Below are 230,686 nucleotides of genomic sequence, written 5' to 3' on the forward strand. Positions count from 1 at the left end.
GTCACGATGTCCGCAAATGAGGGGGTACGGGAAAGGGTGATAGCAGTCCTTGAAAAATCATTACCTTAGCGAATGCGCCATGAATTAATTTCATCTTGTCTGAATATTCCTCACTGTTTACGCTGATTTTTCTATTGACGCCGGTGCTCTTTTCCGTCATTTTTACATCTGGACGTCTAAACGTATAGAAGTTCGCAACACAACAAACAATAAAATGCGATTGATGAGGTAAGGTATGAGCTTTTTTCACGCCAATCAGCGGGAAGCCCTGAATCAGAGCCTGGCGGAAGTGCAGGGCCAGATTAATGTTTCTTTTGAATTCTTTCCGCCGCGCACCAGTGAAATGGAGCAAACCCTCTGGAAATCCATCGATCGCCTGAGTAGCCTGAAGCCGAAGTTTGTCTCCGTGACTTACGGTGCTAACTCCGGTGAACGTGACCGCACCCATAGCATCATCAAAGGTATAAAAGAGCGTACCGGTCTTGAAGCCGCGCCGCATCTGACCTGTATTGACGCCAGCCGTGATGAGCTGCGCGCCATTGCCCAGGATTACTGGAATAGCGGGATTCGCCATATCGTTGCGCTGCGTGGCGACCTGCCGCCGGGCAGCGGTAAGCCGGATATGTATGCGGCAGACCTGGTCACGCTGCTGAAAGAGGTCGGAGACTTTGATATTTCCGTCGCGGCTTATCCGGAAGTCCATCCTGAAGCTAAAAGCGCGCAGGCTGACCTGCTTAACCTGAAGCGTAAAGTTGATGCCGGGGCAAATCGCGCGATTACCCAGTTCTTCTTCGACGTTGAAAGTTACCTGCGTTTTCGCGATCGTTGCGTCTCGGCCGGTATCGATGTCGAAATCATTCCGGGTATTCTGCCGGTCTCTAACTTTAAGCAGGCGAAAAAGTTTGCCGATATGACCAACGTGCGTATCCCGACGTGGATGGCGAAAATGTTTGAGGGCCTGGATAATGACGCCGAAACTCGTCAGCTGGTGGGTGCGAACATTGCGATGGATATGGTGAAGATTTTAAGCCGTGAAGGGGTGAAAGATTTCCACTTTTACACGCTTAACCGCGCGGAAATGAGTTACGCAATTTGCCACACTCTGGGCGTGCGACCGGCTTAACTCCCATTCCGTTTTCCTCTATCTTATCCTTCCCTTTTTTACGCGGCGACGAAAAAATTCATTCGGCGCCGCTTCTTTTGGTTTATCACCACGTCGGCAAAGCGAGTATTTTAGGCGAACGCATGCGGCGAATACAGTATGCCGCTATTGGACTGACGGCATTCGGTTTATTGCTGGTGCTGCAGCCATGGCAGCTCGACTTCTCCTTGATGAAAGCGCTCTGCTGGCGATTCTTTCCGGTATCAACTGGGGAGCCAGCGCCATCGTTGTGAAGCGAAGGTATGCTCGCTATCCAGGCGTTGATTTACTCGCTCTGACGACCTGGGAAATGGTGTACGGCGCGTTGGTGATGAGTGCGGTGGCGTGGCTGGTTCCGCAGTATCAGCCTGGGTTTTCTGGGCATTGGTATTTTGGTCATTGTGAGGCGCTGACTGCTATCAGCATGAAAAAACGTGTGGCGCGGGTGCAGAGCGCATGAGGCGGTCTGCACCCCATTGAGATTCTCGTCCAGTGGCATACGTTGCCAGCCCTCTTCGGCCGCCAGCGCGACGGCCGTTTTCCTTCAATGCTTTCTCTTATCCCTTAATCTCATAAAGCAGGGTTTGTCCGGCGATAACCTGGCCTTTAGCCTTAATTTCCAGGCAGCCAAAGTCCTCAACGTTGCTACACACCACTGGACTTATCATCGATCGCACGTTTGCGTTGAGAAAATCAAGATCCATCTCAAGCACTGGCTGCCCCGCAGCCACTTCGCTACCTTCTTCAATCAACCGCTTAAATCCCTGGCCGTCAAGCGCGACGGTATCCAGCCCCATGTGGACTACGATCTCAGCCCCTTTTTCCGTTTCGAGGCAAAACGCGTGATTGGTATTGAAGATTTTGACGATTGTCCCCGCGGCGGGAGAGAGGACGATATTGCTGGTGGGCTTGATGGCGATGCCGTCACCGACAGCTTTGCTGGCAAAAGCTTCGTCCGGCACTTGTTGCAGTTCCACCACCTCACCGCTTACCGGAGAGAGTAGTTCGGCGATAACAATGGCGCCAGCCGTAGTGCGGGGTTTGTTAACAACAGGCGTGGTGGCAACTGGTAGAGCTTCAGCAGCATCAACATGACCAGCGGTTTTCATCTCATTGGCAATTTTCTCTGCAATAAATCCGACGATAATCTGCACATTTGTATTGTTCAGGCGGATCACGCCACTGGCACCCAGGCGTCTTGCCAGCGCTTCGTTGACCAGTGTAGCGTCTTTAACTCCCAGGCGCAGGCGGGTAATGCAGGCATCAATAGAGGTCAGATTATCGGAGCCGCCAATCGTCGCAATGTACTGGCGGGCCAGCGCGGTTACACTTTGCTCTTTATTGTCGCTAACATTTATATCTTCACCATCAGCAGCGCTTCCGGCAACGGCGAGTTCACGACCTGGGGTCATCAGATTAAATTTAGTGATGGTGAAACGGAAGACCAGATAGTAGATAGCGAAGAACACCACCCCCATTGGGATCAGCAAGTACCACTGCGTCGCCAGCGGGTTACGCGAGGCCAGCACCATGTCAACCAAACCGGCGCTGAAGCCAAAACCGGCAATCCAGTGCATGCTGGCAGCAATGAAGACCGAGAGGCCAGTCAGGGCCGCGTGAATGACGTACAGCACGGGCGCTACAAACATAAAGGAGAATTCCAGTGGCTCGGTGATCCCGGTAAAGAAGGCGGCAAAGGCGCCGGCCATCATAATACCCATGACTTTGGCTCTGTTTTCCGGGCGTGCGCATTGATAAATCGCCAGTGCAGCTCCCGGCAGGCCAAACATCATGATCGGGAAGAAACCAGCCTGGTAGCGGCCGGTAATGCCGAGTACCGCTTTGCCTGAAGCAAGCGACTGTGCGCCGCCGAGGAAATTGGGGATATCGTTAATACCGGCTACATCAAACCAGAACACCGAGTTGAGAGCGTGATGCAGACCAACGGGTATCAAAAGGCGGTTGAAGAAGGCGTAGACTCCAGCTCCCAGTGAACCTAGCTTCTGGATATGTTCGCCAAAGCTCACCAGGCCGCTGAACACCACTGGCCAGATAAACATCAGGATGAAGGCAACGATAATCATGGCGAAAGAGGTGATGATCGGTACCAGACGGCGGCCGCTGAAAAAGGAGAGCGCTTTTGGTAACTCGACGCTGCTGAAACGATTGTAAAGCTCGGCGGCGATAATTCCCACCATGATACCGATAAACTGGTTTTTAATTTTGCTAAAGGCGGCAGGTACCTGATCTGCCGGTATTTTTTGGATCATTGCAACGGCGGCTGGCGAGCAAAGTGTGGTTAATACCAGGAAACCCACAAATCCTGCCAGCGCGGCCGCGCCGTCTTTATCTTTTGACATGCCGTATGCGACTCCTACGGCAAAAAGTACGCCCATATTATCGATAATGGCGGCACCGGACTGAATACATAACGCTGCAAGAGCATTAGAACTTCCCCAACCATTGGGATCAATCCAATATCCGATACCCATTAAAATTGCTGCTGCGGGCAATGTGGCGACTGGCACCATTAGCGCACGCCCCACCTTCTGGAGATAACCCAATATATTCATTATCGTTCTCTTAGAAAATAAAATCCTGAAGCCAGCGTGACCGTGAGGGCATTTATACTGGCTGACCCTGCGATGGGTATTGCGGTGTTATAACCGCTTTGTTTTTGTGGTTTTATTTTTAAGGGAATAAGAGAAAGGTTAATGTTATCTCTGTCGCATTTTATTAAATACTTTACAAGGTAATATTTTTAATAATTTAAAGGCGTAAGAAAATAGCAGCCATTTTTCAATGTCCGCTTATTTGTTTTATGCTCGGTAATTAAAAAGGTTAATTTACTGAATAGGCGATGACTCCTTTGCAGTATGTTGTATTAACCTGATAGTCATCTTCTAATATAACGATGTCAGCATCGAATCCGCGCTGTAATTTACCTTTCCGGTTCTCTAACCCTAACAATCTGGCGGGGTTGATGGTGCAGGATTTTAATGCTGAGGCAAAGGGTACTGTCGCACCCTCAACCATATTATAGAGCCCGCGATTCAGCTGTAGAGTACTGCCCACCAGTACACCATTTTCACGTCGGGTTGCACCATCCGGACCTAAAATCATTGGTTCACCACCAAACATATAGCGGCCAGGAGGGCAACCTTTTGATTTCATTGAATCGCTAATCATAATGACGTCATCATCATTCTTAATGCGATAGAGATTAGCGGCAGAAACCAGGCTCACAAAAATGCCGTCGGCGATCAATTCGCCGTAAAGACCGTCGAGTCGGAGCGCGGCGCCCAAAAGGCCCGGTTCACGGTTGACATATTTCGCCATCCCGTTGAAAACATGGGTGACATTTTTTGCGCCATTAGCGACCGCTTCCAAAGCCTGTTCGAAGGAGGCATCCGAATGACCCAGATTGACCACGATACCTTGCTGAGTGCAATAGCGTGTTAACGCCAATTCGGCATCTTCTTCTGGCGCAAGGCTGATGGCGATGATTCGCCCATGAGCTGCACGTTCAAAGGCTTGAAACGCGCTGACGCTGGCCGGCCGAATCTGTTTTTCCGGCTGTGCGCCGCGGTAAAGCTGGCTAAGAAATGGCCCTTCCAGATGGATGCCGAGAATTTCCGCACCCTGGTAACCTTCATCCATAACGCGCGAGATATTTTCCAGCGCAGCAAACAGAGTGGTATCTTCATCGGTCACGGTCGTGGGACAAAACGCGGTGACGCCTTCTTCCGGCAGACGATACGTCCAGCGTCGAAGCCCCTCAGGATCGTCTTCGTTAGTATCATAGTCCCAGGCGCCGTGGGCATGAGTGTCAATCAACCCTGGTATTATGCGCCGTGAGCCATAGTCCTGGTCAACATTTGGGCTGAGCCCCAGCGTGATATCGCTGATAACACCATTTTCCAGGGTCAGCTGCGCCGGATAGAAACCACCCGCTAGCCAAACACGTTCACTCTGGATTTTCATATATCCACCTTATGCGTTGATGAGCGATGCTGCCTCGCGGTCGCAAATAATGGTTACGTCTGGATGCATCAGTAAGAACGAGGCGGGGAATAATGGGTCGACACGAGTGCACTCATGAAGCTGTTTAATGACCGCCGCTTTTGATTTACCGTTAGCAATCAGGACAATTTCTTTACTTCTTAGAATAGTTCCCATACCGAGCGTTATCGCCCGTAGCGGCACATCTTCTTTACGTGAGAAGAATCGAGCGTTGGCCTCTATGGTTTCTTCATTAAGATCAATAATATGGCAGACAGGGCTATGAGTGGGATGAGGTTCGTTAAAACCAATATGCCCATCGTGACCAATGCCAAGGATAGTGATATCAAAATCACCTTGCGCCTGAATTTCACGCTCATAGCGTGCGCATTCTGCGTTTAAATCTTCAGCCAGAACGTTGGGTGCAAAGGTATTTTCACAAGGGATATTAGCGTGCTGATAAAAATAGTGCTCTAAAAACCAGTAATAGCTTTGCGGATCGTCCTTCTTTAGCGGGATATATTCATCAATGTTAAATGATCTGGCGTGTGCGAAATTAGCCTCTGCGCTTTTAGCCATTCGACTCATTTCTGCAAGAAGGCCCACAGGAGTTCCTCCGGTAGGTAATGCCATCACCAAATTCGGTTTTTTCGCTAGCGCAATCGCTACCCGACTAGCCGCCAGCTCACTCATTTCTTTGTAGGTTTCAGTAATGATAAAATTTAACATGTTTATCCTTTAGCCGCCTATGGTTGCTTTCAGACCAATTTCTTCGGCGTAATGTTTTATTTGCTCTGTCATTTCTCGCTGGCAGCCAGGAATATTATTCAGAAGATAGGGCATGCCAAGTTTTTGATACTTTCCAACACCGTAGATGTGATATTCCAGAATATCGACCTGCTGAACCGCAGCGCCCAGCTTGCGGATAAAATCCAGGCGTTGACGGATATCTTCCGGATCGTCATTACGTGTGGGGACAATGACCATGCGCGCAAGCATGGGGGTACCCATCGCCGCGATCGCTTTGGCATTTTCAAGGATCAACCGATTATCTACGCCGGTACAGGCGAGATGCGTCTCGGCATCAAAGGCCTTAAAATCGTAAGAGACCAGATCGACCGCTTCGATCAGCGGGCGCAGTTTCTCCCAGCGAATATGCCCGGCAGTATCAAGGCAAACGTGCACATCCGCCTCTTTTAACAGTAGAGCCGTCTCCCTGACGAACTCAGCCTGCAGTGCAGGCTCGCCGCCGGAAAAAGTAACGCCACCGTGGCTGGAGTCGTAAAATGATTTATCGCGCAGCAGCAGATTGGCCAACTCGTGGGAGGACATCTCCTTACCCACTTTTTCGTAACCGTCATAGGGGCACATATCGACCATATCCAGCAGGTTGGTACAGTTTTTTCGATCGATATTCACGCCGTTACCCGGTGTCGCCATGGTAATGGTGTTATTGACTGCGGCCTTAGCGCAGGTGCCACACTGGCGGCAGCGTTCCTTAAACCAGAAAACGTTGAAACCTGGTCTGATAGTCTCCGGATTCGCACACCACTGGCAGCGTAAATTACATTGCTGCATAAATACGGTACTACGTATTCCTGGACCGTCTTTGGTCGAGTAACGCTGAATGCGTGAAATCAGGCCAGTTCTCATATTACCTCCATATATACCCTAAATAATTCGGGTGGCAGGATAAGGACGCTATAAGCGTCCTTAACAACGTAACTGCAACTCGAAGTATGTCGGGATATCTACCAGGCCAGTTCTGTGCGGGCAATAATCGCGTCCTGCGCTTCCGGCATCAGCGTCGAGAACAGAGCGCAGTAACCCGCAACGCGGACCATCAGATTCGGATAATCTTCCGGGCGCTCTTTAGCCGCGCGTAAAAGATTCGAATCGATGATGTTGAACTGGTTATGGAAGATATTTTTCTCGCGACTGGCTTCCATGAAATGAGTGAATTTCTCCAGATTATCGTCGCCTTCCAGCGCGCTCGGTGTAAATTTCATGTTCAGCAGCTGGCCACCGGCGATTTTCTGGTTAGGCAGTTTCGCGACGGAGTTGATCACCGCAGTCGGGCCTTCTTTGTCCGCGCCAAGGCATGGTGATGCGCCTTCGTTCAGCGGTAGAGTGGCCAGGCGGCCATCCGGAGTTGCGCCAACGTCAAAACCGTTTGGTACATATGAAGTGATATTAGAGGTGGACATGGTGTACCCACAGCCCTTCGGTCCCTTACCGTAACGGTCGGTTTTGTATTTCGGCAGCAGCTTCAGGTAGGACTCGAATACGTCGGCGACGATGTGATCAACGTAGTCGATATCGTTACCGAACTTCGGCGCGTTACGGCACAGTTTACGCACGCGGGCGCCTTCGATGCCTTCAAAGTTGCAGTCCATCGCCTCGCGAAGCTGCTTCAGTGTCAACACCTTGTCATCAAAGACCAGCTTTTTCACCGCTGCCAGACTGTCGCCAACCACTGATGGACCGATATTGGATGAGCTAACGAAGTCATATTCAGCGCCGCCATTTTTCAGGGTTTTGCCGCGTTCCAGCGAGCAGTTGATGGTGGCAGAAGCAAAGGCGTCGGCATCGTGATATTTCAGCGCACGGTCGCAGACCAGGTCACAATCAACAGCCAGATCGGAGTAGAATTCCAGCAGCTGATTCCACGCGGCCCAGACTTCATCATAAGATTCATAATTAATCTCACGACCTTCCTTACCGTTGACTTTGACCAGCTGTACGCCAGTTGCCGGGTCGCAGCCGTTGTTCATCACCAGTTCAAGAATTTTGCCGAAGTTTACGTAGGTCATCCCGGTGGCTCGATGGCCCCAGCGCCCCGGAATCGCGGTTTCGACACAACCCATTGAGGCATATTCACGCGCGACTTCTTCCGTCAGGCCGAGAGTCATCATCGCCGGGATAACCACTTCGTCGCAGAAGATGGACGGCATGCCGAATCCTTTACGGATCAGTTTTGCTGAATCCTGCATCAGCGAGTGCGGGGTATCTTTAGAGAAACGTACGCTCAGGTTTGGCTCTGGCAGGCCGGTCAATGCCATGGCTTCCAGCGATAAATAAGAGAGGTCGTTGGTACCGTCGGTGCCGTCCGGCTTCATACCGCCAACCATCAGGTTGGAGTAAAGCGGGTAGCCGCCGCTGTACTGCGTGTGGCCCCACGGGCGCACTTTATTCAGACTGTTGGTCATGATGAAGAAGTGGGTCAGGATCTCCAGCGCTTTTTCTTTGCTGATTTTTCCGGAGTTGATATCCGCCTCGTAGAACGGCCAGATGTACTGGTCAAAACGGCCGAAAGAGAAGGAATGACCGTTACTTTCGATCATCATTAGCAGGTGAGTCAGGTAGACGGTTTCTACCGCTTCGTAGAAGCTTTGTGCTTTGCCTTCCATCAGGTGAGCGAACATTTCGCTCATCGTCAGTAGTTCGTTACGGCGTTTAGCATCGGCGGTTTTTTCCGCCTCTTCTTTTGCCAACAGAGAGAAGCGTTTGCAGTAATGCAGCGCCGCATCCATGGTGATGATGACCGCCTGGTAGAAATCCGTCTGTTCTTCAGTCAGGTCCTGGTCTTCCGCCAGATGTTGTTTTGCGATATCACGCATCCCACCGTAGCCGACTTCCAGTACAAAGTCATGGTTCGGAATGATATGGCCATCGCCAGACATACTGATACCGCCGCGGTGTAGTACCCCCTGTTTTTCTGCCAGGCGGTTTATTTGCGGTAGGTTAGTCAACACTTCATCCTGGTGTGTTTTCCCCTGCCAATAATCCTGCAGCACACGCAAGCGTGCTTTGGTTTCTTCAGCAACCTGAAAGCTGTCGCCTGAACGTTTATCGAACTCGTCCAGCTCGTCAATGACCCAGTTAAACGAGTATTCCGGGAACACCGGGGCGGCAAAATTGGCGCTTGCCTGATTACCGACGATCAGCATGTCCGGTTCGATATAGATAGTCATCTTTTCCAGAATATCGGCCATCGCTAACGCCCGGCGAATCACAATGGATTTACCCTCAGAACGTTTGAAGGATTCGGTGATGATCTCCGCGCGTTCCGGGCAAATGGTCGCCACGCGGTGGAACATCTGATCTTGTTTTTTGGCGATACGATTGAAATCACAATCGTTGTTGGTGGGTTTGAAGCTCAGTAATCCGTTCATAAAGACCTCAATTCTGGAGTGGGTATCCCTATTCCACGCCTGAGGTGTTCTTTTGTCAATAAAAAAATGATCTATTTTGTTTCTTTTGGCTTTAATGAATCCAAATGGAACATTATAAGGGTGCAAAAAAACACAGACGCCTGTTGTCAGACGTCTGTGCGATCAGGAGTGAGTATCTGCCAGCAATAGCTGTACGTTTTGCGTTTTAATCAGAGAGAGGGTGTCGTTGGGGAGGTCGGTCTGGCTGATAACGAGGTCGAGGTCAGCCAGACGAGCGTGGCCAGCAAGAAATGTTTGGCCAAACTTGCTTCTGTCTGCCAGTAGTATTTTTTGCCTTCCAGCACGCATCAGCGCTTGCTTGACGTGGGCATCGGTCATTTTGGGTACCGTCAGTTCTCCCAGTTCGTTAATACCCTGAGTACTGAGGAAGACCTTATCGGCATGGATATTACGAAAGAAATCAGCGGTGCTGAAGGAGATCATCCCTTGGGTATCGTCCTCGTACTCACCTGGTGCCACGATTAATTTAATATTTTTTCTCCCTTTCAATAGATTAACTACTGGAACGGAATTCGTTATCACCATGATTTTTTTATCAAAAATAAACTGTGCCAGGGCCAGTGGCGTGGTACCGCAATCGATAATAATCGTATCGCCATCCTCAACCAGTTCGGCGGCTTTCTGGCCAATCAGATGCTTGTCATCGACCATCTGTATTGATTTGAGCTGAAAACTGGGCTCGACGCTGGCACCGCTTGTCAAATAGGCCCCGCCGTAGGTTGTTTTTACAATACCTTGTTTTTCAAAGAAAGACAGGTCGCGACGGATGGTCATTTTGGTGACGCCGAACTTTTCGGCGAGTTCATTGACGACGACTTTTTTGTTCTGTTGCAGAATGGCATAAATGCTCATTCTTCGATCTGATGATTGCATGTCTACGATACATCCGGAGGAAAATCGCACTATAAAACACATCATTCAGGCTGACAATGGGGGATGAAAAGAACATGAAAGAACACACCCGCCGAAGCAGGTGTGTGCAGAGGTTATTCCCACTCTTGCAGGAAGCGTTGACCGTATTGGTCGGCGACCAGAAGCGCCGCATAGACCTGATCCGGCGTCGCGCCGCCGGGCATATTGTGGATGGTCTCACCTTCCGCGCAGGCGGCTTCCGCGACGGTACGCATTTTGCCCGGGATATCGGTTTTAATATCCAGCTGCGCCAGGGTGATAGGCAGCCCGACGCTATGGCACAGCGCCGCTACGGTTTCGATCTCTTCCACCGGCGCGTTTTCCAGTACCAGCTGCGTAAGCGTACCGAAAGCCACTTTTTCACCATGATAGTAGTGGTGAGCGTCCGGAATAGCGGTCAGACCGTTGTGAATAGCGTGCGCAGCCGCCAGGCCGCCGCTTTCAAACCCGACGCCGCTCAGGTAGGTATTAGCTTCAATCACCCGTTCCAGCGCAGGCGTCACAACGTGCTGCTCTGCCGCCAGCATGGCTTTTTCACCCTCTTCAATCAGCGTGTTGTAGCACAGTTCAGCCAGCGCCAGCGCCGCCTGGGTGCATTTACCGCCAGCCATGGTGGTCGCGCCGCTGCGGGAGCAGGCACGCGCTTCAAACCAGGTCGCCAGCGCGTCGCCGATACCGGCTGCCAGCAGGCGTGCCGGGGCCCCAGCTACGATTTGCGAGTCAACAATAACCATGTTCGGGTTGCGCGGCAGCATCAGATAGCTATCAAACTCGCCATCATCGGAATAAATGACCGAGAGCGCACTGCACGGCGCATCGGTGGAAGCAATCGTCGGCGCAATAACCACCGGAAGATTCATAAAATGTGCTAATGCTTTTGCGGTATCCAGCGTCTTGCCGCCGCCGATACCGAGCACGGCTGTGCATTGGACAGAATCGGCGATACCACGTAAGCGATTGATTTCATTGTGTGAGCATTCACCGCCAAACGGAGCGATTTCACCGACCAGCCCAGCATCCGCCAGGCTTTTACGCAGTTTTTCTTCGGCAAAACCGAGTACGAATTTATCGCCAACGATGAGCCAGCGTTCAGCCAGCGGTTTGAGGTAGCCGCCAAGGCGAGTCATTGCGTCTGCGCCCTGAATATACTTACCGGGTGATTGAATAATGCGATCCATTTCTATTCCTCCTGGATGACCGTGATGCCACCCCCCTGGGCGGCTCGCCGATCGGGTTACAGGTTCAGAGTTCCAAAGGCGTTATTCCAGTCCTGCTCAAACTTCTCAATGGCTGACTCTACCGCAGGGGTACCGAGCATTTGTTGCGCTACATCTAACGGAAGGGTGATAGCTTCGCAACCGGCTAACAGGCAATCCAGCGCCTGGCGTGGAGTTTTGAAGCTGGCGGCCAGCACTTTGCTTTCCGGCGCATGCAGTTCCAGCAGGGACTGCAGCTCCTGGACCATGCGGATGCCGTCACCGCCCTGGGCATCGACGCGGTTTACGTAAGGGGCAACATATTTTGCCCCGGCCAGCGCGGCCAGCAGGCCCTGAGAGGCGCTGTAGACCGCCGTGCCAAGTGTAGGGATGCCTTCTTTTTTCAACAATTTGATAGCGGCAAGGCCTTCGGCAGTGACCGGGATTTTTACCACGATACCGGGGACGGCGTTGCTCAGGCGTTTGGCTTCTTCCACCATGCCCTGCGCGTCGCGGCTCATGGTCTGGGCGAACAAAATACCTTCCGGGCCGACGGCTTTTTGCAGGCGCGGCAGAACATCCCAAACCGGCGTTTTACCGGCAGCGATAATGCTCGGGTTGGTGGTCACGCCGGCCAGCGGGTAGATACGCGCCAGGCGTTCAACTTCTGCTACGTTTGCGGTGTCCAGATAGAGTTCCATGATTCTTTCCTCAGTACATAATTCGGTAGTGTCGTTGAGGTAAGAATACGGCTTTCACTCGAAGGGTCGCCAGATGACAAATTTGCCAAAAACTGGACAAATGTACGCATTATGAGTAAGGATGATTTAGATCACGTTTATCCCGTAATACGGATTAAAGTGGAAGTAAAAGTGCGCACAAAAGTCAGGTTTAACACACAAAAATCTAGTTTTTTGCTGAGGCCGTTTTTTCCGTCAGCTGGCTATGATATTGACGGCGATACTCTGACGGCGAGCGTTCGGTGTTTTTGCGGAACAGGCGGCAGAAGTAGTTGCTGTCGGCGAAACCGCACGCGTGGGCGATATCTTTTACTTTCATATCGTGACCTTTTAACAGCATTCGGGCCTGCTCCAGGCGGATGTGATTCAGATACTCGTTAAAGCCCATTGGCCCGCATTTCTGGAACAGATGGGATAGATAGTTTGGCGAGAGATAAAACGCCTGCGCCACCGACTCCCGGGTTAATGGGTCGGCAAAGTGGGCGTCAATATGCTTACGAATCGCTTCAAAAAGCGCCTGGCTGCGCGATGAGGTTTGTACCTGGCTGCCCAGCAGATCGGCACAGTGGCTGAGCAGGCTGGTGACGATAAAGCGGGCCGTGTACTGCTCCCGCGGCTGCATCTGCATTTCATTCAATGCCTGCAGCAGAAAAGAGCCGACCCGGGGACCGCGGCGCGGAACCTGCTGTTTATCCAGCACGTTAAGCGCGCTGCCGTCCCAGTGGCGCAGGACGAATTCCAGCTGCTGTTTACCAAATAAAATAGTGAGCAGAGTGGAGGGCGTCATCCATTGCGGGTCATTCCATCCGCCAGCGGGAATATACAGCACATCGTGCGGCATGAGCTGGGTGCGTTCGGCATTAATCGCTGGATCGTGAAGCTGGCCTGCAAGCATGATTTCGAGGCGCGGAAAATCGACGCATAGCGCATTCTCAGAAGCCGGTCTGGTCTCTGTGGAAAAGCGGATTTTGCCGATTACCGCTGGGCCTTTAATAAAAGAATCAATGGCCTGATTAATATCGCTATTCATTCTCTCTCCGCGTAATGCGATCTCTTTTCATCATACCTAACAAACTGACAGAGGGAAAAGCCGCGCGGTTTTTCTGCGAAGAGTATTGTAAGATTTGATTGATATGTTATATCGTAACATATTATTGCAAACCTAAACTCAGGAGAGAGTGATGACCAAAAAGATTTCCGCGCTGGCGTTTGGCATTGGCATGGTAATGGCGAGCAGCCAGGCTTTTGCCCACGGTCACCCTGGCCATGGCCCGGCGCTGACCGAAGCGGAACAAAAGGCGAGTGAAGGTATTTTTGCCGACCAGGACGTAAAGGACAGGGCGCTGAGCGACTGGGAGGGGATCTGGCAGTCGGTTAACCCCTATCTGCTGAACGGGGATTTAGATCCGGTTCTGGAGCAGAAGGCCAAAAAGGCCGGTAAAAGCGTGGCGGAATATCGGGAATATTATAAGAAGGGCTACGCTACCGATGTCGACCAAATTGGTATCGAGGATAACGTCATGGAGTTTCACGTCGGGAAAACCGTCAACGCCTGTAAGTACAGCTATTCCGGTTACAAAATTCTGACCTACGCATCCGGTAAAAAAGGCGTGCGCTACCTGTTCGAATGCCAGCAGGCGGATTCAAAAGCGCCGAAGTTTGTTCAGTTTAGCGATCATACTATCGCGCCGCGCAAGTCCCAGCATTTCCACATCTTCATGGGCGATGAGTCCCAGGACGCGCTGCTGAAAGAGATGGATAACTGGCCAACCTACTATCCTTATGCGCTGCACAAAGAGCAGATTGTCGACGAAATGCTGCACCACTAATAAAAAATAGCTCCGGTAAACGTGATGCTTACCGGAGCTACGGTTTTTAACCCGGCTCGCGCTACGCTTAGCCGGGCTACAGGTTCCGCAAGGCGAACTAGCCGGTGTTACGCATGCCTGCCGCAACGCCGGCGATAGTGACCATCAGCGCTTGTTCAACGCGCGGATCCGGTTTTTCACCTTTCTCTTCCGCCAGGCGTGAACGATGGAGCAGCTCGGCCTGGAGCACGTTTAACGGGTCGGTATAGATATTACGCAGCTGGATGGACTCCGCGATCCACGGCAGGTCGGCCATCAGGTGGGAGTCGTTGGCGATTGCCAGCACCACGTTGATATCGGCGGACAGCAGTTGGCGCAGCTCTTCACCGAGCTTCCATAGTTCCGGTTTCACCAGACGCTGATCGTAATATTCCGCCAGCCACAGGTCGGCTTTTGAGTAGACCATCTCCAGCATGCCGAGGCGGGTAGAGAAGAACGGCCAGTCGCGGCACATGCTTTCCAGCTCGCTCTGCTTGCCGCCTTCAACGACTTTTTGCAGCGCGGCGCCGGCGCCCAGCCAGGCTGGCAGCATCAGGCGGTTTTGCGTCCACGCGAAGATCCACGGAATGGCGCGCAGCGACTCGACGCCGCCGGTCGGGCGACGTTTTGCCGGACGCGAGCCCAGCGGCAGTTTACCCAGCTCCTGCTCCGGCGTTGCGGAACGGAAGTAAGGAACAAAGTCTTTATTTTCACGCACGTAGCCGCGGTACATCTCGCAGGAGACATCTGATAGCTCGGCCATGATGTCGCGCCATTGCGCTTTGGGCTCCGGCGGCGGCAGCAGGTTGGCTTCCAGAATCGCGCTGGTATAGAGCGATAGGCTGCTGATGGTGACTTCCGGCAGGCCGTATTTAAAGCGGATCATCTCGCCCTGTTCGGTGACGCGCAGGCCGCCTTTCAGGCTTCCCGGAGGCTGAGAGAGCAGCGCCGCGTGCGCCGGCGCGCCGCCGCGACCGATAGAACCACCGCGACCGTGGAACAGGGTCAGCTCAATACCGGCTTTTTCACAGGTCTTAATTAAGGCGTCCTGCGCCTGGTACTGCGCCCAGGAGGCGGCCATCACGCCCGCATCTTTCGCCGAGTCGGAATAGCCAATCATGACCATCTGTTTGCCCTGGATAAAGCCGCGATACCAGTCGATATTCAGCAGTTGGGTCATGACGTCGTCGGCGTTATTCAGGTCGTCCAGGGTTTCGAACAGCGGGGCGACCGGCAGCGCGAAGCCGATGCCAGCCTCTTTCAGCAGCAGATGTACTGCCAGGACGTCTGACGGCGTTTTGGCCATTGAAATCACGTAGGCCGCAATCGAGCCGCGCGGCGCCTCGGAGATGACTTTGCACGTCTCAAGCACTTCGCGAGTTTCTTCGCTTGGCTCCCACTGGCGCGGCAGCAGAGGGCGTTTAGAGTTCAGTTCGCGGATCAGGAAGGCCTGCTTATCGGCTTCTGACCAGCTTTCATAGTCGCCGATGCCGAGATAGCGGGTCATTTCGCCCAGCGCTTCGGTGTGGCGGGTGCTTTCCTGACGGATATCGATACGCACCAGCGGTACGCCAAAGGCTTTTACGCGGCGCAGGGTGTCGAGCAGCTCGCCATTGGCGATAATGCCCATGCCGCAGGCTTGCAGTGATTGGTAACAGGCGTAAAGCGGTTCCCACAACTGCTCGTTTTGCGTGATAAGACCCGCTGGTTTCGGCAGTTTCTGCCCTTTCAGGCGCGCTTCCAGCCAGGCCTGCGTCTCCATCAGCTGCGTGCGCAGCTTTTTCATCAGGTAACGATAGGGTTCCTGCGCGCCTTCCGCGCCTGCCAGATCGCGCAGCTCATCGGTGCACTCGACCATTGATAGCTCGGAAATCAGCACCTGGACGTCTTTCAGGAACAGATCGGTTGCTTTCCAGCGGCTGAGTAGCAGGACGTGGCGGGTAATGTCGGCAGTCACGTTCGGGTTGCCGTCGCGGTCGCCGCCCATCCAGGAAGTAAAGCGAACCGGAACAAAGTCGACCGGCAGCCGATAGTTCAGGTTGTCTTCCAGCTGTTCATTCAGCTCGCGCAGGTAGTTCGGTACGCCTTCCCACAGGCTATTTTCAACAACTGCGAAGCCCCATTTCGCTTCATCCACCGGGGTCGGGCGATGTTTGCGGATTTCATCGGTGTGCCACGACTGGGCAATCAGCTGGCGCAAACGGCGCATGACCTGATGACGTTCATAGTCCGCAATGTCGTTGTTATCGAGCTGCTTCAGGCAACTGTTGATTTCACCCATCTTATGGATCAGCGTACGACGCGTGATTTCGGTCGGGTGCGCGGTCAGCACCAGTTCCAGCGACAGGGATTCAACGGCTTGCTTAATAATGGTTTCGTTGAGGTTGGGTTGCTCTTTAAGCTTTCTCAGGGTGCGGGCAATCACTTCCGGATTACTGGCCGCTTCGCCTTTTGGCGAAATGCTGTGGTATTGCTCAGCGGTATTCGCCAGGTTCAGAAACTGGCTAAAGGCGCGCGCCACCGGCAGTAGCTCGTCGTTGGACAAGTTTTGCAACGTGGTGAGCAGTTCCTGGCGGTTGGCTTCATTGCCAGCGCGAGAAGATTTGGACAACTTACGGATAGTTTCGACACGATCAAGAATGTTTTCTCCTAGCGCATCCTTGATGGTGTCGCCCAGCACCTTACCGAGCATACTGACATTACTACGCAAAGCGGAATATTGTTCGTTCATGTTACCCCAGACACCCCATCTCATTTTATTTTGTTATATCCGGCGCTCGATAATTTGAGCAGTGGATAAGCAACCGTCTTTTATAAAGCCACGTAAAAACCCCCACGTCAATTGTTGCGAAATCGCTTCAGCAAACGAATAAATGGCGGCAATTTGCGAAATTTAACTCGGAGGTCGCTTGATAAGTGTTGCTTATGAAAATGTGATAATTGTCACCCTCTCGCGCGGATGAAATCGCCCGAGAGAATGCGTATTTAATGCCAGCAAAAATGGTGGACCACCTGAGTGATGAGCTCGCGGGTCGGCTTAATAAAGCGCGTTTCCAGGTACTCATCCGGCTGATGGGCCTGGTTGATAGAGCCCGGGCCTAACACCAGCGTCGGGCAGAGAGTCTGAATAAACGGCGCTTCGGTACAGTAGTTCACCACGTCGGTTTGCGCGCCGAGGAGTTTTTCTACGACCTCAACCAGCTTATGGTCCGGCGGACATTCGTAACCGGGGATCGGCGGATGCAGTTCAGAAACGGTCAGGCGGCCAGGCCAGCGCTCGCTCACCGGCGCCAGCGCCTCGTTCAGCAGCCCGTTGAGATCGTTGAGCGTCATTCCGGGCAGCGGACGAATATCCATGTGCAGTTCGCAGCAGGCGCAAATGCGGTTGGAGGCATCGCCGCCGTGGATGGCGCCGAGGTTGAGCGTCGGCCAGGGAACGGTAAAGGCGGCATAGTGATAACGCTCTTTTAGGTCGTCGCGCAGCTGCATAATGCGGCCAATGGCGTCGTGCATCAGTTCAATCGCGTTGACGCCGCGTGCCGGGTCGCTGGAGTGGCCCGACTGCCCCTGAATGCGAACCGCGTTGGACATGTGGCCTTTGTGCGCGCGTATCGGCTGCAGCGACGTGGGCTCACCGATAATGGCGCAGTCCGGTCGCAGTTGGGTCGTCTCGGCGAAGTAGCGGGCGCCGGCCATGCTGGTCTCTTCATCAGCCGTCGCCAGAATATAGAGCGGCTTTTTCAGCTGAGTGACGTCAACGTCGCGCAGGGCGTCGAGAATAAAAGCGAAGAAGCCTTTCATATCCGCGGTGCCGAGACCGTACAGCTTATTGTCGTGCTCGGTCAGGGTAAAAGGGTCGCGGGTCCAGCGGCCATCATCAAACGGGACGGTATCGGTGTGCCCGGCAAGCAGCAGGCCGCCAGCGCCGTGGCCGCTGCTGGCCAGCAGGTTGAATTTATTGCGCGTGTCTGGTACCGGCTGAACTTCAACATTAAAGCCGATATCACGGAACCAGCCAGCCAGTAAATTGATTAAAGACTCATTGCTCTGATCCAGCGCCTCTTCGGTTGCGCTGATGGAAGGTGTGGCGATCAGCGCGCGGTAAATCTCGATAAAGGGCGGTAATTTGTTTTTCATTGTTGACACACCTCGGGTCGTGATAGTATCAATATTCATGCATTATTTGTGAATAAAAATACATTATCGTTGAGCGTAAGAAAACCCATCGAATATAAGGATGATGCTCTTACGGCTCAACAGGGTGGGGAAGGCAACGGTCTTCCTGGGCAAATATACGTAAGCAAGAAGGTGAAGAGCCCCAATGTTGAACACGCTGATTGTGGGCGCCAGCGGTTATGCCGGCGCAGAGCTAGTGGCCTATGTAAATCGCCATCCTCATATGACCATAACCGCATTGACGGTCTCCGCGCAAAGCAATGATGCGGGAAAATTAGTTTCCGATTTGCATCCGCAGCTGAAAGGCATTGTCGATCTGCCGCTGCAGCCGATGTCCGATATCAGCGAGTTTAGCGCCGGAGTGGATGTGGTTTTCCTCGCCACCGCGCACGAGGTGAGCCATGACCTGGCGCCGCAGTTCCTCGCCGCAGGCTGCGTCGTGTTCGATCTCTCCGGGGCGTTCCGCGTGAATGACGGCGCCTTCTATGAAAAATATTACGGTTTCACTCATCAGTACCCTGAACTGTTGGAGCAGGCGGTTTACGGCCTGGCCGAGTGGAGCGTCGAAAAGCTAAAAGAAGCCAATCTGATCGCCGTACCGGGCTGCTACCCGACGGCGGCTCAGCTATCGTTAAAACCGCTGATCGAGGCGGGGCTGCTGGATCTTAACCAGTGGCCGGTGATCAACGCGACCAGCGGGGTAAGCGGCGCCGGGCGTAAAGCCTCTATCGGCAATAGCTTCTGCGAAGTCAGCCTGCAACCCTACGGCGTTTTCAACCACCGTCATCACCCGGAAATTTCAACCCACCTGGGCGCGGACGTGATTTTTACTCCGCATCTGGGCAATTTTAAGCGCGGAATTCTGGAGACCATCACCTGCCGTCTAAAACCCGGCGTGAGCAAAGAGCAGGTGGCGGCGGTGTTCCAGCAGGCCTATGCGGAAAAACCGCTGGTACGTTTATACGATAAAGGTGTCCCTGCATTGAAAAATGTCGTGGGTCTGCCATTCTGTGATATCGGTTTTGCGGTCCAGGATGAACATATCATCGTGGTGGCGGCGGAAGATAACCTGCTGAAAGGCGCGGCCGCGCAGGCCGTGCAGTGCGCAAATATTCGTTTCGGCTTCGCTGAGACGCAGTCTCTTATTTAAGGTGTGATGATGAATCCTTTAATTATCAAACTTGGCGGCGTCCTGCTGGACAGCGAAGAAGCGCTTGAGCGCTTGTTTACGGCACTGGTGAACTACCGCGAATCCCATCAGCGCCCGCTGATTATTGTGCACGGCGGCGGCTGCGTGGTGGATGAACTCATGAAGCAGCTCAACCTGCCGGTGAACAAGAAAAACGGTCTGCGGGTCACGCCGGCGGATCAGATCGACATTATTACCGGCGCGCTGGCGGGAACCGCCAACAAAACGCTGCTGGCGTGGGCGAAGAAGCATGGGCTGGCTGCCGTTGGGCTATTCCTCGGTGACGGCGATAGCGTCAAAGTGACGCAGCTTGATGAAGAGCTTGGTCATGTCGGATACGCTCAGCCGGGTTCTCCGGCGCTGATTAACTCGCTGCTGGCGGGCGGTTATATGCCGGTCGTTAGCTCCATCGGCGTCACCGATGAAGGCGAGTTGATGAACGTCAACGCCGACCAGGCGGCGACCGCGCTGGCGGCAACGCTCGGCGCAGACTTGATTCTGCTGTCTGATGTAAGCGGCATTCTAGATGGCAAAGGGCAGCGCATTGCGGAAATGACCGCCGAGAAGGCTGAACAGCTGATCGAGCAGGGCATTATCACCGACGGCATGATCGTCAAAGTGAATGCGGCCCTGGACGCGGCGCGGACATTAGGCCGCCCGGTCGATATCGCCTCCTGGCGTCACGCGGAGCAGCTCCCTGCGTTGTTTAACGGCACGCCGATCGGCACGCGTATTCTCGCATAATCAATTTATCATTTTGTCGGCCCGGTAAGCGTAGCGCCGCCGGGCAATAAAATTCAAAGATATTAAGGAAGCATGTTATGGCACTTTGGGGTGGGCGTTTTACTCAGGCAGCGGATCAGCGGTTCAAACAGTTCAACGACTCTTTGCGCTTTGACTATCGCCTGGCGGAGCAGGATATCGTTGGCTCTGTTGCCTGGTCCAAAGCGCTGGTGACGGTTGGCGTTTTGACCGCTGATGAACAACAGCAGCTGGAAGAGGCGCTGAACATTCTGCTGGAAGACGTGCGGGCTAACCCGCAGCAGATCCTCGAAAGCGATGCGGAAGATATTCATAGCTGGGTAGAAGGTAAGCTGATCGACAAGGTCGGCCAACTGGGCAAAAAGCTGCACACCGGGCGTAGCCGTAATGACCAGGTGGCGACAGACCTGAAGCTGTGGTGCAAAGATACCGTTGTGGAACTGCTGTCGGCGAATCGTCAGCTACAAAGCGCGCTGGTCGAGACGGCTGAGAATAACCAGGACGCCGTCATGCCGGGCTATACCCACCTGCAGCGCGCGCAGCCGGTGACGTTTGCCCACTGGTGTCTGGCCTATGTTGAAATGCTGGCACGAGATGAAAGCCGTCTGCAGGATGCGCTTAAACGTCTGGACGTCAGCCCGCTGGGCTGCGGAGCGCTGGCGGGTACTGCCTATGAAATCGATCGTGAACAGCTTGCCGGCTGGCTGGGCTTCGCATCGGCGACCCGCAATAGCCTGGACAGCGTGTCCGATCGCGATCACGTACTGGAACTGCTGTCCGATGCCTCAATCGGTATGGTCCACCTGTCGCGTTTTGCCGAAGATCTGATCTTCTTCAATACCGGCGAAGCGGGTTTTGTTGAGCTTTCTGACCGCGTGACTTCTGGCTCATCCCTGATGCCGCAGAAGAAAAACCCGGATGCGCTGGAGCTGATCCGTGGAAAATGCGGCCGCGTGCAGGGCGCGCTGACCGGCATGATGATGACCCTCAAGGGGCTGCCGCTGGCCTACAACAAAGATATGCAGGAAGATAAAGAAGGGCTGTTTGACGCGCTTGATACCTGGCTCGACTGCATGCATATGGCGGCACTGGTGCTTGACGGTATTCAGGTAAAACGCCCGCGCTGTGAAGAAGCGGCGCAGCAGGGCTATGCGAATGCCACCGAACTGGCGGATTATCTGGTTGCTAAAGGTGTGCCGTTCCGTGAAGCGCACCATATTGTCGGTGAAGCGGTAGTGGAAGCCATTGCCCAGGGCAAGCCGCTGGAGGATCTGCCTCTGGCCGATTTGCAGAAATTTAGCTCCGTGATTGCGGATGACGTCTATCCGATTCTGGCGCTGCAGTCGTGTCTGGATAAGCGTGCGGCTAAAGGCGGCGTTTCTCCTCAGCAGGTGGCTCAGGCGATTGCCGACGCTAAACAGCGCCTGGTGTGATTCGCCTGCGGGGCTGCTTTTAAGGCGGTAAATAAACGAAGCTCGGGTAACCCCGGGCTTTTTTTATACAAAAAAAAGCGGACGCAAGGTCCGCAAAAGTTCACGTTGGCTTTAGTTATCCGGGTAGAAAACTGTGAGGAAGCGCGATGATTTTCTGCAGTTTTCCTCATTTATGGGTTTATTATTGAACAGAAACCTTGATAGGGATAATCGTTCGTTGCTATTCTATCTATCGCCATGGACTATCGTGGCGATGGAGGATGAATAATGAATATTCGCGATCTTGAATATCTGGTAGCGCTAGCCGAACACCGCCACTTCCGCCGCGCGGCGGATTCTTGTCACGTCAGCCAACCTACGCTTAGCGGACAAATCCGTAAGCTGGAGGATGAGCTCGGTGTGATGTTGCTGGAACGCACCAGCCGTAAGGTTCTGTTCACCCAGGCAGGGCTGCTGCTGGTGGATCAGGCGCGTACCGTGCTACGCGAAGTCAAAGTGCTGAAGGAAATGGCAAGCCAGCAGGGAGAGACCATGTCCGGGCCGCTGCATATTGGACTGATCCCGACGATTGGCCCTTATCTGCTGCCGTTGATTATCCCGATGCTGCATCAGACCTTTCCCAAGCTGGAAATGTATCTGCATGAAGCACAAACCCATCAGCTTTTAGCGCAGCTTGATAGCGGTAAGCTCGACTGCGCGATTCTGGCGCTGGTCAAAGAGAGCGAAGCGTTTATTGAGGTGCCGCTGTTTGATGAGCCCATGATGCTGGCTATCTACGAAGATCACCCGTGGGCTAACCGCGAGTGCGTGCCGATGTCGGACCTGGCCGGTGAAAAGCTGCTGATGCTGGAAGACGGCCACTGCCTGCGCGATCAGGCGATGGGCTTTTGCTTTGAAGCGGGCGCCGACGAGGATACGCATTTCCGGGCGACCAGCCTCGAAACGTTGCGTAACATGGTGGCTGCCGGTAGCGGCATCACGCTGCTGCCAGCCTTAGCCGTGCCGCAGGAGAGAAAGCGCGATGGCGTGGTCTATGTGCCCTGTATCAAGCCGGAACCGAGACGTACCGTGGGGCTGGTTTATCGCCCGGGTTCGCCGCTGCGTAGCCGCTATGAACATCTGGCAGAGGCCATCCGCGGGAAGATGGATGGCCATTTCGACACCGCGTTAAAACAGGCGGTTTAAGCCATTTAACGCGGCTACCCGATAGGCTTCCGCCATCGTCGGGTAGTTAAAGGTGGTGTTAACGAAGTACTCAATGGTGTTACCACCGCCTTTCTGCTCCATTATCGCCTGGCCGATGTGAATAATTTCGGCCGCGCGCTCGCCAAAGCAATGAATCCCAAGGATCTCTTTCGTTTCGCGATGAAACAGGATCTTCAGCGTACCGACGCTCATGCCGACAATCTGCGCACGCGCCAGATGCTTGAACTGCGCGCGCCCGACCTCGTAAGGCACTTTCATGGCCGTCAATTGCTGCTCGGTTTTGCCAACGGAGCTGATTTCCGGAATGGTGTAAATACCGGTAGGGATATCTTCAATCAGATGCGCCGAGGCTTCGCCTTTCACCAGCGCCTGGGCAGCGATGCGCCCCTGGTCGTAGGCGGCCGAGGCCAGGCTCGGGTAGCCAATCACATCGCCGACGGCATAAATATGCGGCAGGGCGGTTTGATACATGCTGTTGACCTTCAACTGACCGCGGCTATCGGTTTGCAGGCCGATATTTTCCAGCGCCAGAGAGTCGGTATTCCCGGTGCGGCCGTTAGCGTACAGCAGGCAGTCCGCTTTTAGCTTTTTGCCGGATTTCAGGTGCATGATGACGCCGTCATCCACGCCCTCAATCTTTTCGTACTCTTCATTGTGGCGAATGACCACGCCGCTATTCCAGAAGTGATAGGAGAGGGAGTCGGACATCTCCTGATCGAGAAACGCCAGTAGGCGATCGCGGGTGTTGATCAGATCCACCTTCACTTCCATTCCGCGGAAGATCGACGCATATTCGCAGCCGATCACCCCGGCCCCATAAATGATCACATGGCGCGGTTCGTGGTGCAGGCTAAGGATCGAGTCGCTGTCATAAATGCGCGGGTGATGGAAGTCAACGTCTGCCGGATGGTACGGGCGTGAACCGCAGGCAATCACGAACTTTTCCGCCGTCACCGTTTCCACGGTACCGTCGTGGCATTCCAGCGCGATAGTGTGTTCATCAACAAAATGGGCATTACCCTGCAGGATTTCACAGTGGTTACGCTCATAGAAACCCTGACGCATATGGGTTTGCTGGTTAATGACGCTGTCGGCATGGTTCAGGATGTCGGCGAAGGAAGAACGAAGAAGACGGGAATGGTCGCTGTAGAGGGGATTTTGGTTAAACTCGATAATACGGCTGACGGCATGGCGGAGGGCTTTTGACGGGATGGTACCCCAGTGGGTACAACCGCCGCCAACGTTATGGTAGCGCTCAATGACGGCAACGCGTGCTCCCTGTTTCACCAGCCCCATGGCGGCACCTTCTCCGCCAGGACCGGAACCAATCACAATTGCATCATAATCCCAAGAGTGTGACATGGCATTACTCACCTGTTTTATACATAAAATAAACACGATGATAACATTTGCCGCGCTTTAACCCAATTATCGTTGTGCTTTTTTGCGGCATAAAAGCAGAAACAGCTCGTAAACAATCATTCACAATCCAGTGTAAACCGATTGGTTCTGATCTCTGGTATAGTGCCGGAAGGGCTTATGGAAGGATTCAGACAACGTGATGGGCGTAAGAGCGCAACAAAAAGAAAAAACCCGGCGTTCGCTGGTGGAAGCGGCATTTAGCCAGCTAAGTGCTGAACGCAGTTTTGCCAGCTTAAGCCTGCGCGAAGTTGCGCGGGAAGCGGGGATCGCCCCGACGTCCTTCTATCGCCATTTTCGTGATGTCGATGAGCTTGGTCTGACCATGGTGGATGAAAGCGGGCTTATGCTGCGCCAGCTGATGCGTCAGGCGCGCCAGCGTATCGCGAAAGGCGGCAGCGTCATTCGCACCTCTGTTTCCACCTTTATGGAATTTATTGGCAACAATCCGAACGCCTTCCGCCTGCTGCTGCGGGAACGCTCCGGTACGTCTGCGGCGTTTCGCGCCGCCGTGGCGCGTGAAATTCAGCATTTTATCGCGGAACTTGCCGACTATTTAGAAATCGAAAACCATATGCCGCGCGCCTTTACCGAAGCGCAGGCTGAAGCTATGGTCACCATCGTATTTAGCGCTGGCGCTGAGGCTCTCGATGTAGGCCCGGAGCAGCGTCGACAGCTGGAAGAACGCCTGGTGCTGCAGCTCAGAATGATCTCGAAAGGCGCGTATTACTGGTATCGCCGTGAACAAGAAAAAATATCAAATCATTCCGAATAACGTGAAGGACGAGCAATGAAACACTCAGTACAAGATAGAGGTACGCTGCTGCTGGCGCTGATCGCAGGTTTATCCATTAATGGTACCTTCGCCGCGCTGTTCAGCTCCATTGTCCCTTTTTCCATCTTCCCCATCTTGTCGTTGGTGCTGACGGTATACTGCCTGCATCAGCGCTATCAGAATCGTAGTATGCCCGTGGGTTTGCCGGGGCTTGCCGCTGCTTGCTTTATTCTCGGCGTGTTGGTTTACAGCACCGTTGTGCGCGCGGAGTATCCGGACATCGGCTCTAACTTCTTCCCGGCAGTTCTGTCAGTGATTATGGTGTTCTGGATTGGCTACAAATTGCGCAACCGCAAGAACGCGGTCGCGGAATAATCTCTCACCCGGCAGCAGCGCTGTTGCCGGGTTTTCTCGCGCAGCTTTACTTCTTCGTTAGCAGCACGCCGCATTCCATATGATGGGTATACGGGAACTGGTCGAATAGCGCCAGGCGCGTGACCGCGTGGGTCTCACTGAGCGTTTCCAGGTTCTGGCATAGGGTCTCCGGATTGCAGGAGATATACAGAATACGCGGATACGCCTGCACCATTTTCTCCGTTTCGCTATCCAGCCCACTGCGCGGCGGATCAACGAAAATCGTCTCACACTGATAGCTCTTCAGATCAATGCCCTGCAGGCGGTTAAACTCCCGCACGCCGTTCATCGCCTGGGTAAACTCTTCCGCCGACATGCGGATAATCTGCACATTATCAATGTGGTTCGCTGCAATATTATATTGCGCCGCCGCGACGGACGGTTTAGCGATTTCCGTTGCCAGCACGCGTTCGAAATTACGTGCCAACGCCAGCGAAAAGTTACCGTTACCGCAATACAGCTCAAGCAGGTCGCCAGTTGCGCCTTTGGTGGCATCGATAGCCCACTCCAGCATCTGGACGTTCATTACCGCGTTTGGCTGGGTGAAGCTATTCTCAACCTGACGATAGATCATTTCACGCCCGCCAACTGGCAGACGTTCATCGATATAGTCTTGATCCAGCTCGATTTTAGTTTTCGTCGCGCGGCCAATCAGATGCACATTCAGATTTTGCGCTCGCAGCGCATCGCGGAAGCGCTCTGCCTGCTGACGCCATTCATCGTCGAGCTTCTTATGATACAGCAGCGATATCACGGCCTGATTGCTCAGGGTGGTCAGATAATCCACCTGAAACAGTTTATGGCGCAGTACCGGGTTATCGCGTACGCCTTCAATCACCGCGGCCATCAGCTGATTAATCAGCTCGCTGGCGGCCGGGAAGGTATCGACGCGAATGCGGGATTTGGTCTGCTGATCAAACATAATGTGGTACAGGTCATCGCCATCGTGCCACAGGCGGAACTCTGCGCGCATGCGATAGTGGCTGACCGGCGAACGAAACACTTCCGGAACCGGGGCGCTGAAAGGCGCCATCATTTTCTGCAAACGGACGACTTTTTCTGCCAGCTGCGCTTCATATTGTTCGGTAGGAAGGTGTTCGGGGGTCATGATGCATCCTGAATAAAATAAGTACGCGGGGGATTGTAGGGAAAGCGCCGGGGATGTCCAGCCCTGATGATATAAGGAAATATAACGGTAGAAGTCTGGACATCTATATGTTTCTGATTATAGCATCGTGCTACCGGTCCTATGAGTTAATAGGGAATCCAGTGTAAATCTGGAGCTGACGCGCAGCGGTAAGGAAAAGTGGGATGAGCGCATTATGCAGACACTGCGGTTATTTAGCGGGAAGTCCTCATCCATCAAACACTCCAAGCCCGAAGACCTGCCGGAATACGTCGCATTTGGTTTCTATCATCGCGTGCTACTGATAGAGCCGGCGGCATCCTTTATTTATTACGGATGCTTTAAAATGATTAAAAAAGCTTCGCTGATGACGGCGCTCTCCGTCACGGCATTTTCCGGCTGGGCGCAGGACAGCAATTCAGATACGTTAGTGGTCACAGCAAACCGTTTTCAACAGCCGGTCAATACGGTCCTTGCGCCGACCGATGTGGTTACCCGGGAAGATATCGAGCGCTGGCAGGCGAAAGATTTGAACGATGTGATGCGCCGATTGCCTGGCGTGGATGTCGCGCAAAATGGTGGCATGGGGCAATCCTCCTCTCTGTTTATCCGTGGTACTGAAGCCAAACAGGTGCTGGTGCTGGTTGACGGCGTTCCCATGGCCCGACCGGGAATTACAAATAACCCTGATTTGAATCAGATCCCTTTATCGCTGGTACAGCGCGTCGAATATATCCGCGGCCCGCGTTCGGCGATTTATGGATCCGGGGCTATGGGCGGGGTGATTAACGTCATTACGCACTCTGATAAAGAACAATCCAAAATTACCGCTGGGGTAGGTTCTAAAGGTTACCAACAATATGACGGTACCCTGCGCCATCGCTTTGGCGATACGGTGGCGACGGTTGCGGGCTCCTATGAGGGTAATAAAGGCTTCAACGTTCAGCCTGGTTCAACCTGGGAGCACGACGGCGATCGCGACGGTTTTCGTAATAAAACATTTTGGGGCAGCCTCGAGCATACATTTAACGAGAATTTTGACGGTTTCTTCCGCGGACACAGCTATACCAATAACTCTGATTACGATCTTGGAAGCCCGCCGTATAGCCCGGCCTACAGCGCCGATGAAAACCAGCTCTACAACCAAAGCTGGGATGCGGGGCTGAACTTTAATTCCGGTATCTACTCCTCTCAGCTTATCGCCAGCTACCAGAAGGTAAAGGACTACAACTACAGCAGTATCTATGGCCGTTACAACGATGGTACGACGCTCGACAGGATGACGCAGCGTAACCTGCAGTGGGGTAATAACGTTATTGTGGGTCATGGTTCTGTCAGCGCAGGGGTGGACTGGCAGCAGCAGCGATTAACGTCATCAGACACGACGATGTCGGATACCTATAAACGTGACAATACGGGACTGTATCTGACGGGCCAGCAGCAGTTTGGCGATGTGACCCTCGAAGCTTCCGGGCGTGAAGACCACGATGAGCAGTTTGGCTGGCATGGTACTTGGCAGACGACCGCAGGCTGGGAGTTTGTTGAAAACTATCGCTTGACCCTCGGCTACGGTACCGGCTTCCTTGCACCTTCTTTAGGACAACAGTTTGGTTCGACCCGATTTGGTATCAACGCGAATCCCAACCTGAAGCCTGAAGAGTCGAAGCAGTGGGAAGCGGGGCTGGAAGGGCTCACAGGTCCCGTGGACTGGCGCTTGTCCGCATACCATTACAAGATTACTAACCTGATTACCTATTACTCCGATCCTGTCACCTATGAAGGGGAGTACGACAATATTAATGCCGCGACGATTAAAGGCGTGGAGTGGACGGGAAGTGTCGATACCGGTATTTTCAGCCATCGCGTAACGTTGCAGTATGTCGATCCGCGTAACGATGATAACGGTGAAGTGCTGGCCCGACGTTCTAAACGACAGGCAAAGTATCAGCTAGACTGGTCCGTGTTTGATGTCGATATGGATGTGTCCTGGCAGTATTATGGGAAGCGCTACGATAACAACACCTCCCAGTACAACAATACGCAAAGGATTTTGCCGAGCTACAGCACTGTAGACGTTTCTGCATCGTATCCGATCACCGATCGCCTGACAGTTCGTGGTAAAATAGCTAACCTGTTCGATAAAGATTACGAGACAGCTTATGGCTACCAAACTGCAGGACGAGAATACTACTTGTCTGGCAGCTACACCTTCTGATCCACGTCCCACCGTGCTGGTGTTTGATTCCGGCGTCGGTGGGCTGTCGGTTTACAACGAGATTCGGCAGCTTCTGCCGGATCTGCATTACATCTACGCTTTCGATAACGTGGCATTCCCTTACGGGGAGAAGAGCGAAGAATTTATCGTTGAACGCGTTCTGGAGATCGTTACCGCGGTACAGCAGCGCTATCCGTTGGCATTGGCCGTCATTGCCTGTAACACCGCAAGTACCGTTTCCCTCCCCGCATTACGCGATAAATTCGCCTTTCCGGTTGTCGGCGTCGTTCCGGCGATAAAACCCGCGGCTCGCTTAACGGCGAATGGCGTTGTTGGTCTTCTGGCGACGCGCGGAACGGTAAAACGTCCTTATACGCGCGAACTGATCTCTCGCTTTGCGAATGAATGCAAAATTGAAATGCTGGGGTCGGCAGAGCTGGTGGAGCTGGCGGAGGCTAAGCTCCACGGTGAACCGGTCCCGCTGGATGAACTGCGACGTATCCTGCGTCCCTGGCTGAGAATGCAGGAACCGCCTGATACGGTTGTGCTGGGGTGTACGCATTTCCCTCTAATACAAGAAGAGCTGCAGCAGGTTCTGCCGGAAGGGACGAGAATGATCGACTCCGGGGCGGCAATTGCGCGTCGCACAGCCTGGCTATTAGAGCACGAAGCGCCTGACGCAAAATCGAGTGATGTCAATATTGCGTACTGTATGGCGTTGACGCCTGAAACTGAGCAGCTTTTGAGCGTTTTGCGGCGCTATGGCTTCGAATCGCTGGAAAAATTACCGCTTTCATAGCGTTTTGCACAAAAAAGAGACGGTTGAAAGATTTTTTGAAAACAGGGCTTGTCAACGTCTCAGAACTCCCTATAATGCGCCTCCACTGACACGGAACAACGGCACGCAAGCCGCCGGGTCAGCGGGATTCAGCGATGAATGCCGGCAGAGAAAAGCAAAATTAAACGCTTGACTCTGAATGAGGAAAACGTATTATACGGGACCTCGCAACGGTGAGCGAAAGCCGCGTTGCACTGCTCTTTAACAATTTATCAGACAATCTGTGTGGGCACTCAAAGTGACATGGATTCTTAACGTCGCAAGACGAAAAATGAATACCAAGTCTCTGAGTGAACATACGTAATTCATTACGAAGTTTAATTCACGAGCATCAAACTTAAATTGAAGAGTTTGATCATGGCTCAGATTGAACGCTGGCGGCAGGCCTAACACATGCAAGTCGAACGGTAGCACAGAGAGCTTGCTCTCGGGTGACGAGTGGCGGACGGGTGAGTAATGTCTGGGAAACTGCCTGATGGAGGGGGATAACTACTGGAAACGGTAGCTAATACCGCATAACGTCGCAAGACCAAAGAGGGGGACCTTCGGGCCTCTTGCCATCAGATGTGCCCAGATGGGATTAGCTAGTAGGTGGGGTAACGGCTCACCTAGGCGACGATCCCTAGCTGGTCTGAGAGGATGACCAGCCACACTGGAACTGAGACACGGTCCAGACTCCTACGGGAGGCAGCAGTGGGGAATATTGCACAATGGGCGCAAGCCTGATGCAGCCATGCCGCGTGTATGAAGAAGGCCTTCGGGTTGTAAAGTACTTTCAGCGGGGAGGAAGGGAGTAAGGTTAATAACCTTATTCATTGACGTTACCCGCAGAAGAAGCACCGGCTAACTCCGTGCCAGCAGCCGCGGTAATACGGAGGGTGCAAGCGTTAATCGGAATTACTGGGCGTAAAGCGCACGCAGGCGGTCTGTCAAGTCGGATGTGAAATCCCCGGGCTCAACCTGGGAACTGCATTCGAAACTGGCAGGCTGGAGTCTTGTAGAGGGGGGTAGAATTCCAGGTGTAGCGGTGAAATGCGTAGAGATCTGGAGGAATACCGGTGGCGAAGGCGGCCCCCTGGACAAAGACTGACGCTCAGGTGCGAAAGCGTGGGGAGCAAACAGGATTAGATACCCTGGTAGTCCACGCTGTAAACGATGTCGACTTGGAGGTTGTTCCCTTGAGGAGTGGCTTCCGGAGCTAACGCGTTAAGTCGACCGCCTGGGGAGTACGGCCGCAAGGTTAAAACTCAAATGAATTGACGGGGGCCCGCACAAGCGGTGGAGCATGTGGTTTAATTCGATGCAACGCGAAGAACCTTACCTACTCTTGACATCCAGAGAACTTAGCAGAGATGCTTTGGTGCCTTCGGGAACTCTGAGACAGGTGCTGCATGGCTGTCGTCAGCTCGTGTTGTGAAATGTTGGGTTAAGTCCCGCAACGAGCGCAACCCTTATCCTTTGTTGCCAGCGGTCCGGCCGGGAACTCAAAGGAGACTGCCAGTGATAAACTGGAGGAAGGTGGGGATGACGTCAAGTCATCATGGCCCTTACGAGTAGGGCTACACACGTGCTACAATGGCATATACAAAGAGAAGCGACCTCGCGAGAGCAAGCGGACCTCATAAAGTATGTCGTAGTCCGGATTGGAGTCTGCAACTCGACTCCATGAAGTCGGAATCGCTAGTAATCGTGGATCAGAATGCCACGGTGAATACGTTCCCGGGCCTTGTACACACCGCCCGTCACACCATGGGAGTGGGTTGCAAAAGAAGTAGGTAGCTTAACCTTCGGGAGGGCGCTTACCACTTTGTGATTCATGACTGGGGTGAAGTCGTAACAAGGTAACCGTAGGGGAACCTGCGGTTGGATCACCTCCTTACCTTAAAGAACCTGCCTTTGTAGTGCTCACACAGATTGTCTGATGAAAAATAAGCAGTAAGAAAATCTCTGCAGGCTTGTAGCTCAGGTGGTTAGAGCGCACCCCTGATAAGGGTGAGGTCGGTGGTTCAAGTCCACTCAGGCCTACCAAATTTCTGCTGATGCTGCGTTGCGGCGACACTCACATACTTTAAGTATGCTTCGTGTCACCCCGCCTTGCCTCAACAGAAATTAAGGTTGATGAGATTTAACTACGATGGGGCTATAGCTCAGCTGGGAGAGCGCCTGCTTTGCACGCAGGAGGTCTGCGGTTCGATCCCGCATAGCTCCACCATCTTTACTGCACACCACAAGAAAACTTCAGAGTGTACCTGAAAAGGTTCACTGCGAAGTTTTGCTCTTTAAAAATCTGGATCAAGCTGAAAATTGAAACGACACACATGTTATGTGTGTTCGAGTCTCTCAAATTTTCGCGACACGATGATGTTTTACGAAACATCTTCGGGTTGTGAGGTTAAGCGACTAAGCGTACACGGTGGATGCCCTGGCAGTCAGAGGCGATGAAGGACGTGCTAATCTGCGAAAAGCGTCGGTAAGGTGATATGAACCGTTACAGCCGGCGATGTCCGAATGGGGAAACCCAGTGCAATTCGTTGCACTATCGTTTGATGAATACATAGTCAAACGAGGCGAACCGGGGGAACTGAAACATCTAAGTACCCCGAGGAAAAGAAATCAACCGAGATTCCCCCAGTAGCGGCGAGCGAACGGGGAGCAGCCCGGAGTCTGAATCAGCTTGTGTGTTAGTGGAAGCGTCTGGAAAGTCGCAGGGTACAGGGTGATACTCCCGTACACTAAAACACACAGGCTGTGAACTCGAAGAGTAGGGCGGGACACGTGGTATCCTGTCTGAATATGGGGGGACCATCCTCCAAGGCTAAATACTCCTGACTGACCGATAGTGAACCAGTACCGTGAGGGAAAGGCGAAAAGAACCCCGGCGAGGGGAGTGAAAAAGAACCTGAAACCGTGTACGTACAAGCAGTAGGAGCCCACTTGTTGGGTGACTGCGTACCTTTTGTATAATGGGTCAGCGACTTATATTCTGTAGCAAGGTTAACCGTATAGGGGAGCCGCAGGGAAACCGAGTCTTAACTGGGCGTTAAGTTGCAGGGTATAGACCCGAAACCCGGTGATCTAGCCATGGGCAGGTTGAAGGTTGGGTAACACTAACTGGAGGACCGAACCGACTAATGTTGAAAAATTAGCGGATGACTTGTGGCTGGGGGTGAAAGGCCAATCAAACCGGGAGATAGCTGGTTCTCCCCGAAAGCTATTTAGGTAGCGCCTCGTGAACTCATCTTCGGGGGTAGAGCACTGTTTCGGCTAGGGGGTCATCCCGACTTACCAACCCGATGCAAACTACGAATACCGAAGAATGTTATCACGGGAGACACACGGCGGGTGCTAACGTCCGTCGTGAAGAGGGAAACAACCCAGACCGCCAGCTAAGGTCCCAAAGTCATGGTTAAGTGGGAAACGATGTGGGAAGGCCCAGACAGCCAGGATGTTGGCTTAGAAGCAGCCATCATTTAAAGAAAGCGTAATAGCTCACTGGTCGAGTCGGCCTGCGCGGAAGATGTAACGGGGCTAAACCATGCACCGAAGCTGCGGCAGCGACGCTTAGGCGTTGTTGGGTAGGGGAGCGTTCTGTAAGCCGTTGAAGGTGGCCTGTGAGGGTTGCTGGAGGTATCAGAAGTGCGAATGCTGACATAAGTAACGATAATGCGGGTGAAAAACCCGCACGCCGGAAGACCAAGGGTTCCTGTCCAACGTTAATCGGGGCAGGGTGAGTCGACCCCTAAGGCGAGGCCGAAAGGCGTAGTCGATGGGAAACAGGTTAATATTCCTGTACTTGGTGTTACTGCGAAGGGGGGACGGAGAAGGCTATGTTGGCCGGGCGACGGTTGTCCCGGTTTAAGCGTGTAGGTGTGTGTTCCAGGTAAATCCGGTTCACTTTAACACTGAGGCGTGATGACGAGGCACTACGGTGCTGAAGTGACAAATGCCCTGCTTCCAGGAAAAGCCTCTAAGCATCAGGTAACATCAAATCGTACCCCAAACCGACACAGGTGGTCAGGTAGAGAATACCAAGGCGCTTGAGAGAACTCGGGTGAAGGAACTAGGCAAAATGGTGCCGTAACTTCGGGAGAAGGCACGCTGATATGTAGGTGAAGTGGTTTACCCATGGAGCTGAAATCAGTCGAAGATACCAGCTGGCTGCAACTGTTTATTAAAAACACAGCACTGTGCAAACACGAAAGTGGACGTATACGGTGTGACGCCTGCCCGGTGCCGGAAGGTTAATTGATGGGGTTATCCGTAAGGAGAAGCTCTTGATCGAAGCCCCGGTAAACGGCGGCCGTAACTATAACGGTCCTAAGGTAGCGAAATTCCTTGTCGGGTAAGTTCCGACCTGCACGAATGGCGTAATGATGGCCAGGCTGTCTCCACCCGAGACTCAGTGAAATTGAACTCGCTGTGAAGATGCAGTGTACCCGCGGCAAGACGGAAAGACCCCGTGAACCTTTACTATAGCTTGACACTGAACACTGGTCCTTGATGTGTAGGATAGGTGGGAGGCTTTGAAGCGTGGACGCCAGTCTGCGTGGAGCCATCCTTGAAATACCACCCTTTAATGGCTGGTGTTCTAACGTGGGCCCGTAATCCGGGTTGCGGACAGTGTCTGGTGGGTAGTTTGACTGGGGCGGTCTCCTCCTAAAGAGTAACGGAGGAGCACGAAGGTCAGCTAATCCTGGTCGGACATCAGGAGGTTAGTGCAATGGCATAAGCTGGCTTGACTGCGAGCGTGACGGCGCGAGCAGGTGCGAAAGCAGGTCATAGTGATCCGGTGGTTCTGAATGGAAGGGCCATCGCTCAACGGATAAAAGGTACTCCGGGGATAACAGGCTGATACCGCCCAAGAGTTCATATCGACGGCGGTGTTTGGCACCTCGATGTCGGCTCATCACATCCTGGGGCTGAAGTAGGTCCCAAGGGTATGGCTGTTCGCCATTTAAAGTGGTACGCGAGCTGGGTTTAGAACGTCGTGAGACAGTTCGGTCCCTATCTGCCGTGGGCGCTGGAGAATTGAGGGGGGCTGCTCCTAGTACGAGAGGACCGGAGTGGACGCATCACTGGTGTTCGGGTTGTCATGCCAATGGCATTGCCCGGTAGCTAAATGCGGAAGAGATAAGTGCTGAAAGCATCTAAGTACGAAACTTGCCCCGAGATGAGTTCTCCCTGACTCCTTGAGAGTCCTGAAGGAACGTTGAAGACGACGACGTTGATAGGCCGGGTGTGTAAGCGCAGCGATGCGTTGAGCTAACCGGTACTAATGAACCGTGAGGCTTAACCTTACAACGCCGAAGATGTTTTGGCGGATTGAGAAGACAACAATTTCAGCATTGATTCAGAGTTGAGTACGCAATAATTTGCGCAGCAGCAAGGCGACAAGCGAAGGAAAGGAAGGAGCATACTGAGGTATGTGACTGACTTTACGAGCGCGGGCAACGCGGCAGATGCGATAAAGAATTGCGTACTGAGCACAAAGAATTTGCCTGGCGGCGATAGCGCGGTGGTCCCACCTGACCCCATGCCGAACTCAGAAGTGAAACGCCGTAGCGCCGATGGTAGTGTGGGGTCTCCCCATGTGAGAGTAGGGAACTGCCAGGCATCAAATTAAGTAGTAAGCCGGTGTATTAATCCGGTGGTTACAGAAGTATTCGGTGGAGCGGTAGTTCAGTCGGTTAGAATACCTGCCTGTCACGCAGGGGGTCGCGGGTTCGAGTCCCGTCCGTTCCGCCACTTATTAAAAAATTAAGCCTGCTGATTAAGCAGGCTTAATGATAAGAAACTTTAGGGGCGTAGCTCAGTTGGTAGAGCACCGGTCTCCAAAACCGGGTGTCGCGAGTTCGAGTCTCTCCGCCCCTGCCATATATAATCCTTTGCTCAGGCAAAGGATTTTTTTTGCTTTAAATTTCCCGCCGATCGTCCTCCATCCCTGGAGGAGTGCGTCTATTCCAATATATTGTGCTTCAGGATCTCCCGAATCTGCGCTTGTTTATCGCTGTTTTGTAGCCAAATTGCATAGAGAGGCCTTGAGAGCGTCGCACTGTCGGTCACCGTGTGCAGATTATTTTTCCCCTGAGCCCAGAGTACGGGCAACCATGTACATCCTTTAAGGGCGCTGAGTTGTTGGTAAGCTAATTCGGCAGAACTGGTGGTCAGCAGAGGAATATCATCATTTCCGATCAATCCAGCTTCGTTTTGTTGGAAATCGGGCCCCCACTCCAGGCGTAAATAATTCAATTCATTTGTGTATTTAGCCGGAGAGGCACAATAAAGCGCCAGGGTAAAATTACCCAATAACTGGCTGCTTAATTCATCCATCTTCGGCGATTCTGTCGTGATCAAGAGATCAAGTTGACGTTCGTGCAGCTGTTTGACCAGCGATTGGCGCTGCGCAATCCGCGCCTCAAACTGGAGGTTATAGGGCTCCGTATAGAGCTTGCCCAGCCATCCGTTAAGCAGACATTCCCACAGAGAAGCGCTGGCACCGATCGAAAATTCATTATGTCGGGAAGCATTCGCGACCTCCTTGCGCGCAGCTTGCCAGGTATTCATCAGCGTTTCGGCGTAGGGCAGCAGTTTCTCTCCGGCTGAGGTCAGACGGATATTATTACGATGGCGGGTAAAAAGATTTACCCCCAGCTGGTTCTCCAGTTGACGAATACGAAAGCTAACTGCTGACTGCGTCAGATAAAGCGCCTCTGCGGCTCGGCCAAAGTGGCGAGTTCTGCTCACCTCAAGGAAAGTCTTGAGCAATTCCGTATCCACACTCTTCTCCGCAAAATTATTTGTCGTGATGATTTAAATGTTTTGTTTGACGCTCTGTCAAGCGTAACTAATACTCCGCGCCATAATTAGCTCGGCCAAAGAATCAGGAGCGTGTAGGATGGCGGAAAGCTTTACGACAACTAATCGTTTTTTCGACAATAAAAATTATCCGCGCGGGTTTTCCCGTCATGGAGATTTCACCATCAAAGAGGCGCAACTGCTGGAACGTCATGGTTATGCCTTTAATGAACTCGAACTAGGTAAACGCGAGCCTGTCACCGACGATGAAAAACAGTTTGTTTCGGTATGTCGCGGTGAACGTGAGCCCGCGACGGAAGCAGAACGCGTCTGGATTAAGTACATGGCGCGGATTAAGCGTCCGAAGCGTTTCCATACTTTGTCCGGCGGCAAGCCGCAGGTGGAAGGTACGGAAGATTACACAGAAAGCGATGATTAAGAAAAAGGGCGTAAGCCCTTTTTTTACGCCATCATTTTTTGTAGATAGCCCAACATTCTGTCTATTGCCCGATAGCCAAGAGCCTCCTGCAGATGATGACGTTCGATGCGCTCGACGGCTTCAATATCGGCAATAGTCCGGGAAACTTTAAGCAGGCGCTGCCAGGCACGGATTGAAAGTCCAAGCTGTGTTAGCGTCTGCTCCAGCCAGATAGCGTCATCTTGATGAAGCTGGCAGCAGATTTTCATCTCATCATTTCCCAGATGCGCATTAAGTTTTTTCTGCCGCGATAGCTGCCTTTCGCGTGCGGCCAGAACACGTTGGCGTACGCAGGCGCTACTTTCCTCTTCGTTTGTTCCCTGGCTGAGCACCCCCGGCGGGGGAAGTGGGATCTCCAGGGAGAGATCGAACCGGTCAAGAAACGGGCCGGATAAACGACCAAGGTAGCGTAGCGTCTGTTCCGGTGAAGCGCGATTATGCTGGCCCTGATAGTGCCCTGTCGGGCTGGGATTCATCGCTGCAATAAGCTGGAAACGGGCTGGATAATCGATTTTGGCGCGGGTGCGCGAGATATGGATAACCCCTGACTCAATGGGTTCGCGTAACGCATCCAGAACCCTGCGTTCGAATTCAGGCAACTCATCCAGGAACAGGACGCCGTTATGGGCAAGGGAGATCTCTCCCGGTGCCGGAATTGAGCCTCCGCCGACCATGGCCGCGAGGGAGGCGCTATGATGCGGGGCGCGAAAGGGCCTGCGGCGCCAATTTTTCATGGCATGCCTGGAATCGACCAGGCTAAGTATTGCTGCGCTTTCTAGCGCTTCCTGGTTACTCAGCGGCGGCATTAGTCCCGGTAATCGACTGGCGAGCATCGTTTTTCCTGTGCCGGGCGGGCCTATCATCAGCAGGTTGTGACCACCTGCTGCAATGATTTCCAGCGCTCGTTTCCCCTGCCGCTGGCCAATAACATCACGCAAATCAACCGATGTTTCATCCGAATATTCCCCTTCGGAAAGGGGGTTAGCCAGGGTATGTTGACCTTCGAGAAAAGCGCAGACTTCCTGGAGATCGGTGGCGATAAGACAGTCACTGCCGCCGATTAACCCAACCTCTGGAGAATTCTCATTAGAGATAACAATCTTCCGCCCCGCTTTTATGGCCTCCATGGCGCTGGATATAGCACCAGGAACGCCACGCAGAGTGCCTGTAAGCGCCAGCTCGCCGACAAACTCATATTGATTTATCCTGGGAGCTTTAAGCTGCTCAGAGGCCACCAGAAGCGCGAGAGCGATAGGTAAATCATATCTTCCACCTTCTTTTGGCAGATCGGCCGGGGCCAGATTAATAGTGATTTTTTTCGCCGGATAAGCGTAGCCGCTGTTGATAATCGCACTACGTACCCGGTCACGCGCTTCTCTAACCGTTGTTTCAGGCAGCCCTACCATTGTCAGGCCTGGGAGCCCGTTGCTGATATGAACTTCAACGGTGATAAGCGGGGCGCCGATCCCGAGAGCGGCGCGGGTGTAAACAATGGCGAGTGACATAAAACCTCCTGAGAACCGGGATTATGTCGGGGATTTGTTTTTGAGTAATTCGGCAATATTAAATTCTGCATGCTTGCTCCCTGCCAATTTCCCGGCAATTTCCGCTTTGCACTGGTGTTGGATACTGCCTCGTAAAATGCTGTCATCAGGCAACAAGATGAGAAAGTGCTGTGGAGTAAGCCACAAATTGAAATATTTTCATTTCATGTTTTTTCCATTAAAAACAATTGTTTTTTCGTAAATGGTTAGCAAGGTAAGAAATGACGTCATAAAAAAATCTTGTGTTTAACGCGAAGTCTGTGGTACCTCTTTAGGTATTCCTTCGAACATGAAGCCAGAAAGAACATAAAATGACAGCCCTTCTACGAGTGATTAGCCTGGTCGTGATTAGCGTGGTGGTGATTATTATCCCACCGTGCGGGGCTGCACTTGGACGAGGAAAGGCTTAAAAAACAAGCCTTAACGAACTAAGACCCCCGCACCGAAAGGTCCGGGGGTTTTTTTATAACTTAAAAACAGAAAAGAGGAGCAGACGATGGCTGGTAGCATAAAATTCTGTTTCTCTCGATCTACGACGGGGAAGTAACTATGAATGGGGCGCGGTGGGTAGTACATGCTTTGCGAGCACAGGGAGTCGATACCGTTTTTGGCTATCCGGGTGGAGCAATTATGCCGGTTTACGATGCATTGTATGACGGCGGCGTGGAACACTTACTTTGCCGGCATGAACAGGGCGCGGCTATGGCGGCTATCGGCTATGCCAGGGCTACCGGCAAAACCGGCGTGTGTATTGCCACTTCGGGGCCTGGCGCAACCAACCTGATCACCGGCCTCGCCGACGCACTGCTTGATTCCGTTCCCGTTGTTGCTATCACTGGCCAGGTTGCTGCCCCGTTCATTGGCACCGACGCATTCCAGGAAGTTGATGTCCTCGGTTTATCGCTGGCATGCACCAAGCACAGTTTCCTGGTGCAGTCGCTGGAAGAACTGCCGCGAATCATTGCCGAAGCTTTCCACGTAGCAAACTCCGGGCGTCCCGGTCCCGTGTTGGTCGATATCCCAAAAGACATCCAGCTGGCTCAAGGCGATCTCGATCCGCATTTTTCCATGGTAGCCGACGACGTTGATTTTCCATATGCGGATATCGAATACGCTTTGCAGATGCTGATTCAGTCGCAGAAGCCGATGTTATACGTAGGCGGCGGCGTGGGGATGGCGCAGGCGGTACCGGCGCTGCGCGAATTTCTTGCCGTCACGCAAATGCCAGCGACCGCCACCCTGAAAGGGCTGGGGGTTGTTGCGGCGGATTATCCTTACTATCTGGGGATGCTGGGGATGCACGGCACCAAGGCGGCCAACCTGGCGGTACAGGAATGTGACCTGCTGATCGCGGTAGGCGCTCGCTTTGACGATCGCGTCACCGGTAAGCTGAATACGTTTGCCCCGCACGCCAAAGTTATCCATATGGATATCGATCCGGCTGAACTGAACAAGCTCCGTCAGGCGCATATCGGCCTGACCGGCGATTTGAACGTAATGCTGCCCGCACTGCAGCAGCCGCTGTCTATTGACGCCTGGCGCCAACGTAATGCGCAGCTGCGCGCCGAGCATGCCTGGCGCTATGACCATCCGGGAGACGCTATCTATGCCCCGCTGCTGCTGAAGCAGCTTTCCGATCGCAAACCCGCAGACTGCGTCGTGACAACCGATGTGGGCCAGCATCAGATGTGGTCAGCGCAGCATATGACCTATACGCGCCCGGAGAATTTCATCACTTCCAGTGGATTAGGCACTATGGGTTTCGGCTTGCCCGCAGCGGTAGGTGCGCAGGTGGCCCGCCCCGATGATACGGTTATCTGTATCTCCGGTGACGGTTCCTTCATGATGAACGTGCAGGAGCTGGGCACCGTAAAACGCAAGCAGCTGCCGCTGAAGATAGTCTTACTGGACAACCAGCGTTTAGGAATGGTTCGACAATGGCAGCAGCTGTTTTTTCAGGAACGTTATAGCGAAACCACTCTTACCGATAACCCCGATTTTCTTACTCTGGCCAGCGCCTTCGGCATCCCTGGTCAACACATCACCCGTAAAGACCAGGTTGAAGCGGCACTCGACACCATGCTTTCGAGCCAGGGGCCTTACCTGCTTCATGTCTCAATCGATGAACTTGAGAACGTCTGGCCGTTGGTGCCGCCCGGTGCCAGTAATGCAGAAATGCTGGAGAAATTATCATGATGCAACATCAGGTCGCCTTGCAGGCTCGCTTTAACCCTGAAACGTTAGAACGCGTGCTGCGCGTCGTGCGCCATCGCGGGTTCCAGATTTGCGCGATGAATATGGAAACCGCCGCCGATGCCCGGAATATTAATATTGAACTGACCGTTGCCAGCCAGCGGCCCGTCGAATTACTGTTTAGTCAATTAAGCAAACTGGTGGACGTCGCCTGCGTCGAGATCCAGCAACCAACATCACAACAAATTCGCGCCTGAGCGCAAAGGAAGAATAATGACGACGAAAAAAGCTGACTACATTTGGTTCAATGGTGAGATGGTTCCGTGGGGCGAGGCGAAGGTTCACGTAATGTCCCATGCGCTGCACTACGGGACTTCCGTATTTGAAGGCATTCGTTGCTACGATTCTCACAAGGGACCGGTGGTGTTTCGTCACCGTGAACATATGCAGCGTCTGCATGACTCAGCCAAAATCTATCGTTTCCCGGTTTCTCAGAGCGTTGATGAACTGATGGAAGCCTGCCGCGAAGTTATTCGTAAAAACAGCCTGACCAGCGCCTATATCCGTCCGTTAGTCTTTGTCGGCGATGTGGGCATGGGCGTCAACCCGCCTCCGGGCTATAACACTGACGTGATCATCGCGGCGTTCCCGTGGGGCGCCTACCTGGGTGCCGAAGCGCTGGATCAGGGGATCGATGCGATGGTTTCTTCCTGGAATCGCGCGGCGCCAAACACGATCCCAACCGCAGCTAAAGCGGGCGGTAACTACCTCTCTTCTCTGCTGGTCGGCAGCGAAGCGCGTCGCCATGGCTATCAGGAAGGTATCGCGCTGGACGTGAACGGCTATATCTCTGAAGGCGCCGGTGAAAATCTCTTTGAAGTCAAAGATGGCGTGTTGTTTACTCCGCCGTTCACCTCTTCCGCGCTGCCGGGCATCACCCGCGACGCTATCATCAAGCTGGCGAAAGACCTGGGTCTGGAAGTCCGCGAGCAGGTATTGTCCCGCGAGTCCCTGTACCTGGCCGACGAAGTCTTTATGTCCGGTACTGCCGCGGAGATCACGCCGGTACGCAGCGTTGATGGTATTCAGGTGGGCGAAGGCCGCTGCGGCCCGATCACCAAGCGCATTCAGCAAGCATTCTTTGGCCTCTTCACCGGTGAAACCGAGGATAAATGGGGCTGGTTGGATCAGGTTAATCAATAAGCATAAAAAAATGGGGCGACACGCAACGCCCCATTTCACCGAAACTGGGAGTAACTAAAGCATGCCTAAGTACCGTTCCGCCACAACCACTCACGGCCGTAATATGGCGGGTGCCCGCGCGCTGTGGCGCGCCACTGGAATGACCGACGATGATTTCGGTAAGCCGATTATCGCCGTGGTGAACTCTTTCACCCAGTTCGTGCCGGGTCACGTTCACCTGCGCGATCTCGGTAAGCTGGTTGCTGAGCAAATCGAAGCCGCTGGCGGCGTCGCCAAAGAATTCAACACTATTGCGGTGGATGATGGGATCGCGATGGGCCACGGGGGTATGCTTTATTCACTGCCATCCCGCGAACTGATCGCCGACTCGGTAGAGTACATGGTTAACGCCCACTGTGCTGATGCGATGGTCTGTATCTCTAACTGCGACAAAATCACCCCGGGGATGTTAATGGCGTCTCTGCGCCTGAATATTCCGGTCATTTTTGTTTCCGGCGGCCCGATGGAAGCCGGGAAAACCAAACTGTCCGATCAAATCATTAAACTCGACCTCGTTGACGCGATGATTCAGGGCGCTGACCCGAAAGTCTCCGACGATCAGAGTAATCAGGTTGAACGTTCAGCCTGCCCGACCTGCGGCTCTTGTTCAGGGATGTTCACCGCGAACTCGATGAACTGCCTGACCGAAGCGCTGGGCCTGTCGCAGCCGGGTAACGGCTCGCTGCTGGCGACTCACGCCGATCGTAAACAGCTGTTCCTCAATGCGGGCTCACGTATCGTTGAGCTGACTAAACGCTATTACGAGCAGGACGATGCCTCTGCGCTGCCGCGTAATATCGCCAATAAGGCGGCGTTTGAAAACGCCATGACGCTGGATATCGCCATGGGCGGTTCCACCAATACCGTACTGCATCTGCTGGCGGCGGCGCAGGAAGCGGAAATCGACTTCACCATGAGCGATATCGATAAACTTTCCCGCAAAGTGCCGCAGCTGTGTAAGGTCGCGCCAAGTACGCAGAAATATCATATGGAAGACGTGCATCGCGCGGGCGGCGTATTGGGTATTTTAGGTGAACTGGATCGTGCCGGGCTGCTGAACCGCGATGTGAAAAACGTGCTTGGTTTGTCCCTGCCGCAGACGCTGGAGCAGTATGATATCACCGTCACGCAGGATGAAGCGGTTAAGAAGATGTTCCGCGCTGGCCCTGCGGGTATCCGCACAACGCAGGCTTTCTCTCAGAACTGCCGTTGGGACACCCTGGATGACGATCGCGCAGAAGGCTGTATCCGCTCGCTGGAACATGCTTACAGCAAGGATGGCGGTCTGGCGGTTCTGTACGGTAACTTTGCCGAGAACGGCTGCATCGTGAAAACCGCCGGCGTTGACGACAGCATCCTCAAATTTACCGGCCCGGCGAAGGTATACGAAAGCCAGGACGCGGCTGTGGATGCGATCCTCGGCGGCAAGGTGGTCGCCGGTGACGTAGTCGTCATCCGCTATGAAGGGCCGAAAGGTGGGCCGGGGATGCAGGAGATGCTCTACCCGACGACCTTCCTGAAATCAATGGGCCTGGGTAAAGCTTGTGCGCTGATTACCGATGGACGCTTCTCCGGCGGTACCTCGGGTCTCTCTATTGGCCACGTTTCTCCGGAAGCAGCCAGCGGTGGCAATATCGCGATCATTGAAGATGGCGACATGATTGCTATCGATATCCCGAACCGCGGTATTCAGCTGCAGCTGAGCGATGCCGAGATTGCGGCGCGCCGCGAAGCTCAGGAAGCCCGCGGTGATAAAGCATGGACGCCGAAAGATCGCGAGCGTCAGGTTTCCTTTGCCCTTCGCGCCTATGCCAGTCTGGCAACCAGCGCCGATAAAGGCGCGGTGCGCGATAAATCGAAACTTGGGGGTTAATGATGGCCGAGTCGCAACCCCTGTCCGCCGCCCCTGAGGGGGCGGAATACCTCAGAGCGGTACTGCGCGCGCCGGTATACGAAGCCGCGCAGATCACGCCGCTGCAAAAAATGGAAAAGCTCTCGTCGCGCCTCGATAACGTTGTGCTGGTGAAGCGTGAAGACCGTCAGCCGGTGCACAGCTTTAAGCTGCGCGGGGCGTACGCGATGATGGCGGGTCTGACGGAAGAACAAAAATCGCATGGCGTGATTACCGCTTCGGCGGGTAATCATGCGCAGGGCGTGGCTTTCTCGGCATCTCGCCTGGGCGTGAAGGCGCTCATCGTCATGCCAACCGCCACCGCGGATATCAAAGTTGATGCGGTGCGCGGCTTCGGCGGTGAAGTGCTGCTGCACGGCGCGAATTTCGATGAAGCCAAAGCCAAAGCCATCGATCTGGCGCAGCAGCAGGGGTTCACCTGGGTTCCGCCTTTCGACCATCCGATGGTGATTGCCGGGCAGGGGACGCTGGCGCTGGAGCTGCTGCAGCAGGATGCCCATATCGATCGCGTGTTTGTCCCGGTCGGCGGCGGCGGTCTCGCGGCGGGCGTGGCGGTGCTGATCAAACAGCTGATGCCGCAGATCAAAGTCATTGCGGTTGAGGCCGAGGATTCTGCCTGTCTGAAAGCCGCGCTGGATGCGGGTCATCCGGTTGATTTACCCCGCGTTGGGCTCTTTGCCGAAGGCGTAGCGGTTAAACGTATCGGCGATGAGACTTTCCGTCTGTGTCAGGAGTATCTCGACGACATCGTTACTGTCGATAGCGATGCCATCTGCGCGGCGATGAAAGACCTGTTTGAAGATGTGCGTGCGGTAGCAGAACCTTCCGGGGCGCTGGCGCTGGCGGGGATGAAAAAATATATCACTCAGCATAATATTCGCGGCGAACGCCTGGCGCACGTGCTTTCCGGCGCGAACGTCAACTTCCACGGCCTGCGCTACGTTTCCGAACGCTGCGAGCTTGGGGAACAGCGCGAAGCGCTGCTGGCGGTCACCATTCCGGAAGAGAAGGGCAGCTTCCTCAAGTTCTGCCAGCTGCTGGGCGGCCGTTCGGTGACGGAGTTCAACTACCGCTTCGCGGATGCGAAAAATGCCTGCATTTTTGTCGGCGTGCGCCTGAGCCGGGGACTGGAAGAGCGGAAAGAGATCCTCAACCTGCTGCACGAGGGGGGCTACAGCGTAGTGGATCTCTCCGACGATGAAATGGCCAAGCTGCACGTGCGCTATATGGTCGGCGGGCGTCCGTCGCAGCCGCTGCAGGAGCGTTTGTTCAGCTTCGAGTTTCCGGAATCGCCCGGCGCCCTGCTGAAGTTCCTGCATACCCTGGGCACCCACTGGAACATCTCTCTGTTCCATTATCGCAGCCACGGTACCGATTATGGCCGCGTGCTGGCGGCATTCGAACTGGGCGATCATGAGCCTGATTTCGAAACCCGCTTGCATGAGCTGGGCTACGATTGCCACGACGAGAGCAATAATCCAGCGTTCAGGTTCTTCCTCGCAGGTTAAACTGCGCAGCGCATATCTGGCCTACGATCGGGTTGTAGGCCGGTTCAGGCATCCGGCACTAGTGGCCAGGCAGCAAATTCCAGAATGCATTAATCAGCGGCTCATGCAGCCGCTTTTTTGGCGCGCAGACGCCCAGTTCAAAAGGGGTTTTCTCGTCGCTACGCTCCAGAATCATGACGCGATTGCGTACGGGCTCCGGGCTATTTTCCAACACCACTTCCGGCAGCAGCGCGACGCCGCAGCCCAGCGCCACCATAGAAACCATGGCTTCATGTCCGCCCACCGTAGCGTAAATCGACGGATTACTGATTTTATGGCGGCGAAACCATAGCTCAATGCGGCGGCGCACGGGCCCCTGATCGGCCATAATGAAGGGTACCGTTGCCCAGTCGGGTTTCTCCACCGAGACCTGATTGCGAACCGGACAAGGCAGCGCCGGGGCGATCAGCACTACCGCCAAATTCTCCAGCATGGAAAACACCACTGCGCCAGGCAGCGTCTCGGGTTTCCCGGCAATCGCCAGATCGGCCTCACCCGTGACTACTTTCTCCATCGCATCGGCGGCATCGCCGGTGGTGAGTTTTATTTCCACCGAGGGATGTTCGGCGCGGAAACGATCGAGAATCGGCGGAAGATGACTGTAGGCGGCGGTCACCGAACAGAAGATATGCAGTTCGCCCGACAGCGACGGACCTTGCTGATCGATCGCGTGGCGCAGCTGCTGGTACTGCAACAGCGTTTGCTGGGCAAAGGTGCGGAGTTCTTCTCCTGCTTCGGTAAGCGTTACCGTGCGGTTATCGCGGACAAACAGCGGCTGCCCAAGGTCTTCTTCCAGGCGCTGAATCTGCCGGGAAAGCGTGGAGGGGCTGACGTGCATCGCCCGCGCGCTGCGGCCAAAATGGCGGCTTTCCGCCAGATGCAGGAAGGTTTTTAGATCGCGTAAATCCACCGGCGGCACTCCACGATTTTACATTGCAGAAATTGCAACGTGACGTTGTGAATATATCAATTTCCGCAATAAATTTCCTGTCATATAGTAAGTTCATTCTCTCTTGCACAGACACGGCAAGCGAACCGAACAATAAGACGCACAACATCACGAGGTATCACCATGGCTAACTACTTTAATACACTGAACCTGCGCCAGCAGCTGGCGCAGCTGGGCAAATGTCGCTTTATGGGTCGCGACGAATTCGCCGATGGCGCAAGCTACCTTCAGGGTAAAAAAGTGGTCATCGTCGGCTGTGGCGCTCAGGGCCTGAACCAGGGTCTGAACATGCGTGACTCCGGTCTGGATATTTCCTACGCCCTGCGTAAAGAAGCGATTGCCGAAAAGCGCGCGTCATGGCGTAAAGCGACCGAAAACGGCTTCAAAGTAGGGACCTACGAAGAGCTGATCCCGCAGGCCGATCTGGTGGTTAACCTGACTCCGGACAAACAGCACTCTGACGTTGTACGTTCCGTTCAGCCGTTGATGAAAGATGGCGCGGCGCTGGGCTACTCACATGGTTTCAACATCGTGGAAGTTGGCGAGCAGATCCGTAAAGATATCACTGTCGTGATGGTGGCGCCGAAGTGCCCGGGTACCGAAGTGCGTGAAGAGTACAAGCGCGGCTTCGGCGTACCGACCTTGATCGCGGTTCACCCGGAAAACGATCCGAAAGGCGAAGGCATGGCGATTGCTAAAGCCTGGGCTGCGGCGACCGGCGGTCACCGTGCGGGCGTTCTGGAATCTTCCTTCGTTGCCGAAGTGAAATCCGATCTGATGGGCGAGCAGACCATCCTCTGCGGTATGCTGCAGGCCGGTTCTCTGCTGTGCTTCGATAAGCTGGTGGAAGAGGGTACCGACCCGGCATACGCCGAAAAACTGATTCAGTTCGGCTGGGAAACCATCACCGAAGCGCTGAAACAGGGTGGTATCACCCTGATGATGGATCGCCTGTCTAACCCGGCTAAGCTGCGTGCTTATGCGCTGTCCGAACAGCTGAAAACGATCATGGCGCCGCTGTTCCAGAAGCATATGGATGACATCATCTCCGGTGAATTCTCCTCAGGCATGATGGCTGACTGGGCCAACGACGATAAGAAACTGCTGACCTGGCGTGAAGAAACCGGTAAGACCGCGTTCGAGACCGCACCGCAGTTTGAAGGTAAAATCGGCGAGCAGGAGTACTTCGATAAAGGCGTTCTGATGATCGCAATGGTGAAAGCGGGCGTTGAGCTGGCGTTTGAAACCATGGTGGATTCCGGCATCATCGAAGAGTCTGCTTACTACGAATCACTGCACGAGCTGCCGCTGATTGCCAACACCATCGCTCGTAAGCGTCTGTACGAAATGAACGTGGTTATCTCCGATACCGCTGAATACGGTAACTACCTGTTCTCTTACGCCTGCGTACCGCTGCTGAAAGAGTTCATGACCACCCTGCAGACCGGCGACCTGGGTAAAGCGATTGCCGAAGGCGCGGTAGATAACGCTCAGCTGCGCGACGTGAACGAAGCCATTCGCAGCCACGCTATCGAGCAGGTTGGTAAGAAACTGCGCGGTTACATGACCGATATGAAGCGTATTGCGGTAGCGGGCTAATTCCCCGTCGTCTTTCAACTTGCAGATGCGTTGGCTGCGTTGGTACACCCCAGTCACATAGTTATCTATGCTCCTGGGGTTGTACTCACTTGCCGCCTTCCTGCAAGCTGAAATCCTTAGGGGAAAGCTGTGAGATAAAAAACCGGTGCAATAAGACACCGGTTTTTTTATTTGCGGTACAGCACTTTGATGATGTGATAACCGAATTGGGTGTGCAGCGGGCCGGTGGGCTCCAGCTCCGGGCAGGAGAAGACAACTTTATCAAACGCCGGCACCATCTGGCCCTGGCGGAATTCACCTAAGTCGCCGCCGCGTTTGCCTGACGGGCAGATCGAGTGCTTCTTCGCCAGTTTACCGAAATCGGCGCCGTTTTTAATTTGCTCCAGAAGATCCAGTGCCAGCTGCTCTTCTTTAACCAGGATATGCAGTGCTGCTGCCGTTTTTGCCATGATCGTACCTTGATTGAATAGGGGATGAATCAGGGCGCAATAGTAGCATGGGCTAGCGGCGATACAGCACCTTAATGATGTGGTAGCCAAACTTGGTTTTGACCGGCCCGTAAGGTTTGAGCAGCGGGCAGCTAAAGACTGCCTTATCGAACGGCCCGACCATGACTCCTTGATTAAACTCCCCGAGATCGCCGCCGTTGCGCCCGGAGGGGCACTTTGAATAGCGTTTTGCCAGATGATCGAAGCTCACGCCACGTTCCAGTTTTGCGAGGATCTCTTGCGCCAGCTTCTCTTCTTTAACCAGGATGTGCAGGGCTGCTGCGCTCTTTGCCATTATTTTGTTCTCACGTCTCAAAGATATCCCGTTACTTTACCACCCGCTTTGGTCGCGGACATATACTCTTCGCCATCGCGGGACAGATGTCTCGCCTGATAGATGGAAGCGGGAGATGAGCAACACTTTTATCCGGCGTATTCCCCCCTGCCAGGGACAGCCGTCCTGTCCTTAACGTCGTGGAGCGAGATAACATGGACACAATGAAAAAACCTGAATTTTCAGTCGGCTGGCTTTCCGGGCTGAGCGAGATTGTGAGCGATCCGCTGCTCTATGAATTACTGAAATATTGTCCTCTGGAGATCATGCGGCGCTGGCGTTTCGAAGAGATCCCGCGCGGTGATTTTATCTGCCGACAGGGTGAAGTGTGTCAGCGGTTTTCGCTGATTATCGCCGGTGAGGTGGACGTTTTCTATGAGGCTGAGGACGGGCGCCGCTACCGTCAGGCCCGCTACCGTAAAGGCGACATGCTGGGCGAGCTCGAGATCTTTGAATCGCGTCATTACATCTGCTCGGTGGTGGCGGTGGGTCATGTGCAGCTTCTGAGCCTGTCGCAGGAACATTTCTGCCGCTGGCTGGCGTTAGATAACCATTTTAACCAGCGGATGCTGCGCTTCTTTAGCCAGCAGTATTACCAGCTGTCGAAGAAGGCCAGCAGCGACAATCTTTACTCGCTGCATCAGCGGGTGTGTCAGGCGTTATGGCTGCGTTATCAACAGGATGGTGCCGATGAAATCTTGCTGGATAAGCAGAATCTCAGCCAGGAATTCGCGGCGACGACCCGCAGTATTAACCGTATTTTGCATGACCTGAAAGCGCTACAGATTATTGATACCGATGGTGAACGCATTGTGTTGTTAGCTCCTGAAAAACTGAAGCAGGAGGCTGATATCGGATAACCGCAAGAGTAAGGAGGCGGGAGAATGTCGCTGCAACCCCATATCCAGTTAAGCAAAGAGATGACCGGCGCGCGGTACGCGCTGCTGCCGGGCGACCCGCAGCGGGTCGACCGCATCGCCAATTTTCTTGATAATCCACAGCCACTCGGTCAGAACCGGGAGTTTCGCGCCGCGCGCGGCTGGTATCAGGGCGTCGAGATTTTAGTGCTCTCTACCGGCATCGGCGGGCCATCTACGGCGATTGCCATTGAAGAGCTGCGCCAGATCGGCGTAACCACTCTGATTCGTATCGGCAGCTGCGGGGCACTGCAGGATAATCTTGCGCTCGGCGATGTGATTATCGCTCACGCCGCGGTGATGGATGACGGTACCAGCCGAACCTATGCGCCAGCGGGCTATCCGGCCTGCGCCGACCCGCAGCTGACCTGGGAACTGGTGGCGCAGGCGCGGCAGATGAACATCCCGGTCGCGTGCGGTCTGGTGCGCAGCCATGACAGTTTCTATACCGATCGTGAGGCGGAACTGGATGCGCAGTGGTCGGCGCGCGGCATTCTGGGGGCGGATATGGAGAGTGCCGCCCTGATGACTATCGGCGCGCTGCGCGGGTTACGTACGGCTTCATTACTCAATGTGGTTGTTGCCCATAACGGTTGTCTGGATAGCAGCATCAATGATTATGTCCAGCAGGAAACGCTGTGCCAGCAGGGCGAAGAACGGCAAATTACCCTGGCGCTACGCGCCATTTATTCCGCTAGCCAGCAAGGAGGTTTGTGATGGACTTTTTTAGCATCAACAATGTGATGGTCAACATTCCTCTCGGCGAAGGCGGCTATGCGCTATCGTGGATTGAAGCTATCGGTACCGTATTCGGCCTGTTGTGTATCTGGTGCGCCAGCCGGGAAAAAATCATCAACTATCTGTTTGGCCTGATCAACGTCACGCTGTTTGCGGCCATTTTTTTCCAGATCCAGCTCTATGCCAGCCTGCTGCTGCAGGTGTTTTTCTTCGCTGCCAATATTTACGGCTGGTACGCGTGGAGCCGGCAAAACGAGGCGCAGGAGGCCGCGCTCAAGGTACGTTGGCTTTCCCGTCAGCAAACGCTGGCGCTGGGCGGCATCTGCGCGGTGGCGATTGTGCTGATGACGCTATTTATTGACCCGGTGTTCGCGACGCTCACCCGTATCATGATTGCCCTACTGCAAACGTTCGGTATGCAGGTCGCGATGCCCGACCTCCAGCCCGATGCCTTCCCGTTCTGGGATTCCACCATGCTGGTGTTGTCGATTGCGGCCATGGTGCTGATGACGCGTAAGTTCGTCGAAAACTGGCTGCTGTGGGTGGTTATCGACGTGATTAGCGTGGTTATCTATGCGGTACAGGGCGTTTACGCCATGTCGCTTGAATATGTCCTGCTGACGGCGATCGCGGTGATGGGCTCGTACAGCTGGATCAAGAGCGCGCAGCGCAACGGCTATACGCCGCTTGCTGCAGCCGCATCCTGATTGACCTATTGCCAGGCTGCCTGAATGGGCAGCCTGTTGCTCTCACCGCCCCTCTTTCTGCTACAATCCCCACCCCGTTCGAAGATTGAGCAAAAGACTCCCATGCGTTTAAATCCTGGCCAACAACAAGCCGTCGAATTCGTTACCGGACCGTGCCTGGTGCTGGCGGGTGCCGGTTCCGGTAAGACCCGCGTTATTACCAATAAAATAGCCCACCTGATCCGCGGCTGCGGCTATCAGGCGCGCCATATCGCGGCGGTCACCTTTACCAATAAGGCGGCGCGCGAAATGAAAGAGCGCGTCGGGCAAACGCTGGGGCGTAAAGAAGCGCGCGGCCTGATGATTTCCACCTTCCACACGCTGGGGCTGGATATCATCAAACGCGAATACGCTGCGTTAGGGATGAAATCCAACTTCTCGCTGTTCGACGATACCGACCAGGTGGCGCTGTTAAAAGAGCTCACCGAAGGGCTGATCGAAGAAGACAAAGTGGTACTTCAGCAGCTGATCTCCACGATCTCCAACTGGAAAAACGATCTGAAAACCCCTGTCCAGGCCGCCGCTGGCGCGAAAGGGGAGCGGGATCGGATCTTTGCTCACTGCTACGGGCTGTACGACGCGCATATGAAAGCCTGTAACGTACTCGACTTCGATGATCTGATCCTGCTGCCGACCCTGCTGCTGCAGCGTAACGAAGAGGTGCGGGAGCGCTGGCAGAACAAGATTCGCTATCTGCTGGTGGATGAATACCAGGATACCAACACCAGCCAGTACGAGCTGGTGAAACTGCTGGTGGGGCAGCGGGCGCGCTTTACCGTGGTCGGCGATGACGATCAGTCGATCTACTCCTGGCGCGGCGCGCGGCCGCAGAACCTGGTGCTGCTAAGCCAGGATTTCCCGGCGCTGCAGGTGATCAAGCTGGAGCAAAACTACCGCTCTTCCGGGCGTATTCTGAAGGCGGCCAACATCCTGATTGCCAATAACCCGCACGTCTTCGAAAAGCGCCTGTTTTCCGAGCTGGGCTATGGCGTAGAGCTGAAGGTGCTCTCCGCCAACAATGAAGATCATGAGGCGGAACGCGTTGCCGGTGAACTCATCGCTCATCACTTTATTAATAAAACTGCCTATAAGGATTACGCGATCCTGTATCGCGGCAACCATCAGTCACGGGTTTTCGAAAAGATGCTGATGCAAAACCGCATTCCGTACAAAATTTCTGGCGGCACGTCGTTCTTTTCCCGCCCGGAAATTAAAGATCTGCTGGCCTATCTGCGCGTGCTGACTAACCCTGATGACGACAGCGCCTTTCTGCGCATCGTCAATACGCCGAAGCGTGAAATCGGTTCGGCGACGTTGCAAAAGCTGGGCGAATGGGCGATGGGGCGCAATAAAAGCATGTTTACCGCCAGCTTCGATATGGGTCTGACCCAGACGCTGAACGGACGCGGCTACGAGTCTCTGACCCGCTTCACCCACTGGCTGCGGGAGATCCAGCAGCTTTCAGAGCGCGAGCCGATTGCCGCCGTCCGCGATCTGATCCGCGGCGTGGATTATGAATCATGGCTCTATGAGACTTCGCCCAGCCCGAAAGCCGCCGAAATGCGGATGAAAAACGTCAATACGCTCTTCACGTGGATGACCGAAATGCTGGAGGGCAGCGATATCGATGAACCGATGACGCTCACCCAGGTCGTGACCCGTTTCACGCTACGAGACATGATGGAGCGCGGCGAGTCGGATGAGGAGACGGATCAGGTTCAGCTGATGACGCTTCATGCTTCAAAGGGACTGGAGTTCCCCTACGTCTATCTGGTTGGCATGGAGGAAGGGCTGTTGCCGCACCAGAGTAGTATTGATGAAGACAACGTCGATGAAGAACGCCGTCTTGCCTACGTGGGTATCACCCGCGCGCAGAAAGAGCTCACTTTTACCCTGTGCAAAGAGCGCCGGCAGTACGGCGAGCTGGTGCGACCGGAGCCGAGCCGTTTCCTGCTGGAGCTGCCGCAGGATGATCTGATTTGGGAGCAGGAGCGCAAAGTTATTTCGCCGGAAGAACGCATGCATAAAGGCCAGGCGAATGTCGCCAACATCCGGGCGATGCTGGCGAAAGCGCGTAAATAGCGGCTAGCGGCCGTTTTGCTGCTGAAGCTGGAACTGACGTAGCTCTTCGCGACCCGGAGCACCGTCTGAACCCGGCCGGGTGACGACAATAGCCGCTACTTCATTGCCCAGCAGCGCGGCCTGGCGTAGATCCATCCCGCAGGCCAGCCCGGCGATCGTACCGGCGCAGTGGCTGTCTCCTGCGGCAATCGTGTCATAGACCTTCACGCGGCAGGCAGGAATGTGTTGCGGTTCCGCGTCGGGTTCAACCACCCACGCGCCATCTTTATCAAACCGACAGATCGCCCGTAAATGCCAGTCGCTGGCGAGCCGCGAAGCGGCGTGAAGGGTCGCGCTATCCGTATCGTATAAACGTGCGCACAGCAAGCTCAGTTCATCGCGATTCAGGGTGAGCACGGGACCTTTGCCCAACAACGCCTGGATAAAGTGAATATCCAGTTCACCCAGACGCGGACCAAAATCGACAAACAGCGTTTTATCTTCCGTAAGGTCCAGAATCCACTTGCGCAGGGCTTCGCTGGCCAGCTCGTAGCCAGAGACATAAATTATGGCGTCCTTCGGCTGCGGAATTTGTGCGAGTAGCTCGTTGTTCCAGTGCTGCTCGCAGCCCTCAACGGTGATAAACGTCCGCTCTTTGTTAGCCTCGACGAGGGCCAGACACCAGCCGTTATCGTGAGTGGGGTGGCGCAAGAGGACGGGTAGGTTTTCCTGTGCCATTTTCTGTGCAACGGCCTGCCCCCACTCGCCATTTCCCACCGGTATCGCGTTTATCACAGGGAGTTCAAGGCGTGAGAGCGCGCGGGCGACATTGAACGCGCAGCCGCCAATCTGCCGTCCGCCGTCGCGGGCGGAAACATCGCTACCGCTATGCGGTAGTGCATCGAGATGGAGGATCATGTCGCTAAAAGCGGCGCCGATAACCACGATCGGCCGCCGCGGCGACAGCAGGTCAGCTGTTATTGTCACGGCTGGCCTCCTTTCTTGCGCCGAACGCCAGATACAGCGCCAGGCTCAGAATAAAAGAGACAAACAGACCCAGGCTGGAGTCCGCGAAAATGCCGACGGCGAAAGGACCGTCGATAAACCCGGTTTTGGATACCATCAATCCCGCCAGCGCGCCGACAATCCAGCAGCCCAGCGCGGTGCGGTTTGCTCCGCTTTCCCTGAATAAATCAGCTTCAGCATATCCGGCTCGGCGGCGAATCCGATAAAAATCGACCATAAAAATGGCGGCCCAGGCGGCCAGAAATACGCCGCAGAAAATCAGAAACGCGATGAAGGGCCCAAGAAAATCTTTCGAGACAAATAGCACATAGAGCGCGATCCCCAGCACCAGTACGGCATCGAGGGCCACGGCGGAACGCTGCTGGAGCTTAATCCCCATGCTTAACAGATTAAGACTGGCGGAATAGAGGCTCAATACGGCGATGGTCACGACCCCGGCGGTCGCCGCGGCCAGATAGGGGATTGCCATCCAGGAAGGCAGCAGTTTGCCAATCGCTGAAATGGGGTTCTCGCTGGACGCCAGATCGGGGATCTGGGCGGTAAGCAGTATCCCGGTGAGCATCAGCAGCAATAGGGGGAGCGCGGCGCCGCTGACAACGGCGAGAAAAATAGGCTTTTCACCGGCGTCGGGACGCTGATCCCGGCTATAGTCGGCGCCGGCGATAGCCCAGCTGATGCCGGTACCGGCGGCAATAATTGATACCGCCGGCAGAAAACCGGTGAGCCAGCTGCCTGAAGGCAGCGCGAGGATGGCCTGCCAGTCTGCGGTGAAGAGTAAATAGATTACTACCAGCAGCGTCATGGCGCCAAAGATCCGGGTGATCCATTTTTGCATCATCAACACGGCATTTTGTCCGAGCACGCTGACCAGTACGGTCAGCCCGCCAAACAAGAAAAGCGACAGCGCGGTGGTGGTGAGACTCTCTTCAAAACCCATGGCGGCAAACAGCGCGACGAGGGTGAGCGTGCCGGTAATGATATTGACCGCCTCCCAGCCCATCAGATTCACCCAACAGAAGCTGGTGGGGGCGATATTACCGCGTTTGCCAAAAATGACCCGGGAGAGAGTGAGCGTCGTGGTGCGGCCGATTTTGCCGGCGATGCTGGTGACGCCGACCAGCGCAAAAGAGGCGACGCCCGCCACGGCGGCAAGAATCGCCTGCCAGAATGAGAGGCCAAACGACACAATCACCGCGCCGTAAACGACCCCAAGAATGCCAATATTCGCGGCGCACCAGACGAAAAACAGCTGGATCGGTTGTTGGGTCTGGTGGACCGGGGGAACGAGACCGATCCCTAATTCCGCCATTCCGGGATCTGCCGTCTGGATATTTCCATCGTATGAAGCTTTGCTGTCCATAGTGATGCCCTCTGTGAATTATGCGAAGCGGTATTCTGCAAGCCGCCGTGCGTAAGGCGCGAAGTCGATGCTGTTGGCCTGCTTAATCTGTTGTACAGGTTCTTCAGGAAAAGCCTCTATGCCATGAAGCGCGCCGCAAATGGCGGTTGCCATCGCGCCAATAGTGTCGGTGTCGCCGCCTAAATTGGCTGCCAGCATAGCGCATTTCATGGGCTGCGTTTTTGCCAGCTCGACCAGCGCAATCGCTGCGGGGACGGACTCGATAATATCCATACCGGCGCCGATATCCTCATAAATACGTTCAATACCTGTCAGGTGGTCATTCTCCCCGGCAATCGTTTCCAGCGCCAGGTGGATACGGTTCCCAAGAAGTGGACTAAAAGTGGACTCGTAATGGCGCTGGGTTTCATTTGCCAGCGACGACAACTCGGTTTTAATTAACGGCCACCCGGCTCCTTCAATGGCGCGGCTGATAGCCCAGGCAACGACCACCGCGCCGGCGATGGCGATGTCTGATTTGTGCGTCGGCAGGCAGGATAGCCGCACTTGCTCAATGAAAAAGGCCCTGTCCCCGGTTGGTAGTCGACAACCCATCGGCGCCACGCGCATTGCCGCGCCGTTGGTCACGCCGTTGGCCGCGATCTCATCCAGCGGTTGCCCCTGTTCGAGCGCGATCAGAGAAGCTTTTGAGGTTGGGCCGAGAATATTTTTCTCGAATGCCTTGCAGCGTCGGGCCCACAGCAGAATGTGTCTGGCGATAGTCAGTGGATCGGTCACGCCGTTGTGTTCATCGAGCGCATCCATCAGCGCGATACACTGATGGGTGTCATCCGTGAACTCGGCGGCGCGAAATTCGCAGGCCGCAATATTCTCTTTCGGCCCGGGAAGAAAGCGTTCAATCCAGCCAAAATGGTTAATGATTCGACGTTTAGGCCACAGTTCAGAGGGCATGCCCATCGCATCACCGATGGCTTGCCCATAAAGACAGCCAAGGATGCGGCTTTCGGCAATATAGGTAGGGCGAATATCAGACATCGTCGACTCCCTGGAAGAAATGAATAAAAGTTAATCTAAAAATAGATCCAGATTAAGTCCAGTTAAAGTCCTTTATAGTTATGCTGTGATCGCAGGCGCATTCTGAGAGAAAAAAGCGACGTAAAAATGAATGGGGCGACGTTATGATGGGGCTATTGATTCCAGTATGGATCCACTATGATAAATCCACTGTCACTGAATTCCGCAAGGCCATGAAATTATGTCGCAACCATTGCTTGAGTATATAAAAGGGCGTCTGAATGCAGAGGCTCCCGCGCCGCTTTATATTCAGCTTAAACAAGCTATTGAAGCTGCGATGACCGAGCGTTTATTGACGCACGGCAGCATTCTGCCCTCCGAGCGCAAAATGTCTCAGACCCTGGAATTGTCGCGCGTGACGGTGGTTAAGGCCCTTGATGCGCTGCTGGAAGCTGGGCTGGTGATTAAGCGCCATGGAAAAGGTACCGAGGTGAATCTGCCGGTAAGCTATAACCTTGCCAGCGGCGGATTTTCTGCCCAGCTACAAAATTCAGGAACGGTGTCCAATCGATGGCTGGTGCGGGAAAAGCTGGCGGCGGATGATTTTCTGGCTCGTCAGCTGGAGATCGCCGTCGGCGATCGAGTGGCGAAAATCAAACGCGTACGTCTGGTCGATGCCCTTCCGGTGTCTATCGAAACCATGTTTATTCCCGAGCGTTTCTTACCCCGCCCGGATTTACTCGAAGGGTCGCTGTACGCGCACTGGGCGGAAAATGCTATTTATCCCGATCTTCAGGATTACTCGCTGACGGTGCATATTCCTTCGGCGGAAGAGCTGAATTTGCTCGACCTGCCGCAGGGTGTGCCATTGATGAAAATTACGCTGAAAAGTCGTAATGCCCAAGGCGAGGTGCTTGAGTACGGTACCGCTTTCTGCCTGAGCAATTACTTTAATTTTGATTTCAGAGTGAAGCTGCAATAAGCGCAGTCGGCCAGTTATCGTTCATTACCGTTTGGCATGGTCGGTGTATGAAACCCGCAATCGCTTTATGTAAGAGCGGATAATATCCGACGACTTACTGCTCGTTAAGCCGAAGCGGCCAGTGAACGTAGCTCTGCCACTGGCACTCCTGTTCGACCATTTCCCGACCCAGCGGATGATTCTCCAGCCAGCCCTGCGGCAGCGTTAGCGTCAAACTTTCATCAACGGCAGCCAGCGTAATCATCGGCAGCAGATCGTCGCGTCGGCGGCTGGCAAACAGAATAGCCAGACGCAGCAGACGACACATATGCTCCGCGACTCTCGGCGGAACCGCGTTTTGTTGATGAAGGGAAGAAAGGTCGACGGTGCTGGTTTGGTTTAACAGCAGGGTCGCCAGCAGCTTCTTCTGCGCGGGGGTAAATCCTGGCAGGTCGAGATTGCGCACCAGCCAGGCGGCATGCAGAGGCGCCTGCTTGTATTCCACGCTCAGACCGATTTCATGCAGCTGGCAGGCGCTTTGCAGCAAATCGAAGCATAGCGGCTCAATTTCCCAGCTGTTTTCCACCTGATGAACGAAATGGGCGGCCAGTTGGGCAACGCGCTGTGCCTGTTCGGTATCAACCAGAAACCGGCGCTGAATATTGCGTAAGGTACGACTGCGAATATCCTGATCGATCGACAGGTGCAGCATGCCGTATACCAAACCTTCACGCAGTGCGCCGCCGGCGAGCGTCATACACTGAATATTCAGCTCGCTGAAGATGGCCATAAGAATCGCCAGCCCGCTAGGAAAGACGAGCGCCCGTTCAAGGGTCAGACCTTCGATCTCCAGCTCCTCCAGCCGACCGCACTGAATCGCGCGCTGTTTGAGCTGCTGTAGCTTGGCTAAGGTGATGCGTTCATCCATCCCCTGCGCCATCATGATTTCCTGTAACGCCTGGACCGTACCGGAAGCCCCGACGCACACTTTCCAGCCGTGATAGCGCAGAACATCGGCGACGGGACGCAAAACTTCACGCGCGGCGGTTTCGGCCTGGTCAAAGTTTTCTTTGGTCAGGCTGCGATCGGCGAAGTATCGTTCCAGCCAGGTCACGCAGCCCATCGACAGGCTAAAAAGCGAGGTGGTTTGCGCGCCGGTACCGGTAACCAGTTCGGTGCTGGCGCCGCCAATATCCACGACCAGACGCTGATCCGCGCCGCCAGTGGTATGCGCGACGCCCTGATAAATCAGGCGTGCTTCCTCTTCGCCGCTGATAACCTGCACCGCGCAGCCGAGGATTTCCCGCGCTTTTTCCAGAAACTCACCGGCGTTAACCGCCAGGCGCAGCGTCGCTGTGGCGACCACGCGGATTTGCGTCGGGGGGATATCCTGCAAACGCTCGGCGAACAGGCGCAAGCATTGCCAGCCGCGCTCCATGGCTTCGGCAGAGAGCGTGTTGTCGCCGTTGAGGCCAGCGGCCAGACGGACTTTGCGTTTGATACGGCTGAGGGTCTGGATGCTCCCGGCGACCTCGCGTACAACCAACATATGAAAGCTATTGGAGCCAAGATCGATAGCTGCATAGAGCGAGGTGGAACTCATACACTTCATCCTTCAAGCTGCCTCTGCGTTGGCTGCATGCTTTTTCCCGGAGCGCGGCTCCTCGGGATTCGTTCTCTTGCCGCCTTGATGCAACTTGCATGATTTTGTGTATGACATATTGCTTTAACCTGAACGACGACGATTACGTGGTGGGCCGTTACGACGCGGGCCGTTGCCAGGACGCGGGCGCGTGAGGCGCAGCGGTCTGGGCAGTTCGGTCATGAGTGCGTCAGAATTGTATTTGCTGACTGGAATTGAATGGCCAATATAGGTTTCAATCGCCGGCAGGTTCAGCGCGTACTCTTCACAGGCCAGGCTGATGGAGTGACCGCTGGCGCCAGCGCGGCCGGTACGGCCAATACGGTGAACGTAGTCTTCGCAATCGTCCGGCAGGTCGTAGTTAAAGACGTGCGTAACGGCCGGAATATGCAGACCGCGGGCGGCAACGTCGGTTGCGACCAGAATGTCGATATCGCCGCGGGTAAATTCATCGAGAATGCGCAGGCGTTTTTTCTGCGCGACGTCGCCGGTCAACAGACCAACGCGATGGCCGTCCGCCGCCAGGTGACCCCAGATATCTTCACAACGATGCTTGGTGTTGGCGAAAATAATCGCGCGATCCGGCCACTCTTCTTCAAGCAAGGTCTGCAGGAGGCGCATTTTTTCTTCGTTGGAAGGATAGAACAGCTCTTCTTTAATACGGTGGCCCGTTTTCTGCTCAGGCTCAACTTCGACGTACTCGGCGTTGTTCATTTGTTCGAACGCCAGTTCACGGACGCGATAAGAAAGGGTGGCAGAGAACAGCATGTTCAGGCGCTGATTCGCCGGCGGCATACGGCGGAACAGCCAACGGATATCTTTAATAAAGCCGAGATCGTACATGCGATCGGCTTCGTCAAGTACGACAACCTGAATGGCGCCGAGGTTAATATGGTTCTGTTTGGCGTAGTCGATAAGGCGACCGGTGGTGCCGATCAAAATATCCACGCCGCTTTCCAGCACTTTCAGCTGCTTATCGTAGCCGTCGCCGCCGTAAGCAAGGCCCAGTTTCAGACCGGTAGCCTGCGCCAGCGGTTCGGCGTCAGCATGAATCTGTACCGCCAGTTCACGCGTCGGCGCCATGATCAGCGCGCGCGGCTGGTTGACCTGGCGGTCAGCGATCGCCGGGTGAGTGAGAAGATAATGAAACGTTGACGTCAGAAACGCCATCGTTTTACCGGTACCGGTTTGCGCCTGCCCGGCGACATCGCGACCTTCCAGCGTAAGCGGGAGGGCGAGTGCCTGGATGGGTGTGCAATTATGAAACCCTTTTTTTTCAAGGGCTTCAATCACTGCCGGTGCAGGGCGAAGTCGGAAAACTTCTGTTCTGTTAAATGTGTTTTGCTCATAGTGTGGTAGAATATCAGCTAACTATTGCATTAAGAAAGCGTATCCGGTGAAATAACGTCAACCTTTCGTTGGCTATGTATGAAATTATTCAAGGTGCGTCTGCGGCAACTGAACGAATCTTCGAAAGCTTAGACTACTAAGCGAGGCGAGGGTGACAAATCTGCGATAAGCCGGTTTGAACGCGGGTTGCTTTATCTTTTGTGGGGCAAAGTTCATGATGGACATTGTGACGCAGATCGATAAAAGGGGCATTCTGAAGAACAGCGTGCATAACGTAGCATCGACACGTCGTTGATGGCCGCGACACCAACACACCAGGCTTATTCCTGTGGAGTTAAATATGAGCGATAAAATTATTCACCTGACTGACGACAGTTTTGACACGGACGTACTCAAGGCTGACGGGCTAACCCTCGTCGATTTCTGGGCAGAGTGGTGTGGTCCGTGCAAAATGATCGCCCCGATTCTGGATGAGATCGCTGAAGAGTATCAGGGCAAACTGACCATTGCGAAACTGAACATCGATCAGAACCCGGGTACCGCGCCGAAATACGGCATTCGCGGCATTCCGACCCTGCTGCTGTTCAAAAATGGCGAAGTTGCAGCGACCAAAGTTGGCGCGCTGTCTAAAGGCCAGTTAAAAGAGTTCCTCGACGCCAACCTGGCGTAAGCGGCTTGCTCTGCCGGCGTCCAGCGTCCAATTTTTTGCGGATCTCTGGACGCCCGGCGAGAGTCGTGCTAAGTTAATCTCAGACTTCGTTTTAAACATACCTTTGTTTGAATCTTGTTTTACCCAAAGCGTCCCGCAAAAATGCGCGTGAGGCTTATAAGCCGGGCTTATCACTCATTCCGTTTAGTCGTTTCAGTTCTGCGTTCTTTCCTGTGACCAGGCAACGTACAGACACGAGATGAAGGCCGTTAACAGGCATGGATGTTCCTGCCATACCATTCACAACATTAAGTTCGAGAATCACCCCGAGTTTAAGAACCCACACCATTATGAATCTTACCGAATTAAAGAATACGCCGGTTTCTGAGCTGATTACTCTCGGCGAAAATATGGGGCTGGAAAACCTGGCCCGTATGCGTAAGCAGGATATTATTTTTGCCATCCTCAAGCAGCATTCGAAGAGTGGCGAGGATATCTTTGGCGATGGCGTACTGGAGATACTGCAGGATGGATTTGGTTTCCTCCGTTCAGCAGACAGCTCCTACCTCGCCGGTCCCGACGACATCTACGTATCCCCCAGCCAAATCCGCCGCTTCAACCTCCGCACTGGTGACACCATTTCCGGTAAGATTCGTCCTCCTAAAGAGGGTGAGCGTTACTTTGCGTTGTTGAAAGTTAACGAAGTTAACTACGATAAGCCGGAAAACGCGCGTAACAAGATTCTGTTCGAGAACTTAACCCCGCTGCACGCAAATTCACGTCTGCGTATGGAACGTGGTAACGGCTCGACGGAAGACTTAACCGCCCGCGTACTGGATCTGGCATCGCCGATCGGTCGCGGCCAGCGTGGTCTGATTGTCGCGCCGCCGAAGGCCGGTAAAACCATGCTGCTGCAGAACATCGCGCAGAGCATTGCTTACAACCATCCTGATTGCGTACTGATGGTACTGCTGATCGACGAACGTCCGGAAGAAGTGACCGAGATGCAGCGTCTGGTTAAAGGTGAAGTTGTCGCTTCGACCTTTGACGAGCCGGCATCCCGCCACGTTCAGGTTGCCGAGATGGTTATCGAGAAGGCGAAGCGTCTGGTTGAGCATAAGAAAGACGTTATCATCCTGCTCGACTCCATTACCCGTCTGGCGCGTGCCTACAACACCGTGGTCCCGGCCTCCGGTAAAGTGTTGACCGGTGGTGTGGACGCCAACGCCCTGCATCGTCCGAAGCGTTTCTTCGGCGCCGCGCGTAACGTGGAAGAGGGCGGTAGCCTGACCATCATCGCTACGGCGCTGATCGATACCGGTTCTAAAATGGACGAAGTTATCTACGAAGAGTTTAAAGGCACCGGTAACATGGAGCTTCATCTCTCTCGTAAGATCGCAGAAAAACGCGTCTTCCCGGCTATCGACTACAACCGTTCCGGTACCCGTAAAGAAGAGCTGCTCACCACTCAGGAAGAGCTGCAGAAGATGTGGATCCTGCGTAAAATCATTCACCCGATGGGTGAAATCGACGCGATGGAATTCCTCATCAATAAACTGGCGATGACCAAAACTAACGATGACTTCTTCGATATGATGAAGCGCTCGTAAGTTAAAAATGCCAGAAAACGCCACGCTATTGCGTGGCGTTTTGTTTTCCGGGTTTGTATGATCCAGCAAGGGAAAACAAAATGGGTGTTAACGTATGATGTGTGCAGGATGATGGCAGGCAGAGACAGCTTTAACAGTCTAAAATTTCTACAATAAATTTGTAATGTTCTGCTTTGCCCCTTCTGGAGTTGAGGCATCATCGTTATACTTCCCGGATTAACTATGCTGAGAGCACATGCGTTGTGAATTTACTCACTGCTATTACTGAATTAATCAGTATTTTCTTATTCACTACCCTGTTTATATTTATCGCTCGCAAGGCGGCAAAAAGAGTTGGGCTGGTGGATAAACCTAACTATCGCAAACGGCATCAGGGTTTGATTCCGTTAGTTGGTGGTATTTCAGTTTTCGCAGGTATTTGTTTTACGTTTGCCATCGCCGACTATTACATTCCCCACGCAAGGTTATACCTGGGGTGTGCCGGGGTGCTTGTGCTGGTCGGCGCGCTGGACGACCGCTTTGATATCAGCGTAAAAATTCGCGCGGTTATTCAGGCCGCTATCGCCGTCATTATGATGATGGTGGGAAATCTTCATCTTAGTAGCCTCGGTTTTATATTCGGCTCATGGGAGCTGGTGCTCGGCCCCTTTGGCTTCTTCCTCACGCTGTTCGCCGTTTGGGCGGCGATCAATGCTTTCAATATGGTAGATGGTATTGATGGGCTGCTTGGCGGCCTGTCCTCCGTCTCTTTCGCGGCAACGGGCATCATCCTGTGGTTTGATGGCCAGTACAGCCTGGCGATGTGGTGTTTTGCGATGATTGCCGCCATTTTGCCCTATATTTTACTTAACCTCGGTGCGCTTGGCCGTCGCTATAAGGTCTTTATGGGTGATGCCGGCAGCACCATGATTGGCTTCACTATCATCTGGATCCTGCTGGAGACCACGCAGGGAAAGACGCATCCTATTAGCCCGGTCACGGCGCTGTGGATTATTGCTATCCCATTGATGGATATGGTGGCGATTATGTACCGTCGCTTGCGTAAAGGGATGAGTCCATTCTCCCCGGACCGTCAGCATATTCATCACTTAATCATGCGCGCCGGGTTTACTTCCCGCCAGGCGTTTGTCCTGATCACTCTGGCCGCCGCGCTGCTGGCTCTGGTTGGCGTGGTGGCGGAATACACCCGCATTGTGCCGGAATGGGTGATGTTAATACTCTTTTTGGTAGCCTTCTTTCTTTATGGCTACTGCATTAAACGCGCCTGGAAAGTGGCGCGCATGGTTAAACGTATTAGACGCAGAATTCGGCGACACAGCGGCAATAATCCAAATTAACCAAATCAATCTGGGGACGTGATGACTCAACCATTACCGGGAGCACAAACAGTGAACGTTGAGAATGAGCTGGATATTCGCGGGCTGTTTCGCGCCTTATGGGCAGGAAAAAGCTGGATAGCAGGTATCGCAGTGCTCTTTGCACTGGTTGTTCTGGTTTATACCTTTTTTGCTCGCCAGGAGTGGAGCGCGACGGCGATTACCGATCGGCCAACGGTAAACATGCTGGGGGGATACTATTCGCAACAGCAGTTTTTACGCAATCTCGATATCAAGGCCAATCTCGTCTCGGTCGATCAGCCTTCGGTAATGGATGAAGCTTATAAAGAGTTCATCATGCAGCAGGCGTCATGGGATACCCGCCGCGACTTCTGGCTGCAAACGGACTACTACAAGCAGCGCCAGTCGGGTAACGCTCGCGCCGATGCCGCTCTGCTGGATGACCTGATTAACGATATCCAGTTTATGCCCGGCGATGCGCTAAAAAGCATCAACGATAGCGTGAAGCTGACGGCAGAAACCGCGCCGGATGCCAATAATCTGCTGCGCCAGTATGTGGCTTTCGCCAGCCAGCGTGCGGCAGGGCATCTGAATGACGAGCTTAAAGGCGCCTGGGCCGCGCGTACCATCCAGATGAAAGCGCAGGTGAAGCGTCAGGAAGAGGTGGCGCGAGAGATTTTCAATCGTCGCATGCATAGCGTGGAACAGGCGCTGAAAGTCGCCCAGCAGCACAATATCTCCCGCAGCGAAACCGATATTCCACCAGACCAGTTGCCGGATTCAGAGCTGTTTTTACTGGGACGGCCGATGCTACAGGCCCGACTGGAAAACCTGCAGGCGGTGGGGCCGGAGTACGATCTTGATTATGACCAAAGCCGCGCCATGCTAACGACATTAAACGTTGGGCCGACCCTGGATCCGCGTTTTCAGACTTACAGGTATTTGCGAACGCCTGAAGAACCGGTAAAACGCGATAGCCCGCGCCGCGTGTTTCTGATGGTGATGTGGGGGATTGTGGGCGCGCTCATCGGCGCAGGCGTTGCGTTATCGCGTCGCCGTGTCCAGTGAATGCGGCCCGTGGTGAAGGACATTCAGCCTTTATCACCTAATCGAAGAGAATCGATGTGAAAGTACTAACGGTATTTGGCACGAGACCAGAAGCTATCAAAATGGCGCCTCTGGTTCATGCGCTGGCAAAGGATCCTCATTTTGAGGCGAAAGTTTGCGTGACCGCGCAGCATCGGGAGATGCTCGATCAGGTGTTGAAACTTTTTTCTATTGTTCCGGAATACGACCTTAACATTATGCAGCCGGGCCAGGGGTTGACGGAGATTACCTGCCGTATCCTTGAGGGTTTAAAGCCGGTGCTGGAGTCGTTTAAGCCGGACGTGGTGCTGGTGCATGGCGATACCACCACGACGATGGCGGCAAGCCTGGCCGCTTTTTATCAGCGCATTCCGGTAGGGCACGTGGAAGCCGGGCTGCGTACGGGCGATCTGAGCTCGCCGTGGCCGGAAGAGGGGAATCGTACGTTGACCGGGCATCTGGCAACGTACCACTTTGCGCCGACGGAAACCTCGCGGCAGAACCTGCTGCGGGAAAACATCGCCGACAATCGGATCGCGGTAACCGGCAATACGGTTATTGACGCGCTGTTCTGGGTGCGCGACCGGGTGTTGAGCGATGAAGTCCTGCGCAACGAGCTGACTCAGCGCTATCCCTTCCTCGCCAACGGCAAAAAGATGATTCTGGTCACCGGGCACCGTCGGGAAAGCTTTGGCCGTGGTTTTGAGCAAATCTGCCATGCGCTGGCGGAGATCGCCGCTAACAACCCGGACGTACAAATTGTCTATCCGGTTCATCTGAACCCGAACGTCAGCGAGCCGGTTAAGCGTATTCTCGGCCACGTTGAGAACGTCATGCTTATTGAGCCGCAGGATTATCTACCGTTCGTCTGGCTGATGAATCGCGCATGGTTGATCCTGACCGATTCCGGCGGTATCCAGGAAGAAGCGCCATCGCTCGGTAAGCCGGTGCTGGTGATGCGTGACATGACCGAGCGTCCGGAAGCGGTTAGCGCGGGCACCGTGTGCCTGGTGGGAACCGATAGCCAACGCATCGTCAATGAAGTCACGCGCTTGCTGCAAGATGAGTCCGCGTATCAGGCCATGAGCCGGGCGCATAACCCGTACGGCGATGGACAAGCGTGTCATCGTATTTTGTCTGCACTTAAAAATAATCAGGTAACGCTATGAATTTTTCTACCATTTCAGTGATTGGCCTTGGATATATTGGCCTGCCAACCGCTGCCGCGTTCGCCTCCCGGCAAAAGCGGGTGGTCGGCGTTGATATTAATCAACACGCCGTGGAGACCATTAACCGTGGAGAAATTCATATCGTGGAGCCGGATCTGGCGAGCGTCGTCAAAACGGCGGTCGAACAGGGCTACCTGAGCGCCACTACCGCGCCGGTAGAAGCCGACGCCTATCTTATTGCGGTGCCGACGCCGTTTAAAGATCTGCACGAACCGGATATGGTTTTCGTCGAATCGGCGGCTAAATCTATCGCGCCGACGCTGAAGAAAGGCTCGCTGGTTATCCTTGAGTCCACATCGCCGGTGGGGGCAACCGAGCAGATGGCTGGCTGGCTGGCGGAAATGCGCCCCGATCTGAGTTTCCCACAGCAGGCTGGCGAAGCGGCTGACGTCAATATTGCCTACTGTCCGGAGCGCGTTTTGCCGGGGCAGGTGATGGTTGAGCTGATTAAAAACGATCGCGTGATTGGCGGCATGTCGCCGGTGTGCTCGGCCCGCGCTAGCGAGCTGTATAAAATCTTCCTTGAAGGCGAATGCGTGGTGACCAACTCGCGCACTGCCGAGATGTGTAAGCTGACTGAAAACAGCTTCCGTGACGTTAATATCGCTTTTGCCAATGAACTTTCGCTAATTTGCGCCGATCAGGGGATTAACGTCTGGGAGCTGATTCGCCTGGCGAATCGTCATCCGCGCGTCAATATTCTTCAGCCGGGCCCGGGCGTTGGCGGCCACTGTATCGCGGTCGACCCGTGGTTTATCGTGGCGCAGAACCCGCAGCAAGCTCGACTTATCCGGACCGCGCGTGAAGTCAACGACCACAAACCAGAATGGGTAATCGACCAGGTGAAAGCGCGAGTCGCCGACTGTCTCGCGGTGAGCAACAAACGCGCCAGCGAGCTAAAAATCGCCTGTTTTGGCCTCGCGTTTAAGCCGAATATTGATGACCTGCGCGAAAGCCCGGCAATGGCTATTGCCGCGCAAATCGCCCGCTGGCACGGCGGCGAAACCCTGGTCGTTGAGCCAAATATTCATCAGCTGCCGAAAAAGCTCGACGGACTGTGCGCTCTGGCGACGCTTGACGAAGCGCTGGCGAGCGCCGATGTGCTGGTGATGCTGGTCGATCATAAAGAATTTAAAGCGATGAGCGGTGACAGCGTGAGCCAGCAGTTTATCGTCGATACCAAAGGGGTGTGGCGGTGAGAAAGCGTCTGGTCAAAGACGAAGGTGCCCGGAGTTTCGCGCGCTTTCATCACGATCAAAACTTAACAGACCTGTTTTATGCCCGCCCGCGCCAGTATTGAACCCCTTGAATGGGAAAACCGCTTCTTCGGCGTCAATAGCGCCATCGTACGTTTTGGCGACGATGCGCCGCCGCTGACGGCGCAAGCGCTGGCCGGATGGTCGCGGGTGCAGGCGAAAGTCGCGGCGGATGATATTGCGCGTCTGGACGCGCTGCAGGCATTGGGCTTCCGGCTGGTGGAGGGCGAGGTCGATCTCGCGCTTTCGCCTGCGGCTTCAGATGATAGCGGTGCCGAGCTGGCGACCGAGGTGGATATTCCCCGGCTGCGAGAACTGGCGGCGTTGGCCTTTGCGCAGAGCCGTTTTCGCGCGCCCTGGTACGCAGCCGATGCCAGCGCCCGCTTCTATGCCCAGTGGATTGAAAATGCGGTGCGTGGGACTTTCGATCATCAGTGTCTGGTGTTTCGCGCCCCTGATGGTGATATTCGCGCGTTTGTCTCCCTGCGCCAGCTCAGCGAGCGCGAGGCGAGAATTGGCCTGCTGGCCGGACGCGGCGCAGGAGCGGAATTAATGCAAGCAGCCCAGCGCTGGGCCGCGCTGCGTGGGCTGACGACACTGCGGGTGGTGACCCAGATGGGTAACACCGCCGCGCTTAAACGTTACATTCTTAGCGGTGCGAATATCGAAAGCACCGCGTACTGGTTATACAGGTGACATGATGATTCCATTTAACGCGCCGCCGGTGGTGGGAACCGAACTTGATTATATGCAGTCCGCGATGGGCAGTGGCAAGCTGTGCGGCGATGGCGGTTTTACCCGCCGCTGCCAGCAGTGGATGGAGCAGCGTTTCGGCACCGTGAAAGCGCTGCTGACGCCGTCCTGCACCGCTTCGCTGGAGATGGCGGCGCTGCTGCTGGATATCCAGCCGGGCGATGAAGTGATTATGCCGAGCTACACCTTCGTCTCCACCGCCAACGCCTTTGTGCTGCGCGGCGCGAAAATCGTCTTCGTTGATATTCGTCGCGATACCATGAATATCGATGAGACGCTGATTGAAGCGGCCATTACCGAGAAAACCCGCGCGATTGTGCCGGTTCACTACGCCGGCGTGGCCTGCGAGATGGACACTATTATGGCTATCGCCAGCAAGCATAATCTGTTTGTGGTGGAGGATGCCGCGCAGGGCGTGATGTCGACTTATAAAGGCCGGGCGCTCGGTACTATCGGCCATATTGGCTGCTTCAGCTTTCATGAAACCAAAAACTATACCGCGGGTGGTGAAGGTGGCGCGACGCTGATTAACGATCGCAAGCTGGTCGAGCGCGCGGAGATTATTCGTGAAAAAGGCACCAACCGCAGCCAGTTTTTTCGTGGTCTGGTGGATAAATATACCTGGCGCGATATCGGCTCCAGCTATCTGATGTCCGATTTACAGGCCGCCTATCTGTGGGCGCAGCTGGAAGCGGCGGAGCGGATTAACCAGCAGCGCCTGGCGCTGTGGCAGAACTACTATGATGCCCTGCTGCCGCTGGCGCGGGCTGGACGTATCGATCTGCCGATCGTTCCTGCCGACTGCGGGCAAAATGCGCACATGTTCTATATCAAGCTGCGCGATATTGACGATCGCAGCAAGCTGATCGCCTGGCTGAAAGAGGCGGAAATTCTGGCGGTGTTCCACTATATCCCGCTGCACAGCTGCCCGGCCGGGGAAACCTTCGGCGAGTTCCACGGGACGGATCGCTACACCACTCAGGAGAGCGAACGCCTGCTGCGTCTGCCTTTATTCTACAACCTGTCGAACGTCAACCAGCGCACGGTAATTAACTCGCTGCTGAGCTATTTCTCCTGATATGTCGCTGGCAAAAGCGTCTCTGTGGACCGCGGCGTCCACGCTGGTCAAAATCGGCGCCGGTCTGCTGGTGGTTAAGCTGCTGGCCGTGTCGTTCGGCCCGGCAGGGGTGGGGCAGGCGGGTAACTTCCGCCAACTGGTGACCGTACTTGGCGTACTGGCGGGGGCCGGGATATTTAACGGCGTCACTAAGCTGGTAGCCCAGCATCATGACGATCGCCGGCAGTTGTACAACGTCGTTGGCACCTCTTCGGCGATGGTACTGGGTTTCTCTACACTGTTGGCGCTGATCTTCCTGCTGGCGGCCGCGCCAATCAGCCAGGGGCTGTTCGGCCATCAGCATTACCAGAACCTGGTGCGGCTGGTGGCCCTGGTACAGATGGGGATCGCCTGGGCGAATTTCTTGTTAGCGCTGATGAAAGGTTTTCGCGATGCGGCGGGTAATGCGCTGTCGCTTATCGCCGGGAGCCTGATTGGCGTGGCGGCGTACTATGCCTGCTACCGTTTCGGCGGCTATCAGGGCGCATTGTTGGGGCTGGCGCTGGTGCCCGCGCTGGTGGTGGTGCCGGCGGCCTTCGTACTGTGGCGACGCGGCAATATTCCGCTGAGCGCGCTGTGCCCGCGCTGGGACAACGGCCTGGCGGGGCAGCTATCGAAATTTACCCTGATGGCGCTGATTACCTCGGTGACGCTGCCGGTTGCCTATGTGATGATGCGTAACCTGCTGGCGGCCCACTATGGCTGGGACGCGGTGGGGATCTGGCAAGGGGTGAGCAGCATCTCCGACGCCTATCTACAGTTTATTACCGCGTCATTTAGCGTTTATCTGTTACCGACATTGTCCCGGCTAACGGCGAAAGCGGATATCACCCGCGAGATTAGCAAATCGTTAAAATTTGTTCTCCCGGCGGTGGCGGCAGCAAGCTTAACGGTGTGGCTGCTGCGTGATTTCGCTATCTGGCTACTTTTTTCCGACCGTTTTACGGCGATGCGCGATCTGTTTGCCTGGCAGCTGGTGGGCGATGTGTTAAAGGTCGGGGCTTATGTTTATGGCTATCTGGTGATCGCCAAAGCCTCGCTGCGTTTTTATATTCTGACGGAAATCAGCCAGTTCACGCTGTTGACCGCATTCTCGCACTGGCTTATCCCGGCGCATGGCGCAATCGGCGCGGCGCAGGCGTATATGGCTACCTATATTGTTTATTTCGCTCTCTGTAGCGGCGTGTTTTTACTTTGGCGTAAACGGGCATGACAGCACTGATACATGTACTGGGATCGGATATCCCGCACCACAACCAGACCGTGCTGCGGTTCTTTAATGATGAGCTGGCCGTCGATGACGAGCAGGCGCGTATATTTATGGTCGTCGGTGAGGAGACAGGGATCCGCGCAGCCTATCCCGCGCTCTCCATCAGCTGTTATCCGGGGAAAAAGTCGCTGGCGCAGGCGGTTATCGCGCTGGCAAAAGCGAACCGGCAGCAGCGCTTTTTCTTTCACGGCCAGTTCAATACCGGCCTGTGGCTGGCGCTGCTCAGCGGCGGGATCCGCCCGGCGCAGTTTAACTGGCATATCTGGGGGGCGGACCTGTATGAGAACTCCGCCAGCCTGAAGTTTCGTCTGTTCTATCCCCTGCGGCGCATGGCGCAGGGCCGGGTAGGGCGCGTGTTTGCTACCCGCGGCGATCTGAGCTGGTTCGCCGCCCGCCATTCGGGCGTGCCGGGTGAGCTGCTCTACTTCCCGACCCGTATGGATCCGGCGCTGAATTCGCTCGCCGATAGCGCCCCGCGCGGTGACACGCTGACTATTCTGGTGGGGAATTCCGGCGATCGTAGCAATGAGCACATCGCCGCGCTGCGTGCGATTCATCAGCAGTTCGGCGATACGGTCAATGTCGTCGTGCCGATGGGCTATCCGGCCAACAATAGTGACTATATCGATGAAGTTCGCGCGGCCGGCGCGGCGCTGTTCAGCCCGCAGCATCTTCAGGTACTGGGCGATAAGCTGGCGTTTGATGACTATCTGGCCCTGCTGCGTCGTTGCGATCTTGGCTACTTCCTGTTTGCCCGTCAGCAGGGTATCGGCACGCTGTGCCTGCTGATTCAGGCGGGCATCCCTTGCGTGCTGAATCGGGATAATCCCTTCTGGCAGGATATGTCGGAGCAGCATATTCCGGTACTCTTTACCCGCGATGCGCTGGACGTGAGCGTTGTGCGTGAAGCACAGCGCCAGCTGGCCGGTGTGGATAAAAATCAGATCGCCTTCTTCCGTCCGAATTATCTGACGGGCTGGCGACGCGCGTTGCGGATTGCCGCGGGGGGGGATGCATGACATTAATGCAATTTAGCGGGCTGCTGCTGGTCTGGCTGCTGTCGACGCTCTTTATCGCCACCGCCACGTACTTTGAATTTCGTCGCGTACGCTTCAACTTCAACGTCTTTTTCTCGCTGTTGTTTCTGCTGACCTTTTTCTTTGGCTTCCCGCTGACCAGTATTCTGGTGTTCCGCTTTGACGTCGCGGTCGCCCCGCCGGAAATTCTGCTGCAAACTCTGTTGGTTTCCGTCTGTTTTTATGCGGTTTACTACGCCACCTACAAAACGCGGCTACGCTCGGCGGCGCACGGCCATCCGCATCGTCCGCTGTTTACGATGAATCGCGTGGAGACCCATCTGACCTGGGGCATTTTACTCGGGCTGGCGCTGCTTTGCGTCGGCATCTTCTTTGCGCATAACGGATTCCTGTTATTCAAACTCAACTCCTATAGCCAGATATTCTCCAGCGAAGTCTCCGGCGTGGCGCTAAAGCGTTTCTTCTACTTTTTCATCCCGGCAATGCTGGTGGTCTATTTTCTGCGTCAGGATTATAAAGCGTGGATATTCTTCCTCGTTAGCACCGTCGCCTTTGGCCTGCTGACCTACGCCATCGTTGGCGGCACTCGGGCGAACATTATCATCGCTTTTGCCATTTTCCTGTTTATCGGCATCATTCGCGGCTGGATCAGCCTGTGGATGCTGGCGGCGGCGGGCGTGCTGGGTATCGTCGGTATGTTCTGGCTGGCCCTCAAGCGCTATGGCATGAACGTCAGCGGCGATGAGGCGTTTTATACTTTCCTCTATCTGACCCGCGATACTTTCTCGCCGTGGGAAAACCTGGCCCTGCTGCTGCAAAACTACGACAAGATCGAGTTCCAGGGGCTGGCGCCCATCATCCGGGATTTTTACGTCTTTATCCCCAGCTGGTTGTGGCACGGTCGTCCGACAATGGTGCTCAATACCGCGAACTATTTCACCTGGGACGTGCTGAATAACCATTCTGGCCTGGCGATTTCGCCGACCCTGATTGGCTCGCTGGTGGTGATGGGCGGCGTCTGGTTCGTCCCGCTGGGCGCGGTGGCGGTCGGGCTGATCATTAAATGGTTTGACTGGCTGTACGAGCTTGGCAACCGGGAGACGAACCGCTATAAAGCGGCGATCCTGCACAGTTTCTGTTTTGGCGCTATCTTCAACATGATCGTGCTGGCGCGTGAAGGGCTGGATTCATTCGGTTCCCGCGTGGTTTTTTTCCTCGTCATCTTTGGGATCTGCCTGCTGGCGGCAAAACTGCTGTACTGGTTCCTGGATAGCGTGGGGCTGATTCATAAGCGGGCTAAACCGCTGACGCAACCTCAAGTCTGATAAGGGTGTACATGACTGAGACCACATCCGCGCCGTTGTATCTGCTGAGAGGGCTACAACTCATTGGTTGGCGCGATATGCAACACGCTCTGGATTATCTGTACGCCGACGGCGAGATCCGTACGGGGACGCTGGTGGCGATTAATGCAGAGAAGATGCTGGCGGTAGAAGACAGCCCCGAGGTTCGGGTGCTGATTGAAGCCGCAGAATTCAAATATGCTGACGGCATCAGCGTAGTACGCTCACTACGTAAAAAATACCCTCAGTCGCAGGTGTCGCGCGTCGCCGGCGCTGATTTATGGGAAGCTCTAATGGCGCGCGCAGGCGCTCAGGGAACGCCGGTATTTCTGATCGGCGGTAAGCCCGAGGTGCTGGCGCAAACGGAGCAGCAGCTTCGCCAGCGCTGGAACGTGAATATCGTTGGAAGCCAGGATGGCTATTTTGCCGCTGACCAGCGTCAGGCACTCTTTGAGCGAATCCGCGATAGCGGGGCGAAGATCGTCACGGTGGCGATGGGTTCGCCGCGTCAGGAGATCCTGATGCGCGACTGTCGGGACGTTTATCCGCAGGCGCTGTATATGGGCGTGGGCGGCACCTACGATGTCTTTACCGGCCACGTGCAGCGGGCGCCGAAGTTCTGGCAGGATCTGGGTCTGGAGTGGTTCTATCGCCTGGTTTCGCAGCCGAGCCGAATAAAAAGGCAGGCGCGCCTGCTGCGTTATTTACGCTGGTATTACACCGATAAGCTGTGACATTCCACTGCAAGCGGGCGGGTTTACCTGGGTATTCTGTGTAATGTATTCACTCGTCTGATACTTTATTTGCCATTTCCCTCAAATTCATTAACCATTCGCATGCTTAAAACGCGACGGTCAGTTGACCGTCGCGCAGGCAGGGCTATTCCATTTTATTCATTCATAAAAATAACCGGTATAGACACATCCTGGTTGGGATGCGCTTAAACCCGGAGCAGGGCAAACACAAGAGGTTATATGACTGAGAAAAAAGCGGAACTTCAGCGGGGACTGGAGGCGCGACACATTGAGCTAATCGCTCTTGGCGGCACGATTGGCGTGGGGTTATTTATGGGCGCGGCAAGTACGCTTAAGTGGGCCGGACCTTCGGTTCTGCTGGCGTATATTATCGCCGGGCTCTTTGTCTTCTTTATCATGCGTTCGATGGGCGAAATGTTGTTCCTCGAACCGGTAACCGGCTCGTTCGCCGTTTATGCCCACCGCTATATGAGCCCGTTTTTCGGCTATCTCACCGCATGGTCTTACTGGTTTATGTGGATGGCGGTCGGGATATCGGAAATTACGGCTATTGGGGTCTATGTCCAGTTCTGGTTCCCGGATATGGTCCAGTGGATACCGGCGCTGATTGCGGTCGGGCTGGTGGCGCTGGCGAACCTGGCGGCGGTACGGCTCTACGGTGAAATTGAATTCTGGTTCGCTATGATTAAGGTCACCACCATTATTGTGATGATTGTGGTGGGGCTGGGCGTTATTTTCTTTGGTTTTGGCAACGGCGGGCACGCTATTGGCTTTGGCAATCTCACCGAGCACGGTGGCTTCTTCGCCGGCGGCTGGAAGGGCTTCCTGACGGCGCTGTGTATCGTGGTCGCTTCCTACCAGGGCGTCGAGCTTATCGGCATTACCGCCGGTGAAGCGAAGAATCCGCAGGTCACGCTGCGCAGCGCGGTAGGAAAAGTGCTGTGGCGAATCCTGATTTTCTACGTGGGGGCGATTTTCGTTATCGTCACTATTTTCCCGTGGGATCAGATTGGCTCCAACGGCAGTCCGTTCGTGCTGACCTTTGCCAAAATCGGCATCACCGCGGCGGCAGGTATTATTAACTTTGTGGTGCTCACGGCGGCGCTTTCCGGCTGTAACAGCGGAATGTACAGCTGCGGACGCATGCTCTACGCGCTGGCAAGGAATCGCCAGCTGCCCGCGGCCATCGCCAAAGTCTCGCGCAACGGCGTACCCTCGGCGGGCGTGGCGCTGTCGATCCTGATTCTGCTGGTCGGTTCGTGCCTGAACTACATTATCCCTAATCCACAGCGGGTTTTCGTCTACGTCTACAGCGCCAGCGTGCTGCCGGGGATGGTACCGTGGTTTGTGATTCTGATTAGCCAGCTGCGTTTTCGTCTTGTGCATAAAGAAGCCATGGCCAGCCATCCGTTTCGCTCGCTGCTGTTCCCGTGGGCAAACTATTTGACTATGGCGTTCCTGGTTTGCGTACTGATAGGGATGGGATTTAACGACGATACGCGTATGTCGCTCTTTGTCGGAATGATTTTCCTTGCCGCCGTGACGCTTATTTATAAGGTATTTGGCCTTGGTCGACGCGGGAATGTTGATAATGTGGCGCAATAAGCAACAAAACGCACAAAGCATGAGCAAACGATAATTTTCTTTAAAAAGGCACTAGACAGCGGGGTAGGAAGTCCGTATTATCCGACCCCGCAACGGCGCTAAGCGCCCGTAGCTCAGCTGGATAGAGCGCTGCCCTCCGGAGGCAGAGGTCTCAGGTTCGAATCCTGTCGGGCGCACCATTTACCCGGTGCTGGAGCTGCGGTGGTTTCAATACCGCGTAAAAGATTTGCAGTGGTGGCTATAGCTCAGTTGGTAGAGCCCTGGATTGTGATTCCAGTTGTCGTGGGTTCGAATCCCATTAGCCACCCCATTATTTAGAAAGTTGTGATATTGCGAAGGTGGCGGAATTGGTAGACGCGCTAGCTTCAGGTGTTAGTGTTCTTACGGACGTGGGGGTTCAAGTCCCCCCCCTCGCACCACGACTTTATAAAGAATTGAACTAAAAATTCAAAAAAGCAGTACATCGGCGAGTAGCGCAGCTTGGTAGCGCAACTGGTTTGGGACCAGTGGGTCGGAGGTTCGAATCCTCTCTCGCCGACCAATTTTGAACCCCGCTTCGGCGGGGTTTTTTGTTTTTTGATTTTGCAAAAAAAATCTTATCTTCCTGATATCGAAAACAATATTCCGCTAATCACATTACAATTTATTCTCCAGAATAGTCCCAATTCCCTGTTCGGGTAGATGCATTTTCTACAGATCCTGTGCGATAATAACCGGGTAGATGCTCATTCCATCTCTTATGTTCGCCTTAGCGCCTCATAAACTCAGGAATGATGCAGAGCCGTTTTACGGTGCTTATCGTCCACTGACAGATGTCGCATTTTATATGCTAAATCATTCATGATGTGTCGAGACGGCCAGCACGGGAATCCCCAGGCGCTTACAAAGGTAAGTGACTTAGGGAGAGTGTGCAGCCAACGAAGAGACAGCGTGAAGGATGAAGCATATAGCCTCATCAAACACCATGGACACTACGTTGAGTGAAGCACCCAATTTGTTGTCAAACAGACCTGTTTTAACGCCTGCCCTGGTTTCAGAGCAGGCGTTTTTTTCTTTTCAGGGCTCGGAAAGCGTTCAGGCGGGAAGGGAAGATATTCTCGCCCCCGGCGGAGGCGAGAATCGCATTATTGCTGCGGGTTGTTTTGCAGGGTTAACAGCAGGCCGTCGCGACGCATCGTCGCCGCTTCTTCCGGCTGATGCAGGCGGTCGAGGGTATCGGCCAGCCACGCGTAATCAAACGCATCCGGGCGCTGCTTGAGCGCAGCGCGGAACGCAATGCTGGCTTCCTGCCACTCGCCGTGGCGCATGAGCGATTGTCCCAGCGTACTCCACAGCAGCGGGCGGTCGCCGACCGTTTTAATCTGCTGACGTAGCACTTTTTCCAGCTGTTCCGGATTATTGGTTTTCAGCCGCGGGATCGGCATGACCAGACGGTCGTCGTAGTGCTTTTTCAGACCATCAATAATAATCTGCTGTGCGGTATCATGGTCGTCGCTTTCGATAAGGCGATTCGCCATTGCCACCTGTAGCGCCACCTGGCTGCGGGTTTTACGGTTCTGGTTTTTCCACCATTCGCGCAAACCTTCGCTGCCGCCGTCGGCCAGGGTTTTATCCATCAGACCAATCCACGCCAGCTGTTCCAGTTCGGCGCGGTGCTCTTCATCGCTGACGTTGGCTTTCGCCATTGACGGAATGATATCCAGCAGCGAATTCCAGGCTCCGGTACGAATGTAGGCCTGCTCGGCTAGGCGCAGAACCTCCGGATGACGTGGCGTGATCTCCAGCAGCTTGTCGATACCGTGGCGGGCGGCGTGGTTTTCATTACGCGCCAACTGCAGGCGTACGCGGGTAATTTCGACAGGAATCAGGTCATCGCCGGCGAGCTCAGTTGCGCGCTCCAGATGCTGGTTGGCGCGGGCTTCATCCCCTCGCTGCTGCGCGGCTTCCGCCGCCAGCAGGTAGTTCACAACCGGCTGCTCAGCGTGATCGGCATTTTTCGCCATCAGCTTCTCAACCTGCTGATAGTCGCCTTCCGCCAGCTTCAGCAGCGCCTGCTCAGTTTGCTTACGGGCGCGACGACGTTTGCGGCCCACGAACCAGCCGCGGGTATGGGCGCCGGTGCGGAAAATGCGCCGCAGCAGCCACTCAATGGCAAACAGCACCACCATGGTGAGGATCATGATGATCGCTAGCCCGGTGACGCTGGTTTCAATGTTGTAGTTATCGGTCTGGATCAGGACGTAGCCCTGATGACCGGCGATCATCGGGCCAACAACGATTCCGGCAAGCAGCAGCGCGAAGAGTAAGAGAATTTTCAACATGCGTTACTCTCCTTGTGGCGCAGGCGTTGGCGCGTGGGCAGCAGGTGCCGGCGCGGGAGCCGGGACGCTGGTCTGGGTTTCAGCCGGCTGCGCCATCAGATTACGTACCCGCGTTTGCATCAGTTTCTCAAGCAGCGCCTGGCTCTGCAGGCTCTCTGGTACGTTCATGGTGATGCTTTGCTGGCTGAGCTTATCCACATCCTCAAGGAAGGCTTTAGTGGTGGCGTCTTCAGTATCGTAGTAGGCGCGAACCCAGGTTGAGACGTTATCCAGCGCCTGTTTGTAGGTTTCTTCTTGATGGCGCGGAACGGCCTGCGCCGCGACCAGCAGACGCGAGCGAATGTTTTCGCGCAGGTAGACGTCCTGGTTTGGCGCCAGCAGCGGTACGGCGGTCTCATCGCGGCGGCGAACAGTAATAAAGCTATCCATAAAGTTCTGCCAGCTTTTTTGCAGGTTTACCCGCCACTCGCTAATGGAGCTGGATAGCTCATCGCTATCGGAATCCATCGGGGTGTCATCGTCGTTATTGTCCGCCAGGCGTAAATTATCGATCTGGTTGGCGAGCTGGTTAACCTTCAGAATGATGCCGTCATAGTCCACCTGACTTACGGCGGAGAGCGAGGCGATATCGTCGGTGATGGCGCGACGGGCGCTAATCAGGCTTGGATCGTTCATGTCGGCGAGGCTGGCGTCGGCGCTTTTCAGCAGCGCGGCGGCGGTCGTCACATCCTGATCGCCCCACAGCTTACGTCCGGCCAGTTTCACGAGGAAATCAGCCTGCGCGAGCAGCCAGGTTTTTGCGTCGCTGCCGGAAATGACCGCGACCTTTTCCTGCACTTCTTCCAGCTTCTTCGCCAGAGCATCCTGCTGACGCTGTGCTTGCGTCAGCTGCTCGGTCTGCTGCTTAATGATGCTTTCAAGCTCGCTTTTTTGATTTTCCTGCGCTTTTTGCAGCGCGGCGATCTGGCTGGATAGCCCGGCGCTGGCTTCGCTCTGGCGGGTCGCCTGGGTCTTCGTCAGGCCATAAAGACCTATGCCAGCGGCGAGGGCGATAGCGATAGCTATGGCGCTCAGAGCGAGGCTGGTTTTACTGCCGCCGTTTTTCTTTTCTACGTTATTTTCTGGCTGTGGCGTTGTGTCCACGGCCTCCCTGGTCTCTTCAACCACGGCGGATTGATTCTGTTGTTCCGTCATTATGGCTTCCAATGTTGAGAGTTATTGTAATGCGCGTAGCAGCGCATCGTTGTCGGCGCTATCGGCAACCTGGATATCCTGCCAGCCCAATTCCCTGGCCTGTTCGGCCAGACGTTCACTGACAACTAAAATGCGACAGCTCAGGAGCCAACGTTCGCGATACCACTGTGGTATTAGCGCCCAGAGCTGCTGCAGCATCTCGCCGCTGGTAATGACCAGCGTTGAAACCCCGCGGGACTGCCAGCGCATTGCTTCTTCTGCGCCATCATAGTGCCTCGCACTACGTTGATAACATTCACAAAAAGTGACATCGGCACCGCGTTCGCGAAGCGTGTCGCCGAGTAATTCTCGCCCGCCGTTGCCGCGCAGGATGAGCGCTTTTTTCCCCGCAATGTTTTGTAATTCAGGTAATTGTAGCAAGACTTCGCTGATTTCCCGATCTAACGGGTAGCGAACTTGTCGATTGCTGACTTTATGCAGGGCCAGCGCGGTGGTGCGGCCAATGGCAAAATAGTCGGGCGCCGTGGGCCAGCGCAGCCCCTGCTGCTGGAGGCGAGCGTGGGCAAACTCAACGGCATGCTGTGATAGCGCGAAGAGTAAATCGCCCGCCGCCAGGCTTGCCAACTGGCCGCTCAGCTCAGGGAGCTGTCGACCCGGGGTAAACTCGATGAGCGGAAAGCTCCAGGCCACGCGTCCCAGCGCGCGCAGGCGGCTGACTAACTCTTCGCCTTGCGGCAGCGGACGGGTAACCAGAATGCTCATCGTGGCGCTTCTCCTGCGTAAACGACGGCGAGAATGTCGCGCGCGCCGTTATCCAGAAGTTCTTCGGCAAGGGAGACACCCAGCGTTTCGGCATCTTCCGGACGACCGCGCCGCTCGCCGCGTACCGTGTGCGAGCCATCCGGTGCGCCAACCAGCGCGCGCAGCCATAGCTCACCGTCGATCAGTTCGGCATAGCTGCCGATTGGCACCTGGCAACCGCCTTCAAGCCGGGTGTTCATCGCCCGTTCAGCGCGTACGCGTATGGCCGTTTCCGTATGGTTCAGTGGGGCCAGCAGCGCTTTGGTCCATTCGTCGTCAAGGCGACATTCAATGCCGACCGCGCCCTGGCCGACGGCGGGCAGAGATTGCTCCGGCGTCAGCGGTTGACGAATACGTGCCTCAAGGTTCAGGCGCTTAAGCCCCGCGGCGGCAAGAATGATCGCGTCGTACTCGCCGCTATCGAGCTTGCTTAAACGAGTGCCAACGTTGCCGCGCAGGGAGCGGATGGTGAGATCCGGCCGCGCTGCGGCCAGCTGACACTGGCGACGTAAACTTGATGTGCCAACGACGCTGCCGTGCGGCAGTTCATCAATGGAAGCGTAGTGGTTCGAGACAAACGCATCGCGCGGATCTTCTCGTTCACAAATGGTCATCAGCCCTAGTCCAGCGGGAAATTCCACCGGCACGTCTTTCATGGAATGGACGGCAATATCGGCGCGGCCTTCCAGCATGGCCAGCTCTAACTCTTTCACAAAGAGACCCTTGCCGCCCACTTTTGCAAGGGGCGTATCAAGGATCACGTCGCCGCGGGTGACCATCGGCACCAGTTCAACAGAAAGCCCCGGATGACAGTCTTCCAGACGCTCTTTCACATAATGTGCCTGCCATAGCGCAAGCGGGCTTTGCCGTGTGGCAATTCTCAAAACTTTGTCTAACATGCTTGTTACCGTCATAGTCGACCACTAACCATCCTAACATTGTTGTCTTAGGGATGTTAGTTTTGTGGGGGTAAGGGTCGCGGCCATCATTTTAGCCTTTCATGCGTTTGCGGGTTGCCGCAAACGTAGTGAAGAATTTACACGTAGTAAAGGGTGCTACACTTGTATGTAGCGCATCTTTCTTTACGGTCAATCCGCAAGGTGTTAGATTGATCACGTTTTAAACCATTTGTCAGTCAGCAGCTCATCACAACCACACCGACGACGAATGGTGACGGTTTTTGTTGAAATACTGAAACTCTCCGTACTATTGTACGTCGGGTTTTTGAACATCAGGCGATATGTCTTGTACCTCTATATTGAGACACTGAAACAGAGACTGGATGCCATCAACCAATTGCGCGTGGATCGCGCCCTTGCTGCCATGGGACCCGCTTTCCAGCAGGTTTACAGTCTACTGCCGACATTACTACATTATCATCACCCGCTGATGCCGGGTTACCTTGACGGTAACGTTCCCCGTGGCATTTGCCTCTACACGCCTGATGAAACCCAACGCCACTACCTTGACGAGCTTGAACTCAATCGTGGAATGCTGACCCAGGAACCGCCGAAAGGCGAGCTGCCCATCACTGGCCTTTACTCCATGGGCAGTACTTCTTCCGTTGGGCAAAGCTGTTCTTCCGACCTTGATATCTGGGTTTGCCATCAGTCGTGGCTGGATAGCGAAGAGCGCCAGCTGCTGCAGCGAAAATGCAGCCTGCTGGAAAGCTGGGCTGCGTCGCTGGGTGTTGAAGTGAGCTTCTTCCTGATCGACGAAAACCGCTTCCGCCATAACGAAAGCGGCAGCCTGGGCGGTGAAGACTGCGGTTCGACCCAGCATATCCTGCTACTGGATGAGTTTTACCGCACCGCGGTGCGCCTTGCCGGGAAGCGTATTCTGTGGAATATGGTGCCGTGCGAGGAAGAAGAGCATTACGATGATTACGTGATGAGCCTCTACGCGCAGGGCGTGCTGACGCCGAACGAATGGCTGGATCTCGGCGGTCTGAGCTCCCTCTCGGCGGAAGAGTACTTCGGCGCCAGCCTGTGGCAGCTGTATAAAAGCATCGACTCGCCCTATAAAGCGGTGCTGAAGACGCTGCTGCTGGAAGCGTACTCCTGGGAGTACCCCAACAACCGTCTGCTGGCGAAAGATATCAAGCAGCGCTTGCATGACGGTGAAATCGTATCGTTTGGCCTCGACCCTTACTGCATGATGCTGGAGCGCGTCACGCTCTATCTGCAGGCTATCGAGGATGAAACGCGCCTCGATCTGGTGCGTCGATGTTTCTATTTAAAAGTGTGCGAGAAGCTGAGCCGCGAGCGTGCCTGCGTCGGCTGGCGCCGTGAAGTCGTCAGCCACCTGGTTAAAGAGTGGGGCTGGGATGAAAAGCGTCTGATGATGCTCGATAACCGGGCCAACTGGAAGATTGACGAAGTCCGTAAAGCGCATAACGAGCTGCTTGATGCGATGATGCAGAGCTATCGCAACCTGATTCGCTTTGCGCGTCGCAACAACCTGAGCGTTTCCGCCAGTCCGCAGGATATTGGCGTGCTGACGCGTAAGCTGTACGCCGCCTTTGAAGCGCTGCCGGGGAAAGTGACCCTGGTTAACCCGCAAATTTCGCCGGATCTGTCTGAGCCGAATCTGACCTTTATCCATGTGCCGCCCGGCCGTGCCAACCGTACCGGCTGGTATGTCTATAACCGCGCGCCGGATATGGAGTCGATCATCAGCCACCAGCCGCTGGAATATAACCGTTATCTTAATAAGCTGGTGGCCTGGGCCTGGTTTAACGGCCTGCTGACGTCACGCACTCGCCTGTTTATTAAGGGCAACGGCATTGTCGATCTGGCTAAACTGCAGGAGATGGTGGCCGATGTGGCGCACCACTTCCCGTTGCGCCTGCCGTCCCCGACTCCGAAAGCGCTGTATAGCCCGTGCGAAATTCGCCACCTGGCGATTATCGTCAATCTCGAATATGATCCGACGGCGGCCTTCCGCAATCAGGTGGTGCATTTTGACTTCCGTAAGCTCGATGTTTTTAGCTTCGGCGAAGAGCAAAAATGCCTGATTGGCAGCATCGATCTGCTGTACCGCAACTCGTGGAACGAGGTGCGAACGCTGCATTTTAACGGCGAGCAGGCGATGATCGAAGCGCTGAAAACCATTCTCGGCAAGATGCATCAGGACGCCGCGCCGCCGGATAGCGTGGAGGTCTTCTGCTATAGCCAGCATTTGCGCGGCCTGATCCGCACTCGCGTGCAGCAGCTGGTTTCTGAATGCGTTGAGCTACGCCTCTCCAGCACCCGTCAGGATACCGGCCGCTTTAAAGCGCTGCGCGTATCCGGGCAGACCTGGGGGTTGTTTTTCGAGCGCCTTAACGTCTCGGTACAGAAGCTGGAAAACGCCATCGAATTCTACGGCGCGATTTCGCATAACAAACTGCACGGCCTGTCGGTGCAGGTGGAGACCAACCACGTCAGGCTGCCGCAGGTGGTGGATGGTTTTGCCAGCGAAGGGATCATTCAGTTCTTCTTTGAAGATGCGGATAACGATAACGGATTTAACATCTATATTCTTGATGAGAGCAACCGCGCTGAGGTGTATCACCACTGTGAGGGCAGCAAAGAGGAGCTGGTGCGCGACGTCAGCCGCTTCTACTCTTCATCGCATGACCGCTTTACCTACGGCTCCAGCTTTATCAACTTTAACCTGCCGCAGTTTTATCAAATCGTCGACGTCGACGGTCGCGAACAGGTGATCCCGTTCCGCAGCCAGGTGATTGCCGCCGCTACCGCTTCAGCCGGTCAGGATGCCGCAACGTCGCCAATGCTGCAGCACTACTCCTGAGAAAGGGTAGCGTGCGGCATAGGGTTATGTAGCCCGGATAAGGCGCCAGCCGCAATCCGGGGAACTCGAATCACGTGCGCTTAGCGAAAACTCACCGCTTCACCGGCCTGCGCGGTCGCCGCCTGTTCCAGCAGATCCCAGAACGTTTCGCCGCTGCGGTCGCATACCCACTCGTCGCCTTTCAAGTCGAAATGGTAGCCGCCTTGTTTTGTCGCCAGCCATACCTGGTGCAGCGGCTCCTGGCGGTTGATAATAATTTTGCTGCCGTTTTCAAAGCTGATAGTCAGCACGCCGCCGTTGATTTCACAGTCGATATCGCTGTCGCCATCCCAGTCGTCGAGACGCTCTTCGATGGTCATCCACAGGGTATCGGCCAGGCGATGGAATTCACTGTCGTTCATGGTTCTTTCCCGCTTTTTTGATCGTGGCGGCAGTATAGCGCAATCTACGATGACTTCGGCAGATGGCGAAGGCGGATAAGCAGTAGAGACGTCACGATGGCCATCGCCAGCAGCCCATAGCGCGCGCTTTCCATCCGGCTCTGTTGATAATGCTGCAGAATGCTATAAATATCATCGGTCGCCAGGCTTTGTGTCTGGATAAGCTGATGAAAAGTTCGATCGCTCGTCCACGGGATAAACGTGAGATGGCCGATGGCCTGTCGGGCGGCCAGGCTGATTGCCACATCGTGCTGTACCTGATATTTCATCATGAAGGTCAATACCGTTAGCATGACGGTACTGATTAACGCCATTCCTAATGCTTGCCCGATATCGCGCGAGGCGGCCTGAACGCCGCCGGACTGTTCGGCGTGCCGATTCCCTGCGCCCGTGGTGACCAGTATCGGGGCATTGGTCGCGATGGTGCCCATCCCCGCGCCGATTAAACAGAGCCCTGACGCCATCAGTACAGGGGTAAATCCCGTCACGTGCAGCGCCGCGGCGGCAACCAGAGCGCCGGCGATTCCCGCAGCCAGCCCCATCTGGCACTGGCGGCGAGGGTTTCGCTGCTGAATGAGCAGCGGTAAACCCAGAGAACAGGCGGCGAGACAGATCGCAAAAGGGAGTATCAGCAGCCCTGTTTCCATCGCCGATACGCTTTTAACAATCTGCACAAAACTCACCACGGTAAAAATAGCCGAACTGTAGGCAAAAAATATCCAACCCGTGAGATAGAGCCCGTGGCGCACCAGGCGGGTTTTCAGGAAAACCGCGGGCAGCAGAGCGTGGCCGGTGGCGGCTTCAAAATGACGTTCCCAGCGCAGCATCATCACCAGCACAATCAGGCCGCACAGGATGACAAAAGGGGCGGGGCTCAGGCCGAGAATGCTCACTGCGGCGTCGAAAGGCATAATCAGTCCCCAGACCGGGATGCGCAGAATGCCGAAAATGGTCAGAAACAGCCCCAGGGTGCCTAACAGGAAACCCGGGGTATCGAAGGGGATAGCGGCGCGTTTGTTTTCTGATGCCGGGATGATGACAGAACAGATGAGAATAAGCAGCGCCAGCAGGCCCAGCGAGGCAAACGCGATGCGCCAGCCGACGTGGTCCAGTAAATATCCGCATAGAATGGGCCCGCAGGCGAATGAAATGCCGCTGGAGGCGCCAAGCGCGCCAAAAGCGGCAACCCGTCGTCGCTGCTGATACAGGGCAGAGATCAGGCCAAAAACGGCGGGGATCATCAGGCTACCGCCTATCCCGGCGGTCAGACGCGCGCCCCAGGTGAAGAGCGTGATCGATGGCGAAAAAAAGGCGCAGATTTCGGCGAGGATAAAAATCAGGCATCCGATGCGAAACAGCATCCGCCAACCCCAGATGCACCCCAGCATTCCGCCCGCCACCATAAACGTGCCCGCAATCAACGGATACATGGTATTCGCCGTACTGACCTGTCCAAGCGTCGCGTGCAGGTCGTTCATTAGCGCCTGCGTGGCGATACTCAACGTCACGTTATCGGCGGAGGCCAGAAACTGTGCGCAGCACAAGACAATCAAAGGTAACCAGTTTGTCGGTGTAGGGTTGGTGGTCACAGATTGTTCCTTTTTGATAGAAACGACAAAACGCGCCCTTCCTCGCGGGAGGGGCGCGTTATTGTTAGTTATCTTTTGATCTTAACTCAGATTTTCGACTTCTTAGCACGCGGTTCTTCTCCTGCTGCGTCGTCAGACCCTTTGGCGCGGACGGGGAGATTGCGCGTCCCGAATAAAAACAGCAGCGTCATGACCGCGGTGGCGACCATGCCCGCTCGCGTAGCTTTCAGGCGGGCGGTTTTATAGACCTGGTTGAGTTCCGTCACATCCTTTTGATTCACGCCTTGATCCAGCATTAGCTTTGAGAAGCCGGTATCGCTGAGATAAGGAATGACGGAGATATTCGCCACTTTTTGCTGTGTATCCTGGCTCAGCGAAGCGTCGTGGCTCGCCATATCCTGCACTGTCATGGTGATCGCCGTCAGCATCACCATACCGCAAACCGCCACGCCGATTGCCTGGCCGACGTTACGCGAAGTCGCCTGCACGCCGCCCGACTGCTGTGCATCGCGCGCCGGCAGGGCGCTGGTAACAATATAGCTGGAATAGGCGGAAACGATGCCCATACTGACGCCAATCAGACACATCCCTACCGGCACGATCATGCTGAAATCAGACGGGCCGAAGCCGAAGATGCACAACACGGAGCCCAGCGTGCCGATGAGCAGCGCGCTCTGGCACATCCGTTTCGGATTCGCGTTTTTCCAGACGATCGGCAGCCCCAGCGAAAAGACCACGACGCCCAGCGCAAACGGCAGAATGAGCAGGCCGGTTTCAATACCGTTCAGTCCGGCAACTACCTGCACGAAGCTCACGGTCACGAAAATACCGGAACCGTAGGCGAGGAAGATAAACGCCGTCAGATAGAGACCGTTACGCACCTGCGGCGTTGCGAGGAACGACAGCGGGATCAGCGCGCTGCCGGTGGTGGCTTCGCGATGGCGCTCCCACTTCAGCATAATCGCCAGCACGATCAGACCAAACAGGACGAGGAACGGCGCCGGGCTAAGGCCCATAACGGTGAACGGCGCGTTAAACGGCGTAAACAGACCCCAGCTTGATACTTTCAGGAAGCCGAGGATCACGCTGAACAGGCCGATGACGGTCAGGACGACGCCGGGCAGATCGAACACCACTTTGCGTTCAGGTTTTGCCGGCGTAGGGACCAGGAAGGAGCCGCTGAAGATGACGATGCACAGGCCGGCGATAGCGGCAAACGCGGCGCGCCAGCCGAGGTGGTCAACCAGCAGGCCGCAAATCAACGGGCCGGCGGCGAAGGAGACGCCGCTAGCTGCGCCGATAGCGCCAAAGGCGATCGCCTGCTGGCGGCCTTTGTAGTTACTGGCGATAAGCCCCAGCACCGACGGGATCATAAAGCTTCCGCCAATACCGGAAAGCAGACGGGCGCCGTAGGTGAAGACCAGCATGTTCGGTGAGAAATAAGCGGTCAGTTCGGCGAGAAACAGCAGCGCGCAGCCGATGCGGAAGGTTTTCTTCCAGCCCACGATAAGCCCGGCCATTCCGGCGGCGACCATCAGAGACCCCGCGGCCAGCGAGTACATCGCGTTGGCGATGCTGATGAGATCCATTGAGGCGTGCAGGTCGCTGACCAACGCGCCGGTAGCGATGCTCAGCGTGGCATTATCGCCGGATGTCGAGAGCTGGGCGAGGCACAGTACCAGAAGCGGCAACCATTTCATCGCCGTATCGGCGGCCGCGTTGCGCGACATGCCGAGAGAGTTAATTACTGAATTTGTCGTCATGATAGTGTTCTGTGGTTAATTTCAGGCAATCTACACATCATCCTTCAAGCTGCCTCTGTGTTGGCTGCCTGCGTTTACCCCAGTCACTTACTGTCGTAAGCGCCAGGGGACTCTCTAAGTGCCGCCTTGATGCAACGTGAATGATTTTGTGTAATAGCTATCCGCCCGACGACGACGCCGGGTGGATAATGTTCGCAACAGGATTACTGGATTTGCTGTTTCTTACCGCCCAGCACGGTGCCCCAGACATTCACATCTTTGAGCTGAATCGGCTCGATGGCCTGCGGATCCTCTTCCAGCACGGTGAAGTCGGCGTATTTACCGCATTCGATGCTGCCGATCAGATGATCCATTTTCATGGTCCACGCTGCGCCGAGTGTCATCGCGTGCAGTGCTTGATCGACGGAGATTTTCTCCGCTTCGCCCAGCACGCGCCCGGATGCCGTCAGACGGTTAACCGCGCACCAGCCGGTGAACAGCGGGTTGATGGGGGTGATACCGCAATCGCTGTGGAAGGCGAAAGGAATACCGTGACGCACTGCGCTGCCGCAGGCATCCATACGCATCGCGCGCTCCGGGCCCATGGTTTTGCTGTAGTGCTGATCGCCCCAGTAATAGACGTGATTGCTGAAAAAGTTCACGCACATCCCCATTTCTTTGATGCGTTTGAACTGGTCTTCACGCAGCATTTGCGCGTGCTGCATTACCGCGCGGTGGTTAACTGCCGGAATACGATTCAGGGTTTTCTCGACGGCTTTAATGAACGCTTCCGAAGCCTCGTCGCCGTTACAGTGGCAGTGAACCTGGTAGCCGCGGGACATAATGTCGTAGACCTGCTGCTCCACCTCTTCCGGTGTAGCGTTCCACGCGCCGTTGTGACCATCGAGATAATAGAAGGGCTCCAGCATTCTTCCTGAACCGCCCTGGATAGAACCATCGAGGAAGATTTTCATCGGGCCGAAGTGCATTTTTTCGTGCCCGTGACGCATCACGTCCGGCGCGAAATCCAGCGCTTCCTGGAAGGGTTTCTTCACGAACGGAGGACCGTAGGCTACCAGCAGGCGAATCGGGAAATCCTCTTCACGGGTCATGCGGATGTAGTTGGTCATCAGCTCGGGGTTGCTGAAATCGGTCAGGCCCATATCGGCAGCGCTGGTACAGCCTGCGCGAAACGCTTCCTGGCCAAAATTGGCGATGGCGATTTCGGTGGTGAGCTCGTCCCAGAAACCATATTTATTCAGGATTGGCCCCATGGCGGCGAATTCCACCAGCTCACCGTGCAGCGTACCGTCCTGATTTTTCACCACCCCTTCAATCTGGCAGTCGTCAAATATTCCGCAGTCGTGCAGCGCGGCGGTATTGGCGCCCATCAGGTGAATGCTCATATGGATAACGGCGACCGGACGGGTGGTTGAGACACGGTCCAGATGTTCGCGTCCCAGCTTTTCGCTGCCGAAATAAATAGGATCGACGCCCCATGCGATCAGCGGCGCGTGTGGATCGGTCATCTCACGTTCAACCGCCTGCAGCGCGCTGACGACGTCGTCGAATGAGCGGCAGCCTTGCCAGATTTTACCGGTATGGTCCGGGCGATCGTAGTAACCCACATAGGGGAACTGCCACATGCCGCCGCCGGTGACGTGGGAGTGGGCTTCAATCAGGCCGGGCATTAACACTTTGTCGGCAAAGGTCTCGTCCAGCTGGTATTCGCCGAAGCCAGTGAGTTCTTCAAGCGTGCCGGTACCTAAAATACGGTCGCCGCGCACCGCGACATGGGTGGTTTCCGGGCGGTTCGGACACATCGTAATGATTTTTTTTGCGGCAAAAATCGTGATTTCTGATGCTGACATAGTAGGCTCAATCATTCAGGGTTCAGAGAGCGATGAAAGGCATCGCTTTCATCATGAGTATTAATGCGCCTATGCTAATTGTCATATTGGATGTATAACAGGACCAAAAACCAACGATATTAAGGTGCCAATTTGTCGGTTGCTCTGCCTTTTGATTTAACGGGAATAAAGCTGGATGCTGGCAGAAAGCGTAGCGAGCAGCTTTATCGCGCCCTGAGAGAGAAGATGATGAATACGCCCGGTCTTCACGGGGCAAAGCTACCCGCGACCCGTGAGCTGGCGCGGCTGCTGGGGGTGTCTCGCAATACGGTAGTTTCGGTCTACGAGCGCTTATATGCCGACGATTTGATTGAAACCCGCCAGGGCGACGGCACCTATATACGTTACCGCGGGCAGGAGGTTGAAGAAGGCCCTGAAGTGCCTGAATTTCCTGCCTTACGCGTAGACTCGCGCCTGCCGCTGACGGCGCGGTTTAATCGCCATTTTGTTCACGACGGCCCGCCGAAGGCTTTTCGCATCGGCATGCCCGCGATTGACCATTTCCCGTTTGATACCTGGTCGCGTTTGCAAAACCGCTTCTGGCGGCGGCGACCCATCGCGCAAATGGGCTACGGCGTACCGGCGGGAGATCTACAGCTGCGCGAGCTTATCGCCAGCTATCTGCACACCTCGCGCGGCCTGAAGTGCGACCCGGCCCAGGTGATTATTACCCTTGGCGCACAGCAGGCGATTATGCTGTGTTCCGCGCTGCTGCTGCGCGCCGGGCAGGACGTCATTATGGAAAACCCCTGCCACTGGGCAGCGGCGGGCGTATTCTCCTGCCTTGGTTTGAATATTAAAGCGATTAACGTTGATGATGAGGGGCTTCAGGCGGCGCAGTTGACGGATTATCCCGACGCCAGGATGGTCTACGTAAGCCCGTCATGCCAGTACCCGACGGGCGCGACGCTGTCGCTATCGCGGCGGATGGCGCTGCTGGAGTGGGCCAGAAAGCATCAGGCGTGGATTATGGAGGATGATTACGACGGCGAGTATCGCTATAACGGTACGCCGCTGATGCCGCTCGCCGCGCTGGATAACCGCCATCGGGTGATTTATATCGGTTCGTTTTCCAAAGTGATGTATCCCGCGCTACGCCTGGGCTACATGGTGGTTCCGCAACCGCTGGTGGAACCGCTGAACCTGCTGCGCACGCTATCCACCCGCCAGCCGCCAATGAACGACCAGCAGGTGATGGCGAGCTTTATTTCGGAAGGCCATTTCCAGCCCCATATCCGCCGAATGCGCAGAATCAGTAAAAGCCGCCGCGACCTGCTGCTGGCCGAGTGGAATCAGCATCTGAGCCATATTGGCGTGATGCCGGAAGTCGCCTCGGGACTACATGCGGCGATTACGCTGGAGGATGCTGAAACTGAAAACCGTCTCGTTAGCCAGGCCCTGGCGGCAGGTGTTGAAATTACCCCGCTGAGCGCGCTGTGGATCCCCGGTACGCCTGAAAGCCGCCATCATTACGGCGTGGTGCTGGGATTTGCCGGCGTAATGGAAGCGGATATTGTGCAGTCGATACAGGTGTTAAAGAAATGCTGGAAGCGAGCTCCGCTAAAATGAATCACCAGAGCATATCCATCAACGCTTTTGCGCGGTAACTCTGGTGGAACGGCGCTTTTCTGATTTCATAAAGCTGTCCTAAACGCTTGCTTTTACGCCTTCTCCTGCGATGATAGAAAGCAGAAAGAATGAATTACGGGCAACTATCCATGAAAAACGTTTTCCCAGCGCTTGCCGTTTTATTAGCGGTCCTCAGCCTGACCGGCTGTGGTCTGAAAGGGCCGCTTTATTTCCCTCCAGCGGATAAAACGGCGCCTCCGCCGACTAAACCGGTTGATAGCGGTATCCAGAGCTCTACGCCGGATCGTAACGATCGCGGCGATAGCGGTGGTCCGACCCAGGTGAATTACTGACAGTTCCGCGCTGCTGGAGTAGATGATGCAGTTCTCTAAGATGCATGGCCTTGGCAATGACTTTATGGTCGTTGACGCGGTAACTCAGAATGTTTTTTTCTCCCCGGAACTGATTCGCCGTCTGGCGGATCGGCATCTTGGTGTGGGCTTCGATCAGCTGCTGGTGGTTGAGCCGCCCTACGATCCAGAGCTCGATTTCCACTATCGCATCTTCAATGCAGACGGTAGCGAAGTGGCGCAATGCGGCAATGGCGCGCGCTGTTTCGCCCGCTTTGTGCGCCTGAAAGGCCTGACCAATAAACGTGACATCCGCGTGAGTACGTCAAATGGCCGTATGGTATTAAGCGTGACGGAAGACGATTTGGTGCGCGTGAATATGGGCGAGCCGAACTTCGAACCGTCGCAGGTGCCGTTTCGCGCGAACAAAGCGGAAAAGACCTATATCATGCGCGCCGCCGAACAGACAGTATTGTGCGGCGTGGTATCGATGGGTAATCCGCACTGCGTTATTCAGGTCGATGATGTGGAAACCGCGACGGTGGAAACGCTCGGTCCGGTGATGGAAAACCACGAGCGCTTCCCGGAGCGAGCGAACATCGGCTTTATGCAGGTGGTCAGCCGCTCCCATATTCGTCTGCGCGTGTATGAACGCGGCGCGGGTGAAACGCAGGCCTGCGGCAGCGGCGCCTGTGCGGCGGCGGCAGTAGGTATCCAGCAGGGTTTACTGGGCGAGGAGGTCCGCGTGGAATTACCCGGCGGGCGTCTTGATATCGCCTGGAAAGGTCCGGGCCAACCGCTGTATATGACTGGCCCGGCGGCACATGTCTATGACGGATTTATTCATTTATGAAACAAGTCGGGGAAGAACAGCAGGAACTCGCCAGCGAGCTGAACGATCGCGCAGTGGTGGACTATCTGTTGCAACATCCTGAATTCTTTATTCGTAATGCGGCGCTGGTGGAGCACATGTCGGTTCCGCATCCGGTACGTGGTTCGGTCTCGCTGGTGGAATGGCATATGGCGCGGGCGCGGAATCATATCAACGTGCTGGAAGAGAATATGTCGCTGCTGATGGCCCAGGCGACGGCGAACGAAAGCCTGTTTCAGCGCCTGTTTGATCTCCAAACGCGGCTGGCGGCGGCCGATAGCCTTGATGAAATGCTCAACCGCTTTCATCGCTGGGCGCGCGAGCTGGGGCTGGCGGGCGCGACGGTGCGCCTGTTTCCCGACAGCTGGCGGCTCGGAGCGCCCTCTAAATTCACCCATCTGGCGATAAGCCGTCAGGCGTTTGAGCCCATACGCATCCAGCGGCTTGGCCAGCAGCGCCACTATCTTGGCCCATTGAACGGTCCGGAACTGCTGGTGGTGCTGCCGGAAGCAAAAGCCGTGGGTTCGGTGGCGATGTCGCTGCTGGGGGGAGATGAAGCGCCCGGCGTGATGCTGTTCAGCAGTCGCGACCCTCAGCACTATCAACAAGGCCAGGGAACGCAGCTTTTGCAGGAAATTGCGTCGATGCTCCCGGGATTGCTGGAGCGCTGGATCGAGCGCGCATGACCGCCTCACCGCTGTTGCCTTCCGTAGAGCGCTTTTTACGCTATCTCGGCGTCGAGCGTCAGTTGAGTCCAATAACGCTGCTGAACTACCGCCGTCAGCTGGAGACGCTTATCGCGCTGGCGGAAAACGCCGGGCTGAAAAGCTGGCAGCAATGCGATGCCGCCCAGGTCCGTAACCTAGCGGTACGCAGCCGTCGTCAGGGACTGGGTTCAGCCAGCCTGGCTTTACGCCTCTCCGCCTTACGCAGCTTCTTTGACTGGCTGGTGAGCCAAGGCGAACTGGCGGCCAATCCGGCAAAGGGGATTTCGGCGCCGAAAACACCGCGCCATTTACCGAAAAATATCGACGTCGACGACGTTAACCGGCTGCTGGATATTGATCTTAACGATCCGCTGGCGGTACGCGACAGGGCGATGCTGGAAGTGATGTACGGCGCGGGGCTGCGTCTCTCGGAGCTGGTGAATCTCGACATTAAGCACCTCGATCTGGAATCCGGCGAGGTGTGGGTGATGGGCAAAGGCAGCAAAGAGCGCCGCCTGCCGATTGGCCGCAACGCGGTGGTGTGGATTGAGCACTGGCTCGACCTGCGCGGCCTGTTCGGCGCTGATGAAGACGCCCTGTTCTTATCGAAACTGGGCAAGCGAATTTCCGCGCGTAACGTGCAAAAGCGCTTTGCCGAATGGGGCATTAAGCAGGGCCTCAACAGCCACGTGCATCCGCATAAGCTGCGCCACTCCTTCGCGACCCATATGCTGGAGTCGAGCGGCGATCTGCGCGGGGTGCAGGAGCTGCTGGGTCATGCGAATCTGTCCACCACTCAAATTTATACCCATCTTGATTTTCAACACCTTGCGTCGGTGTACGATGCGGCGCATCCGCGCGCCAAACGGGGGAAATAATGCGTTTTTACCGACCTCTTGGCCAGATTTCAGCACTGACATTTGACCTGGACGATACCCTTTATGACAACCGCCCGGTGATTGACCGAACGCTGCATGAGTCGCTGAGTTTTGTGCGCAGCTACCATCCGTCGCTGAGTCAATTTGACGCCAGCGAACTCAACCGGCTGCGCCAGACGCTGCTGGCCTCAGAGCCGGAAATTTACCACGATGTCACCGAGTGGCGCCGCCGCGCGCTGGAGCTGGGGATGATCAACGCCGGGCTTTCTGCGGCGCTGGCGAAAACGGGGGCGGATGAAGCGATGGCCAACTTCGCCCACTGGCGCAGCCTGATCGACGTCCCGCAAGAGACGCACGATACGCTGGCGAAGCTGGCGGAAAAATGGCCGCTGGTGGCCATTACCAACGGCAATGCCCGGCCGGAACTTTTTGGCCTGAGCGACTACTTCCGTTTCGTGCTGCGCGCCGGTCCGGACGGGCGTTCTAAACCTTTTGCCGATATGTATCATCTGGCGGCAGAGCGGTTGGCGCTGCCGCTGGCGCAGATTCTGCACGTTGGTGACGATCTGACGACCGACGTGGCGGGCTCCATTCGCTGCGGCATGCAGGCCTGTTGGATCAAACCGCAGGGCGCAGACCTGATGCGCACCGCCGACAGCCGTCTGCTGCCGCACATCGAAATTTCACGGTTGGCATCTCTGACCTCGCTGATATAATCGTCAGTAGTTCTGTATAAATTAACAGTAGCCCGGTGAACTGAACGTTGCCGGGCGTCTCATTTCCGGCGGTGCCAATGGACGTTTCTTACCTGCTCGACAGCCTTAATGACAAACAGCGTGAAGCCGTTGCGGCATCACGTACGAATATGCTGGTTCTGGCAGGAGCGGGCAGCGGTAAGACGCGCGTGCTGGTACACCGCATCGCCTGGCTGCTGAGCGTTGAGAACTGTTCCCCTTACTCCATTATGGCGGTGACCTTTACCAACAAAGCGGCGGCGGAGATGCGCCATCGTATTGGCCAACTGATGGGCACCACCCAGGGCGGTATGTGGGTCGGTACTTTCCACGGCCTGGCGCACCGGCTGCTACGCGCCCATCACCTTGACGCCAACCTGCCGCAGGACTTCCAGATCCTCGACAGCGAAGACCAGCTGCGTCTGCTTAAGCGTTTGATTAAGGCAATGAACCTCGATGAGAAGCAGTGGCCGCCGCGTCAGGCGATGTGGTACATCAACGGCCAGAAAGACGAAGGCCTGCGCCCGCACCATATTCAGAGCTACGGTAACCCGGTGGAGCAGACCTGGCAGAAGGTGTATCAGGCCTATCAGGAAGCCTGCGATCGCGCGGGACTGGTGGATTTCGCCGAGCTGCTGCTGCGCGCGCACGAACTGTGGCTGAATAAGCCGCATATCCTGCAGCACTACCGCGAGCGCTTTACCAATATCCTGGTTGACGAATTCCAGGATACCAACAACATTCAGTACGCGTGGATCCGCCTGCTGGCGGGGGATACCGGCAAGGTGATGATCGTCGGCGATGACGATCAGTCGATCTACGGCTGGCGCGGCGCGCAGGTAGAGAACATCCAGCGCTTCCTCAACGATTTCCCCGGCGCGGAAACTATTCGCCTCGAGCAGAACTATCGTTCGACCAGCAATATCCTCAGCGCGGCCAACGCCCTGATTGAGAACAACAGCGGGCGGCTGGGTAAAAAATTGTGGACCGACGGCGCCGACGGCGAGCCGATTTCGCTTTACTGCGCGTTTAACGATCTTGATGAGGCGCGTTTTGTCGTCAACCGTATCAAAACCTGGCAAGAAAACGGCGGGGCGCTGGAGCAGTGCGCGATTCTGTATCGCAGCAACGCCCAGTCGCGCGTGCTGGAAGAGGCGCTGCTGCAGGCCAGCATGCCGTATCGTATTTATGGCGGCATGCGCTTCTTCGAACGTCAGGAGATTAAAGATGCGCTCTCCTATCTGCGTCTGATCGCCAACCGTAATGACGACGCGGCGTTTGAGCGCGTGGTGAATACCCCGACGCGCGGCATTGGCGATCGCACGCTGGACGTGGTGCGTCAGACCTCGCGCGACCGTCAGCTGACGCTGTGGCAGGCCTGTCGCGAACTGTTAAAAGATAAAGTCCTCGCCGGACGCGCCGCCAGCGCCCTGCAGCGTTTTATGGAGCTTATTGACGCGTTGGCGCAGGAAACCGCCGATATGCCGCTGCACGTGCAGACCGACCGGGTGATTAAAGACTCCGGCCTGCGCATGATGTACGAGCAGGAGAAAGGCGAGAAAGGCCAGACGCGTATTGAAAACTTAGAGGAGCTGGTGACGGCAACGCGTCAGTTCAGCTACAACGAAGAAGATGAAGATCTCATGCCGCTGCAGGCGTTCCTCTCGCACGCGGCGCTGGAGGCTGGAGAAGGACAGGCGGATACCTGGCAGGACGCGGTACAGCTGATGACCCTGCACTCGGCGAAAGGGCTGGAGTTCCCTCAGGTCTTTATCGTTGGGGTGGAAGAGGGGATGTTCCCGAGCCAGATGGCGCTGGATGAGGGCGGCCGCCTGGAAGAAGAACGCCGGCTGGCCTACGTCGGTGTCACCCGCGCGATGCAGAAGCTCACGTTGACCTACGCGGAAACTCGCCGCCTGTATGGCAAAGAGGTGTATCACCGTCCGTCGCGCTTTATCGGCGAGCTGCCGGAGTCGTGCGTAGAAGAGGTACGGCTGCGGGCGACGGTGAGCCGTCCGGTCAGCCATCAGCGGATGGGGACGCCGATGGCGGAAAACGACACCGGCTATAAGCTTGGCCAGCGCGTGCGCCATGCCAAGTTTGGTGAAGGGACGATCGTTAACCTCGAAGGTAGCGGTGAACACAGCCGCCTACAGGTTGCGTTTCAGGGGCAGGGCATCAAATGGCTTGTCGCGGCCTACGCCCGGTTGGAAACAGTGTAACAGTAAGAAAAATATAATAATTTTGTAATATTCTGCTACCTTTATACGTTAAGGAGCTTGATTTGCTCTTTAGCGTTCCGTTGCGTGTTGACGCCGTTTTTGCGCTGGCGTAACATGCGCGCACGATTACGCTAAGAGGACATTCGCCTTGGACACACCCAGTAGATGCTGGCTCAATTTCCTGCCCATCAGGAACAACTCCTAAGGCTATCCTCTTATGCTGATAGCCTTAGCGGTTGTCGGCGACTCGTTCTATTCCCGTCGCTCTGAGTCAGGCTTAATGGTCTGAAACCCAAATTGTTTCTGTGTGCCCACCGAACTGTCCGATAATTTTTTTGCATTGGGAGTCCCGGTCATGCTGAGCGCATTTCAACTGGAAAACAATCGTTTAACGCGTCTTGAAGCCGACGAGATCAAGCACCTCGCCAGTTCGGTGTGGGTCGATCTGGTCGAGCCTGACGACGATGAACGAAGCCGCGTGCAAACGGAATTGGGCCAGAACCTGGCGACGCGCCCGGAGCTGGAGGACATCGAAGCGTCAGCGCGTTTCTTTGAGGATGAAGACGGCCTGCATATCCACTCATTTTTCTTTTTTGAAGATGCTGAGGATCACGCAGGTAACTCTACCGTGGCGTTCACTATCCGCGAAGGGCGTCTGTTCACCCTGCGCGAACGGGAGCTGCCCGCTTTCCGCCTGTATCGCATGCGCGCCCGCAGCCAGTCTATGGTGGACGGCAACGCCTACGAGCTGCTGCTGGACCTGTTCGAAACCAAAATTGAGCAGCTGGCGGATGAAATCGAAAACATCTACAGCGACCTGGAAAAGCTCAGTCGGGTGATCATGGAAGGCCGTCAGGGCGACGACTATGACGAGGCGCTCTCGACGCTGGCGGAGCAGGAAGATATCGGCTGGAAAGTTCGCCTGTGTCTGATGGATACCCAGCGCGCGCTGAACTTCCTCGTGCGTAAAGCCCGTCTGCCGGCAGGCCAGCTTGAGCAGGCGCGTGAGATCCTGCGCGATATCGAATCTCTGCTGCCGCACAACGAATCGCTGTTCCAGAAGGTTAACTTCCTGATGCAGGCGGCGATGGGCTTTATCAACATCGAGCAGAACCGCATCATCAAAATCTTCTCGGTGGTTTCCGTGGTGTTCCTGCCGCCGACGCTGGTGGCATCCAGCTATGGGATGAACTTTGAGTTTATGCCCGAGCTGCACTGGAGCTTTGGCTATCCCGGGGCGATTGTCTTTATGATGCTCGCCGGTCTGGCGCCCTATCTGTACTTTAAACGCAAAAACTGGCTGTAAAAAAAGGAGCTTCGGCTCCTTTTTTGCGTATCAGTTTGGCTCTATGCCCTACGCGTCCGGCGTATTGTGTAAACCGCATCCATCACGAAAATCGCCAGCGCCACCCAGATAAAGGCGAAGGTCACCATTTTATCCGCACCCGGCACTTCGCCGTAGAAGGTTACCGCCAGCAGGAACATCAGCGTCGGGCCGATATACTGGAAAAAGCCCAGCGTGGAGAGGCGCAGACGCGTCGCCGCGCCGGTAAAGCACAGCAGCGGGATGGTGGTCACCACGCCCGCTGCCATCAGCAGCAGGTTCAGCGACCACGGGTTCTGCCCCATATGGCTGGTCGGGCTATCGGCGATGCCAAACAGATATATCGCGGCGACCGGCAGCAGCCAGAGCGTTTCAAACAGCATCCCGGTTTGCGCATCCACGGCGATCTTTTTACGCAGCAGGCCGTAAAAAGCGAAGCTGAAGGCCAGACCTAGGGCGATAATCGGCAGCGAGCCGAAGGTCCAGAGCTGTACCAGCACGCCGCAGGCGGCTAGTAGCACCGCCAGCCACTGCATCCGACGGAAACGCTCCCCGAGGAAGATCATCCCCAGCAGAATGTTCACCAGCGGGTTGATAAAGTAGCCCAGGCTGGCTTCCAGCATATGATGGTTATTCACCGCCCAGATAAACAGCAGCCAGTTACCGCCCACCAGCACGGCAGACAGTGCCAGCAACAGCACCTTTTTCGGTGTTTTCAGCAGTCTTTTGACCTGCGGCCACTGACGGCTGATGCTGATTAGCGCGACCATGAAGAAGAAGGACCAGATCACGCGATGAGTCAGAATTTCATCGGCGGGAACATAATAGATGAGCTTGAAGTACGCCGGCGCGATACCCCAGATAAAATAGGCGGCCAGGGCCAGGAGAACCCCTACCCGCGTTTGTTTAGCGTCCATCGGTACAAATCCATTGCCAAAGAGAGTGATGTTACTCGATTTAGGCCGATCAACCCACCATATACGTCGCTGTGGCGCTGGCGATATACACCTGCTCTTCGTTATGCAGCTCGACGCGGGCTACCGCCACTTTGTTACCGGCGCGCAGCAGGCTGCTGGTGGCGGTAAAGCGTTCCCCGCGGCCTGGACGCAGGTAGTCGACGCGCAGATCGATGGTACCCATTCGCGACAGGCGCTGGCGCAGCTCCTCTTCATTGATGGTGTCGTGCCGGGTGAGCGTGCTGCCGACGCATACCAGTCCCGCAGCGACGTCCAGCGCGGAGGCGATCACGCCGCCATGTAAAATACTCTGCGCCCAGTTGCCGACCATCATCGGCTGGTTGTTGAAACTCAGCTGGGCAAATTCCTTTTCATAGCGCTCCAGCTCCAGTCCTAAGGCACGATTAAACGGCATATGGTAGACGAAGATCTCTCCCACCAGCTTCAGGGCGGCGGCGGCGGTCAGTTCAGACATAACAACATTTCCAAAGGTTAATGAAATGTTGATTTTATGCTTCTAAAATATTGATTTCTACTTTAAGAACGGATAACAGGTCAGATGCCGCATAAATAGGTAGAATGCTGCCTGGGTTAAACAGAAATAATAAATATCCATCCAGGAGAACAGCAATGCGTATCTCTTTGGCCTGCCTGCTGGCGCTTATTGCGCTTCCGGCCGGCGTTCTGGCGCAGGACGCGCCGGTGAATAAACAGGTCCACGACACCCCTGCCGTTCGCGGGAGTATTATCGCCAACCTGTTACAGGATCATGATAATCCGTTCCTGCTCTATCCCTATGAGAGCAACTATTTGCTCTATACGTGGACCAGCGATCTTAACAAAGAAGCGATTCGTAGCTACGACTGGGCCGAGAACGCGCGTAAAGATGAAGTGAAATTCCAGCTCAGCCTGGCGTTTCCGCTGTGGCGGGGGATACTCGGCGAAAACTCGCTGCTGGGCGCTTCGTATACGCAAAAATCCTGGTGGCAGCTCTCCAACAGCAAAGAGTCCGCGCCGTTTCGCGAAACCAACTATGAGCCGCAGCTGTTCCTCGGTTTCGCGACCGATTACTCGTTCGCTGGCTGGACGCTGCGCGACGTTGAGATGGGTTATAACCACGACTCTAACGGCCGTTCCGATCCCACCTCCCGCAGTTGGAACCGCCTCTATACCCGGCTGATGGCGCAAAACGGCAACTGGCTGGTCGAGGTGAAGCCCTGGTACGTGATTGGCAGCACCGACGATAATCCGGATATCACCAAATATATGGGTTATTACCGCCTGAAAGTGGGCTATCAACTGGGCGACGCCATTCTCAGCGCCCAGGGACAATATAACTGGAATACCGGCTACGGCGGTGCCGAGCTCGGGGTGAGCTATCCGATCACCAAACACGTGCGCGTCTATACTCAGGTCTATAGCGGTTATGGCGAGTCGCTCATCGATTATAACTTCAATCAGACCCGCGTCGGCGTCGGGCTGATGCTCAACGATCTGTTTTAATCGTTGCACTCTGGCTCTCAGGCGCTGAAAATAGCGCCTGTTTTCTTTTCAGGCATATGGGGTCAACGTGGCGCAGGCGGAAGTATTGAATCAGGAATCGCTGGCTAAGCAGGTTTTACAAGAGACCTTCGGCTACCAGCAATTTCGCCCGGGCCAGGAAACCATCATTGATACGGCGTTGGCCGGGCGCGATTGCCTGGTGGTGATGCCAACCGGCGGCGGCAAGTCGCTGTGTTATCAGGTTCCGGCGCTGGTACTGGGCGGTCTCACCGTCGTGGTATCGCCGCTTATTTCCTTGATGAAGGACCAGGTCGATCAACTGCTGGCTAACGGCGTGGCGGCGGCGTGCCTGAACTCAACGCAGAGCCGGGAGCAGCAGCAGGACGTGATGGCCGGCTGCCGCAGTGGGCAGATTCGCCTGCTGTATATCGCCCCGGAGCGCCTGATGCTGGACAACTTCCTTGAGCATCTTACGCACTGGAATCTGTCGATGGTGGCGGTAGACGAGGCGCACTGTATATCCCAGTGGGGACACGATTTCCGTCCGGAATATGCCGCGTTAGGGCAGCTGCGCCAGCGGATACCGCACATCCCGTTTATGGCGCTGACCGCCACGGCCGATGACACTACGCGTCGCGACATTGTCCGCCTTCTGGACCTGAACGACCCGCTCATTCAGGTCAGCAGCTTCGACCGTCCCAACATCCGCTATATGCTGATGGAGAAGTTTAAGCCGCTGGATCAGCTGATGCGCTACGTGCAGGACCAGCGCGGTAAGTCGGGCATTATCTACTGCAATAGCCGGTCAAAAGTGGAAGATACCGCCGCTCGCCTGCAAAGCCGCGGCATCAGCGCCGCGGCCTACCACGCCGGGCTGGAAAACCATATCCGCGCCGACGTGCAGGAGAAATTCCAGCGCGACGACCTGCAAATCGTAGTGGCAACGGTGGCCTTCGGTATGGGTATCAACAAACCGAACGTCCGCTTTGTGGTGCATTTCGATATTCCCCGCAATATTGAGTCTTATTACCAGGAGACCGGGCGCGCCGGGCGCGATGGGCTGCCTGCCGAAGCGATGCTGTTTTACGATCCGGCGGATATGGCGTGGCTCAGACGCTGCCTTGAAGAGAAGCCTGCCGGGCCGCTGCAGGACATTGAACGCCATAAGCTCAACGCGATGGGGGCCTTTGCCGAAGCGCAAACCTGCCGCCGTCTGGTGCTGCTCAACTACTTTGGTGAGGGGCGCCAGGAGCCCTGCGGCAACTGCGATATCTGCCTCGACCCGCCGAAACAGTACGACGGCTTAATGGATGCGCGTAAGGCGCTGTCGACGATTTACCGCGTCAACCAACGTTTTGGTATGGGCTATGTCGTGGAAGTGCTGCGCGGCGCTAATAACCAGCGTATTCGCGATATGGGGCACGATAAGCTGCCGGTCTACGGTATCGGGCGCGAACAGAGCCATGAGCATTGGGTCAGCGTTATCCGTCAACTTATTCATTTAGGGCTGGTGACGCAGAATATTGCCCAGCACTCTGCGCTACAGCTTACCGAGGCCGCGCGTCCGGTCCTGCGCGGCGACGTAACGCTACAGCTTGCCGTACCGCGTATTGTGGCGCTGAAGCCGAAAGCGATGCAGAAATCCTTCGGCGGTAATTACGATCGTAAGTTGTTCGCTAAGCTGCGCAAACTGCGTAAAGCGATTGCCGACGAAGAGAATATCCCGCCCTACGTGGTGTTTAACGATGCGACGCTAATTGAAATGGCCGAGCAAACGCCGCTGACGGCCGGTGAGATGCTCAGCGTCAACGGTGTCGGTACGCGTAAGCTTGAGCGCTTTGGTAAAGAGTTTATGGCCCTGATCCGGGCGCACGTGGATGGCGATGATGAGTAGTCAGCCAGACGAAAAAGTGCAAATATAGTTTTCGTCCTGACTATTTTCCTGCGAGTTAATCATGTTGACGCTTTTCTTCACCGTGGCGCTGGTGCATATCATTGCGCTGATGAGTCCTGGCCCGGACTTTTTCTTTGTCTCACAAACCGCTGTTAGCCGCTCCCGCAAAGAGGCGATGATGGGCGTGCTGGGGATCACCTGCGGGGTGATGGTATGGGCGGGCGTAGCCCTGCTCGGCCTGAACCTGATTATCGAGAAGATGGCCTGGCTGCATACCATTATTATGGTCGGCGGCGGACTGTATCTGTGCTGGATGGGCTTCCAGATGCTGCGCGGCGCGCTGAAAAAAAGCGAAGCGGCAGCGGCGGTTGAGCCTCAGGTCGAACTGGCGCGCAGCGGCCGGAGCTTCCTGAAAGGGCTGCTGACTAATCTGGCTAACCCAAAAGCGATTATCTATTTTGGCTCCGTGTTCTCGCTGTTTGTCGGTGACAGCGTCAGTTCCGGCGCGCGCTGGGGGATTTTCCTGCTGATCGTACTGGAGACGCTGGCCTGGTTTATGGTGGTTGCCAGCCTGTTCGCCCTTCCGGGCATGCGCCGCGGCTACCAGCGGATGGCGAAGTGGATCGACGGCATCGCCGGTACGCTATTCGCTGGCTTCGGTATTCATCTGATTATTTCGCGTTAACCCTTCAGCGTCCCGCCCAGGAGATTATGGGCGGGCCGGGTATTAATGACGGAGCTGCTGCAAATCGTCGGACGTGAGGCCGGTCATTTCCATAACCGCAATAGTATCAATGCCCGGCTCGAGCATGGCCTTTGCGACGTTAAGAAGCGCAGCACGTTCGCCCTCTTTTATGCCTTCCTTAATTGCCCTTCTGCATACCTTCCTCAAGCCATTTCTCTGCCAGAGTCATCAGTACGGTAATTTGTTGTTTATCTATACATCAGGCGTGGCGGGCGGAAGCCAGCAGGGCGCCGACCAGCATAAACAGGGAGCCAAAGACCTTGTTTAGCGCTTTCATCTGCTTCGGTCCCTTAATCCACGCGGCAATACGCTGCGCCAGCGTGGCGTAGCCAATCATCACGATAATATCGACCACGATGGTGGTGATGCCGAGCACGAGGTACTGCATCACCTGGGGCTCATTCGGCACGATAAACTGCGGGAACAGCGCGGCGAGGAACACGATGCTTTTCGGGTTGGTCAGATTTACGAAGACCGCGCGTTTAAAGAGTTTGCCGCGGGTCTGCGCTTTCGCCAGGGTGTTAAGATCGATAGAGCCGGCAGCTCGCCATTGCTGAATGCCGAGCCAGATAAGATAAGCGGCGCCCGCCCATTTAAGAATTTCAAAGGCCAACAGCGAACGGGAAAACAGCGTGCCCAGGCCAATACCCACCAGCACAATATGGATGCCGAGCCCGGTCTGTAGACCGGCAATAGAGGCCGCCGCGCCGCGATAGCCATGGTTGATTGAGGTGGTCATGGTATTTATCGCCCCGGAGCCGGGTGACAGGCTGAGAATAATCGATGTCAGCAGATAGGCAAACCACCACTCGAACGTCATGAGAAACTCCCTGATTGTCTGTTTTTATGCCACAATACGCTATTGTGTAAGCATTGTGTGATGCACGACAAAAAAACGATTTTCAGCGGTTATCAGGGGTGTAAGCCCGATGTTTTTGCAGCAAAAGGACTGGGAAACACGAGAAAACGCGTTTGCGGCCTTTACCATGGGGCCACTGACCGATTTCTGGCGTCAGCGGGAAGAGGCTGAATTTACGGGCGTGGATAACGTTCCGGTGCGCTTTGTTCGTTTCTGCGCCAACAGTCATGATCGGGTCGTGGTTATCTGCCCGGGTCGCATTGAAAGCTACGTTAAGTACGCCGAAGTGGCTTACGATCTTTTCCGCAGCGGCTTTGACGTGATGATTATCGATCATCGCGGCCAGGGGCGCTCCGGGCGAATGCTTTCAGACACCCACCGCGGGCACGTCGTTAATTTCAGCGATTACGTCGACGATCTCGCCGCGTTCTGGCAGCAGCAAGTGGCGCCCGGACGCTGGCGAAAGCGGTTTATACTCGCCCACTCCATGGGCGGTGCCATTGCGACGCTATTTTTGCAGCGCTACCAACAGCATTGCGATGCGATGGCGCTCTGCGCGCCGATGTTCGGTATCGTTATGCGCCTGCCTGACTGGATGGTGCGCCATATTCTCGATTGGGCTGAGGGCCATCAGCGCATTCGTGAAGAGTATGCCCTCGGTACCGGCCGCTGGCGCGCGCTGCCCTTTGCGGTCAACGTACTGACGCACAGCCGCCAACGCTATCGCCGCAACCTGCGTTTTTACGCCGATGAGCCGCAGCTACGGGTCGGCGGGCCTACGTTCCACTGGGTGCGCGAGGGGATTCTTGCCGGCGAAGAGGTGCTGGCCGGTGCGGAGAAAGACGTCACGCCAACATTATTGCTCCAGGCGGAAGAAGAGCGGGTGGTCGATAATCGTATGCACGATCGCTACTGTGAACTTCGCGCCGCTGGCGGTCACCCCTGTGAAGGGGATAAGCCGTTTGTCATAGAAGGGGCATACCATGAGATCCTTTTTGAAAAGGACGCCATGCGCTCGGTCGCGCTAAACGCTATCGTCGATTTTTTTGGTCGACACACTTAATCCGGCGAAACGCTCGTCGCCCTGCTTAGAGGTTAAAATTTTTATGTACCAGGTTGTTGCGTCTGATTTAGATGGCACGCTGCTTTCTCCCGATCACTGCCTAACCCCCTACGCCAAAGAGACGCTGAAGCTGCTTACCGCACGCGGTATCAACTTCGTGTTCGCGACCGGCCGCCACTACATCGATGTTGGGCAAATTCGCGATAATCTCGGCATTAAATCCTATATGATCACCTCGAACGGCGCTCGCGTGCACGATAGCGAAGGAAAGCAGATCTTCGCCCACAACCTTGACCGCGATATCGCCGCCGACCTGTTCGAAATGATGCGTAACGATCGGGCGATTGTGACCAACGTCTATCGTGAAGATGAGTGGTATATGAATCGCCATCGTCCGGAAGAGATGCGCTTCTTCAAAGAAGCGGTGTTTAACTACAAGCTGTACGAGCCGGGCGAGCTGGACCCGGAAGGCATCAGCAAAGTCTTTTTCACCTGCGATAAGCATGAGCATTTGCTGCCGCTGGAGCAGGCGATCAACGCCCGCTGGGGCGATCGCGTGAACGTGAGCTTCTCTACCGTCACCTGCCTTGAAGTGATGGCGGGCGGCGTGTCGAAAGGGCATGCGCTGGAGGCGGTGGCGAAAATGCTTGGCTATAGCCTGAAAGAGTGTATCGCCTTCGGCGACGGTATGAACGATGCGGAGATGCTGTCAATGGCGGGCAAGGGCTGCATTATGGCCAACGCGCACCAGCGGCTGAAAGATCTGCACCCTGAGCTGGAAGTGATTGGCAGCAATGTTGATGATGCCGTTCCCCACTACCTGCGTAAACTCTATCTTGACTAAAAAAGATTGACGATTGTTTTTTTAATGAGCAGTTGTCAACCTGTCACTTCGCTACAATGGGTGTTCTTTACTCTACGAGACATTCATTGTGGCGCTACTGATTATCACCACCATTCTGTGGGCCTTTTCCTTTAGCCTCTATGGCGAATACCTGGCAGGCCACGTTGACAGCTATTTTGCGGTGCTGGCGCGCGTTGGCCTGGCGGCGCTGGTGTTTTTGCCCTTCCTGCGCACCCGCGGGCAGAGCCTGACCACTATCGGCCTGTATATGCTGGTAGGAGCGATGCAGCTCGGCATTATGTATATGCTGAGTTTCCAGGCCTATCTGTACCTGACGGTATCTGAGCTTCTGCTGTTTACCGTCCTGACGCCGCTCTACATCACGCTGATTTACGATGTGATGAGCCGCCGTCGCCTGCGCTGGGGCTACGCCTGCAGCGCGCTGCTGGCGGTTATCGGCGCGGGCATCATCCGTTATGACCAGGTGACCAATCATTTCTGGACCGGTCTGATCCTGGTGCAGCTCTCCAACATCAGCTTCGCGATTGGCATGGTGGGCTACAAGCGGCTGATGGAAACGCGTCCGATGCCGCAGCATAATGCCTTCGCCTGGTTCTACATCGGGGCGTTTCTGGTGGCGGTGGTTGCCTGGACGATGCTGGGTAACGCGCAGAAAATGCCGGAAACCTCGCTACAGTGGAGCATTCTGGTGTTTCTTGGCGTGGCGGCATCGGGAATTGGCTACTTTATGTGGAACTACGGCGCCACCCAGGTCGATGCCGGTACGCTCGGCATCATGAACAATATGCACGTGCCCGCCGGGTTGCTGGTGAACCTGGCCATCTGGCAGACGCAGCCACGCTGGCCGAGCTTTATTATTGGCGCTCTGGTGATCCTGGCCTCGCTATGGGTTCATCGACGCTGGGTCGCTCCGCACTCCGCACAAACGGCAAATGGTCGCAAGCGTGATTCCGCGCTGAGCGAATAAACGCTTCGGTGACCGGCTGACGTTGCTCGCCGTCGCGCACCGCGGCGTACAGTCGGCTCCACAGTCCTTCGCCCAGGGTTTTGGTGACCACCAGACCCTGGCGCTCAAAGCTTTCCACTACCCAGTGCGGCAGGGCGGCGATCCCCATCCGCGCCGCCACCATCTGAATTAACAGCAGCGTATTGTCGACGCTTTTCAACTGCGGGCTGATTCCTGCTGGCTGTAAAAAGTGACGCCAGATATCCAGGCGCGCGCGCTGCACCGGGTAAATCAGCAGCATTTCGGTCGCTAAATCCTCAGGCGCAATGCGCATCTTTGCCGCCAGCGGATGGTCCGGCGCCATCACCAGGCGCACTTCGAAATCAAACATCGGTGAATAGTGCAGGCCGCTGCGCGGCAGGATATCTGAGGTCATCACCAGATCCAGCTCGCCCTGCTGCAGGCCCGGCTGCGGATCGAAGATCACCCCGGACTGGAAATCCACTTCCACATGCGGCCAACGGGCGCGAAAACTCTCCAGCGCCGGGGTCAGCCACTGGATACAGCTATGGCATTCGATAGCGATACGCAGCCGGGTTTGCTGCGGCTCATTGCAATCCTGCAGGGCGCGGCTGATTTGCGGCAGTACCTGATTTGCCAGCTGCAGCAGGATCTCTCCCTGCGGCGTAAAGCGTAGCGGCTGGCTTTTACGCACAAACAGACGGAAGCCGAGGCGCTGTTCCAGATCGCTGAACTGGTGGGACAATGCGGATTGGGTCTGGTGCAGGGCCGCCGCCGCCCCTGCCAGAGAACCGCTATTCCGCAACGCCTGGAGCGTTTTCAGGTGTTTAATTTCGATCATGAAAGTCCTTCACTTCGGCATGAATAATTTGCGCTTGAGGAATATACAGTAACTGCCAATTATGGATGTGTAAACATCTGGACGTCTAAATCCTTTATCTTTCGAATTTATGGTGCGTTGGCTGCACTTCCTCACCCCAGTCACTTACTTCAGTAAGCTCCTGGGGATGAGCAAGTTTGCCGCCTTCCCTAAATCCGAAATCTTTCGGATTGCAATTATGAGGCTCAAAAAATGACAATTATTAACCACACCCTCGGTTTCCCTCGCGTTGGCCTGCGTCGCGAGCTGAAGAAAGCGCAAGAAAGCTACTGGGCGGGCAATACCGGCCGCGAAGAACTGCTGGCTGTCGGCCGCGAGCTGCGCGCTCGCCACTGGGCTCAACAGAAGCAGGCCGGCGTTGACCTGCTGCCGGTAGGCGATTTCGCCTGGTACGACCATGTTCTGACCACCAGCCTGCTGCTTGGTAACGTGCCGGCTCGTCATCAGAACAAAGACGGCTCCGTTGATATCGATACCTTGTTCCGCATTGGCCGTGGCCGCGCGCCGACCGGCGAACCGGCTGCGGCGGCGGAAATGACCAAATGGTTTAATACCAACTACCACTACATGGTGCCGGAATTCGTAAAGGGCCAGCGGTTCAAACTGACCTGGACCCAGCTGTTGGATGAAGTGGATGAAGCACTGGCGCTGGGCCACAAGGCGAAACCCGTCCTGCTCGGGCCGGTTACTTACCTGTGGCTCGGTAAGGTTAAAGGCGAGCCGTTCGACCGCCTGAGCCTGCTGAACGATATTCTGCCGGTTTACCAGCAGGTGTTGGCTGAACTGGCAAAACGCGGCATTGAATGGGTGCAGATTGATGAGCCGGCGCTGGTACTGGAACTGCCGCAGGCGTGGCTGGATGCCTTCAAACCGGCTTACGAGGCGCTTAGCGGCGAGGTTAAGCTGCTGCTGACCACCTACTTTGAAGGCATTACCGATAACTTCGATACCATCGCCGCGCTGCCGGTACAGGGTCTGCACGTGGACCTGGTGCACGGCCAGGATGATGTCGCCGAACTGCATAAACGCCTGCCTGCCGACTGGCTGCTCTCTGCCGGACTGATCAACGGCCGCAACGTCTGGCGCGCCGATCTGAGCGAGAAATACGCGAAAATTAAAGCTATCGTCGGTCAACGCGAACTGTGGGTCGCCTCTTCCTGCTCCCTGCTACACTGCCCAATTGATTTGAGCGTGGAAACGCGGCTCGATGCTGAAGTGAAGAGCTGGTTTGCCTTCGCCCTGCAAAAATGTGAGGAGCTGGCGCTGCTGCGAGATGCGCTGAACAGTGGCGATACCACCGCGATTGCTGAATGGAGCGCGCCGATTCAGGCCCGTCGCCACTCAACCCGCGTGCATAACGCGGCGGTGGAGAAGCGTCTGGCGACCATCACCGCTCAGGACAGCCAGCGCCAAAGCGCCTATCAAGTTCGCGCCGCAGCGCAGCGCGCCCGCTTTAAGCTACCTGCCTGGCCGACCACCACGATCGGTTCTTTCCCGCAGACCACCGAGATCCGCGGCCTGCGTCTGGACTTTAAAAAGGGCAACCTGGATGCGAACAACTACCGCACCGGCATCGCCGAACACATCCGTCAGGCGATTATGGAGCAGGAGCGCCTGGGTCTGGACGTGCTGGTACACGGTGAAGCCGAGCGTAACGACATGGTGGAATACTTCGGCGAACACCTGGATGGGTTTATCTTCACTCAGAACGGCTGGGTACAAAGCTATGGTTCCCGCTGCGTCAAACCCCCGGTGGTGATCGGCGATGTCAGCCGTCCGGAGGCGATTACCGTTGAGTGGGCTAAATACGCTCAGTCGCTGACCGATAAACCGGTAAAAGGCATGCTGACCGGTCCGGTGACCATTCTTTGCTGGTCCTTCCCGCGTGAGGACGTCACCCGTGAAACGATTGCGAAGCAGATTGCCCTTGCGCTGCGCGACGAAGTGGCGGACCTGGAAGCCGCTGGTATCGGTATCATCCAGATCGACGAACCAGCGCTGCGCGAAGGTCTGCCTCTGAAGCGTAGCGACTGGGATACGTATCTGGCGTGGGGCGTGGAAGCTTTCCGCATCAACGCGGCGGTAGCGCAAGACGACACGCAAATCCACACCCACATGTGTTACTGCGAGTTCAACGACATCATGGATTCTATCGCCGCGCTGGATGCGGACGTCATTACCATCGAAACTTCGCGCTCCGATATGGAGCTGCTGGAGTCGTTCGAAGCGTTCGACTATCCGAATGAAATCGGGCCGGGCGTGTACGACATTCACTCTCCAAACGTGCCGAGCGTGGAGTGGATCGAAGCGCTGCTGAAGAAAGCCGCGCAGCGTATCCCGGCCGAGCGCCTGTGGGTAAATCCGGACTGCGGCCTGAAAACCCGCGGCTGGCCGGAAACCCTGAGCGCGCTGACCAACATGGTCAAGGCCGCGCAGAACCTGCGCCAGGCATAGTGTAGCCACGCTTTCCGGCTCCCGGATGGCAGCATAATAACCACAGCGCTATTCAGTGCTCTTCCCCCGGTGGCGGCTGACGCCTTACCGGGTCTACGGGGTTACCGCCGTCTGTGGGCAGGTAGCCCGAATAAATGCAGCGCAACCCGGGAAATGTGCTCATCCTGACCACTATCTGCTCAAGGAGGCTTCGGCCTCTTTTTTCGTTTCTGCTGCCGGCAAAACGATCGTTAATTCGCCTTTATGACGCTCCTCACAAATATAATAACATTATATTGTTATAACAATTGCACACAAAAATAATAAAGGAACCTCTGTATGGACTACAACAAGGTGGGACACGCGATTGTGAAACACTGCGGCGGCCTGGCGAATTTGCTGCACGTGACGAACTGTATGACTCGCGTACGGATGACCATAAGCGATCCATCGCGGGTCGATATCGCCGCGCTCAAAAGCATCGAAGGCGTACTCGGCGTGGTGGAGGACGATACCCTGCAGGCGATCGTCGGGCCGGGCAAATCGACCAAGGTCGCAAACGTGATTAACGATCTGCTTAAGGGGCAGCCTGCGGATGCTACCCCGTTAAGCGATGTTGAGCAAAAAGCAAAGCTGGCGCGGGAAAAGGCGAAAAAGCAGACCCGTAGCAAAATTATCCTTAAACATATCGCCAATATTTTTGTACCGATCCTACCGTCGTTGATCGCCGCCGGTATTCTGATGGGGATTAACAACTTGCTGGTGAACTCCGCCGCCTCCTGGGCGCTGGCGAATCAGGTGGCGGCGCTGGGGGATCTGTCGCCAACCCAGGTGGTGCTCGATCAACGGCACCTGCTCAGCATCAGCCAGTTCCTTGATATCGTCTCTAAAGCGCTGTTCGGCTTCCTCGCCATCTATACCGGCGTGACGGCGGCGAAAGAGTTTGACGGCAACGCGGTGATGGGCGGCCTGCTGGGGGCGATCACCATCGTGCCGCAGATTACTGCGCTGGGGCTGATTCCGGGGCAGGGCGGGCTGATCGGCGTCATTCTTTGCGCCTGGCTGATGTGCCTGTTGGAAAAGCAGGTTCGGCGCTTTGTCCCGGATATTGTTGATGTGGTGGTCACGCCGACCATCGTACTGGTGGTGATGGCAGCGGCGCTGCTGCTGGTGATTATGCCGGTGGCGGGCGTTATTTCTAACGGTATCCTCCACGGGCTAAACGGCCTGCTCTCTACCGGCGGCATTGCGGCGGGCTTTGCGCTCTCGGCGCTGTTCCCGTTCCTGATCTCACTCGGCCTGCACCATGGCTTGTTCCCTATTCACCTGGAGATGATCAACGCGACCGGGCACGCTCCGTTGTTCGCCATTCAGATTATGTCCAACGCCGGAATGGTTGGCGCGGCGACGGCGGTTCTGCTGCTGACGCGCGATCCGATGATGAAGAAAATCGCCAAAGGGGCGATCCCGACCTCCATCCTGGCGGTGGGAGAGCCGACGATTTTCGGCGTCAATATCCCGGCCGGTTTCGCCTTTATTACCGGTTCTATCGGCGCCGGCTTTGGCGGAATGATGGTGGTGCTGCTGGGGGTTTCGACCAACGGCGTGGGCGCCGCCGGGCTCTCCGCGCTGCCGCTCATCGCCGACGGTAAATATTTACAGTACATCCTCTCATGGTTAACCGGCTGCGCCGCAGCCTTCGTGCTGACCTATATCGTCGGCAAAGTACGCGGTTACGATAAAGAAACGGCGTGAAGGAAGAGTGAAGGAGTAAAGCATGAAAGCGATTATGTTGATGTTTGATTCGCTGAATAAGCGCCTGCTGTCGGCCTACGGCAGCGACAGGGCGATCACGCCGAATTTTCAGCGGCTGAAGGAGCGTACGGTTCGTTTTGATAACGCCTATGTCGGCAGCATGCCCTGCATGCCCGCGCGCCGGGAGCTGCATACCGGACGCTATAACTTTTTACATCGCGGCTGGTCACCGATCGAGCCGTTCGATGATTCGGTTCCGGAGCTGCTGAAGAAGAACGGCATTCACACCCATCTGGTGACGGACCATAAACACTACTGGCGCGACGGCGGGGCGACCTATCACTCTCGCTACAGTACCTACGAGTTTGTGCGCGGTCAGGAGGGCGATGCCTGGAAAGGCGTGGTAAATAAGCCGAAATACCGCTACGAATCCGGCGAGCCGGAGGAGATCAAACAGCGGCGCATCGCCAGCCGGGTTCAGCATCAGATCAACGCGCAGTTTATGCAGAACGAAGAGGATCATCATCTGGCGCGGACGATTGGCAAAGGGCTGGCGTTTATCGACGCCAACCACGCCAGCGACAGCTGGTTTCTGCAGCTGGAGTGTTTCGATCCGCATGAGCCTTTTTTTGTGCCGGAAAAATACCTGAAGATGTACGGCATTGACGATCCCGCGCAGTTCGACGGCTGGCCGCCGTACTACTTCGTCACCGAAAGCGCCGAACGCAAGAGCGTGATCCAACGGTACTACATGGCGCTGCTGACGATGGTGGATGCGTACGTCGGGAAGGTGCTGGACTATATGGATCGTTACGATCTGTGGCGCGACACGCTGCTGATCGTCAACACCGACCACGGTTTTCTGCTCGGCGAGCATGAGTGGTGGGGGAAAAATATCATGCCGTTGTATAACGAAGTGGCGAATGTTCCCTTATTTATCTGGCATCCGCAGTACGGCGGCGCGGGCGAGTCTCGTCAGGCGCTGGCGCAGACCATCGATCTTCCCGCGACGCTGTTGGACTGTTTTGGCCTGAATAAACCGGCGGATATGCAGGGCGTCTCGCTGTTGCCCGCGTTGCGCGACGATACGCCGGTACGCGACTATGCCCTGTTTGGTTATCACGGCTGCCATATCAATATTACTGATGGTCGCTATGTTTATATGCGTTCGCCCGTTGAGCGCGGCGTTGATGGCCTGTACGAATACACCCTGATGCCAACGCGGATCAACCGCCGCTTTACGCCGCAGGAGCTACGCGCAACGACGCTGCATCCGCCGTTTCGCTTTACTAAGGGCTGCCCGGTAATGAAAGTTCCCGCCGAGTCGGTAATGACCCGCGGCGCCGATCGCTTTGGTCATCGCTTGTATGATTTACAGAGCGATCCGACGCAGCAAACCCAGTGTCGGGATCAACAAGCGGCGCGGCGACTGCGGGAGCAGATGATTTTCATGATGCAGGAAAACGATGCGCCCGGCGAACTGTACGCGCGCTACGGGCTGGACGATGCGCAAGGCCCGCTGCTCGGGCGGGATCCGCATCTGCTGCCGGAGCTGTCCGCTTTTGCGCCGCAGGTGCGCTACGGGCTGTATGCGTTGCTGCAGCATCTGGAGGGGGGCGGACAGAACGCTCTGGCTGAAAAGCTGCGGGCCGCCTGTCAGCCGAACTGGGATCGGCAAAATTTGTGGGCGTTCGTGCAGAACGAGGTTCCGGAGGAGCAGCATCAGAGCGTGTACTATAAGATGGCGTTAGAAATGCGACTTGATTAAGGGGTACCCCCGGCCACGGCCGGGGAACAGGAGTGCGAAGTTAATGAAAGAAGAACTGGACTATTCTCGCGGGGCGAAGCCTTTGTACGCCCAGCTATACGACATCCTGCTGGAAAAGCTGAGGTCCGGAACCTACAAGAAGAATGATGTCCTGCCTACCGAAGCCGAATTTGAAGAGCTGTTCGGCGTTAGCCGCATCACGGCCCGGCGCGCGCTGGCCGAGCTTGCCGCAAAAGGGCTGGTCAAACGCCAGGCCGGTATTGGCACCATGGTCATCAGCACCTCCGAGAAACAGGGTGTAAAAACCCGCATTCGACTGATTGACGGCCAGCAGCAGCACTCTATTTCGCGACATAATCTGACACTTGAGCTGCTCTTACCGCCGCCGGAAGTGGCGCAGGCGTTCGTGCTCCCGGCGGAGCAGAAAATTCAGCGTCTCACCCGTACGATCTATCGACAAAACGAACTTCCCGCGCAGGTAAACTATATCTGGCTGACGCCGCGTCTGGGCGAACTGACGTTAGACGCATTTAAAGAAGGATTGTACAGCGCGCTGGAACAGCGCGGCGAGAATATCGATAGCTATAAAGACACCATTACCGCCGAGCTGCCGACGACCCAGGACTGCGATATTTTGCAGGTTGCCGCAGGCGAGCCGCTGCTGGTGAAGACTCGCCAGGGATTTAACGATCGCGGCGAGCTGGTGGAATATACCATCGCCCGCCATATCGCCAGCTGCTATCAGTACATTGTAGAGAACAGTTAATGGCAGAATTTACCGGGCCATCAAAGCAGGGGAAATTAGCATGATTCATGGCTGCCACGTGATGGCAAAGCCGAGCGGCTCGGTGTGTAACATCGATTGCACCTACTGCTTTTATCTGGAAAAAGAAGCGCTTTATCCGGAACGGAATAAAAACTGGCGCATGTCAGATGAGACGCTGGAAAACTATATTCGCCAGCATATTGCCGCCCAGTCCGGCGATGCGGTGACCTTTGCCTGGCAGGGCGGCGAGCCGACGATGATGGGGCTGCCGTTCTTTCGCCGGGTCGTTGAGCTGTGTGACAAGTACGCCAACGGTAAGAAGATAGAACATGCGCTGCAAACTAACGGCGTACTGGTGGACGATGAGTGGGCGCGTTTTTTTGCCGAGCAGGGTTTTCTGGTGGGCTTGTCGATAGACGGTCCGGCGCATCTACATAACCAGTACCGCGTCAACCGCGCGGGAAAGGGAACCCACGAGAAGGTTGTTGCGGCGATGGCGCTATTGAAGTCCCATAACGTTGAGTTCAACACCCTGACCGTGGTCGGCAAGCATAACGTTGATCACGCCCGCGAAGTGTACGATTTCCTGCTGGCGGCCGGTTCGCGCTATATGCAGTTTATCCCGCTGGTCGAACGGATGAGCAGCGACGCCTCGGCTCCGCTACAGCTGGTACTGCCGGGGGAGAGCGCGGCGCGGCTGGCGCCCTGGACGGTACCCTCCTGGCACTTCGGCGAGTTTCTTAACCAAATTTTCGATATCTGGGTGCGTCGCGACGTCGATCGCGTCTATGTGCAGATGTTTGACGTCGCCCTGGCGGCGTGGACCGGCCAGCCGCCGGTGCTGTGCGTACATTCGGCCACCTGCGGCCACGCTTTTGCGCTGGAATCGAATGGCGATCTGTATAACTGCGATCACTATGTTTACCCGGAGCACAGGCTGGGCAATATTCATCAGCAGAGCATCCGGGAGCTGAACAATAGCGCGCAGGCCATCGCCTTTGGCCAGGCGAAGCAAGAGACGCTAACGGCAGATTGCCGCCGCTGCGAGTTTCGTTTTGTTTGCCACGGCGGCTGCCCGAAGCATCGTTTCGCCGTTTCCCCGAGCGGCCGTCCCGGCCACAGCTATCTGTGCGCGGGCTATCAGCACTTTTTCAAACACGTGACGCCATATATGAACGTCTGGCGGCAGCTCCTGGACAACGGTTATCCGCTTCCGGCGATAATGCAGTGGCTGGCGCAAGAGGCGCAGCAGGCGCCGATGATGGCTTCCCGCAACGACCCTTGCCCCTGCGGCAGCGGGCGTAAATATAAAAAATGCTGCGGCGCGCAGCATTGAGAATGCTGAACCAGCAAGGTAGCGCCCAATGGCTGGAGGTTGTTCAGGGCGGATCTCTTTGACTACCGTTTAACGTTTTCTGAAACGAGGCTGTTGCGACTGTCCGGAGGTGAAAAGTGAGTGAACACCACGATCGAAAAGACTTTTTGCGTTTTGCCATTAACCTGGGTAACCCGGTTCTTACGACACTGTTGCCGGGAGGTGCCCCGGGGGGGATAACCGTTGAGCTGGCAAAGAGGCTGGCGGCAGAGAGCCAGCGCGAAGCGCGGTTTGTGACCTGGCCGACGGCCGGGCAGGTCGTGGATGCTGCGCTGCAGGATCAATGGGATATCGCCTTTCTGGCTATCGACCCGGCGCGGGAAGATAAGCTTCGCTTCACGCCGCCCTACGTCACCATCGAAAGCTCGGCGATGGTTAAAAAAGAGAGTGAAATAGGGTCGGTTCAGGAGATGGACCGAGAAGGTGTGGTGATAAACGTGGGCAAAGGTGCGGCCTACGAGCTGTATCTGATTCGCACGCTAAAACACGCGACGATGCGCCAGTACGCCACTTCTCAGGAGGCTATTCAGGCGTTCATCCACGGCGAAGGCGATATGGCGGCCGGTATTCGCCAGCCTCTGGAGCAAGCCGCGCAGGAAAACCCGGCGTTGCGCGTTCTGCCCGACAGCTTTAGCCAGATACGCCAGGCGATATGCGTACCGCGCAATGCGCCGCAGCATTATGAATTTATTTGCCGCTGCCTTTCTTCATGGATAGCGGACGGTACTATTGCCGGGATGGTGAAGCGCCATATCGGCAATAGCTGAACTTTAACCGCGCTTACTGCCATGCTGGGCAAACCAGGCCAGCATCCGTTGCCAGCCGTCCTTCGCCGACTCTTCATGATAGCTGGCGCGATAGTCGGCATTAAAGGCGTGGTCAGCGTGCGGGTAAACCACGATCTCCGCCGTGGCGTTGGCCGCCCGCAGCGCCTGGCGCATGGTTTCCACCGTATCCTGCGGAATGCTGTCATCTTTCGCGCCATAGAGCCCTAAAACCGGCGCGTTGAGATCGACGGCAATATCGACCGGATGCTTCGGCGAATTCAACGTTTTCTCTCCGACCAGTTTGCCGTACCAGGCGACGGCGGCTTTTAGCTGCGGGTTATGCGCAGCGTACAGCCAGGTAATGCGCCCGCCCCAGCAGAAGCCGGTAATCAGCAGGCGATGGGCATCGCCGCCGTGGCGGGAGGCCCAACTGGCCACGTGATCGAGGTCGGCCAGCACTTGAGAGTCCGGCACTTTTTTAACCAGCCCCTGGAACAGAGAAGGGATGTCGCTGTAATCATTAGGGTCGCCCTGGCGGAAGTACAGCTCTGGTGCGATAGCCAGATACCCCTCTTTCGCCAGACGGCGGCAAATATCGCGGATATGTTCATGCACGCCGAAAATTTCCTGAACCACAATAACGACCGGCAGCGGGCCGTCGACGTTCCCCGGGCGGGCGTGGAATGCCGGCATGTTATCCCCCTGCGAAGGGATTGATGTCTCTCCGCAGACGATGTTCTCATCTGATGTGTGAACGGCAGTTGAGGCGTGCGGCGTGGCTGCAGGTGCAAAGCCGGTTTGCTTAATTGTCGTCATGGTATTCTCCGTACCCTTAATTTATTAGCGCAGCAATAACTATAGCTGCTCTGGACAGGACGTTAACCAAACACAGTGCCCGAAACAGGCTATCTTTTGTTCAGGCTTCCGCGATTTTGCTTGTTAATGTGATGTATATCACTATTTTATGGAAAGTTATTGCAATGAATTTCATTCATGGTGATTGTTGTCACAAAATTGAGCCGACAGCTTCTGTAAAGTACCGTTTTGCTTCTGCTGATAATTCGACCCACAGAGGAGTTTTTTATGTCCAAGTCTGATGTTTTTCATCTCGGCCTCACCAAAAACGATTTACAAGGGGCTACGCTGGCTATCGTCCCTGGCGATCCAGAGCGTGTGGAAAAGATCGCCGCGCTGATGGATAAGCCGGTTAAGCTGGCATCTCACCGTGAATTCACCACCTGGCGCGCGGAGCTGGACGGTAAAGCAGTGATTGTCTGCTCCACCGGTATCGGCGGCCCATCGACCTCTATCGCCGTGGAAGAACTGGCCCAGCTCGGCATCCGTACCTTCCTGCGCATTGGCACCACCGGCGCCATCCAGCCGCACATCAACGTAGGCGATGTTCTGGTGACTACCGCTTCTGTGCGCCTGGACGGTGCAAGTCTGCACTTTGCGCCCATGGAGTTCCCGGCGGTGGCTGATTTTGAATGCACTACCGCGCTGGTTGAAGCGGCGAAATCTATCGGCGCGACCACCCATATCGGCGTGACTGCCTCCTCCGACACCTTCTATCCGGGACAGGAACGTTACGACACCTTCTCCGGCCGCGTTGTGAGCCGCTTTAAAGGCTCGATGGAAGAGTGGCAGTCGATGGGCGTGATGAACTATGAAATGGAATCCGCCACGCTGCTGACGATGTGCGCCAGCCAGGGCCTGCGCGCCGGGATGGTTGCCGGGGTTATCGTCAACCGTACCCAGCAGGAAATTCCGAACGCGGAAACCATGAAGCAAACCGAAAGCCATGCGGTGAAAATTGTCGTGGAAGCGGCGCGTCGCCTGCTGTAGTTCTTCTCCTTTCCGAAAAGGGCCGGACTCTCCGGCTCTTCTTTTTTGCGTAGCGCCTCGCAGGAAAACCCTTTCCAACTGGACGTTTGTACAGCACAATTCTATTTTGTGCCGTAAGTGGTTGCCGCAGGGGGCGTTGTGGATATTTCGATTATTATGAGTGCCGTTGCGGCGCTAGCCGTGGGCCTGATTGTTGGCTGGCTGGCGACGAAAGCGCACGCCGATCAAATTCGCGCCGATCTTATTGAAGAGCGGCGCGAGCTGGATATTGAACTGAGCGCGGCCCGCCAGCAGCTGGTGCAGGAGTCCCACTGGCGAGAAGAGTGCGAGCTGCTCAATAACGAGCTGCGCAGCCTGCGCGATATCAACGCCTCGCTGGAGGCCGATCTCCGTGAAGTGACAACCCGCCTTGAATCCACTCAGCTGCATGCCGAAGATAAAATCCGCCAGATGGTCAACAGCGAGCAGCGGCTTAGCGAGCAGTTTGAGAATCTGGCGAACCGCATCTTTGAGCACAGCAACCGACGGGTGGATGAGCAGAATCGCCAGAGCCTGCACGGCCTGCTGACGCCGCTTCGCGAGCAGCTGGATGGTTTTCGCCGTCAGGTGCAGGATAGCTTTGGCCAGGAAGCGCGGGAGCGCCACACCCTGGCTCATGAAATCCGTAATCTCCAGCAGCTTAATGCGCAAATGGCCCAAGAGGCGCTGAACCTGACTCGCGCGCTTAAGGGCGATAACAAAACCCAGGGCAACTGGGGCGAGGTGGTATTGACCCGCGTGCTGGAAGCGTCCGGGCTGCGGGAGGGTCATGAATATCAGACCCAGGTGAGCATCGAAACGGACAACCGCTCGCGGATGCAGCCCGATGTGATTGTCCGTTTGCCGCAGGGGAAAGACGTGGTTATCGATGCCAAGATGACCCTGGTGGCCTACGAACGCTATTTCAATGCCGAAGATGATTACACCCGTGAAGCGGCGCTGCAGGAGCATATCGCTTCCGTACGCAACCATATGCGCCTGCTGGGGCGTAAAGACTACCAGCAACTGCCGGGGTTGCGCTCGCTCGACTACGTTCTGATGTTTATCCCGGTGGAGCCAGCCTTCCTGCTGGCGATCGATCGCCAGCCGGAACTCATTAGCGAAGCGCTGAAAAACAACATTATGCTGGTGAGCCCGACCACGCTGCTGGTGGCGCTGCGGACTATCGCCAATCTCTGGCGCTATGAGCATCAGAGCCGTAACGCGCAGAAAATTGCCGAAAGAGCGGGGCGGCTGTACGACAAAATGCGCCTATTTGTTGACGATATGTCCGCTATCGGCCAGAGCCTGGATAAAGCCCAGGATAACTACCGCCAGGCGATGAAAAAGCTCGCTTCCGGGCGAGGCAACCTGCTGGTGCAGGCGGAATCATTTCGCGAGCTGGGCGTGGAGGTTAAACGTGGGATTAATCCTGACTTAGTCGAACAGGCTATCACACAGGATGAGGAATACTTCCTTACAGATGACGGTAACGTTCAGGAAGATAACAATTTTTCTTCCGATACGGCCGCTGCCGCCGCATATGATAACCGCCCTCAGCCGCGTTGAAGCGTATGGGAAGTGCGCTAAACCTGTTACACTCAACGAACATTTTCTTGATAAGTAAGCAGGCATTGAGATGGTTGAGGATTCACAAGAAACGACGCATTTTGGCTTTCAGACTGTCGCCAAAGAGCAGAAAGCTGACATGGTGGCGCATGTATTTCATTCTGTGGCCGCAAAATATGACGTCATGAACGACCTGATGTCGTTCGGTATTCATCGTTTGTGGAAGCGTTTCACCATCGACTGCAGCGGCGTCCGCCGCGGGCAAACCGTATTGGATCTGGCGGGTGGTACCGGCGATCTGACGGCGAAATTCTCTCGTCTGGTGGGAGAAACCGGCCGCGTGATGCTAGCGGATATCAACGACTCAATGCTGAAAATGGGCCGTGAGAAGCTGCGCAACATCGGCATCGTCGGCAACGTGGAATACGTCCAGGCAAACGCTGAAGCGCTGCCTTTTGCGGACAATACCTTTGATTGTATTACGATTTCCTTCGGCCTGCGAAATGTGACCGATAAAGAAAAAGCGCTGCGCTCCATGTATCGCGTGCTAAAACCGGGCGGTCGTCTGCTGGTGCTGGAATTCTCGAAACCGATTATTGAGCCGTTCAGCAAAGCCTACGACGCTTATTCCTTCCATATTCTGCCGCGCGTGGGTGAGCTGGTTGCTAAAGATGCCGAAAGCTATCGTTATCTTGCTGAATCTATTCGAATGCACCCCGATCAGGAGACGCTGAAAGGCATGATGCAGGACGCAGGGTTTGAAAGCGTCGACTACTACAACCTCACGGCAGGTATCGTTGCGCTACACCGCGGTTATAAGTTCTGACAGGAGGGACGATATGCCTTTCAAACCACTGGTTACCGCCGGTCTTGAGACGGTCCTCAATGCTTTCCTCTGGCGCGATCGGGCGCTGAAACCCGCCCGCCAGCGTCTGCTGGGGAAAGTGCTGCGCGTCGAGCTGCAAGAGCTTTCCGCACCCGTGGTGCTGGTTTTTAGCGAGCGTCAGGTAGACGTGCTGGGCGCATGGGAAGGCGAGGCTGACTGCACCGTGCGTACCCGCCTGAGCGTGCTTCCGCAGCTGCGCAATCGTCAGCAGCTTACCGCGCTGATTCGTAGCGGCGATCTCGAAGTAGAGGGCGATCTGCAGGTGGTGCAAAATACCGTCATGCTTTGCGATCTGGCGGAGTTCGATCCGGCTGAACTGCTCGCCCCGTATACCGGTGATGTTGTTGCGGAAGGCTTCAGTAAAGTATTACGCGGCGGCGCTCGTTTTCTTCTGCATGGCGCTCAGCGCCAGCAGCGCTATGTCGCGGAAGTGATTACCGAAGAGTGGCGTCTGGCGCCTGGGCCGCTGGAGCTGGCTTGGTTTGCAGAGGAAACCGCTGCGGTGGAACGAACCCTGGCCGCGCTGGAAAAACGGCTGGAAACGCTGGAGGGCAAATGACGCCAGGAGAAATACGGCGCCTGTATTTTATCGTCCACACCTTTTTGAGCTACGGGCTGGATGAGCTCATTCCCAAAATGCGTATCACGCTGCCGCTGCGAATCTGGAGGCGGATGCTCTTCTGGATGCCCAATCGCCACAAAGATCGTCCTCTTGGCGAGCGACTGCGTCTCGCATTACAGGAACTGGGGCCAGTGTGGATCAAGTTTGGCCAGATGCTCTCGACCCGTCGCGACCTGTTTCCGCCGCACATTGCCGATCAGTTGGCCATGCTGCAGGATCGCGTCGCGCCTTTTGACGGTCTGCAGGCCAAAAAGCAGATTGAGCAAGCCATGGGCGGCCTGCCGGTAGAAGCCTGGTTTGATGATTTCTCGATTGAACCGCTCGCTTCCGCTTCTATTGCCCAGGTGCATACCGCGCGTCTGAAAGAGAACGGCAAAGAGGTGGTCATTAAGGTGATCCGCCCGGATATCGTTCCGGTTATTAAAGCGGATATGAAGCTCATCTACCGTCTTGCCCGCTGGGTGCCGCGTCTGTTACCGGACGGCCGTCGCCTTCGCCCGCAGGAAGTGGTTCGCGAATACGAAAAAACGCTGTTGGATGAGCTCAACCTGCTGCGTGAATCGGCGAACGCTATCCAGCTTCGCCGCAACTTCGACGAGAGCCCAATGCTTTATGTCCCGGAAGTTTATTCGGACTACTGCAGCGAAGGCATGATGGTGATGGAGCGGATTTACGGGATCCCGGTGTCCGACGTCGCCGCGTTGGAAGCGCAGGGGACTAACATGAAGCTGCTGGCCGAGCGTGGCGTGCAGGTCTTCTTTACCCAGGTTTTCCGCGACAGCTTCTTCCATGCTGACATGCATCCGGGCAATATTTTTGTCAGCCGTAATCATCCGGAAGATCCGCAGTATATTGGTATTGACTGCGGTATCGTCGGTTCGCTGAACAAAGAAGATAAGCGCTATCTGGCGGAGAACTTCATTGCCTTCTTTAATCGGGATTACCGCAAAGTTGCGGAGCTGCACGTTGATTCCGGCTGGGTTCCCGCGGATACCAACGTTGAAGAGTTCGAGTTTGCTATTCGTACCGTCTGCGAGCCAATTTTTGAAAAACCGCTGGCGGAAATCTCGTTTGGCCACGTGTTGTTGAACCTGTTTAATACGGCGCGACGTTTCAATATGGAAGTGCAGCCGCAGCTGGTTCTGCTGCAGAAGACATTACTTTACGTAGAAGGTGTAGGTCGCCAGCTCTATCCTCAGTTAGACTTGTGGAAAACGGCGAAACCGTTCCTTGAGTCGTGGATCAAAGATCAGGTGGGCATTCCAGCTCTGGTGCGAGCGTTTAAAGAAAAAGCGCCGTTCTGGATCGAAAGAATGCCGGAAATACCGGAACTGGTGTACCAGAGCCTGCAGCAAAGCAAGCAGCTGCAGAATAGCGTCGATACCATCGTGCGCGACATCCAGGTGCGGCACGTGCGCCAGGGTCAATCCCGCTATCTGTTTGGTATAGGCGCGGTTTTATTACTGAGTGGTACGCTGCTATTCATTCATCGTCCCGAGTGGGGCATGATGCCCGGCTGGCTGATGGCCGCTGGCGTCGTGACCTGGCTTATCGGTTGGCGAAAGACGAACTGACGGCGGCCGCCTTTATCACTGCGCATAATGTGTATAATGCGTCCTAATAATTCATCATCTGTCATAGGGGAATGTGTATGGGTGGTATCAGTATTTGGCAGTTACTCATTGTTGTCGTCATCGTGGTTCTGCTTTTTGGGACAAAAAAGCTGAGCTCGCTCGGTTCAGATCTAGGGGCGTCGATCAAAGGCTTTAAAAAGGCCATGAGCGACGAAGATAAACCGGAAAAATCCGCACCCGATGCCGATTTTGCGGCGAAAACCCTTGCTGATAAACCGGATGATGTAAAGAAAGACGAGACTAAACGCCACGACAAAGAGCAGGTGTAATTCGTGTTCGATATCGGTTTTAGTGAGCTGCTGCTGGTATTCGTGATTGGCCTCATCGTTTTGGGGCCGCAGCGACTGCCGGTAGCGGTAAAGACGGTGGTTAGCTGGATCCGCACGCTGCGGTCGCTTGCGGCTACCGTACAAAATGAAATAACGCAGGAATTAAAACTGCAGGAGTTTCAGGAAAGCCTTAAAAAGGTGGAAAAGGCCAGCCTGGACAACCTGACGCCCGAGCTAAAAGCTTCAATGGATGAGCTGCGTGAAGCGGCTGAATCTATGAAGCGATCCTACTCCGCCCACGATCCTGAAAAAGCCAGCGACGAAGCCAACACCATTCACAACCCAGTCGTTAAAGGGAGTGAAGAGCAGCGCAAGGACGTGACGCCGGCGACGGCTGAACACCAGGTCAGTGCGCCGGAGCATGCGCCTGACCCCGTGGCTGAAGAGCTTCCCGCTTCGCAGAGTGAAATCCCGGCAGTGAAAGTAAAAACTGCCGTGGCGGCTTCCGATTCCTCCTCCCCTGTACCGAGTGATAAACAGTAAAAATGGGCGTAGACGATACTCAACCGCTAATTACGCATCTGATCGAGCTGCGCAAGCGCTTGATCAACAGCATTCTTGCGATTCTGGTCATTTTCCTGGCGTTAGTCTATTTCGCCAACGATATCTATCAGCTGGTTTCCGCGCCGCTTATTCGGCAGATGCCGGTTGGCGCGACCATGATCGCGACGGATGTGGCCTCGCCTTTCTTCACGCCGATCAAGCTGACCTTTATGGTATCGATAATTTTATCGGTACCGGTCATTCTGTATCAGGTCTGGGCCTTTGTGGCGCCAGCGCTGTATAAGCATGAGCGTCGGTTGGTTATGCCGCTGCTGGTCTCCAGTACGCTGCTGTTCTATATCGGTATGGCTTTCGCCTACTTCGTCGTTTTCCCGCTGGCGTTTGGTTTTCTGACCCACGCGGCGCCTGAAGGCGTACAGGTCTCTACCGATATTCGCAGCTATCTCGACTTTGTGATGGCGCTGTTTATCGCGTTTGGCGTCTCGTTCGAGGTTCCGGTGGCCATCGTGCTGCTGTGCTGGATGGGCGTCACCACGCCGGAAGACCTGCGTAAGAAACGTCCCTATGTCCTGGTTGGCGCATTCGTTGTGGGGATGCTGCTGACTCCGCCGGACGTGTTTTCGCAAACTCTGCTGGCGATTCCGATGTACTGTCTGTTTGAGGTTGGGGTCTTCTTCGCGCGGTTCTACACCGGTAAACGCCTTACGCGTGACGAGGATGCCGCTGCCGAAGAGGCGCAGGGTAAAGAAGAATAACGCTCAACCGCCCGCCAGGGCGGTTGCCATATGGGAGCGATGATGTTTGATATCGGCGTAAACCTGACCAGTTCGCAGTTTTCCCGCGATCGCGATGAGGTGGTTTCCCGGGCTCGGGAGGCGGGTGTCACCGGGATGCTGTTGACGGGAACCAACCTACATGAAAGCGCGCAGGCGCAACAGATGGCGCGCCGTTATTCGGGATGCTGGTCAACGGCCGGCGTTCATCCCCACGATAGTCGCTGCTGGACGGAATCGGTAGCGGCTGCGGTCTATGCGCTGGCTCGCGAGCCGGAAGTCGTTGCGGTTGGCGAATGCGGCCTCGACTTCAACCGCAACTTTTCGGCGCCTCAGGAGCAAGAAGCGGCGTTTAGCGCCCAGCTGGCGCTGGCAGCGGAGCTGTCGATGCCGGTATTTCTGCACTGTCGCGATGCGCACGAGCGCTTTCTGGCCCTGCTGGTTCCTTGGCTTGATAAGCTCCCGGGGGCCGTTGTGCATTGCTTTACGGGTAGCCGTGAAGAGATGCGCGAATGCCTTGAGCACGGTTTATTTATTGGTATCACCGGCTGGGTATGCGATGAGCGTCGGGGGCTGGATCTGCGATCCTTGCTGGCCGATATTCCGGCAGATCGCCTGCTGGTTGAGTCTGATGCGCCCTATTTGTTGCCCCGCGATATGCGGCCAAAACCCTCTTCCCGCCGTAATGAGCCCGCCTACCTGCCGCATATTCTGACCAGCATCGCGGGATGGCGTGGGGAAGAGGCGCAGTGGCTGGAAGAGATTACCGATGCTAACGTCAGAAGACTCTTTGGCGTGCGCTTTTAGACGCCGTCAGATTTTATAAAAATCAGTGTTTTTAACGCTCTGTAGCACCTGCTTGTTAAGTAAATTCAGCAGCAGCATTGAACGGGCTTCACCGTCCGGTTCGGTAAAAATAGCCTGCAGACCCTCAAAGGCGCCATCGGTAATCAGCACGCTATCGCCTTCGTGCGGCGTTTCCGGATCGGTGATCCCTTCCGGTTTGTAGATGGAAAGCTGATGAATGACGGCAGACGGCACGATGGCGGGCAGCGCGCCGAAACGCACAAAGCTGTTCACACCGCGCGTTGCGCTGATGGTGGTGGTATGAATCACTTCCGGATCGAACTCGATAAACAGATAATTTGGGAACAGTGGCTCGCTGACCGTCGTGCGTTTACCGCGGACGATTTTTTCCAGCTCGATCGTTGGCATCAGGCAATTCACGGCCTGCCGCTCAAGGTGTTCCTGGGCGCGTTCAAGTTGCCCACGTTTGCAATAAAGTAAATACCAGGCTTGCATAATGACTCTTTCCAATGCTACTAGCAGCAAGCATAACAAAAGCCCGGTACGATCGCGAAATCATTGCGGGTGAAAACTAAATTTCAGCGGTCTTTCACGCTAATTTAACAAAAATACAGCATAGCTCCGGCGAACGCCGTATAATCAGCCGCCTGTATAGAGGTCAATAACAACTCCATGAAATACCACGATCTACGCGAATTTCTGACATTACTGGAGCAGCAGGGGGAATTGAAACGAATCTCCCTGCCGGTCGATCCTCACCTGGAAATCACCGAAATTGCCGACCGCACGTTGCGCGCCGGCGGTCCGGCCCTGCTATTCGAAAATCCTACAGGCTACGCCATGCCGGTGCTGTGTAATCTTTTCGGCACGCCGCGGCGAGTCGCGCTGGGGATGGGGCAGGAGGATGTCAGTTCGCTGCGGGAAGTGGGTAAGCTTCTGGCATTTCTGAAAGAGCCGGAGCCACCAAAAGGCTTCCGCGACCTGTTTGATAAGCTGCCGCAGTTCAAGCAGGTGCTGAATATGCCGACTAAGCGGCTGCGCGGGGCCCCGTGCCAGCAAAAAATCCTCCAGGGCGATGAGGTGGATTTGACCCGCATCCCGATCATGACCTGCTGGCCGGAAGATGCCGCGCCGCTGATCACCTGGGGGCTGACGGTGACCCGCGGTCCGCATAAAGAGCGGCAAAATTTGGGCATTTATCGCCAGCAGCTGATTGGTAAGAACAAGCTGATTATGCGCTGGCTATCGCATCGCGGCGGCGCGCTGGACTTCCAGGAGTGGTGCGCAGCGCATCCTGGCGAGCGTTTCCCGGTATCCGTCGCGCTGGGTGCCGATCCGGCGACCATTCTCGGGGCGGTGACCCCGGTTCCGGATACCCTCTCCGAGTATGCGTTTGCCGGGCTGCTGCGCGGAACGAAAACCGAAGTCGTGAAGTGCATCTCTAACGAACTGGAAGTGCCCGCCAGCGCGGAGATCGTGCTGGAAGGATATATTGAGGCCGGAGAGATGGCGCCGGAAGGCCCGTATGGCGATCATACGGGCTACTACAATGAAGTGGATAACTTCCCGGTCTTTACCGTTACCCATATTACTCAGCGTGAAGACGCCATCTACCATTCGACCTACACCGGGCGTCCGCCGGACGAACCCGCGGTGCTGGGCGTTGCGCTGAATGAAGTGTTCGTCCCCATCCTGCAAAAGCAGTTTCCTGAAATCGTGGATTTCTATTTACCGCCTGAAGGCTGTTCTTATCGCCTGGCGGTGGTCACGATGAAGAAGCAGTACGCCGGTCACGCGAAACGCGTCATGATGGGCGTCTGGTCATTCCTCCGTCAGTTCATGTATACCAAGTTTGTTATCGTCTGCGATGACGATGTCAACGCGCGCGACTGGAATGATGTGATTTGGGCGATTACTACCCGTATGGACCCGGCGCGTGATACGGTACTGGTAGAAAATACGCCAATTGATTATCTGGATTTTGCCTCACCGGTTTCCGGTTTGGGTTCAAAAATGGGGCTGGATGCCACAAACAAATGGCCTGGAGAGACCCAGCGCGAGTGGGGTCGTCCTATCAAGAAAGATCCTGAAGTGACGGCGCGCGTCGACGCCATCTGGGACGAACTGGCTATCTTCAAATAACAGTAAGCGGGGCTACGCCGCTGTTTTGCACAATAGACCCGACAGAGGGGACGCATGACAACCTTAAGCTGTAAAGTGACCTCGGTGGAGGCGATTACCGATACTGTGTATCGCGTTCGATTAGTGCCGGAAGCGGCGTTTGCCTTCCGGGCTGGTCAGTATCTGATGGTCGTGATGGACGAACGCGATAAGCGCCCATTCTCCATGGCTTCTACGCCGTCGGAACAGGAGTTTATCGAGCTGCATATCGGTGCATCTGAACTTAACCTGTATGCGATGGCGGTGATGGATCGTATCCTGAAAGAGCGTGAAATTGAGGTCGATATGCCGCATGGCGAAGCCTGGCTGCGCGATGATGAAGAACGCCCGCTGATTTTGATCGCCGGGGGGACGGGCTTCTCTTACGTGCGTTCGATTCTGCTCACCGCGCTGGCGCGCAATCCGAACCGCGATATCGCCATCTACTGGGGCGGACGCGAAGCGAAGCATATCTACGATCTGGCCGAGCTGGAAGCGTTAAGCCTGCGGCATCCGGGCCTGCGCGTTGAACCCGTTGTTGAGCAGCCTGAAGCCGAGTGGCGTGGCCGCACCGGAACCGTGCTTACAGCGGTCCTGCAGGATTACGGTACGCTGGGCGAGCATGATATCTATATCGCCGGCCGTTTCGAGATGGCAAAAATTGCCCGTGACCTGTTCTGCAACGAGCGCGGCGCGCGTGAAGATCGCCTGTTTGGCGATGCCTTTGCGTTTATCTGATAGCTGCTCTGAAAGCATCCGGGCTTTTAGCCTGGGTGCTATTTTTACCGGTCATCGCTGAAGTAAACGTATAGCGGCCGATCGTTTTCCAGCAAACAGAGCATTTTCCCTACCGGGTTCCCTTCTTTTTTCAGCGTGGCGGTTAGCTGCGTCGCGATATGCTGGCTGCCTACCTTCTCATCATAACGTTCGGTATTAATGTCGGTGATGACCAGATGCTTTAGCCGATCGCTGCCAGGATCCTGCGCCATTTTACTGATTCCCCAGGAGAGACATGCCTGAGCGCTATCCTGTTCGCTGGCGAGCGCTGCGGCAGAGAACGTCGATAGCAGAAAAATGATTGGGAGTGTTTTCATCACTCTTCATTATCCTTAATAATCATTAGGTACATGGCGATAATAACCGATCGGTAGAAATAAAAAACCCGCCCCTGACAGGCGGGAAGAACGGCAACTAAACTCTTTAGGGATTAACTCTTCGATTAAACTCGCTCGAATACCGTCGCGATACCCTGACCTAAGCCAATACACATCGTCGCCAGGCCGAACTGCGCGTCTTTACGCTCCATCTGGTTGATCAAGGTGGTGCTAATGCGTGCGCCGGAACAGCCGAGCGGATGGCCCAGGGCGATCGCGCCGCCGTTGAGGTTGATCTTCTCGTCTATCTGTTCCATTAGCCCCAGATCTTTAATGCACGGAAGGATCTGGGCGGCAAAAGCTTCGTTCATCTCGAACACATCGATATCGCTGGTGCTGAGCCCGGCCTTTTTCAGCGCCAGTTTTGACGCGGGAACCGGGCCATAGCCCATGATGGACGGGTCGCAGCCGACGACAGCCATCGAGCGCACGCGAGCGCGAGGCCTCAGGCCCAGTTCGCGGGCGCGGCTTTCGCTCATTAATAACATCGCTGCGGCGCCATCGGAGAGAGCGGAAGAGGTTCCGGCCGTCACGGTGCCGGTGACCGGATCGAACGCGGGTCTCAGCGCGGCCAGTGCTTCTACCGTTGTCTCAGGGCGAATAACTTCATCGTAGCGGTAAGACTTCAGTACGCCGTCGGCGTCGTGACCGCCGGTCGGGATAATCTCCGTCTTGAATGCGCCGGACTGCGTCGCGGCCCAGGCGCGAGCGTGGGACCGGGCGGCGAACTGGTCCTGCATTTCCCGGCTGATGCCGTGCAAGCGCGCCAGCATTTCTGCCGTCAGACCCATCATTCCGGCGGCTTTGGCGACGTTACGGCTCAGCCCGGGATGGAAATCCACGCCGTGGCTCATCGGGACGTGGCCCATATGCTCTACGCCGCCAATCAGGCAGACGCTGGCATCGCCGGTCATGATCATACGCGCTGCGTCGTGAAGTGCCTGCATAGAAGAACCACACAGCCGATTGACCGTGGTGGCGGGTACTGAATGTGGGATCTCCGCCAGCAGTGCCGCGTTGCGGGCAATGTTGAAGCCCTGTTCCAGGGTCTGCTGGACGCAGCCCCAGTAAATATCGTCGATCGCGCTTGCCTCAAGAGACGGATTACGCGAAAGCAGGCTACGCATCAAGTGCGCGGAGAGATCTTCCGCACGTACGTGGCGAAAGGCGCCGCCCTTCGAACGGCCCATCGGGGTACGAACTGCATCGACAATGACAACCTGTTCCATTGTGACTCCTTAAGCCGTTTTCAGGTCGCCTGGCGCACGGGCAGGCTCAACCGGGGGATAGTACGGTTCGTTATGACGCGCTTTGCTGCGCAATCCTTCCGGCACGTCGTATAGCGGGCCGAGGTGCTGGTACTGCTGCGCCATATCGAGATATTTTGCGCTACCGAGCGTATCGAGCCAGCGGAACGCGCCGCCGTGGAACGGAGGGAAGCCCAGGCCATAAACCAGCGCCATATCGGCTTCCGCCGGGCTGGCAATAATGCCCTCTTCGATACAGCGCACCACTTCGTTGACCATAGGGATCATCATACGGGCGATAATCTCTTCATCGCTGAAATCGCGCTTCGGCTGGCTGACTTCCGCCAGCAGGCTATCGACGGCAGCATCCTCTTCCTTCTTCGGCTTACCTTTGCTGTCTTCTTTGTAGCGCCAGAAGCCAAGGCCGTTTTTCTGGCCGAAACGGTTAGCGTCGAATAGAGCATCGATCGCATCGCGATACTCTTTCTGCATTCGCTGCGGGAAGCCCGCCGCCATGACCGCCTGCGCGTGATGCGCGGTATCAATGCCCACGACGTCCAGCAGATAGGCGGGCCCCATCGGCCAGCCAAACTGTTTTTCCATTACTTTGTCGACCTTGCGGAAGTCCGCGCCATCGCGCAGTAGCTGGCTGAAACCGGCGAAGTAGGGGAACAGTACGCGGTTGACGAAGAAGCCGGGGCAGTCGTTGACCACAATTGGCGTTTTGCCCATTTTGCTGGCCCAGGCGACGACTTTGGCAATGGTCTTATCCGAGGTTTTATCGCCGCGGATCACTTCAACCAGCGGCATGCGATGCACCGGGTTAAAGAAGTGCATGCCGCAGAAGTTTTCCGGGCGCTGCAGAACGCTGGCCAGCTCGCTGATAGGAATGGTCGAGGTGTTCGAGGCTAGCACGGTATCCGGGCGTACCTTCTCTTCGGTTTCCGCCAGCACCGCTTTTTTCACTTTTGGGTTCTCAACGACGGCTTCGACCACAACGTCAACGCGTTCAAAGCCGGCGTAATCCAGGGTTGGCTGTATAGTGGAAATAACGCCGGCCATCCTGAGCCCATCGATTTTGCCGCGCTCAAGCTGTTTATTGAGCAGCTTGGCCGCTTCGGTCATGCCAAGCGTCAGCGATTTGTCGTTGATATCCTTCATGACCACCGGCACGCCTTTCCAGGCCGACTGGTATGCAATACCGCCGCCCATAATTCCCGCGCCCAGCACGGCCGCGTGTTTTGGCGTGTCGATATCTTTAGTCAGCTTCTTCGCTTTCGCTTTGACGTACTGATCGTTGAGGAAGATACCGACCAGTGCACGCGCCTCGTTGGTATGCGCCAGCGGGACGAAACTTTTGTTTTCCAGAACCAGCGCTTCTTCGCGGCCAAAGCGGGCGGCGGCTTCAATGGTTTTAACGGCGGTAATCGGGGCCGGGTAGTGTTTCCCGGCGGTTTGCGCCACCATGCCTTTGGCGATGGTAAAACTCATTGCAGCTTCAATTTTACTCAGGTGAAGAGGCTCCAGCTTCGGCTGGCGCTTCGCTTTCCAGTCCAGGTCGCCGTTAATGGCCTGACGCAGAATGGCTATCGCGCCCTCAATCAGTATTTCATGTTTAACCACGCCGTCGACGAGGCCGATTTTTAAGGCCTGTTCGGCACCAACGTCTTTACCCGCGGCAATGATTTCCAGCGCGCTGTCCGCGCCAAGCATACGCGGCATCCGCACCGAGCCGCCAAAGCCCGGCATGATGCCCAGCTTCGTTTCCGGCAGGCCAATACGCAGGTCCGGCGTCGCCAGACGGTAATCGGTCGCCAGGACGCATTCGCAGCCGCCGCCCAGCGCATAGCCGTTGACGGCGGAAATGGTCGGAACCGGCAAATCTTCCAGGCGGTTAAATACGCTATTAGCGAAATGTAGCCACTGACTGAGCTGTTCTTCGGGAACCAGGAACAGAGAAAGAAATTCGGTGATATCCGCGCCGACGATAAAAGAGGCTTTCTCGGAGCGTAGCAGCAGCCCTTTAAGATCTTTTTGTTTTTCCAGTACGTCCAGCGCTTCACCGAGGCTGGCTACGGTTGCGGTATCGAGCTTGTTGACCGAGCCGGGGGCATCGAATACCAGTTCGGCAATGCCGTCTTCCCGCCAGTCGAGGTACAGGGTGTCGCCTTTGTAGAGCATGTCAGTCTCCTGAATCCAGCAATATGATCTGGTCGTACCAGATGAGACGGAGTGTGGATTTTATGTTAAGAAATTGCAAATAAGACTTTAAATAAATGCTGGTCGGATCACACCCGGTAGAGATCACCTCGTTTGAGGTCATTGTGCTAAGATGCGAAGCATCACGATCTCATAAAATCAAAGGATAAAAGATGGAATCCCTTGCCGGTCTCTATAAAAATCATATTGTTACCCTACAAGAACGCACCCGTGACGTACTGGCCCGCTTTAAGCTGGATGCCCTGCTGATTCACTCCGGTGAACTGTTCAACGTCTTCCTTGACGATCATCCGTATCCGTTCAAGGTCAATCCCCAGTTCAAAGCCTGGGTGCCGGTTACCCAGGTCCCTAACTGCTGGCTGCTGGTGGACGGCGTCAACAAACCGAAACTGTGGTTCTACCTGCCGGTCGACTACTGGCATAACGTGGAACCGCTACCGACTTCGTTCTGGACCGAAGAGGTGGATGTGATTGCCCTGCCGAAAGCGGACGGTATCGGCAGCCAGCTGCCTGCCGCGCGCGGCAATATCGCGTATATCGGGCCGGTACCGGAACGCGCACTGGGGTTAGAACTCGCGGCGGATAAAATCAACCCGAAAGGGGTGATTGATTATCTGCACTACTACCGCTCTTATAAAACTGACTATGAGCTGGCCTGCATGCGCGAAGCGCAGAAGTCGGCGGTTAACGGTCATCAGGCCGCTCATGAAGCGTTCCTCTCCGGGATGAGCGAGTTTGATATCAATCAGGCCTATCTGACCGCGACCGGCCATCGCGACACCGATGTACCGTACAGCAACATTGTGGCGCTGAACGAACATGCCTCCGTGCTGCATTACACGAAGCTGGATCATCGCGCACCGGCGGAATTGCGCAGCTTCCTGCTGGATGCGGGTGCGGAATATAACGGCTATGCGGCGGACCTGACGCGTACCTGGGCGGCGCATGGTGATAGTGACTATGCTCAACTGATTAAAGATGTTAATGACGAACAGCTGGCGCTGATTAGCACCATGAAGGCGGGCGTGAGCTATGTGGATTATCATGTCCAGTTCCATCAGCGTATTGCCAAACTGCTGCGTAAACATCAGATCGTCAAAGAGATGAGTGAAGAAGCTATGGTGGAAAACGACCTGACCGGACCGTTTATGCCGCACGGTATTGGCCATCCTCTGGGTCTGCAGGTTCATGATGTCGCCGGCTTTATGCAGGATGATACCGGTACCCATCTGGCCGCGCCGGCAAAATATCCTTACCTGCGCTGCACGCGCGTGCTGCAGCCGCGCATGGTATTGACGATTGAACCGGGCATCTACTTTATCGAATCGCTGCTGGCGCCGTGGCGCGAGGGACAGTTCAGCAAACACTTCAACTGGCAGAAAATTGAAGCGCTGAAACCGTTTGGCGGTATTCGTATCGAAGACAACGTCGTGATCCACGAAAACAGTATTGAAAACATGACGCGCGATCTGAAACTGGCGTAATGGAAAGCTGGTTGATACCGGCCGCGCCGGTCACTTTTGTGGAAGAGATCAAAAGGAGCCGCTTTATCACGCTATTGGCGCATACCGACGGCGTAGCGGCGGCAAAAGCGTTTGTCGAGTCAGTCAGGGCTGAACATCCGGATGCCCGTCACCACTGCGTGGCGTGGGTCGCCGGGCCGCCAAATGACTCGCAGCAGCTGGGATTTTCCGATGATGGCGAACCGGCGGGGACGGCGGGTAAGCCGATGCTGGCGCAGCTTATGGGCAGCGGCGTCGGCGAGATAACCGCTGTCGTCGTGCGCTACTACGGTGGTATTCTGCTCGGCACCGGCGGTCTGGTCAAAGCGTACGGCGGCGGCGTGCATCAGGCGCTTGCGCAGCTCGCAACACAGCGCAAGACGCCGTTGACCGCATATACTTTGCAGTGTGAATACGGGCAGTTGGCCGGGATTGAAACGCTGTTGGCTCAATTCTCAGGGAAAATTGTCGAAAGCGAATATCAAGCGTCTGTTCAGCTGCGCGTGGCGCTTCCTCAGGCTGAAGTGGCGCTATTTTCAGCAAAACTGGCTGATTTTAGTCGCGGTTCGTTGCAATTACTGAAGATTGACGAATAATCCCCACCTGATTTTTTTGCATATCAAAGGAAGCGCCAGAGATGCATTTTCGCGCGATAACCCGAATCGTTGGACTGCTGGTCATTTTGTTTTCGGGGACAATGATCCTCCCGGGATTAATAGCTCTGATATATCGCGATGGTGCGGGGCGAGCGTTTACCCAGACCTTTTTTGTCGCTCTGGCGATCGGCTCGCTGCTGTGGTGGCCTAACCGTCGTGAGAAGGGCGAACTGAAATCCCGCGAAGGATTTCTTATCGTCGTGCTGTTCTGGACGGTACTCGGAAGCGTCGGCTCGCTGCCCTTTATCTTCTCTGAACAGCCCAACCTGAGCATTACGGATGCCTTCTTTGAATCTTTCTCAGGTTTGACAACGACCGGGGCAACCACGCTGGTTGGGCTAGATTCGTTACCCCACGCCATTCTTTTCTATCGTCAGATGCTGCAATGGTTTGGTGGGATGGGGATCATCGTGCTGGCGGTAGCGATACTGCCGATACTGGGCGTCGGGGGGATGCAGCTGTATCGGGCGGAAATGCCCGGGCCGCTGAAAGATAACAAGATGCGGCCGCGCATTGCTGAGACGGCGAAAACGCTATGGCTTATCTATGTCTTACTGACGGTGGCCTGCGCGCTGGCGCTGTGGTTTGCCGGTATGCCGGCGTTCGACGCCATTGGGCATAGCTTCTCGACGATTGCGATTGGCGGGTTCTCTACCCATGACGCTAGCGTGGGCTACTTTAATAGCCCAACGATTAACTCCATTATTGCGATTTTCTTGCTGATATCTGGCTGTAACTACGGCCTGCACTTTTCATTACTTAGCGGGCGCAGCCTGAAAGTGTACTGGCGCGATCCCGAATTCCGCATGTTTATCGGCGTGCAGCTCACGCTGGTGGTGGTATGTACTCTGGTGCTGTGGCTGCATGACGTCTACAGTTCTGCACTCATGACGGTGAACCAGGCGTTCTTCCAGGTTGTTTCGATGGCGACAACGGCAGGATTCACTACCGACAGTATCGCGCGCTGGCCGCTATTCTTGCCGGTCCTTCTACTCTGCTCGGCTTTTATCGGCGGCTGCGCCGGGTCGACGGGCGGTGGTTTGAAGGTTATCCGTATTCTTCTACTTTTCAAGCAGGGTAACCGTGAGCTTAAACGGCTGGTACACCCTAACGCGGTATACAGTATTAAACTGGGGAACCGTGCGTTGCCGGAACGTATCCTTGAAGCCGTTTGGGGATTTTTCTCCGCCTATGCGCTGGTGTTTATCATCAGTATGCTGGCGATTATCGCCACCGGCGTGGATGATTTCTCAGCCTTTGCTTCGGTCGTCGCGACGCTGAATAACCTTGGCCCGGGGCTGGGCGTGGTGGCGGATAACTTTGCGACGATGAACCCTGTCGCAAAATGGATCTTGATTGCTAATATGCTGTTTGGTCGTCTGGAAGTGTTCACCTTGCTGGTGCTATTTACTCCGACTTTCTGGCGCGAATAACAGGAGTGCCTGTGAAAACTTTGATTCTATTTTCTACCCGCGACGGACAGACGCGTGAAATCGCCTCCTATCTGGCATCTGAATTAAAAGAGCAGGGGATTGATGCGGATACGATTGACCTCAACCGTACCAATGAGGTGGAGTGGCCTTTATACGATCGTGTCGTGATTGGCGCATCAATCCGCTATGGTCACTTTCATCCCGCGCTGGAGCGGTTTGTCAAAACGCATCTTCAGTCGCTGCAGGCGCTGCCGGGAGCATTTTTCTCGGTTAACCTCGTCGCGCGTAAGCCAGAAAAACGAACGCCGCAGACCAACAGCTACACGCGAAAGTTTCTGCTCAACTCGCCCTGGCAGCCTCAGCAGTGCGCGGTATTTGCCGGAGCGCTTCGTTATCCACGCTATCGTTGGTACGATCGGTTTATGATTCGCCTAATTATGAAGATGACCGGCGGCGAAACGGATGTCAGTAAAGAAGTGGTGTATACCGACTGGCAGCAGGTGGGCAGGTTTGCGCGGGAAATTGCGCAAATGACCAGCAAATAGCGCGTTAAATCACCCTGGTGATGGAAAGTTGAGCGAACGAAATTTTTTTTGAAATTTCCCCTTGTCACTTCGGAATAACTCCCTATAATGCGCTCCCACTGACACGGAACAACGGCACGCAAGCCGCCGGGTCAGCGGGATTCAGCGATGAATGCCGGCAGAGAAAAGCAAAATTAAACGCTTGACTCTGAATGAGGAAAACGTATTATACGGGACCTCGCAACGGTGAGCGAAAGCCGCGTTGCACTGCTCTTTAACAATTTATCAGACAATCTGTGTGGGCACTCAAAGTGACATGGATTCTTAACGTCCTCGGACGAAAAATGAATACCAAGTCTCAAAGAGTGAACACGTAATTCATTACGAAGTTTAATTCTACGAGCATCAAACTTAAATTGAAGAGTTTGATCATGGCTCAGATTGAACGCTGGCGGCAGGCCTAACACATGCAAGTCGAACGGTAGCACAGAGAGCTTGCTCTCGGGTGACGAGTGGCGGACGGGTGAGTAATGTCTGGGAAACTGCCTGATGGAGGGGGATAACTACTGGAAACGGTAGCTAATACCGCATAACGTCGCAAGACCAAAGAGGGGGACCTTCGGGCCTCTTGCCATCAGATGTGCCCAGATGGGATTAGCTAGTAGGTGGGGTAACGGCTCACCTAGGCGACGATCCCTAGCTGGTCTGAGAGGATGACCAGCCACACTGGAACTGAGACACGGTCCAGACTCCTACGGGAGGCAGCAGTGGGGAATATTGCACAATGGGCGCAAGCCTGATGCAGCCATGCCGCGTGTATGAAGAAGGCCTTCGGGTTGTAAAGTACTTTCAGCGGGGAGGAAGGCGATAAGGTTAATAACCTTGTCGATTGACGTTACCCGCAGAAGAAGCACCGGCTAACTCCGTGCCAGCAGCCGCGGTAATACGGAGGGTGCAAGCGTTAATCGGAATTACTGGGCGTAAAGCGCACGCAGGCGGTCTGTCAAGTCGGATGTGAAATCCCCGGGCTCAACCTGGGAACTGCATTCGAAACTGGCAGGCTGGAGTCTTGTAGAGGGGGGTAGAATTCCAGGTGTAGCGGTGAAATGCGTAGAGATCTGGAGGAATACCGGTGGCGAAGGCGGCCCCCTGGACAAAGACTGACGCTCAGGTGCGAAAGCGTGGGGAGCAAACAGGATTAGATACCCTGGTAGTCCACGCTGTAAACGATGTCGACTTGGAGGTTGTTCCCTTGAGGAGTGGCTTCCGGAGCTAACGCGTTAAGTCGACCGCCTGGGGAGTACGGCCGCAAGGTTAAAACTCAAATGAATTGACGGGGGCCCGCACAAGCGGTGGAGCATGTGGTTTAATTCGATGCAACGCGAAGAACCTTACCTACTCTTGACATCCAGAGAACTTAGCAGAGATGCTTTGGTGCCTTCGGGAACTCTGAGACAGGTGCTGCATGGCTGTCGTCAGCTCGTGTTGTGAAATGTTGGGTTAAGTCCCGCAACGAGCGCAACCCTTATCCTTTGTTGCCAGCGATTCGGTCGGGAACTCAAAGGAGACTGCCAGTGATAAACTGGAGGAAGGTGGGGATGACGTCAAGTCATCATGGCCCTTACGAGTAGGGCTACACACGTGCTACAATGGCATATACAAAGAGAAGCGACCTCGCGAGAGCAAGCGGACCTCATAAAGTATGTCGTAGTCCGGATTGGAGTCTGCAACTCGACTCCATGAAGTCGGAATCGCTAGTAATCGTGGATCAGAATGCCACGGTGAATACGTTCCCGGGCCTTGTACACACCGCCCGTCACACCATGGGAGTGGGTTGCAAAAGAAGTAGGTAGCTTAACCTTCGGGAGGGCGCTTACCACTTTGTGATTCATGACTGGGGTGAAGTCGTAACAAGGTAACCGTAGGGGAACCTGCGGTTGGATCACCTCCTTACCTTAAAGAACCTGCCTTTGTAGTGTCCACACAGATTGTCTGATGAAAAATAAGCAGTAAGAAAATCTCTGCAGGCTTGTAGCTCAGGTGGTTAGAGCGCACCCCTGATAAGGGTGAGGTCGGTGGTTCAAGTCCACTCAGGCCTACCAAATTTCTGCTGATGCTGCGTTGCGGCGACACTCGCATACTTTAAGTATGCTTCGTGTCACCCCGCTTTGCCTCAACAGAAATTAAGGTTGATGAGATTTAACTACGATGGGGCTATAGCTCAGCTGGGAGAGCGCCTGCTTTGCACGCAGGAGGTCTGCGGTTCGATCCCGCATAGCTCCACCATCTTTACTGCACACCACAAGAAAACTTCAGAGTGTACCTGAAAAGGTTCACTGCGAAGTTTTGCTCTTTAAAAATCTGGATCAAGCTGAAAATTGAAACGACACACATGTTATGTGTGTTCGAGTCTCTCAAATTTTCGCGACACGACGATGTTTTACGAAACATCTTCGGGTTGTGAGGTTAAGCGACTAAGCGTACACGGTGGATGCCCTGGCAGTCAGAGGCGATGAAGGACGTGCTAATCTGCGAAAAGCGTCGGTAAGGTGATATGAACCGTTACAGCCGGCGATGTCCGAATGGGGAAACCCAGTGCAATTCGTTGCACTATCGTTTGATGAATACATAGTCAAACGAGGCGAACCGGGGGAACTGAAACATCTAAGTACCCCGAGGAAAAGAAATCAACCGAGATTCCCCCAGTAGCGGCGAGCGAACGGGGAGCAGCCCGGAGTCTGAATCAGCTTGTGTGTTAGTGGAAGCGTCTGGAAAGTCGCAGGGTACAGGGTGATACTCCCGTACACTAAAACATACAGGTTGTGAACTCGAAGAGTAGGGCGGGACACGTGGTATCCTGTCTGAATATGGGGGGACCATCCTCCAAGGCTAAATACTCCTGACTGACCGATAGTGAACCAGTACCGTGAGGGAAAGGCGAAAAGAACCCCGGCGAGGGGAGTGAAAAAGAACCTGAAACCGTGTACGTACAAGCAGTAGGAGCCCACTTGTTGGGTGACTGCGTACCTTTTGTATAATGGGTCAGCGACTTATATTCTGTAGCAAGGTTAACCGTATAGGGGAGCCGCAGGGAAACCGAGTCTTAACTGGGCGTTAAGTTGCAGGGTATAGACCCGAAACCCGGTGATCTAGCCATGGGCAGGTTGAAGGTTGGGTAACACTAACTGGAGGACCGAACCGACTAATGTTGAAAAATTAGCGGATGACTTGTGGCTGGGGGTGAAAGGCCAATCAAACCGGGAGATAGCTGGTTCTCCCCGAAAGCTATTTAGGTAGCGCCTCGTGAACTCATCTTCGGGGGTAGAGCACTGTTTCGGCTAGGGGGTCATCCCGACTTACCAACCCGATGCAAACTACGAATACCGAAGAATGTTATCACGGGAGACACACGGCGGGTGCTAACGTCCGTCGTGAAGAGGGAAACAACCCAGACCGCCAGCTAAGGTCCCAAAGTCATGGTTAAGTGGGAAACGATGTGGGAAGGCCCAGACAGCCAGGATGTTGGCTTAGAAGCAGCCATCATTTAAAGAAAGCGTAATAGCTCACTGGTCGAGTCGGCCTGCGCGGAAGATGTAACGGGGCTAAACCATGCACCGAAGCTGCGGCAGCGACACTATGTGTTGTTGGGTAGGGGAGCGTTCTGTAAGCCGTTGAAGGTGGCCTGTGAGGGTTGCTGGAGGTATCAGAAGTGCGAATGCTGACATAAGTAACGATAATGCGGGTGAAAAACCCGCACGCCGGAAGACCAAGGGTTCCTGTCCAACGTTAATCGGGGCAGGGTGAGTCGACCCCTAAGGCGAGGCCGAAAGGCGTAGTCGATGGGAAACAGGTTAATATTCCTGTACTTGGTGTTACTGCGAAGGGGGGACGGAGAAGGCTATGTTGGCCGGGCGACGGTTGTCCCGGTTTAAGCGTGTAGGTGTGTGTTCCAGGTAAATCCGGTTCACTTTAACACTGAGGCGTGATGACGAGGCACTACGGTGCTGAAGTGACAAATGCCCTGCTTCCAGGAAAAGCCTCTAAGCATCAGGTAACATCAAATCGTACCCCAAACCGACACAGGTGGTCAGGTAGAGAATACCAAGGCGCTTGAGAGAACTCGGGTGAAGGAACTAGGCAAAATGGTGCCGTAACTTCGGGAGAAGGCACGCTGATATGTAGGTGAAGTGGTTTACCCATGGAGCTGAAATCAGTCGAAGATACCAGCTGGCTGCAACTGTTTATTAAAAACACAGCACTGTGCAAACACGAAAGTGGACGTATACGGTGTGACGCCTGCCCGGTGCCGGAAGGTTAATTGATGGGGTTATCCGTAAGGAGAAGCTCTTGATCGAAGCCCCGGTAAACGGCGGCCGTAACTATAACGGTCCTAAGGTAGCGAAATTCCTTGTCGGGTAAGTTCCGACCTGCACGAATGGCGTAATGATGGCCAGGCTGTCTCCACCCGAGACTCAGTGAAATTGAACTCGCTGTGAAGATGCAGTGTACCCGCGGCAAGACGGAAAGACCCCGTGAACCTTTACTATAGCTTGACACTGAACACTGGTCCTTGATGTGTAGGATAGGTGGGAGGCTTTGAAGCGTGGACGCCAGTCTGCGTGGAGCCATCCTTGAAATACCACCCTTTAATGGCTGGTGTTCTAACGTGGGCCCGTAATCCGGGTTGCGGACAGTGTCTGGTGGGTAGTTTGACTGGGGCGGTCTCCTCCTAAAGAGTAACGGAGGAGCACGAAGGTCAGCTAATCCTGGTCGGACATCAGGAGGTTAGTGCAATGGCATAAGCTGGCTTGACTGCGAGCGTGACGGCGCGAGCAGGTGCGAAAGCAGGTCATAGTGATCCGGTGGTTCTGAATGGAAGGGCCATCGCTCAACGGATAAAAGGTACTCCGGGGATAACAGGCTGATACCGCCCAAGAGTTCATATCGACGGCGGTGTTTGGCACCTCGATGTCGGCTCATCACATCCTGGGGCTGAAGTAGGTCCCAAGGGTATGGCTGTTCGCCATTTAAAGTGGTACGCGAGCTGGGTTTAGAACGTCGTGAGACAGTTCGGTCCCTATCTGCCGTGGGCGCTGGAGAATTGAGGGGGGCTGCTCCTAGTACGAGAGGACCGGAGTGGACGCATCACTGGTGTTCGGGTTGTCATGCCAATGGCATTGCCCGGTAGCTAAATGCGGAAGAGATAAGTGCTGAAAGCATCTAAGTACGAAACTTGCCCCGAGATGAGTTCTCCCTGACCCTTTAAGGGTCCTGAAGGAACGTTGAAGACGACGACGTTGATAGGCCGGGTGTGTAAGCGCAGCGATGCGTTGAGCTAACCGGTACTAATGAACCGTGAGGCTTAACCTTACAACGCCGAAGATGTTTTGGCGGATTGAGAAGACAACAATTTCAGCATTGATTCAGAGTTGAGTACGCAATAATTTGCGCAGCAGCAAGGCGACAAGCGAAAGAAAGGAAGGAGCATACTGAAGTATGTGACTGACTTTGCGAGCGCGGGCAACGCGGCAGATGCGATAAAGAATTGCGTACTGAGCACAAAGAATTTGCCTGGCGGCGATAGCGCGGTGGTCCCACCTGACCCCATGCCGAACTCAGAAGTGAAACGCCGTAGCGCCGATGGTAGTGTGGGGTCTCCCCATGTGAGAGTAGGGAACTGCCAGGCATCAAACACGTGAAGAGCCCATCCTGACGGATGGGCTTTTTGCGTTTTTGTGGCCTGAGAACTACCAGACTTTGGTAACGTCATGGTACCAGGTCTCCCCTGACAATCAGGCAAGCCTTCCCTCGCTATATACGGTAAACTAATGCAGATTTTGCATCTGGAAGCCATTATGAGCCACTCACTTAAGCCCTGGAATACCTTCGGTATTGACCGTTCTGCTAAAACGATTGTTCGCGCCGAAACTGAAAAACAGCTACTGGATGCCTGGCAAAATGCCGCTGCACAGCGTCAGCCAACCCTGATTCTTGGTGAAGGAAGCAATGTTCTGTTCCTGAAGGATTATGCCGGTACGGTGATTATTAATCGTATTATGGGTATCGAAGTGAGTGAAACACCAGACGCGTGGCATTTACATGTTGGTGCAGGAGAGAACTGGCATCAGCTAGTGCAGTTTGCGTTGAATAACGGTATGCCTGGCCTGGAAAATCTTGCCCTGATTCCTGGCTGCGCCGGCTCCTCGCCGATTCAAAATATTGGAGCTTACGGCGTTGAATTACAAAAGGTTTGCCAGTACGTCGATTGCGTTGAGTTAGCAACCGGCGAGAAACAGCGCCTTTCCGCTGCGGAATGCCGTTTTGGCTACCGGGACAGTATTTTTAAGCATGAATATCAGGATTGCTACGCGATTGTGGCCGTTGGTTTGATGTTACCAAAAGAGTGGCAACCCGTTTTGACCTACGGCGATTTAACCCGGCTTGATCCGCAAACCGTTACCCCCAGGCAGGTGTTTGATGCCGTATGTCATATGCGCATGACCAAACTTCCCGATCCCAAAGTGAATGGAAATGCGGGGAGCTTCTTTAAGAATCCGGTCGTTAGCGCAGACAAGGCTCAAGCATTGTTGGCTGCCTATCCGCACATTCCCCACTATCCTCAGCCTGAGGGCTGTATGAAGCTGGCCGCCGGCTGGCTTATCGATCAATGTCAGCTTAAAGGCAAAGTAATTGGCGGCGCAGCGGTACATAGCCAACAGGCATTGGTATTAATCAATCATAATCAGGCAACCAGTGAAGATGTGGTTGGACTGGCTCACTATGTACGCCAACAGGTTGGTGAGAAGTTTGATATTTGGCTACAGCCGGAGGTGCGCTTTATTGGCGAAACGGGTGAAGTCAATGCCGAGGAGACCATTGCATGAAAGACTACACGGTTCCTTTGACACTGATATCGATACTGGCTGATGCTGAATTTCACTCAGGTGAACAGCTTGGCGAGCGCTTAGGGATGAGTCGGGCAGCAATCAACAAGCATATTCAAACGTTACGCGATTGGGGAGTCGACGTATTTACCGTCCCGGGTAAAGGCTACAGTCTCCCTGAGCCTATTCAACTTCTGGATGAAGAGCAGATCGCCAGGCAGATCGAGCATGGCCGGGTAACCGTGCTACCGGTGATTGATTCTACGAACCAGTATCTTCTGGACCGGCTCAGCGAACTGCAATCTGGTGATGCCTGCGTAGCTGAGTATCAGCAGGCTGGCCGCGGCCGCCGCGGGCGCAAGTGGTTCTCGCCGTTTGGGTCTAACCTTTATCTTTCAATGTACTGGCGGCTGGAGCAGGGGCCTGCTGCGGCGATAGGTTTGAGTCTGGTCATCGGGATTGTGATTGCCGAGGTGCTGCAGAGTCTGGGGGCGGATAAAGTACGGGTTAAATGGCCGAACGACCTCTATTTGCAGGATCGCAAATTATCCGGGATCCTGGTTGAACTGACGGGGAAAACCGGCGATGCGGCACAGATAGTCAGCGGCGCGGGGATTAATCTCATGATGCGCCGCGTGGAGTCTGATGTTGTCAATCAGGGCTGGATCAGCCTGCAGGAGGCAGGGATCTCTATCGATCGTAATCAGTTAGCCGCTTGTCTGATTAAAGAGCTGCGGGCAGGTTTTAAACTTTTTGAGAATGAAGGTCTGGCGCCCTATCTGGGCCGCTGGGAAAAGCTCGATAATTTTATTAACCGTCCTGTTAAACTTATTATTGGCGATAAAGAGATCTTTGGGATTTCTCGAGGTATTGATGCTCAAGGCGCATTATTACTGGAACAAGAAGGGGTGATAAAACCCTGGATTGGCGGTGAGATCTCATTGAGAGGCGCTGAATGAAAAAGGGGAGCCAGCGCTCCCCTTTTTATTTCCTTAACCGCACCTGATTGACTGAGTGGTTTGCGCTTTTTGTCATGATAAGACTGGCTCGCTCACGTGTTGGTAAGATATTTTCTTTTAAATTCAAAAGATTAATTTCATTCCAAAGCGATGTGGCAATATTAATAGCTTCGTCTTTAGACAGCTGAGCATAGTTATGGAAATAAGAGTCCGGGTCGGTAAAAGCCCCTTCGCGAAATTTCAGAAAACGATTGATATACCAGGTTTTGAGCAACTCTTCTGGTGCATCCACATAAATTGAAAAATCAACGAAGTCGGAAACAAATACATGATGTGGATCGTGAGGGTAATCCATTCCACTCTGCAAAACATTTAATCCTTCAAGAATTAATATATCAGGCTGAGTGACCGTTTTATCCCCATCCGGAATCACATCATAAATGAGATGTGAATAGACCGGTGCCGTAGCATCAGGTACGCCGGATTTCAGATCGGAGACGAATTTAACCAGGCGATGCATATCGTATGACTGTGGGAAGCCCTTCTTCTTCATCAGTCCACGTTCTTTCAATACTGCGTTAGGGTGGAGAAAACCATCTGTCGTAATCAATTCTACATGTCGATGCTCAGGCCAGCGGCTAAGTAAAGCCTGTAGTACGCGTGCGGTGGTGCTCTTCCCGACCGCCACGCTACCCGCAATGCTAATGATATAAGGAATACGTTGGCCATTGGTGCCAAGGAATTGTTCCAGTACAGCCTGGCGGCGCAAATTAGAACTGATATAGAAATTGAGTAAACGCGACAGCGGCAAATAAATCTCTGCAACTTCTTCCAGGGAAAGATCTTCGTTGATGCCTTTTAACCGCGTGATTTCTTCTTCTGTTAGCGTCATCGGAACGGAATCACGCAGTGCAGCCCATTGGTCACGGTTAAATTGTAGATACGGTGTCATTAACGTTTGCTCTTTTAGGCTCATAAGCATGCTCTTGCAACCGCCGAATTACATGAAGGCGGGGTGCTTCACACTAGTTAATCAGGACAATGGGCAGGAGGGTAACACCAGATTGCGCGGAATAATAAGAAAAAAACTCATTGAATGATGCTTTCTAAAGGTAGCATCACAGAGATGAATGGTTTGGTAAGGGGGTATAAAGTCCTCGATAGAGGCCAGCGAGTTTTCGCGACATCTTAAGGGAGAGGTTGCGAGGTATCGATATTACTTGCGCGGTTTGGATATGCCTTTTGCCTTCCTCGTAACCTTATCTGTGAAGAAAGTTGGCGTATTTTTGTTCTGCTCTGTTTGAAATTACACCGTTTTTTCTCGTTTGAGCACAAAATGTGAGCAATAGAACATTTTCTGCAATTTTTTAGTTGCATGAACTCGCAGGTCTCCCTAGAATGCGCGCTACTTGATGCCGACTTAGCTCAGTAGGTAGAGCAACTGACTTGTAATCAGTAGGTCACCAGTTCGATTCCGGTAGTCGGCACCATCAAGTGCCTGGTGGGGTTCCCGAGCGGCCAAAGGGAGCAGACTGTAAATCTGCCGTCATCGACTTCGAAGGTTCGAATCCTTCCCCCACCACCATCTTTCGGCAACGCTTTGCGGAGCCAGAGTTGATTGGTTAAACTGGTCAGCTCAAACAGAAAAAGAGACGCTTCTCTTTTTTTTGTTATAGAAAGAACTGGGTAGCCGAGTTTCAGGATGCGGGCATCGTATAATGGCTATTACCTCAGCCTTCCAAGCTGATGATGCGGGTTCGATTCCCGCTGCCCGCTCCAAACGTGCTGATATGGCTCAGTTGGTAGAGCGCACCCTTGGTAAGGGTGAGGTCCCCAGTTCGACTCTGGGTATCAGCACCACTTCTTTATCTCTCCTCCCCTGTTTCTCTCTGGTTTATTGCATTCAACAAGTCGGGCATGTTGCCCGGTTGATGTGGTGATATCACCGATTTATCCGTGTCTTAGAGGGACAATCGATGTCTAAAGAAAAGTTTGAACGTACAAAACCGCACGTTAACGTCGGTACTATCGGCCACGTTGACCATGGTAAAACAACGCTGACCGCTGCAATCACTACCGTTCTGGCTAAAACCTACGGTGGTTCTGCTCGCGCATTCGATCAGATCGATAACGCGCCGGAAGAAAAAGCTCGTGGTATCACCATCAACACTTCTCACGTTGAATATGACACCCCGACTCGCCACTACGCGCACGTAGACTGCCCGGGCCACGCCGACTATGTTAAAAACATGATCACCGGTGCTGCACAGATGGACGGCGCGATCCTGGTTGTTGCTGCGACTGACGGTCCGATGCCGCAGACTCGTGAGCACATCCTGCTGGGTCGTCAGGTAGGCGTTCCGTACATCATCGTGTTCCTGAACAAATGCGACATGGTTGATGACGAAGAGCTGCTGGAACTGGTTGAAATGGAAGTTCGTGAACTTCTGTCTCAGTACGATTTCCCGGGCGACGACACTCCGATCGTTCGCGGTTCCGCTCTGAAAGCGCTGGAAGGCGACGCAGACTGGGAAGCGAAAATCATCGAACTGGCTGGCTATCTGGATTCTTACATCCCGGAACCAGAGCGTGCGATTGACAAGCCGTTCCTGCTGCCGATCGAAGACGTATTCTCCATCTCCGGTCGTGGTACCGTTGTTACCGGTCGTGTAGAGCGCGGTATCATCAAAGTTGGCGAAGAAGTTGAAATCGTTGGTATCAAAGAGACTGCGAAGTCTACCTGTACTGGCGTTGAAATGTTCCGCAAACTGCTGGACGAAGGCCGTGCTGGTGAGAACGTTGGTGTTCTGCTGCGTGGTATCAAACGTGAAGAAATCGAACGTGGTCAGGTACTGGCTAAGCCGGGTTCCATCAAGCCGCACACCAAGTTCGAATCTGAAGTGTACATTCTGTCCAAAGACGAAGGCGGCCGTCATACTCCGTTCTTCAAAGGCTACCGTCCGCAGTTCTACTTCCGTACAACTGACGTGACTGGCACCATCGAACTGCCGGAAGGCGTAGAGATGGTAATGCCGGGCGACAACATCAAAATGGTTGTTACCCTGATCCACCCGATCGCGATGGACGACGGTCTGCGTTTCGCAATCCGTGAAGGTGGCCGTACCGTTGGCGCAGGCGTGGTTGCTAAAGTTCTCGGCTAATTGCTGATAACATTTGACGCAATGCGCAATAAAAGGGCATCATTTGATGCCCTTTTTGCACGCTTTCACACCAGAACCTGGCTCATCAGTGATTTTTTGGGTCATAATCATTGCTGAGACAGGCTCTGAAGAGGGCGTTAAGTCCGAAACGCAGCAGAGCATTTCGGTTTGGTCGCCTCGCATTTCATGCGGGGTGAAGTTATTTGTCTGAATTCTTGTGACAGGTTGGTTTATGAGTGCGAATACCGAAGCTCAAGGGAGCGGGCGCGGCCTCGAAGCGATGAAGTGGACAATCGTAGTCGTGCTGCTGGTTGTGGCCATCGTCGGCAACTTCCTTTATCGTGACATTATGCTGGCAGTGCGTGCGCTGGCTGTAGTGATTCTGATCGCTGCAGCGGGCGGTGTCGCGCTGTTAACGACAAAAGGTAAGGCGACAGTCGCCTTCGCTCGTGAAGCGAGAACCGAAGTCCGCAAGGTGATCTGGCCGACTCGGCAGGAAACGTTGCATACCACGCTGATTGTTGCCGCAGTGACTGCCGTAATGTCACTGATCCTGTGGGGACTGGATGGTATTCTGGTTCGCCTGGTATCCTTTATCACTGGCCTGAGGTTCTGAGATGTCTGAAGCACCTAAAAAGCGTTGGTACGTCGTTCAGGCGTTTTCCGGTTTTGAAGGCCGCGTAGCGACTTCGCTACGTGAGCACATCAAATTACATAACATGGAAGAGCTGTTTGGCGAAGTCATGGTGCCGACCGAAGAAGTGGTCGAAATCCGTGGCGGCCAGCGTCGTAAAAGCGAACGCAAATTCTTCCCGGGCTACGTGCTGGTCCAGATGGTGATGAATGACGCGAGCTGGCACCTGGTGCGCAGCGTACCGCGTGTAATGGGTTTCATCGGCGGTACGTCTGACCGTCCGGCACCGATCAGCGACAAAGAAGTCGACGCGATCATGAACCGCCTGCAGCAGGTTGGCGATAAGCCGCGGCCGAAGACGCTGTTTGAGCCGGGTGAAATGGTTCGCGTTAGCGACGGTCCGTTTGCCGACTTTAACGGCGTTGTTGAAGAAGTGGACTACGAGAAGTCTCGTCTGAAAGTGTCCGTTTCTATCTTCGGTCGTGCGACGCCGGTTGAGCTGGACTTTGCTCAGGTAGAAAAAGCCTAATAGCCGATCAAAAAAGCAACGATTTAATCGTTGCATGAGGCGCGAAATTGGCATACAATTTCGCGCCTTTTGTTTTTATGGGTCTGATTCCCATAAAGCGATATTTATCACGGGGAGCCTTTTCAGGCGCTACACCCAAACGAGGAAATTTACATGGCTAAGAAAGTACAAGCCTATGTCAAGCTGCAGGTTGCAGCTGGTATGGCAAACCCGAGTCCGCCGGTTGGTCCAGCACTGGGTCAGCAGGGTGTGAACATCATGGAATTCTGCAAAGCGTTCAACGCAAAAACTGAATCCCTGGAAAAAGGTCTGCCAATCCCGGTTGTTATCACCGTTTACGCTGACCGTTCTTTCACCTTCGTTACCAAAACTCCGCCGGCAGCAGTTCTGCTGAAAAAAGCGGCTGGTATCAAGTCTGGTTCCGGTAAACCGAACAAAGACAAAGTAGGTAAAATTTCCCGCGCTCAGCTGCAGGAAATCGCGCAGACCAAAGCTGCCGACATGACTGGTTCCGACATTGAAGCGATGACTCGCTCCATTGAAGGTACTGCACGTTCCATGGGCCTGGTAGTGGAGGACTAAGAAATGGCTAAACTGACCAAGCGCATGTCCGTGATTCGTGACAAAGTTGATGCGACCAAGCAGTACGACATCAACGAAGCCATCTCTCTGCTGAAAGAACTGGCTACTGCTAAGTTCGTTGAAAGCGTTGATGTTGCCGTTAACCTCGGCATCGACGCTCGTAAATCTGACCAGAACGTCCGTGGCGCGACCGTACTGCCGCACGGTACTGGCCGTTCAGTTCGCGTAGCCGTATTTGCCCAGGGCCCGAACGCTGAAGCAGCTAAAGCTGCTGGCGCAGAGCTGGTAGGTATGGAAGATCTGGCTGACCAGATCAAAAAAGGCGAAATGAACTTTGACGTTGTTATTGCTTCCCCGGATGCAATGCGCGTTGTTGGCCAGCTGGGCCAGGTTCTGGGTCCGCGCGGCCTGATGCCAAACCCGAAAGTTGGTACTGTAACGCCGAACGTTGCTGAAGCGGTTAAGAACGCTAAAGCAGGTCAGGTTCGTTACCGTAACGACAAAAACGGCATCATTCACACCACCATCGGTAAAGTGGATTTTGACGCTGATAAACTGAAAGAAAACCTGGAAGCTCTGCTGGTTGCGCTGAAAAAAGCGAAACCGACTCAGGCTAAAGGTGTGTACATCAAGAAAATCAGCATCTCCACCACCATGGGTGCTGGCGTTGCCGTTGATCAGGCTGGTCTGAGCGCTTCTGCGAACTAAGATTAGCTTTACGTGGGCGGTGAATTTGTCTACAATCTTACCCCCACGTATTCTGCTTATAGCAGACGTATAGCCGACATATTCAGGCTGTGGCAAAGCGACAACTGAGTGAATCGCCTGGAGCATAGTTAACTATGTGACCGGTGTGAACGAAGGCAGTCAACGCCGCCACAGATTGAATAGCGACGGATAGACAAGATTTGTTCGTTGGAGCCTGGCCTATCCAGGCCTCCGTCGAAGACCGCAGGTGTCTCGTAAGAGACTTAATGCCCTGCGTAGACGGTGACAGAACGCTAAGATTATTTTTGGATACTCTGGCTTGTTTCTGCTCACCGTATTAAGACGCTCTTCTCTTTGAGTCGAGTGAAGTGAGTTCCGGAGCATGAGCTCTGGCAAACATCCAGGAGCAAAGCTAATGGCTTTAAATCTTCAAGACAAACAAGCGATTGTTGCTGAAGTCAGCGAAGTAGCCAAAGGCGCGCTGTCTGCAGTAGTTGCGGATTCCCGTGGCGTGACTGTAGACAAAATGACTGAACTGCGTAAAGCAGGTCGTGAAGCTGGCGTATACATGCGTGTTGTTCGTAACACCCTGCTGCGCCGCGTCGTTGAAGGTACTCCTTTCGAGTGCCTGAAAGACACGTTTGTTGGTCCGACCCTGATTGCATACTCTATGGAACACCCGGGCGCTGCCGCTCGTCTGTTTAAAGAGTTCGCGAAAGCGAATGCAAAATTTGAGGTCAAAGCCGCAGCCTTTGAAGGTGAGCTGATCCCGGCGTCGCAAATCGACCGCCTGGCAACTCTGCCGACCTACGAAGAAGCAATTGCACGCCTGATGGCAACCATGAAAGAAGCTTCGGCTGGCAAACTGGTTCGCACTCTGGCTGCTGTACGCGATGCGAAAGAAGCTGCTTAATCGCAGTTGTCTTTGTAAAGCATTCGCTTACGTATAAACTTATTCTGATATTCAGGAACAATTTAAATGTCTATCACTAAAGATCAAATCATTGAAGCAGTATCCGCTATGTCCGTAATGGACGTTGTTGAGCTGATCTCTGCAATGGAAGAAAAATTCGGTGTTTCCGCTGCTGCTGCTGTAGCTGTAGCTGCTGGCCCGGTTGAAGCTGCTGAAGAAAAAACTGAATTCGACGTAATTCTGAAAGGTATCGGCGCTAACAAAGTTGCCGTTATCAAAGCAGTACGTGGCGCAACTGGTCTGGGTCTGAAAGAAGCTAAAGACCTGGTAGAATCTGCTCCGGCCGCTCTGAAAGAAGGCGTGAGCAAAGATGACGCTGAAGCACTGAAAAAATCTCTGGAAGAAGCTGGCGCTGAAGTTGAAGTTAAATAAGCCAACCTTTCCGGTTGCAGCCTGAGAAATCAGGCTGATGGCTGGTGACTTTTTAGTCACCAGCCTTTTTGCGCTGTAAGGCGCCAGTAGAATTTCACACTGTTTGACTGCTGGTTGTCCTGACAATGCTTGTTTCTATAGACGACTTAATATACTGCGACAGGTTAGGGCTCCTGAGCTGTGTAAATCGCAATGAAATGGTTTAAGCGTGATAGAAACAGGTATTGCGGAAAGTGTTCCATTTTCCGGTCAACAAAATAGTGTTGCATAAAAAACTGCCTTATGTGGGCAGATGGGTCGACTTGTCAGCGAGCTGAGGAACCCTATGGTTTACTCCTATACCGAGAAAAAACGTATTCGTAAGGATTTTGGTAAACGTCCGCAGGTTCTGGACATACCTTATCTCCTTTCTATCCAGCTTGACTCGTTTCAGAAGTTCATCGAGCAAGATCCTGAAGGGCAGTATGGTCTGGAAGCAGCTTTCCGTTCCGTATTCCCGATTAAAAGCTACAGCGGTAACTCCGAGCTGCAGTACGTCAGCTACCGTCTGGGCGAACCGGTTTTTGACGTTAAAGAATGTCAGATCCGTGGCGTGACCTACTCGGCACCGCTGCGTGTCAAACTGCGTCTGGTGATCTACGAGCGCGAAGCGCCGGAAGGCACCGTTAAAGACATTAAAGAACAAGAAGTCTACATGGGCGAAATTCCGCTCATGACCGACAACGGTACCTTCGTTATTAACGGTACCGAGCGCGTTATCGTTTCTCAGCTGCACCGTAGCCCGGGCGTCTTCTTTGACAGTGACAAAGGTAAGACCCACTCTTCCGGTAAGGTCCTGTATAACGCACGTATCATTCCTTACCGCGGCTCCTGGCTGGACTTCGAGTTCGACCCGAAAGACAACCTGTTTGTCCGTATTGACCGTCGTCGTAAGCTGCCGGCTACCATCATCCTGCGCGCGCTGAATTACACCACTGAGCAGATCCTTGACCTGTTCTTCGAGAAAGTGGTTTTTGAAATTCGCGATAATAAGCTGCAGATGGAGCTGGTTCCGGAGCGTCTGCGCGGCGAAACCGCCTCCTTCGACATCGAAGCTAACGGTAAAGTGTACGTTGAGAAAGGGCGTCGCATCACCGCACGTCACATTCGCCAGCTGGAAAAAGACGATATCAAACATATCGAAGTTCCGGTTGAGTACATTGCGGGCAAGGTTGCCTCTAAAGACTATATCGACGAATCTACTGGCGAGCTGATCTGCCCGGCGAACATGGAGCTGAGCCTGGATCTGCTGGCCAAGCTGAGCCAGTCTGGCCATAAGCGTATCGAAACGCTGTTCACCAACGATCTGGATCACGGTCCGTACATGTCCGAGACTGTACGTGTCGACCCGACCAACGATCGTCTGAGCGCGCTGGTAGAAATCTACCGCATGATGCGTCCTGGTGAGCCGCCGACTCGCGAAGCGGCTGAAAGCCTGTTCGAGAACCTGTTCTTCTCTGAAGACCGCTACGATCTGTCCGCGGTAGGTCGTATGAAGTTCAACCGTTCTCTGCTGCGCGACGAAATCGAAGGTTCCGGTATCCTGAGCAAAGAAGACATCATCGAAGTGATGAAGAAGCTCATCGATATCCGTAACGGTAAAGGCGAAGTCGATGATATCGACCACCTCGGAAACCGTCGTATTCGTTCCGTGGGTGAAATGGCGGAAAACCAGTTCCGCGTTGGCCTGGTACGTGTAGAGCGTGCGGTGAAAGAGCGTCTGTCTCTGGGCGATCTGGATACCCTGATGCCTCAGGATATGATCAACGCCAAGCCGATTTCTGCGGCAGTGAAAGAGTTCTTTGGTTCCAGCCAGCTGTCTCAGTTTATGGACCAGAACAACCCGCTGTCTGAGATTACGCACAAACGCCGTATCTCCGCACTCGGCCCTGGCGGTCTGACCCGTGAACGCGCAGGCTTTGAAGTTCGAGACGTACACCCGACTCACTATGGTCGCGTATGTCCAATCGAAACCCCTGAAGGTCCGAACATCGGTCTGATCAACTCCCTGTCCGTGTACGCACAGACTAACGAATATGGCTTCCTTGAGACGCCGTATCGTAAAGTGACTGACGGTGTTGTAACCGACGAAATTCATTACCTGTCTGCTATCGAAGAAGGCAACTACGTTATCGCTCAGGCGAACTCCAACCTCGATGACGAAGGCCACTTTGTAGAAGATCTGGTTACCTGCCGTAGTAAAGGCGAATCCAGCTTGTTCAGCCGCGATCAGGTTGACTACATGGACGTTTCCACTCAGCAGGTGGTTTCTGTCGGTGCGTCCCTGATCCCGTTCCTGGAACACGATGACGCCAACCGTGCATTGATGGGTGCGAACATGCAACGTCAGGCCGTTCCAACTCTGCGCGCTGATAAGCCGCTGGTTGGTACCGGTATGGAACGTGCTGTTGCCGTTGACTCCGGTGTAACTGCGGTTGCTAAGCGTGGCGGTACCGTTCAGTACGTGGATGCATCCCGTATCGTTATCAAAGTTAACGAAGACGAGATGTACCCGGGCGAAGCAGGTATCGACATCTATAACCTGACCAAGTACACCCGTTCTAACCAGAACACCTGCATCAACCAGATGCCGTGCGTGTCTCTGGGTGAGCCAATTGAGCGCGGCGACGTGCTGGCTGACGGCCCGTCCACCGACCTCGGTGAGCTGGCACTCGGTCAGAACATGCGCGTAGCGTTCATGCCGTGGAACGGTTACAACTTCGAAGACTCCATCCTCGTTTCCGAGCGTGTTGTCCAGGAAGACCGTTTTACCACCATCCACATTCAGGAACTGGCGTGCGTGTCTCGTGACACCAAGCTGGGGCCGGAAGAGATCACTGCCGACATCCCGAACGTGGGTGAAGCTGCGCTCTCCAAACTGGATGAATCCGGTATCGTTTATATCGGCGCGGAAGTAACCGGCGGCGATATTCTGGTTGGTAAGGTGACGCCGAAGGGTGAAACCCAGCTGACGCCGGAAGAGAAACTGCTGCGTGCGATCTTCGGTGAGAAAGCGTCTGACGTTAAAGACTCTTCCCTGCGCGTGCCTAACGGTGTCTCCGGTACCATTATCGACGTTCAGGTCTTTACCCGTGACGGCGTAGAAAAAGACAAGCGTGCGCTGGAAATCGAAGAGATGCAGCTCAAACAGGCTAAAAAAGACCTGTCTGAAGAACTGCAGATCCTCGAAGCTGGCCTGTTTGGTCGTATCTACGCGGTGCTGGTTTCCGGCGGTATCGAAGCTGAGAAGCTCGACAAGCTGCCGCGCGATCGCTGGCTGGAACTGGGCCTGACCGACGAAGAGAAACAGAATCAGCTGGAACAGCTGGCTGAGCAGTACGACGAACTGAAACACGAGTTCGAGAAAAAACTCGAAGCGAAACGCCGCAAAATCACTCAGGGCGACGATCTGGCACCGGGCGTGCTGAAGATTGTTAAAGTGTATCTGGCCGTTAAACGTCAGATTCAGCCTGGTGACAAAATGGCAGGTCGTCACGGTAACAAGGGTGTTATCTCTAAGATCAACCCGATCGAAGATATGCCTTACGATGAAAACGGCACGCCGGTAGACATCGTACTGAACCCGCTGGGCGTACCGTCTCGTATGAACATCGGTCAGATCCTGGAAACTCACCTGGGTATGGCTGCGAAAGGCATTGGCGAGAAAATCAACGCCATGCTGAAACAGCAGCAGGAAGTCGCCAAACTGCGCGAGTTCATCCAGCGTGCCTACGATCTGGGTACCGACGTTCGTCAGAAGGTAGATCTGAATACCTTCACTGACGAAGAAGTTATGCGTCTCGCTGAAAACCTGAAAAAAGGTATGCCGATCGCAACGCCGGTCTTCGACGGTGCGAAAGAGTCTGAAATCAAGGAACTGTTACAGCTTGGTGGCCTGCCGACTTCCGGCCAGATCACCCTGTTCGACGGTCGTACCGGTGAGCAATTCGAGCGCCAGGTTACCGTTGGCTACATGTACATGCTGAAACTGAACCACCTGGTTGATGACAAAATGCATGCGCGTTCTACCGGTTCTTACAGCCTGGTTACTCAGCAGCCGCTGGGTGGTAAGGCGCAGTTCGGTGGTCAGCGCTTCGGGGAGATGGAAGTGTGGGCGCTGGAAGCATATGGCGCAGCATACACCCTGCAGGAAATGCTCACCGTTAAGTCTGATGACGTGAACGGCCGTACTAAGATGTATAAAAACATCGTAGACGGCAACCATCAGATGGAACCGGGCATGCCGGAATCCTTCAACGTTCTGTTGAAAGAGATTCGCTCGCTGGGCATCAACATCGAACTGGAAGACGAGTAACTCTCGCTCAAACAGGTCACTGGTGCCGGGGTAAGACCCGGCGCCAGATTGTGCTAACTCCGACGGGAGCAAATCCGTGAAAGACTTATTAAAGTTTCTGAAAGCGCAAACTAAAACCGAAGAGTTTGATGCGATCAAAATTGCTCTGGCATCGCCAGACATGATCCGTTCATGGTCTTTTGGTGAAGTTAAAAAGCCGGAAACCATTAACTACCGTACGTTCAAACCTGAACGTGACGGCCTTTTCTGTGCGCGTATTTTCGGGCCAGTAAAAGATTACGAGTGCCTGTGCGGTAAGTACAAGCGCCTGAAACACCGCGGTGTGATCTGTGAGAAGTGCGGCGTTGAAGTGACCCAGACTAAAGTGCGCCGTGAGCGTATGGGCCACATCGAGCTGGCGTCTCCGACCGCCCACATTTGGTTCCTGAAGTCTCTGCCGTCCCGTATCGGCCTGCTGCTCGATATGCCGCTGCGCGATATCGAACGCGTGCTGTACTTCGAATCCTATGTGGTTATCGAAGGCGGTATGACCAACCTGGAACGCCAGCAGATCCTGACTGAAGAGCAGTATCTGGATGCGCTGGAAGAGTTCGGTGACGAATTCGACGCGAAGATGGGTGCGGAAGCAATTCAGGCCCTGCTGAAGAGCATGGATCTGGAGCAAGAGTGTGAAACTCTGCGCGAAGAGCTGAACGAAACCAACTCCGAAACCAAGCGTAAGAAGCTGACCAAGCGTATCAAGCTGCTGGAAGCGTTCGTCCAGTCTGGCAACAAGCCGGAGTGGATGATCCTGACCGTTCTGCCGGTACTGCCGCCAGATCTGCGTCCGCTGGTTCCGCTGGATGGCGGTCGTTTTGCGACTTCTGACCTGAACGATCTGTATCGTCGCGTCATTAACCGTAACAACCGTCTGAAACGTCTGCTGGATCTGGCCGCGCCGGACATCATCGTACGCAACGAAAAACGTATGCTGCAGGAAGCGGTTGACGCCCTGCTGGATAATGGTCGTCGCGGTCGTGCGATCACCGGTTCTAACAAACGTCCTCTGAAATCTTTGGCCGATATGATCAAAGGTAAGCAGGGTCGTTTCCGTCAGAACCTGCTCGGTAAGCGCGTTGACTACTCCGGTCGTTCTGTAATCACCGTAGGTCCATACCTGCGTCTGCATCAGTGCGGTCTGCCGAAGAAAATGGCGCTGGAGCTGTTCAAACCGTTTATTTACGGCAAGCTGGAACTGCGTGGCCTCGCCACCACCATCAAAGCCGCTAAGAAAATGGTTGAGCGCGAAGAAGCTGTCGTTTGGGATATCCTGGACGAAGTCATCCGCGAACACCCGGTACTGCTGAACCGTGCACCAACCCTGCACCGTCTGGGTATCCAGGCATTTGAACCGGTGCTGATCGAAGGTAAAGCTATCCAGCTGCACCCGCTGGTTTGTGCGGCATACAACGCCGACTTCGATGGTGACCAGATGGCTGTTCACGTACCGCTGACGCTGGAAGCCCAGCTCGAAGCGCGTGCGCTGATGATGTCTACTAACAACATCCTGTCTCCGGCGAACGGCGAGCCTATCATCGTTCCGTCTCAGGACGTTGTTCTGGGTCTGTACTACATGACCCGTGACTGTGTTAACGCCAAAGGCGAAGGCATGGTGCTGACTGGCCCGAAAGAAGCTGAGCGTATTTACCGCGCTGGCCTGGCCTCTCTGCATGCGCGCGTTAAAGTGCGTATTACCGAATACGAAAAAGATGAAAACGGCGAATTCGTTGCGAAAACCAGCCTGAAAGATACGACCGTTGGTCGTGCCATTCTGTGGATGATCGTACCGAAAGGTCTGCCTTTCTCCATCGTCAACCAGGCGCTGGGTAAGAAAGCCATCTCCAAGATGCTGAACACCTGCTACCGTATTCTGGGCCTGAAACCGACCGTTATTTTTGCGGACCAGACGATGTACACCGGCTTTGCTTATGCAGCGCGCTCAGGTGCATCCGTTGGTATCGATGACATGGTCATCCCGGAGAAAAAATACGAGATCATCAGCGAAGCAGAAGCGGAAGTTGCTGAGATTCAGGAGCAGTTCCAGTCTGGTCTGGTGACCGCTGGCGAACGCTACAACAAAGTTATCGATATCTGGGCCGCGGCGAACGATCGTGTATCCAAAGCGATGATGGACAACCTGCAAACTGAAACCGTTATTAACCGTAACGGCGAAGAAGAGCAGCAGGTCTCCTTCAACAGCATCTACATGATGGCCGACTCCGGTGCGCGTGGTTCTGCTGCTCAGATTCGTCAGCTTGCCGGTATGCGTGGTCTGATGGCGAAGCCGGATGGCTCCATCATCGAAACGCCAATCACCGCGAACTTCCGTGAAGGTCTGAACGTACTCCAGTACTTCATCTCCACGCACGGTGCGCGTAAAGGTCTGGCGGATACCGCACTGAAAACGGCGAACTCCGGTTACCTGACTCGTCGTCTGGTTGACGTCGCGCAGGACCTGGTGGTGACTGAAGATGACTGCGGCACTCTGGAAGGCATCACCATGACCCCGGTTATCGAGGGTGGCGATGTTAAAGAGCCGCTGCGCGATCGCGTTCTGGGTCGTGTGACCGCTGAAGACGTTCTGAAGCCGGGTACGGCGGACATTCTGGTTCCACGCAATACGCTGCTGCACGAGCACTGGTGCGATCTGCTGGAAGAGAACTCCGTTGACTCCGTCAAGGTACGTTCCGTTGTATCCTGCGACACCGACTTTGGTGTATGTGCACACTGCTACGGTCGTGACCTGGCGCGTGGCCACATCATCAACAAAGGTGAGGCTATCGGCGTTATCGCGGCACAGTCCATCGGTGAGCCGGGTACACAGCTGACGATGCGTACGTTCCACATCGGTGGTGCGGCATCTCGTGCGGCTGCTGAATCCAGCATTCAGGTGAAAAACAAAGGTAGCATCCGTCTGAGCAATGCGAAGTCGGTTGTGAACTCCAGCGGCAAACTGGTTATTACTTCCCGTAATACCGAGCTGAAGCTGATCGACGAATTCGGTCGTACCAAAGAGAGCTATAAAGTGCCTTACGGCTCCGTTATGGCGAAAGGTGATGGCGAGCAGGTTGCCGGCGGTGAAACCGTAGCAAACTGGGATCCGCACACCATGCCGGTTATCACGGAAGTGAGTGGTTTCGTCCGCTTCACTGACATGATTGACGGCCAGACCATTACTCGTCAAACCGACGAGCTGACCGGTCTGTCTTCTCTGGTGGTTCTGGACTCTGCAGAGCGTACCACTGGCGGTAAAGACCTGCGTCCGGCGTTGAAAATCGTTGATGCTCAGGGCAATGACGTTCTGATCCCTGGCACCGATATGCCTGCGCAGTACTTCCTGCCGGGTAAAGCGATTGTTCAGCTGGAAGATGGCGTACAGATCAGCTCTGGTGACACCCTGGCGCGTGTACCGCAGGAATCCGGCGGTACCAAGGACATCACCGGTGGTCTGCCGCGCGTTGCCGACCTGTTCGAAGCACGTCGTCCGAAAGAGCCGGCAATCCTGGCTGAAATCAGCGGCATCATTTCCTTCGGTAAAGAAACCAAAGGGAAACGTCGTCTGGTTATCACCCCGGTAGACGGTAGCGATCCGTACGAAGAGATGATACCTAAGTGGCGTCAGCTCAACGTGTTCGAAGGTGAACGTGTAGAACGTGGTGACGTGGTTTCCGACGGTCCGGAAGCGCCGCACGACATTCTGCGTCTGCGTGGTGTGCATGCTGTGACGCGTTACATTGTTAACGAAGTCCAGGACGTATACCGTCTGCAGGGCGTTAAGATTAACGATAAGCACATCGAAGTTATCGTTCGTCAGATGCTGCGTAAAGCGACCATCGAAAGCGCCGGTAGCTCCGACTTCCTGGAAGGCGAACAGGTTGAATACTCTCGCGTTAAGATTGCAAACCGCGATCTGGAAGCGAACGGCAAAGTGGGGGCAACATTCGCCCGCGATCTGCTGGGTATCACCAAAGCGTCTCTGGCAACCGAATCGTTCATCTCTGCCGCATCGTTCCAGGAGACCACGCGTGTCCTGACCGAAGCAGCCGTTGCGGGTAAACGCGACGAACTGCGCGGCCTGAAAGAGAACGTTATCGTGGGTCGTCTGATCCCAGCCGGTACCGGTTATGCGTACCACCAGGATCGTATGCGCCGTCGCGCAGCGGGCGAGCTGCCTGCAGCGCCGCAGGTAAGCGTGGAAGAAGCGTCTGCCAACCTGGCAGAACTGCTGAACGCCGGTCTGGGCGGTTCTGACAACGATTAATCGTTGATTCGCTAAGCGCTCAAAAAGCCAGTCAGGTTACCTGACTGGCTTTTTTATTGCCTCTCAGTTTATTATCGTTATTTCTGTCATCTACTTTTTGATTACATTTTATTGATATATTTGCTGCAATTAATTAGCAAATGTAAGCATCTGCCGTAATTATTTATTTTCTTTTCTGATTTTCATCATTCATTAATGGGTGAAAATTCTACACGTATCAAAAAATAAGCACCGCAAACGCTATATAGTCAAAAAACTAAAATAATCATGTGATTACTTTCCCTGTTCTTTTCGGTTTACCGCAGCCGAGGGGATTGTTACGCCCGTCAAAAAGGCGATGGAGGAGGTGAACAAATAAAAACAAAGCGGAGAGTATTGTCGTTATTTAATGGATAGCTTCTGGGGGATGTATGGAATTTGCTATACAACTTATCATTATCTTAATTTGTCTGTTCTATGGCGCGAAAAAGGGCGGCATTGCGCTCGGCCTTTTAGGCGGAATTGGGTTAGTCATCCTGGTCTTTGTTTTTCACCTGAAGCCTGGAAAACCGCCCGTCGATGTCATGCTGGTGATTATCGCCGTCGTGGCCGCATCGGCGACGCTGCAGGCTTCCGGTGGGTTAGACGTGATGCTGCAGATTGCCGAGAAGCTCCTGCGGCGAAACCCGAAATATGTCTCGATCGTCGCACCATTCGTCACCTGTACGCTGACGATTCTTTGCGGCACGGGGCACGTGGTATATACCATCCTGCCGATTATTTATGATGTCGCCATCAAAAATAACATCCGTCCGGAGCGACCTATGGCCGCCAGCTCGATCGGCGCGCAGATGGGGATTATCGCCAGCCCGGTTTCCGTGGCAGTCGTCTCGCTGGTGGCGATGCTTGGCAATTTTACCTTTAACGGTAAGCACCTTGAGTTTCTCGATCTGCTGGCAATAACCATTCCGTCTACGCTGCTGGGGATTTTGGCCATTGGTATCTTTAGTTGGTTTCGCGGCAAAGATCTCGATAAAGACCCGGAGTTCCAGGCCTTTATCGCGGTGCCGGAAAACCGCCACTACGTTTATGGCGACACGGCCACTTTGCTGGATAAGAAGCTTCCGACCAGTAACTGGATCGCGATGTGGATTTTTCTGGCCTCCATCGCGGTTGTCGCCCTGCTCGGCGCCTTCTCCGAACTGCGTCCGGCATTCGACGGTAAGCCGCTGTCGATGGTACTGGTAATCCAGATGTTTATGCTGCTCTCCGGGGCGCTCATCATCATTATTACGAAAACCAATCCGGCTTCGATCTCAAAAAATGAGGTGTTTCGTTCCGGGATGATCGCTATCGTTGCCGTATACGGCATCGCGTGGATGGCGGAAACGATGTTCGGCGCGCACATGACCGAGATTAAAGGCGTGCTCGGTGAGATGGTGAAGGAGTACCCGTGGGCCTACGCTATCGTTTTGCTGCTGGTATCGAAGTTTGTTAACTCCCAGGCGGCTGCGCTGGCGGCGATCGTCCCGGTGGCGTTGGCGATTGGCGTCGACCCGGCCTACATCGTCGCTTCCGCGCCCGCCTGCTACGGTTATTATATTCTGCCGACCTACCCAAGCGATTTGGCGGCGATTCAATTCGATCGCTCAGGTACCACGCATATCGGCCGCTTTGTGATTAACCATAGTTTTATTCTCCCCGGACTTATTGGCGTCAGCGTTTCTTGCGTCTTTGGCTGGGTGTTTGCGGCAATGTACGGATTTCTTTAAGAGGATTCAGGCGCCGATAGCGGCGCCTGTTGACGTTATTGTGCGAGCGGAATTCGGCGATAGAGTTCAATCATGTCGGTTGCCAGATCCTGAATGACCATCGCGTTCATCAGGTGATCCTGGGAGTGCACGGTGATCAGGTTAACCGGAAGCTTACCGCTGCCTTCGTCCATGCCGATAAGCTGGGTCTGGATTTTATGCGCATGCTTGACGAATTCGTGGGATTCCGCCATCGCCTGTTCGGCGGCGGCAAAATCGCCTTTACGCGCCAGCTGCAGAGCGGTTAAAGCCGAGCTGCGCGCTGAACCGGCGTTAACCAGAAGCTCCATGATGATCGTTTCTAAATCTTCCATTTCTTACTCCATCAACTTCAGGGCTTTATCAAGCACGGCATCGCCTTTCATCATACCGTAATCCATCATATCGATAACGGCGACTTTTTTCCCAAAAGGGTCGGCCATAGCCTGTAGCTTGGCTTGCTCATATTTCACCTGAGGACCGAGCAGGATAATATCGGCAGCCGCAAGATTATCTTTAAATTCGGCAACCGGTACGGCTTTGATCGAGACTTCCACGCCTTTTTGTTGCGCAGCGGCCTGCATTCGTTGAACCAGCATGCTGGTGGACATACCTGCGGCACAGCATAAAACGATATTCTTCATAGTTGATGGCCCTTATGTTCCTTGATGTACCATCTTTATCGCGGGCTGGCGGGTGGGACAACCGCTTTACGGTGATTGTGTGTAAGTCATCACAAAATAATGAAACCGGTTTCGGATTTAGGGTTGAAAACGATAAAAGCCCGCTCCGCCGGGCCTATAGTAGCGTGCTCTCTTAGGTGCGGACGATACGATTCTTGCCCTGCTGCTTGGCTTTATAAAGCGCTTCATCAACGCGCACGACAAGCTGCTCCAGGGGCTCCATATTCCATTCGCCCAGGCCCGCGCTAAAGGTGACCGTCAATCCTTCTTCACGCCAGGAGCGCTGCGCGACGCTGGCTCGCCAGCTTTCCAGCAACATCAGAGCGTTATCGATATGTCCGCCGGAAAATATCACCGCAAACTCTTCGCCGCCGTAGCGGTAAAGTGAAATTTGCAGGGGCTGAAGGATTTGCAGTCCTTCCCGGGCGACGTTGCGCAGCACGATATCGCCGTTGAGGTGGCCCCAGGTGTCGTTTATCGTTTTGAAGTTATCAATATCAACCAGCGCAAGAGAGAAGGGATGATGATCGTTCATCAGCGCGGCGATATCGCTGTCGAAGGCGCGTCGGTTCTTGCAGCCGGTTAGCGCGTCGATGGTCGCCTGGCGAACGTAGGTTAACTCGCGCTGCTTATTGCTCTCGATGGCTTTGCTGAGCATCGCTTCCAACCGCGGGGCACGCTGAACATCCCCGGTTTTAATCGCATTGATGATGTTCATCAACACCGTACGTGAAGCATGGCGTAAATACAGGCCAAACAGCACAATGACGATCGCGGCCAGGGCAAAGCTCCAGGCGACGATATCGGTTTCATGGCGCGTTAAGTTGACCAGCGTCGCGTTATCGACCCGATAAATAACAAACCAGTCGGGGTTGGTAAAGGAGTAATAATAGTACCAGGTGTCCGTATCGGTATCGTAAAGCTGGCCTTCGCCGCTGGTCATTCTGTCCATCAAGGCTTCACTGACGTAAGGTTTAAACAAAGCGCCAGGATCGGGATGGAGAACGACTTTACCATCGCGTTGCACCACAAAAAACTCCCCCTGGACCGGAGCAACCATTTGTCGTAACGCATAGCCCATTGAAGTGAGATCGAGATGAAAAGCGAGGCTGCCCTTCAGTCGCCCTTCCGGGGAAATAATGGGTTTATAGAGGGTAATGGTCGGATGATGTGTGAAGTAGTCGTTGTACGGGCTGGTATACAGACTAAAGGTACTGGCTTCCGCTTGCTTAATAAACCACGGCCTTGTTTTGGCATCGAAGGACTGGCTGTCTTCGGTTTTCAGAACCTCGGGCGCGCGCAGATAGTGCCCATTGGTATCCGCCAGCGAGATGGACGAAACGGTCTGCATCATATTTTGCAACTGCATGAGCTGCATCAACCCTTTTTCAGGATTGACGTTAACCGCCTCATTCAGCGCATCATTGCGGGCAAAGAAAGTGGCGGCACGGGTGAGGATAAAGTCGTTGCCCTGCAGCAGCGTCTCCGTGTAGTTGGTCGCCATATTGTGGGTAAAATTGCGGTTAATATGATGATAATCTTCGAGAAAATCTTTCCTCTGCGTCATTGTGGCAAACACCGCGATGAGCAAGAAGCTGAGTAAAATACCCGCAAACCCGATGACGATCGGCGTGGTGAAAGAGAGCTTTCTATTATGACGAGCCATGAGTCGTAAATCGTTCCAGAAGCGTTAAACCGTGGGTGAAGACGCAGGTTTAGCCAGCATGCCTGCTGAGCGAATCAGATAAAACACTGGTAATTATAACTCTGACGTTGTGATATGGACTGATTAATATTCGATATTAATGGAATTACCCTTGCGGCGCAGAGATGGAGCAGGGCGAAATGAGGAAAAGCTATTATTCGCCCTGGACAGCATCCGTTGCTGACGAGGGCAGAATAGAGAAACGGAAATATAACCACAATCTTCCGTTTCTCTTATTACGATCGTGCACGAAGAACATTTAAGAAATGACATTCTTCATCATGACGAGTGGGAAGCGCGTCCCAGCCAGCTATCCCAATCCTTCCATACCGGCTGCAGCCCGCTGCCCACCAGCGCGCGGGCGACCTCTTCCGGGCGACGGTCATCATGAGGCGCAAACTGCTCCAGCTCAGGATGGTTATCGGCATACCCGCCTGGCTGGGTTTTCGAAAATGCGCTGACGTTGTTGATGGCCAGCGGGATCACCCGATCGCGGAACCAGGGAGATTCGCGGGTGGAGAGCGAGAGCTCCACTTCCGGGGCCAGCAGGCGGAAAGCGCAGATGGTCTGCACCAGCTGTCGTTCATCCATTAACGAGGCGGGCTCGATTCCCCCGGCGCAAGGACGCAGCCGCGGAAAGGAGATGGAGTAGCGGCTTCGCCAGTAGTGTTGCTGGAGCCACAGCAGATGTTCCGCCACCATAAAGCAATCCACCCGCCAGCTGTCGGAGAGGCCAATTAATGCGCCAAGGCCAATTTTATCAATCCCCGCCTGTCCGAGCCTGTCCGGCGTATCCAGCCGCCAGAAGAAGTCCTGCTTTTTCCCTTTCAGATGATGTTTCGCATACATACTTTCATGATAGGTCTCCTGATAGACCATTACCCCGTCCAGGCCGAGGGTTTTCAGCTCGGCGTACTCTTCCATCGCCAGCGGCTGGACCTCCATCTGCAGCGAGGCGAACTGGCGGCGAATCGTGGGCAGATGTTGACGAAAATAGTCCATACCGACTTTGCCCTGATGTTCGCCGGTGACCAGCAGCAGATGCTCAAAGCCCATTGCGCGGATCGCCGTGCATTCGCGGGCAATTTCCGCCTCATCCAGGGTCTTGCGCTTGATGCGGTTACTCATGGAGAAACCGCAGTAGGTACAGTCGTTGGCGCACAGATTCGAGAGATACAGCGGGACATAAAAGCTGACGGTATTGCCAAAACGCTGGCGAGTCAGGCGCTGGGCGCGCTGGGCCAGAGGCTCCAGATAATTCGCGGCGGCGGGCGAGAGCAGGGCCATCATATCGTCGCGGCTAAGTTGTTTGGCCGCCAGGGCGCGTTCAACGTCGGCAGGCGTTTTCCCGTTGATACGCAGGCGAATGTCGTCCCAGTCCAGCTGCCGCCAACGGTCAGTGAAGGTGTTCATACCCGCGCCTCCAGAAAGCCGGTCAGCGGGCTGGTGGCCTGCGCCTGCGCGCTGCGCGCGCCCGGACCAGCCTGCCGCGCCAGCAATCCGGCATCAATCGCTAAGCGGAAGGCGCGGGCCATGGTTACCGGATCGTCGGCCACGGCGATAGCGGTATTCACCAGTACCGCGTCAGCGCCCATTTCCAGCGCCTGCGCCGCGTGGCTCGGTACACCTATACCCGCATCAACGACCACCGGGACCGTGGCCTGTTCGATAATAATTTCCAGCATCGCTTTGGTTTCCAGTCCCTGATTAGAGCCGATTGGTGCGCCGAGCGGCATCACCGCCGCGCAGCCCGCCTCTTCCAGACGTTTGCACAGCACCGGATCGGCTCCGCAGTAGGGCAGCACCACGAAACCTTCCCGTACCAGAATTTCTGCCGCTTTCAGCGTTTCAATCGGGTCGGGGAGCAGCCAGCGGGCGTCCGGGTGAATTTCCAGTTTCAGCCAGTGGGTACCCAGCGCTTCACGCGCCAGACGGGCGGCAAAGACGGCTTCTTCCGCCGTTTTGGCGCCGGAGGTGTTGGGCAGCAGGCAAACGCCAGCCGCCAACAGCGGCGCGAGGATCGCGTCATTATGCTGACGAAGATCGACGCGCTTCATCGCCAGCGTCACCAGCTGGCTGCCGGAGGCGCGAATGGCCTCCACCATGACGTCGGGGGCGGCGAATTTACCGGTGCCGGTGAAAAGATGGGACTCAAACGTTTTATCCGCAATACGTAACATATCAGCCTCCAGCGATAACCTGAAAAAGCAGGATTTGGTCGCCTTCCTGCAAAAGATGATCTTCCCACCGTTCACGCGGCAGGATGCATTGATTGAGCGCCAGCGCGACGCCCGGCTGCTGCTGACCCAACTGAGTGAGCAGAGCGGCGACGGAGGTCGCTTCGGCGCACTGCAGCGGTTCATCGTTAAACCACACCTTCATGCTGCCCTCCACAGACCGGACAACCCTGAGCCCGCTGGAGCGCGAGAGTGCGCCAGCTACTGGTGCGGGCATCAAACAGGCGCAGCGCGTTACGCGGCGTGGCCATGCCGGCGAGCAGCTTAATGGCCTCCAGCGCCTGTAACGTGCCCATCATGCCGACCACCGGGCCGATGATGCCCGCCGTACGGCAGTTGCGCTCAGGCTCGTTAGCGTCCGGCCACAGGCAGCGATAGCAGCCCTGGTCCCACGGCGGCGTCAGTACCATCAGCTGGCCCCCCAGCCCGACGGCGCTGGCGGTAATCAGCGGGGTTTGAAGCGCGATGCAGGCGGCATTGATCGCCTGTCGGGTTGCCATGTTATCGGTGCAATCCAGTACCACATCGGCCTTCGCCACTTCATCCTGTAGGGCCTCTCCGCCTAAACGCTGCTTAAGCGCAATCAGCGCAATCTGCGGATTTAGCTGAGCCAGCCGGGCCCTGGCGGCAGCGGCTTTGGACCGCGAGATATCCTCGCTGGTGAACAAAATTTGTCGCTGCAGGTTACTCACATGCACGTCGTCGTCGTCGACCAGCACCAGCGTGCCGACGCCGGCCCCGGCCAGGTAGAGCGCGGCGGGAGAGCCCAGCCCGCCAAGACCCACGATCAACACCCGGCTGGCCAACAGTTTTTGCTGGCCTTCAATGGCGATATCCTCCAGCAGCAGCTGGCGGCTATAGCGCATAAAATCGCTGTCATTCATCACCGGCTCCCGCTATCTCGAGCAGCCGAGCCGTTGCCTGTCGCCAGTCGGCCGCCTGAGTAATGGCGCTGACCACCGCAACGCTGCCGACGCCGGTCGCCAGTACCCCCGCGGCACGCTCAAGGCTGATGCCACCAATCGCCACGGTCGGATAATCGTCCAGACGCTGAATGTGCTGCGCGAGCTGCTCCAGTCCCTGCGGGGCGGAGGGCATCTGCTTGGTTTGCGTTGGAAAAACGTGCCCGAGGGCGATGTAAGAGGGACGAGCCGCCAGCGCGATATCAATTTCCATATCGTCGTGCGTGGAAACGCCCAGACGCAGCCCGGCGTTGCGGATGGCGCGGAGATCGGTGGTTTCCAGATCTTCCTGGCCTAAATGCACCCCGTAGGCCTGATGTTTGATGGCCAGACGCCAGTAATCATTAATAAACAGGCGCGCATCATACTTGCGCCCCAGCGCGATCGCGGCAACCACATCGTCTTCGACTTCGCTATCGTGTTTATCCTTGATACGCAGCTGGACAGTGCGAACGCCCGCATCCAGCAAGCGTTCGATCCACGCAACGCTATCAACGACCGGATAAAGCCCCAGGCGGAAAGGGACGGATGGAAAATCGGGTTGATACATCAGGCTTCCTCCTTACGTAGATAGATTTCACCGCCGCGGGCGCGAAAGTTATCCGACATATCGGCCATCCCCACTTCGATGGTTTGCGCGGCGGCATAGTCGCGAACTTCCTGGCTTATCTTCATTGAACAGAATTTAGGGCCGCACATGGAGCAGAAGTGGGCTACTTTGCCGGACTCCTGCGGCAGGGTTTCGTCGTGGTAAGCGCGAGCGGTGAACGGGTCGAGCGCCAGGTTGAACTGATCTTCCCAGCGGAACTCAAAGCGCGCTTTCGACATGGCGTTATCGCGGATCTGCGCGCCAGGATGGCCTTTGGCGAGGTCGGCGGCGTGGGCGGCAATTTTGTAGGTAATCAGGCCCTGCTTAACGTCTTCTTTATTCGGCAGGCCGAGGTGCTCTTTTGGCGTCACGTAGCAGAGCATCGCGCAGCCGAACCAGCCGATCATGGCGGCGCCAATACCCGAAGTGAAGTGGTCGTAGCCCGGCGCGATATCGGTGGTGAGCGGCCCTAAGGTGTAGAAAGGCGCTTCGTGGCAGTGCTCCAGCTCTTCGGTCATATTGCGCTGAATCATCTGCATCGGCACATGACCCGGGCCTTCGATCATCACCTGTACGTCATACTCCCAGGCGATTTGGGTCAGTTCGCCCAGGGTGTGCAGCTCGGCGAACTGCGCTTCATCGTTGGCATCCTGAATCGAACCGGGACGCAGGCCATCACCCAATGACAGCGAGACGTCATAGGCGGCGCAGATTTCGCAGATTTCGCGGAAATGCTGATAGAGAAAGTTCTCTTGATGATGGGATAAGCACCATTTCGCCATGATTGAGCCGCCGCGGGAGACGATGCCGGTCAGGCGCCTGGCAGTCATCGGCACGTAGCGCAGCAGTACGCCCGCGTGGATGGTAAAGTAGTCCACCCCTTGTTCAGCCTGCTCGAGCAGCGTATCGCGAAAGGCTTCCCAGGTAAGATCTTCGGCGATCCCGTTGACCTTCTCCAGCGCCTGGTAGATCGGCACCGTACCGATCGGTACCGGGCTATTACGCAAGATCCATTCGCGGGTCTCGTGAATATAGCGGCCGGTGGAAAGGTCCATCACCGTATCCGCTCCCCAGCGCGTCGACCACACCAGCTTCTCGACCTCTTCTTCAATCGATGAGGTAACCGCTGAATTGCCGATATTGGCGTTAACCTTCACGAGGAAGTTGCGGCCAATAATCATCGGTTCGGATTCTGGATGATTTATATTGGCCGGGATAATCGCGCGCCCGGCGGCGACTTCAGCGCGCACAAACTCCGGGGTGATATTCTCTGGCAGCCGCGCGCCAAACCCAACGCCCGGATGCTGCCGGCGCAACACTTCGCTACGAATACGCTCGCGGCCCATATTTTCGCGAATGGCGATGAACTCCATCTCCGGGGTGACAATCCCCTGCCGGGCGTAGTGCAGCTGAGTCACGCATTTCCCGACCATGGCGCGCCTGGGTGTGAGCAGGCCGGTAAAACGCAGCTCGTTGAGTCCATCATCCGCCAGCCGTTTTCTGGTATACGCCGAGCTGCGGTCGTTGAGTTCATCGCAATCGTGACGCGCATCAATCCACGGCTGACGCAGTTTTTTCAGACCCTGCTCAACGTTAATCGCGATGTTCGGATCGCCGTAGGGGCCAGAGGTGTCATAGACCGGAATCGCTTCATTCGCTTCATATTGCGGATTATCTTTGCTGCCGCCGATAAGGGTCGGGCTAAGCTGAATTTCGCGCATCGGGACGCGAATATCTTCCCGCGAACCGTGGATATAGATGCGCTGTGAATTGGGAAATGCGGTACCTTCCAGCGTGTCGATAAAGCGCTGGGCGTGTTCGCGTTGCTCTCGACGCGTGAGTTTTGTTGTAGACATAGCTCATTCCAGTTAAACAGGATATGGCTTGCCAGACGACGGATGGAGTAACAGATGCGATCGGCCCTGAAGAGGCTGACGCTAAACGCAGTTTACTCTTGTTCCCTTCGCAGGTATTAGCCTGATCAGGTTCCGCGGATCCCGAATAAACGGTCTCAGCCTTTTCCGGTGTGGAAAATGGGCACTCCGACAAGATGACATCCCCTCTCAGCGAGGGGGAATGTATGTAAACTACGCGTTAATGGTTCACAACTCAAGCGGTCGGCGCGATATTGTCGCTGACGTTATCTTTTTGACTGTGGGCGACGGCGAGGGCGATCAGGCTATCTTCCAGCGCAAAGCGCGCTTCCAGCGCTTCGCCGATATCCGACAGCGCCTGCTGGAACTCAAGGTAGTTATCGTGATCGATGGCATTTTCGAGGCAGGAGTCGTAATAATCCATGATCTGCTGGGTATTGGCCTGGAGCTGTGGATAAATCTTCGTGGCGGCTAAAAGTGGCGTATCGCCTTCCAATTCGCCGATAAAGCGTTCATAAATATTAAAATGGCCGGAGGAGAGGTAGTCCACCAGGCTTTGACAAAAATCATCCAGCGCTTTCTCATTAAGTCGCATAAATGATTCTTTGCCAGGCTTCAGGCCAACCAGGTTGTAGTAAGCCACAAGCAAATGCTTACGTACTTGTAGCCAGCGATCGACCAGTTTATTGCTGCCTCCAACACGTTCCGTCAGGTTTTCCAGCTGGTTTAACATGGTTGACTCCGCAAGGATTTAAGAGAAATACGTTGCTCACCAAAATGTAAATTTAATGTTAAAAGTGCCAGTAAAATAAAGGTAGTGCAATAGATATGGATCGTATTATTGAAAAATTAGATCGCGGCTGGTGGATCGTCAGCCACGAACAGAAATTATGGTTGCCCGGCGGAGAATTGCCCTACGGCGAAGCGGTAAATTTTAATCTTGCGGGGCAGCCCGCGCTGCGAATCGGAGAATGGCAGGGCGATCCGGTGTGGCTGGTGCGCCAGGATCGCCGACATGAGATGGGATCGCTACGCCAGGTGCTCGATCAGGATGCCGGCCTTTTTCAACTCGCGGGGCGAGGGATCCAGCTGGCGGAGTTTTATCGATCGCACAAATTCTGCGGCTACTGCGGGCATCCGATGCATCCCAGCAAAACCGAATGGGCGATGCTTTGCAGCCACTGCCGCGAACGTTATTACCCGCAAATCGCCCCCTGCATCATCGTCGCCATCCGCCGGGATGACGCTATTTTGCTGGCGCAGCATACTCGCCATCGCAACGGCGTGCACACGGTACTGGCCGGTTTTGTCGAAGTGGGTGAGACCCTGGAGCAGACCGTTGCCCGCGAAGTGATGGAAGAGAGCGGCATTAAGGTGAAAAACCTGCGCTACGTGACCTCTCAGCCCTGGCCGTTCCCGCAATCGCTGATGACCGCGTTTATGGCCGAGTACGATAGCGGCGAGATTGTCATCGACAAGAAAGAGCTGCTGGAGGCGGGGTGGTATCGCTATGACAATTTACCGCTTTTGCCGCCGCCGGGCACCGTGGCGCGCCGCCTGATTGAAGATACCGTGGCGATGTGTCGGGCAGAGTATGAGTGACATGTTACATACACTTTATCCTTCAAATTGCCTCTTTGTTGGCTGCTTTCACTTACCCCAGTCACTTACTTGAGTAAGCTTCTGGGGTTCAATCAATTGCCGCCTCGATCCACATTGAATGATTTTGTGTATAAACTTGGCGCATCAACGCTAAAGGAATGTAAAAATGACCGAACTGAAGAACGATCGTTACCTGCGCGCGCTGCTACGCCAGCCGGTTGATGTCACCCCGGTGTGGATGATGCGTCAGGCGGGCCGCTATTTACCGGAATATAAAGCCACCCGCGCCGAGGCGGGCGATTTTATGTCGCTGTGTAAAAACGCCGAGCTGGCCTGTGAAGTGACGCTGCAGCCGCTGCGCCGCTATAAGCTGGACGCGGCTATCCTCTTCTCGGACATTCTCACTATTCCGGATGCCATGGGGCTGGGGCTCTATTTCGAAGCCGGGGAAGGGCCGCGTTTTACCTCACCTGTCACCTGTAAAGCAGATGTTGATAAATTACCGGTTCCCGACCCGGAAGATGAACTTGGCTACGTGATGAACGCCGTGCGCACGATTCGTCGTGAGCTGAAGGGGGAAGTGCCGCTGATTGGCTTTTCCGGCAGCCCGTGGACGCTGGCGACCTATATGGTTGAAGGCGGCAGCAGCAAAGCGTTTACGGTGATCAAAAAGATGATGTACGCCGAGCCGCAGGCCCTGCATGCACTGCTCGATAAGCTGGCGAAAAGCGTCACGCTGTACCTGAATGCGCAAATCAAAGCGGGCGCGCAGTCGGTGATGATTTTTGATACCTGGGGCGGCGCGCTGACTGGCCGGGATTACCAGCAGTTCTCGCTCTATTACATGCATAAAATCGTTGATGGCCTACTGCGTGAAAACGATGGCCGCCGCGTGCCGGTGACGCTGTTTACCAAAGGCGGCGGGCAGTGGCTAGAAGCGATGGCGGAAACCGGCTGCGATGCGCTGGGGCTCGACTGGACTACTGATATCGCCGATGCGCGGCGTCGCGTCGGCCATAAAGTCGCCCTGCAGGGCAATATGGATCCCTCGATGCTGTATGCCCCTCCGGCGCGCATCGAAGAAGAGGTGGCGACCATTCTCGCCGGGTTTGGCCAGGGCGAAGGCCATGTCTTTAACCTTGGGCACGGAATTCATCAGGACGTCGACCCGGAACATGCGGGCGTATTTGTGGAGGCTGTGCATCGGTTGTCGGCGCCATACCACCGCTAAGGAGTGATTATGGATTTATCATCGCTACGCACCCAGCAGATCAGCCTGGCGGCATCGGTTGAACGAGGCGATCGGCTGGACCAGGATCTGCCGACGCTGATCGGCGGAGCGGATGTTGGATTTGAGCAAGAGGGAGAGGTGACCCGGGCGGCGATGGTGCTGCTGAGCTATCCCTCCCTGGAGCTGGTGGAGTATCAGGTCGCGCGCGTCGCGACCACGATGCCTTATATCCCCGGCTTCCTCTCCTTTCGCGAAACCCCCGCGCTGCTGGCGGCCTGGGAGCAGCTTTCGCAGAAGCCAAATCTCTTATTCGTCGATGGTCACGGTATTTCCCACCCGCGCCGCCTCGGCGTCGCCAGCCACTTTGGTCTGCTGGTGGATGTGCCGACTATCGGCGTGGCGAAAAAAAGGCTGTGCGGTAAGTTCGAGGCGCTGGGCGATGAACCCGGCGCGCTGGCGCCACTGCTGGATAAAGGCGACCAGCTGGCGTGGGTTTTGCGCAGTAAAACGCGCTGTAATCCCCTATTTGTGAGTACCGGGCACCGCGTGGGCCTGGATAGCGCGCTGATGTGGGTCGAACGCTGCCTGAAAGGCTATCGCCTGCCTGAGCCGACGCGCTGGGCTGATGCGGTGGCGTCCCGACGCCCGGCGTTTGTGCGTTGGCAAGCAAATCGCGGCTGATTCAGGTACACTGCGGCTAATTTCTGACTTCGAGATTTCATCATGTTACAAAATCCGATTCATCTGCGTCTGGAGAAGCTGGAAAGCTGGCAGCACGTGACCTTTATGGCCTGCCTGTGCGAGCGGATGTACCCCAACTACGCCATGTTTTGCCAGCAAACTGAGTTCGCTGATGGCCAGCTCTATCGCCGTATCCTCGATCTGATCTGGGAAACGCTGACGGTAAAAGATGCCAAGGTGAATTTCGACAGCCAGCTGGAAAAACTGGAGGAGGCGATTCCTGCCGCAGATGATTACGACCTGTACGGCGTTTATCCGGCGATCGATGCCTGCGTCGCACTGAGTGAACTGATTCATTCGCGGCTGAGCGGCGAAACGCTCGAACATGCCATTGAAGTCAGCAAGAGTTCGATTACCACCGTCGCGATGCTGGAAATGACCCAGGCTGGTCGCGAAATGACCGACGAAGAGCTCAAAGAAAACCCGGCCGTTGAACAAGAATGGGATATTCAGTGGGAGATTTTCCGTCTTCTGGCCGACTGCGAAGAACGCGATATTGAACTGATCAAAGGGCTACGGGCAGACCTTCGCGAGGCCGGCGAGAGCAATATTGGTATAAATTTTCAGCAATGAGACCAGAAAACGTGATTTACCGCCTGAATTGTAGCGTCTGAAGGCTTCCATTCCGCCCCCCGTCTGGTCTACATTTGGGGGGCGAAAAAACGTGGCTATCGGTGCGTGTATGCAGGAGAGTGCTTTTCAGGCATTTCCGTCGCACTCGATGCTTAGCAAGCGATAAACACATTGTAAGGATAACTTATGAACAAGACTCAACTGATTGATGTAATTGCGGACAAAGCTGACCTGTCCAAAGCACAGGCGAAAGCTGCCCTGGAATCTACCCTGGCTGCAATTACCGAGTCTCTGAAAGAAGGTGATGCTGTTCAACTGGTTGGTTTCGGTACCTTCAAAGTGAACCACCGCGCTGAGCGTACTGGCCGCAACCCGCAGACCGGTAATGAAATCAAAATCGCCGCAGCAAACGTACCGGCATTTGTTTCAGGTAAAGCTCTGAAAGACGCAGTTAAGTAAGACCGCGTGGCAGTGTACAGTTTTATCGAAGGGGCTTGTCGGCCCCTTTTGTCTACCTGGCGCCGCACGTTGGCGCTGGTAGGCGTATTGCTGCTCACTGCCTGCAGCCATGATTCCTCTCTCCCGCCGTTTACCGCCAGCGGATATGCGGATAACCAGGGGGCGATGCGTATCTGGCGCAAAGATTCCGACAGCGAGGTCCGTCTCCTTGCGGCCTTCAGTCCATGGCGTCATGGTAATACCTCGACCAGCGAGTACCGCTGGCAGGATGGCCAGCTCGCGCTGATTGAAATCAACGTCTACGGCAAACCCCCGGAACATATTCGCGCTCGTTTTGATGCGCAAGGCGAACTCAGCTTTATGCAGCGTGAAATCGATGGGCAGAAGCAGCAGCTTTCCAGCGATCAGGTCGCCTTATACCGCTATCGCGCTGAGCAAATACGCCAGACCAGCGATGCTTTGCGTCAGGGACGCGTTATGCTGCGCCAGGGGCGCTGGCACGCCAACAGGACGGTGACGACCTGTGAAGGTCAGACCGTGAAACCTGACCTCGATACGCTGGCGCTGGCGCATATTGAGCGTCGCCAGAATCACTCATCCGTTGAGGTGAGCGTAGCGTGGCTGGAAGCGCCGGAAGGCTCTCAGCTGCTGCTGGTGGCAAACGAAGACTTTTGTACCTGGCAGCCGACCGAAAAAAGTTTCTGAACTCAGCTCGCTATCTCCATTCGCTCCACCGCGGTATTCTTCAAGCCGAAAGCCGCCCAGTCGTAGATAATCCCCCGCCTGCGCCTCGCGCGCTGCAATTCTTTCAGGCCCTGGTTTTCCCCTTGAGCGTCTCATTCAGTTTTAACGCGTCTGGATCGTGAACGCGTATGTTGGATTGCGCATGGTGGCTTAGTGCTTACGGTTTGTCACTTCAAACGACATGAGGGCGCCGCAGTGAAGCCCATTGTTATGTTCTTTTACGACAGGGTGCTCCTCCAAAAAGATGAGAAATGAAATTTTGCGTCTTCGTTTGCAATGGTTTAACTATATGAAACTATATGTCTATCCGCAACGGTGCTATGAATAGATATTAATGAAATGTGAATTGAAATAGATGAGTCACGATTTTCCTCAAGCAAGTTTCGTCATTATTTTTTTATAAAAATTTTTTATTACATGATCTTGCCATCTCAGTTTTTCATAAGAAAAATCCTGCTCCTGTGGAGGACGGGATCTGGTATCTGGAGCGAATATAGTTTTTGCTATTCTATTTTCTTAAGATTTCATAAGAAAAATCCCACACAGCGCGTTGTGCTTTATCTGATAATCATCGTTCAAGGCTGTTGTCAGCGTATTGCTCAATGAAAAAACCACGGCTACAATGCGCCGTATCCGCTAATGAAAACCTGAATGTTCAATCTTCCAGGGTATTGTTTCGGGTACATAAAGAGGATGTTTAATAATAACTTCTTAATAATGGGCATAGACTGGAAATATGCCAGTGAACGCTATGTTCAACCTAGTATTCATTTTAAATAAGGATATCACAGATGAAAAAGATGACCATGACTGAAGCTAGCGTAATTGTTGGCGGTACTTGCACTACCTGCGTTAACACCTTCGAACTGACCCTGGTCGGTGATGAAACTGTATGTAACGCAGTAAACACCTGCACTGACAAGAACGGTGTTGTGACTAAGTCTTATACCCCAGCAGCCATGTCAAACTGCGGTAATGCAGGCTGAGAAACAGCTGTTTCTCATTAAAACAGAGTAAATAGGATTCGTATTTATTCTGCCAGGGCGTTGTATTTTTATACAACGCTCACCTGACTCTGTTAAATATTATTTTCAGGATGAAAAGCCCCCGTGAAAAAAAGAATTCTTCCCCTTTTTGCTTATACCGTTTTTGTTGCGATAGTTTCAGCGTTGATTACCACCGCTTGGTTCCATGCCTTTGTATTCAATCAAAAAGGTGATGTTGAGCAGCAGGCGCTGGTATCGCTGGCGGCGGAAAAAGTCGCAAACAGTCCGCTGGTCGGCGGGGAAGATATTATTGAAATTTTTTCATACGGTTGCCATTACTGTGAAGTGAACGAAGAGAACGTGGATATGCTGGAAAAGCGTATGCCAGCGGGCAAGAAGCTGGCGCGTCTTCACTTCAACCTGGATGGCCAGGGCGGACTGGCGCGCTACGCAACGGTGTTTGCTACCCTGCAGGTTATGGGCATTGAAGAGGCGCACCGCAAAAGCGCTTACGACGCGGTCATAAAGCGTAAAATTGATTTAAGTGATGCAGCCCAACGCGACGCGTGGCTGGCAGAGAATAAGATTAGCGTTGCGCAATACAATAGAGTCAGCCAGTCCGTGAAAGTCAAAGAACTGATGGATTATATGACCCAGGTGACCCGTTATTATAACATTAATGCAACGCCGGCCTTTATTGTGGCCAAAAAGTGGGTGGCATTCCAGGACAGTGATTTTCCGGTATTCTCTGATAAATTAATCTCACTATTAGAAACCGAACAAGCGCCGGAGAAATAATGAAATTCTTTGCCCTGTGGTGTGCGTTGTTTTGGAAAAACCTCATTGTGAAATATCAATGGGTTTTGTATAAACTCCAGCTTATCGCCTACCGGGCGCATTGTTTACTGTTCCGGCGCCTGAATTATCGCGTTGTTTTTGCCTTCTCGCATGTCAGCCGCTGTTTAGGGCTGACACGACGCGATCTGAAGCTACGGGCAGCCGTTGCCCAATCAAACCGTCGCTGTCTGCTCAACGATAAGCAGAAATTTGACTACATCTGGCTGACCCAGCGCCGGCAGCTACTGGTTCAGGCGGTCACCTACGGACAAAATCGCCGAATAATGCAGGAGCTCGCTGCGTGTTCCGCGCAGCTTAATGCCGTTGTTGAACCGTTACAACGTGCGCGCCAGCCGGTCATTCTCGCGCCGCTGCATATGGTTTCAGACGTACTAAGTACGATGGTTGGCGCGGCGGTATTTCCAGGGAAAGCGACGGTCATTACCTCCCGCAGCGCTAATGCTCACTCTGAAGCCGAGCGTCAGCTCGGTGGCGTGAATCTCACGTATTGCTCAATTCATGAGGATAATAAAAATATTGCCGGCAATCTGATGATGTCGGTGATGGAGGCGGCTGAAAATAAAAGGAATATTATTCTGTTTCCCGATATTACACCTGACTTCACGCAGTTTGCCAGCAAGGACAAAACCGAGAAACTGCATTGTCAGTTATTCGGTCGCCAGGCCAATCTGCACAGCGGCATTATCCGCATGGCGAGAATGATGTCAGCGAAGGTGGTTTTTTATCATCTTTATTATGAGCAGGGGCTGAAAGTTATTATTCATGAGCCCGTTCCGGCAAAAAAACTTAAGCAGGAAATGCCACTCATTATTGAACAAAGTATTCGTGAGCATTCTACCGACTGGATGTTGTGGCATTCTCACTCGCTGTTTTTCATCAATGATTAAGGATGTGAACAGAGTACAGCCCGGCAATATTAGTGAAGAGAACAGGACGTTCCAGGGGATCGATTATGGACAATATTATTCCGCAAATGGTTTATCAGGCAGAAACGAACGAGTGCGCGCTGGCATGTCTCTCCATGCTGGCAGAAACTCAGGGGCTTAATGCGCCGCTTGAAGAGCTCCGCGAGCGCTTCCCGGCATCCGCCCATGGTACCGCGCTTTCAACCATGTGCGACATCCTTGCTGAGCTGGCGATCCCGGCCTATCCGGTGGCTTTCGATCTGGATGAGATTGCCGAACTCCCTTTACCGGCTATTTTGCACTATGGCGCGAGTCACTATGTGCTGCTGGCATATCGCCAGGGCAGCTACGTGTGCGTGATGAACCCGGCGATTGGTGAGCAGCTTTTGCCTGTTGCTGCCCTTAAATCGGAAATTAGCGGTTATGCGCTGGTGCTCGACCGGGAAGCGGAAAACGCCGCTCAACCTGTGGAGCAGCATAAACGCACGCGACGTTTTCGCGCGCTGGCGTGCATGAGCCTGAAGCAGACCGCGGCGATTCCCGGAATCTATCGGTTGATGGTGCTGGCGTTTCTGGTTTCTCTGACTCTGTTCATCATGCCGGTGATGGTCAGCTCGGCTATCAATAACGTTTTCTCTTCCGGCGGCCAGACTGAATTTCCGTATTTCTACTATCTACTGGCCTTCATGGTCTCGACCCTGCTGGCGTTCCTTGTGCGCAGCGTAACCGAGCGGTTTATCAAACGTTTTGTGGTGATGCAAAGCCTCAGCGGTTTTACCCGCCTTTTGACACATTCGCTCTCTTACTTTGAAAAGCGCAGTCCGGGCGAAATCTACAGCCGCTTCTCCAACTGGCAGCTGGCGGCGGCGCAAAAAATTGAGCTGGATAACGGTCTACGCGTGGACTGGGTGGTTGGCGTCATCGCGCTGGGCGTGATGTGTTTCATCAGCCCGATGCTGGCGGCCATCTCCGCCGTTGGCGTAACGCTCATGGGGCTGGTGAGCGTCTGGGCGATTTTCCGCGACCGCTATTTCACTCAGCAAATTCAGGCGAAGAGCGCCGAGCAAAGCGATTTTCTGCTGGAAACCATTCAGGGCTTTGCCACGCTGAAAGCTGCCGGACTGCATGGCCAGCGCCAGGCGGCGTTCGCCCGATACGCGTTATCCCTATTTGACTGTCGTCAGAAGCAGAGAGTCTATGAACAGGTGAAGAGCAGCCTGTATCAACTGATTGGTAGCCTTGAGATGGTTTTTTTCATGCTGCTGGCACTGCCGCTGCTGAAGGACAACCGCATCTCGCTGGGTGAGTTTTTTGCCTACAGCTTCGTGCGGCAGATTTTTACGGCCTACATTACGCAGATTTTCTTCTCTGTACTGCGTAAGAACCAGCTACACGTGATCGATACCCGTGCTGCCGATCTGTTCCCGCAGGTCAAAGAAGAGAGACATGATGGGCTACTGCCGCCTGCGAGGTTCACTCAGCGGCTCCACTATCGTGAGCTTCAGTATGCTTACGATCCCGGCAAACCGGTGCTCGATCGGACGTCATTGATGCTGAAACAGGGGGAGACGCTGGCGATTGTCGGTGAGTCGGGCGCGGGGAAAAGTACCTTGCTGAAAGTTATCACCGGGCTTATCGAACCTCAGGCGGGAGATATTCTTGCCGACGGACTGCCTGTCAGCAGCCGCCAGGCGCAGAAGCTTTTCTTCCTGCAAAGCCAGGAAGATATCCTGTTCAATACCAGCGTGCTGCAAAACATCACGCTGTTCGATCGCGAATATGATGAGAAAAAGCAACTGCGTATCGATAAATCATTGCGCGGGCTGAATCTGACAGAAGTGATTGATAGCTTGCCGGGAAAACAAAACGCGCTGATTCGCGAAAGCCACCCCGCGCTCTCGCTTGGGCAACGCCAGCGTCTGATGCTGGCGCGTGCAATGTACAGCGATTGTCCTGTGATGGTGCTGGATGAGCCGACCGCCAATTTGGACGAACAGACCGCGCAGCAGGTGATGCGCGCGCTGATTGACCACTGTCGTGAATACGGAAAAACGCTGATTACCGTGACCCACAGCGAGACAACGCTGGGGCTGTTTGACCGCCTCTGTTCGATGAAAAATGGCCGCATACAAGCGCTGCCGAGCGCTGATAGTTACGCGCTCACCCCTGAAGGAGAGCCGGCATGAGTTTCGCAAGCAGTCGATGGCCCGCCATGATGGCCGGACACCGCAAGTCACTTTATGGGCTGGCGGCCCTGTTGGCGATCCTGCTGATTGGCGGCGTGCTGGGCGCGTCCAGCCAGCTTTCTGGGCGTGCTGAGCCGGTGGCGGCTTATGTTGTCGATCGCGGCGATATCGAAAAAACCGTGCTGGCCACCGGGATCCTCAAACCGTCAGTGCAGGTGAATGTCGGGGCGCAGGTCAACGGTCAGTTAAAGAAATTGTACGTGCGTGCCGGCGATCGGGTTACCCAGGGCCAGCTGCTAGCCGAAATCGATCCAACGCTGCAGCAGAGCGAATTGCGTAAGTCTGAAGCGGCGCTGGAGAGCGCGGTAGCGCAGAAACAGGCGTCACAGTTCACGCTCACTCAGTACCAGCTCGAGCTGAAACGTCAGCTGCGGATGGATCGTGACGGGTCAGGAACGAAAAGCAATCTCGAGGAAGCGCAGGCCAGGGTCGATACCCAGAAGGCGCAGGTGAGAGTCAATATGGCGCAAATTGTGCAGGCGCAGATGGCGCTGGAAACGGCGAAAGCCAATCTTGGCTATACGCGGATCATCGCGCCGGTGGACGGGCAGGTATTGGGCATCGTCACCAAAGAGGGACAAACCGTGGTCTCTTCACAGACAGCGCCGACCATTCTGGTTCTGGCGAATGTCGATACCATGACGGTGCAAACCCGTATTTCAGAAACGGATATTTTGAAAGTCCGTCCCGGCCAGCCGCTGTGGTTTTACGTCGTCGCCGAACCCAAACGCCGCTATCAGAGCGTGATGGGGGGGCTGCAGGACGCGCCGAACGACGCCCTACAGGATGATAGCGCTCGTCCGCAGGGGCAACAGGCCTCTGCCGTTTATTATAACGGTGTGTTCAGCGTGCCGAACCCCGATCATCGGTTGAGAACCGCGATGACGGCGCAGGTATTTATCATCACCGAGCAGGCTAAAAATGTACTACGCCTGCCGGTGATGGCGCTGGGGCAACCGCAGGGAGCCAATAGCTATCATGTACAGGTGCTAAAAGGCGATAAGGTTGAACAGCGTCTGATTCAGGTAGGTATCAACGACCGTCAGTTTGTTGAGGTAAAAGAGGGGCTGAAAGCAGGCGATCGCGTGGTGATGGCGCAAAATGATGCAGGGGTGGCAAATGGCTGACTCTCCGATCATCGAACTTTCGCACATCTCCCGTCATTTTGGCGCAGGTAACGCCAGCGTTACCGTACTGAAGGATGTTTCTCTGCGCGTCCATGCCGGAGAAATGGTGGCGATTATCGGTGCGTCGGGTTCCGGTAAGTCCACATTGATGAACATTCTAGGGTGTCTGGATAAACCATCGGAAGGTGAAATGCGCATTATGGACGTGCCTGCGCAGGCGGCCAGCAGCGAACAGCTGGCGCAGCTGCGTAGCCAGTATCTGGGCTTTATCTTTCAGCGTTATCATCTGATGCCGTATCTGACGGCTCTCGAAAACGTCACCATACCGGCGCTCTACACCGACATGCCGGTCGCTGAACGCCAGACGCGAGCAAAATATCTGCTGACTCGGTTAGGTCTTGGTGACCGCATAAACTACCGTCCCGCGCAGTTGTCCGGTGGCCAGCAGCAACGGGTGAGTATCGCACGCGCCCTGATGAACGGTGCGCCGGTGATCCTGGCGGATGAGCCCACCGGGGCGCTCGACAGCACCAGCGGTCAGGAGCTGATGGCCATTTTACATGGCCTGCACCAGGCCGGGCATACGCTTATTATCGTGACCCACGACCGCAGCATCGCTGAACAGTGCCAGCGTATTGTCGAAATCCGCGACGGCAGAATTATTGCGGACCGGGCCAATCCGGTTATATCGCAGGTGGTTTCGCAGGGATTACCGGCTATTGCGGCCACAGGGCGAACGTCCGTCTGGCAGAGCATCAAAGAGGCGGTACGCATGGCGTGGCGCTCTCTGCTCGGGCATCGGATCCGCGCCTTCCTTTCCATGCTGGGGATTATCATCGGCATCTCCTCCGTGGTCTCTTCTATGGCGGTGGGAGAGGGCGCGCGGCAAAATATTCTCAGCCAGATAAGCCAGCTGGGCACCAGCACCATCGAAATTCAGCCAGGTCTTGGCTGGGACAGACCGCGCCCGGATTTTGAACGGTCCCTGACCCTGGACGATGTGGAATTACTCAGCAAACAGCCGTATATCGATAGCATTTCGCCAGTGGTCAGTAAAACCGTGATGATGATCCGCGGGGGTAAGCAGCTTCTTGCATCGCTGTCGGGCGTCAGTAACGGCTTCTTCCGAGTGCAGGGGCTGAATTTTATCGCTGGAAACCGTTTTACGTCGCGCGATTTGGACGAGCGTGAGCCGGTGGTCATCATCGATCCGAACGTACAGAGCTCCCTGTTTCCCGGCGGTCAGGATCCGTTGGGCGAAATTATTCAGCTTTCCGGCGTGCCCTACCGGGTGATCGGCGTGGCCGCGAAAAAAGGACCGAAGTATATCGGCGAGCAGCCCGGCGCGTGGATCCCCTACACCTCGCTGCGAGAGCGTATGTCAGGTGATTCGCCGCTACAGTCCATCACTCTGCGCATCGTCGACGGCTATTCGATAGAAGTTGCACAGCGAAATGTGGAGCAACTGCTGGATTCCATGCACGGTAAGCGCGATTTCTTCACCATGACCAACGATCAGCTGACGAAGACTATCCGCAAAACCTCGCAGTCGATGACGCTGCTGATTACGGCAATTGCTGGGATTTCCCTGCTGGTAGGCGGGGTGGGCGTGATGAATATCATGCTGGTGTCGGTGACGGAGAGGACGCATGAAATTGGTATTCGCCTTTCGGTCGGCGCCCGCCCCGCGGATATCATGCGTCAGTTCCTGATTGAAGCCATGGTGATTTGTACTCTCGGCGGTCTGATCGGCGTTATCGGTTCCGGCGGGGCCGGGCTGATTTTCTCGCTGATGACTCAGGAATTCACCATGGTGTTCACCTGGCCACCGGTCCTTCTGGCCTGCGGATTTTCCGCGCTGATTGGCCTTGGATTTGGCTTTTTCCCGGCGCGCAATGCTGCCCGTCTGCATCCGACGGAGGCGCTGGCCCGCGAATGAAAAAACTGCACCTACTTTCAACGATCGCTGTGGCGCTGGTATTGACCGGCTGCGGCCAGGCGCTGAAAAGCGACTATCAAAGGCCCATGCTGTCGATACCCGATACCTGGCGGGTGGAGGATACCGGCGAGGGCGTAGCGCAATTTTCCCCACACTGGTGGGATAATTTTGGCGACCCGCAGCTGTCACGGCTGATCGTTGCAACGCTGCAAAGCAATAACGATCTCGCTCTGGCGGGAATAAGACTTCGACAGGCGCGCCTGGCGGCGGGGTTATCGGACCTGAATCTGACGCCTGACTTTGCCGTTGGCGCAACGGCCAGCAACAGCAAGAATCTGCGCCACAGCACAACGTCAACGGAAGGCTATAGCCAATCGCTTTCGGCTTCTTATGAACTTGACCTGTGGGGTAAATTAGCGCGCACTCGAGAGCAGTCCGACTGGCTGGCGCAGGCGTCGGAGCAAGATTTACGAGCGACCGCGCTGACGCTGATTGGTACCACCTCTCAGCTTTACTGGCAGATAGCCAGCCTGAACCAGCGGATAGGCAATTTGCAGCAAAGCCTCAATATTGCTGAGGAAACGCTGGCGATGGTGACTTCCCGCTGGAAAGCAGGAGACCTGGGGCAACTGGATTATCTCCAGGCGCAGCAAACGGTGCTGAGCCGTGAAACGACCCTCCGCGACTTACGTCAGCAGCGTGATGAGAACCGTAACGCGCTGGCGATTTTACTTAGTCGCGCGCCGGGGCAATTTCCTGCGGAACGGGGCTCTCTGGATATTCAGCAGAGCGTACCGGTGGCGCAGCGTTTGCCGTTAGATGTGATTGCCAGGCGACCGGACGTGCAGTCGGCAGAAATGAACTTACGCGCTGCGCTGGCGGGTTCTGACGTTGCCCGATTGAGTTTTTATCCGTCACTGACGTTGAATGCGTCACTGAACGCGGGCGCAGCGGTGTTTCAGCAGTGGTTCAGTAATCCCGCCCGAACGCTCGGATCTGCGCTCGATCTGCCTTTTATCCAGTGGAACAAAGTGCGCTTGACCATTGAAAAGTCCGATCTGGATGTACAAACCGCGGCGATACAGTTCCGAAGGGCCGCTTACAGCGCGCTGCAGGATATTGATAACGCCATGGCGCAGCGCCTCACGTACCAGCAGGAAAAACGGCTGCAGCTGAAAGATCTGGCATTGAGCCAGCAACGTTTGACGCTGGTGGAGAGCCAGTATCGCCACGGATCCGTGGCGTATCAAACGCTGCTTGATGCGCAGAATTCGCTGTTGAACAGTGAAAATACATTGGTGCAGAGCCAATACCAATACCTGTATTCCACGATGAAACTCTGGCTGGCGCTGGGGGGCGGGGAAAACAGTTCGATGAATCACTAAGGATAGGTCATAGACATGGACGTTTTACAGACGATGAACACACCGCGCCGTGTCGTGGTTACCGGTTATGGCGCGGTAACACCGCTCGGGATGAATTCCGCTGAAAGCTGGGCTGCTATCATGGCGTACAAACTCGGCTACCGTTACTGCGATAAATCGGCTGCCGGGATTAAGTCCCGCTTTTATGGTTTGATCGATGAGGAACCTTCGCTCAAAGGCGTGCCCGCCGCGATTCGCCGTCGCCTGCCTCGCTACGCGCGGCTGACGCTCGCCGCAGCGCGGGAAGCGATGCAGATGGCGTTTGGCGATGACGCGCCGGAACAGCATTACGATCTGCGTGACTGCGGCGTCATTATGGGGACTGGCTGGGCGGGTCAGGACGAAACTCAACTCTATTACGATGATTATCAGCGCACTGGCGTGGGTTCTCCTTTCGGCTGTTTTTTCTCGATGCCTAACGTATCTACCGCGGCGGTCAGCCTGCTGTGGGGATTACGTGGTTATCAGAATACGCCAGTCGCAGCCTGTGCGACCGGAACGATCGCGATTGGTGATGCATTTGAGCTGATCCGCAATGGCCGCGCCAACATGATGCTGGCGGGGGCGGGAGAGTCTCTGCGTTCTGACTGCGCGGTGTGGAATATCGACGTACTGGGAGCGCTGGCCAGCGAACAGGAAGATATCACCCGCGCCTGCTGTCCGTTTAGCCTGCATCGCAATGGCTTCGTGCTGAGTGAAGGCGCGGCGGTAGTGTGCCTGGAAGAGCGGGAATCCGCGATTGCGCGCGGGGCGAATATTCTCGGCGAGATCCTCGGCTACGGCAACTTCTCTGACGCCTATGATTTTACCGCGCCGGCCGAGGATAAAATTGCGCGGGTGCAAACTATCCGCCATGCGCTTGAACAGGCGGGGATCTCCGCCTGCGATCTGGACTATATCAATACGCACGGTACCTCTACTCCGCTTAACGACCTCAATGAAACCGAAGCGATAAAAATGGCGCTGGGCGAGGCGGCATATGCCATACCGTGCTCGAGCACCAAATCCTACAGCGGGCATCTGATCGCCGCCGCCGGCAGTTTTGAATCGATTATCTGCCTTCAGGCAATAGCGCATCAGATAGCGCCTGCCACTTGTCATCTTGATTCGTCCGATCCCGCGTGCGATCTGGATTATGTCCCCAATACGCATCGCCCGGCAGCCCTGAGCACAACGCTTAATCTGAGCTTCGGTTTTGGCGGCGCGAATGCAGCGTTGGTTATCGGACGGGGGAAATGATGACCCTGTGCTATAGCCTGCGTGATGCAGAACGCTGGGCGGCATTTTCCGGCGACGATAATCCGATTCACTTTGACGTTGCCGAAGCGAAGCGTTTTGGTCTGGAAGGATTATGCGTACACGGTATGCGCGCGATGCTGGATGTAAAGTCGGCGATCGGCGCTTCTCTGGAAAAAGATGCTCTGGCATCAGGTGGCCTGGTGTTCAGCTGCCGCCTGCGCGAACCGGTAGCGTGTGGAATACCCTATCAGCTGTCGGTCCGCGAAACGCGTCGTCATGAGCAGATGCAGCTCAGCGGGAGTTTGTTAAACGTTCAGACGCAACGTACCGGCATCAGCAGTAAGCTGGTTAGTTCTAAAGCGCTAGAGTTATCGCCCGTCGTGCAGTCGTATACGCTTGGCGAGGATGCATTAACGGCGTTGTACGATCGATTCCTCGCCGTGAAAAGCCCGGCGGCACCGCTGTGGAGCTTTCTGGATGCGGCGTTGTTCCGTGAACTGATCAATGCGCCAGAAACGCTTGCAACCGTACATAGCCTTATTCCTCAGCCTGAGGTTGCCAGCCTGCGCGACGTATTTCGTCTGGTGCAGGTCGTGCAAACTCACCATGAGGTGCATTTTTCGCCTCAGCTGCTGAGTCAATGGGAGGAAAGCCAGCGCATTACATCGCTTTATTATTCCATCCAGCCGACGCTGGTGATGGGAGACAAGCATGCCGGGCTGATTTTAGTGGCTGGCATTCAGGCGTGGCGCCTCAATGAACCGCTGATTTCCGTTACGGTGACGTTGAAAACCGGGCCGCTGGCGGCGTAGGCGACAATTTTTGTTAACGAAATACATCCATTTTAGAGTCTGAATTAAAGGAATAAAACATGACGCAATTTGATGAAGTTTACCGCAAAGTTGGCGAGATGCTGTGTGATGCGAAGGATCTGGAGATGGACGAGCTGGAACCAGATATGCCGCTACATAAGCTGAAGCTCGACAGCCTGGACTACGTGGAATTGATGGTACTGGCAAAGAAAGAGTTTGCTGTCTCCGTTGGCGCCGATCTGTTTATTGATCATCCGAACATGACGCTTCGTGATTTATGCCAATACCTCAGCGAAAAAAGCCATTAAACCATGCAGAGTAAATGGATATTAGTGACCGGTGGAAGCCGGGGTATCGGACGCGCTACGGTGCTTCGTCTGGCGAAAGAGTGGAACGTGGTGTTTACCTGGTGCCAGAATGAGGCCGCGGCACAGGAGGTGGAACGGGCCGGCGAGGGGCTTCCGGGCAAAGTCGAGAGTTTTCAGTGCGACGGAAGCGATGAACCGGCGGTGAAACGTGTTGCTACCGAGCTGCTGGCACGCTACGGCGCTCCTCACGCCGTGGTTCACAATGCGGGTATCACGCTTGATGCGCTGCACATTCACCAACGACCGGAGAACTGGCGACAGGTGATGGATACCAACGTTAACGCCATCTTCTACTGGAATCAGATCCTGATAGAGCCAATGATGATGCAGGGGAGCGGTTCCGTGGTGTTGATGTCGTCAGTCACTGGAGTGAAGGGCAACAGCGGGCAGAGCGCTTATGGCGCGAGTAAAGCGGCGATGATTGGTCTGGCGCGGACTCTGTCAATAGAGCTAGGACGCTTTGGCGTGCGGGTTAATTGCCTGCTGCCCGGCTATATCGATACAGATATTATGGCCAATATACCGAAAGAGAAGCGGACGGCGCTGCGTCGAAGCATTCCTATGAAGCGCTTCGGAAAAGCAGAAGAGGTGTCAGGCGCAGTGGCATGGCTGGTTAGCGATGATAGTACCTATATGACGGGACAAACGCTCGTCCTGGACGGCGGCCTTTCCGCCTGACCTGTCTCACACTACTCGGTTCGACTCAAACGGGACGCATTGCGTCCCGTTTTTTTTTGCCTGAACGACAAATCTCCCTCGTTGCTGGCGAATAACTTCGCATATCTGAAAAATACGACCCGCTGCAGCGCAAAAATGCCGGAACAGACTAAGAATTTTCCTTACGCTAAAATCTATCTCAAGTTGGTAGAAATCCCCCCGGCATACTGTAAACAGGCGGGAGCAATGGCCAATTATATTGTTACTGTATGCATTGCGTGATGTCTGCAGAGAGCCAAAATGCTATTCCGACAGGTTTGTCAACCTATGTGAATTTAAATAGCCAGCGCGTGTTTTTTTATGAAGCCTTTTGTGAACCTGAGTTGAACAACCTTGAGGAAAATCTTTCAATATCGTCTACCGGCTGAATGATCGCTCAGGAAAGATATTAATCTAAATGTTATGTTATAACTGTAATTTAAAAGGGGTGAATTAAATGGCAGGTAAAGATAAAAGGCTCTGCGATAATATATTCATGGTTATTAAAAAAGAACGCCAGGAAGGATTTAAGCAAGATTAAAAAATGCTTAAGCTATTTTTATAGGGGTAGGTTTAATAAAACGTAAAAAACCACCCCCATGTGAAGATGGCTGGTTGCTTAAGAAAGTCACCCAGAGTGTTTGATTTTGAAGCGTTTTAACTGCATGTGTCGGGTTGATGAGAACGCTAACTGATAATTGGCTGACACCTACATCCCTCGGTTGAATAATTTTTTATCAATCTTTTTACACTTTATCATTATGGGCGGAAATGGTTAATGCCCGGGCTAAATAAAATAAATCCGTATCGGGCCTGATACCGGTTGGTGGTTTCGTTGCAGCAAGGAGGGCAGTCTCCTGGAACGATGTTTTTATCTGGCAAAAAATATAGCCTGGCAGCAAACTTGCCGACTAAATCTTATCCCCTAAATTAATGCATGGCTGAAGCATTGCATTGACTAACCGAGGTGCGGAAGCACTGTTAATTCAAGATTAATTGTGTGCCTTCGCAATATTCATGATGCGGTTTATATACAAGAAGCATTAACTAACTATTCAGCTGGGTTTAGTAGAGCGCATGTAACAGGGTATTTCAAAGGGGGCGTTGAACTGATGCACCTGTTTTGGGTTTTTGGGATTAAATATAGCCTTAATCTCGGAATAAAAATCTGCATCATCATGACAACGCAACATAATATTCGAATGTATTTTTTATTGATTAGATTCTTCTATTTAAATAAGGTGCGTGAATATAAGAAAAAACCGAGTGAGTTAAACGGAGGTTAAACGGAGGATATAATCGTAACTGATTGAAATAAATAACATAAAAATAATTTGGTGCAGGGTGTCAAAATCAATATTGACTTCAAATTACCAGCTAATTACATTGAGCCCTAATTTAGTTCAAATGAATCGTTTGTCTTTCGGGTAAACCGTACGGCGTTTTATTAATTGGGGTCGGAGACTTCATGGACTAAATAAAAGGGAAATGACATGGTTTTGTCAAAACTGATTCGATCTCCGGTTCTATCCAGGTAAATCGATTTACATTGTTAATAGGGATACATTTAATGAAAAAGAATCTTCTTGCTGTTGCTCTGATGGCTACTTCTGTATTTGCTTCTTCTGCTTTCGCTTCTGACGGCGCAGTTAACTTCACTGGTAGCATCACTGACGCAGCATGTACTGTTGACACTGCGTCGCAAAACCAGGACGTATTCCTGGGCAACATCGCTCGTACAGCATTCCCGGTAGCGGGTTCTCTGGCTGCAGCTAAGAAATTCACTCTGGTCCTGAAAAACTGCCCGGATACCGTGACCGGCGCAACCGTACGTTTTGATGGCGCCCAGGTTTCTGGCGACAACTCTGTTCTGGCACTGACTGCGGGTAGCACCACTGCTAAAGGTGTGGGCGTTCAGATTTCTGACGATCAGAACAAAGTTGTTCCGCTGTACGAAGACTCTTCAGTTTACCCTCTGGTTAGCACCGCCGATAATAAGCTGAGCTTCAGCGCGCGTTACATCTCTTTGACCGATGCCGTCACCGTCGGTGATGCAAATGCAGTAACCCAGTTCACCGTTGTTTATCAGTAAGTTCGAATGAATTAAATCAGACCAGGGGGCAATCCATGCCTCTGGTCTTTTTTGAATATCCAGACAGGCAGGGACAGCATGAAAACATGGCGCGCCGGAGTGGCGGCAACATTATTAATGGCCCTTAGTGCGACTTCGCAGGCTGGGGTTGTGGTCGGCGGTACACGCCTGATCTATGACGGCGGGAAGAAAGAGGCATCCATTAACCTCAGCAATCCCGATAAAAATATTTATCTCATCCAGTCATGGGTAGATAGTGAAGGCAAGGGTAAAAACGCACAGGCTGAAAAAGCCCCGTTTATCGTTACGCCGCCATTATTCCGACTGGATAGCAATCAGCAAAACATATTGCGCATAGTGCGCGCAGGCGGCAATCTGCCAGAAGACAAAGAATCTTTGTTCTGGCTGAATATCAAATCCATCCCCTCTGCCGAGAAGAAAGAAAACACCCTGCAAATTGCGGTGAAAACACGTATCAAGCTCATTTTCCGTCCTTCTGGGGTTAAGAGTACGCTTGAAGAGGCGGCGAAAACGCTGGCCTGGAAGCGGGCGGGTAGCCAGATTCAGGTGACCAACCCATCCTCGCACTACATCACTTTTTTCAACGTCAACATCAATGGCACCGCGATGAAAAACGTCACGATGGTTGCACCGCGATCGGAAGCCCGTTTCGATTTGCCTGCCAACGTCGCAGGCGGCTCGCTGAGTTGGCAGTTTATCAACGATTATGGCGGCGCCAGTAACGCTCTGACTGCCAGCCTCTAAGCGCCTCTTCTGTGCTCTGTTTTGTTGCTTAAACAGGGAAGTAAAAAACGTTAGTCATCCAAACTACGTTTATACATGGAAAAATTAAATGGACACTATAACGAAGAGTCATACTTCGGGGCGGTTTTCACGCTCCCGCCTTGCCTTGCTAGTGACATGTCAGATAGCCATGTTAATGGGCGGGGCTGAACTGGCTAATGCGGCGGGCTACTTCAACCCGGCGTTACTTGAAATAGATAATCCTGATCAGGGAAGCGCGGATTTATCCGTTTTCGAAGAGGGTGAGCTACAGCCGCCGGGAACCTATCGCGTCGATATTTATCTCAACGGTTCAGAGGTCGATACCCGGGACGTGAAATTTTTCCTGGCGACGGACGCCTCCGGTAAGCAAAGCCTCCAGCCCTGCCTGAGCGGTGAGCAGCTCCGCGATATGGGGGTAAAAATCGGCATGTATCCCGGCATAGCAGCCGCAGATGAATGTGCCAATTTCACCGGTGCCATAGACCAGTCCTCTGCCAGCTTCCGCTTTGACCAGCAGCGTTTGAACCTGAGCATCCCGCAGGCCGCGCTGAACTCACAGGCGCGCGGTTATGTTTCTCCGGATAAATGGGACGCGGGTATACCTGCGCTACTGATGAACTACAGCTTTAGCGGGGCGAACACTGAAGCACGGAATAACGACAGCAAAGGTTCTGATACGTACTACCTGAACCTGCGTTCAGGGGCAAACCTGGGGGCATGGCGTTTACGTAACTACTCTACCTGGAACCGTGATAGCCGCGGCAATGAGCACTGGGATTCCATCAATACCTATTTGCAGCGTGACATTCACGTACTGAGAAGCCAGCTGACGCTGGGTGACAGTAACTCGCCAGCGGATATTTTTGATTCCGTACCGTTTCGTGGGGCACAGCTCTCTTCCGACGATGACATGCTGCCGGACAGCCTCAAAGGCTATTCACCAGTGGTGCGTGGTATTGCGCGGAGTAATGCGCAGGTCACCATCCGCCAGAACGGATACGTCATCTATCAAAGTTATGTACCGGCCGGATCGTTTGCCATTTCTGACCTCTACCCGACGGCGGGCAGTGGCGACCTGAACGTGACCATTAAAGAAGCCGATGGTAGCGAGCAAACGATGGTCGTGCCTTTTGCCTCCGTTCCGGTTCTTCAGCGCGAAGGACGTCTGAAATACAGCATCACTAGCGGCCAGTACCGTTCATATAACAACGATGTTGAAAAAACGCTGTTCACTCAGGGAACCGCGATTTTTGGTTTGCCACATGGCGCAACGATCTATGGCGGGGTACAGGCAGCGAGCAAATATCAGTCGTTGGCCATCGGCCTTGGTCAGAACCTTGGCGCTATCGGTGCGCTATCTGCCGACATTACCCAGGCGTGGTCCAGGCAGGAACATCAGGATAAAGACAACGGCCAATCGTACAGGCTGCGCTACGGCAAAAGCTTTGTGCAAACCGGTACTAACTTCAGCCTGGCCAGCTACCGCTATTCCACTTCAGGCTTTTATACATTGCAGGAGGCGCTGGAAAGCTATGCCGGAGAAAACGGATATTATAACGATCATAAGAAAAGCCGTGCGGAACTGACGTTGAGCCAGAACTTGTGGCAAAAGGCAGGTTCGCTGTCGGTAAGCGTGGTGAAAGAAGAGTACTGGAATAACAACCGTTCTACCGAATCGGCCAGCGTGGGCTACAACAACACCTGGAACGGAATCTCTTATGGTCTCAACTATACCTATAGCCGCAATGGCGTCGACAGCCATCAAAATCGGACCTATTACACCGATCGGATTGTCGCTGTGAATGTCAGCGTCCCATTAAGCAAATGGTTGCCGGGAAGCTACGCCACCTACAACCTTAATAGCAGTAAAAACGGTAATACCTCACAAAGCGTTGGCCTTAGTGGTACTGCGCTGCCTGACGACAACCTGAATTACAGTATCAGCCAGGGTTTCGCTTCTCAGGGTGAAGAGGCGAACGGCTACGCCAGCGCCGACTACAAAGGCGGTTACGGTGAGGTGAATGTCGGTTATGGCTATGACCATAGCCAGAGCCGCGTGGATTACGGCCTGCAGGGCGGTATCCTGGTGCATGAAAACGGGGTCACGCTTTCCCAGCCGCTGAGTGAAACCATGGCGCTGGTAAAAGCGCCAGGCGCGGGTGACGTGAGCATTGCCAACAACACCGGTGTGAAAACTGACTGGCGCGGCTATGCGGTAGTGCCTTACGTCACGGCATACCGACGCAACCAGATCGCACTCGACACATCAACCTTACCGGACAACGTGGATATGACGCTGACCAGTACCTCGGTGATCCCAACTCGTGGGGCCGTGGTACGCGCGGACTTTGATCCGAACGTCGGCCAGCGTGTACTGATGACGCTGACTCGCGCCAACGGCGAGCCGGTACCTTTCGGCGCCACCGCGGGTAGCGATGGCAAAAATAGCGGCGCCAGCATCGTTGGCGACGGTGGCCAGGTTTACCTGTCGGGCATGGCCGATTCTGGAACGCTCACGCTGAAATGGGGATCCTCAGCGGATCAGACCTGTCAGGTGAATTACCGTCTGCCTGAACAAACGGCGACATCGGGTATTCAACTTATGAATGGAGACTGCCGGTAAGGCGGAATATGGAAATGACCGAGCGCACGAATAAAATTTTCACCGACGTGATACCGCGCCGAAACCTATTATGCTGTTTCGCTAGTGTAAAAAACGCGGCGTTGCTTTGTCTGGCTCTGGCGGGGGGGATGCTGAGTACTGCCGCCAGCGCGGCAGAGTGTTATGCGACTGCCGGGCAGAAGTCCTATAACTTCGATATGAATTATTTGTTAGCCGATCCGTCGCAAAACTCGGCAGGAAGGGTGATCAACAATGCCTATCAGTGGAACCTCAGCGGCAACTATAACGTGACCTGTTCTTGCTCAGGCAGCTATACCGGGGCTTATATTACCGCAAAAGTGCCGGATACCGGCCAGGTATACAGCGATGGCAACCTCAACTATTACGCGATTAACGAGTACCTGGCCGTAGCCAGCGAGGTCTTTATTGGCGGCAACTATCAGGCTTTAAAGGCAACGCCGTTCACCAGCGTCAGCAACCAGAACATTTCGGTAAGCTGCGACAAATACCCTTACGGAACCGGTGCGCGTGGAACGATTTCCCTGTACTTCCGCCGGCCGTTTGTGGGGGTTCAGAGCATCCCTCTGACCAAAGTCGTCGATGTGTATATCGCATCCGATGCAACGACTCAGGCCAGCACGCCGGTTTCAACCGTCTGGATGAGCGGAACTGTCACCGTCCCGCAATCCTGCATGATTAATGGCGGCGGCGTTATTACCGTGCCTTTAGGTAGCATCATGTCTGGCGATATTGCCACTAAAGGCGAAATGGCTAAAAACTTCACGCCAAAAAACGTCAACTTTGACGTGGCCTGTACCAATATCTCCGAAGGCGTGAAGGTGAGTCTCTCCTTCCAGGGAACCCCGGATGCGAACGACCCGACCGCGTTCTCGACGACCAACAATGACGTGGGCGTCAGAATCCAGAACCCATCAGGAAACACAATCGTTCCGCAGGGTGGAGAATTACCGCTGACGATGGACTACAGCTCCCAGGTGGGGACATCGTCGATTAGCCTATTTCCAATTAACACGACAGGTAAAGAGCCTGAGACAGGTGACTTCACCGCAACGGCCACTATTCGTGCTGAAATACAATAATTCCGGGGGAAACCGGTAAGGGAAAATGATGAAGGGATCAATATCTTTATTGAGCAAACAAGCTCCGGCATTACTGCTATGTTTGGCCGCCGCTGTACTCTCGCAGTCAGCGAGCGCTGCTGACACACAGCTGAATATCACTGGTAATATTAAAGCTTCTCCGTGTAAAGTTAATGTGCCGACCGGAGGGGTTAATGTGGATCTGGGGCAGAATATTATGGCTGCGACATTATCGGATGCCGGCTCAGCCACAGAGTGGAAGCCTATCGCTATTGAAATAATAAGTTGCCCGGCGACGACTTCATCGGCCACTATGATCCTGAACGGCACGCCGGATGCCACGGAGAGTGCCATGTACTCGAATGCTGGAACGGCAACTGGGGTACAAATTGAGCTGCAAAATACGGCGGGAGCCGCGTTGGGTAATGCCTCAACGATGATTCAGGATATTAATGCCGCGACCCAGAGTACGACCTTTAATATGCAGGCGCGAGCATACAGCTCGAAGGGTAAAGCGACGCCAGGTACTATCGTCGGCGCGGTGCAATTAACCTTCGTATACCAGTAATGACAAATAAGCGCGGACTCAGGAAGAGTCCGTGCTTTAATCAGAATATCCCTTTCGTTTGGGAGCGTGACTAATAATACAAGGAAAGTATTATGAATAATATTAATAGCTCAAACTCATCGTGTGCCTCTCTTGCAGGATCGCCTGGTCGAGGCGTGCTGATAATGGATGCATGCCCCATTACCGCGCTGGGTATCAAACGCGTGTTGATCCAGGCCTGCGGGATCATCGAGCCTATAAACGATGTAAGAAATCTTGCCAGTATTTCGCCGATCGTTGCCAGCGCACCACCCGCGCTGATTGTCATGGATATCTGTGGCGAAAAAGAGCTAATGCTTGATGGGCTGCGCTTGCTGGCCCACCTGTATGAATCACATCCAGCGATAAAAATTATAATCTGTACCGATTTTCGCGATCCCCGCGTGCTTGAGCTGTTGGCCTTGTCGAATGCCCGCGGCATCCTATTAAAACACGAGCCGGTTCTGGCGCTGGCACAATGTGTTTCCGAAGTCATGTCAGGCGGACGACAGTGGTTGAGCCCGAAAACAAAACAGCTGCTTTCTAAGACAACTCGGACAAATAGCCCGCTGACCGCTCGGGAACTGGATGTACTCGTGCATCTGTTTTCAGGGCAAAATGTTTCTCGTGTCGCGCAGACGTTACATCGTAATATCCGTACGGTAAGTACGCATAAGCGCAATGCGATGGTAAAGCTGGGTTTTCACAACGACAGTGAACTCTTTTCTCAGGGGACCTGGATGGCAAAAGTTGGCCCCGTTGCCTGTCTTTAAGAGCTAACCATGAATTGTGTTGTACACAACGAAGGGCCGGGGACATCTCGGCCAGCAAGCAAGGAGCAGCTGCGTGATGAATTTATCGTCTCCATCGTCTCGAACGATCGCTTTGATGGATAGCCATCCCCTGACGCTTTCCGGGCTTTCGACACTTATTAAATCCGTTGACGCAACATGCGATATTCGGATCACCGAGTCGAGCCTGGGCAAAATCTCAGAAGCGCTGATGTACCAGTCCGTCGATATTCTTGTTACCGATTTGCAAAGCGCAGAAGAAAACCCGCACGAAGGGCTGGATATTTTACTGCGCCTGGGAGCTCAGTTCCCTGAGCTGAATGTGGTGGTGTATACGTTTTGCCATGACAGCAACGAGCTGCGGAAGTTACTCAATCAGCATAACTTCAGCGTGATAGCGCGCGGGGAGTCGATGACGGACACTGAGGACTTCTTTAAAAGGGCGTTTGTGCAAAAGCGTATACTCAGTCCGAAAATTTGCAGCAACCTCGCGCGGATTAATCACAACCATGAGAGCGTCACCTCCAGATTGACGCGCAGTGAAATTGATGTGCTGAAGCATCTGTTTAACGGTATGGATTTACAGCAAATTGCGGGTATGAAGCAGTTAAGTATCAAAACGATCAGCGCGCATAAATGTAATGCGATGCGCAAACTCGGGGTGCAATCGGATTCTGAATTGTTTGTTTTACTGAAAAATACATTCGATTAGCAGCTGATGCGGCGGCGTGAGGCATCTGAATCCAATGCATAGACAGGAACAGAAGCGCATGCGCTATGCGCTGATGAGCGCCACGGTGAGTGTGGTGGTCACAAAGTGGCCCCCTCACCGGCCCGCGGCGAAGGGGAACCGAGGACTCTGTTACGCGTCTTGCTCGCGCGCGATTGCGCGATAACCAATATCCTGGCGGCTGAAGCTGCCGTTCCAGCGAATATCCGCCATTAGCGCATAGGCACGCTTCTGCGCTTGTGCGACGGTATTGCCCAGCGCAGTCGCACACAGCACGCGACCGCCGTTGGTCAGCACCCGATCGTCATCAGAGAGCTTCGTACCGGCGTGGAACACTTTACCGTCCTCAATCTCTTCCAGCGGCAGGCCGTGGATCTCATCACCGGTAGTGTAGTTGCCCGGATAGCCGCCGGCAGCAATCACCACGCCCAGAGAAGCGCGTTCGTCCCACTCGGAGGTTTTCTTGTCCAACTGGCCTTCACACGCAGCCAGGCAGAGATCGACCAGATCGGATTTCATGCGCAGCATGATCGGCTGGGTTTCCGGATCGCCAAAACGGCAGTTGAACTCGATAACCTTTGGATTGCCCTGTTTGTCGATCATCAGGCCCGCGTAAAGGAAACCGGTATAGGTATTCCCTTCCGCGGCCATACCTTTTACGGTTGGCCAGATAATGCGTTCCATAGTGCGCTGGTGAACTTCATCGGTTACTACCGGTGCCGGTGAATAAGCGCCCATGCCGCCAGTGTTCGGGCCGGTATCGCCATTGCCCACGCGTTTGTGATCCTGGCTGGTCGCCATCGGCAGGACGTGCTCGCCGTCGACCATCACGATAAAGCTCGCCTCTTCGCCGTCGAGAAATTCTTCGATGACGATGCGGTGTCCGGCGTCGCCAAAGGCGTTACCTGCCAGCATGTCGTGAACGGCGGCTTCCGCTTCTTCCAGCGTCATGGCGACAATTACGCCTTTGCCGGCGGCCAGGCCGTCGGCCTTGATAACGATCGGCGCGCCTTTCTCACGCAGATAGGCCAGCGCGGGCTCGATGTCGGTGAAGTTCTGATACTCCGCCGTCGGGATTTGATGACGGGCGAGGAAATCTTTAGTGAAGGCTTTGGAACCTTCCAGCTGCGCGGCGCCTTCGGTTGGACCGAAGATTTTCAGGCCAGCGGCGCGGAATGCATCTACCACGCCAATCACCAGCGGCGCTTCCGGACCAACGATGGTCAGATCAATCTTCTCGTTCTGGGCAAAGCTCAGCAGGGCCGGAATATCGGTGACGCCGATAGCTACGTTCTGCAGCGTCGGTTCCAGGGCGGTACCCGCGTTACCCGGGGCGACAAAAACGGTATCAACCAGCGGTGACTGTGCGGCCTTCCAGGCCAGCGCGTGTTCGCGCCCGCCGTTGCCAATAACTAATACTTTCATCGTCTGCTCCGTAAATTAATGGCGGAAGTGGCGCATATCGGTGAAGATCATCGCGATGCCGTGCTCATCGGCGGCGGCAATCACCTCTTCGTCGCGAATAGAACCGCCAGGCTGAATGACGCAGCTCACGCCAACGGCAGCAGCGGCGTCAATACCGTCGCGGAACGGGAAGAAGGCGTCGGAGGCCATAGCCGAACCTTTCACTTCCAGACCTTCATCACCGGCTTTAATCCCGGCGATTTTGGCCGAGTAAACGCGGCTCATCTGGCCTGCGCCTATCCCGATGGTCATGTTCTCTTTGGCGTAGACGATGGCGTTGGATTTCACGAATTTCGCCACTTTCCAGCAGAACAGGGCGTCACGCAACTCCTGTTCGGTTGGCTGACGTTTGGAAACCACTCGCAGTTCGCCTTCCGTCACCATGCCCAGGTCGCGGTCCTGAACCAGCAGGCCGCCGTTAACGCGTTTGAAGTCCAGACCCGGCACGCGCTGCGTCCACTGACCGCAGGTCAGGACGCGGACGTTCTGTTTAGCCGCCGTGATTTTCAGCGCTTCTTCTGTCGCGGACGGTGCGATGATCACTTCAACAAACTGGCGGGAGATGATCGCTTGCGCGGTTTCAGCATCCAGTTCGCGGTTAAAGGCGATAATGCCGCCAAAGGCCGAGGTCGGGTCGGTTTTATACGCGCGGTCGTAGGCGTCAAGAAGGGAGGTGCTTACCGCCACACCGCACGGGTTGGCGTGCTTCACGATAACGCAGGCCGGCTCGCTAAACTCTTTCACGCACTCCAGCGCCGCGTCGGTATCGGCGATGTTGTTATAAGAGAGGGCTTTGCCCTGAACCTGCTGCGCGGTCGCCACGGAAGCTTCTTTGATTTCTTCTTCTATATAGAAGGCAGCCTGCTGGTGGCTATTTTCACCGTAACGCATATCCTGCTTCTTAATGAAGTTCAGGTTCAGCGTACGCGGGAAGCGGCCGGCGGCTTCTTTGCTCTCGCCGTGATAAGCCGGGACCATGCTGCCAAAGTAGTTGGCAATCATGCTGTCGTAGGCTGCGGTATGTTCAAATGCTTTAATGGCGAGGTCGAAGCGGGTGTCGAGGGTTAAGGAACCTTCGTTGGCTTCCATCTCTTTAATAATGGCATCGTAGTCGCTGCTCTTTACCACAATGGCGACGTCTTTATGGTTCTTCGCCGCTGAGCGAACCATGGTTGGACCGCCGATATCAATGTTCTCAACCGCGTCTTCCAGCGAGCACCCCTCGCGGGCCACGGTTTGAGCAAACGGATACAGGTTAACAACCACCATATCGATAGGGGCGATACCGTGCTGTTGCATAATGCCATCATCCTGGCCGCGACGGCCGAGAATGCCGCCGTGAACTTTCGGATGCAGGGTCTTCACGCGTCCGTCCATCATTTCCGGGAAACCGGTGTAGTCAGAGACTTCGGTCACCGGCAGACCTTTCTCAGCCAGCAGGCGTGCGGTACCACCCGTAGAGAGTAGCTCGACACCACGAGCGGAAAGCGCCTGCGCGAATTCGACGATACCGGCCTTGTCAGAAACACTGAGCAGTGCGCGGCGGACTGGACGACGTTGTTGCATAGTATTAAATCCCCAGGATTTGAATATTACAGAGAGCGTTAGGTGAGTTTTTGTCTAAAAACTCACCTAACGCACCCAACCGGGCATCCTTGTTATAGCGCGGCATTGTAACGAAAACGTTTGCGCAACGCTCGCGAATTTTTATCTTTCTCTTTTTAGCCCCGGATGCCGCCTGGATAGACCTTATATAGAGAAGAGAGATGGCCTTTATAAGGGGGCATCTTTCATCATCTGTGGATAATTCTGTGTGTAACAGGGTATAAAGCGGGGTTTTGCTGGGGAATGCAGCAGTCAGTCATTTTTCTGCAATTTATCTATTGCGGATGCTCGGGAACTCCCTATAATGCGCCTCCATCGACACGGCAGATGTGAATCACTTCACAAACAGCCCGGTCGGTTGAAGAGAAAAAATCCTGAAATAACGGGTTGACTCTGAAAGAGGAAAGCGTAATATACGCCACCTCGCAACGGTGAGCGAAAGCCGCGTTGCACTGCTCTTTAACAATTTATCCGACAATCTGTGTGGGCACTCAAAGTGACATGGATTCTTAACGTCGCAAGACGAAAAATGAATACCAAGTCTCTGAGTGAACATACGTAATTCATTACGAAGTTTAATTCACGAGCATCAAACTTAAATTGAAGAGTTTGATCATGGCTCAGATTGAACGCTGGCGGCAGGCCTAACACATGCAAGTCGAACGGTAGCACAGAGAGCTTGCTCTCGGGTGACGAGTGGCGGACGGGTGAGTAATGTCTGGGAAACTGCCTGATGGAGGGGGATAACTACTGGAAACGGTAGCTAATACCGCATAACGTCGCAAGACCAAAGAGGGGGACCTTCGGGCCTCTTGCCATCAGATGTGCCCAGATGGGATTAGCTAGTAGGTGGGGTAACGGCTCACCTAGGCGACGATCCCTAGCTGGTCTGAGAGGATGACCAGCCACACTGGAACTGAGACACGGTCCAGACTCCTACGGGAGGCAGCAGTGGGGAATATTGCACAATGGGCGCAAGCCTGATGCAGCCATGCCGCGTGTATGAAGAAGGCCTTCGGGTTGTAAAGTACTTTCAGCGGGGAGGAAGGCGATAAGGTTAATAACCTTGTCGATTGACGTTACCCGCAGAAGAAGCACCGGCTAACTCCGTGCCAGCAGCCGCGGTAATACGGAGGGTGCAAGCGTTAATCGGAATTACTGGGCGTAAAGCGCACGCAGGCGGTCTGTCAAGTCGGATGTGAAATCCCCGGGCTCAACCTGGGAACTGCATTCGAAACTGGCAGGCTGGAGTCTTGTAGAGGGGGGTAGAATTCCAGGTGTAGCGGTGAAATGCGTAGAGATCTGGAGGAATACCGGTGGCGAAGGCGGCCCCCTGGACAAAGACTGACGCTCAGGTGCGAAAGCGTGGGGAGCAAACAGGATTAGATACCCTGGTAGTCCACGCTGTAAACGATGTCGACTTGGAGGTTGTTCCCTTGAGGAGTGGCTTCCGGAGCTAACGCGTTAAGTCGACCGCCTGGGGAGTACGGCCGCAAGGTTAAAACTCAAATGAATTGACGGGGGCCCGCACAAGCGGTGGAGCATGTGGTTTAATTCGATGCAACGCGAAGAACCTTACCTACTCTTGACATCCAGAGAACTTAGCAGAGATGCTTTGGTGCCTTCGGGAACTCTGAGACAGGTGCTGCATGGCTGTCGTCAGCTCGTGTTGTGAAATGTTGGGTTAAGTCCCGCAACGAGCGCAACCCTTATCCTTTGTTGCCAGCGGTCCGGCCGGGAACTCAAAGGAGACTGCCAGTGATAAACTGGAGGAAGGTGGGGATGACGTCAAGTCATCATGGCCCTTACGAGTAGGGCTACACACGTGCTACAATGGCATATACAAAGAGAAGCGACCTCGCGAGAGCAAGCGGACCTCATAAAGTATGTCGTAGTCCGGATTGGAGTCTGCAACTCGACTCCATGAAGTCGGAATCGCTAGTAATCGTGGATCAGAATGCCACGGTGAATACGTTCCCGGGCCTTGTACACACCGCCCGTCACACCATGGGAGTGGGTTGCAAAAGAAGTAGGTAGCTTAACCTTCGGGAGGGCGCTTACCACTTTGTGATTCATGACTGGGGTGAAGTCGTAACAAGGTAACCGTAGGGGAACCTGCGGTTGGATCACCTCCTTACCTTAAAGAACCTGCCTTTGTAGTGTCCACACAGATTGTCTGATAGATGTAAAGAAGCAAGACGGCTGCGAAGTCGCGACACCTCGTGTCCCCTTCGTCTAGCGGTTAGGACTCCGCCCTTTCACGGCGGCAACAGGGGTTCGAATCCCCTAGGGGACGCCACTTGCTGGCTGTGAGTGAAAGGCACAACCAACCGATATCTCAAAACTCATCTTCGGGTGACGTTTGAGATATTTGCTCTTTAAAAATCTGGATCAAGCTGAAAATTGAAACGACACACAGTTAATGTGTGTTCGAGTCTCTCAAATTTTCGCGACACGACGATGTTTTACGAAACATCTTCGGGTTGTGAGGTTAAGCGACTAAGCGTACACGGTGGATGCCCTGGCAGTCAGAGGCGATGAAGGACGTGCTAATCTGCGAAAAGCGTCGGTAAGGTGATATGAACCGTTACAGCCGGCGATGTCCGAATGGGGAAACCCAGTGCAATTCGTTGCACTATCGTTTGATGAATACATAGTCAAACGAGGCGAACCGGGGGAACTGAAACATCTAAGTACCCCGAGGAAAAGAAATCAACCGAGATTCCCCCAGTAGCGGCGAGCGAACGGGGAGCAGCCCGGAGTCTGAATCAGCTTGTGTGTTAGTGGAAGCGTCTGGAAAGTCGCAGGGTACAGGGTGATACTCCCGTACACTAAAACGCACAGGTTGTGAACTCGAAGAGTAGGGCGGGACACGTGGTATCCTGTCTGAATATGGGGGGACCATCCTCCAAGGCTAAATACTCCTGACTGACCGATAGTGAACCAGTACCGTGAGGGAAAGGCGAAAAGAACCCCGGCGAGGGGAGTGAAAAAGAACCTGAAACCGTGTACGTACAAGCAGTGGGAGCCCACTTGTTGGGTGACTGCGTACCTTTTGTATAATGGGTCAGCGACTTATATTCTGTAGCAAGGTTAACCGTATAGGGGAGCCGCAGGGAAACCGAGTCTTAACTGGGCGTTAAGTTGCAGGGTATAGACCCGAAACCCGGTGATCTAGCCATGGGCAGGTTGAAGGTTGGGTAACACTAACTGGAGGACCGAACCGACTAATGTTGAAAAATTAGCGGATGACTTGTGGCTGGGGGTGAAAGGCCAATCAAACCGGGAGATAGCTGGTTCTCCCCGAAAGCTATTTAGGTAGCGCCTCGTGAACTCATCTTCGGGGGTAGAGCACTGTTTCGGCTAGGGGGTCATCCCGACTTACCAACCCGATGCAAACTACGAATACCGAAGAATGTTATCACGGGAGACACACGGCGGGTGCTAACGTCCGTCGTGAAGAGGGAAACAACCCAGACCGCCAGCTAAGGTCCCAAAGTCATGGTTAAGTGGGAAACGATGTGGGAAGGCCCAGACAGCCAGGATGTTGGCTTAGAAGCAGCCATCATTTAAAGAAAGCGTAATAGCTCACTGGTCGAGTCGGCCTGCGCGGAAGATGTAACGGGGCTAAACCATGCACCGAAGCTGCGGCAGCGACACTATGTGTTGTTGGGTAGGGGAGCGTTCTGTAAGCCGTTGAAGGTGGCCTGTGAGGGTTGCTGGAGGTATCAGAAGTGCGAATGCTGACATAAGTAACGATAATGCGGGTGAAAAACCCGCACGCCGGAAGACCAAGGGTTCCTGTCCAACGTTAATCGGGGCAGGGTGAGTCGACCCCTAAGGCGAGGCCGAAAGGCGTAGTCGATGGGAAACAGGTTAATATTCCTGTACTTGGTGTTACTGCGAAGGGGGGACGGAGAAGGCTATGTTGGCCGGGCGACGGTTGTCCCGGTTTAAGCGTGTAGGTGTGTGTTCCAGGTAAATCCGGTTCACTTTAACACTGAGGCGTGATGACGAGGCACTACGGTGCTGAAGTGACAAATGCCCTGCTTCCAGGAAAAGCCTCTAAGCATCAGGTAACATCAAATCGTACCCCAAACCGACACAGGTGGTCAGGTAGAGAATACCAAGGCGCTTGAGAGAACTCGGGTGAAGGAACTAGGCAAAATGGTGCCGTAACTTCGGGAGAAGGCACGCTGATATGTAGGTGAAGTGGTTTACCCATGGAGCTGAAATCAGTCGAAGATACCAGCTGGCTGCAACTGTTTATTAAAAACACAGCACTGTGCAAACACGAAAGTGGACGTATACGGTGTGACGCCTGCCCGGTGCCGGAAGGTTAATTGATGGGGTTATCCGTAAGGAGAAGCTCTTGATCGAAGCCCCGGTAAACGGCGGCCGTAACTATAACGGTCCTAAGGTAGCGAAATTCCTTGTCGGGTAAGTTCCGACCTGCACGAATGGCGTAATGATGGCCAGGCTGTCTCCACCCGAGACTCAGTGAAATTGAACTCGCTGTGAAGATGCAGTGTACCCGCGGCAAGACGGAAAGACCCCGTGAACCTTTACTATAGCTTGACACTGAACACTGGTCCTTGATGTGTAGGATAGGTGGGAGGCTTTGAAGTGTGGACGCCAGTCTGCATGGAGCCATCCTTGAAATACCACCCTTTAATGGCTGGTGTTCTAACGTGGGCCCGTAATCCGGGTTGCGGACAGTGTCTGGTGGGTAGTTTGACTGGGGCGGTCTCCTCCTAAAGAGTAACGGAGGAGCACGAAGGTCAGCTAATCCTGGTCGGACATCAGGAGGTTAGTGCAATGGCATAAGCTGGCTTGACTGCGAGCGTGACGGCGCGAGCAGGTGCGAAAGCAGGTCATAGTGATCCGGTGGTTCTGAATGGAAGGGCCATCGCTCAACGGATAAAAGGTACTCCGGGGATAACAGGCTGATACCGCCCAAGAGTTCATATCGACGGCGGTGTTTGGCACCTCGATGTCGGCTCATCACATCCTGGGGCTGAAGTAGGTCCCAAGGGTATGGCTGTTCGCCATTTAAAGTGGTACGCGAGCTGGGTTTAGAACGTCGTGAGACAGTTCGGTCCCTATCTGCCGTGGGCGCTGGAGAATTGAGGGGGGCTGCTCCTAGTACGAGAGGACCGGAGTGGACGCATCACTGGTGTTCGGGTTGTCATGCCAATGGCATTGCCCGGTAGCTAAATGCGGAAGAGATAAGTGCTGAAAGCATCTAAGTACGAAACTTGCCCCGAGATGAGTTCTCCCTGACTCCTTGAGAGTCCTGAAGGAACGTTGAAGACGACGACGTTGATAGGCCGGGTGTGTAAGCGCAGCGATGCGTTGAGCTAACCGGTACTAATGAACCGTGAGGCTTAACCTTACAACGCCGAAGATGTTTTGGCGGATTTGAGAAGACAACAATTTCAGCATTGATTCAGAGTTGAGTACGCAATAATTTGCGCAGCAGCAAGGCGACAAGCGAAGGAAAGGAAGGAGCATACTGAGGTATGTGACTGACTTTGCGAGCGCGGGCAACGCGGCAGATGCGATAAAGAATTGCGTACTGAGCACAAAGAATTTGCCTGGCGGCGATAGCGCGGTGGTCCCACCTGACCCCATGCCGAACTCAGAAGTGAAACGCCGTAGCGCCGATGGTAGTGTGGGGTCTCCCCATGTGAGAGTAGGGAACTGCCAGGCATCAAACACGTGAAGAGCCCATCCTGACGGATGGGCTTTTTGCGTTTTTATGGCCTGAGAACTACCGGATAGAAGTTTATTCTTATCCGGCTCCGTATCTTATTCGTGTACCAGATTCAATAACGGGTAAGGTTTACCGAGATCGTCCGTCTCTGAACGCCCCGTCACCTTAAAGCCCATCTTCTGATAAAATCCGACCGCTTGCTCATTCTGCTCATTAACGTTGGTCGTCAACTTTGGCGCCAGCGTTAGCGCGTGTTCAATCAGTAACTTACCGACGCCGCAGCCGCGGACCATAGGATCAACGAATAGCGCATCCATATGTTCACCCGTAAGAAGCATAAAGGCGATAGGCTCATCTTTCTCCGTTACCGCCACCCACAGCGGCGCTTCGGGTAGAAATGAACTCACCAGCGTTTCGAGTTCCACTCTATACTCTTTTGACAGGAAATCGTGAGTGGCATCAACCGAGCGACGCCAGATCGCAACCAGTTTTTCCCCTTCATCATGCCGTGAACGGCGGATACTAATAACCATAATTGCTCCTTTTATTTGTTCTTATATTCTAACGTAAAAATCTCCGTGAAATTTTCTCACCCTGCACCTGCAGGCTCGACATTCACCTTATTCCTGGGTATCTTCAGCTGTCTGGATGTCTAAACGTTTATACGTATGCTATGAGGTAATAAAGTTATGCCAATTCGGGTGCAGGACGAGCTACCGGCCGTCAATTTCTTGCGTAATGAAAACGTCTTTGTGATGACGACTACTCGCGCGACGACTCAGGAAATCCGCCCGCTGAAGGTGCTCATCCTTAATCTGATGCCGAAGAAAATCGAGACTGAGAATCAGTTTCTGCGACTACTTTCCAACTCTCCCCTGCAGCTTGATATCCAGCTGCTGCGCATCGATGCCCGCGAATCGCGTAATACCCCGGCGGAACACCTGAACAACTTTTACTGCAACTTTGAAGATATTTGCGATCAGAACTTTGATGGCCTGATTGTGACCGGCGCGCCTTTAGGGCTGGTTGAGTTTAATGACGTTGCCTATTGGCCGCAGATCAAGCAGGTACTGGAGTGGGCAAAAGATCATGTCACCTCCACGCTGTTTGTCTGTTGGGCGGTACAGGCTGCCCTTAATATTCTCTACGGTATTCCTAAACAGACCCGCTCTGAAAAAATTTCCGGCGTATATGAACACCATATCCTGCAACCTCATGCCTTATTAACCCGCGGCTTTGACGATAGCTTTTTGGCCCCGCACTCGCGCTATGCCGATTTCCCGGCGGCGCTGATTCGCGACTATACCGATCTTGAGATTCTGGCGGAGACGGAAGAAGGGGACGCCTACCTGTTCGCCAGCAAAGATAAGCGCATCGCCTTCGTGACCGGTCACCCGGAATATGACGCCAATACTCTGGCCAGCGAATTTTTCCGCGATGTAGAAGCGGGCCTCGATCCACAGGTTCCGCACAATTATTTCCCGCAAAACGATCCGCAGAACAAACCGCGTGCCACCTGGCGAAGTCATGGCAATCTGCTGTTTATCAACTGGCTGAATTATTACGTCTACCAGATTACACCATACGATCTACGCCATATGAATCCGACTCTGGATTAATGTCCTACACAACGCGATCCTAAAGCGTTTCAGCATTTTGCCTCTGGCACCTTCGGGTGCCTTTTTTATTTCCGAAACGCGGCTCATATTGTAATTAAACTTTATTTATATTGTTATCAATAGGTTAATTAAGAATTAAATTAAAAATGGAAATTGTTTTTGATTTTGAAAAATAAATGCGTAGTCTTAATTGTGCTGAACGAAAACTACACAACGATCTTACGTTCGCGCCAACTGGATCAACCAAGAGGAGCAGCACATGACGCAGCAGGCGACAATTACTGACGAACTGGCTTTTAGCCAGCCATATGGCGACCAGGAGAAGCAAATCTTAACGCCTGAGGCAGTGGAGTTTCTGACCGAGCTGGTGAGCCGCTTTACGCCAGAACGCAACAAACTCCTGGCGGCGCGTATCCAGCAGCAGCAGGCAATTGACGACGGAAAGCTTCCTGACTTTATTTCGGAAACTGCTTCCATTCGTAATAGTGAATGGAAGATCCGCGGTATTCCGGAGGATTTGCAGGATCGGCGGGTGGAAATCACCGGACCGGTTGAGCGCAAGATGGTGATCAATGCGCTCAATGCGAATGTGAAAGTCTTTATGGCGGATTTCGAAGACTCGCTGGCGCCCGAATGGAACAAAGTCATTGATGGGCAAATTAACCTGCGTGATGCGGTTAACGGCACCATCAGCTACACCAATGAAGCCGGCAAGATTTATCAGCTCAAGCCGAACCCGGCGCTACTGATCTGCCGCGTTCGCGGTCTGCACCTGCCGGAAAAACATGTGACCTGGCGCGGTGAAGCCATTCCCGGCAGCCTGTTCGACTTCGCACTCTATTTCTTCCACAACTACAAAGCGTTACTGGAAAAAGGTAGCGGGCCCTATTTCTATCTGCCGAAGACTCAGGCCTGGCAGGAAGCGGCGTGGTGGAGTGAAGTCTTTAGCTTTACGGAAGACCGTTTTGAGCTGCCGCGCGGCACCGTTAAAGCCACGTTGCTGATTGAAACGCTGCCCGCCGTATTCCAGATGGACGAAATTCTGCACGCCCTGCGCGACCATATTGTTGGCCTGAACTGCGGGCGCTGGGACTACATCTTCAGCTATATCAAAACGCTGAAGAACCACCCTGACCGCGTTTTGCCGGATCGTCAGGTGGTGACGATGGACAAACCTTTCCTCAGCGCCTACTCGCGATTGCTGATTAGGACCTGCCACAAGCGCGGCGCGTTTGCGATGGGCGGCATGGCGGCCTTTATTCCGAGCAAAGATGCCGAGCGAAACAACCAGGTGCTGAACAAGGTAAAAGCAGACAAATCGCTGGAGGCAAATAACGGCCATGATGGTACCTGGATCGCGCATCCCGGGCTGGCTGATACCGCGATGGCCGTTTTTAACGGCGTACTGGGCGAGAACAAAAATCAGCTGTCCGTTACCCGCGAAGACGACGCGCCGATCACTGCTGAACAACTGCTGGCCCCCTGTGAAGGCGAACGGACCGAAGAGGGCATGCGCGCCAATATTCGCGTGGCGGTGCAGTACATCGAAGCGTGGATCTCCGGCAACGGCTGCGTACCGATCTATGGCCTGATGGAAGATGCGGCAACGGCCGAAATCTCCCGTACCTCGATTTGGCAGTGGATCCATCATGAGAAAACCCTCAGTAACGGCATACCTGTTACCAAAGCGCTGTTCCGCCAGTGGCTGGCCGAAGAGATGCGGGTGATTCAGGACGAACTGGGCGAGCACCGCTACAGCAGCGGGCGTTTTGATGAAGCCGCTCGTCTGATGGAACAGATCACTACCTCCGACGAGCTGATCGATTTCTTAACCCTGCCGGGCTATCGCCTTCTGGCCTAATTCACCACACAACAATATGGAGCATCTGCACATGAAGACTCGTACCCAACAAATCGAAGAATTAAACAAAGAGTGGACGAAACCGCGCTGGGAAGGGATTACCCGCCCATACAGCGCCGAGGACGTGGTGAAGCTACGCGGCTCGGTCAACCCGGAGTGTACGCTGGCGCAACTGGGCGCGGCAAAGATGTGGCGACTCCTGCACGGCGAAGCGAAAAAAGGCTACGTCAACAGCCTGGGCGCGCTGACCGGCGGGCAGGCGCTGCAGCAGGCGAAAGCGGGCATTGAAGCGATTTATCTTTCCGGCTGGCAGGTCGCGGCGGATGCCAACCTGGCCTCCAGCATGTATCCGGATCAATCGCTCTATCCGGCAAACTCGGTACCGGCGGTTGTCGATCGGATCAACAACACCTTCCGCCGTGCAGATCAGATCCAGTGGTCTGCGGGCATTGAGCCGAACGATCCGCGTTATACCGATTATTTCCTGCCGATCGTCGCCGACGCGGAAGCGGGATTTGGCGGCGTGCTTAATGCGTTTGAGCTGATGAAATCGATGATTGAGGCCGGTGCAGCGGCCGTACACTTCGAAGACCAGCTGGCATCGGTGAAGAAGTGCGGCCATATGGGCGGCAAAGTGCTGGTCCCCACGCAAGAGGCGATTCAGAAACTGGTTGCCGCGCGCCTGGCGGCGGATGTGATGGGCGTGCCAACCCTGGTGATTGCCCGTACTGACGCCGATGCGGCGGATTTAATTACCTCAGACTGCGATCCTTACGATCGTCAGTTCATCACCGGAGACCGTACCAGCGAAGGTTTCTTCCGCACCCATGCCGGTATCGAACAGGCGATCAGCCGCGGGCTGGCCTACGCGCCCTATGCCGACCTGGTGTGGTGTGAAACTTCCACCCCGGACCTTGAGCTGGCGAAGCGCTTTGCCGATGCGATTCACGCGAAATATCCGGGTAAACTGCTGGCCTACAACTGCTCGCCGTCGTTTAACTGGCAGAAAAAGCTGGATGATAAAACCATCGCCAGCTTCCAGCAGCAGCTGTCGGATATGGGTTACAAGTATCAGTTCATCACCCTGGCGGGTATCCACAGTATGTGGTTCAACATGTTTGATCTGGCGCACGCTTACGCCCAGGGCGAGGGAATGAAGCATTATGTTGAGAAAGTCCAGCAGCCGGAGTTCGCGGCGGCTAAAGATGGCTACACCTTTGTCTCTCATCAGCAGGAAGTGGGCACCGGCTACTTCGATAAGGTGACCACCATTATCCAGGGCGGAGCCTCGTCAGTCACGGCGTTAACCGGCTCTACAGAAGAAGATCAGTTCTGATAATTTCCCCCTCTCCCTCTCTCCGGGGGAGAGGGATGGGTGAGGGGGAAGCGATGACGCGTGGCCTGGAACTATTGATTGCTCAAACTATTTTGCAGGGTTTTGACGCCCAGTATGGTCGTTTTCTTGAAGTGACTTCCGGCGCCCAGCAGCGCTTTGAACAGGCTGACTGGCATACCGTCCAGCAGGCGATGAAGCAGCGTATTCACCTTTACGATCACCATGTCGGCCTGGTCGTCGAACAGCTGCGCTGCATTACTGATGGGAAAAATACCGATACCGATTTTTTGCTGCGGGTGAAAGAGCACTATACCCGCCTGCTGCCGGATTACCCTCGCTTCGAAATTGCGGAGAGCTTTTTTAATTCCGTCTATTGCCGGTTGTTTGACCACCGCTCGCTGACTCCCGAGCGGCTTTTTATTTTCAGCTCGCAGCCGGAGCGGCGCTTACGTTCCATCCCGCGGCCGCTGGCTAAAGATTTCTTCCCTAACCGGGGCTGGGACACGTTATTACGCAAAGTGTTATCCGATCTTCCTCTCCGCCTGCCGTGGCAAAACAGCGCGCGCGATATCGGATATATCACCGCTTGCCTACAGGAAGCGCTTGGCAGCGAGCTACTTTCCCGCTCACATCTGCAGGTGGCGAACGAACTGTTTTATCGCAATAAGGCGGCCTGGCTGGTGGGTAAACTCGTCACGCCAATAGCGACGCTGCCTTTTCTTCTCCCTATCCATCGTTCTGATGAAGGTGAACTGTTTGTCGATGCCTGTCTGACAACGCACGCCGAAGCCAGCATCGTTTTTGGCTTCGCCCGCTCCTATTTTATGGTTTACGCGCCGCTGCCCGGCGCGCTGGTTGAGTGGCTGCGTGAGATTCTCCCGGGTAAAACCACCGCCGAACTGTATATGGCAATTGGCTGCCAGAAGCATGCGAAAACCGAGAGCTATCGGGAATACCTGCACTACATTTCCCAAAGTGATGAGCAATTTATTGAAGCGCCGGGGATTCGCGGCATGGTGATGCTGGTGTTTACTTTGCCGGGGTTTGACCGGGTATTTAAGATCATCAAGGACCGCTTCGCGCCGCAGAAAGAGATGACAGCCGCCCACGTGCGCGCCTGCTATCAGCTGGTCAAAGAGCACGACCGCGTGGGACGGATGGCCGATACCCAGGAGTTTGAGAACTTCGTGCTGGAGAAACGGCAAATTGCGCCCGAATTGATGACCCTGCTGCAAACCGAGGCCGGAGCGAAAATTACCGATCTCGGCGATCGAATCGCCATCAGCCATCTTTATATCGAGCGGCGGATGGTGCCGCTCAATATCTGGCTGGAGCAGGTCGACGGTCAGGCGCTGCGCGATGCGGTGGAGGAGTACGGGAACGCCATTCGACAGCTGGCCGCCGCCAATATTTTCCCCGGCGATATGCTATTTAAAAACTTTGGCGTCACGCGTCACGGCCGGGTGGTGTTCTACGATTATGATGAAATTTGCTATATGACGGAAGTGAACTTCCGTGAGATCCCGCCGGCGCGCTACCCAGAAGATGAACTCGCCAGCGAGCCCTGGTATAGCGTCTCGCCGGGCGATGTTTTCCCGGAAGAGTTTCGCCACTGGCTGTGCGCCGATCCGCGCATCGGGCCGCTATTTGAAGAGATGCATTCGGACCTGCTGCGCGCCGACTACTGGCGGGAGCTGCAAACGCGCATCCGCAACGGCCACGTGGAGGATGTCTACGCCTATCGCCGCCGTCAGCGCTTTTGCGTGCGTTACGGCAATCTGCAGCAGGCGGGATAACAGGCGGCCTGGCTCAGGCCGCTTCGATAACGGCAAATTCTTCGTATACCAGCTCCATATCCGGAGCCCAGGTGCCCTCTCGTTCAAAGAAGGCCTGATGCGCCGATTGCCAGTAGGCGAGGCTCAAATCGCCTTCGCCTTCCAGCGCGGCGAGCTCCGGGCTCATTTCGTTAAAACGGATGAGCCTGAGCGTCAGGGTGCGTATCACGCAGACGGCTTTCCCTTTGCCGTCCAGTACAATGTGATATGCCCCTGGCGTCACGGGTGGCTGCTCCTGCTGATAGCTGACAAGCGAGCCGCAGGTACCGCGCTTTTTCCCCGCGACGACCAGTGCCGCCAGCTCGTCGGCCAGCGCCGCGGAGTCGCCGAAAGACCAGCAAAAAGCTGAAGGGTATTTATCCTGCCAGTAGGATTTCAGATCGCTCATTTAGCGCACTCCGCCGTAGGCCAGCGTGACTTCTTTCGCCGCCTTGATCACCATCGCGCCGAACTCGGTCACGCGGTCATCGGTAATGCGGGAAATGGGTCCGGAGATTGAGATAGCGGCGAACGGCTCACGATGTTCATCATAAATGCACGACGCCACGCAGCGCAGGCCAAGCGCGTGTTCCTCGTCATCAAACGAGTAGCCACGCTTACGCGTCTGGGCCAGATCTTCTTTCAGATGCACCGGCGACACCAGAGTGGCGTGGGTATAGGCGTGCAGACCTTTTCGGTGCAGCAGGCCGGTAACCTGCTCTTCGCTTAGCTGCGACAGAAAAGCCTTTCCGGCGCCGGAAGCGTGCATCGGCAGCTTACCGCCAATCGGCGCCGACATACGCATCAGTTGGGTACACTGCACCTGATCGATAATAATCGCCTGGTGGTCGCCCTGGTCAAGCACCGCGAGGTTAACCGTTTCGCCGGAGTCTTCCATCAGCTGACGCAAAATCGGATGGACGATCGCCAACAGGTTACGGCTTTGCAGGAAGCTGCTGCCGACGACGAAAGCATGCGCGCCTACCGACCAGTGTCCCAGCTCACCGACCTGACGAACAAAACCCAACTGCTGCATGGTCGTCAGCAGGCGGTGCGTCGTGGAGTTAGGCAAACCGGCCTGCTGGGCCAGTTCGGTCAGCGCCACGCTACCGTGGGATTCAGCAATCCATTCGAGCAGTTTCAGTCCGCGAGTCAGGGACTGAACTTGTCCGCCAGCCGGAGCGGCGGCGGGAGAGGCAGGTTTTCTGCCGCGTTTTGCGGGAGCGGGGGTCGCCATCGCGGACTCCTTTTTTCTGTATCGTGGAAATGATTTTCGTTTTATTTGGCGATAATGCAATCACTACCCGACTGATCGGATGAGTGAAGCTGAACATGTCTCATCTTGCCCGCTGTTCTCTTTTCCACCCCTTCGGTTTGTGCCAGTATGGTCTGTTGAGTTTTTCGGTCTGGTTGAGCGTTGTCGGGAGCGAGTGTGAGCAGCAAAGTTGAGCAACTGCATCAGCAGTTAAAAGCACGTATTTTGGTTCTGGATGGGGGCATGGGCACCATGATCCAGAGCTATCGTCTGAGTGAGCAGGACTTTCGCGGCGCACGCTTTGCCGACTGGCCGTGCGACCTGAAGGGCAACAACGACCTGCTGGTTCTCAGCAAGCCGGAAGTGATAACCGCTATCCACGATGCCTATTTCGAGGCCGGGGCGGATATCATTGAAACCAACACCTTTAATTCGACGACCATCGCGATGGCGGATTACCAGATGGAATCCCTGTCGGCGGAGATCAACTTTACGGCGGCGAAACTGGCCCGCGCCAGCGCCGATGCCTGGACCGCCCGCACGCCGGAAAAACCGCGCTACGTCGCAGGGGTCCTCGGCCCGACTAACCGCACCGCGTCTATTTCTCCCGACGTCAACGACCCGGCCTACCGCAACATCACCTTTGACGGGCTAGTGGAAGCCTATCGTGAATCCACCAAAGCGCTGGTGGAAGGCGGGGCGGATCTGATTCTGATTGAGACGGTGTTCGATACCCTCAACGCTAAAGCGGCGATCTTTGCGGTTAAAGAGGAGTTCGAAGCGCTGGGGGTCGATCTGCCGATTATGATCTCCGGCACCATCACCGACGCCTCCGGGCGCACGCTGTCCGGCCAGACCACCGAAGCTTTCTATAACTCGCTGCGCCACGCCGATGCGCTGACGTTCGGCCTCAACTGCGCACTCGGGCCGGATGAGCTGCGCCAGTACGTGCAGGAGCTGTCGCGTATCGCCGAATGCTACGTTACCGCCCACCCGAATGCCGGTTTGCCGAACGCCTTTGGCGAATACGACCTCGACGCCGACACGATGGCGGCGCAAATTCGCGAATGGGCTGAAGCCGGATTCCTGAATATTGTCGGCGGCTGCTGCGGCACCACGCCGGAACATATCGCCGCCATGAGCCGCGCGGTGGCCGGCCTGCCGCCGCGCCAGCTGCCGGAAATCCCCGTCGCCTGCCGTCTTTCCGGCCTTGAGCCGCTGAATATCGGCGATGACAGCCTGTTTGTGAACGTCGGCGAACGCACCAACGTCACCGGCTCGGCGAAATTCAAGCGCCTGATTAAAGAAGAGAAATATAACGAAGCGCTGGATGTGGCTCGCCAGCAAGTCGAAAGCGGCGCGCAGATTATCGATATCAATATGGATGAGGGAATGCTCGACGCCGAAGCGGCGATGACGCGCTTCCTCAACCTGATCGCCGGTGAGCCGGATATCGCCCGCGTGCCGATTATGATTGACTCCTCCAAATGGGAAGTTATCGAAAAAGGCCTGAAGTGTATTCAGGGTAAAGGCATCGTTAACTCCATCTCGATGAAAGAGGGCGTTGAGCCGTTTATCCAGCATGCGAAAAAGGTGCGCCGCTACGGGGCCGCCGTCGTGGTGATGGCCTTTGATGAAGTTGGCCAGGCCGATACCCGCGAGCGGAAAATTGAAATTTGCCGCCGGGCGTACAACATTCTCACCGAAGAGGTGGGCTTCCCGCCGGAAGATATCATCTTTGACCCGAATATTTTCGCCGTGGCGACCGGGATTGAAGAGCACAACAACTACGCCCAGGACTTTATCGGCGCCTGCGAAGATATCAAACGCGAACTGCCGCACGCGCTCATTTCCGGCGGCGTGTCTAACGTGTCGTTCTCCTTTCGCGGCAACGACCCGGTGCGCGAGGCGATTCACGCGGTATTCCTCTACTACGCCATCCGCAACGGCATGGATATGGGCATCGTCAACGCTGGCCAGCTGGCGATTTACGACGACCTTCCCGCCGAGCTGCGCGACGCGGTTGAAGATGTGATTCTGAACCGCCGCGATGACGGCACCGAACGCCTGCTCGATTTGGCGGAAAAATATCGCGGCAGCAAAACCGACGATACCGCCAATGCTCAGCAGGCGGAGTGGCGCAGCTGGGACGTCAAAAAACGCCTCGAATACTCGCTGGTTAAAGGCATTACCGAATTTATCGAGCTCGATACCGAAGAAGCCCGCCAGCAGGCCGCGCGGCCGATTGAGGTTATCGAAGGGCCGCTGATGGACGGCATGAACGTGGTCGGCGACCTGTTCGGTGAAGGGAAAATGTTCCTGCCGCAGGTGGTGAAATCCGCCCGCGTCATGAAGCAGGCGGTGGCCTATCTCGAACCCTATATCGAAGCCAGCAAAGAGAAAGGTTCCAGCAACGGCAAGATGGTCATCGCCACCGTGAAAGGCGACGTGCACGACATCGGCAAGAATATTGTCGGCGTGGTGCTGCAGTGTAATAACTACGAAATTGTCGACCTTGGCGTGATGGTGCCTGCGGATAAAATCCTGAAAACCGCCCGCGAGGTTAACGCCGACCTGATTGGCCTCTCCGGGCTGATAACGCCGTCGCTGGATGAGATGGTCAACGTGGCGAAGGAGATGGAGCGTCAGGGCTTTACTATTCCGCTGCTGATCGGCGGCGCCACCACCTCGAAAGCGCATACGGCGGTGAAAATCGAGCAGAACTACAGCGGCCCGACGGTTTACGTGCAGAACGCCTCGCGCACCGTCGGCGTGGTCGCTGCGCTGCTGTCCGCGACCCAGCGTGATGATTTTGTCGCCCGTACCCGCAAAGAGTACGAAACGGTACGTATTCAGCACGGACGTAAAAAGCCGCGTACCCCGCCGGTCACGCTGGAAGCCGCGCGCGATAACGATCTGGCCTTTGACTGGGAAAGCTATACGCCGCCAGTGGCCCATCGTCTGGGCGTACAGGAAGTGGAAGCCAGTATCGAAACCCTGCGTAACTATATCGACTGGACGCCGTTCTTTATGACCTGGTCGCTGGCCGGGAAATATCCGCGCATTCTGGAAGATGAAGTGGTCGGCGAAGAGGCGCAGCGCCTGTTCAAAGACGCCAATGAGCTGCTGGATAAGCTCAGCGCCGGGAAGACACTGAACCCGCGCGGCGTGGTGGGGTTGTTCCCGGCTAACCGCGTCGGCGACGACGTCGAAATCTATCGCGATGAAACCCGCACGCACGTGCTGACCGTGGGGCATCATTTGCGCCAGCAGACCGAGAAAGTCGGTTTTGCCAACTACTGCCTGGCGGACTTTGTCGCGCCGAAACTGTCAGGAAAAGCGGATTATATCGGCGCCTTTGCGGTGACGGGCGGCCTTGAGGAAGACGCGCTGGCCGACGCCTACGAAGCGCAGCACGATGATTACAACAAGATTATGGTGAAGGCGATTGCCGACCGTCTGGCGGAAGCCTTTGCCGAATATCTGCATGAGCGGGTGCGCAAGGTCTATTGGGGCTATGCGGCGAACGAGAACCTCAGTAACGAAGAGCTGATCCGCGAGAACTATCAGGGAATTCGCCCGGCGCCGGGCTATCCGGCCTGCCCGGAACACACCGAAAAGGCGACGATCTGGGAGCTGCTGGAGGTGGAAAAGCACACCGGCATGAAGCTGACGGAGTCCTTTGCCATGTGGCCCGGCGCGTCGGTTTCCGGCTGGTACTTCAGCCATCCTGACAGCAAGTACTTCGCGGTGGCGCAAATTCAGCGCGACCAGGTGGAAGACTATGCGTTGCGTAAGGGAATGAGCGTGGCGGAAGTGGAGCGCTGGCTGGCGCCGAACCTCGGTTACGATGCCGACTGATCCACCAAACCGTTATCTTTTCTTACAACTAACAGGGCGCTCAATGAGCGCCCTGTCTCTTTATTGTGCGTAAACCCTTATACTGAAGGGAACTTGCGATCGTTGCCGTCGGATAAGCAAAGCGCTATCCGGCCTGTAACGGTTGATGAGTTTCTGGAACAAATAAATATAAGGAGAAGCTGATTCCGTGTTAACTCTGCTACACCTGTTGTCCGCCGTCGCTCTACTGGTGTGGGGCACCCATATCGTCCGTACCGGCGTGATGCGTGTCTACGGCGCTCGCCTGCGCAGCGTGCTCAGCAGCAGCGTGGAGAAAAAACCGCTCGCCTTCTGCGCGGGGATCGGCGTTACCGCGCTGGTCCAGAGCAGCAATGCCACCACTATGCTGGTGACTTCTTTTGTCGCCCAGGATCTGGTGGCGCTGGCCCCCGCGCTGGTGATGGTGCTGGGCGCTGACGTCGGTACCGCGCTGATGGCGAGGGTGCTGACCTTCGACCTGTCGTGGCTTTCGCCGCTGCTGATTTTTATCGGCGTGATTTTCTTCCTCGGGCGCAAGCAAACGCGCGCGGGCCAGCTCGGGCGCGTGGGGATTGGTCTGGGCTTGATTCTGCTGGCGCTGGAGCTGATCGTGCAGGCGGTGCATCCCATCACCCAGGCCAACGGCGTACAGGTGATTTTCGCCTCTTTGACCGGCGATATTATGCTGGATGCGCTGATCGGCGCGGTATTCGCCATCATCAGCTATTCAAGTCTGGCGGCGGTGCTGCTGACCGCGACGTTAACCGCCACCGGCGTGATTTCGTTTCCGGTGGCGCTGTGCCTGGTGATCGGCGCTAACCTCGGCTCCGGGCTGTTGGCCATGCTAAATAACAGCGGCGCCAATGCCGCCGCGCGCCGCGTTGCGCTCGGCAGCCTGCTGTTTAAGCTGGTGGGCAGCCTGATTATCCTGCCGTTTGTACATCTGTTGGCAAACGTCATGGATGAACTCCCGCTGCAAAAATCCGAGCTGGTCATCTATTTCCACGTTTTCTACAACCTGATCCGCTGTATCGCCATGGTGCCGTTTGCCGGGCCGATGGCGAACCTCTGTAAGCGTCTGATTCGCGATGAGCCCGAGCTGGATGCGCGTCTGAAGCCGAAGCATCTGGATACTTCGGCGCTGGATACGCCCGCGCTGGCGCTGGCCAATGCCGCCCGCGAAACCCTGCGTATTGGCGATGCCATGGAGCAGATGCTGGAAAGCCTGCGTAAAGTAATGCACGGTGAGCCGCGTGAAGAGAAAGAGCTGCGGCGGATGGCGGATGATATCAACGTGCTTTACACCGCCATTAAGCTCTATCTGGCGCGGATGCCGAAAGAGGAGCTGGCGGATGAGGAGTCCCGCCGCTGGGCGGAAATTATCGAAATGGCGCTCAACCTCGAGCAGGCTTCGGATATCGTCGAAAGAATGGGCAGCGAAATCGCCGATAAATCGCTGGCCGCGCGCCGCGCGTTCTCTATGGAGGGGCTGAAAGAGCTGGACGCACTCTACGACCAGCTGCTCAGCAATCTGCAGCTGGCGATGTCGGTCTTCTTCTCCGGCGACGTGCCGAGCGCCCGCCGCCTGCGCCGCAGCAAACATCGTTTTCGCATTATGAACCGTCGTTACTCGCACGCGCACGTTGACCGCCTGCATCAGCAAAACGTGCAGAGCATTGAAACCAGTACGCTGCACCTGGCGCTGCTTGGCGATATGAAGCGTCTTAACTCGTTGTTCTGCTCGGTAGCCTATAGCGTGATGGAGCAGCCGGATGAGGACGATGAGCGCGATGATTATTAAGCGCTGATGAGCCGCCTGACATCCCTGGCTCGCGCTGTGCTTAACCGGGCTACAGGATTACCGCCGTCTGCGGCCGGTAGCTCGGCTGAGGCGTTTACGCCGCAACCCGGAGACTGCGCTGGCCCACCGCCGTCTGCGGAACGGTAGCCCGGAAAGGCGCAACGCGCCTCCTCCGGGACAAGAGCAAGCAGGGGTCAGAAACGATGGCCGGCGTTCAGGGTCACTGCTTCTTCTCCGGCTCTGAACACCAGCGTCGGATTCGGGCCGCCGAGAGTGGCGTGGCCCTGCGTCACCTGAATCCAGTTGCCTTCCGGCAGGCCGATAATCGTCAGCTCTGGCGCAACCACCAGCAGCTCGCGGATCCGCTGTTCGCGGGTCTCGCCTTTATGGCCTTCCGGCAGTGCGTTGGTGAAGTGCGGGTTAATTTGCAGCGGGAACAACCCCAGCGCAGTAAAACCGTTAGGGTCGACAATCGGCATATCGTTAGTGGTGCGAATCGTCGGACAGGCCAGGTTAGCGCCCGCGCTCCAGCCGATATACAGCGCCCCGCGCTTCACCACATCTACTATCGGCGCCAGCAGGCCGCGTTCGCGGCACTCTTTCAGCAACTGAAAGGTGTTGCCGCCGCCGACGATAACTATCTCCGCATTCGCAATCGCCGACACCGGATCCGCGACGCTGTGAATACCGGTAACCGTGACGCCCATTGGACTGAAGACGGCGGCGGTTTTCGCGGTGTAATCGTCCCAGGTTTGCGTTACCCCGGCGAAAGGAATAAATACCGCAGAACGGCGGCCGTTTAGCTGCCCGGCAATGGTCGGCAGCGCATGTTCCAGCCAGGCTTTGCCCGGTAGCGTTGAGTTACTTAATAGCAGCAGTTCCATCATTTCTCCATTTGGCCAGATGATTATTCGGGCAGGGATGTTATCACAGGATATCTTACCGCTTGCTGACGTGGCTCACGCTGAGACGCGCTGAACATAGCGGAACGGCGATTTCTGGCGCTGGGATTCTCTGAATTAAACTGGAAAGCGCCTCGCAGACTGACTCTACCGGGCGTGACAGGTTAGCGGGAACCGCTTAGTTTTACGTTGATGATTCACAGGCAAAGGAATAGAAAATGCTCGTTTATTACGCTAATCTGAGGCATGTCATGCGCATTATCATGGGGGCTATCATGCGCACTACGTCGAACGTTAAAAAATCAGTCAATGTCTCGCTTTCGCCTGAAATCCTGGAAGAGGCGCGTAAACTTAAAATCAACATTTCGGCGGTTTTAACGGAAGCTTTGCTTGAAAAACTTCGTGAGCACAAACGTGAAGAGTGGTTACGAGACAATAAGAAATCGATCGATACGATTAACCAATGGGTAGAAGAAAACGGTTCGTTTAGTGATTTTCAAAGGCCGTTCTGATGGAACAATATTGCGCTTATGAGAATACGGGAAGCGGTAAAAAGGTTTTCCCTTATTTAATCAACCTGCAGCATCCGGTCGCGAATGTCCTGAAGCATATCCTGGTTGCCCCTGTGATAGAACAAAACCAACTACCCGATACCCAGCCCCCGACCAAAATTTGTCCCGTGATTACGATTGCCGGTCAAACTTATATTGTGATGACGCATATGATGGCGGGTTTGCCGCAAAAAGAACTGGGCAAGCGCGTCGCTGATTTGACGGCGGACAGGGCTGCGCTGCGCGATGCAATCGACTTCCTGATCAACGGTTATTAGGGCGCCCTCCCTGGCGCTCTCCGTTTTGCCCTTATCCTCTGGCAAAGGCCGCGGCTTCAGCGACCAGCGCCGCGTCCGGGCGCACGCCGGTGTAGAGCGCAAATTGCTCCACCGCCTGCAGGGCAATCACCTCCGCGCCGCTGATAACGTGCTTGTCCAGCCTCTGCGCCAGCTTGATGAGCGGGGTTTCCGGCGGTAGCGCGACCACGTCAAATATCACGGCGGCCCGTTCCACCATTGTCTGGCTAAAGGCCAGGGTTTCGCTTTCCGTACCGCCCGCCATGCCGAGCGGCGTGACGTTAACCAGAATATCCGCTGCGATTCCCTCTGGCTTGGGCTGCCACTGGAAACCGTACTGCTTCGCCAGCGCCAGGCCGCGCTCGCGATGGCGGGCGGCGATAATCACATCGCGGAAACCGGCATCGCGGAAGGCGGCGATGACCGCTTTGCCCATTCCGCCGCTGCCCTGGATCATCACTTTGGCAGAGGCGTCGAGCCGATGGCTGTCAATCAGGCTTTTTACCGCGATATAGTCGGTATTCAGCCCGGTCAGCCTGCCGTCGTCGTTGACGATGGTATTGACCGAATCAATCACCTTTGCCGAAGGGTCAAGAGCGTCGAGAAACGGTATGCAGCTCTCTTTAAACGGCATCGAGACCGCGCAGCCGCGAACGCCTAATGCGCGCACGCCGTTTACCGCCGCGGCAATATCCTGGGTCGTAAACGCTTTATAGATATAGTTCAGCCCCAGCTTTTCATACAGATAGTTGTGAAAGCGGGTGCCGAAGTTGCCCGGACGACCGGCCAACGACATGCACAGCTGCGTATCACGATTAATCATGAACAATATCCTCCGCGTGGGCCAGCAGATACACCTCCGCCTCTTTTGACCAGATACCGTGATGGCGCTCCATAATCGCCGCCAGCTGCGGATCGCTGATTTCTCCCAGCGGCGTCAGCGGGATATTTTTCCCGGTATAGACCAGCTTTTTACCGCCTCCCACCGCCGGTAAATCCAGGGTCGTCTCGCCCGCCGCGTTCAGCCCCAGAATATGGGTCACCACCTTCGCGGTCTGGACTTTTTTCGCCTGCATCAGCGCTACGGCGGCGCGCATATCGTCGGTATTACCGCCGGAGGTGCCGACGTAGTGGGTAAATGCGTAATGCACATCGTAAAAATTGATCGGCGCGCTGAACTGCTTATCCTGCGGACCGGCGAAGAAGTTCAGGCAGCCGTCTGCGGCCAGCAGCGAGGATGCCAGAGTGATGAGCTGTTCGTTAGGGACGAAGACGAAGATATCGTCAAAACCGTGGCCGCCGGAGAGCGCCATCAGCGTTTCGCGGCTGGCGTCACGCCCATCAAGATAGTGGATCAGCGTTTGCGGCTCGGAGGGATAGTGCTGGCGCGCATAGCTGAGCTTTGGCTTATTGGTGTCGGTGACCACCAGCAGCGCCGGATTGATCGGGCCATGCAGCGCGTAGTCGATAGCCAGCAGGCCCATCGGGCCGGTGCCGCCGAGGATCAGCGTGCGCCCCTGCGGGCGAATGCCCATCACATGGTTATAGCTGCCTTCCTGCAAATGGTAGTTGGCATTGAACGCGCCGATCACGCAGGAGAGCGGCTCCACCAGCGAACCTTCAAACCAGGTATCGCCTTCCCAGGAAAGCAAACAATCCTGTTCCATCACCTCGTTGGGGATCACCACGTGGGTGGCTTCGCCACCGATCCACGGGAAGGAATAGCCGGGGCAGTCCGGGCGATCCGGCAACTGCAGGTTGGCCTGAATAACATAGCGTTGACCAGCGTGAAACTTGTGCTGCCACTTTTTACCGACGGCGATAATTTCCCCGCAAAACTCATGGCCGATGATAATCGGGTTGGTCGCCACATCGTCCGGCACCTTTTTGTGGTCCCCACCCTGATTCGCCTCTTTCCATGAGGAGAGGCACAGGCTGTCGGTGACCACCCGGGCGAGGATTTCATCATCCTGCATCGCCGGTAGTTCGAAGGTTTCCAGGCGCAGGTCGCGTTTGCCGTACAGGCGCAGGGCTGTTGTTTGCATATTTACCACCTCATCCCCTTCATCTTTCGCATTACGGCTGTGTTGGCTTTCTTCACGCCCTGGTCACGCAGTGAATCTACGCTCCCAGGGATACGTTCGGTTGCCGCTTTGCCGTACTGCGCAATCTGTTGGGGCTAACTTGTTGAAGTAGCCCCGGCATCGCCGGGGCGGAATAATCAGGACAGGAAGCCCAGCGCGTTACCGATAATCCCCAAACCGAAGAGGGCGAAAATCAGCCATACTGGGTTCACTTTCTTATTAAGCAGACGCACCATCAGCAGCGTCAGGCCCAAAGCCAGCAGCCCGGGGCAGAGCTGATCGAGGATGTTCTGTACGGTCATGGTGACGGTCGAGCCATCGGCGCCCGGCGTTTGCGAGACCACCAGCGGTACGTTGATAGTGGTCCACTTGGTGACCAACACGCCCATCACAAACAGGCCAAGAATGGAGGCGCCTTCGGTCAGCTTTTGCAGCAGGTTGCCGCCCATATCGCTGACGATATTGACCCCTTTACGGAAGCCAAGCTGCAGCCCGTACCACTTCATCGCCAGACGTACTGCGTTGAAAATGAAGAAGAATAGCAGGGGGCCAAGAATATTCCCGGAGAGCGCCAGCGAGGCGCCGAGGGCGGCGGTAATTGGCCGCAGCGTGCCCCATACCAGCGGGTCGCCCACGCCGGCCAGCGGCCCCATCAGACCCACTTTGATCCCGTTGATGGCGCCATCGTCAATAGCGGCGCCGTTAGCCCGCGCTTCCTCCATCGCGGCGGTCACGCCAATCACCGGCCCGCACACCGCCGGGGTGGTGTTAAAGAACACCAGATGGCGCTTCAGCGCGGCGACCTGATCCTCCTTCAGCGGGTAGAGGCGCTTGATGGCCGGGATCATGTCGTAGCAGAAGCCAAGCCCGTGAATACGTTCGAAGTTGAATGACGCCTGCTGCAGGTTGGAGCGCAGAAACATGCTCACCAGGTCGCCTTGGGTAATTTTTCTCTGTTCCATGTTGGGCTCCTTCAGTCGTCAAGCTGGTCAAGGGCAGTGGAAGAGGTGGCGGCTGCCTGCGCTTCAGGTTTACGCCACTGCGGATTAAGCTGGATATAAATCAGCGCGATGATGACCCCCACGCCGCCGAAGGCCAGCAGGCTAAAGTCGAGATATCCCCCTGCGAGGAAGCCGAGGAAGAAGAAGGGCATCAGATACTTCACGCCCATCATGCGCAGCACCATGGCGTAGCCGACCACCACGATAAAACCGCCGGCGATTTGCAGACCGCGGGTGACGAATTCCGGGATGGCGTTGAGCATATTGCTGACCATATCCGCGCTGACGAACAGCGAAACCACCAGCGCGGGGATAGCAACGCGCAGCGCCTGTACACCCAACGCCGATACGTGCAGCAGATCGATTGTCCCGAAGCGCGCTTCTTCTGCTGCCTTATCCGCCGCGTGCTGGAACACCACGGTAATGGTGCGGGCGAACACGGTGAGCACCTGACCCGCCGCGGCGACCGGCAGCGCAATCGCTATTCCGGTAGCGATGCTTTGCTGGCCCACGATCACCAGGATGGCGGAGATAATGCTGGCTAACGCCGAATCCGGAGACTGCGCCGCGCCGACGTTCATCCAGCCGAGCGCGATCAGCTCCAGCGTCCCGCCGAGCATAATCCCGGTTTTTAAATCACCGAGAATTAAGCCAATCACGGTACAGGCGATTAATGGGCGGTGAGTCTGGAATTCATCCAGCACGCTGCCCATCCCGGCAATACAGGAAAAAATAAATATGGCGATGATTTGTAGGGTACTTATTTCCATAATTTGTCACCTTGAGGGTATAGAAATCCCTGCCTTTTACGGCATTTACACGATGTTCTTCAGGCTGCCTCTTTGTTGACTGCATTCTCTCGCCCCAGTCACATAGTTAGCTATGCTGCTGGTGACTCGCTCATTTGCCGCCGAGATGCATTCAGAATGACAGTGTGTAATAAAAGGCGCGTTTTATTATTCTGTAACGGACTGCTCTGCTATTTTTTCGAGAATATTAACCGACGGATCCGAGGCTACGACGCGTAAATCAAGCTTAACGCCCAGCTTATCTAACTGCTGAAAGGCATTAATATCCGCTGCGTCTAATGAGACCGCTTTGGTTAACTGTTTTTTACCCGGTCGCCAGGCCATGCCGCCAATATTCAGGGTGGCTATTTTGACGCCCTGCTGCACCATGGTTAATACGTCCTGCGGATTAGTGAATAAATAAAAAACCGTTTCGTCCTGATATTGCGGGTTGTGATAAACGGCGACGGCTTTCTCGATATTCACCACATTGACCTTCATGCCCGGCGGCGCGGCCTGGCGAAGCAGCGTGCGGCGAACGTCGTCGTTATACACGTCGTCATTACAGATAATGATACGCTGGGCGTTGGCCACTTTTGACCAAACGGTGGTGACCTGGCCGTGAATCAGGCGGTCATCAATGCGTGCGAGCGTAATGTTCATCAGAAATCCTCCTCAACGGTTTCCGGCTGTCGCCAGGTGACGCAGCACTGGCTGGCGATAGTCTCAAGATGTTGGCACAGTGCTTCTGCATTCATCGTTTGCTGGTTATCGACCAGCTCCAGAGCCAGCGGTAGCGACAGGCCGCTGATGACCCGAAGCTGCGGGTTGCGCATCGCCAGGCCGGCGGCGGCGTTCCACGGGCTGCCGCACTGTAGATCGACGGCGATGAGCCACTCCTCCTCTTTGTGAGTACTTACCAACTTTTCAAGCTTATCGGCGATATCGCCCGCGTTTTCCCCCGGTACAAACGCCACGGCGCTGACGTGGACATCGCCGTAAACCATGCGCACCGAGTCGAGCATGGCGCAGGCCAGCTGACCGTGAGCGCAGAAGATGACGTTAACCATGTTTCCCCCTTAGCCGCGCGTTTTGCCGCCCGCAATGTTAGTGGTTACTCCGGTAATGTAGCTGGCGCGCTCTGAGAGCAGATAGCAAACAAAATCAGCAACTTCACTGAGACGGCCGGAGCGACCAACAGGGATCGCATTTTTGCTATAGCCTTCGCGCAGCTGTTCTACAGTGATATTGCGGGTCCAGGCCAGCGCCTCTTCATATTCCGGGGTACGCAGCCCGGTTTTTTCCAGAATGCCCGGCGCGACGCCTACGACGCGAATACCGTGTTTGCCCAGCTCTTTCGACCAGGAGCGGGTAAAGCTGTTCAGCGCGGCCTTGGTCGCGGCGTAGCAGCTCTGGCCTTCAGAGCCTTCGAGACCGCTTTCCGACGAGACGTTAACAATCACGCCGCTGCGCTGTTTCACCATCTGGCGCGCCACCGCCTGCGACATCAGGAAAACGCCTTTCTGGTTGATATTGACCATTTTTTCGAATGCCGCTTCATTTAATTCATAGCGACCGGACGGCGCTTTCTCATCCACTAATAAACGCGGGAAATTGACGCCGGCGTTATTGACTAAACCATCAATGCGGCCAAAGCGCTGAATAATACTCTCGACGGTTTTATTCACTTCGCTGGCGCTGGAAATATCGGTTGGCCAGAAATTATAATTATCGCGATTCTGATGTTTGTCGCCGCCGTGAATATCGCTCATCTGCACGTTGGCGCCCTGGGCTAATAACTCATCGACAATCGCCAGGCCGATTCCTGATGCGCCGCCGGTCACGATAATTATTTTGTCTTTTAAATTTAACCATGTATTCATTATCGACTCCTGTTTCTTTAGATAAAGGGATCCCCCGCAGCAGCGCTGCGTGAAATCATATTCTTGACATTTACTTCAGTAATGACTCAGCGGTTTCTCGATTCGTCACCAGACAATTAATGTAATGACCGTTTAAGGCGCCAAGAATCCCGGCGTATTTCTCCTCGCCCATGGCGATACCCACCGAGTAGCGCGCCTGCTTGAGTTTCGCCATCTCGATAGAGAGCGTTTTTTCGCTCATGGCGGTTTCGACCAGCGCGCCATCAATGTTGTAAAAACGCGAACAGATATCGCCGGCGACCTGGCGAGCGTTGAGATCGTCGCTCTCTTCACTGCCGTAAAATGCATGCCAGTTGGCGCCGTCGCGGATCGCCGGAGAACCAATGCCCACCAGCGCGACGTCCAGGTTATCCCAGTAGGAGGCAATCGTTTTAAAATGCCGGGACTGCATAATACCGTTGCGAATTAATGTGTTATCCAGCAGTGCCGGGAAATCGGCGAGATGCGATTCCGCTTTCAGCTTCGCCGCGGCGCCGTAGGTCAGCGTATTCACGTGGTAGCGGCTCTCCAGCTTGCCGGAGGGGCCGCCGATAATCGGCACGCAGATAACCTGACGGGACTGGCTGGCCTGTGGCAGATTCTCCACCAGCGCGCGCACCGCTCGACCCCAGGAGAAGCCGACGATATCGCCCGGCTCTAGCAGCCTGTCGACCAATTGCGCGCCATGCAGGCCGATTAGATTGAGCTGATCCTCCTCCAGCAGTGAGTTGCAGGCCGCCACTACCGCCTCTTTGAGACCGAATTTTTGTTTTAGCTGCTGCTCAAGCCACAGATTTTCGTTGTAGTCGTAGTTGATGGCGATAGTGACGATGCCCTGCTCGCGGCCGCGCTTCAGCATACGGCTGATAGTGGTGCGGTATATCCCCAGCTCGCGGGCAATCTGCGCCTGGGTCATATCCTGCTCATAGTAGAGCTGGGCGATTTTCACGATCAGACGAATATCGTCGCTGTTTTCCATCGTCACTGTCGGCTCCTGCACATTTGTGCAAATGGGAGAGTTGCTGTCATGATCTGATATAACCCCATCAGCGACCCGCTTCAAAGAAATTTTCCTCTATTTCATGAAGATGTTCCGACCATTTCTGTTGCACATTTGCGTTGCTTACCGGTGGTTTATGGCACCTTTGTGCTGGACGTGATAAGAGCCTGATTCTGCTTTGTTTCGCCGGGCAAAGTTGCCGGGCTTTCATGGGCACACTTTTGTGTTGAAAGGCGGAGCAGATCACACTTAGTGTCAGGCGACGAGAGCGCGATTCTTTTTTATCGCCCGTAAGGTAGGGTATATTTCGCTTTTACAGGAGATTTTATGCTGCCCGACTCATCAACCCGACTTAATAAATACATCAGCGAAAGCGGAATTTGCTCGCGTCGTGAAGCCGATCGCTTTATCGAACAAGGCAACGTTTTTATCAACGGCAAGCGCGCCACCATCGGCGACCAGGTTAAAGCTGGCGACGTGGTAAAGGTCAATGGCCGGTTGATTGAGCCGCGCGAAGCGGACGATCTGGTCCTGATTGCGCTGAATAAACCGGTTGGCATCGTCAGCACCACCGAAGACGGCGAGCGCGACAACATCGTGGATTTCGTTAACCACAGTAAACGCGTTTTCCCCATCGGTCGCCTGGATAAAGACTCCCAGGGGCTGATCTTTCTGACCAACCATGGCGATCTGGTGAATAAAATCCTGCGCGCCGGTAACGATCACGAAAAAGAGTATCTGGTCACCGTTGATAAGCCGGTGACCGATGAGTTTATCCGCGGCATGGGGGCGGGCGTACCGATTCTCGGCACGGTGACAAAGAAATGCAAAGTGAAAAAAGAAGCGCCGTTTGTGTTCCGCATTACCCTGGTGCAGGGGCTGAATCGCCAGATCCGCCGGATGTGCGAACACTTTGGCTATGAAGTGATGAAGCTTGAGCGGACGCGGATCATGAACGTCAGCCTGACGGGGATCCCGCTGGGAGAGTGGCGCGATCTGACCGACGATGAGCTGATCGATCTTTTCAAACTGATTGAAAACTCGTCTTCAGAAGCGAAACCGAAGGCAAAAGCGAAGCCGAAAACGGCCGGCATCAAGCGCCCGGTGGTGGCGATTGAAAAAACCAGCGACAAGTCCTCCCGCCCGGCGTCGAACGGCAAACGCTTTACCGCGCCGGGGCGCAAGAAGAAAGGGCGTTAACGTCTGCCGCGCGTCGGGGTATTTGCCGACCAGGAAAACGAGGCCTCTGCATCCGGTTTATACGCCTGCTTTTTCTTCAGCTGGCGAGCTTTTTTTGCCTCGGTTTCCCGCTGAAGCATCAGCTTATCGATGTACTCTTTTTTCACGCTATTGGCTTCCGCGTTAGTCAGCGGACGGCCATGGGCGATGCGCGCGCGGTCGAGCAGGGTTTTCAGTTCGCGCTGTTCGCGCTCGGTCATCTCTTTTTGCGTGATGCGGGGGAGTGCCATAGTGGTGCCCTCAATTAGCCTGTGGTTTCAGTGTACGGTATTGGGGCTGACGTCTCACGGTAAATTGTTGTGCCTCGCAGAAAATCCCGGAGGCGGCGCTGCGCGCCTGTCCGGCGACAAAACCCGCAAGCTGCACGGACCGTAGCCCGGCTAAGCGCAGCGCAAGCCGGGAAAATTACGGGTTATTCGCGCTCTTTTACCGTTTTACGCGATTTATCAACAATAGGCTTCCCTGACCAGTAACCGGCCAGCAGCGAGCCGGACAGGTTGTGCCAGACCGAGAACAGCGCGCCGGGCAGCGCGGCCAGCGGGCCAAAGTAGATTTTCCCCAGCGCGGCGGCAAGGCCGGAGTTCTGCATTCCCACCTCGATCGCCAGCGTGCGGCAGGTGGATTCGTCAAAGCCAAACAGCCGTCCGCCCCAGTAGCCGCCGAGCAGGCCGATGGTGTTATGCAGGATGACGGCGATAATCACCACAAAGCCTACGGAAGCGATATGCGATGCGGAACCGGCCACCACGGCGCAGATAATCGCCAGAATGCAGACCATCGAAAAGGCCGGCAGAAACGGCTCCACCGCCTTCACCACTTTCGGCAGCAGATGGTGCACTACCAGCCCCAGCGCAATCGGGATCACCACGATTTGCAGAATGCTGAGCAGCATCCCCATCACGTCCACCTGAATATGCGCATCCACGTACAGACGCGTCAGCAGCGGGGTGGCGACCACCCCAACCAGCGTGGAAACCGATGAGATGGTGACTGAGAGCGCGACGTCGCCTTTTGCCAGAAAGATCATCACGTTGGATGCCGTACCGCTGGCGACGCTGCCGACCAGCACCATCCCGGCGGAGAGCTCGGGCGGCATGTGAAAAATCAGCGCCAGCAGCCAGGCGGCGAGCGGCATCACCAGGTAGTGGAGAAAAATGCCGGCGGCGACCGGCGCGGGGCGGGAAAGCACGCGCTTAAAATCGTCGACTTTCAGATGCACGCCCATGCCGAACATAATCAGCATCAGCAGCGTCGGGACCCACGGGCCAACGGGGGTAAAAGTGGATGGCGTGTAATAGGCGATAACCGAGAGCAGCAGCGCCCATAATGGGAACAGCCGCGTAAGCGTGGCGAGCATGTTGTTTTCCTTGCACGTAAGTTGTGTTTGCTTGTTATAGACCGGCCGGGATCGAGCCCGGCCATCGCTATTGTTTATCGTGCTAAGACATATTATTCAAACAAATTATGCTCATGTTCCGCTGCGGATGAGCTCCCAGCTGAGTCCGAAGCGCGCTAAATATTTGCGCAAGCGGTCGGCATCGTTAGGGTTGGCCTTTTTTTGCCGGGAGACGGCGAACAGCTCGCGTCCGGCTTCGGAGAGCGAAGCGCTGCGTTGGCAGACCTCCAGCACCGTTTCCAGCTGGCGGCGATCGAACAGATCGATTTCCAGCGCAATATCAGGAGAAGATGTCGTGAGCTGCCAGCTCTCTTTCAGCAGCATTATCTCCTCTTCCGCAACGGCTAGCGTAATGCGCCCCTGCTCGGCCAGGGTCGCCATGCGCGCCACGGACGAGCTGAGCTCGCGAAAATTGCCGCGCCATTGCGCCTGCGGCGAACAGGCAAAGGCCAGATAGCGTTCGCGGGCGTCTTTATCGAAGCGGATCTGCGTCTGCCGCTCGTTGGCCAGTCGCCGTAATTCATACTCCACGTTCGGCGCAATATCTTCCCGCCGCTGCGCCAGGCCGGGGAGGGCAAAGCGCCACATATTGATGCGCGCATAAAGATCTTCGCGAAAGCGCCCCTCCGCCACCCACTGCTGCATATCGCGATGCGTGCCGGCGATCAGCTGGAAGTCGCTGTGCACCTCTTTATCCGAGCCAAACGGGAAAAAGGTTTTTTCTTCGAT

The 230,686-nt window shown here is 54.9% G+C and carries 186 protein-coding genes, 15 tRNA genes, 9 rRNA genes, 3 pseudogenes and 2 riboswitches (2 of these 215 running past the window's edge); of the genes and pseudogenes, 144 read left to right on the top strand and 69 right to left on the bottom strand.

Going from position 1 to position 230,686, the window contains the following annotated elements; all coding sequences use genetic code 11:
• The 3 genes and pseudogenes from IYV58_RS00525 to IYV58_RS00535 all read left to right on the top strand — a co-directional run.
• Positions 1 to 69, top strand: the 3' end of a protein-coding gene (locus IYV58_RS00525) for a LysR family transcriptional regulator (RefSeq protein ID WP_049113492.1). The gene continues 837 nt to the left of window position 1, outside the view; the window shows 69 of its 906 coding nt (coding positions 838-906); the start codon falls outside the window, past its left edge; the stop codon is at positions 67 to 69.
• A 166-nt stretch (positions 70 to 235) separates the two neighbouring features.
• Positions 236 to 1,123, top strand: a complete 888-nt coding sequence (gene metF / locus IYV58_RS00530; RefSeq protein ID WP_004127280.1) for a methylenetetrahydrofolate reductase — start codon at positions 236 to 238, stop codon at positions 1,121 to 1,123.
• Between the two features lie 107 nt (positions 1,124 to 1,230).
• Positions 1,231 to 1,534: pseudogene (locus tag IYV58_RS00535) on the top strand (EamA family transporter); the annotation flags it as partial.
• A gap of 164 nt (positions 1,535 to 1,698) precedes the next feature.
• On the opposite strand, the gene nagE reads toward IYV58_RS00535, so the two are convergent.
• From nagE to IYV58_RS00580, 9 genes are all read right to left on the bottom strand, one after another.
• Positions 1,699 to 3,714, bottom strand: coding sequence for an N-acetylglucosamine-specific PTS transporter subunit IIBC (nagE, locus tag IYV58_RS00540; RefSeq protein WP_004127285.1), 2,016 nt, complete (start codon positions 3,712 to 3,714; stop codon positions 1,699 to 1,701).
• A gap of 268 nt (positions 3,715 to 3,982) precedes the next feature.
• Complete coding sequence (nagA, locus tag IYV58_RS00545) at positions 3,983 to 5,125, bottom strand: N-acetylglucosamine-6-phosphate deacetylase (RefSeq protein ID WP_004127287.1); 1,143 nt, start codon at positions 5,123 to 5,125, stop codon at positions 3,983 to 3,985.
• A gap of 9 nt (positions 5,126 to 5,134) precedes the next feature.
• On the bottom strand, positions 5,135 to 5,872 hold the full coding sequence (gene nagB / locus IYV58_RS00550) for a glucosamine-6-phosphate deaminase (RefSeq protein ID WP_004127295.1): 738 nt from the start codon (positions 5,870 to 5,872) through the stop codon (positions 5,135 to 5,137).
• Positions 5,873 to 5,881: 9 nt separating this feature from the next.
• The gene (locus IYV58_RS00555; RefSeq protein ID WP_004127298.1) at positions 5,882 to 6,796 is read right to left on the bottom strand and encodes a glycyl-radical enzyme activating protein; all 915 of its coding nucleotides are present in this window, start codon (positions 6,794 to 6,796) and stop codon (positions 5,882 to 5,884) included.
• A gap of 98 nt (positions 6,797 to 6,894) precedes the next feature.
• Positions 6,895 to 9,318 carry a glycyl radical protein gene (locus IYV58_RS00560; RefSeq protein WP_004127301.1) on the bottom strand — a complete coding sequence of 808 codons (2,424 nt, stop codon included), beginning with the start codon at positions 9,316 to 9,318 and terminating at the stop codon, positions 6,895 to 6,897.
• A 162-nt stretch (positions 9,319 to 9,480) separates the two neighbouring features.
• Positions 9,481 to 10,230 (bottom strand): DeoR/GlpR family DNA-binding transcription regulator, encoded by a 750-nt coding sequence (locus IYV58_RS00565; RefSeq protein ID WP_123829430.1) that lies wholly within the window; start codon positions 10,228 to 10,230, stop codon positions 9,481 to 9,483.
• 134 nt (positions 10,231 to 10,364) lie between these two features.
• Positions 10,365 to 11,468, bottom strand: coding sequence for a bifunctional L-1,2-propanediol dehydrogenase/glycerol dehydrogenase (gene gldA / locus IYV58_RS00570; RefSeq protein ID WP_004127305.1), 1,104 nt, complete (start codon positions 11,466 to 11,468; stop codon positions 10,365 to 10,367).
• Positions 11,469 to 11,524: 56 nt separating this feature from the next.
• The gene (gene fsa, locus IYV58_RS00575; RefSeq protein ID WP_004107558.1) at positions 11,525 to 12,187 is read right to left on the bottom strand and encodes a fructose-6-phosphate aldolase; all 663 of its coding nucleotides are present in this window, start codon (positions 12,185 to 12,187) and stop codon (positions 11,525 to 11,527) included.
• A 205-nt stretch (positions 12,188 to 12,392) separates the two neighbouring features.
• The gene (locus IYV58_RS00580; RefSeq protein WP_004127311.1) at positions 12,393 to 13,256 is read right to left on the bottom strand and encodes an AraC family transcriptional regulator; all 864 of its coding nucleotides are present in this window, start codon (positions 13,254 to 13,256) and stop codon (positions 12,393 to 12,395) included.
• A gap of 151 nt (positions 13,257 to 13,407) precedes the next feature.
• Between IYV58_RS00580 and zinT the strand changes: the two genes are divergently transcribed.
• On the top strand, positions 13,408 to 14,055 hold the full coding sequence (gene zinT / locus IYV58_RS00585) for a metal-binding protein ZinT (RefSeq protein ID WP_004127314.1): 648 nt from the start codon (positions 13,408 to 13,410) through the stop codon (positions 14,053 to 14,055).
• A gap of 97 nt (positions 14,056 to 14,152) precedes the next feature.
• On the opposite strand, the gene ppc is transcribed toward zinT, so the two are convergent.
• Together ppc and argE are read right to left on the bottom strand one after the other, a co-directional pair.
• Entirely contained in the window at positions 14,153 to 16,804 is a 2,652-nt protein-coding gene (gene ppc / locus IYV58_RS00590) for a phosphoenolpyruvate carboxylase (RefSeq protein ID WP_049113499.1), read from the bottom strand.
• A 254-nt stretch (positions 16,805 to 17,058) separates the two neighbouring features.
• Positions 17,059 to 18,210, bottom strand: a complete 1,152-nt coding sequence (gene argE / locus IYV58_RS00595) for an acetylornithine deacetylase (protein WP_004127321.1) — start codon at positions 18,208 to 18,210, stop codon at positions 17,059 to 17,061.
• 184 nt (positions 18,211 to 18,394) lie between these two features.
• Between argE and argC the strand changes: the two genes are divergently transcribed.
• The 4 genes from argC (at position 18,395) to oxyR (ending at position 22,818) form a co-directional block, all read left to right on the top strand.
• The gene (argC, locus tag IYV58_RS00600; protein ID WP_004127324.1) at positions 18,395 to 19,399 is read left to right on the top strand and encodes an N-acetyl-gamma-glutamyl-phosphate reductase; all 1,005 of its coding nucleotides are present in this window, start codon (positions 18,395 to 18,397) and stop codon (positions 19,397 to 19,399) included.
• A gap of 6 nt (positions 19,400 to 19,405) precedes the next feature.
• A complete protein-coding gene (argB, locus tag IYV58_RS00605; protein WP_109213033.1) occupies positions 19,406 to 20,182 on the top strand; it encodes an acetylglutamate kinase in 777 nt (258 codons plus the stop codon).
• A 77-nt stretch (positions 20,183 to 20,259) separates the two neighbouring features.
• Positions 20,260 to 21,633: an argininosuccinate lyase gene (gene argH / locus IYV58_RS00610; protein WP_087828808.1), complete on the top strand. Its 1,374-nt coding sequence runs from the start codon at positions 20,260 to 20,262 to the stop codon at positions 21,631 to 21,633.
• Between the two features lie 267 nt (positions 21,634 to 21,900).
• A complete protein-coding gene (gene oxyR, locus IYV58_RS00615) occupies positions 21,901 to 22,818 on the top strand; it encodes a DNA-binding transcriptional regulator OxyR (protein WP_004127331.1) in 918 nt (305 codons plus the stop codon).
• Here oxyR and sthA read toward each other — a convergent pair.
• Positions 22,801 to 24,201 carry a Si-specific NAD(P)(+) transhydrogenase gene (gene sthA, locus IYV58_RS00620; protein ID WP_004116922.1) on the bottom strand — a complete coding sequence of 467 codons (1,401 nt, stop codon included), beginning with the start codon at positions 24,199 to 24,201 and terminating at the stop codon, positions 22,801 to 22,803. The genes oxyR and sthA overlap by 18 nt on opposite strands.
• Before the next feature lie 196 nt (positions 24,202 to 24,397).
• Between sthA and fabR the strand changes: the two genes are divergently transcribed.
• On the top strand, positions 24,398 to 25,033 hold the full coding sequence (gene fabR / locus IYV58_RS00625) for an HTH-type transcriptional repressor FabR (RefSeq protein ID WP_004107582.1): 636 nt from the start codon (positions 24,398 to 24,400) through the stop codon (positions 25,031 to 25,033).
• 15 nt (positions 25,034 to 25,048) lie between these two features.
• A complete protein-coding gene (locus IYV58_RS00630) occupies positions 25,049 to 25,408 on the top strand; it encodes a YijD family membrane protein (protein ID WP_004127333.1) in 360 nt (119 codons plus the stop codon).
• A gap of 46 nt (positions 25,409 to 25,454) precedes the next feature.
• Here the strand turns inward: IYV58_RS00630 and trmA are convergent, their stop codons facing one another.
• A complete protein-coding gene (trmA, locus tag IYV58_RS00635; RefSeq protein ID WP_139529980.1) occupies positions 25,455 to 26,555 on the bottom strand; it encodes a tRNA (uridine(54)-C5)-methyltransferase TrmA in 1,101 nt (366 codons plus the stop codon).
• Between the two features lie 117 nt (positions 26,556 to 26,672).
• A riboswitch (cobalamin riboswitch) is annotated at positions 26,673 to 26,855 on the top strand.
• A gap of 64 nt (positions 26,856 to 26,919) precedes the next feature.
• Between trmA and btuB the strand changes: the two genes are divergently transcribed.
• From btuB to IYV58_RS00680, 9 genes are all read left to right on the top strand, one after another.
• Complete coding sequence (gene btuB, locus IYV58_RS00640; protein WP_032742227.1) at positions 26,920 to 28,788, top strand: TonB-dependent vitamin B12 receptor BtuB; 1,869 nt, start codon at positions 26,920 to 26,922, stop codon at positions 28,786 to 28,788.
• Entirely contained in the window at positions 28,733 to 29,587 is an 855-nt protein-coding gene (murI, locus tag IYV58_RS00645) for a glutamate racemase (RefSeq protein WP_004127341.1), read from the top strand. Before btuB ends, murI begins: the two co-directional genes overlap by 56 nt.
• A 378-nt stretch (positions 29,588 to 29,965) precedes the next feature.
• Positions 29,966 to 31,505, top strand: a 16S ribosomal RNA gene (locus IYV58_RS00650).
• Positions 31,506 to 31,577: 72 nt separating this feature from the next.
• A tRNA-Ile gene (locus IYV58_RS00655) sits at positions 31,578 to 31,654 on the top strand.
• 108 nt (positions 31,655 to 31,762) lie between these two features.
• Positions 31,763 to 31,838: transfer RNA gene (locus IYV58_RS00660), tRNA-Ala, on the top strand.
• A 178-nt stretch (positions 31,839 to 32,016) separates the two neighbouring features.
• Positions 32,017 to 34,923 (top strand): 23S ribosomal RNA (locus IYV58_RS00665).
• 200 nt (positions 34,924 to 35,123) lie between these two features.
• Positions 35,124 to 35,239 (top strand): 5S ribosomal RNA (gene rrf / locus IYV58_RS00670).
• The 16S, 23S and 5S rRNA genes sit together here with 4 tRNA genes alongside, the layout of an rRNA operon.
• Before the next feature lie 55 nt (positions 35,240 to 35,294).
• Positions 35,295 to 35,371: transfer RNA gene (locus tag IYV58_RS00675), tRNA-Asp, on the top strand.
• A gap of 53 nt (positions 35,372 to 35,424) precedes the next feature.
• Positions 35,425 to 35,500, top strand: a tRNA-Trp gene (locus IYV58_RS00680).
• A gap of 81 nt (positions 35,501 to 35,581) precedes the next feature.
• Here IYV58_RS00680 and hdfR read toward each other — a convergent pair.
• On the bottom strand, positions 35,582 to 36,403 hold the full coding sequence (gene hdfR, locus IYV58_RS00685) for an HTH-type transcriptional regulator HdfR (RefSeq protein WP_004127343.1): 822 nt from the start codon (positions 36,401 to 36,403) through the stop codon (positions 35,582 to 35,584).
• Positions 36,404 to 36,521: 118 nt separating this feature from the next.
• On the opposite strand from hdfR, the gene IYV58_RS00690 reads away from it, so the two are divergent.
• Positions 36,522 to 36,860: a MaoP family protein gene (locus tag IYV58_RS00690; protein ID WP_004097464.1), complete on the top strand. Its 339-nt coding sequence runs from the start codon at positions 36,522 to 36,524 to the stop codon at positions 36,858 to 36,860.
• 23 nt (positions 36,861 to 36,883) lie between these two features.
• Here the strand turns inward: IYV58_RS00690 and IYV58_RS00695 are convergent, their stop codons facing one another.
• Complete coding sequence (locus IYV58_RS00695; RefSeq protein WP_195729369.1) at positions 36,884 to 38,404, bottom strand: YifB family Mg chelatase-like AAA ATPase; 1,521 nt, start codon at positions 38,402 to 38,404, stop codon at positions 36,884 to 36,886.
• Between the two features lie 350 nt (positions 38,405 to 38,754).
• Between IYV58_RS00695 and ilvL the strand changes: the two genes are divergently transcribed.
• From ilvL to ilvA, 6 genes are all read left to right on the top strand, one after another.
• Entirely contained in the window at positions 38,755 to 38,853 is a 99-nt protein-coding gene (gene ilvL, locus IYV58_RS00700; RefSeq protein ID WP_001311244.1) for an ilv operon leader peptide, read from the top strand.
• A gap of 139 nt (positions 38,854 to 38,992) precedes the next feature.
• Entirely contained in the window at positions 38,993 to 40,639 is a 1,647-nt protein-coding gene (ilvG, locus tag IYV58_RS00705; RefSeq protein ID WP_087828786.1) for an acetolactate synthase 2 catalytic subunit, read from the top strand.
• Positions 40,636 to 40,893 carry an acetolactate synthase 2 small subunit gene (ilvM, locus tag IYV58_RS00710; protein ID WP_004107599.1) on the top strand — a complete coding sequence of 86 codons (258 nt, stop codon included), beginning with the start codon at positions 40,636 to 40,638 and terminating at the stop codon, positions 40,891 to 40,893. The genes ilvG and ilvM overlap by 4 nt, the downstream gene beginning before the upstream one ends.
• A gap of 16 nt (positions 40,894 to 40,909) precedes the next feature.
• Positions 40,910 to 41,839, top strand: a complete 930-nt coding sequence (locus IYV58_RS00715; RefSeq protein ID WP_004097473.1) for a branched-chain amino acid transaminase — start codon at positions 40,910 to 40,912, stop codon at positions 41,837 to 41,839.
• A 61-nt stretch (positions 41,840 to 41,900) separates the two neighbouring features.
• On the top strand, positions 41,901 to 43,751 hold the full coding sequence (gene ilvD, locus IYV58_RS00720) for a dihydroxy-acid dehydratase (RefSeq protein WP_004097475.1): 1,851 nt from the start codon (positions 41,901 to 41,903) through the stop codon (positions 43,749 to 43,751).
• A 2-nt stretch (positions 43,752 to 43,753) separates the two neighbouring features.
• On the top strand, positions 43,754 to 45,298 hold the full coding sequence (ilvA, locus tag IYV58_RS00725) for a threonine ammonia-lyase, biosynthetic (RefSeq protein ID WP_195729687.1): 1,545 nt from the start codon (positions 43,754 to 43,756) through the stop codon (positions 45,296 to 45,298).
• A gap of 58 nt (positions 45,299 to 45,356) precedes the next feature.
• Here ilvA and ilvY read toward each other — a convergent pair whose 3' ends face one another.
• Positions 45,357 to 46,247: an HTH-type transcriptional activator IlvY gene (gene ilvY / locus IYV58_RS00730; protein WP_004127349.1), complete on the bottom strand. Its 891-nt coding sequence runs from the start codon at positions 46,245 to 46,247 to the stop codon at positions 45,357 to 45,359.
• Positions 46,248 to 46,409: 162 nt separating this feature from the next.
• Between ilvY and ilvC the strand changes: the two genes are divergently transcribed.
• Positions 46,410 to 47,885 (top strand): ketol-acid reductoisomerase, encoded by a 1,476-nt coding sequence (ilvC, locus tag IYV58_RS00735; protein ID WP_004127350.1) that lies wholly within the window; start codon positions 46,410 to 46,412, stop codon positions 47,883 to 47,885.
• 167 nt (positions 47,886 to 48,052) lie between these two features.
• Here the strand turns inward: ilvC and ppiC (IYV58_RS00740) are convergent, their stop codons facing one another.
• Together ppiC (IYV58_RS00740) and ppiC (IYV58_RS00745) are read right to left on the bottom strand one after the other, a co-directional pair.
• A complete protein-coding gene (gene ppiC / locus IYV58_RS00740) occupies positions 48,053 to 48,334 on the bottom strand; it encodes a peptidylprolyl isomerase PpiC (RefSeq protein WP_004127351.1) in 282 nt (93 codons plus the stop codon).
• Between the two features lie 52 nt (positions 48,335 to 48,386).
• Complete coding sequence (ppiC, locus tag IYV58_RS00745) at positions 48,387 to 48,668, bottom strand: peptidylprolyl isomerase PpiC (RefSeq protein ID WP_004127352.1); 282 nt, start codon at positions 48,666 to 48,668, stop codon at positions 48,387 to 48,389.
• A 194-nt stretch (positions 48,669 to 48,862) separates the two neighbouring features.
• On the opposite strand from ppiC (IYV58_RS00745), the gene IYV58_RS00750 reads away from it, so the two are divergent.
• The 4 genes from IYV58_RS00750 to rep all read left to right on the top strand — a co-directional run bounded on the left by IYV58_RS00750 (position 48,863) and on the right by rep (position 53,190).
• On the top strand, positions 48,863 to 49,567 hold the full coding sequence (locus tag IYV58_RS00750; RefSeq protein WP_004127355.1) for a Crp/Fnr family transcriptional regulator: 705 nt from the start codon (positions 48,863 to 48,865) through the stop codon (positions 49,565 to 49,567).
• A gap of 24 nt (positions 49,568 to 49,591) precedes the next feature.
• Positions 49,592 to 50,341: a nucleoside phosphorylase gene (locus tag IYV58_RS00755; RefSeq protein ID WP_049112509.1), complete on the top strand. Its 750-nt coding sequence runs from the start codon at positions 49,592 to 49,594 to the stop codon at positions 50,339 to 50,341.
• Positions 50,341 to 51,069, top strand: coding sequence for a nicotinamide riboside transporter PnuC (gene pnuC / locus IYV58_RS00760; RefSeq protein WP_004127360.1), 729 nt, complete (start codon positions 50,341 to 50,343; stop codon positions 51,067 to 51,069). The genes IYV58_RS00755 and pnuC overlap by 1 nt, the downstream gene beginning before the upstream one ends.
• A 102-nt stretch (positions 51,070 to 51,171) precedes the next feature.
• The gene (gene rep / locus IYV58_RS00765; protein ID WP_049112508.1) at positions 51,172 to 53,190 is read left to right on the top strand and encodes a DNA helicase Rep; all 2,019 of its coding nucleotides are present in this window, start codon (positions 51,172 to 51,174) and stop codon (positions 53,188 to 53,190) included.
• A gap of 3 nt (positions 53,191 to 53,193) precedes the next feature.
• Here rep and IYV58_RS00770 read toward each other — a convergent pair whose 3' ends face one another.
• Genes IYV58_RS00770 through IYV58_RS00780 form a run of 3 tightly spaced genes read right to left on the bottom strand, consistent with a single transcriptional unit; the run spans position 53,194 to position 56,590 of the window.
• Positions 53,194 to 54,156 carry a PfkB family carbohydrate kinase gene (locus IYV58_RS00770; protein ID WP_004127369.1) on the bottom strand — a complete coding sequence of 321 codons (963 nt, stop codon included), beginning with the start codon at positions 54,154 to 54,156 and terminating at the stop codon, positions 53,194 to 53,196.
• Positions 54,140 to 55,555: a purine-cytosine permease family protein gene (locus tag IYV58_RS00775; protein ID WP_049112506.1), complete on the bottom strand. Its 1,416-nt coding sequence runs from the start codon at positions 55,553 to 55,555 to the stop codon at positions 54,140 to 54,142. The genes IYV58_RS00770 and IYV58_RS00775 overlap by 17 nt, the downstream gene beginning before the upstream one ends.
• An 18-nt stretch (positions 55,556 to 55,573) precedes the next feature.
• Positions 55,574 to 56,590 (bottom strand): ADP-ribosylglycohydrolase family protein, encoded by a 1,017-nt coding sequence (locus IYV58_RS00780; protein ID WP_004127374.1) that lies wholly within the window; start codon positions 56,588 to 56,590, stop codon positions 55,574 to 55,576.
• Positions 56,591 to 56,810: 220 nt separating this feature from the next.
• Between IYV58_RS00780 and IYV58_RS00785 the strand changes: the two genes are divergently transcribed.
• Positions 56,811 to 57,551: a GntR family transcriptional regulator gene (locus tag IYV58_RS00785; RefSeq protein WP_004127377.1), complete on the top strand. Its 741-nt coding sequence runs from the start codon at positions 56,811 to 56,813 to the stop codon at positions 57,549 to 57,551.
• 94 nt (positions 57,552 to 57,645) lie between these two features.
• Here the strand turns inward: IYV58_RS00785 and gppA are convergent, their stop codons facing one another.
• Positions 57,646 to 59,142, bottom strand: coding sequence for a guanosine-5'-triphosphate,3'-diphosphate diphosphatase (gppA, locus tag IYV58_RS00790; RefSeq protein ID WP_162626108.1), 1,497 nt, complete (start codon positions 59,140 to 59,142; stop codon positions 57,646 to 57,648).
• A 114-nt stretch (positions 59,143 to 59,256) separates the two neighbouring features.
• Positions 59,257 to 60,521 (bottom strand): annotated as a pseudogene (rhlB, locus tag IYV58_RS00795) (ATP-dependent RNA helicase RhlB).
• Positions 60,522 to 60,862: 341 nt separating this feature from the next.
• Between rhlB and trxA the strand changes: the two are divergent.
• The 17 genes from trxA (at position 60,863) to IYV58_RS00880 (ending at position 76,110) form a co-directional block, all read left to right on the top strand.
• The gene (gene trxA, locus IYV58_RS00800) at positions 60,863 to 61,192 is read left to right on the top strand and encodes a thioredoxin TrxA (protein ID WP_004097507.1); all 330 of its coding nucleotides are present in this window, start codon (positions 60,863 to 60,865) and stop codon (positions 61,190 to 61,192) included.
• A 329-nt stretch (positions 61,193 to 61,521) separates the two neighbouring features.
• On the top strand, positions 61,522 to 62,781 hold the full coding sequence (gene rho, locus IYV58_RS00805) for a transcription termination factor Rho (RefSeq protein WP_002883293.1): 1,260 nt from the start codon (positions 61,522 to 61,524) through the stop codon (positions 62,779 to 62,781).
• 242 nt (positions 62,782 to 63,023) lie between these two features.
• Positions 63,024 to 64,118, top strand: coding sequence for a UDP-N-acetylglucosamine--undecaprenyl-phosphate N-acetylglucosaminephosphotransferase (gene wecA / locus IYV58_RS00810; protein WP_004127391.1), 1,095 nt, complete (start codon positions 63,024 to 63,026; stop codon positions 64,116 to 64,118).
• Between the two features lie 21 nt (positions 64,119 to 64,139).
• Positions 64,140 to 65,186 (top strand): ECA polysaccharide chain length modulation protein, encoded by a 1,047-nt coding sequence (gene wzzE / locus IYV58_RS00815; protein ID WP_032741993.1) that lies wholly within the window; start codon positions 64,140 to 64,142, stop codon positions 65,184 to 65,186.
• Positions 65,187 to 65,242: 56 nt separating this feature from the next.
• Positions 65,243 to 66,373: a non-hydrolyzing UDP-N-acetylglucosamine 2-epimerase gene (gene wecB / locus IYV58_RS00820; protein WP_004127395.1), complete on the top strand. Its 1,131-nt coding sequence runs from the start codon at positions 65,243 to 65,245 to the stop codon at positions 66,371 to 66,373.
• Positions 66,370 to 67,632, top strand: a complete 1,263-nt coding sequence (wecC, locus tag IYV58_RS00825; protein WP_004127406.1) for a UDP-N-acetyl-D-mannosamine dehydrogenase — start codon at positions 66,370 to 66,372, stop codon at positions 67,630 to 67,632. Before wecB ends, wecC begins: the two co-directional genes overlap by 4 nt.
• 78 nt (positions 67,633 to 67,710) lie before the next feature.
• Complete coding sequence (gene rffC / locus IYV58_RS00830) at positions 67,711 to 68,385, top strand: dTDP-4-amino-4,6-dideoxy-D-galactose acyltransferase (RefSeq protein WP_195729370.1); 675 nt, start codon at positions 67,711 to 67,713, stop codon at positions 68,383 to 68,385.
• Between the two features lie 4 nt (positions 68,386 to 68,389).
• Positions 68,390 to 69,520, top strand: coding sequence for a dTDP-4-amino-4,6-dideoxygalactose transaminase (gene rffA, locus IYV58_RS00835; RefSeq protein ID WP_049115424.1), 1,131 nt, complete (start codon positions 68,390 to 68,392; stop codon positions 69,518 to 69,520).
• A gap of 1 nt (position 69,521) precedes the next feature.
• Positions 69,522 to 70,772, top strand: coding sequence for a lipid III flippase WzxE (gene wzxE, locus IYV58_RS00840; RefSeq protein ID WP_004127414.1), 1,251 nt, complete (start codon positions 69,522 to 69,524; stop codon positions 70,770 to 70,772).
• Positions 70,769 to 71,848: a TDP-N-acetylfucosamine:lipid II N-acetylfucosaminyltransferase gene (locus tag IYV58_RS00845; RefSeq protein WP_049115421.1), complete on the top strand. Its 1,080-nt coding sequence runs from the start codon at positions 70,769 to 70,771 to the stop codon at positions 71,846 to 71,848. Before wzxE ends, IYV58_RS00845 begins: the two co-directional genes overlap by 4 nt.
• A complete protein-coding gene (wzyE, locus tag IYV58_RS00850) occupies positions 71,845 to 73,191 on the top strand; it encodes an ECA oligosaccharide polymerase (protein ID WP_004127421.1) in 1,347 nt (448 codons plus the stop codon). Before IYV58_RS00845 ends, wzyE begins: the two co-directional genes overlap by 4 nt.
• A gap of 11 nt (positions 73,192 to 73,202) precedes the next feature.
• A complete protein-coding gene (wecG, locus tag IYV58_RS00855; protein ID WP_195729371.1) occupies positions 73,203 to 73,943 on the top strand; it encodes a lipopolysaccharide N-acetylmannosaminouronosyltransferase in 741 nt (246 codons plus the stop codon).
• Between the two features lie 240 nt (positions 73,944 to 74,183).
• A complete protein-coding gene (gene thrP / locus IYV58_RS00860; RefSeq protein ID WP_004127426.1) occupies positions 74,184 to 75,569 on the top strand; it encodes a bifunctional threonine/serine APC transporter ThrP in 1,386 nt (461 codons plus the stop codon).
• 102 nt (positions 75,570 to 75,671) lie between these two features.
• Positions 75,672 to 75,748 (top strand) — tRNA-Arg (locus IYV58_RS00865).
• Between the two features lie 55 nt (positions 75,749 to 75,803).
• Positions 75,804 to 75,879: transfer RNA gene (locus IYV58_RS00870), tRNA-His, on the top strand.
• A gap of 22 nt (positions 75,880 to 75,901) precedes the next feature.
• A tRNA-Leu gene (locus IYV58_RS00875) sits at positions 75,902 to 75,988 on the top strand.
• Positions 75,989 to 76,033: 45 nt separating this feature from the next.
• Positions 76,034 to 76,110: transfer RNA gene (locus tag IYV58_RS00880), tRNA-Pro, on the top strand.
• A 583-nt stretch (positions 76,111 to 76,693) separates the two neighbouring features.
• On the opposite strand, the gene hemY is transcribed toward IYV58_RS00880, so the two are convergent.
• Genes hemY through hemC form a run of 4 tightly spaced genes read right to left on the bottom strand, consistent with a single transcriptional unit; the run spans position 76,694 to position 80,784 of the window.
• The gene (gene hemY, locus IYV58_RS00885; RefSeq protein WP_004127430.1) at positions 76,694 to 77,890 is read right to left on the bottom strand and encodes a protoheme IX biogenesis protein HemY; all 1,197 of its coding nucleotides are present in this window, start codon (positions 77,888 to 77,890) and stop codon (positions 76,694 to 76,696) included.
• 3 nt (positions 77,891 to 77,893) lie between these two features.
• Positions 77,894 to 79,084, bottom strand: coding sequence for a uroporphyrinogen-III C-methyltransferase (gene hemX / locus IYV58_RS00890; RefSeq protein ID WP_049114610.1), 1,191 nt, complete (start codon positions 79,082 to 79,084; stop codon positions 77,894 to 77,896).
• 21 nt (positions 79,085 to 79,105) lie between these two features.
• Positions 79,106 to 79,846 carry a uroporphyrinogen-III synthase gene (gene hemD / locus IYV58_RS00895; protein WP_112167221.1) on the bottom strand — a complete coding sequence of 247 codons (741 nt, stop codon included), beginning with the start codon at positions 79,844 to 79,846 and terminating at the stop codon, positions 79,106 to 79,108.
• Positions 79,843 to 80,784, bottom strand: coding sequence for a hydroxymethylbilane synthase (hemC, locus tag IYV58_RS00900; protein ID WP_142445065.1), 942 nt, complete (start codon positions 80,782 to 80,784; stop codon positions 79,843 to 79,845). The genes hemD and hemC overlap by 4 nt, the downstream gene beginning before the upstream one ends.
• Before the next feature lie 346 nt (positions 80,785 to 81,130).
• Here hemC and cyaA point away from each other — a divergent pair, with 346 nt between their 5' ends.
• Complete coding sequence (gene cyaA / locus IYV58_RS00905; RefSeq protein ID WP_032741996.1) at positions 81,131 to 83,680, top strand: class I adenylate cyclase; 2,550 nt, start codon at positions 81,131 to 81,133, stop codon at positions 83,678 to 83,680.
• Positions 83,681 to 83,760: 80 nt separating this feature from the next.
• On the opposite strand, the gene cyaY is transcribed toward cyaA, so the two are convergent.
• The 4 genes from cyaY to IYV58_RS00925 all read right to left on the bottom strand — a co-directional run bounded on the left by cyaY (position 83,761) and on the right by IYV58_RS00925 (position 89,322).
• The gene (gene cyaY, locus IYV58_RS00910; RefSeq protein ID WP_004097546.1) at positions 83,761 to 84,081 is read right to left on the bottom strand and encodes an iron donor protein CyaY; all 321 of its coding nucleotides are present in this window, start codon (positions 84,079 to 84,081) and stop codon (positions 83,761 to 83,763) included.
• Between the two features lie 44 nt (positions 84,082 to 84,125).
• Positions 84,126 to 85,709, bottom strand: a complete 1,584-nt coding sequence (locus tag IYV58_RS00915) for an MFS transporter (RefSeq protein WP_142467947.1) — start codon at positions 85,707 to 85,709, stop codon at positions 84,126 to 84,128.
• A gap of 86 nt (positions 85,710 to 85,795) precedes the next feature.
• Positions 85,796 to 87,472 (bottom strand): MFS transporter, encoded by a 1,677-nt coding sequence (locus IYV58_RS00920; protein WP_142471191.1) that lies wholly within the window; start codon positions 87,470 to 87,472, stop codon positions 85,796 to 85,798.
• Between the two features lie 203 nt (positions 87,473 to 87,675).
• Positions 87,676 to 89,322, bottom strand: coding sequence for an amidohydrolase (locus tag IYV58_RS00925; RefSeq protein WP_142481468.1), 1,647 nt, complete (start codon positions 89,320 to 89,322; stop codon positions 87,676 to 87,678).
• A gap of 132 nt (positions 89,323 to 89,454) precedes the next feature.
• Between IYV58_RS00925 and IYV58_RS00930 the strand changes: the two genes are divergently transcribed.
• The 9 genes from IYV58_RS00930 to corA all read left to right on the top strand — a co-directional run bounded on the left by IYV58_RS00930 (position 89,455) and on the right by corA (position 97,998).
• Positions 89,455 to 90,930, top strand: coding sequence for a MocR-like pyridoxine biosynthesis transcription factor PdxR (locus tag IYV58_RS00930; RefSeq protein ID WP_032741999.1), 1,476 nt, complete (start codon positions 89,455 to 89,457; stop codon positions 90,928 to 90,930).
• A 149-nt stretch (positions 90,931 to 91,079) separates the two neighbouring features.
• Positions 91,080 to 91,283: an LPS translocon maturation chaperone LptM gene (gene lptM, locus IYV58_RS00935; protein WP_024360622.1), complete on the top strand. Its 204-nt coding sequence runs from the start codon at positions 91,080 to 91,082 to the stop codon at positions 91,281 to 91,283.
• Between the two features lie 25 nt (positions 91,284 to 91,308).
• The gene (dapF, locus tag IYV58_RS00940) at positions 91,309 to 92,133 is read left to right on the top strand and encodes a diaminopimelate epimerase (protein WP_004127458.1); all 825 of its coding nucleotides are present in this window, start codon (positions 91,309 to 91,311) and stop codon (positions 92,131 to 92,133) included.
• Entirely contained in the window at positions 92,130 to 92,837 is a 708-nt protein-coding gene (locus tag IYV58_RS00945) for a DUF484 domain-containing protein (RefSeq protein ID WP_004127460.1), read from the top strand. Before dapF ends, IYV58_RS00945 begins: the two co-directional genes overlap by 4 nt.
• The gene (gene xerC / locus IYV58_RS00950; RefSeq protein ID WP_195729372.1) at positions 92,834 to 93,736 is read left to right on the top strand and encodes a tyrosine recombinase XerC; all 903 of its coding nucleotides are present in this window, start codon (positions 92,834 to 92,836) and stop codon (positions 93,734 to 93,736) included. The genes IYV58_RS00945 and xerC overlap by 4 nt, the downstream gene beginning before the upstream one ends.
• Positions 93,736 to 94,452 (top strand): 5-amino-6-(5-phospho-D-ribitylamino)uracil phosphatase YigB, encoded by a 717-nt coding sequence (gene yigB / locus IYV58_RS00955; protein ID WP_004127464.1) that lies wholly within the window; start codon positions 93,736 to 93,738, stop codon positions 94,450 to 94,452. The genes xerC and yigB overlap by 1 nt, the downstream gene beginning before the upstream one ends.
• A 77-nt stretch (positions 94,453 to 94,529) precedes the next feature.
• Entirely contained in the window at positions 94,530 to 96,692 is a 2,163-nt protein-coding gene (gene uvrD, locus IYV58_RS00960; RefSeq protein WP_004127467.1) for a DNA helicase II, read from the top strand.
• A 148-nt stretch (positions 96,693 to 96,840) separates the two neighbouring features.
• On the top strand, positions 96,841 to 96,897 hold the full coding sequence (gene ysgD, locus IYV58_RS28550) for a YsgD/CorL family protein (protein WP_349817343.1): 57 nt from the start codon (positions 96,841 to 96,843) through the stop codon (positions 96,895 to 96,897).
• Positions 96,898 to 97,047: 150 nt separating this feature from the next.
• Complete coding sequence (gene corA / locus IYV58_RS00965; RefSeq protein ID WP_004097564.1) at positions 97,048 to 97,998, top strand: magnesium/cobalt transporter CorA; 951 nt, start codon at positions 97,048 to 97,050, stop codon at positions 97,996 to 97,998.
• Between the two features lie 41 nt (positions 97,999 to 98,039).
• Here the strand turns inward: corA and rarD are convergent, their stop codons facing one another.
• Both rarD and yigI read right to left on the bottom strand, forming a co-directional pair.
• Complete coding sequence (gene rarD / locus IYV58_RS00970) at positions 98,040 to 98,933, bottom strand: EamA family transporter RarD (protein ID WP_004127471.1); 894 nt, start codon at positions 98,931 to 98,933, stop codon at positions 98,040 to 98,042.
• Between the two features lie 49 nt (positions 98,934 to 98,982).
• A complete protein-coding gene (yigI, locus tag IYV58_RS00975) occupies positions 98,983 to 99,447 on the bottom strand; it encodes an acyl-CoA thioesterase YigI (RefSeq protein ID WP_004097567.1) in 465 nt (154 codons plus the stop codon).
• A 155-nt stretch (positions 99,448 to 99,602) separates the two neighbouring features.
• Between yigI and pldA the strand changes: the two genes are divergently transcribed.
• From pldA to rhtC, 3 genes are all read left to right on the top strand, one after another.
• Complete coding sequence (pldA, locus tag IYV58_RS00980) at positions 99,603 to 100,475, top strand: phospholipase A (protein WP_049114613.1); 873 nt, start codon at positions 99,603 to 99,605, stop codon at positions 100,473 to 100,475.
• 67 nt (positions 100,476 to 100,542) lie between these two features.
• A complete protein-coding gene (gene recQ / locus IYV58_RS00985; RefSeq protein ID WP_004127477.1) occupies positions 100,543 to 102,369 on the top strand; it encodes an ATP-dependent DNA helicase RecQ in 1,827 nt (608 codons plus the stop codon).
• Between the two features lie 61 nt (positions 102,370 to 102,430).
• On the top strand, positions 102,431 to 103,054 hold the full coding sequence (gene rhtC / locus IYV58_RS00990) for a threonine export protein RhtC (RefSeq protein ID WP_004127480.1): 624 nt from the start codon (positions 102,431 to 102,433) through the stop codon (positions 103,052 to 103,054).
• A gap of 42 nt (positions 103,055 to 103,096) precedes the next feature.
• On the opposite strand, the pseudogene IYV58_RS28505 reads toward rhtC, so the two are convergent.
• Positions 103,097 to 103,289 (bottom strand): annotated as a pseudogene (locus IYV58_RS28505) (ISNCY family transposase); the annotation flags it as partial.
• Between the two features lie 24 nt (positions 103,290 to 103,313).
• The gene (gene rhtB, locus IYV58_RS00995) at positions 103,314 to 103,934 is read right to left on the bottom strand and encodes a homoserine/homoserine lactone efflux protein (RefSeq protein ID WP_004127485.1); all 621 of its coding nucleotides are present in this window, start codon (positions 103,932 to 103,934) and stop codon (positions 103,314 to 103,316) included.
• Between the two features lie 109 nt (positions 103,935 to 104,043).
• Here rhtB and pldB point away from each other — a divergent pair, with 109 nt between their 5' ends.
• The 3 genes from pldB to IYV58_RS01010 all read left to right on the top strand — a co-directional run bounded on the left by pldB (position 104,044) and on the right by IYV58_RS01010 (position 106,868).
• Positions 104,044 to 105,036: a lysophospholipase L2 gene (pldB, locus tag IYV58_RS01000; protein WP_004127488.1), complete on the top strand. Its 993-nt coding sequence runs from the start codon at positions 104,044 to 104,046 to the stop codon at positions 105,034 to 105,036.
• 43 nt (positions 105,037 to 105,079) lie between these two features.
• Positions 105,080 to 105,880, top strand: coding sequence for a sugar/pyridoxal phosphate phosphatase YigL (gene yigL, locus IYV58_RS01005; protein ID WP_004127491.1), 801 nt, complete (start codon positions 105,080 to 105,082; stop codon positions 105,878 to 105,880).
• 88 nt (positions 105,881 to 105,968) lie between these two features.
• Positions 105,969 to 106,868: a carboxylate/amino acid/amine transporter gene (locus IYV58_RS01010; RefSeq protein WP_004127495.1), complete on the top strand. Its 900-nt coding sequence runs from the start codon at positions 105,969 to 105,971 to the stop codon at positions 106,866 to 106,868.
• Here IYV58_RS01010 and metR read toward each other — a convergent pair.
• On the bottom strand, positions 106,756 to 107,709 hold the full coding sequence (gene metR / locus IYV58_RS01015) for an HTH-type transcriptional regulator MetR (RefSeq protein WP_004127498.1): 954 nt from the start codon (positions 107,707 to 107,709) through the stop codon (positions 106,756 to 106,758). The two genes, IYV58_RS01010 and metR, sit on opposite strands and share 113 nt — an antisense overlap.
• Positions 107,710 to 107,940: 231 nt before the next feature.
• Between metR and metE the strand changes: the two genes are divergently transcribed.
• The 6 genes from metE to IYV58_RS01045 all read left to right on the top strand — a co-directional run bounded on the left by metE (position 107,941) and on the right by IYV58_RS01045 (position 116,612).
• Entirely contained in the window at positions 107,941 to 110,202 is a 2,262-nt protein-coding gene (gene metE / locus IYV58_RS01020) for a 5-methyltetrahydropteroyltriglutamate--homocysteine S-methyltransferase (RefSeq protein ID WP_142445073.1), read from the top strand.
• A 318-nt stretch (positions 110,203 to 110,520) separates the two neighbouring features.
• Positions 110,521 to 111,936 (top strand): PTS transporter subunit EIIC, encoded by a 1,416-nt coding sequence (locus IYV58_RS01025; protein WP_142446352.1) that lies wholly within the window; start codon positions 110,521 to 110,523, stop codon positions 111,934 to 111,936.
• A gap of 22 nt (positions 111,937 to 111,958) precedes the next feature.
• Positions 111,959 to 113,704, top strand: coding sequence for a sulfatase (locus tag IYV58_RS01030; protein ID WP_123828588.1), 1,746 nt, complete (start codon positions 111,959 to 111,961; stop codon positions 113,702 to 113,704).
• 43 nt (positions 113,705 to 113,747) lie between these two features.
• Positions 113,748 to 114,470, top strand: a complete 723-nt coding sequence (locus tag IYV58_RS01035) for a GntR family transcriptional regulator (RefSeq protein ID WP_004127511.1) — start codon at positions 113,748 to 113,750, stop codon at positions 114,468 to 114,470.
• Between the two features lie 40 nt (positions 114,471 to 114,510).
• A complete protein-coding gene (locus IYV58_RS01040; protein ID WP_195729373.1) occupies positions 114,511 to 115,806 on the top strand; it encodes an anaerobic sulfatase maturase in 1,296 nt (431 codons plus the stop codon).
• 116 nt (positions 115,807 to 115,922) lie between these two features.
• Complete coding sequence (locus IYV58_RS01045; RefSeq protein ID WP_004127518.1) at positions 115,923 to 116,612, top strand: transporter substrate-binding domain-containing protein; 690 nt, start codon at positions 115,923 to 115,925, stop codon at positions 116,610 to 116,612.
• A gap of 3 nt (positions 116,613 to 116,615) precedes the next feature.
• On the opposite strand, the gene IYV58_RS01050 is transcribed toward IYV58_RS01045, so the two are convergent.
• Positions 116,616 to 117,428 carry a dienelactone hydrolase family protein gene (locus IYV58_RS01050; RefSeq protein WP_123828586.1) on the bottom strand — a complete coding sequence of 271 codons (813 nt, stop codon included), beginning with the start codon at positions 117,426 to 117,428 and terminating at the stop codon, positions 116,616 to 116,618.
• A 267-nt stretch (positions 117,429 to 117,695) separates the two neighbouring features.
• Between IYV58_RS01050 and udp the strand changes: the two genes are divergently transcribed.
• The 9 genes from udp to tatD all read left to right on the top strand — a co-directional run bounded on the left by udp (position 117,696) and on the right by tatD (position 125,599).
• A complete protein-coding gene (gene udp, locus IYV58_RS01055) occupies positions 117,696 to 118,457 on the top strand; it encodes a uridine phosphorylase (protein WP_004127525.1) in 762 nt (253 codons plus the stop codon).
• Between the two features lie 138 nt (positions 118,458 to 118,595).
• Entirely contained in the window at positions 118,596 to 120,044 is a 1,449-nt protein-coding gene (gene rmuC, locus IYV58_RS01060; RefSeq protein WP_004127527.1) for a DNA recombination protein RmuC, read from the top strand.
• Between the two features lie 70 nt (positions 120,045 to 120,114).
• Positions 120,115 to 120,870, top strand: coding sequence for a bifunctional demethylmenaquinone methyltransferase/2-methoxy-6-polyprenyl-1,4-benzoquinol methylase UbiE (gene ubiE, locus IYV58_RS01065; RefSeq protein WP_195729374.1), 756 nt, complete (start codon positions 120,115 to 120,117; stop codon positions 120,868 to 120,870).
• A gap of 13 nt (positions 120,871 to 120,883) precedes the next feature.
• Positions 120,884 to 121,489 carry a ubiquinone biosynthesis protein UbiJ gene (gene ubiJ, locus IYV58_RS01070; protein ID WP_195729375.1) on the top strand — a complete coding sequence of 202 codons (606 nt, stop codon included), beginning with the start codon at positions 120,884 to 120,886 and terminating at the stop codon, positions 121,487 to 121,489.
• Positions 121,486 to 123,126: a ubiquinone biosynthesis regulatory protein kinase UbiB gene (gene ubiB, locus IYV58_RS01075; RefSeq protein ID WP_004127535.1), complete on the top strand. Its 1,641-nt coding sequence runs from the start codon at positions 121,486 to 121,488 to the stop codon at positions 123,124 to 123,126. Before ubiJ ends, ubiB begins: the two co-directional genes overlap by 4 nt.
• 77 nt (positions 123,127 to 123,203) lie before the next feature.
• Positions 123,204 to 123,455, top strand: coding sequence for a Sec-independent protein translocase subunit TatA (tatA, locus tag IYV58_RS01080; protein WP_004127537.1), 252 nt, complete (start codon positions 123,204 to 123,206; stop codon positions 123,453 to 123,455).
• A gap of 3 nt (positions 123,456 to 123,458) precedes the next feature.
• Complete coding sequence (gene tatB, locus IYV58_RS01085; RefSeq protein ID WP_004127539.1) at positions 123,459 to 123,998, top strand: Sec-independent protein translocase protein TatB; 540 nt, start codon at positions 123,459 to 123,461, stop codon at positions 123,996 to 123,998.
• Positions 123,999 to 124,000: 2 nt separating this feature from the next.
• Complete coding sequence (gene tatC / locus IYV58_RS01090; RefSeq protein WP_004107787.1) at positions 124,001 to 124,774, top strand: Sec-independent protein translocase subunit TatC; 774 nt, start codon at positions 124,001 to 124,003, stop codon at positions 124,772 to 124,774.
• 30 nt (positions 124,775 to 124,804) lie between these two features.
• Positions 124,805 to 125,599, top strand: a complete 795-nt coding sequence (gene tatD / locus IYV58_RS01095; protein ID WP_177447649.1) for a 3'-5' ssDNA/RNA exonuclease TatD — start codon at positions 124,805 to 124,807, stop codon at positions 125,597 to 125,599.
• Between the two features lie 6 nt (positions 125,600 to 125,605).
• Here the strand turns inward: tatD and rfaH are convergent, their stop codons facing one another.
• Positions 125,606 to 126,094, bottom strand: coding sequence for a transcription/translation regulatory transformer protein RfaH (gene rfaH / locus IYV58_RS01100; protein WP_004097595.1), 489 nt, complete (start codon positions 126,092 to 126,094; stop codon positions 125,606 to 125,608).
• A gap of 177 nt (positions 126,095 to 126,271) precedes the next feature.
• Between rfaH and ubiD the strand changes: the two genes are divergently transcribed.
• Together ubiD and fre are read left to right on the top strand one after the other, a co-directional pair.
• Entirely contained in the window at positions 126,272 to 127,741 is a 1,470-nt protein-coding gene (gene ubiD, locus IYV58_RS01105; protein ID WP_195729376.1) for a 4-hydroxy-3-polyprenylbenzoate decarboxylase, read from the top strand.
• Between the two features lie 54 nt (positions 127,742 to 127,795).
• Positions 127,796 to 128,497 carry an NAD(P)H-flavin reductase gene (gene fre, locus IYV58_RS01110; protein WP_195729377.1) on the top strand — a complete coding sequence of 234 codons (702 nt, stop codon included), beginning with the start codon at positions 127,796 to 127,798 and terminating at the stop codon, positions 128,495 to 128,497.
• Between the two features lie 44 nt (positions 128,498 to 128,541).
• Here the strand turns inward: fre and IYV58_RS01115 are convergent, their stop codons facing one another.
• The 3 genes from IYV58_RS01115 to fadB all read right to left on the bottom strand — a co-directional run bounded on the left by IYV58_RS01115 (position 128,542) and on the right by fadB (position 132,341).
• Entirely contained in the window at positions 128,542 to 128,853 is a 312-nt protein-coding gene (locus tag IYV58_RS01115) for a hypothetical protein (protein ID WP_004127550.1), read from the bottom strand.
• A gap of 125 nt (positions 128,854 to 128,978) precedes the next feature.
• On the bottom strand, positions 128,979 to 130,142 hold the full coding sequence (gene fadA / locus IYV58_RS01120; protein WP_004127553.1) for an acetyl-CoA C-acyltransferase FadA: 1,164 nt from the start codon (positions 130,140 to 130,142) through the stop codon (positions 128,979 to 128,981).
• Between the two features lie 9 nt (positions 130,143 to 130,151).
• On the bottom strand, positions 130,152 to 132,341 hold the full coding sequence (gene fadB, locus IYV58_RS01125; protein WP_142445079.1) for a fatty acid oxidation complex subunit alpha FadB: 2,190 nt from the start codon (positions 132,339 to 132,341) through the stop codon (positions 130,152 to 130,154).
• 191 nt (positions 132,342 to 132,532) lie between these two features.
• On the opposite strand from fadB, the gene pepQ reads away from it, so the two are divergent.
• The 11 genes from pepQ (at position 132,533) to birA (ending at position 144,338) form a co-directional block, all read left to right on the top strand.
• Positions 132,533 to 133,864: a Xaa-Pro dipeptidase gene (gene pepQ / locus IYV58_RS01130; protein WP_004127559.1), complete on the top strand. Its 1,332-nt coding sequence runs from the start codon at positions 132,533 to 132,535 to the stop codon at positions 133,862 to 133,864.
• Complete coding sequence (locus IYV58_RS01135) at positions 133,864 to 134,478, top strand: IMPACT family protein (RefSeq protein WP_004127563.1); 615 nt, start codon at positions 133,864 to 133,866, stop codon at positions 134,476 to 134,478. The genes pepQ and IYV58_RS01135 overlap by 1 nt, the downstream gene beginning before the upstream one ends.
• Positions 134,479 to 134,519: 41 nt before the next feature.
• The gene (gene trkH, locus IYV58_RS01140) at positions 134,520 to 135,971 is read left to right on the top strand and encodes a Trk system potassium transporter TrkH (protein WP_004097624.1); all 1,452 of its coding nucleotides are present in this window, start codon (positions 134,520 to 134,522) and stop codon (positions 135,969 to 135,971) included.
• Between the two features lie 11 nt (positions 135,972 to 135,982).
• Positions 135,983 to 136,516 (top strand): menaquinone-dependent protoporphyrinogen IX dehydrogenase, encoded by a 534-nt coding sequence (gene hemG, locus IYV58_RS01145; RefSeq protein ID WP_004127566.1) that lies wholly within the window; start codon positions 135,983 to 135,985, stop codon positions 136,514 to 136,516.
• A gap of 392 nt (positions 136,517 to 136,908) precedes the next feature.
• Positions 136,909 to 138,448, top strand: a 16S ribosomal RNA gene (locus IYV58_RS01150).
• A gap of 72 nt (positions 138,449 to 138,520) precedes the next feature.
• Positions 138,521 to 138,597 (top strand) — tRNA-Ile (locus IYV58_RS01155).
• 108 nt (positions 138,598 to 138,705) lie between these two features.
• Positions 138,706 to 138,781 (top strand) — tRNA-Ala (locus IYV58_RS01160).
• Between the two features lie 178 nt (positions 138,782 to 138,959).
• Positions 138,960 to 141,865 (top strand): 23S ribosomal RNA (locus IYV58_RS01165).
• A 200-nt stretch (positions 141,866 to 142,065) separates the two neighbouring features.
• Positions 142,066 to 142,181: ribosomal RNA gene (rrf, locus tag IYV58_RS01170) — 5S ribosomal RNA — on the top strand.
• A 169-nt stretch (positions 142,182 to 142,350) separates the two neighbouring features.
• Positions 142,351 to 143,379, top strand: coding sequence for a UDP-N-acetylmuramate dehydrogenase (gene murB / locus IYV58_RS01175; protein WP_004127569.1), 1,029 nt, complete (start codon positions 142,351 to 142,353; stop codon positions 143,377 to 143,379).
• Positions 143,376 to 144,338 carry a bifunctional biotin--[acetyl-CoA-carboxylase] ligase/biotin operon repressor BirA gene (birA, locus tag IYV58_RS01180; RefSeq protein WP_004127571.1) on the top strand — a complete coding sequence of 321 codons (963 nt, stop codon included), beginning with the start codon at positions 143,376 to 143,378 and terminating at the stop codon, positions 144,336 to 144,338. The genes murB and birA overlap by 4 nt, the downstream gene beginning before the upstream one ends.
• A gap of 25 nt (positions 144,339 to 144,363) precedes the next feature.
• Here the strand turns inward: birA and coaA are convergent, their stop codons facing one another.
• Positions 144,364 to 145,314, bottom strand: a complete 951-nt coding sequence (gene coaA / locus IYV58_RS01185) for a type I pantothenate kinase (RefSeq protein ID WP_004127574.1) — start codon at positions 145,312 to 145,314, stop codon at positions 144,364 to 144,366.
• Positions 145,315 to 145,752: 438 nt separating this feature from the next.
• Between coaA and IYV58_RS01190 the strand changes: the two genes are divergently transcribed.
• From IYV58_RS01190 to dcuB, 14 genes are all read left to right on the top strand, one after another.
• Positions 145,753 to 145,828, top strand: a tRNA-Thr gene (locus tag IYV58_RS01190).
• A 10-nt stretch (positions 145,829 to 145,838) separates the two neighbouring features.
• Positions 145,839 to 145,923: transfer RNA gene (locus tag IYV58_RS01195), tRNA-Tyr, on the top strand.
• A 119-nt stretch (positions 145,924 to 146,042) separates the two neighbouring features.
• Positions 146,043 to 146,117, top strand: a tRNA-Gly gene (locus IYV58_RS01200).
• A gap of 5 nt (positions 146,118 to 146,122) precedes the next feature.
• A tRNA-Thr gene (locus tag IYV58_RS01205) sits at positions 146,123 to 146,198 on the top strand.
• A 116-nt stretch (positions 146,199 to 146,314) separates the two neighbouring features.
• Entirely contained in the window at positions 146,315 to 147,499 is a 1,185-nt protein-coding gene (gene tuf, locus IYV58_RS01210) for an elongation factor Tu (RefSeq protein ID WP_004097636.1), read from the top strand.
• A gap of 232 nt (positions 147,500 to 147,731) precedes the next feature.
• Positions 147,732 to 148,115 carry a preprotein translocase subunit SecE gene (secE, locus tag IYV58_RS01215; RefSeq protein WP_004097638.1) on the top strand — a complete coding sequence of 128 codons (384 nt, stop codon included), beginning with the start codon at positions 147,732 to 147,734 and terminating at the stop codon, positions 148,113 to 148,115.
• Position 148,116: 1 nt separating this feature from the next.
• The gene (gene nusG, locus IYV58_RS01220; RefSeq protein ID WP_002438628.1) at positions 148,117 to 148,662 is read left to right on the top strand and encodes a transcription termination/antitermination protein NusG; all 546 of its coding nucleotides are present in this window, start codon (positions 148,117 to 148,119) and stop codon (positions 148,660 to 148,662) included.
• 153 nt (positions 148,663 to 148,815) lie between these two features.
• Positions 148,816 to 149,244: a 50S ribosomal protein L11 gene (gene rplK / locus IYV58_RS01225; RefSeq protein ID WP_004097640.1), complete on the top strand. Its 429-nt coding sequence runs from the start codon at positions 148,816 to 148,818 to the stop codon at positions 149,242 to 149,244.
• 3 nt (positions 149,245 to 149,247) lie between these two features.
• Positions 149,248 to 149,952, top strand: a complete 705-nt coding sequence (gene rplA, locus IYV58_RS01230) for a 50S ribosomal protein L1 (RefSeq protein ID WP_004097642.1) — start codon at positions 149,248 to 149,250, stop codon at positions 149,950 to 149,952.
• A 415-nt stretch (positions 149,953 to 150,367) separates the two neighbouring features.
• Positions 150,368 to 150,865 (top strand): 50S ribosomal protein L10, encoded by a 498-nt coding sequence (rplJ, locus tag IYV58_RS01235; protein ID WP_004097644.1) that lies wholly within the window; start codon positions 150,368 to 150,370, stop codon positions 150,863 to 150,865.
• 66 nt (positions 150,866 to 150,931) lie between these two features.
• On the top strand, positions 150,932 to 151,297 hold the full coding sequence (gene rplL, locus IYV58_RS01240) for a 50S ribosomal protein L7/L12 (protein WP_004097645.1): 366 nt from the start codon (positions 150,932 to 150,934) through the stop codon (positions 151,295 to 151,297).
• 325 nt (positions 151,298 to 151,622) lie between these two features.
• Positions 151,623 to 155,651, top strand: coding sequence for a DNA-directed RNA polymerase subunit beta (rpoB, locus tag IYV58_RS01245; protein WP_004127579.1), 4,029 nt, complete (start codon positions 151,623 to 151,625; stop codon positions 155,649 to 155,651).
• A 76-nt stretch (positions 155,652 to 155,727) separates the two neighbouring features.
• Entirely contained in the window at positions 155,728 to 159,951 is a 4,224-nt protein-coding gene (gene rpoC, locus IYV58_RS01250; protein ID WP_004127580.1) for a DNA-directed RNA polymerase subunit beta', read from the top strand.
• A gap of 410 nt (positions 159,952 to 160,361) precedes the next feature.
• Positions 160,362 to 161,702, top strand: coding sequence for an anaerobic C4-dicarboxylate transporter DcuB (gene dcuB / locus IYV58_RS01255; RefSeq protein WP_004127583.1), 1,341 nt, complete (start codon positions 160,362 to 160,364; stop codon positions 161,700 to 161,702).
• 35 nt (positions 161,703 to 161,737) lie between these two features.
• On the opposite strand, the gene IYV58_RS01260 is transcribed toward dcuB, so the two are convergent.
• The 10 genes from IYV58_RS01260 to IYV58_RS01305 all read right to left on the bottom strand — a co-directional run bounded on the left by IYV58_RS01260 (position 161,738) and on the right by IYV58_RS01305 (position 170,503).
• Positions 161,738 to 162,055, bottom strand: a complete 318-nt coding sequence (locus IYV58_RS01260; RefSeq protein WP_004097651.1) for a PTS lactose/cellobiose transporter subunit IIA — start codon at positions 162,053 to 162,055, stop codon at positions 161,738 to 161,740.
• Positions 162,056 to 162,058: 3 nt separating this feature from the next.
• Positions 162,059 to 162,319 carry a PTS sugar transporter subunit IIB gene (locus IYV58_RS01265; RefSeq protein WP_009652762.1) on the bottom strand — a complete coding sequence of 87 codons (261 nt, stop codon included), beginning with the start codon at positions 162,317 to 162,319 and terminating at the stop codon, positions 162,059 to 162,061.
• A 217-nt stretch (positions 162,320 to 162,536) separates the two neighbouring features.
• Positions 162,537 to 164,069, bottom strand: coding sequence for a sensor domain-containing diguanylate cyclase (locus IYV58_RS01270; RefSeq protein WP_004127586.1), 1,533 nt, complete (start codon positions 164,067 to 164,069; stop codon positions 162,537 to 162,539).
• 318 nt (positions 164,070 to 164,387) lie between these two features.
• The gene (gene thiH / locus IYV58_RS01275) at positions 164,388 to 165,521 is read right to left on the bottom strand and encodes a 2-iminoacetate synthase ThiH (protein ID WP_004127587.1); all 1,134 of its coding nucleotides are present in this window, start codon (positions 165,519 to 165,521) and stop codon (positions 164,388 to 164,390) included.
• Entirely contained in the window at positions 165,518 to 166,288 is a 771-nt protein-coding gene (gene thiG / locus IYV58_RS01280; RefSeq protein WP_004127590.1) for a thiazole synthase, read from the bottom strand. Before thiG ends, thiH begins: the two co-directional genes overlap by 4 nt.
• Before the next feature lies 1 nt (position 166,289).
• Positions 166,290 to 166,490 carry a sulfur carrier protein ThiS gene (thiS, locus tag IYV58_RS01285; RefSeq protein ID WP_004127593.1) on the bottom strand — a complete coding sequence of 67 codons (201 nt, stop codon included), beginning with the start codon at positions 166,488 to 166,490 and terminating at the stop codon, positions 166,290 to 166,292.
• Positions 166,474 to 167,229, bottom strand: a complete 756-nt coding sequence (thiF, locus tag IYV58_RS01290; protein WP_004127595.1) for a thiazole biosynthesis adenylyltransferase ThiF — start codon at positions 167,227 to 167,229, stop codon at positions 166,474 to 166,476. The genes thiS and thiF overlap by 17 nt, the downstream gene beginning before the upstream one ends.
• Positions 167,222 to 167,857 carry a thiamine phosphate synthase gene (thiE, locus tag IYV58_RS01295; protein ID WP_049115698.1) on the bottom strand — a complete coding sequence of 212 codons (636 nt, stop codon included), beginning with the start codon at positions 167,855 to 167,857 and terminating at the stop codon, positions 167,222 to 167,224. Before thiE ends, thiF begins: the two co-directional genes overlap by 8 nt.
• Positions 167,857 to 169,752 (bottom strand): phosphomethylpyrimidine synthase ThiC, encoded by a 1,896-nt coding sequence (thiC, locus tag IYV58_RS01300; protein WP_004127600.1) that lies wholly within the window; start codon positions 169,750 to 169,752, stop codon positions 167,857 to 167,859. Before thiC ends, thiE begins: the two co-directional genes overlap by 1 nt.
• Positions 169,753 to 169,837: 85 nt before the next feature.
• A riboswitch (TPP riboswitch) is annotated at positions 169,838 to 169,951 on the bottom strand.
• Positions 169,952 to 170,005: 54 nt separating this feature from the next.
• On the bottom strand, positions 170,006 to 170,503 hold the full coding sequence (locus tag IYV58_RS01305; protein WP_004127603.1) for an Rsd/AlgQ family anti-sigma factor: 498 nt from the start codon (positions 170,501 to 170,503) through the stop codon (positions 170,006 to 170,008).
• A 95-nt stretch (positions 170,504 to 170,598) separates the two neighbouring features.
• Between IYV58_RS01305 and nudC the strand changes: the two genes are divergently transcribed.
• The 24 genes from nudC (at position 170,599) to IYV58_RS01425 (ending at position 196,410) form a co-directional block, all read left to right on the top strand.
• A complete protein-coding gene (gene nudC, locus IYV58_RS01310; protein ID WP_004127606.1) occupies positions 170,599 to 171,372 on the top strand; it encodes an NAD(+) diphosphatase in 774 nt (257 codons plus the stop codon).
• A gap of 166 nt (positions 171,373 to 171,538) precedes the next feature.
• The gene (gene hemE / locus IYV58_RS01315) at positions 171,539 to 172,603 is read left to right on the top strand and encodes a uroporphyrinogen decarboxylase (RefSeq protein WP_004127611.1); all 1,065 of its coding nucleotides are present in this window, start codon (positions 171,539 to 171,541) and stop codon (positions 172,601 to 172,603) included.
• A 9-nt stretch (positions 172,604 to 172,612) separates the two neighbouring features.
• Positions 172,613 to 173,284 (top strand): deoxyribonuclease V, encoded by a 672-nt coding sequence (gene nfi / locus IYV58_RS01320; RefSeq protein ID WP_004127613.1) that lies wholly within the window; start codon positions 172,613 to 172,615, stop codon positions 173,282 to 173,284.
• Between the two features lie 42 nt (positions 173,285 to 173,326).
• A complete protein-coding gene (locus IYV58_RS01325) occupies positions 173,327 to 173,917 on the top strand; it encodes a YjaG family protein (protein ID WP_004097673.1) in 591 nt (196 codons plus the stop codon).
• Between the two features lie 186 nt (positions 173,918 to 174,103).
• Positions 174,104 to 174,376, top strand: coding sequence for a nucleoid-associated protein HU-alpha (hupA, locus tag IYV58_RS01330; protein ID WP_004097675.1), 273 nt, complete (start codon positions 174,104 to 174,106; stop codon positions 174,374 to 174,376).
• Between the two features lie 12 nt (positions 174,377 to 174,388).
• Positions 174,389 to 175,081, top strand: coding sequence for a DUF1481 domain-containing protein (locus IYV58_RS01335; protein WP_032742229.1), 693 nt, complete (start codon positions 174,389 to 174,391; stop codon positions 175,079 to 175,081).
• A gap of 830 nt (positions 175,082 to 175,911) precedes the next feature.
• On the top strand, positions 175,912 to 176,106 hold the full coding sequence (locus IYV58_RS01340) for a DUF4762 family protein (RefSeq protein WP_004127617.1): 195 nt from the start codon (positions 175,912 to 175,914) through the stop codon (positions 176,104 to 176,106).
• Positions 176,107 to 176,229: 123 nt separating this feature from the next.
• Complete coding sequence (locus IYV58_RS01345) at positions 176,230 to 176,904, top strand: DsbA family protein (RefSeq protein ID WP_004127620.1); 675 nt, start codon at positions 176,230 to 176,232, stop codon at positions 176,902 to 176,904.
• The gene (locus IYV58_RS01350; RefSeq protein WP_142445107.1) at positions 176,904 to 177,851 is read left to right on the top strand and encodes a lysophospholipid acyltransferase family protein; all 948 of its coding nucleotides are present in this window, start codon (positions 176,904 to 176,906) and stop codon (positions 177,849 to 177,851) included. Before IYV58_RS01345 ends, IYV58_RS01350 begins: the two co-directional genes overlap by 1 nt.
• 65 nt (positions 177,852 to 177,916) lie before the next feature.
• Entirely contained in the window at positions 177,917 to 180,055 is a 2,139-nt protein-coding gene (locus IYV58_RS01355; protein ID WP_049115701.1) for a peptidase domain-containing ABC transporter, read from the top strand.
• Positions 180,056 to 180,081: 26 nt separating this feature from the next.
• The gene (locus IYV58_RS01360) at positions 180,082 to 181,242 is read left to right on the top strand and encodes an efflux RND transporter periplasmic adaptor subunit (RefSeq protein ID WP_032742230.1); all 1,161 of its coding nucleotides are present in this window, start codon (positions 180,082 to 180,084) and stop codon (positions 181,240 to 181,242) included.
• Positions 181,235 to 183,181: a MacB family efflux pump subunit gene (locus tag IYV58_RS01365; protein ID WP_049115703.1), complete on the top strand. Its 1,947-nt coding sequence runs from the start codon at positions 181,235 to 181,237 to the stop codon at positions 183,179 to 183,181. Before IYV58_RS01360 ends, IYV58_RS01365 begins: the two co-directional genes overlap by 8 nt.
• Positions 183,178 to 184,566 (top strand): efflux transporter outer membrane subunit, encoded by a 1,389-nt coding sequence (locus IYV58_RS01370; RefSeq protein ID WP_087828921.1) that lies wholly within the window; start codon positions 183,178 to 183,180, stop codon positions 184,564 to 184,566. The genes IYV58_RS01365 and IYV58_RS01370 overlap by 4 nt, the downstream gene beginning before the upstream one ends.
• A 15-nt stretch (positions 184,567 to 184,581) precedes the next feature.
• A complete protein-coding gene (locus IYV58_RS01375) occupies positions 184,582 to 185,844 on the top strand; it encodes a beta-ketoacyl-[acyl-carrier-protein] synthase family protein (RefSeq protein WP_176690169.1) in 1,263 nt (420 codons plus the stop codon).
• Complete coding sequence (locus tag IYV58_RS01380; protein WP_004127672.1) at positions 185,841 to 186,656, top strand: MaoC/PaaZ C-terminal domain-containing protein; 816 nt, start codon at positions 185,841 to 185,843, stop codon at positions 186,654 to 186,656. The genes IYV58_RS01375 and IYV58_RS01380 overlap by 4 nt, the downstream gene beginning before the upstream one ends.
• Positions 186,657 to 186,715: 59 nt before the next feature.
• The gene (locus tag IYV58_RS01385) at positions 186,716 to 186,964 is read left to right on the top strand and encodes an acyl carrier protein (protein ID WP_004127675.1); all 249 of its coding nucleotides are present in this window, start codon (positions 186,716 to 186,718) and stop codon (positions 186,962 to 186,964) included.
• A gap of 3 nt (positions 186,965 to 186,967) precedes the next feature.
• On the top strand, positions 186,968 to 187,702 hold the full coding sequence (locus IYV58_RS01390) for an SDR family NAD(P)-dependent oxidoreductase (RefSeq protein ID WP_049123130.1): 735 nt from the start codon (positions 186,968 to 186,970) through the stop codon (positions 187,700 to 187,702).
• Positions 187,703 to 189,290: 1,588 nt separating this feature from the next.
• Entirely contained in the window at positions 189,291 to 189,812 is a 522-nt protein-coding gene (locus IYV58_RS01395) for a fimbrial protein (protein WP_004127681.1), read from the top strand.
• 78 nt (positions 189,813 to 189,890) lie between these two features.
• Positions 189,891 to 190,577 carry a fimbrial biogenesis chaperone gene (locus tag IYV58_RS01400; RefSeq protein WP_004127684.1) on the top strand — a complete coding sequence of 229 codons (687 nt, stop codon included), beginning with the start codon at positions 189,891 to 189,893 and terminating at the stop codon, positions 190,575 to 190,577.
• An 88-nt stretch (positions 190,578 to 190,665) separates the two neighbouring features.
• Complete coding sequence (locus tag IYV58_RS01405; protein ID WP_004127687.1) at positions 190,666 to 193,221, top strand: fimbria/pilus outer membrane usher protein; 2,556 nt, start codon at positions 190,666 to 190,668, stop codon at positions 193,219 to 193,221.
• 128 nt (positions 193,222 to 193,349) lie between these two features.
• A complete protein-coding gene (locus IYV58_RS01410) occupies positions 193,350 to 194,321 on the top strand; it encodes a fimbrial protein (protein ID WP_032742233.1) in 972 nt (323 codons plus the stop codon).
• A 25-nt stretch (positions 194,322 to 194,346) separates the two neighbouring features.
• Entirely contained in the window at positions 194,347 to 194,889 is a 543-nt protein-coding gene (locus IYV58_RS01415; protein ID WP_139529538.1) for a fimbrial protein, read from the top strand.
• Between the two features lie 92 nt (positions 194,890 to 194,981).
• Entirely contained in the window at positions 194,982 to 195,680 is a 699-nt protein-coding gene (locus IYV58_RS01420) for a LuxR C-terminal-related transcriptional regulator (RefSeq protein ID WP_032742004.1), read from the top strand.
• Positions 195,681 to 195,756: 76 nt separating this feature from the next.
• Positions 195,757 to 196,410 (top strand): helix-turn-helix transcriptional regulator, encoded by a 654-nt coding sequence (locus IYV58_RS01425; protein WP_004127701.1) that lies wholly within the window; start codon positions 195,757 to 195,759, stop codon positions 196,408 to 196,410.
• Between the two features lie 150 nt (positions 196,411 to 196,560).
• Here the strand turns inward: IYV58_RS01425 and purD are convergent, their stop codons facing one another.
• A complete protein-coding gene (gene purD, locus IYV58_RS01430) occupies positions 196,561 to 197,853 on the bottom strand; it encodes a phosphoribosylamine--glycine ligase (protein ID WP_087828918.1) in 1,293 nt (430 codons plus the stop codon).
• A 15-nt stretch (positions 197,854 to 197,868) separates the two neighbouring features.
• Positions 197,869 to 199,458 (bottom strand): bifunctional phosphoribosylaminoimidazolecarboxamide formyltransferase/IMP cyclohydrolase, encoded by a 1,590-nt coding sequence (gene purH / locus IYV58_RS01435; RefSeq protein WP_004127706.1) that lies wholly within the window; start codon positions 199,456 to 199,458, stop codon positions 197,869 to 197,871.
• Between the two features lie 636 nt (positions 199,459 to 200,094).
• On the opposite strand from purH, the gene IYV58_RS01440 reads away from it, so the two are divergent.
• The 4 genes from IYV58_RS01440 to rrf (IYV58_RS01455) all read left to right on the top strand — a co-directional run bounded on the left by IYV58_RS01440 (position 200,095) and on the right by rrf (IYV58_RS01455) (position 205,209).
• A 16S ribosomal RNA gene (locus tag IYV58_RS01440) occupies positions 200,095 to 201,634 on the top strand.
• An 87-nt stretch (positions 201,635 to 201,721) separates the two neighbouring features.
• Positions 201,722 to 201,796 (top strand) — tRNA-Glu (locus IYV58_RS01445).
• Between the two features lie 190 nt (positions 201,797 to 201,986).
• Positions 201,987 to 204,892, top strand: a 23S ribosomal RNA gene (locus tag IYV58_RS01450).
• A 201-nt stretch (positions 204,893 to 205,093) separates the two neighbouring features.
• Positions 205,094 to 205,209: ribosomal RNA gene (gene rrf, locus IYV58_RS01455) — 5S ribosomal RNA — on the top strand.
• 99 nt (positions 205,210 to 205,308) lie between these two features.
• Here rrf (IYV58_RS01455) and IYV58_RS01460 read toward each other — a convergent pair.
• Positions 205,309 to 205,746 carry an acetyltransferase gene (locus IYV58_RS01460; protein ID WP_004127707.1) on the bottom strand — a complete coding sequence of 146 codons (438 nt, stop codon included), beginning with the start codon at positions 205,744 to 205,746 and terminating at the stop codon, positions 205,309 to 205,311.
• A 156-nt stretch (positions 205,747 to 205,902) separates the two neighbouring features.
• Here IYV58_RS01460 and metA point away from each other — a divergent pair, with 156 nt between their 5' ends.
• The 4 genes from metA to aceK all read left to right on the top strand — a co-directional run bounded on the left by metA (position 205,903) and on the right by aceK (position 211,825).
• Positions 205,903 to 206,832 (top strand): homoserine O-acetyltransferase MetA, encoded by a 930-nt coding sequence (metA, locus tag IYV58_RS01465; RefSeq protein WP_004109666.1) that lies wholly within the window; start codon positions 205,903 to 205,905, stop codon positions 206,830 to 206,832.
• 259 nt (positions 206,833 to 207,091) lie between these two features.
• Positions 207,092 to 208,693 carry a malate synthase A gene (aceB, locus tag IYV58_RS01470; protein ID WP_087829618.1) on the top strand — a complete coding sequence of 534 codons (1,602 nt, stop codon included), beginning with the start codon at positions 207,092 to 207,094 and terminating at the stop codon, positions 208,691 to 208,693.
• Positions 208,694 to 208,724: 31 nt separating this feature from the next.
• Complete coding sequence (gene aceA / locus IYV58_RS01475) at positions 208,725 to 210,029, top strand: isocitrate lyase (RefSeq protein WP_004127709.1); 1,305 nt, start codon at positions 208,725 to 208,727, stop codon at positions 210,027 to 210,029.
• A gap of 53 nt (positions 210,030 to 210,082) precedes the next feature.
• Positions 210,083 to 211,825, top strand: a complete 1,743-nt coding sequence (aceK, locus tag IYV58_RS01480) for a bifunctional isocitrate dehydrogenase kinase/phosphatase (protein ID WP_032742235.1) — start codon at positions 210,083 to 210,085, stop codon at positions 211,823 to 211,825.
• 13 nt (positions 211,826 to 211,838) lie between these two features.
• On the opposite strand, the gene IYV58_RS01485 is transcribed toward aceK, so the two are convergent.
• On the bottom strand, positions 211,839 to 212,243 hold the full coding sequence (locus IYV58_RS01485; RefSeq protein WP_087829759.1) for an ASCH domain-containing protein: 405 nt from the start codon (positions 212,241 to 212,243) through the stop codon (positions 211,839 to 211,841).
• Between the two features lie 9 nt (positions 212,244 to 212,252).
• Entirely contained in the window at positions 212,253 to 213,080 is an 828-nt protein-coding gene (gene iclR, locus IYV58_RS01490) for a glyoxylate bypass operon transcriptional repressor IclR (RefSeq protein WP_004127712.1), read from the bottom strand.
• 195 nt (positions 213,081 to 213,275) lie between these two features.
• On the opposite strand from iclR, the gene metH reads away from it, so the two are divergent.
• Together metH and IYV58_RS01500 are read left to right on the top strand one after the other, a co-directional pair.
• Positions 213,276 to 216,959, top strand: coding sequence for a methionine synthase (gene metH, locus IYV58_RS01495; protein ID WP_004127713.1), 3,684 nt, complete (start codon positions 213,276 to 213,278; stop codon positions 216,957 to 216,959).
• A gap of 187 nt (positions 216,960 to 217,146) precedes the next feature.
• Positions 217,147 to 218,778, top strand: coding sequence for a Na/Pi cotransporter family protein (locus tag IYV58_RS01500; protein ID WP_004127714.1), 1,632 nt, complete (start codon positions 217,147 to 217,149; stop codon positions 218,776 to 218,778).
• 194 nt (positions 218,779 to 218,972) lie between these two features.
• Here IYV58_RS01500 and pepE read toward each other — a convergent pair whose 3' ends face one another.
• Positions 218,973 to 219,662, bottom strand: a complete 690-nt coding sequence (gene pepE, locus IYV58_RS01505; RefSeq protein WP_049115450.1) for a dipeptidase PepE — start codon at positions 219,660 to 219,662, stop codon at positions 218,973 to 218,975.
• Between the two features lie 236 nt (positions 219,663 to 219,898).
• On the opposite strand from pepE, the gene IYV58_RS01510 reads away from it, so the two are divergent.
• Both IYV58_RS01510 and IYV58_RS01515 read left to right on the top strand, forming a co-directional pair.
• Positions 219,899 to 220,192 (top strand): type II toxin-antitoxin system CcdA family antitoxin, encoded by a 294-nt coding sequence (locus IYV58_RS01510; RefSeq protein ID WP_004127718.1) that lies wholly within the window; start codon positions 219,899 to 219,901, stop codon positions 220,190 to 220,192.
• A complete protein-coding gene (locus IYV58_RS01515) occupies positions 220,192 to 220,509 on the top strand; it encodes a CcdB family protein (protein ID WP_014837118.1) in 318 nt (105 codons plus the stop codon). The genes IYV58_RS01510 and IYV58_RS01515 overlap by 1 nt, the downstream gene beginning before the upstream one ends.
• A 31-nt stretch (positions 220,510 to 220,540) precedes the next feature.
• On the opposite strand, the gene IYV58_RS01520 is transcribed toward IYV58_RS01515, so the two are convergent.
• The 8 genes from IYV58_RS01520 to IYV58_RS01555 all read right to left on the bottom strand — a co-directional run bounded on the left by IYV58_RS01520 (position 220,541) and on the right by IYV58_RS01555 (position 227,301).
• The gene (locus IYV58_RS01520) at positions 220,541 to 221,350 is read right to left on the bottom strand and encodes a shikimate 5-dehydrogenase (protein ID WP_123828579.1); all 810 of its coding nucleotides are present in this window, start codon (positions 221,348 to 221,350) and stop codon (positions 220,541 to 220,543) included.
• On the bottom strand, positions 221,343 to 222,572 hold the full coding sequence (sorE, locus tag IYV58_RS01525) for an L-sorbose 1-phosphate reductase (protein WP_195729378.1): 1,230 nt from the start codon (positions 222,570 to 222,572) through the stop codon (positions 221,343 to 221,345). The genes IYV58_RS01520 and sorE overlap by 8 nt, the downstream gene beginning before the upstream one ends.
• Positions 222,573 to 222,748: 176 nt before the next feature.
• Complete coding sequence (locus IYV58_RS01530) at positions 222,749 to 223,573, bottom strand: PTS system mannose/fructose/sorbose family transporter subunit IID (protein WP_004127729.1); 825 nt, start codon at positions 223,571 to 223,573, stop codon at positions 222,749 to 222,751.
• An 11-nt stretch (positions 223,574 to 223,584) separates the two neighbouring features.
• Positions 223,585 to 224,382 carry a PTS mannose/fructose/sorbose transporter subunit IIC gene (locus tag IYV58_RS01535; RefSeq protein ID WP_087829627.1) on the bottom strand — a complete coding sequence of 266 codons (798 nt, stop codon included), beginning with the start codon at positions 224,380 to 224,382 and terminating at the stop codon, positions 223,585 to 223,587.
• A gap of 186 nt (positions 224,383 to 224,568) precedes the next feature.
• A complete protein-coding gene (locus IYV58_RS01540; protein ID WP_004127734.1) occupies positions 224,569 to 225,063 on the bottom strand; it encodes a mannose/fructose/sorbose PTS transporter subunit IIB in 495 nt (164 codons plus the stop codon).
• Complete coding sequence (locus tag IYV58_RS01545) at positions 225,063 to 225,470, bottom strand: mannose/fructose/sorbose PTS transporter subunit IIA (RefSeq protein ID WP_014227521.1); 408 nt, start codon at positions 225,468 to 225,470, stop codon at positions 225,063 to 225,065. Before IYV58_RS01545 ends, IYV58_RS01540 begins: the two co-directional genes overlap by 1 nt.
• A 9-nt stretch (positions 225,471 to 225,479) precedes the next feature.
• Positions 225,480 to 226,283: an SDR family oxidoreductase gene (locus IYV58_RS01550; RefSeq protein ID WP_004127739.1), complete on the bottom strand. Its 804-nt coding sequence runs from the start codon at positions 226,281 to 226,283 to the stop codon at positions 225,480 to 225,482.
• A gap of 70 nt (positions 226,284 to 226,353) precedes the next feature.
• Entirely contained in the window at positions 226,354 to 227,301 is a 948-nt protein-coding gene (locus IYV58_RS01555; RefSeq protein ID WP_087829630.1) for a sugar-binding transcriptional regulator, read from the bottom strand.
• A 348-nt stretch (positions 227,302 to 227,649) separates the two neighbouring features.
• On the opposite strand from IYV58_RS01555, the gene rluF reads away from it, so the two are divergent.
• Positions 227,650 to 228,522 carry a 23S rRNA pseudouridine(2604) synthase RluF gene (gene rluF / locus IYV58_RS01560; protein WP_004127743.1) on the top strand — a complete coding sequence of 291 codons (873 nt, stop codon included), beginning with the start codon at positions 227,650 to 227,652 and terminating at the stop codon, positions 228,520 to 228,522.
• Here the strand turns inward: rluF and IYV58_RS01565 are convergent.
• The 3 genes from IYV58_RS01565 to rtcR all read right to left on the bottom strand — a co-directional run.
• Positions 228,519 to 228,791 carry a YjbD family protein gene (locus IYV58_RS01565; RefSeq protein ID WP_004127746.1) on the bottom strand — a complete coding sequence of 91 codons (273 nt, stop codon included), beginning with the start codon at positions 228,789 to 228,791 and terminating at the stop codon, positions 228,519 to 228,521. The genes rluF and IYV58_RS01565 overlap by 4 nt on opposite strands.
• Before the next feature lie 182 nt (positions 228,792 to 228,973).
• Positions 228,974 to 229,918, bottom strand: a complete 945-nt coding sequence (gene panS / locus IYV58_RS01570) for a ketopantoate/pantoate/pantothenate transporter PanS (RefSeq protein ID WP_004127747.1) — start codon at positions 229,916 to 229,918, stop codon at positions 228,974 to 228,976.
• 111 nt (positions 229,919 to 230,029) lie between these two features.
• Positions 230,030 to 230,686: the final stretch of an RNA repair transcriptional activator RtcR gene (gene rtcR, locus IYV58_RS01575; RefSeq protein ID WP_049115447.1), read on the bottom strand. The gene runs 924 nt beyond the window's last position; only the last 657 of its 1,581 coding nucleotides appear in the window; its start codon lies off the right edge, out of view — the gene reads right to left on this strand; it ends in the stop codon at positions 230,030 to 230,032.

Source organism: Klebsiella sp. BDA134-6 (assembly GCF_015601345.1).
In the GTDB taxonomy this organism is placed as follows: Bacteria; Pseudomonadota; Gammaproteobacteria; order Enterobacterales; family Enterobacteriaceae; genus Klebsiella; species Klebsiella grimontii.

Coding starts and splice junctions, on each gene's coding strand:
- IYV58_RS01365 (WP_049115703.1), top strand. CDS start 181,235: ATGGCTGACTCTCCGATCATCGAACTTTCGCACATCTCCCGTCATTTT.
- iclR (WP_004127712.1), bottom strand. CDS start 213,080: ATGGCGACCCCCGCTCCCGCAAAACGCGGCAGAAAACCTGCCTCTCCC.
- rffC (WP_195729370.1), top strand. CDS start 67,711: ATGCCCGCCCGCGCCAGTATTGAACCCCTTGAATGGGAAAACCGCTTC.
- ppiC (WP_004127351.1), bottom strand. CDS start 48,334: ATGGCAAAAACGGCAGCAGCACTGCATATCCTGGTTAAAGAAGAGCAG.
- IYV58_RS01340 (WP_004127617.1), top strand. CDS start 175,912: ATGAAAAAGATGACCATGACTGAAGCTAGCGTAATTGTTGGCGGTACT.
- IYV58_RS01035 (WP_004127511.1), top strand. CDS start 113,748: ATGAAAGAAGAACTGGACTATTCTCGCGGGGCGAAGCCTTTGTACGCC.
- ilvD (WP_004097475.1), top strand. CDS start 41,901: ATGCCTAAGTACCGTTCCGCCACAACCACTCACGGCCGTAATATGGCG.
- ubiE (WP_195729374.1), top strand. CDS start 120,115: ATGGTTGAGGATTCACAAGAAACGACGCATTTTGGCTTTCAGACTGTC.
- nagA (WP_004127287.1), bottom strand. CDS start 5,125: ATGAAAATCCAGAGTGAACGTGTTTGGCTAGCGGGTGGTTTCTATCCG.
- ppc (WP_049113499.1), bottom strand. CDS start 16,804: ATGAACGAACAATATTCCGCTTTGCGTAGTAATGTCAGTATGCTCGGT.
- IYV58_RS01370 (WP_087828921.1), top strand. CDS start 183,178: ATGAAAAAACTGCACCTACTTTCAACGATCGCTGTGGCGCTGGTATTG.
- wzyE (WP_004127421.1), top strand. CDS start 71,845: ATGACATTAATGCAATTTAGCGGGCTGCTGCTGGTCTGGCTGCTGTCG.
- IYV58_RS00750 (WP_004127355.1), top strand. CDS start 48,863: ATGGACACAATGAAAAAACCTGAATTTTCAGTCGGCTGGCTTTCCGGG.
- IYV58_RS00560 (WP_004127301.1), bottom strand. CDS start 9,318: ATGAACGGATTACTGAGCTTCAAACCCACCAACAACGATTGTGATTTC.
- trxA (WP_004097507.1), top strand. CDS start 60,863: ATGAGCGATAAAATTATTCACCTGACTGACGACAGTTTTGACACGGAC.
- pldB (WP_004127488.1), top strand. CDS start 104,044: ATGTTTTTGCAGCAAAAGGACTGGGAAACACGAGAAAACGCGTTTGCG.
- nagE (WP_004127285.1), bottom strand. CDS start 3,714: ATGAATATATTGGGTTATCTCCAGAAGGTGGGGCGTGCGCTAATGGTG.
- tuf (WP_004097636.1), top strand. CDS start 146,315: ATGTCTAAAGAAAAGTTTGAACGTACAAAACCGCACGTTAACGTCGGT.
- IYV58_RS01025 (WP_142446352.1), top strand. CDS start 110,521: ATGGACTACAACAAGGTGGGACACGCGATTGTGAAACACTGCGGCGGC.
- birA (WP_004127571.1), top strand. CDS start 143,376: ATGAAAGACTACACGGTTCCTTTGACACTGATATCGATACTGGCTGAT.
- dcuB (WP_004127583.1), top strand. CDS start 160,362: ATGGAATTTGCTATACAACTTATCATTATCTTAATTTGTCTGTTCTAT.
- thiS (WP_004127593.1), bottom strand. CDS start 166,490: ATGAAGGTGTGGTTTAACGATGAACCGCTGCAGTGCGCCGAAGCGACC.
- IYV58_RS01405 (WP_004127687.1), top strand. CDS start 190,666: ATGGACACTATAACGAAGAGTCATACTTCGGGGCGGTTTTCACGCTCC.
- IYV58_RS01555 (WP_087829630.1), bottom strand. CDS start 227,301: ATGGAAAACAGCGACGATATTCGTCTGATCGTGAAAATCGCCCAGCTC.
- IYV58_RS01270 (WP_004127586.1), bottom strand. CDS start 164,069: ATGGCTCGTCATAATAGAAAGCTCTCTTTCACCACGCCGATCGTCATC.
- IYV58_RS00920 (WP_142471191.1), bottom strand. CDS start 87,472: ATGACGACAAATTCAGTAATTAACTCTCTCGGCATGTCGCGCAACGCG.
- argH (WP_087828808.1), top strand. CDS start 20,260: ATGGCACTTTGGGGTGGGCGTTTTACTCAGGCAGCGGATCAGCGGTTC.
- fadB (WP_142445079.1), bottom strand. CDS start 132,341: ATGCTCTACAAAGGCGACACCCTGTACCTCGACTGGCGGGAAGACGGC.
- wecC (WP_004127406.1), top strand. CDS start 66,370: ATGAATTTTTCTACCATTTCAGTGATTGGCCTTGGATATATTGGCCTG.
- purH (WP_004127706.1), bottom strand. CDS start 199,458: ATGCAACAACGTCGTCCAGTCCGCCGCGCACTGCTCAGTGTTTCTGAC.
- IYV58_RS01265 (WP_009652762.1), bottom strand. CDS start 162,319: ATGCTGGTTCAACGAATGCAGGCCGCTGCGCAACAAAAAGGCGTGGAA.
- hemY (WP_004127430.1), bottom strand. CDS start 77,890: ATGTTGAAAATTCTCTTACTCTTCGCGCTGCTGCTTGCCGGAATCGTT.
- rplA (WP_004097642.1), top strand. CDS start 149,248: ATGGCTAAACTGACCAAGCGCATGTCCGTGATTCGTGACAAAGTTGAT.
- IYV58_RS01400 (WP_004127684.1), top strand. CDS start 189,891: ATGAAAACATGGCGCGCCGGAGTGGCGGCAACATTATTAATGGCCCTT.
- tatD (WP_177447649.1), top strand. CDS start 124,805: ATGGGAGCGATGATGTTTGATATCGGCGTAAACCTGACCAGTTCGCAG.
- IYV58_RS01380 (WP_004127672.1), top strand. CDS start 185,841: ATGATGACCCTGTGCTATAGCCTGCGTGATGCAGAACGCTGGGCGGCA.
- ubiJ (WP_195729375.1), top strand. CDS start 120,884: ATGCCTTTCAAACCACTGGTTACCGCCGGTCTTGAGACGGTCCTCAAT.
- IYV58_RS01510 (WP_004127718.1), top strand. CDS start 219,899: ATGCTCGTTTATTACGCTAATCTGAGGCATGTCATGCGCATTATCATG.
- wzxE (WP_004127414.1), top strand. CDS start 69,522: ATGTCGCTGGCAAAAGCGTCTCTGTGGACCGCGGCGTCCACGCTGGTC.
- IYV58_RS01515 (WP_014837118.1), top strand. CDS start 220,192: ATGGAACAATATTGCGCTTATGAGAATACGGGAAGCGGTAAAAAGGTT.
- btuB (WP_032742227.1), top strand. CDS start 26,920: ATGATTAAAAAAGCTTCGCTGATGACGGCGCTCTCCGTCACGGCATTT.
- tatC (WP_004107787.1), top strand. CDS start 124,001: ATGGGCGTAGACGATACTCAACCGCTAATTACGCATCTGATCGAGCTG.
- IYV58_RS00780 (WP_004127374.1), bottom strand. CDS start 56,590: ATGTCTGATATTCGCCCTACCTATATTGCCGAAAGCCGCATCCTTGGC.
- IYV58_RS01545 (WP_014227521.1), bottom strand. CDS start 225,470: ATGGTTAACGTCATCTTCTGCGCTCACGGTCAGCTGGCCTGCGCCATG.
- yigL (WP_004127491.1), top strand. CDS start 105,080: ATGTACCAGGTTGTTGCGTCTGATTTAGATGGCACGCTGCTTTCTCCC.
- wecG (WP_195729371.1), top strand. CDS start 73,203: ATGACTGAGACCACATCCGCGCCGTTGTATCTGCTGAGAGGGCTACAA.
- IYV58_RS00925 (WP_142481468.1), bottom strand. CDS start 89,322: ATGTCAGCATCAGAAATCACGATTTTTGCCGCAAAAAAAATCATTACG.
- IYV58_RS01410 (WP_032742233.1), top strand. CDS start 193,350: ATGCTGAGTACTGCCGCCAGCGCGGCAGAGTGTTATGCGACTGCCGGG.
- trkH (WP_004097624.1), top strand. CDS start 134,520: ATGCATTTTCGCGCGATAACCCGAATCGTTGGACTGCTGGTCATTTTG.
- pepQ (WP_004127559.1), top strand. CDS start 132,533: ATGGAATCCCTTGCCGGTCTCTATAAAAATCATATTGTTACCCTACAA.
- thrP (WP_004127426.1), top strand. CDS start 74,184: ATGACTGAGAAAAAAGCGGAACTTCAGCGGGGACTGGAGGCGCGACAC.
- secE (WP_004097638.1), top strand. CDS start 147,732: ATGAGTGCGAATACCGAAGCTCAAGGGAGCGGGCGCGGCCTCGAAGCG.
- rplK (WP_004097640.1), top strand. CDS start 148,816: ATGGCTAAGAAAGTACAAGCCTATGTCAAGCTGCAGGTTGCAGCTGGT.
- oxyR (WP_004127331.1), top strand. CDS start 21,901: ATGAATATTCGCGATCTTGAATATCTGGTAGCGCTAGCCGAACACCGC.
- IYV58_RS01520 (WP_123828579.1), bottom strand. CDS start 221,350: ATGATTAATCGTGATACGCAGCTGTGCATGTCGTTGGCCGGTCGTCCG.
- IYV58_RS01360 (WP_032742230.1), top strand. CDS start 180,082: ATGATGGCCGGACACCGCAAGTCACTTTATGGGCTGGCGGCCCTGTTG.
- sthA (WP_004116922.1), bottom strand. CDS start 24,201: ATGTCACACTCTTGGGATTATGATGCAATTGTGATTGGTTCCGGTCCT.
- thiC (WP_004127600.1), bottom strand. CDS start 169,752: ATGTCTACAACAAAACTCACGCGTCGAGAGCAACGCGAACACGCCCAG.
- pldA (WP_049114613.1), top strand. CDS start 99,603: ATGCGTATCTCTTTGGCCTGCCTGCTGGCGCTTATTGCGCTTCCGGCC.
- IYV58_RS00690 (WP_004097464.1), top strand. CDS start 36,522: ATGGCGGAAAGCTTTACGACAACTAATCGTTTTTTCGACAATAAAAAT.
- IYV58_RS01135 (WP_004127563.1), top strand. CDS start 133,864: ATGGAAAGCTGGTTGATACCGGCCGCGCCGGTCACTTTTGTGGAAGAG.
- wzzE (WP_032741993.1), top strand. CDS start 64,140: ATGACTCAACCATTACCGGGAGCACAAACAGTGAACGTTGAGAATGAG.
- IYV58_RS01460 (WP_004127707.1), bottom strand. CDS start 205,746: ATGGTTATTAGTATCCGCCGTTCACGGCATGATGAAGGGGAAAAACTG.
- lptM (WP_024360622.1), top strand. CDS start 91,080: ATGAAAAACGTTTTCCCAGCGCTTGCCGTTTTATTAGCGGTCCTCAGC.
- purD (WP_087828918.1), bottom strand. CDS start 197,853: ATGAAAGTATTAGTTATTGGCAACGGCGGGCGCGAACACGCGCTGGCC.
- murI (WP_004127341.1), top strand. CDS start 28,733: ATGGCTACCAAACTGCAGGACGAGAATACTACTTGTCTGGCAGCTACA.
- pnuC (WP_004127360.1), top strand. CDS start 50,341: ATGGACTTTTTTAGCATCAACAATGTGATGGTCAACATTCCTCTCGGC.
- IYV58_RS00555 (WP_004127298.1), bottom strand. CDS start 6,796: ATGAGAACTGGCCTGATTTCACGCATTCAGCGTTACTCGACCAAAGAC.
- aceA (WP_004127709.1), top strand. CDS start 208,725: ATGAAGACTCGTACCCAACAAATCGAAGAATTAAACAAAGAGTGGACG.
- nudC (WP_004127606.1), top strand. CDS start 170,599: ATGGATCGTATTATTGAAAAATTAGATCGCGGCTGGTGGATCGTCAGC.
- IYV58_RS01030 (WP_123828588.1), top strand. CDS start 111,959: ATGAAAGCGATTATGTTGATGTTTGATTCGCTGAATAAGCGCCTGCTG.
- IYV58_RS00565 (WP_123829430.1), bottom strand. CDS start 10,230: ATGAGCATTTATGCCATTCTGCAACAGAACAAAAAAGTCGTCGTCAAT.
- IYV58_RS01350 (WP_142445107.1), top strand. CDS start 176,904: ATGAAATTCTTTGCCCTGTGGTGTGCGTTGTTTTGGAAAAACCTCATT.
- IYV58_RS01565 (WP_004127746.1), bottom strand. CDS start 228,791: ATGGCACTCCCCCGCATCACGCAAAAAGAGATGACCGAGCGCGAACAG.
- ilvG (WP_087828786.1), top strand. CDS start 38,993: ATGAATGGGGCGCGGTGGGTAGTACATGCTTTGCGAGCACAGGGAGTC.
- rfaH (WP_004097595.1), bottom strand. CDS start 126,094: ATGCAAGCCTGGTATTTACTTTATTGCAAACGTGGGCAACTTGAACGC.
- hemE (WP_004127611.1), top strand. CDS start 171,539: ATGACCGAACTGAAGAACGATCGTTACCTGCGCGCGCTGCTACGCCAG.
- pepE (WP_049115450.1), bottom strand. CDS start 219,662: ATGGAACTGCTGCTATTAAGTAACTCAACGCTACCGGGCAAAGCCTGG.
- trmA (WP_139529980.1), bottom strand. CDS start 26,555: ATGACCCCCGAACACCTTCCTACCGAACAATATGAAGCGCAGCTGGCA.
- IYV58_RS00580 (WP_004127311.1), bottom strand. CDS start 13,256: ATGAATAGCGATATTAATCAGGCCATTGATTCTTTTATTAAAGGCCCA.
- IYV58_RS01385 (WP_004127675.1), top strand. CDS start 186,716: ATGACGCAATTTGATGAAGTTTACCGCAAAGTTGGCGAGATGCTGTGT.
- metR (WP_004127498.1), bottom strand. CDS start 107,709: ATGATCGAAATTAAACACCTGAAAACGCTCCAGGCGTTGCGGAATAGC.
- IYV58_RS00845 (WP_049115421.1), top strand. CDS start 70,769: ATGACAGCACTGATACATGTACTGGGATCGGATATCCCGCACCACAAC.
- hemD (WP_112167221.1), bottom strand. CDS start 79,846: ATGAGCATTCTGGTTACCCGTCCGCTGCCGCAAGGCGAAGAGTTAGTC.
- IYV58_RS00715 (WP_004097473.1), top strand. CDS start 40,910: ATGACGACGAAAAAAGCTGACTACATTTGGTTCAATGGTGAGATGGTT.
- IYV58_RS00785 (WP_004127377.1), top strand. CDS start 56,811: ATGTCGCAACCATTGCTTGAGTATATAAAAGGGCGTCTGAATGCAGAG.
- rep (WP_049112508.1), top strand. CDS start 51,172: ATGCGTTTAAATCCTGGCCAACAACAAGCCGTCGAATTCGTTACCGGA.
- IYV58_RS01115 (WP_004127550.1), bottom strand. CDS start 128,853: ATGAAAACACTCCCAATCATTTTTCTGCTATCGACGTTCTCTGCCGCA.
- ilvM (WP_004107599.1), top strand. CDS start 40,636: ATGATGCAACATCAGGTCGCCTTGCAGGCTCGCTTTAACCCTGAAACG.
- nagB (WP_004127295.1), bottom strand. CDS start 5,872: ATGTTAAATTTTATCATTACTGAAACCTACAAAGAAATGAGTGAGCTG.
- IYV58_RS01355 (WP_049115701.1), top strand. CDS start 177,917: ATGGACAATATTATTCCGCAAATGGTTTATCAGGCAGAAACGAACGAG.
- IYV58_RS01260 (WP_004097651.1), bottom strand. CDS start 162,055: ATGGAAGATTTAGAAACGATCATCATGGAGCTTCTGGTTAACGCCGGT.
- thiE (WP_049115698.1), bottom strand. CDS start 167,857: ATGTATCAACCCGATTTTCCATCCGTCCCTTTCCGCCTGGGGCTTTAT.
- ubiB (WP_004127535.1), top strand. CDS start 121,486: ATGACGCCAGGAGAAATACGGCGCCTGTATTTTATCGTCCACACCTTT.
- ilvL (WP_001311244.1), top strand. CDS start 38,755: ATGACAGCCCTTCTACGAGTGATTAGCCTGGTCGTGATTAGCGTGGTG.
- thiH (WP_004127587.1), bottom strand. CDS start 165,521: ATGAACACCTTCACTGACCGTTGGCGGCAGCTGGACTGGGACGACATT.
- yigI (WP_004097567.1), bottom strand. CDS start 99,447: ATGTCTGAACTGACCGCCGCCGCCGCCCTGAAGCTGGTGGGAGAGATC.
- IYV58_RS00945 (WP_004127460.1), top strand. CDS start 92,130: ATGAAACAAGTCGGGGAAGAACAGCAGGAACTCGCCAGCGAGCTGAAC.
- fadA (WP_004127553.1), bottom strand. CDS start 130,142: ATGGAACAGGTTGTCATTGTCGATGCAGTTCGTACCCCGATGGGCCGT.
- dapF (WP_004127458.1), top strand. CDS start 91,309: ATGCAGTTCTCTAAGATGCATGGCCTTGGCAATGACTTTATGGTCGTT.
- ilvA (WP_195729687.1), top strand. CDS start 43,754: ATGGCCGAGTCGCAACCCCTGTCCGCCGCCCCTGAGGGGGCGGAATAC.
- hemX (WP_049114610.1), bottom strand. CDS start 79,084: ATGACGGAACAACAGAATCAATCCGCCGTGGTTGAAGAGACCAGGGAG.
- IYV58_RS01050 (WP_123828586.1), bottom strand. CDS start 117,428: ATGACGACAATTAAGCAAACCGGCTTTGCACCTGCAGCCACGCCGCAC.
- hemC (WP_142445065.1), bottom strand. CDS start 80,784: ATGTTAGACAAAGTTTTGAGAATTGCCACACGGCAAAGCCCGCTTGCG.
- rluF (WP_004127743.1), top strand. CDS start 227,650: ATGCTGCCCGACTCATCAACCCGACTTAATAAATACATCAGCGAAAGC.
- IYV58_RS00630 (WP_004127333.1), top strand. CDS start 25,049: ATGAAACACTCAGTACAAGATAGAGGTACGCTGCTGCTGGCGCTGATC.
- cyaY (WP_004097546.1), bottom strand. CDS start 84,081: ATGAACGACAGTGAATTCCATCGCCTGGCCGATACCCTGTGGATGACC.
- IYV58_RS01390 (WP_049123130.1), top strand. CDS start 186,968: ATGCAGAGTAAATGGATATTAGTGACCGGTGGAAGCCGGGGTATCGGA.
- sorE (WP_195729378.1), bottom strand. CDS start 222,572: ATGCAAACAACAGCCCTGCGCCTGTACGGCAAACGCGACCTGCGCCTG.
- rho (WP_002883293.1), top strand. CDS start 61,522: ATGAATCTTACCGAATTAAAGAATACGCCGGTTTCTGAGCTGATTACT.
- rplJ (WP_004097644.1), top strand. CDS start 150,368: ATGGCTTTAAATCTTCAAGACAAACAAGCGATTGTTGCTGAAGTCAGC.
- IYV58_RS01305 (WP_004127603.1), bottom strand. CDS start 170,503: ATGTTAAACCAGCTGGAAAACCTGACGGAACGTGTTGGAGGCAGCAAT.
- nusG (WP_002438628.1), top strand. CDS start 148,117: ATGTCTGAAGCACCTAAAAAGCGTTGGTACGTCGTTCAGGCGTTTTCC.
- IYV58_RS01550 (WP_004127739.1), bottom strand. CDS start 226,283: ATGAATACATGGTTAAATTTAAAAGACAAAATAATTATCGTGACCGGC.
- aceB (WP_087829618.1), top strand. CDS start 207,092: ATGACGCAGCAGGCGACAATTACTGACGAACTGGCTTTTAGCCAGCCA.
- uvrD (WP_004127467.1), top strand. CDS start 94,530: ATGGACGTTTCTTACCTGCTCGACAGCCTTAATGACAAACAGCGTGAA.
- IYV58_RS01395 (WP_004127681.1), top strand. CDS start 189,291: ATGAAAAAGAATCTTCTTGCTGTTGCTCTGATGGCTACTTCTGTATTT.
- IYV58_RS00755 (WP_049112509.1), top strand. CDS start 49,592: ATGTCGCTGCAACCCCATATCCAGTTAAGCAAAGAGATGACCGGCGCG.
- rpoB (WP_004127579.1), top strand. CDS start 151,623: ATGGTTTACTCCTATACCGAGAAAAAACGTATTCGTAAGGATTTTGGT.
- nfi (WP_004127613.1), top strand. CDS start 172,613: ATGGATTTATCATCGCTACGCACCCAGCAGATCAGCCTGGCGGCATCG.
- metF (WP_004127280.1), top strand. CDS start 236: ATGAGCTTTTTTCACGCCAATCAGCGGGAAGCCCTGAATCAGAGCCTG.
- coaA (WP_004127574.1), bottom strand. CDS start 145,314: ATGAGCCTAAAAGAGCAAACGTTAATGACACCGTATCTACAATTTAAC.
- argB (WP_109213033.1), top strand. CDS start 19,406: ATGATGAATCCTTTAATTATCAAACTTGGCGGCGTCCTGCTGGACAGC.
- IYV58_RS01375 (WP_176690169.1), top strand. CDS start 184,582: ATGGACGTTTTACAGACGATGAACACACCGCGCCGTGTCGTGGTTACC.
- IYV58_RS01535 (WP_087829627.1), bottom strand. CDS start 224,382: ATGGAAATAAGTACCCTACAAATCATCGCCATATTTATTTTTTCCTGT.
- aceK (WP_032742235.1), top strand. CDS start 210,083: ATGACGCGTGGCCTGGAACTATTGATTGCTCAAACTATTTTGCAGGGT.
- IYV58_RS01325 (WP_004097673.1), top strand. CDS start 173,327: ATGTTACAAAATCCGATTCATCTGCGTCTGGAGAAGCTGGAAAGCTGG.
- zinT (WP_004127314.1), top strand. CDS start 13,408: ATGACCAAAAAGATTTCCGCGCTGGCGTTTGGCATTGGCATGGTAATG.
- metA (WP_004109666.1), top strand. CDS start 205,903: ATGCCAATTCGGGTGCAGGACGAGCTACCGGCCGTCAATTTCTTGCGT.
- hupA (WP_004097675.1), top strand. CDS start 174,104: ATGAACAAGACTCAACTGATTGATGTAATTGCGGACAAAGCTGACCTG.
- IYV58_RS01040 (WP_195729373.1), top strand. CDS start 114,511: ATGATTCATGGCTGCCACGTGATGGCAAAGCCGAGCGGCTCGGTGTGT.
- thiF (WP_004127595.1), bottom strand. CDS start 167,229: ATGAATGACAGCGATTTTATGCGCTATAGCCGCCAGCTGCTGCTGGAG.
- fre (WP_195729377.1), top strand. CDS start 127,796: ATGACAACCTTAAGCTGTAAAGTGACCTCGGTGGAGGCGATTACCGAT.
- yigB (WP_004127464.1), top strand. CDS start 93,736: ATGCGTTTTTACCGACCTCTTGGCCAGATTTCAGCACTGACATTTGAC.
- tatA (WP_004127537.1), top strand. CDS start 123,204: ATGGGTGGTATCAGTATTTGGCAGTTACTCATTGTTGTCGTCATCGTG.
- udp (WP_004127525.1), top strand. CDS start 117,696: ATGTCCAAGTCTGATGTTTTTCATCTCGGCCTCACCAAAAACGATTTA.
- IYV58_RS00695 (WP_195729369.1), bottom strand. CDS start 38,404: ATGTCACTCGCCATTGTTTACACCCGCGCCGCTCTCGGGATCGGCGCC.
- corA (WP_004097564.1), top strand. CDS start 97,048: ATGCTGAGCGCATTTCAACTGGAAAACAATCGTTTAACGCGTCTTGAA.
- rhtC (WP_004127480.1), top strand. CDS start 102,431: ATGTTGACGCTTTTCTTCACCGTGGCGCTGGTGCATATCATTGCGCTG.
- murB (WP_004127569.1), top strand. CDS start 142,351: ATGAGCCACTCACTTAAGCCCTGGAATACCTTCGGTATTGACCGTTCT.
- thiG (WP_004127590.1), bottom strand. CDS start 166,288: ATGTTACGTATTGCGGATAAAACGTTTGAGTCCCATCTTTTCACCGGC.
- rplL (WP_004097645.1), top strand. CDS start 150,932: ATGTCTATCACTAAAGATCAAATCATTGAAGCAGTATCCGCTATGTCC.
- rarD (WP_004127471.1), bottom strand. CDS start 98,933: ATGGACGCTAAACAAACGCGGGTAGGGGTTCTCCTGGCCCTGGCCGCC.
- IYV58_RS01415 (WP_139529538.1), top strand. CDS start 194,347: ATGATGAAGGGATCAATATCTTTATTGAGCAAACAAGCTCCGGCATTA.
- ilvC (WP_004127350.1), top strand. CDS start 46,410: ATGGCTAACTACTTTAATACACTGAACCTGCGCCAGCAGCTGGCGCAG.
- rffA (WP_049115424.1), top strand. CDS start 68,390: ATGATTCCATTTAACGCGCCGCCGGTGGTGGGAACCGAACTTGATTAT.
- fsa (WP_004107558.1), bottom strand. CDS start 12,187: ATGGAACTCTATCTGGACACCGCAAACGTAGCAGAAGTTGAACGCCTG.
- ppiC (WP_004127352.1), bottom strand. CDS start 48,668: ATGGCAAAGAGCGCAGCAGCCCTGCACATCCTGGTTAAAGAAGAGAAG.
- argE (WP_004127321.1), bottom strand. CDS start 18,210: ATGAAAAACAAATTACCGCCCTTTATCGAGATTTACCGCGCGCTGATC.
- rhtB (WP_004127485.1), bottom strand. CDS start 103,934: ATGACGTTCGAGTGGTGGTTTGCCTATCTGCTGACATCGATTATTCTC.
- argC (WP_004127324.1), top strand. CDS start 18,395: ATGTTGAACACGCTGATTGTGGGCGCCAGCGGTTATGCCGGCGCAGAG.
- IYV58_RS01425 (WP_004127701.1), top strand. CDS start 195,757: ATGAATTTATCGTCTCCATCGTCTCGAACGATCGCTTTGATGGATAGC.
- IYV58_RS01530 (WP_004127729.1), bottom strand. CDS start 223,573: ATGGAACAGAGAAAAATTACCCAAGGCGACCTGGTGAGCATGTTTCTG.
- IYV58_RS01540 (WP_004127734.1), bottom strand. CDS start 225,063: ATGAACATTACGCTCGCACGCATTGATGACCGCCTGATTCACGGCCAG.
- gppA (WP_162626108.1), bottom strand. CDS start 59,142: ATGAAGTGTATGAGTTCCACCTCGCTCTATGCAGCTATCGATCTTGGC.
- IYV58_RS01420 (WP_032742004.1), top strand. CDS start 194,982: ATGAATAATATTAATAGCTCAAACTCATCGTGTGCCTCTCTTGCAGGA.
- IYV58_RS00775 (WP_049112506.1), bottom strand. CDS start 55,555: ATGGACAGCAAAGCTTCATACGATGGAAATATCCAGACGGCAGATCCC.
- xerC (WP_195729372.1), top strand. CDS start 92,834: ATGACCGCCTCACCGCTGTTGCCTTCCGTAGAGCGCTTTTTACGCTAT.
- ubiD (WP_195729376.1), top strand. CDS start 126,272: ATGAAATACCACGATCTACGCGAATTTCTGACATTACTGGAGCAGCAG.
- panS (WP_004127747.1), bottom strand. CDS start 229,918: ATGCTCGCCACGCTTACGCGGCTGTTCCCATTATGGGCGCTGCTGCTC.
- gldA (WP_004127305.1), bottom strand. CDS start 11,468: ATGGATCGCATTATTCAATCACCCGGTAAGTATATTCAGGGCGCAGAC.
- metE (WP_142445073.1), top strand. CDS start 107,941: ATGACAATTATTAACCACACCCTCGGTTTCCCTCGCGTTGGCCTGCGT.